This window comes from Pseudomonas argentinensis, assembly GCF_001839655.2.
GTDB lineage: Bacteria > Pseudomonadota > Gammaproteobacteria > Pseudomonadales > Pseudomonadaceae > Aquipseudomonas > Aquipseudomonas argentinensis_B.
Window position 1 is genome coordinate 4,744,723 of the sequence record NZ_CP056087.1, and the last position, 222,958, is coordinate 4,967,680.

Below are 222,958 nucleotides of genomic sequence, written 5' to 3' on the forward strand. Positions count from 1 at the left end.
GGCTATGGCCTGCCGGCGGCGATTGGCGCCAGGCTGGCGGAGCCGACGCGCCCGGTGATCAGCCTGATGGGCGACGGCGGCATCCAGTTCACCCTGCCGGAGCTGGCCAGCGCCGTGGAAGCGCGGGTCGGCATCATCGTGCTGCTGTGGAATAACCAGGGCTATGGCGAGATCAAGCGCTACATGCAGCGCCGCGACATCACCCCGCTGGGTGTGGACATCCATACCCCGGATTTTTTGACCATCGCCCGCGGCTTCGGCTGCCTGGCCGAACGCGCCCGCGACCACGCGCACCTGCAAAGCCTGCTGCGTGAGGCGCCAGACGACCGTCCGCTGCTGATCGAGCTGGCCGAGGCGCCACCGTTCGCGCCGTAAAAGCACGGCGCGGGCCGCTACTTGCGAGGCTTGGCTCGCGCCGTGGGCTCGGCGATCAGTGGGTCGTCGGGCCAGTAGTGTTTCGGATAGCGGCCCTTCAAATCCTTCTTCACCTCGGCATAGGTGGTGCGCCAGAAGTTGGCCAGGTCCTGGGTCACCTGCACCGGTCGCCGCGCTGGTGACAACAGATGCAGCAGCACCTGTTGCCGGCCATTGGCGATGCGCGGCGTTTCGGCCAGGCCGAACAGCTCCTGCAGGCGCACCGCCAACACCGGCGGGTGCTCGCTGTAATCCAGACCGATGCGCGAGCCGGACGGTACCGGCAGGCTGCGCGGCGCCCATTCGTCCAGGCGCTGGGGCAGCGGCCAGGGCAGCAGGGTCTGCAGCATCGCGTGCAGGTCGAGATTGCCGAAGTGGCTGAGCCGGGTGACCTTGCCCAGGTAGGGCGCCAGCCAGGTTTCCAGGCTGGCCAGCAACGCCGCATCGGAGACATCGGGCCAATCGCTGGCTGCCTGGTTTTGCAGATCGAGCCCGCGCAGCAGCATCACCCGCGCCTGCCACTGGCGCAGCTCCGGCGTCCACGGCAGCAGCGCCAGCCCTTTGCGCCGCACCAGGCCAAGCAGTGCCGTGGTGCGCGCCTCGGCATCCAGTCCCGGCAGCGCCTCGCAGCTCAGAACCAGATCACCCACCTTGCGCTGCCGCTCGGCGCGCAGCACACCTTCGCGTTCGTCCCATTCGAGCAGGTCAAGGCTGCTCACCTGCTCGGTCAGCACCGAATCGAACAGCGCCGGCTCCAGCTCGGCAGCCAGATAGATGCGCTCCTCGCGCTGGCCCTGGCGACTGCCCAGGTCGGCGACCACCAGCCAGGCGTGCTTCATCAAGGCATCTGCCTCGGCGAACTGCGCGGCGCGGCCATTGGCCAGGCGATAGTCGGCGCCGCCCTCGCGACGCTGACGGGCGATGCGATCCGGGTAGGCGAAAGCCAGCAGCGCGCCCAACCAGCGACCGTGCTCAGGATCGCTGACCGGCTCGCTGACCGGAACCCGGCGCAAGTAACCCTGAAACTGTTTGGCCAGTTGCCGGGCTCGCTGCACGCCACCCTGAGCGCCGCGCGCGGCCCGGCTCTCGCCCGACAGCAGCGCCAGGCGACTGTGCAGATCGGCACCGCCGCCTCGTTGTATGTCGCGCTCACCCAGCAGCGCCGCCAGGTCACAGGCCAGCTTACCGAGGCCAAGGGCCTGGCCGCGCAGCAACAGATGAGCGATGCGCGGATGGGCCGGCAGCTCGGCCATGGCCTGGCCGTGGGCGGTCAGCACACCGCGCTCGTCGAGTGCCCCGAGGCGCTGCAGCAGATCACGCGCCTGGGTGTAGGCGGCCGCGGGCGGCGGGTCGAGCCAGACCAGTTCACCCACCTCGACGCCCCAGCGCGCCAACTGCAGTGCCAGGCCCGCCAGGTCGGCCTGAAGAATTTCCGCCGCGCTGTATGCAGGCAATTGCTCGTGCTGGGCCTGGGACCACAGCCGGTAACAGGCACCCGGTTGCAGGCGGCCGGCGCGCCCAGCGCGCTGGGTGGCCGAGGCGCGGGAGATACGCCCGGTATCCAGGCGCGTCATGCCACTGCCCGGGTCGAAACGCGGTACCCGCGCCAGGCCGGCGTCGACCACCACGCGCACGCCGTCGATGGTCAGGCTGGTCTCGGCGATGTTGGTGGCCAGCACCACCTTGCGCAGCCCCGCCGGCGTCGGCTCGATGGCTGCGCGCTGGGCCGACAGTTCCAGCTCGCCATGCAGCGGGCAGACGCGCACGTCGCCTCGCCCGGCCAGCGCTTCGTCCAGTTGCTCGGCCACCCGGCGAATCTCCGCCTGACCGGGCAGGAATACCAGCAGGCTGCCCGGCTCGTCGTCCAGGGCCTGCAGTACCGTCTGCAGCACCCGCGGCTCCAGCCACTCGCCCGCCTGCCAGGGGGCACCCCAGCGAATATCCACCGGATACATGCGCCCTTCGCTGCGCAGCACTGGCGCGTCGCCCAGCAACCCGGCCAGGCGCTCGCCCTCCAGAGTCGCCGACATCAGCAGCACCTTGAGTGGCGCCTCGCCACTGTCGGCGCCGCGAAACATCGCCCGGCCATTGAGGGTCAGCGCCAGGGCCAGGTCGGCATCCAGGCTGCGTTCGTGGAATTCGTCGAAGATCACCAGGCCGACGCCTTCCAGCGCCGGGTCGTCCTGCAGGCGCCGGGCGAGGATGCCCTCGGTGACCACCTCGATGCGCGTGTTCGGCCCCACCTTGCTGTCCAGGCGGATGCGATAACCCACGGTCTCGCCGACCTGTTCCCCCAGCTCGCCGGCCAGGCGCTCGGCGGCGGCGCGGGCCGCCAGGCGCCGCGGCTCGAGCATGATGATGCGCTGCCCGGCCAGCCACGGCTGATCGAGCACGGCCAATGGCACGCGGGTGGTCTTGCCGGCGCCGGGCGGCGCTTCGAGCACCACTTCGTCGCGTTCGGCCAGGGCGCGGCACAGGTCGGGCAGCAGGGAATCGATCGGCAGGCTGTTCATCGGCGCTCCAGTTCAGGCCGGCGATTATACGGCGAACCGCACCCACCTTCGCCCGGTCGTATAACGTCGAAAGCTGCCGGTTGCTGCGCCGTAGCAGCTTTGCCATGCTCGCCTTGCTATAGTGGCGTCCACTTTTTCTGGAGGTGCTCGATGCGCACGAAATCCCGCGTTATCGGCGGCGTTCTCGCCGTTACTTTGGTCACTCAATTGTCCGCCTGCGGCACCATCTTCTTTCCCGATCGCCGCGGCCAGATCGAAGGCCGCATCGACCCCCTGGTCGCTGGTCTGAACGCCATCGGCATTCTCTTCTACGTGATCCCCGGCCTGATCGCCTTTGGCGTCGACTTCGCCACCGGCGCCATCTACCTGCCAGGCGGAGCCACCGCCCAGGTCGATACCCAGTCGCTGAAGAACGTGGTGGATGCCGACGGCAAGGTCGACACCGCCAAGCTCAAGGCGCTGATCGAAACCCAGACCGGGCACAACCTGCCACTCGACGACCCGCGCCTGATCCAGCACAGCGGCAGCGTCGAACAGCTGGCAGCCTATGGCCTGCGTCCTGCGGCCTGATTCACCGCGCAGCCCGTCAGCAATGACGGGCTCACCCCTGCCGCCCCCCCATGGATCACCCATGACCCTCGACCGCCAGCACGCCCGCCTGATGCGCCAGGCCACCGCCGCCGCACTCTGCGTGGCGCTGACCCTGGTGCTGTGCAAGGCCGTCGCCTGGTGGGCCAACGGTTCGGTCAGCTTGCTGGCCGGCCTTACCGATTCGCTGCTCGACAGCGCCGCCTCGCTGCTCAACCTGATCGCCGTGAACATCGCCCTGCGCCCCGCCGACGACGATCACCGTTACGGCCACGGCAAGGCCGAGGCGCTGGCCGGGCTGGGCCAGGCGCTGTTCATCGGTGCCAGCGCCATCCTGGTCGCCGTGCAGGGCTTCGAGCGCCTGCGCCAGCCGGAACCGCTGACCGCCCAGGCGCTGGGTATCGCGGTGATGGCGCTGTCCATGGCGCTGACCGTCGCCCTGCTGCTGTTCCAGCATCACGTGGTGCGCAAGACCGGCTCCACGGCGATCCATGCCGACTCCCTGCACTACCGCTCCGACCTGCTGCTCAACGGCGGCATCCTCCTTGCCCTGCTGCTCGCCTACCTGGGCTGGCAACAGGGCGACGCACTGTTCGCCATCGGCATCGCCGCCTACATCCTGTGGAGCGCGGTGAGCATCGCCCGCCGGTCGACCAGCGTGCTGATGGATCAGGAACTGGCCCCTGACGTCAGTACGCGCATGAGCGAACTGGCCTGCGCGGTGCCCGGGGTCATCGGTATCCACGACTTGCGCACGCGCCTCTCCGGTACCCGCTGGTTCGTGCAGCTGCACGTCGACCTGCCGGGCAGCCTCAGCCTCAACGAGGCCCACGCCCTGTGCGAGCAGGTGGAAGACGCCATCCGCGGCGAATTCGCCCAGGCCGAAGTGCTGGTGCATGCCGACCCGGTCGACGCTGCACCCTTTTGAGGCAGGCGATACGCCACCAGAAAAACACTGAACCGTCATTGCGAAAGGCCAGTCAGCTTCACTAAGCCCAAATGATTTGGGTTGGTCGCTCCCGGCTCTCCTCACCCTGAACCAGGGCGGCACCGGGGCTCAATTCGTGATGAGAGGATTACCACATGAAGCGCGTATCCATGTTCGTCATCGCCGCCGTTCTGGCTGCACCCGCATTCGCAGCCGATGACCTGTGCACCGTCAACCTGCAGAAGCTCGACAATGCCGTGGCCGCCAAGGCCACCCTGCCCGAGCCACTCAAGCAGCAGGTCCAAGAAGCCAAGAAGCAAGCCACCGACGCCCAGGCTGCTGGCGACCTGGAAGCCTGCGGTACCCACGCCGAGCGCGCTCTGCAGCTGCTCGACGCACCGGGTGATGATGGCAGCGGCGCGACCAGCTGATTGCCCGTCAGGCCGGCACCAATGCCGGCCTGATTGCAGCGTGCAGCGTACATCCGGGTCGACGCCACCAACCCTTTTGACGTACACTGCACGCCTTGCAGTTTCGGGGCCGATTAGGATTCGACGCCGGTAGCGAAGCTCGAGGTGCATGCCGACTTGGTAACAGAAGTCGTAAATCCACTGTTGCAACTTTCTATAGTTGCCAATGACGAAAACTACGAGGGCTACGCTCTCGCTGCGTAAGCGGCGCGACTAGTCCTTCTGGTAGCTTCGGCTCCAGCGATCACTAGGGGATGCCTGTAAACCCGAAGTGATTGTCATGCAGAACAGGATCGCCGCGTAGTACGTTGTGGACGAAGTGGCTAAAACTTACACAACTCGCCCAATGCACCCTGCCCGTCGGGCGGCTGAGGGTTAACTCAATAGACACGGCTAAGCATGTAGTACCGACAGTGGAGAACTGGCGGACGGGGGTTCAAATCCCCCCGGCTCCACCAAACAAACCCCTGATTTTCCTAGCGAAAGTCAGGGGTTTTTCTTTGGGTGTCGGAAAGTCGACAGGCTGAACATTGGATGCCACATCTGGTAATTTGCAGAGCCCCACCGCTGGCCGTTAACACTCGAAAAAGGGATTTCCATGAGAGCGTTTCTGATAGCAGGCCTGGCTTTGGCCGTCAGTGCCTGCGGCAACATTGCCAATATCCGTGCTTACTCCACGGCTTATGTGGAACCGGGATCAGGTGATACTGCACGGTTGCGCGTCATCACCAACGGCATGGCGCGTGGCGTACCGAGCAGCGATTGCATCGACTGGCGTGTCCCTGGGGCTGGGGTGATGGCCGTGTCCCAGTCTGGCTTTACCGAACAGAACAACGGCCGCGACCTGGGCATGCCCGCGAGTCGCCGCGAGGTCGGCGGGCAAGGGCTTGCGCGCAGCGAACTGAAAGTACCGGCAGGCAAGCCGTTCGCCATGAACTTCCAGAGCACGGGCTACGTGTCTGGTGGCTATTCCTATAGCTGCCAGCAGAGCTTTTCGCTTCACGCCAAAGGCGGGTCAGGACTACGAGCTGATCCTATTGGATAGTGGAGGGTGCGTGGTCGCGTTGGAGCGATTAAGCCCCGCTGGAAAGCTGAGAACGAGCCTGTTGAGAAGGCAGGTCTCTGTAGTGCACTGGATGCTTTCTAGCTCATAGCGAATGGCAAGGGCTCAGCCTAGTGCCGTGAAGCCGATGACCGAACAGCGGCGCAGGCCGCAGATCGCCACCACCATGATGCGCCGGCGGGGTGCCTTGGGAGATTGGGCGAATGCGCGGCCCTTCCATTCCTCGATCGACAGGCGCACTCACACTGCGCGCGCGTAGTGGCTGGGTGGCTGTCCGACATGCCTGGTGAATGCCACGCTGAACGCGCTGGTCGAGCCGTAGCCGATGCGTTCGGCGATCTCCGAAACGGACGATTCGCCACGACGCAGGAGTTCTTTCGCGATTTCCATCCGCCACGAGAGCAGGTACTCCATCGGCGCGACCCCGACCGTCCGCGTGAATCGATCAAAGAAGCTGGATCGCGATAGCGCAGCGATCTTGGCAAGTTGGGCAACCGACCAGCGCTGGTCAATATGTGCATGCATCTGCTTCAACGCGGTTGCTAATCGCTCATCGCCCAATCCACGGAGCAGGCCCGGCGGGGCGCTTCCCGATGTGGTGGAACGCATGGCTTCGACGAGCAGCATTTCGGCCAGCCGGGTACGCATGAAATCGCCGCCTGGTTTCCCATCTGCGGTCTCCTCGCCCACCATCTGCACGAGCTGCGCCAGCCGCATCGAACCCTGCACATGCACCACTTCTGGCAGCAGCGACACCAGCAAGCCCGGATCGGCGCAGTCGAATACGAACGAACCACCCAATGAGCGCATGTCGGGTAAGCCTGTCTGCTCGCCATAGCGCAATTCCTGCCCCTCCGGCACGTTGTCGGGATCCATGTGAACCGGGGACGCGGCGGCGAAGCTGGATATCGTGAAGCCGGGCGTCGTGGGCAGCAGCACGAAATCGCCGGCACTGAGCGTTATCGGCTCATGACCATCCACGGCCAGGCGGCAACTGCCTTCCAGCATGATGCAGAAACTGGGCTTACCAAATTCGGAGTAGCGCACTGCCCAGATACCCTTGCCGCTGATCAGGTTGGCGAATACAGCCTGCGGGTGCAGCAGCCGCACAACTTCGGAAAGAGGGTCACTCATCATGGACTAACACTAAATAAATAAGGATTATTTGATATCGATAATCCGGATAGCCTTTCTTATCGTTCCCTTCGAGTCAATACCCACCTCGGAGCACGAATGAAGACTGTACTTATCACTGGCTGTTCGTCCGGCTATGGCCTGGAAACCGCCTGTCACTTCCTGGCAAACGGCTGGAAGGTCATCGCTACCATGCGGGCCCCTCGGACGAACCTGATTCCAGCCTCGGACAACCTGCGCATCCTGCCGCTGGATGTCACCCAGCCCGAGAGCATCAGCCGGGCTTTGGAGGCCGCTGGCCCCATTGATGTATTGGTGAACAATGCCGGCATTGGCCTGCTCGGTGCATTCGAAGCCACCCCAATGTCCACGGTACGGGAGATCTTCGAGACCAATACATTTGGTGTAATGGCCATGTGCCAGGCAGTGATCCCGCAGTTTCGCGAGCGCGGAGCCGGCACGATCGTCAACGTCACATCCAGCGCTACGCTGTCCCCGTTCCCCCTCGTGGCCGCCTACACGGCCAGCAAGACCGCTATCGAAGGCTTCACGGCTTCCCTGGAGCATGAACTCAAGGCGGTGGGCGTGCGGGTCAAACTGGTCGAGCCCGGCTACGGACCTTCCACGAGCTTCACCGCCAACGGCCAGCAGCGCATGCAGGGCCTGATCACGAAGCCCTACGAACCCCTCGCCCATGAGGTGTTCGCGGGATTCGGCCAACTCGCCGCAGTGACAGCCACAACGGATGTCGCTGAAGGTATCTGGAGTGCCGCCAACGACACCTCCGGCCGGCTGCATTTCCCGGCCGGTGCCGACGCCATTGCACTGACGCGGACTGCCTGACGGCGCGTGCCGCCGTAACCCGCCCTCACGAGAAGATCGCCTTGGCGGCGCGGGATGCCTTGAGCGCCTGGGCACTGGCCGTTGAGGCGGGCGTTTGCTCCGAGCATTCTGTATATGACAGGCAGAAACGGGGGCGGATCTGCCACCGCATCAGCCGCCAGGGCCGCGCAAACAGCCGGTCGATGAAAGCATTCATCACCGCGCTGAGCGCAGCAGCTCCCTCGCTTCGCATGCCTGGGCAGGCCCGCAACGGCGCAATGCGAATCACTCTTCGCTAGACGATACAACATAACATTACTATATTACCCGCCCCCATTTTTCTCATTGGGCAGCGCGGCGACGCCCTGCCCTCGTCGAAACTCGCCAAGGACCTGCCCATGCACTCCAGGAACCGCCCTCGCCTCTCACTGCTCGCCGGTGCCTTCGCCGCCTGGCTGACGCTGACAGCCGGCCCTGTCGCCGCCGAAGAAAGCGTGTTCGACGTGGTCGCGCCGTTCGAGATCGGCGGGCTGGACCCGGCGATTTCCGGGTTTATCTTCCAGCGCATGCAGATCACCGAAACCCTGCTCGAGGCCGACGCCAAGGGCCAGCCGCTGCCTGCCCTGGCCGAGCGCTGGAGCCTGTCGGACGATGGCAAGCAGTGGACCCTGGCGATCCGCCAGGGCGTGAAATTCCACGACGGCAGCGACCTCACCGCCGCCGTTGCCGTCCATGCCCTGGAGGCGGCGCGCAAGAAGCCCGGCATGCTGCGTGACGCGCCGATCACCGCGATCAGCGCCAGTGGCAATGAGGTGGTGATCACCCTCAGCAAACCCTTCAAGCCACTGGCCGCGCTGCTGGCTCACTCGTCCACCAACATCCTGCCCGGCGCGGCCTATGACGCCGACGACAACGTCAAGCAGATCATCGCCACCGGGCCCTATCGACTGACCCTGCTGGAACCGCCCCAGCGTCTCGCCGCCGAGCGCTTCGAGGGTTACTGGGGCGCGAAGCCGAGCATCGAGAAGACCACCTACCTGGGGGCCGGACGCGGCGAAACCCGCTCGCTGATGGCCGAGAGTGGCGGTGCCGAACTGGTGTTCCAGCTCGACCCGCCGAGCATCGCGCGCCTGCAGCGCAACCCCAAGGTGCAGGTGCTGATGGGCCCGGTGCCGCGCGTGCTGGTGCTGGCGGCGAATGCCGGCAGCGGTGCCACCGCGCCGGTGGAGGTGCGTCAGGCGCTGAGCCTGGCGATCAACCGCGAAGGCATCACCGCTGCCGTGCTGCGCGCCCCGGGTACCGGCGCGACGCAGATGTTCGCCGACAGCGTGCCGGCCTGGCACGACGCCAGCCTGCCGCCACTGAAGTACGACCCGCAGGCGGCCCGTGACCTGCTCGCCGCCCAGGGCTGGGCGCCAGGCGCCGACGGCATTCTGGAAAAGGATGGCCAGCGCCTGCAGCTCAAGCTGCTCACCTACTCCGATCGCCCGGAACTGCCGCTGATCGCCACCGCCCTGCAGGCGCAGTTGCGTGAGGTCGGCGTGGACGTGGAAGTCGCCGTGACCAACGCCAGCGCCATCCCCGCCGCGCACAACGACGGCACGCTGCAACTGGCCCTGTACGGGCGCAACTACGCCCTGGTGCCCGATCCGCTGCTGACCCTGATGGCCGACTTCGGCAACGGCGGCGCCGAATGGGGCCCGCTGGGCTGGAACAACCCGCAGTTCGACCAGACCCTGAGCAAACTGCTGGCCAGCGATGACCCGGCCGAGCAACAGCAGCTGCGCAACAAGCTGATGACCCTGGTGCAGACCGATCTGCCGCTGATTCCCATCGCCTGGTATCGCCAGTCCATTGCCGTATCCAAGCAGGTCGAAGGCGCCGCCATCGATCCGTTCGAGCGCACCTTCGGCCTGAGCAGCATGCGGTGGCGCCCATGATGCGGTTGCTGGGCTTTCGCCTGCTGCAGGCGGTGATGGTCGCCGTGCTGATCGGCGCCCTGACCTTTCTGCTGATGAGCCTGTTGCCCGGCGATGCGGCCTATCGCATCGCCGCCGGGCGCTATGGCTACGACATGGTCAATAGCGCGGCGGCCGAAGCGGTGCGCGCCGAGCTGGGTTTGGATCAGCCGGTGCTGTGGCGCTTCACGGCGTGGATCGGCGACCTGCTGAGCCTCGACCTGGGTAACTCGCTGGTCACCGGCAGGCCGGTGCTGGACATGGTCGCTCACGAACTGGGCAGCTCCGTGCGCCTGGCGGTCGGCGCCGTGTTGCTGTCCTTCCTGATCGGCCCGCCCATCGGCATTTTCGCCGGGCTGCGGCCGGGCGGCATGCTGGACCGCGGCCTGCTGCTGCTCAGCACGGTCACCCGCGCCATCCCGCACTTCGTGCTCGGGGTGATTCTGGTGCTGATCTTCTCGGTATGGCTGATGGTGCTGCCGTCCGCCGGCCATGGCAGCTTCATCCACACCATCCTGCCTACCCTGACCCTGGCATTGGGCCTGGCGGCGGTCTCCTCACGGGTCGCGCGGGACGCCACCGTGGCGGTGGCGTCGTCCGCCTACTTTGCCTTCGGCCGCCTCAAGGGGCTGAGCGGTGCCCAGGTGTTCATGCGCCATGGCCTGCGCAATATCGGCGTGCCGGTGGTGACCTATCTCGGCGTGCAGCTGGTGTACCTGATCGAGGGCGTGGTGGTGGTCGAGACGCTGTTCGCCTGGCCGGGCATCGGCCACGGCCTGGTGCACGCCATCGTCCAGCGCGACGTGCCCATGGTGCAGGGCACCGCATTGGCCATGGGGCTGATGTTCGTGCTGCTCAATACCGCCGTGGACCTGCTCAACCACCTGATCGACCCGCGCCGGAGAACCGCATGAGCCTGGAAATCACCATCGCCGAGGCGGCGCCCGCACCGCGCGCGACCGTCCGTTTCATCGGCCTCGCCCTGCTCGCGGCGCTGGTCGCCTTTGCCATCGGCGTGCCGCTGCTGTGGGGCGTGGACATCGCCAAGCAGGACTACAGCGCGATTCTCGCCGGCGTGAGCAGCGCCCACCCGTTGGGCACCGATCACCTGGGCCGCGACATGCTCGCCCGCCTGGCCGCCGCCGTGCGCCTGTCCCTGGGCCTGGCGCTGGTCAGCGTGGCCACCGCGGCCATTCCCGGCGTGCTGCTGGGCATCCTGGCGGCCTGGAAAGGCGGCTGGGTCGACAAGGGCCTGGGCCTTTTGGCCGAGATGTTTCTGGCTCTGCCCGGCCTGCTGCTGGTACTGCTGATCGTGGCCATCTACCCCGGCTCGTTTCTCGCCCTGTATGGCGCGGTGGCGCTGGTGCTGTGGATCGAATACTTCCGCATGACCCGCGCCCTGGCGCGCACCGTGCTGGCCTCGCCAGCCGTGGCGGCTTCGCAGCTGCTGGGCTTCGGCCCGGCATACATCATCCGCCGCCACCTGTTGCCGGAACTGGCGCCACTGCTGATGACCATCGCCGCCTTTGGCGCCGCCGCGGCGATCATGGCCATCGCCGCCCTGGGCTTCGTCAGCGTCGGCGTCAAGCCGCCCACCGCCGAGCTGGGGCTGATGATCACCGAGCTGCTGCCGTACTTCGCCGAAGCGCCGTCGGTGATCGCCCTGCCGATCACCGTGATCTTTCTTATCGTTCTGTCACTGCTGCTGATTGCCGGGGGGCGCAAGCCATGAAACCACTGCTGAGCACCCGCGCCCTGGAAATTCGTACCGCCACCGCGCAACTGGTCGAGCCGCTGTCCATCGACCTGTGGCCCGGCAAGGTGCTGACCATCATCGGCGAAACCGGCTCGGGCAAGAGCCTGTTCGCCCAGGGCATCGTCGGCAACCTGCCGGCAGGGCTCTCGGCCCATGGCGAGATCGAACTGGCCGGTGGCCTGCGCGAATCCGGCCTGGCCAACCGCCGGCGTGCCGCCTGGGGCCGTGAACTCGCCGTACTGCCCCAGGAGCCCTGGCTGAGCCTGGACCCGACCATGCGCGCCCTCGACCAGGTGGCGGAAACCTACCGCTACGTGGTCGGCAAAAACGCTCAGGAATCCCGTCAGCAAAGCCGCCAGGACCTGACGCAGCTGGGCATCGAGCAGGCCGAGGCGAAGTTTCCCTTCCAGCTCTCCGGCGGCATGGCCCAGCGCCTGGCCTTCGCCGCCACCCACGCCGGCGGCGCCAAGGTGATGATCGCCGACGAACCCACCAAGGGCCTCGACAGCGCGCGTATCGGCGAAGTGATCAGCCTGTTGCAGGCCGGCATCGCCGAGGGCGGCGCGCTGCTGATCATCACCCACGATATCGAGGTGGCGCGCCGGCTCGGCGGCCAGGTGATGATCATGCTCAAGGGGCGGATCATCGAGAGTGGCAGCGCCGCGCAGGTGCTCGATGCGCCAACCCATGAATACACCCGACGCCTGTTGAACGCCGACCCGGCACGCTGGCCGCGCCATGAACCGTCGGTGTCGAGCGGCGAGCCAGTGGTACAGGTGCGCGACCTGGCCGTGGAGCGTGGTGACCGCGTGCTGTTCGAGGGGTTGTCGTTCGACGTGCGCCCTGGCGAGGTGGTCGGCGTCACCGGCCCGTCGGGCTGCGGCAAGTCGACCCTGGGTGACGTCATACTCGGGTTGATGCAGGCACGCAGCGGTACCCTGACCAAGCGCCGCGAGGCGCCACGCGTGGCCTTCCAGAAGCTCTACCAGGACCCGGTGGCGGCCTTTCCGCCGACCGTCACCCTGGGCCGCTGCCTGGCCGATCTGGTGAATTTGCATCGCCTCGATGCCAGCCGTATCGATGGCCTGCTCGCGCGCCTGCGTCTCGACGGCGGCCTGCTCAACCGCCTCCCCGGCAACGTCTCCGGCGGCGAGCTGCAACGCTTTTCCCTGCTGCGCGTGCTGCTGCTCGACCCGGTGTTCATCTTTGCCGACGAACCCAGCTCGCGCCTCGACCTGATCACCCAGCAGGAGATGATCGAATTGCTGGTGGAAACGGCCCGGGAACGCCGCACCGCGGTGCTGCTGGTCAGCCATGACGAGGCGCTGATCGAGGCGGTAGCGGATCAGCGCATTCGTCTGGGCCACTGAGCGGCGCGGTTGTGCGCGGGCTCAGGCCTGTGCACAACCGTCGGAGGCGAGCATCTCGCTGATCCAGCGCACCTGCTGCTCCAGTTCCTCATCCTGCACGATCCGCTGAGCGCGGGCCAGGCCAGCCAAGGTCTGCTGTTTGAGACGCAGCAGGCGCCGCCACTTGGCGACAAAAACCGGGCTGCGCTCTTGCACCAATAGCGGGCCGAAATACAGCGCTCTGTCGGTATGGCGCCTCGGTTCACCGGGCTCGGCAACGATGATCTCGTAGAAGAAGCGGTTTTCCTGCAGCACTTCCTCGTGGCGGATGCGGTAGCCGTTATCCATCAGCCACCTGCGCAGCGGCTGCTCGCCGCCATTGGGTTGCAGGATCAATAGCTCGTTGCCGCCGAGCCGCCCCTTGTCCCGCGCGAGGATGTCGCGAATGGTCTCGCCGCCCATGCCGCAGAAGCTGATGGCGGTGATGCCGTCACCGGGCTCGATGGCCGCCAAACCATCGGCCAGGCGCACGGCGATCTGCTCGCCCAGGCCGTTCTCGCGAACACTTCGCTCCACCGCGCGCAACGGTGTGAGCGCCACCTCGCCGGCGACCGCAGCGCTGATCACCCCACGCTTGACCAGCGCGACGAGCAGGTAGCCGTGGTCGGTGCCGATATCGGCAAGCCGCGCTCCGGCCGGCACCTGGGCGGCGACGCGCTCCAGGCGCGCGGATAATTGGCGTGGGTTCAAGAGCGGCCTCGTGAATAGCACACTGGCCAGGGCTGGCCGAGCGGCCGGCGATTCTGTCGGGCAATGGCCGGCGAGGCAACCGCAAATGGCGCCGCCCGTGGCCTGCTCAGCAGGCGCGCTGGCCGCCGATCAAGGCGCCGAGGCTGAGGGTGCCCACCTGCACACCTTCACAGGCACGCGCCTCCTGGAGGCATTGCAGGCACAGCCGGGCATTGGCGCCGTGGGCGCACGACAGGTCTGCGGCGCCCTGGTCGAGCAGGATGGCGCCGGCCTTGCGCGAGCGCATGTCGGGCAGCAGCTCGCTGACCAGCGCCGCCAGGTTCAGGCAACCCAGCTCGGCCGCATCATCACCGTGGGCTGGCCCATTGCTGCAGTCCAGGCCGTAGTACATGGCGTCGATCGGCCCGACGCTGCTGCGGATGGAGCGGATCATCGCCCTGGCCTGCTCCGGCCGCGCCAGCTCGCCGGTAAAGGTGCGGGTGGCGATGCCTTCGCTTTCCAGCACGCTGGTCAATGCCTTTATGCAATGCGCATGGTCGGTCACCAGCACCACGTCATACCCCTGGTTGCCATACTGACGGGCGGCCAGCGCGCCCACGCTGTTCTGCGCCCCGAAGACCACGAAAGTTCGATTCATGCCTCAACCCGCCCGAAAGTTGCGTGCACAGGCCCGGCGTTTCCGCTGCGCCTCGTGGGCGGCGGCCGCCTTGCCTCAGCGGCCCTGTCGGCCGTTGCAGCCGATGGTCACCCGGCAACATTGCCTGAACATTGCGCCGTGATTTTCCCGGCTCCGCTACTATGTGCCGCTCCGATAACCGCGCGGTAATGCACCTTGCGAATCCTCCTCGTCGAAGATGACCTGCCCATGGCCCAGGCCCTGCAAGAGGCGCTTGGCCGGCACGGTTTGCTGGTCGATACCGTGCACTCGCTGGCCGCGGCGGGGGCGACCCTGCGCCTGAGCGTGCACGACCTGTTGATTCTCGACCGCGGCCTGCCCGATGGCGATGGCGTGGGCTTCATCGCCACCGCCCGGCGGCTGTGCCCGGCGCTGCCCATCGTGCTGCTCACCGCCCGTGGCGAGATCGCCGAGCGGGTCGACGGCCTCGATGGCGGCGCCGACGATTACCTGGTCAAGCCGGTGGCCGTCGACGAACTGCTGGCCCGGGTGCGGGCGATTGCCCGGCGCCCGGCCACGCTGGTGCTGCCCACCGCCACGCTTGGCGCCCTGTCGTTCGACTTCAGCGCCCGCGAGGCGGTCGTCGACGGCCAGGCGCTGCCACTGCCGCGGCGCCAGTTGCTGATCCTCGAAGCGCTGATCTACCGCCAGGGCCGTACGGTGCTGCGCGAGAACCTCCACGAGGCGGTGTATGGCCTGGCCGACGAGATCCAGTCCAATGCCCTGGACGCCCATGTGTCGAGGCTGCGCCGGTCGCTCAAGGATGCCGAAGCAGGGGTGGAGATCGCGGTGATCCGCGGCGTCGGCTACCTGCTCAAGGAAAGCCGATGAAAACGGTCCATAACCCGTCGTTGATCAGCCGCCTGCTGTGGTCGCTGTGCATCATGCAGGTGGTGGTGCTGATGGCGGCGATTGCCGGCACCCTGTATCACATCATCGACGACCAGTTCACCTTCATGGACGATGCGGTGATCGAAGCCCTGGAGGATTCCATTGCCGTGCAACCCCAGGGGCTGGTCTTCGCGTCCAGCGAGCCGTTACGCCAGTTGCAGGCGGCCAACCCCGGCCTGTGGGTGGTGATCGCCGACGGCAACGGGCGGCGTAACGAACTCGGCCGCGTGCCGGGCGAATACCGCGAGCTGGCCAACTACCTGCCGGTGCTCGGCATCTCGCAGATACGCACCCTGCCGGAACACCGCCAGCTGACCATGCGCATCGAGGTCAAGGAGATACAGGGGCAACGCGTGCATATCATGGTCGGCGGCGTGGCGGATCTGAGCTTCACCAGCCTGATCGTCCAGGCCACCGGGCTGCTGAGCCCCTACTTCCTGACACCGCTGCTGCTCTTCACCCTGCTCGCCACGCCCATCGTGGTGCTGCGCGCCATGCGCGGGGTGCGCCGGCTGGCCAGCCGCGCCGCGGCGCTGGACATCTCGCAGCCCGATGCGCACCTGCCCGAGGACTCGGTGCCGCGGGAAATTCGCCCGCTGGTCAGCGCCTTCAACGCGGCCATGGAGCGCTCCAGCAAGGCCTACCACGCCCGCGACCGCTTCCTGCGTGACGCCGCCCATGAACTGCGCATGCCGATCGCCGTACTGATGGCGCGCCTCGACGGCATGCCCGCGCACCCGATCAAACCCATGCTGCAGATCGACCTGGCACGCCTGGCCACCGTGGCCGAGCAGTTGCTCGACTTGCAACGGCTGCAGGCCCCGCAGATGGAGTTCGCGCCGGTGGATCTGGTGGCCCTGGGCCGCGAGGTGATTTTCGACATCGCCCCCCTGGCCCTGGCCCGTTGCGACGACCTGGTGCTGGAAGCGCCCGAGCAGCCGATATGGGTGCTGGGCCAGGCCAGCGCCCTGAGCCGGGTGGTCACCAACCTGCTGCAGAACGCCCTGGTGCACGGTGCCGGGGTCGGCACCATCAGCCTGCGCATCGGCGCCGATGCCAGCGTGGCAGTGGCCGACCAGGGCCCTGGTGTGGCGCGGGAAGATCGCGAGCAGATCTTCCAGCCCTTCTACCGCGGCAAGACCGAACAGCCCGGGCATGGCCTCGGCCTGCACCTGGTACGGGAGATCGTGCGTGCCCATGGCGGGCGTATCAGCGTCGAGGATGCTGCCGGCGGCGGCGCCGTGTTCCGGGTGCAACTACCCCTGGCCTCCGCTTAGACGAGCGCGACAATCAGGTGCAAGGGCTGGCGGCCACACGGCCGCTGGCCAGCGGGCGACTTACGCTGAGCAGGCCCACCAGGGCGATGGCGGCGCCGACCCACAGCGGCGCACGCAGGCCGTAGCCCGCTTCGATGGCCGCGCCACCGGCCCAGCTGCCGAACGCCAGCCCGGCGGTGATCACCGAGGTGTGCAGGGTGTTGACCAGGGCGCCGGGCTCGGCGGCCTTCATCACCCGCGCGACCATCGCCGGGTTGAGCGCCACGCCGGTCAGGCCGATGGCGATAAAGCAGCCCAGGTTGAGCCACAGGTTATCGCCCGCCAGGGCGAAGCCGGCCATGGCCAGCACCAGCATGATCAGGCCCAGGCCCAGCGCGGTGAAGGTGTGGCTGTCGGCGAAACGGCCCACCAGCATGTTGCCGATCAGGTTGGCCACGCCATAAAGCGCCAGCATCGGTGCCACCTGGCCAGGCGCCAGGCCGACCTCCTCGATAAGGATCGGCGTGCAGTAGCTGAAGGCCGCGAAGGTGGCGCCGATGATCAGCCCGCTGGTCAGGTAGGCGCCCCACAGGCGGCGGGTGCGCAGGGTCCTGATCTGTTCGCCGAGGCGGGCTTCGCCGCCAGCCTCGGCCTTTGGCAGGCGTATGGCGGCGAGCAAGGTGCAAATCAGCGCCAGGCCGACCACCGCCCAGGAGCTGGCGCGCCAACCATGGTGCTGCTCGATCCAGGCGGTCAGCGGTACGCCGGCCACCGGCGAGAGCATCAGCCCGGCAAGCACCACCGACACCGCGCGACCGCGCTCCTGATTGGCGACCATCGCCGCGCACAGGGTCATGCACAGGCCGATGCACGCGGCACTGGACACGCCCATGATGATCCGCGCCAGGGCCAGCACCGGGTAGCTGGTGGCCGCCGCGGCCAGGGCGCCGGCCAGCACGTAGACCGCCAGCAGCCCGACCAGCGCCGGCTTGCTGCCGATGCCGCGCGACAGCAACAGCATGGTCACCGGCGGGCCGCCGAGGGCCATGCCCAGAGCGTAGAAGGCGATCAGGTTGCCGACCTCGCCCAGGCTTACCGAAAACGCCTCGGCCAGGGCCGGCATCATGCCGGCGACCATGAATTCGGCGGTGACCAGGGAGAAGATCGTCGCACCCAGCAGGTAGATGGTGAACGGCAGTTTGGCACGAGCGGACATGGGCGACCTTGAGTCTGGAAAAACGGGTCGCCACCCTATGCACTCAGGCCAGGCGGGTCAAATGATCGCGGTGCATAGCGGTCATGCCTGCGGACAATGGTGCGACCCGGGCACCTGGCTGCGGCTTCGATCAGTTCACAGAGGGTCTTGGCGGCTATCCCATTTCGGCACAAGTTAATTTTATTAATGATTAACCTGACTTACGGAATGGAAATTGCCTCATGCTGGGTACACAGCCTCGACACCCCAGTGAAGGTTTCGAAAATGCACAGTCTCGCGGTTACCCAAACCGATACGCCCCCGGCAGTCCCGCCCTCGGCGATCAGCTATCGGCGTTCGCACGATGTCGATGAGCATGCGCAACTGTCCGGCTGGCAGCTGCGTTACGACCAGCTCGGCGCCGGGCGTTTCAGCGGTGAAATACTCGAGCTGCAGCTCGATGGCATGCAGCTGATTCGCGACCGCGCCAACCAGGCGATGCTCAAGCAGGCGGCCACCTGGCCTGGGGCGATTGCCTTCGCCATGCCGCTGAGCTGCCGCGACCCGCACCTGCACTGTGGTGGCCACTCGATTCACGCGCCGAGCCTGCTGGTCGGCCGCGGCGACAGGTTGCCGGAGCTGCGCGTGAGCGGCGAGCTGGACGCGGTATGCATCGCCATCGACGAGCAGTCGCTGCAGCGCACCCTGCACCAGCAGCAGCGCGAACTCGACCTGACGCGCCTGTCTCGCTGTTACCACTTGCTCGGCCAGGCCAACCAGCAGCAGCTGATCAACCTGTTCGGCAGCGTGCTCGACAGGCAGGCCCCCGTCGCCACACTGCTCGATCACGGCACGATCCGTGGTGCCATCCGTGATGCCATCGTCATGCACCTGCTGGAGCTGATCGACGCCGAAGGCGACCACTCGCTGCCGCCCAGCGCACGCCGGCGCATGGTCGACCGTGCCCGCGACTACGCCCTCGCCCATCCGGAGCGGCCCATCAACATTCTCGAGCTGTGCAACCAGATCGGCGCCAGCCGCCGCAAGCTGCAGTACTGCTTCCAGGAAGCCCTGGGCATCAACCCGCTGGCCTACCTGCGCACCATCCGCCTGAACGCGGTGCACCGTCAGTTGCGCCACGCCAGCGAGGTCGATTCGGTACAGACCATCGCCGCCAACTGGGGCTTCTGGCACCTGAGCCGCTTCGCCAGCGACTATCGCCAGCTGTTCGGCTGCAAGCCGTCGGAGACCTTGCGTCAGGCTCGCCAACACTGTGCCGAAAACGGATAACGGCGAACCCTGAAGCGTCCCTAGGCTGACTTCCCACACAATAATAAAAGGGGTCAGCCATGCCGGTTCGCCGTGCGTCATTCACTCATCTGTCCGTTCTGTTCGGCGCCACCCTGCTCCTCGGCAGCCAGGCCCAGGCCACGGAAAACGGGGCGCCCACCACGCCCGCCGGGGTTTACGACTTCGGTGCCGGCATGTCACCGCCGTCTACCCCCTACGGCACCCTGGGCCTGCGCGCGGCCTACTACTCCACCAACGTGCAGAAGGACCGCAACGGCGACAAGGTAGGCAACGCTTTCTCGCTGGACGTGTTGTCGCTTGGCGTGGCCTATATCCGCATGACCGAGCAGCAGTTGTTCGGCGCCCGCTACGGCTTCGCCATCGCCCAACCGTTCTTCCAGATGGATGCGCGCCTCAAGGTGGCTACCCCGTTCGGCCCGTTACGCCTGGAAAAGGAAGTGTTCCGCCAGGCCGACACGCAGATCACTCCGCTGATCCTGCAGTGGGACATTTCCCGCAATCTGTTCATCAATACGCGCCTGCAGATCCAGGCGCCGACCGGCGACTACGACAGGAACCGGCTGATCTCCCCCGGCCTCAACCACTGGACCCTCTCCCCCGCCCTCAATGCCACCTGGCTCAGCGACGGCGGCTTCGAGGTGTCGTCCAGCCAGCAGCTGGACATCAACAGCCGCAACCACGCTACCGACTACCGCAGCGGCACCGAGTACCGCCACGAGTTTTCCGTGGGCCAGCACGTCGGGCCGTGGACGCTGGGCCTGGGCGGCTACTACTACCAGCAGGTCAGCGACGACGACGCGCCCAACCTCGATCACGGCAACCGCGCCCGGGTCATCGCCGTCGGCCCGGCCGTGAGCTTTCTCAAACCCGGCCTGCCGCCGGTGTGGCTGCATGCCTACAAGGAGTTCGACGCCGAGAACCGCACCGAGGGTTACAACGTCGCCCTGCGCGTTGCGTACAGTTTCTGAGGTGGCTGCCATGACGATCGAATCGACCGTTTCACCTCAGGGCGGCGCTCGCCAGGCCGTGCCCCGTCGCGAGGGCCTGGTGCTGGTACTGGGCAGCAGCCTGACCATCATGGGCTCGGTGATGGTCGCGCCCATCCTGCCCAAACTCGGCGCCGAATTCGGCCCCTTCGAGCCCCGCGCCGACCTGCTGGTGCCCCTGGCGATAACCGGCCCGGCCCTGGCCATCGCGCTGTTCGCGCCGCTGGCCGGCTGGCTTGCCGACCGTATCGGCCGCAAGGCACTGCTGATCATCGCCACCCTGCTGTACGCCCTGCTCGGCGTGCTGCCGGCACTGCTCGATGACCTGCGCCAGATCGTCGCCGCGCGGCTGCTGTTCGGTTGCGCCGAAGCGGCGATCATGACCTGCTGCGCGGCGCTGATCGCCGACTACTGGCAAGGCGAGGACCGCATGCGCCTGGTCAACCTGCAGGTGGTCGGCATCGGCCTGGTCGGCGCCCTGTGCTTCGTGGCCGGCGGCGCACTGGGCGAGCAGTCCTGGCGGCTGCCGTTCTACCTGTACCTGCTGCCGCTGCTGCTGGTTCCGGCGATGCTGCGTGTGCTCTGGGAGCCGCCACGGCGTGTGGCGAGCAGCGTGCAGGCGGACGACGAGCAGGTGTCCATCCCGCGCCTGGTGGTCGGGTATCTGCTGATTCTCGCCGGCATGGTGCTGGCCGTGGTGGTACCGGTGCAATCGCCGCTGCTGCTGGCCGGCATGGGCATCACCTCCAGCACGCTGATCGGCGCCTGCGCCGGACTGGGTCTGCTGGCCAGCCTCGGCGGCTCGCTGACCTGGCCACTGCTGCGCCGCGGCCTGGGCATCCCCGGTTGCAACGCCCTGCTGCTGGGGCTGATGGCCACCGGCCTGTGGCTGCTGATCCACGCCCAGAGCTACCAGGCCATGCTGGTGGCGGTGGTCGTCCACGGCCTCGGTGTCGGCCTGCTGGTGCCCAACGCCATGGCCCCGGTGATGAACGCCCTGAGCGCCAGCACCCGTGGCCGCGGCCTGGGCGGCTTCACCGCCTGCCTGTACATCGGCCAGTTCGCCAGCCCATTGGCGGTCGCCACCCTCATGGCGCTCGGTTACGACCTGCGCGGCGCCATCGGCTGGCTGGCCACCGCCAGCCTGGCCGGCGCGGCCATCTGGCTGGTGGCCGCCCTGCTCCGACCGCGCGACACGGCGCTCGCCTCACACCCGTGAATTTCCCTTTGCCCGCTGCAGGCCAGCGGGTGTTACCCCATAGCCGAGGTTTTGCCATGCACGACATTCACACCCTGATGGATCAACACGACGCCACCGGCCTCGCCGGGCTGGTCGACAAAGGCGAAGTCAACCCCGGCGAGCTGCTCGAAGCCAGCATCGCGCGGCTGGAGCAGGTCGAGCCGCAGCTCAATGCGGTAGCCGAGAAACTCTACGACAGCGCGCGCCAGGCGACACTTGGCAACGGCCCGTTGCGCGGTGTGCCGACGCTGATCAAGGACCTGTTCGCGCCGCTCGACGGTGCGCGCATGAGCAACGGCTCGCTGGCCCTTGGCGAAGCGCGCATGGAGCTGGATGACGCCGTGGTCAGCCGCCTGCGCGAGGCCGGCTGCCAGTTCATCGGCACCACCACGGCGCCAGAGTTCGGCACCTCCTACACCACCGAGTCGACCCGTTTCGGCGCCACCCGCAACCCCTGGGACACCGCGCGCAGCGTCGGTGGCTCCAGCGGTGGCGCCGCGGCGCTGGTCGCCGCCCGCGTGGTGCCCTTCGCCCACGGTAACGACGGCGGTGGCTCACTGCGCGTGCCGGCCTCCTGCTGCGGGGTGTTCGGCCTCAAGCCAAGCCGTGGGCGCATGCCCAGCGGCCCGCTGACCGGCGAAGGCTGGGCCGGCATGAGCACCGCCCACGCGATCACGGTGTCCGTGCGCGACAGCGCCGCACTGCTGGACATCACCGCCGGCGCCGACCTCGGTGCCCCCTACGCCGCGCCCTGGCAGCACGAGCCCTTCGCCGACAGCCTGCGTCGCCCACCACGGCCGCTGCGCATCGCCCTGGTCGAGCACCTGGCGCCCTGGGCCAGCGGCCCGGAAGCGCTGGCCGCGGTGCGCCACAGCGCCAGACTGTGCGAGGCCCTCGGCCACCGCGTCGAGCACGCTACCCTGCCGGTCGACGCCCTGGCCTTTCTCGATCAGGTGTTCGATATCATCGGTGCCAGCACCAGCAGCTACGTCGGGCTGCTCGGCGAGATGCGCGGCACCCCGGTAAGCCCCGAGGAGCTTGAGCCGCGCACGCGGATCATCCTGCGCGAGAAAGGCGGCACCAGCGGCGCGCGCTATGCCGACGCGGTGGCCAGCATCCATATGCTGGGCCGGCGCCTGGCCGCCTTCCTCAGCGACTTCGACCTGATCCTCACCCCGACCCTGACTCGCGAGCCGCCGCTGATCGGCAGCCTCGACCCCTTCGACGACAGCCTCGACCTGGCCGCAATGATCGAGCGCTTCCACAGCTACTCGCCATTCACCGCGCTGTTCAATGCCAGCGGCCAGCCGGCCATGTCGGTGCCGTTGTACTGGACCAGCGGTGGCCTGCCCCTGGGCTCGCACTTCGCCGCGCGCTTTGGTGAGGAAGGCACCCTGCTGGCTCTGGCCGCCCAACTGGAACAGGCTCAGCCCTGGGCCGGACGGGTGCCGCCGGTAAACGCCCGAAAAGGCTGACGGCAAGCGCGGGCGTCGAACTCGTCGGTGCCCGCCCCCATACATCGCCTTGCTCAAAAGGCGCTGCACGCCCTGGCACGAAAACGCCCAATTACGGCGCACGTCGCCTGCTCTCTGCTTCATTCGGTGACACTTCCCCTGCAGCCAGGCTGGCAAGCGCCGCCGGCCGCTGCTCATAACCCTCTGTTACACCTGCCGAATTTCCCAGCGCCTGATGACTGGCCCGCCTCTTGCTGCATTGACTAAACGGATAATTGGATACATTTATTCAGGAAGCTCAGCATGCTTACCGCTCCGCTCTACGCCCAGCGTCAACCCGTGACCGCCGAAGAAGAGGCCTATAACTTCCTGCTCGCGGCGATCTGCGCCGGCCGTTACCGCAAGGGTGACCGGCTGGTAGCCGAGGACATCGCCGCGGAAATCGGCACCAGCCGCATGCCGGTGCGCGAAGCCTTCCGTCGCCTGGATGCCCAGGGCCTGGTCACCCTGCGCCCCAACCGCGGCGCGGTGGTCAGTGGCCTGGACATCGAGCAGATGAACGAAGTCTTCGAGATGCGCAGCGCCCTCGAGGGCCTGGCGATCCGCGTGGCGGTGGGCAAGGTCACCGAGCGCCACCTGATCCTGCTGGAGCGACTGCTCGACGACATGGACGAGTGCCGCAACGACACCGCCCAGTGGGTGGTGCGCCACCGCATCTTCCACGAATACCTGTGCAGCATCAGCGAGCGCCCGCGGCTGATGAAGCAGATCGTCGCGCTCTACTCGCTGATCGAGGCGCCGATGCGCCTGTGGCTCGAACACGGCGAGAAGCCGCTCAGCGGCCGCGAGGAACACGCGCAGATTTTGGCCGCCCTGCGCACCCGTGACGCCGACCTGGCCGAGCGGGTGCTCCGCGAACATATCGAGGGCACCCTGCCGGCCCTGACGCTATTTCTGCAAAGCGAACAATAACCAGCGGACGACCGCCGACGGTCGCCTCCCTTGCCACTTCACTGCTGCCCTTTCGATCACAGCAAACGGAGTACCACCATGCGCCTTTCATGCTCTCTCGTCGCCGCCGTATCCCTGGGGCTGGCCGCTTCCCTGGCCACGGCCGCACCCGCCGTGCCGGATCGCCTCAAGGACGTCGGCAAGCTGACCTATTGCTCGGGCATGGACTCGCCACCACTGGTGTCCTTCGACGCTGCGCAGAAGCCCACCGGCCTGGCCATCGACCTGGGCATGGAGATCGCCAAGCGCCTGGGCGACAAGCAAGTGTCGTGGCGCGTCACGCCGTTCTCCGGGCTGGTGCCGGCGCTGCTGGCCAGCCAGTGCGACCTGATCGTCGACCAGCTGTTCGACAAGCCGGAGCGCCGCGAGGTGATCGACATCGTCAACTACATGTATTCCAGCCAGTCGGTGGTGGTGCCCAAGGGCAACCCCAAGAACATCCAGGCGCTCGATGACCTCTCCGGCCACAAGATCGCCGTGCTCAACGGCTCGACCATCAAGACCCTGCTCGACGCCGAGAACCACAAGCTGACAGAGGCCGGCAAGGCGCCGATGAAGCTGGTGGCCTACAACACCGACACCGACGCCTTCCAGGCGCTGCGCATCGGTCAGGTCGACGCCTATGGCACCACCGTGGAAACCGCCGGCTACTACGCGGCCATGGCCCCCGATCTGTTCCAGGAAGGCGTGCCGGCGTTCGGGCGCATCCTCACCGGCATCGGCGTGCGCAAGGACGACCAGCAGCTGTCCGCCGCGGTGCAGCAGATCATCGACGACATGGGCGCCGACGGCAGCTACGCCGCATTGCTCGCCAAGTGGCACGTCGCCAGTGACAAGCTGGACTGAGGGCCACGTGGATGAATTTCAATTGGGACATCTTCTGGCAATACCTGCTGCAGCCCAGTGACCTGTACCTGGGCGCGCTGTGGATGACCTGCGTGATCGCCGTGCTGTCCATGGCCCTGGGCTGCGTGATCGGGCTGCTGGCGGCGCTGATGCGTCTGTCCAGCAACCCGTTCATCCAGGCACCGGCACGCTTCTACGTGTGGCTGATGCGCGGCACGCCGCTGCTGGTGCAGATCGTCTTTCTGTACACGGCGCTGGCGGCGGGCGGCATCTTCCGCTTCGAGGACCTGGACCTGGGCTGGGTGGTGATACCGGGCAACCTGCAGGCCGCGATCATCGCCCTGGGCCTCAACGAAGGCGCCTACATGGCGGAGATCATGCGTGCCGGCATCGCCGCGGTGGACAAGGGCCAATACGAGGCCGGCCGCTCCCTGGGCATGACCTTCGCCAAGCTGATGCGCCGTATCGTGCTGCCCCAGGCCTTTCGCATCATCGTGCCGCCGCTGGGCAACGAGTTCAACGTGATGCTCAAGAACACCACCCTGGTCAGCGTGATCGGTGTGCAGGAGCTGCTGCTCAGCACCCAGATGATCACCTCGGCGACCTTCCGGGTATTCGAGCTGTACCTGGTGGTGGCCATCTACTTCCTGCTGCTGACCACCCTCTGGGGCTTCTTCCAGAGCTGGCTGGAGCGCCGCTTCGGACAGTCCGACCGGCGCCCCGCCACGGCGTCCAGACGGCTGTTCGGCAGCTACACGGCAAAACTGTTGAGGGGGCGTTGAGATGCAGAACGGCAATCAGGATCTGGTCATCGAAGCGCTGAATATCGAGAAGTCCTTCGGCGACCTGCAGATCCTCAAGGGCGTATCGCTGCAGGTCAAACGTGGCGAGGTGGTGGTGCTGATCGGCGCCTCGGGCTCGGGCAAGACCACCTTTATCCGTTGCATCAACCTGCTCGAGGAGATCCAGGGTGGGCGCATTCGCGTCAACGGCCGGCCCATGGGTTACTGTGAGCGCCCGGATGGCTCGCTGGTACGCGACAGCGAGCGCAATATCGCGCGCCAGCGCCGCGACATCGGCATGGTGTTCCAGCGCTTCAACCTGTTCCCGCACATGACCGCCCTGCAGAACATCATCGAGGCGCCGATCCAGGTGCTCGGCGTCGGCAAGGCGCAGGCTCTGGAACACGCCCGCCAGCTGCTCAAGCAGGTGGGCCTGGCCGACAAGGCCGACCAATACCCGTCGATGCTCTCCGGTGGCCAGCAGCAGCGCGTGGCCATCGCCCGTGCCCTGGCGATGAAGCCCCAGGCGATGCTGTTCGACGAGCCGACCAGCGCCCTGGACCCGGAAACCGTCGGCGAAGTGCTGCAGGTGATGAAACAATTGGCCGAACAGGGCATGACCATGGTGGTGGTCACCCACGAAATGGGCTTCGCCCGGGAAGTGGCCGACCGCGTGGTGGTGCTCGATCAGGGCGAGCTGATCGAACAAGGCCCGCCCGAACAGATTTTCAGCGCGCCCAGCCACCCGCGTACGCGGGCGTTCCTGAGCCGCGTCCTGCCGGAGGTATCCGCATGCTGAGCTTTTCCGCACATCGTTATCCCTATGCCTCGCAGCGCCAGAGCGTGTTCGCCCGGCGCGGCATGGTGGCCGCCTCGCAACCCCTGGCCGCCGAAGCCGGGATCGACGTCATGCGTCGCGGCGGCAATGCCATCGACGCGGCCATCGCCACCGCCGCCGCCCTTACAGTGGTTGAGCCGACCGGCTGCGGCATCGGCGGTGATGCCTTCGCCCTGGTCTGGGTCAAGGGCCAGCTGCACGGCCTGGACGCCAGCGGCCACGCTCCCGCCGCCCTGAACATCGATGCGGTGAAGGCCGCCGGCCACATGCAGATGCCCACCTACGGCTGGACACCGGTCACCGTGCCGGGCTGCCCCTCGGCCTGGGCGGAACTGTCGCGACGCTTCGGTCGCCTGCCGTTCGGCGACCTTCTGAAACCGGCGATCAGCCTGGCCGCCGATGGCTTTCCGCTGTCGCCGGTGGTCGCCCACCAGTGGCAGGTGGCCCTGGATGAGTTCTCCGCACACCGCGAGCCGGCCCTGCAGGCCTGGTTCGACACCTTCCTGATCGATGGCCGCGCGCCCAAAGCCGGCGAGCTGTTCCGCAATCTGGCCCAGGCCCGCACCCTGCAGGCGCTGGCCGACAGCGCGTGCGAGAGTTTCTACCGCGGCGAGATCGCCGAGCGTATCGACCAGGCCTCGCGCGCCGCTGGCGGCTACCTGCGCAAGACAGACCTGCACGCCTACAAACCGCGCTGGGTCGAGCCGATCAGCATCAACTACCGCGGTTATGACGTATGGGAAATCCCGCCCAGCGGCCAGGGCCTGGTCGCCCTGATGACCCTGCAGATTCTCCAGGGCTTCGAGTTCGATCATCGTGACAGCCTGCAGACCTGGCACCGCCAGATAGAAGCGCTCAAGCTGGCCTACGCCGACGGCCTGCATCACATCACCGACCCCGAGCACATGCGTGTCGCCGTGGCCGACCTGCTCAGCCCCGGCTACACCGAGCGGCGCCGCAAGCTGATTGGCGAACATGCCCGGCAACCCGAGGCCGGCGACCCGCACGCCAGCGGCACCGTGTACCTGGCCGCCGCCGATGGCGAAGGCAACATGGTGTCGTTCATCCAGAGCAACTACCACGGCTTCGGCTCCGGCGTGGTGGTACCCGACAGCGGCATCGCCCTGCAGAACCGTGGCCAGGAATTCAGCCTGGAAGCCAACCACGCCAACACCCTGGTCGCCGGCAAGAAGACCTTCCACACCATCATCCCCGGCTTCCTGACCAAGGACGGCGAGGCGGTCGCGCCGTTCGGCGTGATGGGCGGCTACATGCAGCCCCAGGGCCACGTGCAGATGGTGATGAACCTGGTCGACTTCGGCCTCAACCCCCAGGCCGCCCTCGACGCCCCGCGCTGGCAGTGGCTGGGCGACAGGAAGGTCGGCATCGAACAGGGCGCCTCGCGGGACCTGGCCGCGGCCCTGGCGCGCCTGGGTCACGAGGTCAGCGTGGCCTGCGACTCCACCGACTACGGCCGCGGGCAGATCATCGTGCGTGACCCGCACAGCGGTGTGCTGTGTGGCGGCACCGAGCCACGCGCCGACTCCCATATCGCCGTGTGGTGACGCCAAAGCCGGGCCGCCGCAATGGCGGCCCGTTTTTTGAATCTGTTCACGAGCTGTCGGCTCGAACTTAGCGCTTTGACTGCAAAGTGGCGCAAGCGGCCGCAAGCTGCAAGCCCCAAGCTACAAGTTAAAAGCAGTCCGCAGACGTAGGGTGGACAACGCTCTTTTTGTCCACCATTGCAATCGCAGAGCGGTGGACGGATAAAGCGTCGTCCACCCTACGAAGGGCAGCTTTTGCCTTGCAGCCGCCTCTTTCATGTCGCCCAAGAGGATCGTGAACGGCCTCTCAAGGTCTGAATGAAACGACTCGGAGCGCAGGTACTTTTCGTACCGAGCCTAGTGGGCACTCTGCCCGCGATAACCCTTGAACAACCTGAATACCACCAGCGCCAGCACGCCGATCACCACCGCCGAGGTGCTGAGCAGCACCGAGTGGGTGCTGGAAAATGCCGCCTTGGCTGCCTCGATCAGGGCACTGGCCTGTTCGGCCGGCAACTCCGTAGCCACCAGGTAACTGTCGCCAATCGAACGTATCGCACGCTCCGCCAGCGGCGCCGCCAACTCGCCCGGCAAGGCGATGGTGTGGCCGTACACGCTGGACATGAACACCCCGAAGAAGGTGATCCCCAGCCCGGTGCCCAGCTCGTAGGCAGTGGCCTCCAGGGCGCCTGCCGCGCCACCCTTGCTGGCTTCCACCGCGCCCATGATGGCGATCGACGAGGCCGTCAGGCCGATGCTCAGCGCCAGCCCCAGCACCGCGAGCACGGCCGGCACACTCAGCCCCGGGTCATGCAGGTCGGCGAAGGCCACGAAACCCAGGGCGCCGGCGGAAACCAGCAGCGACAGGCTGGCCACCCAGCGCAGGCCGAAGCGGTTGGACAGGTAGCCGGCCAGGGGCCCGCCGACCGCTGCGGCCGCCATGATCGGAATCATGAAGATGCCGGCCTGCAACGGCGACTTGTCGAGTACATACTGCAGCTCCATCGCCAGGGTCAGCTCCACCCCGGCCAGGGCGCCGATGGCGACCACCGCCATGATCAAGCCGGCCAGCAATACCGGGCGGCCGAACAGCGACAGATCGAGCATCGGCTCGGTCGAGCGCAACTGCTGGCGGGCGAACAGGGTCAGCAACGCCAGGCCCACGAGCAGCACCAACAGGGCGACCGGCAGCGACTGGGTGGCGCCGACGCCGGCCTTGATGGCGTAGACCACGCTGATGATGCCGGCGATCAGAATCAGCGCCTGGCCGATGGCCCACTTGCCCGGCGTGGTCTCCTCGACGCGCGGCAGCAGCAGGAACGCGACCGGAATCACCACCGCCATCACCGGCACGTTGATCAGGAACACCGAGCCCCACCAGAAATGCTCGAGCAGTGCGCCACCGATCAGCGGACCGACTGCCGCTCCGGCCGCGCCGACGGTGCCCCACAGGCCGAGGGCCATGGCCCGCTCGCGCTCGTCCTCGAAGGTGCGGCGGATGATGCCCAGCACGCACGGCATGATCATCGCGCCGCCTAGGGCCAACAGTACCCGGGCGCCGATCAGCAATTCTGGCGTAGGTGCAAACGCCGCCAGCGTCGAAGCCACGCCGAACACACTGAGGCCGGTGAGCAGAATGCGCCGGTTGCCCACCCGGTCGGCCAGGGTGCCCATGGGCACCAGCAAGCCGGCCATCAGCAGCGGATAAATATCGATGATCCAGAGGATTTCGGTGCTCGTGGCGCCGAGTGCCTGGGTCAGCGACGGCACTGCGATATGCAGGATGGTCATGTCGATGACGATGGGCGTGAAGGCCAGCATCACCGCAACGAGGATCAACCAGCGTTTGGGTACGGCACGCAACATGACTAGGGCTCTCGATGCTCGGGGTTGGGCGCGCTGCTGCTCGCGGCGGTGATGATAGTGCGTTCACGCAGGCCGCCACCAAGCGCCTTGTAAAGTGCCACGCTGTTGACGACCGCTTCGCGGCGCAGTTCCAGCAAGGTTTGCTGCGCGGCGTACAGCCCGCGCTGAGCATCCAGCAGCTCCAGGCGACCATCGACCCCGGCCCCATAGCGCAGCCCGGACAGCGCCACGCGGCGCTGGGCACTGGCCACCACGCGGGTTTGCGCCTCGATCTGCTGGTCCAGGGTGGCCGTACCGGCCAGGGCATCGGCCACTTCGCGGAAGGCGACCTGGATGGCGCGCTCGTATTGAACCACCGCTTCGGACTTGCGCACCTTGGCCAGGCGCAGTTCGGCACGCAGTCGCCCGGCCTGGAACAACGGCTGCGAGATCTGCGGTGCGAAGCGCCACACCTGGCGGCTCGGGTCGAACAGGCTGCCCAGGGAGGTGCTGGCATAGCCGAACGAGGCGGTCAGCGACACTTGCGGGAAGAACGCCGCCCGCGCCGCGCCGATATCGGCATTGGCGACATTGAGCACCTGTTCGGCCTGGCGAATGTCCGGGCGCACCAGCAGCATCTCCGACTGCAGGTCGGCCGGAAGACGTGCCACCAATGGTTGCAGCGCGAGCACCCGCGGCGCCGGCAGGTCAGCCGGTAGCTCTTCACCGACCAGCAACTGCAGCGCGTTGCCTGCCTGGGCGAAGGCCCGTTGGCGGGCCTGCAGGTCGGCCTCGGCGCTGGCCACCTGGCCCTCGGCCTGGGCGACATCCAGGCCGCCGTTCTGCTTGGCGCCCTGCAGCAGGCGCGCTAGCTTCAGGGACTGCTGCCAGTCCTCCAGGGTGCGCCAGGCCAGCTGGCGTTGTTCGTCGGCCAGCTGGCGGGCGAAGTAGGCGTCGGCCACCGCACCGATCAGGCTGATCTGCGCCGCATCGCGGCCCTGCTCGCTGGCCAGGTAACGGGCCAACGCCGCATCGGACAGCGAACGCACACGCCCGAACAGGTCCAGCTCGAATGCGCTGGTGCCGACGTTCACCGCGACCTGGTTATTCACCTCGCGGCGCGACTCACCGCTATTACCCTGGGCCAGCGCCCGCTCGCGGCTGTGGCTGGCATCCAGCGACACCGACGGCAGGCGTGTGGACTGCTGGATATTGAACATCGCGCGCGCGGCCTCGACGTTCAACGCCGCCAGGCGCAGGTCGCGGTTGTGCGCCAGGGCCAGCTCGATCAGGCGCTGCAACTGCGGGTCGGCGAACATCGTGCGCCAGCCCATTTCGCTGGCAGGCACTGCATCGCCATGGCCCAGGGCGGCATTGCCTGACGCTGGAAAGCTGGCCGGCACCGGCGGCGCCGGGCGCTCCAGTATGGGTGCCATGGAACAGGCCGACAGGAGGCCGACCAGAGCGATTACCAGGAAACAACGCATGATCATTTCTCCTCACCGAGCGGCAGCAAGCCAGGGCTGCGCCGTGCGCGCCAAACCTGGAAGCGTTCCTGCAGCCCCATCACGAACACGAAGAACGACGGCACGAAGAACACCGCCAACAGGGTGCCGCTGAGCATGCCGCCGAACACCCCGGTGCCGATGGCGTGCTGGGTTTCGGCGCTGGCGCCGGAGGCGAGCATCAACGGCACCACGCCCAGGGTGAAGGCCAGCGAGGTCATCAGGATCGGCCGCAGGCGCAGGCGCGCGGCGGTCACCGCGGCGTCCACCAGCGAGCGCCCCTCGGCATGCAGCTGGCGGGCGAACTCGACGATCAGGATGGCGTTCTTCGCCGACAGGCCGATGATGGTGATCATCCCCACCTTGAAGAACACATCGTTGGGCAAGCCGCGCAGCATCACCGCGGCCACGGCACCGAGCAGGCCGAGAGGCACCACCAGCATCACCGACAGCGGGATCGACCAACTCTCGTACAGCGCCGCCAGCACCAGGAACACCACCAGCGCCGAGAGCGCCATGAGCATCGGCGCCTGGGCAGCCGACTGGCGCTCCTGCAGTGATTGCCCGGTCCAGGCGACCGCGTAGCCCTGGGGCAACTCGGTGACCAGGCGCTCCATCTCGGCCATCGCCACACCGCTGGAAACGCCAGGCGCCGCGCCACCAGAAATCCGCACCGCCGGGAAGCCCTGGAAGCGCATCATCTGCTGCGGCGACTCGCTCCACACCGGGGTCACCACTTCGCCCAGCGGCACCATGCCGCCGCTGGCATTGCGCACCCGCAGATTGAGCACGTCGTCGAGCTGCATCCGCGCCGGCGCGTCGGCCTGCAGAATCACCTGCTGCATGCGCCCGGCGTTGGGGAAGTCGTTGACGTACAGCGAGCCCATGGCCGCCGACAGCGTGCTGCTCACCGCCGTGAACGACAGGCCCATGGCCTCGGCCTTGGGCCGGTTGATGTTGAGGCGAATGCTCTCGCCCGGCGGCAGGCCGTCGGGGTACACGTCGCTGACGATCTTGCTCTGCCCGGCCAGCTCCAGCAGCTGTGCCTGGGCCTCCAGCAGTTCGGCTTCGCCACGGTTGCCGCGGTCCTGCAGGAACAGGGTAAAGCCCGACGAGGTACCCAGCTCGTCGATGGCCGGCGGCATCAGGCTCATCACCGTGCCCTCGACGTTGTCGGCCATGGCCGCCTGGGCCAGCGCCGCTTCCTCGGCGGCGGTAGCGCCATTACGCTGATCCCAGTCCTTGAGCATGGTGAAGGCCATCGCCGCGTTGGGGCCGGAACCCGAGAAGCTGAAGCCCTGCACCACCAGGTTGGCGTCCAGCGCCGGGCGCGAGGCCACGTGTTCCTCGAAGCGCTTGACCACATCCAGGGTGCGCTCGCTGGTGGCACCGGTCGGCAACTGGATGGAGGTCATGAAATAGCCCTGATCTTCCTCCGGCAGGAACGATGACGGCAGCTGCTGCCCGGCGATGGCCAGCACGCCGCAGAGCAGCACGAACACCACCATCATCCGCCCGCTGCGCCCGACCAGCCGGGTGATCCGGCCGGTGTAGCGCTCGGTCAAGCGCTCGAAGCCGCGGTTGAAGGCGCCGAAGAAACCGCGTTTTTCGTGGTGATCGCCGCTTACCGGGCGCAGCAATGTGGCGCACAGCGCTGGCGTCAAGGTCAGGGCCAGGAAGGCCGAGAACAGGATCGACACCGCCATCGACAGGGTGAACTGCTGGTAGATCACCCCCACCGAACCGCTGGCGAAGGCCATGGGAATGAACACCGCGGTAAGCACCAGGGTGATGCCGATCACCGCGCCGGTGATCTCCTTCATCGCCTGCAGGGTCGCCTCGCGCGGCGACAGGCCACGGGTGGCCATCAGCCGCTCGACGTTCTCGACCACCACGATGGCGTCGTCGACGATGATGCCGATGGCCAGCACCATGCCGAACATGGTCAGCGAGTTGATCGAGAAGCCGGCCAGCAGCATCACCGCAAAGGTGCCGAGCAGCGCGATGGGCGCGACGATGGCCGGGATCAGCGTGTAGCGCATGTTCTGCAGGAACAGGAACATCACCAGGAACACCAGCACCATGGCCTCGAGCAGGGTGTAGATCACCTTCTCGATGGACACCTTCACGAACGGCGCGGTATCGAACGGCACCGAATAATTCATGCCCGCGGGCATGCTCGCCGCCAGCTCGGCGAGCCGGTCGCGCACCGCCTGGGCCGTGCGCACGGCGTTGGCGCCTGGCGACAGCTGGATCGCCGCGCTGGTCGCCGACACGCCGTTCTCGCGGTTGGAAAACCCATAGGACTGTGCGCCCAGCTCGACCCGCGCCACATCGCCTATGGTCACCCGCGCGCCATCGGCGCTGGCACGCAGCACCACGGCGGCGAACTGTTCAGGGGTTTCCAGCTGGCCTTCGACGGTCAGGGGCACGGTCAGCCGTTGCCCCGGCAATGCCGGCTCGTCACCGACCCGACCGGGGGCAATCTGCGCGTTCTGTCCCTCGATGGCCTGGGCCAGGTCGCCCATGGTCAGGCCAAAAGCGGTCAGCTTGTTGGGGTCGACCCAGATGCGCAGCGCCTGCTCTGCGCCGAACAGTTGCACGCGGCCGACGCCCTCGATGCGGCGCAGCTCCGGGACGATATTGCGCGCCAGGTAGTCGCCCAGCAGCACCTCGTCGAACTGGCCGTCCGGGGAGGTCATGCCGATCATCAGCAGAAAGCCCGAGGCGGCGGATTCCACCTGCAGGCCGCTCTGGCGCACCACTTGCGGCAGGCGCGGCTCGACCGCCTTGATGCGGTTCTGCACATCCACCTGGGCCAGCTCGGGATCGGTGCCCGGCTTGAAGGTGGCGGTAATCTGCGCGGTGCCCGAGGTGTCCACCGAGGACTCGAAGTACAACAGGTTCTTGACCCCGGACAGCTCGCGCTCGACCAGGCTGACCACGGAGTCGTTGAGGGTCTTCGGCGTAGCACCCGGGTAGCTGGCGTACAGCGTCACCGAGGGCGGCGCCACCGACGGGTAGCGGGCGATCGGCAATTGCGGAATGGCGATGAAGCCGAACAGCACGATGAACAGGGCAATGACCCAGGCGAACACCGGGCGGTTGATGAAGAACTGCGGCATTGGGCTTGCTCCTGATCAGCGCACGGACGAGCTGGCCAGCTCGCCAGCGGTGGCGGATTTCCATGGGCGTGCGTTGACCGCAACGCCCTCTTCCAGGCGCTCTAGGCCTTCGATCACCACCTGTTGGCCAGCGCTGAGGCCGCCAACGATGCGGTAGTGACGATCCACCAGCTCACCGAGCTTGACCGGCACGCGATGCACCTGCTCGCCTTCGCCGAGCACCCACACGCTGGCCTGGCCGCCACGGCGCAGCACCGCCTGTTGCGGCAGGCTCAAGGCATCGGCGTAGTGAGCCCGTGGCACCCGCGCCAACACGTACATGCCCGGCAGCAGCTGGTGGTTGGGGTTGTCGACCTGCACGCGCAGCAGCAGGTTGCCGGTGCCGGCGTCGACGCTGATCCCGGAGAACAGGATCTTGCCGCTCAGCCCATAGGCCTTGCCGCTGCTGTCGAGCACCTGTACCAGCACGCCATCGGCGCCAGGGGCCAGCCTGCTGCCCAGGGTATGGCGCCAGCGCTCCAGGCGGGTGGCCGACTCACGCACGTCGACATACACCTGATCGATCTGCTGGATGGTGGCCATGGGCGTCGTGTCGGTGGTCGCCACCAGGGCGCCTTCGGAGACCTGGGCCTGGTCGACACGACCGGAAATCGGGGCGCTGACGGTGGCGAACTTCAGATCCAGGCGCTTGCGCGCCAGCACCGCCTCGGCCTGGGCCACGTCGGCGGCCGCCTGCTCGCGCTGCGAGGCGGCGTCGTCATACACCTGCTGGCTGATCGCTTCGGCAATCACCAGCGGCTGCAGGCGCTCGGCCTGGATGCGCGCACGGGCCAGCACGGCCTGGGCGCGCTTGAGGGCGGCCGCCGCGGTTTGCACCTCGGCCTTGAACGGTGCGGCGTCGATCTCGAACAGTGCGGCGCCAGCCTGGATGTCGGCGCCCTGCTCGAACAGCCGGCGCTGCACGATACCGTTGACCTGGGGGCGAATCTCGGCGCTTCTGAAGGCGGCGACGCGCCCGGGCAGATTCTCGCTGACCTCCAGGGTCTGCGCCGTCAGCGTCATTACGGACACCTGCACGGTCGCTGGTTGCGCCTCTTGCTCTGCCGAATCGCAACCACCCAATATCAGGGCGCACAGGCCAAGCCCGATGACGTACCGCCCTTTTCGACTTCCCATAACCTCACCAACCTCGCAGATGATTCGTTGCCCTGCGCACGTGGCGCAGCATCAGGAAGCGAGTGTCGGTGCAAACAATCGGGATTGATTCGAGCTTTTGTGGAGATAATGTGGAGGCCAGCCGAAAAGGTGAAATTGATGACGTTGCCGCCCACCGCCACACCCCGCCAGGACGCCCTGATCCTGATCGCCGAGGACGAGCGCGAGATCGCCGAGATCCTCGTCGCCTACCTGCAACGTGGTGGCCTGCGCACGGTGCACGCCCGCGACGGCCAGGAGGCCCTGGCCCAGCACCAGACGCTCAAGCCCGACCTGGTGCTGCTCGACGTGCAGATGCCACGCCTGGACGGCTGGCAGGTGCTCGCCGAAATCCGTCACCGTGGCGACACTCCGGTGATCATGCTCACTGCCCTGGATCAGGACATCGACAAGCTGATGGGCCTGCGCATCGGCGCCGACGACTACGTGGTCAAACCCTTCAACCCGGCCGAGGTGGTGGCCCGGGTCAGCGCCGTGTTGCGCCGCGCCAGGACCGGCGGTGCGGCCGGCAGCCGCCTGCTGCGCGTCGGCCCGTTCCAGGTCGACCTGGACAACCACGAGGCCACGGTCAGCTGCGACGACAGGCAACACGCCCTCGATCTGACCCTGACCGAATTCAAGATCCTGGTCACCCTGATGCGTACGCCCAAACGCGTATTCAGCCGCGCCGAGCTGCTGGTCGGCTGCCTGCCCGAAGGCGACACCCAGGAGCGCACCGTGGACAGCCATATCAGCAAGCTGCGCCGCAAACTCGAGCAACTCGGCATCCAGGGCACACCGGCGAGCGTACGTGGCGTCGGCTATCGCTTCGGGAGCGGCACATGAGTGGCGCGGTGAGCCTGCGCCGGCAGATTCTGCTGTCGCTGAGCATCATGGCGGCGGGCGTGATCCTGCTGTCGATCGTCGGCAGCTACGCGTTCTACGCCGTGGCCTCGACCCTCGCGCCCGGCAGCATTTCGGAAACCTGGGTGCCGTCCGGCATCGAGCTGCTGTGGATGGTCGGCACCCTCCTGGCGGCGCTGGGCATCGCCGGCTACGTGGGCGTGCGCCTGTCACGACGCATTCTCACCCCACTCAACTCGGTGGCCCACAGCCTGCGGGAGATCGCCCAGGGCAACCTGCAGGCCCGCGCCGCGCCGGATGACCGGGCGCTGGGGGAAACCGGCCAGCTGGTGCGCGACTTCAACACCATGGCCGAGCGCCTGCAGAGCGTGACCCGCGAACAGCAATTCTGGAACGCCGCGGTGGCCCACGAGCTGCGCACCCCGGTGACCATTCTGCGCGGTCGCCTGCAAGGCCTGGCCGAAGGCGTGTTCCCACCCAGCACCGAGACCTTCGAGGGGTTGCTGCGCCAGGTCGAGGGGCTTGGCCGGCTGATCGAAGACCTGCGCGTGCTGAGCCTCGACGACAGCGACCACCTGCAGCTGGATCTGGCCCGCACCTGCCCCGCCGAGGATATCGCCGCCACCGTGCAGGCCTTCGCCGGTCCCCTGCAGGCCCGCGGCTTCGCGGTGCAGCTGCGGCTGGATGAGCAGACCCGAGTGGTCTGCGACGCCTTTCGCCTGCGCCAGGCGCTGAGCGCCCTGCTGGAAAATGCCCTGGCCCATGCCGACCCCGGCGTTCTGCGCGTCGAGGCCGGCGTGGTGGCTGACGGCTACCAACTGAGCGTCACGGACAACGGCCCGGGCCTCGACGCCGAACTGGCCGCCCAGGTGTTCGAGGCGTTTCGCCGCGGCGAGCCCTCGCGTTCGCGCCACAGTGGCGGCAGCGGCCTGGGCCTGGCGGTGGTCAGGGCCATCGCCCTGGCCCATGGCGGGCAGGCGCGCTGCGAACGGGCGGGAAACGGTACGCGGTTTATCGTGCAACTGCCATTAACCAACTAAGCCTGTACGAAAAGTCTCCGAGCGAAGGTCAGGCGAGGCAAAAATCGGTGAGAACGCGGAGTTTACGAGCTGTAAATGAGCAGTCCGAACCGGTTTTTAACGAAGCATCACCGAGCGCAGGTGCTTTTCGTAGAGGCTTAGCGCCAGAAGTCGTCGAGATTGCTAAAGCCCCACTCGGCCGGGTCCTCGCGGCTCACGATGCGGTCATTGATGCCCGGCCGGGAAAGGTCCAACTCCTGCTGCACGATGGCCGCCCTGCTCTTCGCCGAGAAGAACACACGCACCACCGGGGTGGTCAGCTTGCCCGGCAGCAGGTCGACCACCACGCCAAGCCGCCCGGACTCCAGGCGCACCAGCGAGCCCAGCGGGTAGATGCCCACCGTGCGCACCAGGGCATGGAACACCCGGGTGTCGAAATGGCCCGTCCACTGCGCCATGCGCGCCAGGGACTCGGCCGGGTTCCAGGCGTGCTTGTAAGGGCGGTTGGAGGTGATGGCGTCATACACGTCGCACACCGCGCCCATCCGCGCCAGCAGGCTGATGTTCTCGCCGGCGAGCCCGTACGGGTAGCCGCTGCCGTCGTACTTCTCGTGGTGATGCAGGCAGACGTCCAGCGTCGACTCGGGCAGCGAGCCAGCGGCCAGCAGCATGGCGTGGCCGCGTTCCGGGTGGCTGCGCATGATGGCGAACTCGCCATCGGTGAGGCTGCCGGGCTTGTTCAGCACCTCCAGGGGCATGGCCATCTTGCCGACGTCGTGGAGCAGCCCGGCCAGCCCCGCTTCTTGCGCACGCTCTTCATCCAGGCCCAGTTGCCGGGCCAGCGACAGCATCAGCGCGCACACCGCCACCGAATGCAGGTAGGTGTATTCATCCTTGTGCTTGAGCCGCGCCAGGCCGAGCAGCGCCGAGCTGTTGCGCGCCAGGGACTCGCTGATATCGGCGACCAGCGGCAGGCAGCCCTCGACATTGATGGCGTTGCCCAGCCGCGCCTCCTGGAACAGCTCGGTGACCGCCTTCTTCGAGCGCTTGATCAGCCTGGCGGCGCGTTGCAGTTCATCGCGCACGCTGCAGCTCGGCACTGCGGCCACCACCGGCGGCGTCTCGGCGGCGACGGCGGGTGCAGGCGGCGCCGCCGCGCTGGGCGGGCCGGGGAGATCCAGCCCCTTGCTGGTATCGATCCACACCCCACTGACACCGCTCTGGCGCACCCGTGCCAGGTCCTCGGCGTCATCGATGACGAAGCGGCTCTTCCAGAACGGGTGCGACAGCCAGTTGCCATCGAAGCCCTGGATGAACATGCCGATGCGAACGGCGTGGGTAGGGATTTTCTTCAGCATTGACGCCTCGACACGACGCAGCGAACAGATTGATGTCTGCTCACTAATCTAGTTCATCCGTACGCGCCTCATGGTGGCGTGGCGACAAATTCCGGGTTAGTTTGGCCGCCCCGTTATCCATGACGATGTGCTGCCATGCTGCCACGCAAGCTTCACCGCCTGACCATTCTCGGCCTGGTGTTCTTCATTCTCGGTCTGATCGGCGTGCTGTACGCCCTGTACCAGATCTACACCGGCCCGCGCCCGACCGACCCGGACCTGACCCGCAGTCTGGTGATCGCCGCGGGCATGCAGTTGACCGGCTACGTGCTGCTCAACCGCAACCGCTGGAAGATGATGACGGGTAAGAACCGCAAATAAGTGCCGCGCCGGATTGCCCGGCGCGGCAGAACTCTAAGAACCTGTCCACGATCTTTTTAGGCGACATTGAAGAGACTGCTACGAGGCAGAAGCGGACATTGAGCTTCAAGCCGCAAGCCTCAAGCTGCAAGCTGCAAGCTGCAAGCTGCAAGCTGCAAGAAGAAGCTAGAGCACTGCGGACTGCTTCTAACTTGTAGCTTGGGGCTTGCAGCTTGCGGCTGCTTGCGCCACTTGGCTGCCAAAATCGACGAGCCTGGGCTGAAAGATTGAACAGGGCCTTGGCGCAATGTCGTCAGCGGAACGGCGGTTCGTCGAAACTGCGCAGTTTGCGCGAGTGCAGCGAATTGAGCTGGCCACGCAGCAGATCCAGGGCAGCGATGCCGATATGCAGGTGCTGGGTCACCGCCCGCTCGTAGAACGCCCCCGCCGCCCCCGGCAGCTTGATCTCGCTGTGCAGCGGCTTGTCCGACACGCACAGCAAGGTGCCGTAGGGCACGCGCAGGCGATAGCCCTGCGCGGCGATGGTGCCGCTTTCCATGTCCACCGCCACGGCCCGCGACAGGTTGATCAGCGGCCGCTCCTGGGCCCAGCGCAGCTCCCAGTTGCGATCGTCGTAGGTCAGTACGGTGCCGGTGCGCAGGCGACGCTTGAGGTCGTCACCACGCTCGCCGGTCACTTGCGCGGCGGCATCCTGCAGCGCCTGCTGCACCTCGGCCAGGGCCGGCAGCGGAATGTGCGGCGGCAGCACGCGGTCGAGAATGCCGTCGCGGCGCATGTAGGCGTGGGCCAGCACGTAGTCGCCGATGGTCTGCGACTGACGCAGGCCGCCGCAGTGGCCGATCATCAGCCAGCAATGCGGGCGCAGCACGGCCAGGTGGTCGGTGATGTTCTTGGCGTTGGACGGGCCGACCCCGATGTTGACCAGGGTGATGCCGTCGCCATCGGCGGCCTGCAGGTGGTAGGCCGGCATCTGGTAGCGGTGCCAGACCACGGTCTCGATGATCGCCTGCATCTCGCCTTCGGGCATGCCGCGGGAGATCACCACATTGCCCGGCAACACCATGCGCTCGAAACGCGACTCGGCGTTGAGCATGTCCAGGCCGTGGCGAATGAACTGGTCGACGTAACGGTGGTAGTTGGTCAGCAGGATCCACGGCTGCACATGGCGCCAGTCGCTGCCGGTGTAATGCACCAGGCGGCGCAGGGAAAAGTCCACCCGGGCGGCGTCGAACAGCGCCAGGGGCAGCGGGTCGGTGTTCTCCCAGTCATACAGGCCGTCGGCGGTGCCATCGGTGGCGGCCGACAGGTCGGTGCTCGGGAACACCCGCGCCAGCTCGGCAGCGGTCACCCCGGAGCCGGCCAGTTCGTCGCCCTGCTCCACCACGTAGGGATAGGGAATGTACTGCTGGCTGACGCCGACTTCGACGGTCAGGGTAAAGTCGGCCATCAGCGGCTGCAGCTGTTCGAGCAGGTATTTGCGAAACGCCGCCGGGTGGGTGATGGTCACGCGGTAGGTGCCGGGCACCTGAACCTTGGCATAGGCACGCACGGTGGTCGGCACTTCGCCCTGGCAGTCGTAGGTCAGGCGCAGTTCGGGGTAGCGGAACAGCTCCTGTTCCTCGGCACTGGGCCGCACGCGGTCCTTCAGGTAGCGCTTGAGCGCCTGGCTCAGGCCCTCGGTGGCGCGCTGGTGCAGCGCGGCCAGGCGGTCAACGGCTTCTTCGGCAGTGTTGACGACGATAAAAGCGCCGTCTGTAGAAAGGGACATGCACGGTTCCTTATCGTGAATTTCACGGATCATAGCTGACACTTATTACCGTCGGGGTGCAAGGGGCTCGCTCATGACGGCCAGGCCTCGGCGATGCGCTCCAACGCCTGCTTGAGTTCGGCACGGCTGCGTGCGGCGGCCAGGCTGATGCGAATCGCCCTGGCCTGGGCCGGGCCGACGGCGAATACCTCGGCCGGCACCACGTCCACACCCGCGGCCCGGCAGGCCATCACCAGGGCGGTGCTGTCCGGTGGCTGCAGCCACAGGTGCGGCGCCACCTCGCGCCCCGGCGGCATGCGCGGGCCCAGCACGCGGCTCGCCAGGCGCCAGCGCTGCTGCAATTCATCACGCTGCCAGGCCAGCTTGCGTGCCGCGGTGCCATCCTCGATCCACTCGCAGGCCAGTGCCAGGCACAGCGGCGATACCGCCCAGCTGGTGGCATGCCCCTGGGGATCGATGCGTTCGAGCAGCGCCTGGGGCCCCTGCATGAAGCCCAGACGCAGGCCCGGCGCCACGGTTTTCGACAGGCTGCTGACCAGCAGGCTGCGCGCCGGCACCGTGGCGGCCAATGGCGCCTGGCTGCCGAGGGCGCCGTAAACGTCATCCTCGATCAGCCACAGCCCGTGACGCTCCACCAGCTCGGCGATGCGCTGGCGGCGCTCGCCATCCATGCTGCTGCCGGTGGGGTTCTGCAGGCAGGGGGTGAGCACCAGCACCCGGGCGCCGGTGGCGCGTACCTGGCGGTCAAGATCCTGGGGGAGGATGCCGCGCTCATCCATGGCCACGCCGTGCAGGGGCAGGCGCAACTGCCGTGCGGCGGCCTTGATGCCCGGCGCGGTGAAGGCTTCGGCAAGCACCGCATCGCCGGCTTCGCAGAGTGCCAGCAGCGCCGCCGAAACGCCCTGCTGGGCACCGGCACAGAGCGCCACCTGGGACGGCGGCGTATGCACACCGCGCTGCTGCAACCACTGGCTGACCGCCGCCCGGCCGCGCTGCTCGAGCTCCGCCGGCGCATAGGCCTGCAGGGCATCGACGCGCCCCTCGGCGATCAGGCGCTGCAGGGTGCGCGACAGGTCATCGCTGCCGCCATCGTGCACCGGCACGTTGGTGGACAGGTCGATGCCATCGGCCGGCAGCCGCGGCTGCTTGAGGTGGAACAGGCTGGCTTCGTGGCTATCGGCCAACACGTAGGTGCCGCGGCCCACCTCGCCGGACACCAGGTGCCGCCGCGCCGCCTCGCGGTACGCCTGCATCACCGTGCTCGGGTTGATGCCCAGGGTCCAGGCCAGTCGCCGTTGCGGCGGCAGCCGTTCACCGGGCTTGAGTTCGCCCCGGCCGATGGCGACGGCAATCGCTTCGACCAGCGCCAGGTAGGTGGGCAGCGTACCGCCCCGATGGTCAGGTAACCACATTGCTTGCCATGCAATATAAAGATTTACCCATACAATGCCCGAGCCGTAGCATCGGGTCAAAGCCCACCCGGAGCACCAGCCGATGTTCGACCTCGCCGCCCTGCGCCAAGCCGTTACCCTGATTCGCCCGAACGTTCCGGCGACACCACAGTTCGCCTGGCCGCTACTGGCCGAACGCCTCGGCTGCGAGGTGTGGGTCAAGCACGAGAACCACACGCCGACCGGCGCCTTCAAGGTGCGCGGTGGGCTGGTCTACGTGGACGAGCTGCTGCGCCGCGAACCGGCCGTCAGCGGGCTGATCTCGGCCACCCGCGGCAACCACGGGCAGAGCATGGCACTGGCCGCTCGCCAGGCCGGGCTGCCCATGGTTATCGTGGTGCCCCAGGGCAACGCCCGGGAAAAGAACGCGGCCATGGCGGCGCTGGGCGCCGAGGTGATCGAGCATGGCCGCGACTTCGACGCCGCCCGCGCCCGGGCTGCCGAGTTGGCCGCCCAGCGCGGCCTGCACTTCGTGCCGTCGCTGCACCCGGACCTGATCCGCGGCGTGGCCACCTATGCCCTGGAGCTGTTCGAAGGCGCACCGCCGCTCAAGCGCGTCTACGTGCCCATCGGCCTGGGTTCGGGCATCTGCGGGGTGATTCGCACCCGCGATCTGCTGGGCCTGGATACCGAGGTGATCGGCGTGGTCAGCGCCGCCGCCGATGGCTATGCGCGGAGCTTCGCCGCCGGGCGGGTCATCTGCACCGACAGCGCCGACACCATTGCCGATGGCATGGCCTGCCGCATGCCGCAGCCCGAGGCGCTGGAGATCATCCGCGCAGGCGCCACGAGGATCGTGCGGGTCGACGACGAGGAAATCCGCCAGGCCATGCGCATCTACCACGAAGATACCCACAACCTGGCCGAGGGCGCCGGTGCGGCAGCTCTGGCGGCATTGATTCAGGAGCGCGAGATCAATCGCGGCGAGCGCGCCGCGGTGGTGCTCAGCGGTGCCAACGTCGACCGTGCGGCGCTGGCGGCGATCCTCGCCTGACCATGCCCTATACGCTGATCGACAGCGTCGCGCCGGCTGAAATGGACAGCGCCAGGCCGCCACCGGCCATCTCGGCAGCGGCCTTGTCGACCTCGACCAGCTGCTTGCTGATGCCCTCGACGAGCTTCTCGCTCTCCTCGTCGGGGTTGCCGCCGATCTGCGAGCGGATCATGGCGAGCAGCTGTTTGAGCTGGGCGGCCACCTTCTTCAACTCCTCGGCATCGGCACGGCGCTGGCGCTCGTTGCGGGCCTGACCGGCAGTTTGCGTCCGTTCATCAGCGCCTTGCCCGCTGGCCGCAGGCTCGTCACCCTGTTCGGCCTCATCACCGGCAGCCAGCTCGCCGGACCCGGCATCCACCTCGGCTGTGTCAGCCTCGATCTCGACAGCTGGTGCAACCTCGCTGACCGCATCGACCGTGGCCGTCTCCTGGGCGGCCGCTCCTGCGCTGTTGCTACCGCCGACCTGAGCCGTTCCAAGCGACGTGCTGCCGCCACCGGATGGCTCCTTGAGCACCGCGGCCACCTGTCCCAGTTCCTGGCCCAGTTGCTTGAGCTGGCGCAGCGCCCCTTTCGCCCCTGCCGGGCCAAGCGCCAGGACCAGCTGCTTGAGCATCTCGATGCGTCTCTTGATGTCCTCCAGACGCTGGCGAGCGGCATCCTTGCGCGACTCTTCTTGCCTGGCCTGCATCTCGCGCAGCTTGCCAAAGGCATCACCCATGCTTTTCGCGCGCTTGCGGGCGTATTCGCTGAGGGTGACGGTTACCGACGGCTGCTGTTCGGGTTCGGCGCTCGTCTTCGCCGAAGCGGCACCAGCGTCGTCTGCCCTGCGTGGGGCGGCCGCTTTGGGCGATGCTGCAGCGCTGATGCCGGAGGAGGTGATGGTCGACATGCGACGTCCTGTGCCAGGCCAGTGTGCTCAGGGTATCGGCGTGGGCGCTGCGAACTTGATACAGCACCGGCTCCAGGCTGATGGGAGCCGGGTCTCGGAAAGCACGAAGCCCCGGCACGGGCCGGGGCTTCGAGTGATACGTCTGGCGTTCACGCCAGCGGCGAGTCAGTACTTGCTGCGAAAATCGCGCAGTTCATCCTCGGCCTGTTCCTTGGTCCAGCCATAACGCTCCTGCAGCTTACCCGCCAGGTATTCGCTATGGCCTTCGGCGACATCCACGTCGTCGTTGGTCAGCTTTCCCCAGCGCGCCTTGATGTCGCCGCCGAGCTGCCTCCACTCACCTTTGATGATGTCGGAATTCATGTGGCTTTCTCCAAGGAAGTAGGCAGGCTGCAAGAGCCTGCCCTGGCACATGATCAGTCGGCAGCTTTCAGGCCGTCAGCGGAAACCGCCTGAACGCCTTTGATTTCTTTGGCTTTGGCAACAGCCAGGTCACGCTCGGCTTCGGTTTTCACGACGCCGGACAGGGCAACCACACCTTTGTTGGTCTCGACCTTGATGTCCAGGGCACTGAGGCCGTCGTCAGCCAGGAAGGCGGATTTGACCTTGCTGGTGATCCAGGTGTCGGAAACGGCTTCTTCAGCCTTGTCCATGGTGTTGGCGGCCAGCATGGTCGGCTGGGTGCTGTTGAAGGTATCGGCGAAAGCGGTACCCGCCACGGACAAGCTCAGGGCGGTCGCAGTGATAGCGGCAAAAGCGAACTTATTGATTGGCTGTTTCATGGGCAACACTCCTGTTTCATTCAAGTTCGCCACATCCAACTTCAGGACTGTGGCTTCCCCTTGAATATCGCAAGCGCTGTGCCAGCTTTTTTTAATATAAAAAAACATTGAAAATCAAATAGTTAAGTAAACACTGAAGGTCATCATTCCGTGCAAACTGCAAGTTCAAGCGTAACGGCTCAGGCAGATTGCACGAAGTGACTTAATGCCATCATGCGAGCGGCTCTACGTGCCGTTCGAAACGAAAAAATGCCGGTCACGAGACCGGCATTTCAGGTACCACGGGCGATGCGATCGCCTACTTGACGACCTTCAGGCTGGGCCGCCCGCTTGGCCGCGGCGGCTCGTCGTCGGGCGGTGGCTGCTCGTCTTCGACTTCCTCCACCTCGTTCTGCACGGGTGGCGGCTCCTGATCGAAGACCATGCCCTGCCCATTTTCCCGGGCGTAGATCGCCAGCACGGCGGGCGACGGCACGAACAGGCTGTGGGCAACACCGCCGAAGCGCCCCTCGAAGCGGACCGCATCGTTGTCGAGGGCCAGTTCGCGCACCGCCGTGGGCGACACGTTGAGCACGATCTGCCCGTCGCTGACGAACTTGCTCGGCACCTGAACGCCTGGATAGTCGGCGTTGACCAGCAGATGCGGGGTGCAATCGTTGTCGACGATCCACTGGTACAGCGCGCGGATCAGATAAGGACGACTGGAGTTCATCAAACCTCCTGAAACAGGGCGCGCCAGTGGCGGGGCGCCAAAAGAAATGAGTCAGCGCATGGCTCGTTCGAGGGACGACAGGCTCTGGCGAAAACTTTCGCGCGCGAACTGCCGGTCCATGTAATCGAGCAGCGGTTTGGCCGGCCTTGGCAATTCGATCCCCAGTACCGGCAGGCGCCAGAGGATCGGCAACAGGCAGCAGTCTACCAAGCTCAGCTCGTCGCTGAGGAAAAATGGTTTTTCAGCAAACAACGGCGAAACCCCGGTCAGGCTTTCGCGCAATTCCTTGCGCGCCTGCGCGCGGGCCGCCTCCTTGCTGCGCGGATCGAGGATCAGGTCGACCAGCGAGCACCAGTCGCGCTGGATGCGGTGCATCAGCAGCCGCGTATTGCCACGCGCCACCGGGTACACCGGCATCAGCGGGGGATGGGGGTAGCGCTCCTCCAGGTACTCCATGATCACGGTCGGCTCGTACAGCGCCAGGTCACGGTCGACCAGGGTCGGCAGGGTCGCGTAGGGGTTGGCTTCCAGCAGCTTGTTGGGAAAGCGGCCCTGCTCCACGTCGATGATTTCCACCACGACGCTCTTTTCGGCGAGCACGATGCGGACGCGGTGAGAGTAGTGGTCGGCAGCGTCGGAATAACAGGCCAACCGGTTGGTCGCAGCCAAGGCGATCCTCCAGATTCGTGAAACGTGAACGCGCCGGGAACGCTGTCGCTGGCGACGGCTTCCGGCAGCCCCTGAGTTGAGTTTTCAGGGCATAAAAAAGCCCGCGGGGTACGCGGGCTGAGCATGATACCGGAAGCAGCCCTCGCTGGCCGTTGAAAACGTAGGCGAGGCAGCCGGCAGGTAGTTTTTAATGAACGTCCTTCCAGTATTCGCGCTTGAGCAGGTACGCGAAGACGAAGAAGAACGCCAGGTAGATCAGCACGTAGGTGCCGATACGCCGCATGTGCAGCTTGTTGGGATCCGCCGAGTAGGCCAGAAAGGTCACCAGGTTGCGTACCTTGTCATCGAAAGCCTGGGGGCTGAGCTGGCCGCTGCTGGGCTCGAGCACCAATTGGTCGCAGGCTTCATGGGTCAGCGGCGTACCGGTCAGCGGGTCGTACTGCTTCTTGCCATTGTCGACCACCTGCACCTGCTTGCAGCCCATGTACTGGCGGCCCTGCAGGCGACCCAGCACGTTGGGCATGCCGACGTTGGGAAACACCAGGTTGTTGGCACCCAGCGGCCGCGCCGGATCGTCGTAGAAGGTGCGCAGGTAGGTGTACAGCCAGTCGTTGCCGCGCACCCGGGCGACCAGGGTCAGGTCGGGCGGCGCGGCGCCGAACCAGCGCTTGGCATCCTCGGGCTTCATGCCGATGGTCATGTGATCGCCGATCTTGGCACCGGTGAACACCAGGTTGTCCATCATCTGCTGTTCGGACACGCCGATATCGGCGGCGACGCGCTCGTAGCGCTGGAACTTGGCGCTGTGGCAGCCCATGCAGTAATTGGCGAAGGTGCGCGCGCCATCCTGCAGCGCCGCCTTGTCGGTCAGGTCGATATCGACCTTGTCCAGGGCCACGCCGTGACCGCTGGCGGCCAGGGCGAAGGCAGGCAACAAGGCGACCACACATGCAGCAAATAGCTTTCTCATCAGCCTGTCACCCTTTCAGGAACGGGTTTGGTCTTTTCCATCCTGGTGTAGAAGGGCATCAGGATGAAGTACGCGAAATACAGCGCCGTGCACAGTTGCGACAGCAGCGTACGACCCGGCGTGGGCGGCAGGACGCCGAGCACGCCGAGGATCACGAAAGACACGCAGAACACCAGCAGCCACAGCTTGCTCAGCCAACCCTTGTAGCGCATCGAGCGCACCGGGCTGCGGTCCAGCCAGGGCAGCACGAACAGCACGGCGATGGCCGCGCCCATGGCGATCACCCCCATCAGCTTGTCGGGAATTGCCCGCAAGATCGCGTAGAACGGCGTGAAGTACCATACCGGGGCGATGTGCTCGGGGGTCTTGAACGGATTGGCCTGCTCGAAGTTGGGCTTCTCCAGGAAGTAGCCGCCCATCTCCGGGAAGAAGAACACCACGAAGCAGAACACGAACAGGAACACCACCACGCCGACGATATCCTTGACCGTGTAGTAGGGGTGGAAGGGAATGCCGTCGAGCGGGATGCCGTTCTCGTCCTTGTACTTCTTGATGTCGATGCCGTCCGGGTTGTTCGAGCCCACCTCGTGCAACGCCAGGATATGCAACACCACCAGGCCGAGGATGACGATCGGCAGGGCCACCACGTGCAGGGCGAAGAAGCGGTTGAGGGTGATGCCGGAGATCAGGTAGTCGCCGCGGATCCACTCGGTCAGCGCATCGCCGATGTAGGGGATGGCGCCGAACAGCGAGATGATCACCTGGGCGCCCCAGTAGGACATCTGCCCCCACGGCAGCAGGTAGCCCATGAAGGCCTCGGCCATCAGCATCAGGTAGATCAGCATGCCGAAGATCCACACCAGCTCGCGGGGCTTCTGGTAGGAGCCGTAGAGCAGGCCGCGGAACATGTGCAGGTAGACGACGATGAAGAACGCCGAGGCGCCGGTGGAATGCATGTAGCGCAGGATCGCGCCGTGGGGCGTATTACCGGTGCGCACGTCGCGCATGATGCCCTCCACGGAGGCGAAGGCCGCCTCGGCGGTGGGCGTGTAGCTCATGGTCAGCCAGACCCCGGTAAGCAGCTGGTTGACCAGCACCAGTAGGGCCAGGGAGCCGAAGAAGTACAGGAAGTTGAAGTTCTTCGGCGCGTAGTACTTGGCGAGGTGGTCGTTCCACATCTTGGTGGCGGGGAAGCGCGCATCCACCCACTGCATGAATTTGCTCATCCTGCTTGCTCCTGATCCACGCCGATGATGATCACCTCAGCCGACTCGTAGCGGTGCGGCGGTACCGGCAGGTTCAACGGCGCCGGCTGCGACTTGTAGACGCGACCGGCGAGGTCGTAGCGCGAGCCGTGGCAGGGGCAGAAGTAGCCGCCGACCCAGTTCTCGCCGAGATCCGCCGGTGCCACTTCGGGGCGGAACGACGGCGCGCAGCCCAGGTGCGTGCACAGCCCCACCAGCAGGAGGATCTCCGGCTTGATCGAGCGCGTCTTCGGGTCGACGTAGCCCGGCTGCACCGAATGCCGGGAGTCGGCATCGGCCAGCTGCCCTTCGATCCTGGTGAGGTTCTCGAGAATCGCCTCGGTGCGCCGCATGATGAACACCGGCTGGCCCCGCCACTCGGCCACCATCTGCTGGCCCGGCTCGATCTTGGCGACGTTCACCTTGACCGGGGCGCCAGCGGCCCTGGCCTTGGCGCTCGGGTACCACGACCCCACAAACGGAATTGCAGCCCCCGCCGCCCCGGCGGCCCCAACCACCGAAGTGGCTGCCACCAGAAAGCGACGCCGGCCCGCATTCACGCCGTCATTGCTCATTCAGTCGTCTCCCATCGGCTTTCCGGCCTGTTGTCCAGGCCTCTAATAGTAAGTGTCGGTCGCCCGTAGCAGCGGCCGGAGGGGCATGGCGGCGCCAGGCGCGGCGCTCGCCCCGCTGTTTTTCAGGGCAGCGTCGCCCGTGGCGCTTGCGTTCGACGTTCCTCGGCGACTTTAATCCATCGCCTCGGCCGTGCGGCCCGCACCGATCAATCGGCGGCCAGGCAGCGAAGATGAAACGTCGTGGCAGTCCTGCGTACGAATCGGCGCTACGGCAATCCGGCGCGAGATTCGCACAGGCCGGCTGGGCGGCTCATGACGCGCATCAACGAAGCGGTGGGTAGGCTGAACACGCCATTGCTCGAGGAGAGCAGACGGGAATGGGCGGGGCAATGTAAAAGGCCGGCAGCCACTTTCAACTTCGCCCATGCGACGGCCCGTCGGGTGGCCGACAAAAATGGCAGCCCATAAAAAACGCCCAGCTCCGTGAGGAAACTGGGCGTTTTCGAGTACCGTCGCGAATTAACGCTTGGAGTACTGAGGACGCTTACGCGCTTTACGCAGACCGACCTTCTTACGCTCGACTTCACGAGCATCGCGGGTCACATAGCCTGCTTTACGCAGAGCCGGACGCAGGGTCTCGTCGTAGTCCATCAGCGCGCGGGTGATACCGTGACGGATCGCGCCAGCCTGACCGCTCACACCACCGCCGATGACGGTAACGTAGATGTCGAACTTCTCGACGGTCTCGGTCAGCTCCAGCGGCTGGCGAACTACCATGCGGGCAGTTTCACGGCCGAAGAAGGTGTCCAGCGTGCGGTTGTTGATGGAGATCTTGCCAGTGCCCGGACGCAGGAAAACGCGTGCGGTTGCAGTCTTGCGACGGCCAGTGCCGTAATTTTGAGTCGCCGACATAATGAACTATTCCGTTAAATCTTCAGTTCTTGAGGCTGCTGAGCAGTGTGAGGGTGAGCAGCGCCCGCATACACTTTCAGCTTACGGTACATGTCGCGGCCCAGCGGGTTCTTCGGCAGCATGCCTTTAACCGCGGTCTCGATCACGCGCTCAGGGGCCTTGGCGATCAGCTTCTCGAAGTTGATCGACTTGATGCCGCCCGGGAAACCGGAGTGGGAGTAGTACATTTTGTCGCTGGTTTTAGCGCCAGTTACACGTACCTGCTCGGCGTTGATGACGACGATGTAGTCGCCGGTGTCAACGTGAGGGGTGTACTCAGGCTTGTGCTTGCCACGCAGACGGCTCGCGATTTCTGTAGCCAGACGACCCAGGGTCTGACCAGCAGCGTCAACGACGAACCAGTCGCGTTTTACTGTTTCCGGTTTAGCGGTAAAAGTTTTCATTCTTTATAGCCTCAGGGGCCGCCCAGCAAAAAATAGACGGCGGATCTTACTGAATAGTGCGTACTTTGACAAGTCAAAGGCAGCCGGATGCGGGCGCTATCGGGGGCTCGGGTCAGCGCGTCCGCGTACGGCAAGATTCTTCGGCAGGCGGCGCATCACTTCCACCGCAGAGAGAGGACGCGGATTATCCTGATTGCGAAAAAAATTTCAACCTGCTTGTATGGGCCTTTTGTCAGAGGACGCTCCCATGCAATACCGTCAGCTCGGCCGCACCGATCTCAATGTCAGCGCCCTGTGCCTGGGCACCATGACCTGGGGCGAGCAGAACGATGCCGCCGAAGCGTTCGCCCAGATCGAGCGCGCCAAGGCCTATGGCATCAACTTCATCGACACCGCCGAAATGTACCCGGTGCCGCCGCGTGCCGAGACCTACAGCAAGACCGAACAGATCATCGGCGACTACTTCAAGCAGCGCGGCGACCGCGCCGACTGGATCCTGGCCAGCAAGGTGGCCGGCCCCGGCAACGGCATTACCCACATCCGCGACGGCCAGCTCAAGCACAACCGCCAGCACATCGTCGCCGCCCTGGACGCCAGCCTCAAGCGCCTGCAGACCGACTGGATCGACCTCTACCAGTTGCACTGGCCGGAGCGCCCGACCAACTTCTTCGGCCAGCTCGGCTACCAGCATCAGGACAGCGACTCCACGCCCATCGAGGAGATCCTCGAGGCGCTGGACGAGCAGGTCAAGGCCGGCAAGATCCGCCACATCGGCCTGTCCAACGAAACGCCGTGGGGCACCATGAAATTCCTGCAGCTGGCCGAAGCCCGCGGCATGTCCCGCGTGGTATCGGTGCAGAACCCCTACAACCTGCTCAACCGCAGCTACGAAGTGGGCATGGCCGAAGTATCGATTCGTGAGCAGTGCGGCCTGCTGGCCTACTCGCCCCTGGCCTTTGGCATGCTCTCCGGCAAATACGAGAACGGCGCCCGCCCGGCCAATGCGCGGCTGAGCCTGTTCAGCCGCTTCGCCCGCTACAACGCCCCGGAAACCGTGGCCGCCTGCTCGCGCTACGTGGCCCTGGCCCGCGAACACGGCCTGGACCCGGCGCAGATGGCCCTGGCCTTCGTCACCAGCCGCCCGTTCGTGACCAGCAATATCATCGGCGCCACCTCGCTGGAGCAACTGGACGCCAACCTGGCGAGCAGCGAACTGAAACTCAGCGATGAAGTGCTGGAAGGCATCGAAGCGATCCACAAGACCCAGCCAAACCCGGCGCCCTGACGGCGATTTTTCCGGGCGAGCAGCGGCAGTTGCTAGCGGTGGGCTGAAGCCCACCCTACGACTGCCCCGTGACCTCGCAAGCGCAAATTGGGTATCCACTGAGTAGGGTGGGTTTCAGCCCACCAAACCTGCCACCCCATACCCCCGATTACAGCAGCTTCGGCCCTTTGCTATCGCGCCGCGACGCCAGGCGGTCCGCCAGGCGCGTCGGTTCCGGCAGCCGATAGCCCTTGTCCCAGCTCAGCACCAGCTCTGCAGCCTTGTGCATGCTGACCCGGTTGCCGGGCGAGACGATCAACGGCCGCACCTTGCGCTTGCTGCGTAGCACCCAGCCGATCTGCCGGTTCTGGCGGTCGAGCAGCTCCACCTTGTCGCCTCGCTCGTCGCCCAGCTCGCAGTGATGCCCGGTGAGGATCTTCTTCGCCACACCGATGGTCGGCCGGCCGGTGACCACGCCCAGGTGCGCGGCGATCCCCAGGCCGCGCGGATGGGCGATGCCGTGGCCGTCGACGACGATCAGGTCCGGCTCCTGGGGTAGCCCTGCCAGGGCCGACAACAGGGCCGGCAGCTCGCGAAACGACAACAACCCCGGCACGTAGGGCATGCTGGTGGGAATGCGCGCCACGCATTCGGCGACCGGTTGCAGGGTCTCGGCATCCAGCAGGATGGCGGCGGCGCGGGTGATCTCGCCGCCCTCCTCGAAGCCGACATCCACCCCGGCCAGCAGGCGCAATGGCGGAAAGTCGTCCTCCAGGCGCACCTGTTCGGCCAATTCCTTCTGCAGGATCCTCGCGGCGGCGGGCGTGCCGTCCCATTCGGCGAAGGGCGACGCGGCCAACTCGGCAAAACTCAGCATGACAACTCTCTCCAGCACAGCGTTGCGAGACCGGGCTGGACTCAGCCCGGATAAAAGAAGACGATTCAGCCGGAACCTGACGGCTTTACCGCTAGGGTCTGTTCCCGTTTCACGCACGGCCGCGCCGAAACGAAAACAGACCCTAGGCCGATCCCATCACTCGAACAAGAACAACAGCCATGTCCAGCCCGTCCCCGCTCACCCGCGTGAGCATCCTTGCCACGCCCGGCGTATTCGCTTCGACCCTCATGCAGGCCAGAGATTTCTTTCATATGGCCGGCTTGCGCCACGGCAAGCAGCAAGGCCTTGGCCTGGTGCCGACCTTCGAGGTGCGCCTGGTCAGCCCGGATGGCCTGCCGGTCACCAGTTTCAGCGGCGTGCAGCTACCGGTCGACGGCCCGCTCGACAGCGAGGCCCAACTGATCGTCCTGCCGGCCTTCTGGGACGACTACGACGCCCTGAGCAGCCGCTACCCGCAGGTGTTCGACTGGTTGTGCGCCCGCCACGCCGCTGGCGCCAGCCTGTGCGGGGAAGCCAACGGGGCGTTCTGGATGGCCGCCAGCGGCCTGCTCGACGGCAAGGAGGCGACCACCTGCTGGCGCTTCTTCGGCGAGTTCGCCACGCGTTTTCCGGCGGTGGCGCTAAACCAGGACAAGCACCTGACCGACGCCGACAACCTCTACTGCGTGGCCGGCCCGACCTCGGCCTGTGACCTGTACATCTACCTGATCGAGCGTTTCTGCGGCACCAGCGTGGCGCAGAGCGTGGCCCGCGACATCCTCTACGAAGTGCGCCGCAGCTACACCCCGGGGCGCATCGGCTTCGGCGGCCAGAAGCAGCACCAGGACACCAAGATCCTGCAGATCCAACAGTGGCTCGAGGAGCATTTCGCCGAGCGTTTCCGCTTCGAGGACGTGGCCCGCGACCACGGCATGAGCATCCGCAACTTCATGCGCCGCTTCCACGCCGCCACCGGCGACAAGCCGCTGTACTACCTGCAGCGCCTGCGCATCGAAACCGCCAAGGGGCTGCTGTCGTCCTCGCCGAAGAGCATCAAGGCGGTCAGCTACGAGATCGGCTACGATGACGCCAGCTTCTTCGCCCGCCTGTTCCGCCAGCACACCGGGCTGTCGCCCAACCAATACAGACAGCGGCAAGCTGCAAGCCACAAGCTGCAAGCGAAGGCACAGCCCGACTAACGCCGGACATCAAGGTGCGGCTTGATGCCTGCAGCTTGAGGCTGCTCTAGGGCTTGTGCGGGCGAGACAGGAACTCGTGGGACTGCATTTCCAGCAGGCGGCTCAGGGTACGCTGGAACTCGAAGCTCAGGCGCCCGCCGGTGTACAGATCCTTGAGCTCCACTTCGGCGGAGATGATCAGCTTGACGTTGCGGTCGTAGAACTCGTCGACCAGGTTGATGAAGCGCCGCGCCATGTCTTCCTTGGCCACGCTCATCTGCTCGACGTTGGAGAGAATCACCGAGTGGAAGATCTTGCCCAGCTCGATGTAGTCGTTCTGGCTGCGCGGGCCGTCGCACAGCTCGCGGAAATCGAACCAGCCCACGTCGCCGCCGACCTTGCGGGCGACGATGGCGCGGTTCTCGATCATCAGCGATTCGTTTTCCTGCACGCCGGTGTTCTCGTGCAGCAGGCTCTTGAAGCTCTTTTCCAGGCTCTGCTCGGCTGCTTCGCCCAGGGGGAAGTGGAACAGCTCGGCCTGCTCCAGGGCACGCAGGCGATAGTCGATGCCGCTGTCGACGTTGACGATCTCGGTGTGCACCTTCAAAAGCTCGATGGCCGGCAGGAAGCGCGCGCGCTGCAGACCGTCCTTGTAGAGGCCGTCCGGCACGATGTTGGAGGTGGCCACCAGGGTCACGCCGTTCTTGAACAGCTCCTCGAGCAGGGTCGCCAGGATCATCGCGTCGGTGATGTCGGAGACGAAGAATTCGTCGAAGCAGATCACCCGGAACTGCTCGGAAAATCGCTTGCCGATCACCGTGAGCGGGTTCTTGACGTCCTTGAGCGAACGCATTTCCTCGTGCACGCGCTTCATGAAGCGGTGGAAGTGGGTGCGCTCCTTTTCCTTGAACGGCAGGGCATCGAAGAAGGTGTCGACCAGGTAGGTCTTGCCACGGCCGACGCCGCCCCAGAAATACAGGCCCTTGACCGGGGTCACGGATTTCTTGCCGAACAGCTTGCCGAACACCCCGGGCTTGCTGCGCTCGTCGGCGACCAGCTCGTCGTACAGGCGCTGCAGGTGGCGCACGGCCTGTTCCTGGGCGGCATCGTGAAAGAAGTCCGGACGTTTGAGGTCGGCCTGGTAGCGTTCGAGCGGAGTCATAGTGCGAAAACCGGGCAAATGAAGCGGGGGCGACACTTTAACGACGCCCCCGGGGATTGGCAAATTGGCCCTATGGCCAGCGGGGCTATGGCTTCAGACCGTAGCGCCGCCCATAGGTGTCAGGCTTCTTCCGGCGTCAGGGCGTCACGCAGGCGGGCGATGGCCGCCTCAAGAGCCGTGGCATCGGCGAAGGCCGGGCTTTCGCCGACCAGCTGATCATCCAGCCATACGCCGAAGGCATCGCCCTGCACGCGGATGTCCAGCGCCTCGCCGCTTTGCAGGCCCTTGCTCGCCTGACCCGCCGCCTTGCCGTCGGCGAAGGATGGCGACAGCAACAGTTGCTCGCCGTCGGCATCCAGCAGGCGGAAGCGGAAGCTGCCGTCCTCGTCGCGGAAGCTGACGAAGCGCGCACGCTTGGCGGCCTTCTTCTTGCTGCCTGCGGCAACCTGCACCTGCTCGCGGAACGAGCGCAGGCCCACCGCTTCGCGCAGCTCGCCGAGAAACGGGGTGGCGATCTTGCGCGCCTTGGCGGCGCCGGCCAGCAGGATGTCTTCCAGATCGGCCGGGCGGGCGATCAGGGCGTGGTAACGCTCGCGCGCCTCGCCCAGCTCGGCTTCCAGCAGCTCATAGAGCGCCTGCTTGGCTTCGCCCCAGGCCAGCCCGCCGAGCAGCGCGGCGCGGAAATCCGCCTGCTGGGTCGGTGCGGCGAAGGCCTGGTAGATGGTGAACAGGTGCGAGTTGTCCGGGTCCTTCGCCTCGCCGGGCTGGCGGGAGTCGGTGACGATACGCGCCACGGCGTCCTTGAGCTGCTTGGCGCTGCCGAACAGCGGGATGGTGTTGTCGTAGCTCTTCGACATCTTGCGACCATCGAGGCCCGGCAGGGTGGCGACGTCTTCCTCGATCACCACCTCGGGCAGCTTGAACAGGTCCTTGCCCTGGCCGAACAGGTGATTGAAGCGCTGGCCGATGTCGCGGGCCATTTCCACGTGCTGGATCTGGTCACGACCGACCGGCACCTTCTGGGCGTTGAACATCAGGATGTCCGCGGCCATCAGCACCGGGTAGCTGAACAGGCCCATGGTCACGCCGGCATCCGGGTCTTCACCGGCTTCCACGTTCTTGTCCACCGAGGCCTTGTAGGCGTGGGCGCGGTTGAGCAGGCCCTTGCCGGCCACGCAGGTCAGCAGCCAGCACAGCTCGGGGATTTCCGGGATATCGGACTGGCGATAGAAGGTCGCCTTGTCGGTGTCCAGGCCCAGTGCCAGCCAGGTCGCGGCGATCTCCAGGCGCGAGCGCTGGATGCGCGCCGGGTCATCGCACTTGATCAGCGCGTGGTAGTCGGCCAGGAAGTAGAAGGAATCCATGTCGGCGCGGCGGCTGGCGACGATGGCCGGGCGAATCGCGCCGGCATAGTTGCCCAGGTGCGGCGTGCCGGTGGTGGTGATGCCGGTAAGGATACGCGTGGTCATGTTCGGGTTCGCTTTACGTGGACCATCTTGGGGATCCGGCGTGCCAGGCAGGCACGCGGCAGATCACAGGCGAGGCAGCAGCAGATCCTTGAGATCGGTCAGCTTGCCGTGAAAAAAGTGGCCGCATTCTGCCACTTTCAGCAGTTCGTGGGCACGGCCGAGGTTGGTGGACCAGCCGTAGACCCGTTGCGGCTCGACCACTTCGTCGGCGTCCGGCTGGATCACCACCAGTGGGCAACGTGCTGCCGGCGGGTTGTCGCTGCCCAGGCGCATCACCGCCGGCGCGATCATGAACAGCTTCCCTGGCTCGAGGCCCTGTTGCTCCAGGCGGCCACCCAGGGCGGCAGCCACGAAGCCACCAAAGGAAAAGCCCATCAGGGTCAGCGGCAAACCCGGGTAGCGCTCGCTTAGCCAGTGGGCGACCGCCTCGGCGTCATCCACTTCACCGCTGCCCATGTCGTGGCTGCCGGCGCTGGCGCCCACGCCGCGGTAGTTGAAACGCAGGGTGTGGTAGCCGGCATCGCGGGCGGTGCGCTGCAAGGTCGACACCACCTTGTTGAGCATGGTGCCGCCCTGCACCGGGTTCGGGTGACAGATCAGCGCGACGCCGCGCGCCTCGGCGACTTCCAGGCAAAGGGCTTCCAACTGGCCGCTCGGGCCGTCGATCATCGTGGGGGTTTCGCGGATCAGCAACAGTGAACTCCGTGACCTTCAATCGGGTCGACTCGTCGAACGATGTACCCGCACCGCCTCTGCGTTGCCGGGTAAACACCTCAAAACACCTTCGCCTACACGCACTTAGCGGTGTACAGCGCAGGTTCCAGCCGTTAACGTAAAGCAAAGCCGTTTAGAGAGGAAGGACTCGTGGAACAGACGCTCACCGCCTGGTTGCTACCGGCACTTACCCTGGTCGCTGGCATCGCCATCGGTTTCCTGATCGCCCGCCTCGCGCCCAATGCTGCCCCCAGCCGCACCCAGCGCCAGCTGGACGAGATGCAGGAACGTTTCGAGGCCTACCAGAACGAAGTGGTCACCCACTTCAACACCACCGCCAATCTGGTCAAGAAACTCACCCAGAGCTACCACGACGTTCAGGAGCACCTGTCCCACGGTGCCGATCGCCTGGCACTCGACGAAGTGACCCGCCAGCGCCTGCTCGCCACCCTGCACGCCGAACCGAGCGCCGACAAGCGCGAGCGCCTGACGCCGCCGCGCGATATGGAAATCCCCAAGGACTATGCGCCCAAGAGCGACGACGTCCCGGGCATGCTCGACGAGGGCTACGGCCTGAAGAACCGTTACTGAGAGCGGCAACTGCAGTATCTCCGAACCCCGCCCCATGGCGGGGTTTTGTTTTACGATGCTTGTACCGAGCCAGACAAGGACGTGATTCCATGCCAGCACGCCAGTCCCACCATCCCACCCGCCAGGCGCTGATGGATGCAGCCCGTGAGTTGCTGGACAGCGGTCGGGCCTTCAGCAGCCTGAGCCTGCGCGAAGTGGCGCGCGCCGCCGGCATCGTGCCCACCGGTTTCTACCGCCACTTCAAGGACATGGACGCCCTGGGCCTGGCCCTGGTGGCCGAGGTCGGCGAGACCTTCCGCACCACCCTGCGCCAGGTGCGCCGCAACGAATTCGAGCTGGGCGGCATCATCGATGCCTCGGTGCAGATCTTCCTGCATGCCGTGGAACAGCACCGCGGCCAATTCCTGTTTCTCGCCCGTGAGCAATACGGCGGCTCGCTGCCGGTGCGCCAGGCCCTGGCGACCTTTCGTGACGACATCGCCGCCGACCTGACCAGCGACCTGAGCCTGATGCCCAAGCTGCAGCACCTCGACGAGGCGGCGCGCAGCGTACTGGCCGACCTGGTGGTGAAAACCGTGTTTGCCACCCTACCCGAGCTGATCGACCCGCAGGCAAGCGCCCTGCCCGCCCACCGGCGGCCGGAGGCCAAGATGATCGAGCAGTTGCGCTTCATTCTGATCGGCGCCAAGCGCTGGCGCGGCCTGAGCGCCAACGACAAGGACTGAACCCGGTGCCACACACCTGAGCAGAAAACGACCAGTTCCCGCCAACGCCCATTATTCGTGGGTTGGAAGACAATGCGCGCACCTTATCCACAACGTGCTCCACAGCGCCCGTGGACAACCTTTCCGCACGCGCCCTTCAAAGCACTGAAATCGTTGAAGTAATTGTTGACGCGGCGATGTTTTTTGGCATCCAACCAAGCTGATCAAATAATGAACAACAGCCTGTATACGCCGCTATTCGTGGCCTGCAGCCCGGCATGCTCACCTTATCCACAGCACTGCGCACAGTAACCGGGGAAAAGTTGATAGCCGCCTGCCCTGCTCGCCTAACGCCTTGTTTGCAAAGCACCATTGGTATTGATCAAAAATACCGCGACCCCCTGGAGGCCACGCCGCCAGAGCGCTGCACGACCTTTTGCACATGAACGATACAGGCTTATCAACAAGGTCTGTGGGTAAGCTGCTCAACCTACTGATTTTCATGCACAAAAAAAAGTCGTTCACACAGGTTGCGGGAGGTGCCGTATGACACCGCTCTGGCAAGTTTGTGTGCGTATCGCTATCGGCTTAGCACGATCCATTACCGCATCTACTGAACCTTTGTGTTGCGCCCCTTACGGGCGCCACACCTTGATTCGCCCGTAAGGGGCGAAAACCATTGGGCCAGGCGGCGGGCCAATGGAGAGTGCCAAGGCATCGGCAGCGAACACTTATTTGCCAGTCCGGTATCAGCCCGCACTTCCCCGCGAAAATGCGAACGACCAACAAAAAGGCCGCTGACATGCAGCGGCCTGAATGACAGCAGGCGTCAGTCGACCAGGGTCAGCGCACCCTTCATCAGTGCGGCGTGGCCGGGGAAGGAGCAGAAGAACTGGTAGGCCTCGGCGGCATCCAGCTTGCTCACGTCGAAGGTCACCGAATCGGATTCACCGCCGCCGATCAGCTTGGTATGGGCGATTACCCGAGCGTCATCGGGCTTCAGGTAGTCCTTGTCGACACCGGCTGCGATACCGTCGGCGCTGACCCCCTGCACGTCGGCGCTCTTGGCCACCACCAGGTTATGGCCCATCACGTTCTTGGGCAGGTTGCCGACGTGCTTGAGGTCGATGGTGAAGCTCTTGCAGCTCTTGCTGACCTTGATCTCCTTGGTATCGAAGGTCATCTGGTCGGTGGAATGCACCTCCACCGAACATTCGGCGGCCAATAGCGGCGCACTGACCAGGGCCAGTACGGAGGCGACGACAAACTTGCGAATCATGGGAGTCTCCTTGGCAGTGAAAACGTTCACAGTCTGCAGGGTGCCCTATCGGGCGCGCATTTCCCATGACCTGAGGCAACAGACCGCAGCTGATCCATAGGGGATCGTTCATCGGCCATCCATATTGGCCATCCATATCGGCCATCCATAAAAGCTATCGAAACGATCCATACAAACAGGCAGCCGAATAATCAGACGGGCCTTAGGCTATGCCCATAAACGGGAGGAGCACGACCATGACCATCATCGACAACCTGCAGCACTGGTTCGCCGCTTATGCACAGGGCGCCAGCGGCTGCTCCAGCTAGAGCGCAGCAGAAAATAAACGGCCGCGACCGGCGCTTCTGCCAGGTCGCGGCCGCGTCGCTTCGGCTAGTGCCCGCCCAGGTAGGCGTTGCGCACCTCCTGGTTGCCCAGCAGCTCCTGCCCGGTGCCGGTCATGCGGATTTCCCCGGTGACCATCACGTAGGCGCGGTCGCTGAGCCGCAACGCGTGGTTGGCGTTCTGCTCGACCAGGAAGATGGTCATGCCGGTCTGCGCCAGCTCGCGCAGGGTGGCGAAGATCTGCTTGACCACGATGGGCGCCAGGCCCAGCGACGGCTCGTCGAGCAGCAGCAGCTTGGGTCGGCTCATCAACGCCCGGGCGATGGCTAGCATCTGCTGCTCACCGCCGGACATGGTCATGGCCCGCTGGTTGCGCCGCTCCTTGAGGCGCGGAAACAGCTCGAACATGCGCTGCATGTCCTCGTCGACATGCCCGGTGCCGATCGGGATGGTGCCCATCAGCAGGTTCTCTTCCACGCTCATGTCCGGGAACACCCGGCGCCCCTCGGGCGACTGGGCGATGCCGTTGGACGCCACGAAGTGGGTGTTCTTGCGAGTGATGTCTTCGCCGCGGTAGAGAATCTGCCCACCGCTGGCCCGCGGCTGGCCAAAGATCGACATCAGCAGCGTGGACTTGCCCGCGCCGTTGGCGCCGATCAGGCTCACCGTTTCACCGGGGTTGATGTGCAGGTTGACCTTCTTCAGCGCCTGGATCTGCCCGTAATGCACGTCGACGTCCTTGAACGCCAGCAGCGGTGCCCCATTCACGTCGCTCATGCCACTTCCTCCTCGTCCGCGCCGAGGTAGGCGGCGATCACTTTCGGGTCGTTCTTGATGGCGTCCGGGCCGCCCTGGGCGATCACCAGCCCGTGGTCGAGGACGATGATGTGATCGCTGATGCTCATCACCATGCCCATGTCGTGCTCGATCAGCAGCACGGTCAGGCCGTGCTCGTCGCGCAGCAGGCGGATGATCTTGCTCAGCGCGTGGGTTTCCGAGGGGTTGAGGCCGGCGGCGGGTTCGTCCAGGCAGATAAGCTCGGGGCCGGTGCACATGGCGCGGGCGATCTCCAGGCGACGCTGCTGGCCGTAGGAGAGTTCACCGGCCAGGTGGTTGGCCTGTGCGACCAGGTCGACCACTTCCAGCCAGTAGAAGGCGGTGTCCAGCAGCTTGTTCTCGGCGCGCCGGTAGCCAGGGGTGTTGAGAATACCCTTGATCAGGCTGCGCTCGGCGAGCATGTGCTGGGCCACCAGCAAGTTTTCCAGCACGGTCATTTCCTTGAACAGGCGAATGTTCTGGAAAGTGCGCGCCAGGCCTGCCCGGTTCACCAGATGAGTGCCGCCGAACATCTTGTACCAGAGCCGCGAGCCGAACTGCCGGGGCTTGATGAAGTCGGCTGCCTGGAAGGGTTCGCCGAGAATCTGGATGACGTCGGTCTGCCGGCCCTGGGCGTTGAGCATGATCTTGCCGCCGGTGGCCGAGTAGAAGCCGGTCAGGCAGTTGAACACCGTGGTCTTGCCGGCGCCGTTGGGGCCGATCAGGGCCGAGATGGAATTGCGCTTGATCGAGAAGTTGACATCGCTGAGCGCCTTGATGCCGCCGAAGTGCATCATCAGGCCGTCGACCGAGAGGATCTTGTCACTCATGGCGCGACTCCTTTACGCGGTGCGATGCCAATGCGGTTGATGCGAATCAGCCCCCGTGGTCGCCAGATCATCATCACCACCATCAGCACGCCGAACAGCAGCACGCGGTAGTCGGCGAAGCTGCGCAACAGCTCGGGAGCGATGGTCAGCACGAACGCGGCGATCACCACGCCAACGGTCGAGCCCATGCCGCCGAGCACCACGATGGCGAGAATCAGCGCCGACTCGAAGAAGGTGAACGAGGTCGGGTTGACGAAACCCTGATAGGTGGCGAAGAACACCCCGGCGATGCCCGCCGTCGAGGCGCCGAGCATGAATGCCGAGAGCTTGACCAGCACGTGGTTCAGGCCCATGGAGCGGCAGGCGATCTCGTCCTCGCGCAGCGCTTCCCAGGCGCGACCGACCGGCATGCGGGTCAGCCGGTGCTTGACGTAGAGCACCAGCAAGACCACCAGCACCAGCACCGCGTAGATGAACAGGAACTTCATGTTGGGGTTGTAGGCCACGCCAAAGAACTCGTGGTACGGCACGCCGCCGTCCTTGGCGCGGCGGGCGAACTCCAGGCCGAAGAAGGTCGGCGACGGCGCGCTCATGCCATTCGGGCCGCCGGTGACGTCCAGCCAGTTGGTCAGCACCAGGCGGATGATCTCGCCAAAGCCCAGGGTGACGATGGCCAGGTAGTCACCATGCATCCTCAGCACCGGAAAGCCCAGGATCATCCCCGCGAAGGCCGCCATCAGCGCCGCCAGCGGCAGCAGGCTCCAGAAGCCCAGGCCCAGGTATTGGTAGCCCATGGTCAGGCCGTAGGCACCGATGGCGTAGAAGCCCACGAAGCCCAGGTCGAGTAAACCAGCCAGGCCGACCACTATGTTCAGGCCGAGGCCGAGCAGCACGTAGATCAGGCCGAGAATGATCACCGTCAGCAGGTACTTGTTGGCGAAGAACGGGAAGATCAACGCCAGCAGGATCAGCCCCGGAATGATCCAGCGCATGCGCGACACATAGCCTGGCGGTTGCACGCCGACGCCACCACCGGAGCGCTCGAAGCCCTCCAGCACCACGCGGCCTTTCGGGGTTTGCAGGAAAAGGCTGAGCAGCAGGCGGCCTACCATCACCGCGCCGACCATCCAGGCCACGCGATCGAACTGCGGGGTGAAGTCGTAGCCCTTGAGCACCACGCCCACCACCGGGCCGAACACGATCAGGGCGATCAGCCCGGCCATCAGCGCATCGACCAGGCTCTTTTTCACATCGATAGAAGTCGTACTCACGGCATCACACCTTGGTTACCTGAGGACGGCCCAGCAGGCCCTGGGGACGAAAAATCAGAATCAGCACCAGCAGCGAGAAACTGAACACGTCCTTGTAGTCGGAATTCACCATCCCGGAGAACTGCGCCTCGGCCACGCCGAGGATCAGGCCGCCGAGCATCGCCCCGGGCAGCGAGCCGATGCCACCGAGCACCGCCGCGGTAAAGGCCTTGATGCCGATGATGAAGCCGGCATAGAAGTCGAAGGTGCCGTAGTTGAGGGTGATCAGCACCCCGGCCAGCGCGCCCATGGAAGCGCCGATGACGAACACGTAGGAGATCACCCGGTCGGTGTTGATGCCGAGGATCTGCGCCATCTTGCGGTCCTGCTGGGTGGCGCGGCACATGCGCCCCAGGCGGGTTTTCTGAATGATGAAGGTCAGCGCCAGCATGCCGATGATGGCCGCGGCGATGATGAACAGCTTGGTGTAGGTGATCATCACGTAACCGTCGCCGACATGCAGGCGCAGCGCGCCTTCGAGCATGGTCGGGATGCCCTGCTGCCGCGCGCCCTGGCTGAGTTGCACGTAGTTCTGCAGGATCAGCGACATGCCGATGGCACTGATCAGCGGCGCCAGGCGCGTGGAGTTGCGCAGCGGTTTATAGGCGATACGCTCGATGGCGAAGCCGTACACCCCGGTGACCACGATGGTGAACACCAGCGTGCCGAGGATGACCAGCGGGAAAGAATGCACACCGAAGAAGGCCAGTACGGCGATGGCGATGGCGGCGAGGTAAGCGGAGACCATGTAAACCTCGCCGTGGGCGAAGTTGATCATGCCGATGATGCCGTAAACCATGGTGTAGCCGATGGCGATCAGGCCATAGACCGAGCCGAGAGTCAGGCCGTTGACCAGTTGCTGCAGGAAGATGCCGTCCATTGAAAAATCTCTGAGTCCGTGACGGAAGGATGCGCGCAGTCGCCAGGCGACCGCAGCAGCCCCGGCAGGTCATGGCCCGCCGGGTTTGGAGGTGTGTTCACGATAGGCAGGGCTGCTAGACGTAGGGTGGATGACGCTTTTTTCATCCACCATTGCGATCGCAAGAAGGTGGACGGTGAAGCGTCAGCTACACGCCCCGGCCCACCCTACGAATGGCCACTTTCGCTTTGCCTGGTTCTGCTCTGTCGGCCGTGAACAGGCTCTCTCTTAAAGCTGCTTGTACTTGCCGTCAGCGCCCCACTGGTACATCACGTAGTCGGAGATTTTCAGGTCGCCCTTCTCATCGAACTCCTTCTTGCCCATTACCGTCTGCACCGGGTTGTCCTTCAGCCAGGCAGCGGCCTCGGCGCCATCGGTGCCCTTGATACCGGCGAACGCGGCAGCGACCACCTGCATCGAAGCGTAGGAGTACAGGGTGTAGCCTTCCGGCTCGTAGCCGTTGGCACGGAATTTCTCGATCACTGCCTTGCCGTCGGCAATCTGCCGCGGGTCTGCGCCAAAGGTCATCAGTACGCCATCGACGTACTGCGGGCCGCCAGCGGTGCCGACCATCTCGTCGGTGACGATGCCGTCGCCGGAGATGAACTTGGCGGTCACGCCCTGCTCACGCATCTGCCGAACCAGCGGGCCGGCCTCGGCATGCAGGCCACCGAAGTACACCACCTCGGCGCCGCTGGCGCGGATCTTGGTGACCAGGGCGTTGAAGTCCTTCTCGCCGCGAGTCAGGCCTTCGTACATCACCTCCTTCACGCCGCGCTTGTTGAGCTGCGCACGGGTGGCGTCGGCCAGGCCCTGACCGTAGGTGTCCTTGTCGTGCACCACGGCGATCTTCTTGGCCTCGAGCACGTCGACGATATAGTCGCCGGCGACGATGCCCTGCTGGTCGTCACGGCCGCACATGCGGAACATCGCGGTCAGGCCGCGCTCGGTCACCTGCGGGTTGGTGGACGCCGGCGTCACCGCCAGAATGCCCGCCTCGTCATACACCTCGGACGCCGGCATGGTCGACGACGAGCAGAAGTGCCCGATCACCGCCACAACCTTGTCCGCATCGACCATGCGGTTGGCCACCGACACCGCCTGCTTGGGCTCGCAGGCATCGTCGCCCTTCACCAGCTTGATCTGCTCGCCATTGATGCCGCCTGCCGCATTGATATCCGCAGCAGCCTGCTCGGCACCGCGCCACAACTGATCACCAAACGCCGCGTTGCCGCCGGTCATGGGGGCGCCGATACCGATGGTGATATCAGCATGGGTCAACGAGGAAAAACCCAGTGCGCCAGTGATCGCGAGCGCCAAGAAACCTTTCTTGAAAGACGTGTGAGGCATGGACGTGCTCCTGAGGAGTATTTGGATTGGCCCGCCTGCTGGAGCAAGCGCTATGCCATTCGCACGACCGTTTGAAACTTCTAGACAAAAGTCGTACGGGCGGTCATGTAACCGCAGGTGTCCCGGCCCAATGCGTCACTTTCGATTGAAAAGGCGCCATGACCCCCACAAACTCGCGCCACGGACGCACCGCGACCGAGCAGAACACCGTCCATGCTGGTGCAACCGAGGGAAACACTGCACAACCTTGGACGGGGCGCTTGCAAGCTTGTGAATGGTTGCCGCTTTGCCGGCCAAGGCTTATTCCAGAGCGGTCTATTCACCCTTTAGATCGAACTAACGGCTCGATACGTCCGTTGTAACCGGTAACAGCAGCGCGCAGCTTGCCTTGGCCACACTGCAACCCTATCCTGCACCGGCCACGGTCAATCCCGTGGCCGGGTTTGACAGCTCGAAACTCGGCGCGATGTGCCAACCGGTGCATGCGAGAACGGCGTTTGTTCTTGCAGGCCGGCCTTTGCATGCAGTTTGCGCTGCACCGCTCTATGGCAGATCGCGTGGGGAGATCCTCATGGTCTGCCGGCTTCCGAGTCCGGTCTGTCAACCCTGCGCGGTCTGCCTCCATATCGGTTGACAGCGATCGAGGCAGCTCCTGAACTCAACTCGGAGCCTTCACGATGCATGACGCATTCATCCCCACTGCGTTCATACGCTATAACAAGCCGCTACGCGCGATTCTAATTGACCGCCAACCCTGGTTCGTCGCCAGCGATGTCGGCCGTTTGCTAGGCCAGCGCCATGCCGAACGCCTGTGCCGGCGCATGGATCCGGAGCAAATTCGCTCCATCCAGCTGCGCCATGCCAGCGGCAGCGAAGAGCCCATACAGGTCATCAATCAGGCCGGGCTGTACAAGGCGCTGTACCGTTTCATGCACCCCGAGCACCGCAGCCTCAGCCACTGGTTTGGCGAGGAAGTCATCCCTCACCTGCACGACCTCGCAAACCAGCAACACGCGGCGCCAAGGCGCGTGCAAATGAACTGGCAAGGCGCGCACATCGGCATGCTCGACTGGCAAGGTGAACTCTGGGTTCGTCTCCAGCAGTTGCCCACCCTTGCGAATTGGCAAGAAGCGCCAGTACGGCGGCGCTGGTTCAGTTCGTAGCCTGGGTTGAGCAGCGCGATACCCGGGCTACGGGATTTTTAGTGATTGAGAAAAAGTGGGGCCGTAAGGGCGAAACTGGGTTGTCGGGCGGTAGAGAAGTGGCGCCGGAGTGCAATACGCAACTTCAAACCATGTGTTGCTGCCAATAGCGATTCGCGGGCATGGCCCGCTCCCACAGGTGGTACTGCCACAATTGCGCCTCCACCTCCTCCCGTCGCCACAGCCACAGTTCGTAGCCTGGTTTGAGCAGCGCGATACCCAGGAAAGCTCTCCCGGGTATCGCTCTGCTCAACCCAGGCTACATTTGAAGGGTGTTTCTTCTGCAAGGGACTGCAGGCAATGGTGCTGTATCGCCGCGACAAAACGCCGGGCGCCACCTGGTTCTTCACACTCAACCTGGCAGATCGCCGCCGCGACTTGCTGACTGCACATATCGACTTGCTGCGTGCCAGCTTCCGCCATGTAATGCGGCTTCACCCGTGGCACATCGACGCCATCGTCATCCTTCCCGATCACTTCCACGCCCTGTGTACCCTGCCACCTGGCGATGCGGATTTCGCCTTGCGCTGGCGGCTTATCAAGAGTGGCTTTTCCAGAGCCCTGCCAATCGACGAACGTATATCCGCCAGCCGACAGCGCAAGGGCGAGCGAGGCATATGGCAGCAACGCTTCTGGGAGCATCGGATTCGTGACGAGGAGGACTTCGCTCGGCATGTCGATTACATCCACCACAACCCGCGCAAGCATGGGCATGTAGCGCGAGTGATTGATTGGCCGTGGTCGTCGTTTCATCGTTATGTGGCAGCGGGGTTGCTGCCAGCGGATTGGGCGGGTGGCGGGGACGATCAGATGTTTGCGGGGGAGAGATTGTAGCGAGCCATGAAAATCATCCCCGGGTGTCGCTTCGCTCGACGCCGGGCTACGGGGTCGCGTAGCCTGCGGTTGAGCGTAGCGATACCCAGGAATTGTCGCCAAGACTGAAAAGGCCGATCTCTCGACCGGCCTTTCATTTACCTCACCCCACCTCAGCTATTGCTGGGAAACGCAAACTGCGCGGCCTCGTGGGTCTTGCGCTGCGGCCAGCGCTGGGTGACCGACTTGCGGCGGGTGTAGAAGCGCACACCGTCCGGGCCGTAGGCGTGCAAGTCGCCGAACAGCGAGCGCTTCCAGCCGCCAAAGCTGTGGTAGGCCACCGGCACCGGCAGCGGTACGTTGACGCCGACCATGCCCACTTCGATCTCGTCGCAGAACAGCCGTGCGGCTTCCCCGTCACGGGTGAAAATGCAGGTGCCGTTGCCGTATTCGTGGTCGTTGATCAGCTGCATGGCGGTTTCCAGGCTGTCGACACGGACGATGCACAGTACCGGGCCGAAGATCTCGTCGGTGTAGATGCTCATGTCCGCCGTCACCCGGTCGAACAGGCTGCCGCCGAGGAAGAAGCCGCTTTCATTGCCGGACACGCTCAGGCCACGGCCATCGACCACCAGCTGGGCGCCAGCGGCGACACCGGCGTCGATATAGCCGGTGACCTTGTCCTTCGCCGCGGCGGTGACCAGCGGGCCCATATCGAGGCCGCACTGGGTACCGGCGCCGATCTTCAGGGCCTTGATCTGCGGCACGATACGCTCGACCAGGGCATCGGCGATCTGGTCGCCCACGCACACGGCCACCGAGATGGCCATGCAGCGCTCGCCGCAGGAGCCGTAGGCGGCCCCCATCAGTGCGCTGACGGCGTTGTCCAGGTCGGCGTCGGGCATCAGCACCGCGTGGTTCTTGGCGCCGCCCAGGGCCTGCACGCGTTTGCCGTGCTTGCTGCCTTCGGCGTAGATGTATTCGGCGATCGGCGTGGAGCCGACGAAGCTCAGGGCCTTGACCGCCGGCGCCTGGATCAGCGCGTCCACGGCGGTCTTGTCGCCGTGCACCACGTTGAGCACGCCGGCGGGCAGGCCGGCTTCGTGGAGCAGTTGGGCGATGTACAGGGTGGAGCTGGGATCGCGCTCGGACGGCTTGAGGATGAAGCAGTTGCCGCAGACGATGGCCAGCGGGTACATCCACAGCGGCACCATGGCCGGGAAGTTGAACGGGGTGATACCGGCAACCACGCCCACCGGCTGGAAGTCGCTCCAGGCGTCGATGTTGGGGCCGACGTTGCGGGTGTATTCACCCTTGAGGATTTCCGGCGCCGAGCAGGCGTATTCGACGTTTTCGATACCGCGCTTGAGCTCACCGGCGGCGTCTTCCAGGGTCTTGCCGTGCTCTTCGGCGATCAGCTTGGCGATGGCGTCTTCGTGCTGCTCGAGCAGTTGCTTGAAGCGGAACATCACCTGGGCGCGCTTGGCCGGCGGCGTGTTGCGCCAGGCCGGGAAGGCCTCCCTGGCCGAGTCGATGGCCTGCTGCACGGTGGCCACATCGGCCAGGGCAACGCGACGGATCGCTTCACCGGTGGCCGGGTTGAACACGTCGGCGCTGCGGCCGCCCTGGCCGCCTGTGAGCTGGCCGTGGATCAGGTGCTGGATGGTGGTCATTGGGTCCTCCGAATATTGCTCGCGTGGCCGACAGCGACGCAGGCCGCTGCCGCCGGGGATGGGGTTGTCACTTGAGTTCGGTTTCGACGAAGACCACTTCGTGGTCGCTGGCGTTGACCACGTTGTGCTCGACGCCGGCCTTGCGGAAGTAGCTCTGCCCGGCGATCAGCGCCGCGCGCTTGTCGCCTTCCGGGGTTTCCAGCAGCAGGGTGCCGTCGGTGATCGGCACCACCACGTAATCGTAACCATGGCGGTGGCGGCCGGTTTCGGCGCCGGGGGCGAAACGCCACTCGGTGACGATCACCTCGTCGTTGTCTACCTGCACGGTGGCCACCGCCTGTTGTCGATCGGCCATCAATTGATGCCTTGCAGGGCATCGCCGACCGCGCTGAACACCCGGTCGAGGTCTTCGATCCTGGCGTTGAACATTGGCCCGAACTGCAGGCCGTCGCCGCCGAAGCGCACGTAGAAACCGGCTTTCCACAGGGCGATGCCGGCCTCGTAGGGGCGGATGGTCGGGTCGCCATCACGGGGCGCCAGCTGGATCGCGCCGGCCAGGCCGCAGTTGCGGATGTCGACCACGTGCTTGGCGCCCTTGAGGCCGTGGATGGCGTTCTCGAACCTGGGCGCCAGCTCTGCGGCCTGCTGGATCAGGTTCTCGCGCTTGAGCAGTTCCAGCGAGGCCAGGCCGGCGGCGCAGGCCACCGGGTGGGCCGAATAGGTGTAGCCGTGGGTGAACTCGATCATGTGCTCGGGCGTCGGCTGGCCCATGAAGGTCTGGTAGATCTCGCGGCTGGCGATCACCGCACCCAGGGGGATGGCACCGTTGGTGATCTGCTTGGCGACGTTGAGGATATCCGGCGTGACGCCGAAGTACTCGGCACCGGTCCACTTGCCCATGCGCCCGAAGGCGGTGATCACTTCGTCAAAGATCAGCAGGATATTGTGCTGGGTACAGATCTCGCGCAGGCGTTCCAGGTAACCCGCCGGCGGCACGATGACGCCGGCCGAGCCGGACATGGGCTCGACGATCACCGCAGCGATGTTCGAGGCATCGTGCAGCTCGATCAGCTTGAGCAGTTCGTTGGCCAGCTCGACGCCGCCAGTCTCGGCAGCGCCCCTGGTAAAGGCCATGCCCGGTTGCAGGGTGTGTGGCAGGTGGTCGACGTCCATCAACTGCCCATACATCTTGCGGTTGCCGGCGATGCCGCCGAGGCTGGTGCCGGCGATGTTGACGCCGTGGTAGCCGCGGGCACGGCCGATGAACTTGGTCTTGCTGGCCTGGCCCTTGAGGCGCCAGTAGGCCTTGGCCATCTTCACCGCGGTGTCGGCGCACTCGGAACCCGACCCAGTGAAGAACACATGGTTGAGTTCGCCCGGCATCAGGTCGGCCATCTGCTCGGCCAGCTTGAACGACAGCGGGTGGGCGTACTGGAAGCCCGGCGAGTAGTCGAGGGTGCCGAGCTGCTTGGCCACCGCGTCCTGAATCTCCTGGCGGCAATGGCCGGCGCCGCAGGTCCACAGGCCCGACAGGCTGTCGTAGACCTTGCGACCGGCGTCGTCGGTCAGCCAGGCGCCTTCGCCGGCGACGATGATCCGCGGGTCGCGCTGGAAGCTGCGGTTGGCGGAAAACGGCATCCAGTGGGCGTCCAGCTTGAGCTGGCTGGCCAGGGGCGGCGTGGCGGTCTGCGGCATGTTCATGGCGATGGCCTCGGCAGTGGCGGCGTGATCGGGAGGAACGTGGGAGGGGCTTTAGCCGCGAAAATCGACAGCTATTGCGGCTGAAGCCGCTCCCACAAGTAGGGGCGTCAGTTGCCAGCAAAGGTGCCACGGGCATAGAGTCAGTAAAACAGCACTCTTCTTATCTTCAGTTCAAGGTTCACTAAACAATGAGCGCCCGCCGCCCCGAACCTCTCGCCCAGGTCAGTGACTTCGATATCCGCCTGCTCAAGCTGTTTCGCAGCGTGGTCGAGTGTGGCGGTTTTTCAGCAGCGGAGAGCGTACTGGGCATCGGTCGTTCGGCGATCAGCCAGCAGATGAGCGACCTGGAGCAGCGCCTCGGTTTGCGCCTGTGCCAGCGTGGCCGCGCCGGCTTCGCCCTGACCGAGGAAGGCCGCGAGGTGTACCAGTCGACCCAGCAACTGCTGGCAGCGCTGGAGAGCTTTCGCACCGAGGTCAACGGCCTGCACCAGCACCTGCGCGGCGAGCTGAATATCGGCCTGACCGACAACCTGGTGACGGTGCCACACATGCGCATCACCGGCGCCCTCGCCCGCCTCAAGGAGCGCGGGCCGGACGTGCGGGTGAACATCCGCATGACCCCGCCCAGCGAGGTCGAGCAGGGCGTGCTCGACGGGCGCCTGCATGTCGGCGTGGTGCCGGTGGTCGGCGGTTTGTCCGGCCTGGATTACCAGCCGCTGTACGACGAACGCTCGCGGCTCTACTGCGCGGTCGGCCACCCGCTGTTCTACGTCGATGATCGTGAGCTGGCGGACGAGCGCCTCAACGCCCAGGACGCCATTGCACCGACCTTCCGCCTGCCGCCGGAGATCCAGAACCACTACGGGGTGCTCAACTGCACTGCCAGCGCGTCGGACCGCGAAGGCATGGCGTTTCTGATTCTCACTGGCCGTTATATCGGTTACCTGCCGGACCACTATGCCGAAGCCTGGATCAAGGAAGGCCGCCTGCGCGCGCTGAAGGCCGGCACGCGCTTCTACGACATCAGCCTGGCCTCGGTGACCCGCAAGGGCCGCCGGCCGCATCTGGTGCTTGAGAGTTTCCTGCAGGAATTGGCGGCCAGCGCCTGAGCCGCCGCATAGGGAGAGTTATGGCCCCGGGGGCGCGGCCCTCGACCCAGGCTACGGCGCGTTCAGGGTCAGGCCTTGAGCGGGTCGTGGCCCCAGTTCATCAGCGACTGGCGCCAGCGGCTGTCTTCCACGTCACCGGCCGGGCGCTGTTTGAGATGGCGGTGCACGTAGCCGATCACCTTGCGCATCGCCTGGTAGTCGTCCGCCTCCAATTGGGCCACGCGTTTACCTTTGATCTCTAGAATGCGCTCGCCCATCTGGTGGCCGACCGACTGGCCGTCGCCCGCGGACTCCACCTTGCGGCCGCCCTTGGTCATGCCCACGCGCTTGCTGTCGGCAGCATGCAACCAGCGGCGCAGGCGTGATGGCGGCATATTCACCGCGTCCTTGAAATCGCTGCGAATGGCTTTTTTCTGGGCTTCGCTCAACTCGCTCATTTGCCACCCTTCTGTTCCAGCGCGGTAACCAGCTCGTCCTTCTTCATCCGCGAGCGACCCCGGATGTGTTTGCTCGCCGCGCGCTTCATCAGCTCGGCCTTGTTCAGCCCGCCCAGCGCTGGTGTGCGGTGCTCGGCGGCCTTCTCGGCGACATCTTTCGGCTGTTTGGAGTGCTGGCGCCCGGCGCGGCTGTCCACGCGTTTCTTGCGGGTGCTGCGCGCGTAGTCCTTGTCGCTCAGTTCATCGCGGGCGTTCTTGGGCAGGTAGCGTTCGCCGGTTTCGCCGGAGGGCTTGCCGGATTTGGTGTCCCAGTCCTGCTCGGTCCACTGCTGCAAGTGGTTGTCGGCCTCCTTGCCGCCTTGGTAACCGCCGCCCTCCTGCTGGTAGAGCTGCACGGCGAGCTGCGCCTTGCGCGCCGACCACTGGCCGGGCTTGCCACCCTTGTCGCCTTTGGTGACGCGCTGCTTAACCCTGTCCCACAACGCTGGATCGGTCTTCTTCGCGGTGCTGCTCATCGGGGCGTCCTCGCCGGTGGCTGTCCTGATAGATGACCCTGCCAACCCGACTGCCGTCACCCATGGCGGACAGACGGAACGCCAGCGACTATGCGGCGCTCTCAAGACACACCAGGTAACAAGTAACGCCAGGCGGGTGGCCGGTCCACCGGGCTCGGCGACTAGTCTCTTCTGCTTAGCCCTTCGCAACGGAGCACGCCATGCCCAGCCGTCGCCATTTCCTGCAGGGCAGCGCTGCCCTGATGACCCTTGCGGCCAGCAGCCAGCTGCTGCCCGGCTTCGCCTTCGCCGCCAACCCGGCCGCCGTGCTGCAGCGCAAGATTCCGTCCAGCGACGAGAGCCTGCCGGTGATCGGCCTCGGCACCTCCCAGACCTTCAACGTGGGCCTCGACGAATCCAGCCTGGAGGATCTCGACGAAGTGATGCGCGCCTTCATCAATGGCGGCGGCACGCTGATCGATACCGCGCCCAGCTACGGCCGGGCCGAAGCGGTGACCGGCGAGTTGCTCAAGCGCACCAGGACCCAGGGCAAGGCGTTTCTCGCCTCCAAGCTGTCGAGCACCGGCCGTGAGCGCGGCCTGGCGCAGTTCCAGGCCAGCCTCAAGGCCCTGCAGGCCGACAGGATGGACCTCCTGCAGGTACACAACCTGCAGGACACCACCACTCAGCTGGCCCTGGCCCGCGAGCTGCGCGAACAGGGCAAGGTGCGCTACATCGGCATCACCCACTACATCGAGTCGGCCCATGACGACCTGCTGGCGGTGCTGGCCAAGGAGAAAGTCGACTTCGTGCAGTTCAACTATTCGGTGGGCGAGCGCAACGCCGAAAAGCGCCTGCTGCCCTACTGCCGGGACAATGGCATCGCCACGCTGATCAACCGCCCCTTCCAGCGCGCGCAACTGCTCGGCCGGGTCAAGGGCAAGCCGCTGCCGGAGTGGGCCACCGAGATCGACGCCACCTCCTGGGCGCAGCTGCTGCTCAAGTTCATCCTCGCCAACGAGGCCGTGACCGCAGTGATTCCGGCCACCTCCAACCCGCGCTATGTGGTCGACAACCTCAAGGCCGGCCAGGGTCGCCTGCCGGATACCGCGCAGCGCCAGCGCATCGTCCAGGCCTTCGGCTGACCGCGCCACGAGCCCAGCGGGCAGATAATTGCAGCGCCAGCGCTTGTCACGCCCGCTACGGTGGAGTATCTGTTCACCCGCTGTGCCCCCAGATCACCACGGAAGTCCCCTGATGCCCCTCGACGCCACCGCTCCCCGCGCCACCACCGGCAAACCGACTGGCCGCATCCGGCAGAAGAACGAAGAAGCGATCATCGCGGCCGCCGAGGAAGAGTTCGCCCGCCACGGCTTCAAGGGCACCAGCATGAACACCATCGCCCAGGCGGTGGGCCTGCCCAAGGCCAACCTGCATTACTACTTCAGCAGCAAGCAGGGCCTGTACCTGGCCGTGCTGAGCAATATCCTGGCCCTGTGGGACAGCGCCTTCGACAGCCTGAGCGTCGACGACGACCCGGCCGAGGCGCTGGAGCGCTACATCCGCGCCAAGATGGAATATTCGCGCCGCTACCCCAAGGCTTCGCGCATCTTCGCCATGGAAGTGATCAGCGGCGGCGCCTTCCTGTCCCAGCACTTCGGCAAGGATCACCAGAGCTGGTTTCGCGAGCGCGCGGCGATCTTCGAGCAGTGGATCGCCGCCGGCAAGATGGAGCCGGTCGACCCCATGAACCTGATCTTCCTGATCTGGAGCAGCACCCAGTACCACGCCGACTTCGCTTCGGAGATCTGCCGGGTCAGTGGCCGCTCGCGCCTGACCAAGCCCGATTACCAGGCCGCGGCGGACAACATGGTGCGCATCATCCTCAGGGGTTGCGGGCTGAAGCCGAGCCTCTGATGCCTTACCTGCTACTCGCCCCTTGCGACTACCGCGAGGAAATCCGCAAGAGCCGTTTTCTCGCCCAGGCCCGCGCCGTCAGCAGCGCGGCGGAGGCCCAGGCCCTTATCGAGCAGCTCAGCGAACCGGGCGCCTCGCACAACTGCTGGGCCTGGAAGATTGGCCAGCAGTATCGCTTCAGCGACGACGGGGAGCCTGGCGGCACCGCTGGGCGACCCATTCTCGCCGCCATCGAGGCCCAGGGTTTCGACGGCGTGGCCGTGGTGGTGACACGCTGGTACGGCGGCATCCAGCTCGGCACCGGCGGCCTGGCCCGTGCTTACGGCGGCAGCGCCAACAAATGCCTGCAGAACGCCGAGCGCCAGGAGCAGGTGCCGTGCACCGCCTGTGCCTGCCATTGCGGTTTCGCCGAGCTGGCCCTGCTCAAGTCGCGCCTGGCCGAATTCGGCGCCCTGCTGGAACAGGAAAGCTTCGATGCCGATGGCGCCGAGCTGCAGTTGGCCGTGCCGCAGCCCCAGGTCCAGGCCCTGCAGCGCCTGCTGGCCGATATCAGCCGCGGGCGCAGCATCCTGCGCATCATCGAGTAACACAACCACCCACCTGCCCTGGAGCCCCCATGAAGCCGCACCTGCTGATTCTCAACCCGCTCAGCGAAAGCAGCCTGGCGCGCATCGCCGAGCACTACCGGGTGACCCATGCACCCACCGCCGCCACCCGGGAAGCGGCCATCGCCGAGCATGGCGACGGCATCCAGGCGGTGCTGACCATCGGTACCATCGGCCTGACCGGTGAGGAGATCGCCCGCCTGCCAGAACTGGGCTTCGTTGGCACCCTGGGTGTGGGCTATGAAAAGGTCGATATCGAGGCGGCTCGCGCTCGCGCCATCGCCCTCAGTAACGGCGCCGGTAGCAACGCCAGCTGCGTCGCCGACCATGCCATGGCCCTGCTGCTGGCGGCGATTCGCGACCTGCGCCGCCTGGACAACGCCTGCCGCGCCGGCGTCTGGCGCGACACCCTGCCGATGACCGACGGGGTCAGCGGCAAGCGCCTGGGCATCCTCGGCCTCGGCGCCATCGGCGAGCAGCTGGCCCGCCGCGCCGCGGCCTTCGATATGCCGGTGGGTTATCACAACCGCTCGCCGAAAGCGGGCAGCCCCCACCACTACTTCGCCAGCGTGCTGGAACTGGCGCGGTGGTGCGACTGCCTGGTGGTTGCCATCCCCGGCGGCGCCGCAACCCATCACCTGATCGGAGCCGAGGTGCTCGATGCACTGGGGCCGCAGGGCTACCTGGTCAACGTGGCGCGCGGCAGCGTGGTGGACACCGCAGCGCTGGGCACCGCGCTGCGCGAGAAGCGCATCCGCGCCGCGGCGCTGGACGTCTACGAAAGCGAACCGCTGCCGCCCACCGAGCTGCTCGACCTCGACAACCTGACCATCACCCCCCACGTCGGCGGCAACTCGCCCCAGGCATTGGAGCAGTCGCTGAGCCAGTTTCTCGGCAATATCGGCCGGCATTTTCGCGGCGAGCCGCTGCTGACGCCGATTTGAAGCTTTGGCTGCAGACTGGTGGGCTATAGCGGGCCATGCCCGCGAAAATTGTGGGAGTGAACTCGGAGTCAGCATATTGGTGGACTATCACGGATCGCCGCCCGGCTCACCCTAAGGCTTGGCTAGAGCGCTGGATTACCTGTGGGAACGGGCCATGCCCCGAGACTTTTCGCGGGCATGGCCCGTTCCCACAGGGTAATAGTAGGCTCCAGACCGCGGGATGGGTCGAGGCGCGTAGGCGCTAGCCCCAAACATCACCCGCGCCCGATCACGATGCCCTACCCGCCCCCACTCACCTGCAAACCAATGCCCAGCGCCTTGGCCAGCGACAGCGGCAACAGCAGGGTATCGAGCAAGGCGCTGGCCGGCAGGTCGACGCCGGCGTAGCGCGGCGCCTCGGCGCCAAAGCGCTCCACCGGGCAGCAACCGCCCTGTAGCGCGTACCAGTCAAGCCGCGTGCCGGCGTAGACCACCGGGGCGCCGGGCTTGTTGGCATCCAGCGTGCGCGCGGTGGCGCAGCCGCCCAATTGCAGGCAGGCGAGCAGAAGAAGCGCGCCGGCGTGCTTATTCATCGCCACTGTTGAGATGGTGTTCGCCCCAGCGCGGCAACATGTCCTGGGGGATGTTCAGGCAGTTGAGAATGCGCGCGACCACGAAGTCGACCAGGTCGTCCACCGTCTGTGGCTGGTGATAGAAGCCCGGCGAGGCCGGCAGGATGGCCACGCCCAGGTTGGACAACTTGAGCATATGCTCCAGGTGAATGCTCGAATAGGGCGCCTCGCGCGGTACCAGGATCAATTGGCGGCGCTCCTTCAGGGCAACGTCCGCGGCGCGCTCGATCAGGTTGTTGCAGGCACCGGTGGCGATGGATGACAGGGTGCCGGTACTGCACGGCACCACCACCATGGCCGAGGGCGCGCCGGAGCCGGAAGCCACCGGCGCCATCCAGTCTTCCTTGCCGTACACGCGAATCTGCCCGTCGGTGGCGCCGGTGTATTCGGTGAGAAAGGCCTGCATGGCCTGGGGTTTGGCCGGCAGGCTGACGTCGGTCTCGGTGGCCATCACCAGCTGCGCGGCCTTGGAGATCAGGAAGTGCACTTCCCGATCCTCACGCACCAGGCAGTCGAGCAGGCGCAGGCCGTACTGGGCGCCCGAGGCGCCGGTCATGGCGAGGGTAATGCGCTCCGGTCCACTCATAAATTCACTCTCAAAGCTGCTGTGCTTGCTTATGCTGCGTTAAAAGCCTGCTGGGTCGCCAGCCCGGTCGAATGCTCATTTACTACAGTAAACTCGAATGCGAGCCCAGTCCGTTCCTCGCAGGCTTTTGCCTTGCCTAATGTGCGCTCGCGACGCTTTGAGCGCGAATTTCGGCTCTTTATGAAAGCGCCTTGGCCAGCTTGCCATGCAGGCCGCCGAAACCGCCGTTACTCATGATCACCACCTGGGTACCAGGCCGTACCCGCGCCTTCACACCATCAATGATCGCGTCCAGGGAATCGCACACCTGGGTCGGATTGGTCGCTCCGGCAACGGTGGCCGCCAGATCCCAACCCAGGTTCGGCGGCGCGTACCAGAACACCGCATCGGCCTGCACGGCGGACTCGGCGAGGCCGTCGCGGTGGGCGCCGAGCTTCATGGAATTGGAACGCGGCTCGATGACCGCGATGATCTGCTCGTCGCCGACCCGCTTGCGCAGGCCGTCGAGGGTGGTGGCGATGGCCGTCGGGTGGTGGGCGAAGTCGTCATAGACGGTCACGCCGTTCACCTCGGCGACCTTTTCCATGCGCCGCTTGGCATTGATGAACCGGCCCAGCGCCTCGATGCCCAGCGCCGGCACCACGCCGACGTGGCGCGCCGCGGCCAGCACGGCCAGGGCGTTGGCCACGTTGTGCTGGCCCGTAAGCCCCCAGTCCACCACGCCTTCGACCTTGCCGTCGAAGCTCACCTCGAAGCGCGAGCCGTCGGCGCTGAGCAGGCGCGCCTGCCACTGCCCGCCTTCACCGGTGGTCTGCACGGGCGTCCAGCAGCCCATCCGGATCACCCGCGCCAGCGCAGCCTCGCTGGCCGGGTGAATAACCAGGCCTTCGCCCGGAATGATCCGTACCAGGTGGTGGAACTGCCGCTCGATGGCGGCCAGGTCCGGAAAGATATCGGCGTGGTCGAATTCCAGGTTATTGAGGATCGCGGTGCGCGGGCGGTAGTGCACGAACTTGCTGCGCTTGTCGAAGAAGGCGCTGTCGTACTCGTCGGCCTCGACCACGAAGAACGGCGTGCCGCCCAGGCGGGCGGAAATCCCGAAGTTCTGCGGCACGCCGCCAATCAGAAAGCCTGGCGCCATGCCGGCGTGCTCCAGCACCCAGGCAAGCATGCTCGAGCTGCTGGTCTTGCCGTGGGTGCCGGCCACCGCCATCACCCAGCGGCCCTGCAGCACATGGTCGGCCAGCCACTGCGGCCCGGACACATAGGGCAGGCCCTGGTTGAGCACGTATTCCACCGCCGGGTTGCCACGGCTCATGGCGTTGCCGACCACCACCAGATCCGGTGCCGGCTGCAGATGCGCGGGATCGTACCCCTGCAGCAGCTCGATGCCCTGGGCTTCGAGCTGGGTGCTCATCGGCGGGTAGACGTTGGCATCGGAGCCGGTGACGCGGTGGCCCAGTTCCTTGGCCAGCACCGCGAGCGAACCCATGAAGGTGCCACAGATGCCGAGAATGTGGATATGCATGAAAACCTCGAGAACAGGCACGCCAGGAGGCCGGCGAGCCGGGTGAAAACATGGCCGCAGATTAGCACAGCGGCGCCTGGCACCCAGCGACGATAACGGGGTGACGGAGCTGCGCTGGGAGTCGGCCGGTTTTATCGAAAACGAGCCGTTCAGGAACCAGGGCGGCCCATCAACAGCGAGTAACGCCCCGGCGCTTGCGGTCGGCGGGCGGCCTGTTATGGTGACGGCCACTCTCCCACCGAGCCGTTTTCCATGTGGTCGTTTAGCGCCTGGCGCCGTCGTCGCATTCTCTCTCGCCATCCTGTCAGTGCCAGCAGCTGGGCCACGGTGCGCCAGCGCCTGGCGATTCTCGACGGCCTCAGCGCCGAGGAAGAGCAACTGCTGCGCGAACGCGCCGTGCTGTTTCTGTACGCCAAGCACCTGACCGCCCTGCCCGGCCTCGCACTGGACGTTGAGGATCGCCTGGCCCTGGCGGCGCTCGCCGAACTGCCGCTGCTCGGCCTGGCCGACCTGAACTGGTATCGGGGTTTCCACGAGGTGATCCTCTACCCGGACGATTTCGTCAGCCCCCAGCGCCATCGCGACTCCGGCGGCATCGAACACCAATGGGACGGTGAGCACAGCGGTGAAGCCTGGCAACAGGGCCCGGTGATTCTCGCCTGGCCCGGTGTGCAGGCCAGTGGTGGCTGGGAGGGCTACAACCTGGTGATCCACGAACTGGCCCACAAGCTGGACATGCTCGGCGGCGACGCCAACGGCCTGCCGCCGCTGCACAGCAACATGGACGTGAAGCAGTGGGCCAGCGCCATGCAGGAGGCCTTCGACAGCCTGAACGCCGAACTGGATGCCGACGAAGAGGCGCAGACCGCCATCGACCCCTACGCCGCGGAAAACCCCGCCGAATTCTTCGCGGTGACCAGCGAATACTTCTTCAGCGCGCCAGACCTGCTCGATGAGGCTTATCCCAAGGTCTACGCGCAGTTGCGCCTGTTCTATCGGCAAGACCCATTGGCACGTTTGCGCCGCCTGCAGGTCGAACACCCGGACTATCAGCAAGCCGCGCCCGCAACTGCCGATACGCCAGATGGCTGTAATGGCAACGATGCGGGAATCCACCTATAATCGCGCCACTTTTTGGCGCACATCAGGGAGTCACCCATGAGCTACAGCAAGGTTCCGGCCGGTAAAGACCTGCCGAACGACATCTACGTCGCTATCGAAATCCCGGCCAACCACGCGCCGATCAAATACGAAATCGATCACGACACCGACTGCCTGTTCGTCGACCGTTTCATGGCCACCCCGATGTTCTACCCGGCCAACTACGGCTTCATCCCGCACACCCTGGCCGACGACGGTGACCCCCTCGACGTGCTGGTCGTGACACCGTACCCGGTCGCCCCAGGCTCGGTGATCCGCGCCCGCCCGGTTGGCGTACTGCACATGACCGACGAAGCCGGTGGCGACGCCAAGCTGATCGCCGTTCCCCACGACAAGCTGACCACCATCTACAAAGACGTTCAGGAATACACCGACCTGCCCCCGCTGCTGATCGAGCAGATCAAGCACTTCTTCGAGAACTACAAGGATCTCGAGAAGGGCAAGTGGGTCAAGGTCGAAGGCTGGGGCAACGCTGACGCGGCCCGCGCCGAGATCACCAAGGCGGCTGCTGCTTACCAAAAATAAGCACAACCTGCCTTACGAAAGCCGGCCACAAGCCGGCTTTTTACTGCCCGAAAAAAGCCATTGCCCCCCGGCGTTATGGGCCGACAACGGAGCAAATTACCGCCCGTTCAGGGTCTGGGATCGGATCGACTCTAGGGTCATGGCTCCGTCTTCAGGGCTTCCAGAGCCTGGGCCAGGCTGGCGCCGGACAGTTCACCGAGGTGGCTGCCCAACAGGCGGCCCTCGGCGTCGTAGAACAGGGTGGTGGGCAAGGCCCGCGAGCCGACCAGTTGCCCCAGGCCCCCGTCGCTGTCGAGCAGCACGTTGTCCAGTCGCAGCGCCTGGCTGGCGAGATAGGCACTGACTTCGTCGGCGCCCTCGCCCTGGTTGGCGAACACGAAGGTCACCCCTGGATGCGCACGCTGCGCCTCGGCCAGCACCGGCATCTCGCGCCGGCAGGGCGGGCACCAGGTGGCCCAGAGGTTGATCACCATGGGCTGGCCGAGCTTCTCGCGCAGTTCCACCGGTTGCCCCTGGACATCGCGCAGGGCCAGTTCCGGCAGGCGCGTGCCCTGCTCCAGGCTATGCAGCAGCAGGCTGCCCATGCCCCACACCAACAGGCCCACGACCGTGCCAGCGCCCAGGGCGCGGCGCATCGCCGCCTGGCGCCACAGGTACCAGGCGCCCAGCAGCGCTGCCGCCAGTACACCGCCCCAGGCGATGAAGCCGCCGTCGCGAATGTCGATCACCCGCCAGGGCGCTTCCTGGTAATGCTCGAAGTAGCGGACGACAAAGGCCAGCCGCGCGCCCAACAGCGCCGCCAGCAGCAGGCGGAAGATCAGCTTCTCCGGATTGACCTGGTGCTTGCGCCCCAGCCACCAGCCGACCAGGGTGGCCAGCACCAGGCTCACCAGCAGCAACACATGGCCCACGCCAAGCGCCAGCGGCCCTACATCTATCGTCAACATCAGCCACGCTCCATGGTGGTATCCCAGACGCGCAGCAGCTGCAGCGCGGTCTTTAACAATTGTTGATGCTGGCGCGCAACGAAGGCGCCGGTCAGCCGATCAGGGCTGATCCAGCCCCCGCTCCCTGAGACGGCGATACAGGGTCCGCTCACTGAGCCCCAGATACTTCGCCAACTCGCTACGCGTGCCCTTGAAGGTGGCCACTATCTGCAGCAACGAGCGTTGATCGTCTGCCGCTACCGGCAGCCCGGACGCGCGCGCGGTGATGGCCGGCGGTAGATGGTGGAGGCGAATGATCCCGTCGTCGGCAAACAGGCTTGCCCTGTCCAGGGCATTGCGCAATTCGCGTATATTGCCCGGCCATGCATAGCGCTGGAGGCTGACCAGAGCCTCGTCATCGAGGACCAGCCGCCTGGCCGGGTCACGCCGCTGCAGGAACGAATTCGCCAGCAAGCCGATATCCTCTACGCGGTCACGCAAGGGCGGCAGCTGAATGGGAAAGGTACTGAGGCGGTAGTACAGGTCCGCCCTGAACGCCCCGCTGCCCATCATCTCTTCCAGCGGTTTGTGGGTCGCGGCAACCAGCCTGAAGTTGGCATGGAGGGTTTCCACGCTGCCAACACGCCGATAGGTTCCCGACTCGATCAGGCGCAGCAGTTTTACCTGCATGGCAAGGGGCACATCACCGATTTCGTCGAGGAACAGGGTGCCGCCCTGGGCGATGTCCACCAAGCCCGGCTTGCGGGCCACGGCGCCGGTAAAGGCGCCCTTTTCGTGGCCGAACAACTCGCTTTCGAACAGCGTTTCGGTCAACCCCGAGCAGTCGACCACCACGAACGGCCCGTCGGCCCGCTCGCTGTTCTCGTGAACGGCGCGGGCGAACAATTCCTTGCCCGTACCCGACTCGCCCAGCAACAGCACCGGCAGCATCGTGGCGGCCACACGCTTGAGCTCCGCCAAGGCGAGGTTGAACGCCGCAGAACAGCCCACCAAGCCTTCGTCATTGGGTCGCGCCGAGGCGCTGCGCACCAGGGTCAGGCGCTCCACGTAAGCCCCTATGGCTCCTCCCTCGGCGAAGATCGGCCGCAGCTCGACGTCGACGTGCTCGGGTCCACGGGGGGTGTGATGGATATGCAGCACCCGATCCGGGCCATTGAGCTCCTGCGCCTTGCGCATGGGGCAGTGCTCACCGGCCTGATCGCAGGGAACAGCATAATGGTGCGAGACCTCATAGCATTTGCGCCCCACTACCGGCGAGTCAGGGCTGGCAAACTGGCGCTGATAGGCCGCGTTCGCGGCGAGGATCCGGTAATCGGTATCGAGCACGATCATCGGCTGCGGCTCGTGTTCGAGAAACGAAACCAGTGACCGAAGCTGATCCGACTTGACGTTTGAACCGCCTGCTTTGGCTGCCATGGACTCTATCGCGGACGCTGAGGGTGTCAGCATCCTGCGGCGCACTGCCAACACTGTCAATTGGCAGTGCCGCTTCTGCCAAATGGCATAGCCCACCGCGGTTTATCGCGGCGACTTTATTCAGAAACGTTAAAGCGCAGATAAAAAACATTGAAAATCATATAGATAGCCAACACCCGCGAGATCAGGCAGGTTGGCACAGCTGTTGCTCCTCTGCTGGTCACCATGAGCGGCCCTGATTAGAGGCCTCGCCAGGAGACGGAACATGCGCAACAAACTCCACGTCGAAGCGTTCCACGACAGTGCGACCGGCACCATCAGCTATATCGCCCTCGATCTCGAGACCAACCGCTGCGCCCTGATCGACAGCGTGCTCGATTACGAGGCCAAGGCCGGCCGTACCACCACGGTTTCCGCAGACAGGTTGCTTGCCCGGGTGGTCGAACTCGAGGCGAGCGTGGAGTGGATCCTGGAAACCCATGTCCACGCCGATCACCTGACCGCCGCGCCCTACCTGCAGGCGCAGGTGGGCGGCAAGATCGGTATCGGCAGTCATATTGCCAAGGTCCAGGACGTGTTCGGCAGCCTGTACAACGCCGGTGCCGACATGCCCTGCGACGGCAGTCAGTTCGATCACCTGTTCGCCGACAACGAGCCGTTCAGCATCGGCTCCCTGGCCTGCCATGCGCTTCACACACCCGGGCACACCCCCGCCTGCATGGCTTATGTCCTAGGTGATGGGCAGAACACCGCCGCGTTCGTGGGCGACACCTTGTTCATGCCCGACTACGGCACTGCACGCTGCGATTTTCCGGGTGGCGACGCACGCACCCTGTTCAGGTCAATCGGCAGGGTGCTGAGCCTGCCGGCCGACACCCTGCTCTACGTCTGCCACGACTACCCGCCGGACGGACGAGAGGTGCGGTACCTCAGCACGGTGGCCGAACAGCGCAAACTCAATATTCACGTACGCGATGGCATCAGCGAAGAACAATTCGTGGCCATGCGCACCGCCCGCGACGCCACGCTGGACATGCCCACCCTGATCCTGCCTTCGGTGCAGGTCAACATGCGCGCCGGGCATCTGCCAAAGCCGGAAACCAACGGTGTGCGCTATCTGAAGATACCGCTCAACCTGATCTGACGCGCCCATAACAATTATCCGCGCACGCCTTCATACAGAGGTCCCTATGGACATCCGCAGCCTTGCGCCTGGCCTTGGCGTATCCGAACAGCTTCGCCCCGATGACGTGACAGCCCTCAAGGAGGCCGGCTACCGCGCCATTATCTGTAACCGGCCCGATGGCGAAAGCAGCGACCAGGCGTTTTTCGCCGACATCCAGCGGGCCGCCCAGCAACACGGCATGGAGGCCCATTACCTGCCTGCCGAAACGGGCAAGGTTACCGACGAGCAGGCCGAGCTTTTCGGCAGGCTGCTCGAAACCCTGCCCAAGCCGATCCTGGCCTATTGCCGTTCCGGCATGCGCTCGACCACCCTGTGGGCGCTTTGGCAGGCACGCACGCAACCGCTGCATCAGATCGTGGATGCTGCCAGCAAAGCCGGTTTCGACATGAAATCGGTAATCCGCAGGATCGCCAATGGGGGGCGAATGCCCCTCGAGGTGGCGGAAGCCAGTCATACCGTGGTCATCGTCGGCGGCGGTGCGGCGGGCATCGCCACGGCGTCGAGCCTGCTGGCCCGCCAGCCTGGGCTGGATATCGCCATCATCGATCCCGCCGATGTGCACTACTACCAACCCGGCTGGACCCTGGTCGGCGGCGGCATCTTCGAGGCACCCCAGACTGCCCACAGCATGGGCGCGACCATGCCCCGTGGCGTGCACTGGATAAAATCAGCGGTGGCCGCCTTCGAGCCGGAGCGAAATGCCGTCATCCTCGATGGCTGCCGGCTGGTCAGCTACCGACAGCTGATCCTCTGCCCCGGCCTCAAACTCGATTGGCAGGCCATCGAGGGCCTGGCCGATACCCTGGGCCGCAACGGCGTGACCTCCAACTACCTGTATCACCTTGCACCTTATACCTGGGAGCTGGTGCAGCAGCTGCGGAGAGGACGGGCGATATTCACCCAGCCCGCGATGCCGATCAAATGTGCTGGAGCGCCTCAGAAGGCCATGTACCTGTCGGCCGATCACTGGCGACGCGCCGGTGTTCTGCAGCAGATGGACATCGAGTTCGGCAGCGCCGGCGCGGTGTTGTTCGGCGTTGCCGACTATGTGCCGGCGCTTATGGAGTATGTCGAGGCTTACCGGATCGACCTGAGCTTCGGCCACACGCTTACCCAGGTCGATGGCGCGGCGCGCACCGCCACATTCAAGCGCGTGGCGGCCGACGGCAGCAGCTGCAGCGTGACCCGCGAGTTTGAACTGCTCCACGTGGTGCCACCGCAAGTCGCTCCCGACGTTGTGCGCGTCAGCCCGCTGTGCGATGCGGCCGGCTGGATCGATGTCGACCCCGCGACGTTGCGTCACAAGGCCTGGGAAAACATTCACGCACTGGGCGACGCCACCAATACCAGCAACGCCAAAACCGCGGCAGCCGCACGCAAACAGGCGCCGGTGGTTGCCCACAACGTGCTGGCAGCACTGGGCAAGGCCAAGGGCACGGCGCTGTATCACGGCTATGGTTCCTGCCCGTTGACGGTCGAGCGCGGCAAGATCGTGCTGGCCGAATTCAGCTACGGCGGCAAGGTGACCCCCAGCTTCCCATCCTGGCTTATCGACGGCACCCGACCTTCCCGCCTGGCCTGGCTGCTCAAGGAACGGATTCTGCCGCCGCTGTACTGGAAAGGCATGCTCAAGGGCCGCGAGTGGCTGGCCAAGCCGGAGCTGGCGGATCTATGAGTCGCCCCCGGCCCGCGAGGGCGCGGCGATGACCACCATTATCCTGCTTGGCCTGCTGGTCGGTGTGATCCTGGCCCTGACCGGTGCGGGCGGCGGCATACTGGCGGTGCCCTTGCTGGTTTTCGTGATGGGCCTTGAGGTTGCCGAGGCCGGCCCGGTCGGCTTGCTTGCGGTTGGCCTGGCGGCCAGCCTCGGGGCGCTGATGGGCCTCAGGAGCGGCATCGTTCGCTACAAGGCCGCACTGCTGGTGGCCGCGGCCGGGATCCTCTGCTCGCCCATAGGCCTATGGGCCGCACAGCGCCTGCCCAACCGCCCGCTGATGGGAATATTTGCCCTGGTGCTCATGTATGTCGCCTGGCTGACCTGGCGCCGTACCCTGGCCTCATCAACAGGCCGGACAGCCTTTATGGCCAAGCCTGCGCCCTGCCAACTGGACGTCAACCGCGGCAAGCTGAACTGGACCGGGCTTTGCGCCTGGGCACTCACGCTCTCGGGCCTGGTAGCCGGCGGATTATCCGGCTTGCTGGGCGTAGGTGGCGGCTTCGTGCTGGTACCCGCCCTGCAACGCTACACCAACGTGACGGCGCAATCGGTACTGGCCACTTCCCTCGCCGTCATCGCGCTGATTTCCGCTGCCGGCGTGGTAACCAGCTCGGCTACTGGCCACCTGAACTGGCAGATCGCCACGCCATTTTGCGCGGGCGCTCTGACAGGGATGCTGATCGGTCGGGCGGCCGCTGGCAGGTTGTCCGGGCCAAACCTGCAACGGGGTTTTGCGCTGGTATCTGCGGCGGTTGCCATCGCCATGTTGATAAGGGCCATGCTGTAAGCAAAGCCTGCGGCCGGTGCCTCAGCCGCGCGCCAGGGTTCGCGCGAAAAAGCTGAGCAACTGGCGCCAGCCATGCTCGGCCGCCTGCTCGTCGTACACCGGGAAGTCCGGCTTCATCCAGCCGTGCTTGGCCGGGTAGGTTTCCGAGCGGTAAGTCACGCCGGCGTCGCTCAACGCCTTCTCGAAACGCTCGGCCATTTCCGGCGGGTAGCTGCCGTCGTTTTCCGCTGCGGCGATATAGAGCTCGGCCTGCAGCGCGGATGCAGCGCGATGCGGACTGTCATCTGCATCGATGGCCAGGTTGCCGCCATGGAAACTGGCCACCGCCGCGAAGCGTTCGGGCCGCTTTCCTGCTGCCGAGATCGCCATGCCGCCGCCCATGCAGAAGCCCACCGCGCCGATGCGCTGGCCGTGCACGTCGCTGCGCCCGTCCAGGTAGGCGATATAGGCATCGATATCCGCGGCTGCCTTGGCGTTGCCGGTGGTGGCCATCAGCGGGCCGAGGATGGCGCGGAAATCCCCCTTGAACACTTCCTTGGGATCGAAGGGCCCGTAGGCACCGTAGCGGTAGTACAGGTCCGGCAGCAGCACCACGTAGCCGGCATTGGCCAGCCGCTCGGCCATGGCCAGCTCTGCGGGGCGAATGCCGCCGGCATCCATGTAGAAGATGACCGCTGGGCCGCCCTGCCCGTCAGCCGGCGTGAACAGGTGGGCCGGGCACTGGCCGTCCGGCGTGGTGATGACGATTTGCTCGTGAGCCATGGTGATCCTCCGGTTGGATGCTGCCCGCCAGCGCCAGGCGATGACAGGTATAAATGGGCAAACTCAGGTATTGAGTCAACAGAACGGCAATCGAGTGCCCAAGCATTTCAGGCTGTGCGGGCCGGCAGACCGTTGCTGCGCCCATGAAAAAGCCAGGGTGGATGCCCTGGCTTCTGGTGTAACGGTTGCCTCATACCGCCTTGAGCCGTAGCTCCTTGGGCATGGAGAAGGTCACGTTCTCCGGGCGGCCATCGAGTTCCTGAACGTTGCCCGCGCCCCACTCGCCGAGCTTGTCGATCACCCCGCGCACCAGTACTTCCGGGGCCGAAGCGCCGGCGGTGATACCGATGCCCTTGGCACCCTCGAACCACTCGCGCTGCAGATCCTCGGCGCCGTCGATCAGGTAGGCCGGGGTGCCCATGCGCTCGGCCAGCTCGCGCAGGCGGTTGGAGTTGGAGCTGTTGGGGCTGCCGACCACCAGCAGCACGTCGCACTCGTCGGCCAGCTGCTTGACCGCATCCTGGCGGTTCTGGGTGGCGTAACAGATATCGTCCTTGCGCGGCCCGCCGATATTGGGAAAGCGTGCGCGCAGGGCATCGATGACCTTGCTGGTGTCGTCCATCGACAGGGTAGTCTGGGTGACGAAGGCCAGGTTGTCGGGATCGCGCACCTGCAGCTTGGCAACATCCTCTTCGTCTTCGACCAGGTAGATGGCGCCGCCATTGCTGGCGTCGTACTGGCCCATGGTGCCTTCGACTTCCGGGTGGCCTTCATGGCCGATAAGGATGCACTCGCGGCCATCGCGGCTGTAGCGCACCACTTCCAGATGCACCTTGGTGACCAGCGGGCAAGTGGCGTCGAACACCTTCAGGCCACGATTGGTGGCCTCGTTGCGCACCGCCTGGGACACGCCGTGGGCGCTGAAGATGACGATGACGTCATCGGGCACCTGGTCGAGTTCTTCGACGAAGATCGCCCCGCGCGAACGCAGATCCTCGACCACGAACTTGTTGTGCACCACTTCGTGACGCACGTAGATCGGAGGACCGAACACCTCGAGGGCGCGGTTGACGATCTCGATGGCGCGGTCGACACCGGCGCAGAAACCGCGGGGATTGGCGAGTTTGATTTGCATGGCACGCTCGGCACGGAAAGCTTGAGTGGAGAGTCTATCCCACGAGCCGCAATGGGCTCATGGGGTAGACAGCGCGTTCACGAGTAATGTCCGCCTGCGACTGACGCCCAGTCAGATTGCCTGAACGTCGATGATCTCGACGTCGAAGGTCAGCGTCTTGCCGGCCAGCGGGTGGTTGAAGTCGATGGTGACCTGCTGCTCATCGAATTCTTTCACCACGCCCGGCAGTTCGGTATTGGCGGCGTCGTTGAAGATCACCAGCAACCCCTCCGACAGCTCCATGTCCTGGAACTGCGAGCGCGGCATCACCTGCACGTTCTGCGGGTTGTGCTGGCCGAAGCCCTGCTCGGGCTCGACGGTCAGGCTGCGCTTGTCGCCAGCCTTGAAGCCGTACAGCGCCGCCTCGAAACCCGGCAGCAGGTTGCCGTCGCCGACCTTGAAGGTGGCCGGAGCTTTGCCTTCGGTGCTGTCGACCACATCGCCGTTATCCAGCTTCAGCGCGAAATGCAGGGTCACCTGCCGATCCGGGCCGATACGTACATCAGTCACGTGCCACCTCTTCTTCGGGCTTCTTGCTCTTGAACATGTCCAGCGCCAGCAGGACGGCGCCCACGGTAATGGCGCTGTCGGCGATATTGAAGGCCGGGAAATACCAGTTGCTCTGCCAGTGCACCAGGATGAAATCGACCACGTGGCCGAAGATCACCCGGTCCACCAGGTTGCCCAGGGCGCCGCCGAGCACCAGGGCCAGGCCGACGGCCAGCCAGGTTTCGTCGGCCTTGAGGCGTTTCATCCACACCACCAGAATCACGCTGACCACCACGGCGATCAGGGTGAACAGCCAGCGCTGCCAGCCGGACGCGCCGGCCAGAAAGCTGAAGGCGGCGCCGGTGTTGTAGGCCAGGGTCCAGTCCAGCACCTGGGGAATGACGGTGATGCGTTCGTACATCTGCAGGTTGTTGTCGAACCAGAACTTGGTGACCTGATCGATCACGAACACCACGACGCTGAGCCACACCCAGCCGAGTTTGCCGAAACGTGCGCTCATGGCTGCATCTCCGGGCCGTGGACGAAAGCCCTACGCATGGTGGCGTACCTCGCCCGAACCTTCGATGTTGCTGATGCAACGGCCGCACAGCTCCGGATGATCGGCGTGAGTACCGACATCGGCGCGCAGGTGCCAGCAACGGCCACACTTGGCGTGGGCGGATTTGACGATCTTCAGCTTCAGGCCTTCGACCTCGGTGACCACGGCATCGGCTGGCGCATCGCTCAGCGGCGCGGTGGCGGCGGCGGAGGTGATCAGCGCGAAGCGCAGTTCGTTACCGAGCTTGGCCAGGTCATCACGCAGGGCGTCGTCACCGAACAGGGTGACTTCCGCCTGCAGGCTGGCGCCGATGGCCTTGCTCGCACGCAGGTTCTCCAGCTCCTTGTTGACCGCGCCCTTGACCGCCATCACGCGCTGCCAATAGGCGTTGTCCAGCTCGGCGCCTTCCGGCAGGCGGGCCAGGTTCTCGTACCAGGTGGCCAGCATCACCGACTCGGCGCGCTCGCCCGGCAGGAACTGCCAGATTTCCTCGGCGGTGAACGACAGGATCGGCGCGATCCAGCGCACCAGCGCCTCGCAGATGTGGAACAGCGCGCTCTGGCAGGAACGACGGGCAATGCTGTCCGGCGCGGTGGTGTACTGGCGGTCCTTGATGATGTCCAGGTAGAAGCCGCCCAGCTCCTGCACGCAGAAGTTGTGCACCTTGGAATACACGTTCCAGAAGCGGTACTCGCCGTAGGCTTCGGTCAGCTCGTCCTGCAGGCGCGCGGTGGCGTCGACCGCCCAGCGGTCCAGATCGAGCATCTGTTCGACCGGCAGTAGGTCGGTGGCCGGGTTGAAGCCATTGAGGTTGGCCAGCATGAAACGCGCGGTGTTGCGGATGCGCCGGTAGGCATCGGCACTGCGCTGCAGGATCTGGTCGGATACCGCCATCTCGCCGGAGTAGTCGGTGGAAGCCACCCAAAGGCGCAGGATGTCGGCGCCCATGCTGTCGATGACCTTCTGTGGCGCGACCACGTTGCCGAGGGACTTGGACTGCTTGCGGCCCTGCTCGTCGACGGTGAAACCGTGGGTCAGCAGTTCCTTGTACGGCGCGTGGCCGTCGATGGCGCAGCCGGTCAGCAGGGACGAGTGGAACCAGCCGCGGTGCTGATCGGAGCCTTCCAGATAGAGGTCGGCAACCGGGCCGCTGCTGTGCGCCAGCTCGGCATGGGAGCCGCGCAGCACGTGCCAGTGGGTGGTGCCGGAGTCGAACCACACGTCCAGGGTGTCGCGGCTCTTGTCGTACTGATCGGCCTCGGCGCCGAGCAGCTCGGCGGCGTCCAGCTTGAACCAGGCTTCGATGCCTTGCTGCTCGACGCGCTTGGCGACCTCTTCCATCAGCTCGACGGTACGCGGATGCAGCTCGCCGCTTTCCTTATGGGTGAAGAACGGGATCGGCACGCCCCAGTTACGCTGACGCGAGATGCACCAGTCCGGGCGACCAGCGATCATGCTGTGCAGGCGCGCCTGGCCCCAGGCCGGGACGAACCTGGTGTCTTCGATGGCCGCCAGGGAGCGCTCGCGCAGAGTACCGCCTTCCTTCGGCTTGGTATCCATGCCAACGAACCACTGCGCGGTAGCACGGTAGATCAGCGGAGTCTTGTGGCGCCAGCAGTGCATGTAGCTGTGGCTGATGGTGGCGTGCTTGAGCAGCGCACCCACTTCTTCGAGTTTGGCGATGATCGCCGGTGTGGCCTTCCAGATGAACTGGCCGCCGAAGAACGGCAGCGAATCGACGTACACACCGTTGCTCTGCACCGGGTTGAGGATCTCGTCGTTGCTCATGCCGTAGCGCTTGCAGCTCTGGAAGTCGTCCTCGCCGTAGGCCGGCGCGGAGTGGACGATACCGGTACCGGCGCCCAGCTCGACGTAGTCGGCCAGGTACAGCGGCGACAAGCGGTCATAGAACGGGTGACGGAAGTTGATCAGTTCCAGCGCCGAACCTTCCGCGGTGGCCACCACCTGGCCTTCCAGGCCGAAGCGCTGCAGGCAGCTCTCGACCATTTCCTCGGCCAGCAGCAGCAGGCGGTCGCCTACATCTACCAGCGCGTAGGTGAATTCCGGGTGCACGTTCAGCGCCTGGTTGGCCGGGATGGTCCAGGGCGTGGTGGTCCAGATGACGATGGCGGTCGGCTTGCTCAGGCTGGCCAGACCAAAGGCGGCGGCCAGCTTGTCGGCATCTTCGACCGGAAAGGCCACGTCGATGGCTTCGGACTTCTTGTCCTGGTACTCGACCTCGGCCTCGGCCAGGGCCGAACCGCAATCGAAGCAGAAGTTGACGGGTTTGAGGCCCTTGAACACGAAGCCGTTCTTGACCATTTCCGCCAGGGCACGGATCTCGCCGGCCTCGTTGGCGAAGTTCATGGTCAGGTACGGGTTGTTCCAGTCGCCCAGCACACCCAAACGGATGAAGCCCGCCTTCTGCTCCTCGACCTGCTCGGCCGCATAGGTGCGGCAGCGCTCGCGGGTCAGGTCCGCCGGCTGGTTCTTGCCAAAGGTGGTTTCGACCTTGTGCTCGATCGGCAGGCCGTGGCAATCCCAACCCGGCACGTAGGGCGCGTCATAGCCGGCCATAGTCTTGGAACGGGTGATGATGTCCTTGAGGATCTTGTTCAGCGCATGACCAATGTGGATGCTGCCGTTGGCATAGGGCGGGCCGTCGTGCAGCACGAATTTGGGGCGGCCTTCACCAGCCTTGCGCAGCTTTTCGTACAGACCAATATCAATCCAGCGCTGCAGGGTCTGCGGCTCGCGTTGCGGCAGGCCAGCCTTCATCGGGAAGGGAGTGTCGGGCAGGTTCAGCGTGGCTTTGTAATTGGTCATGTCGGGCTCTTCATCAGCGGTTGGCGCTGCCAGTGGTCGCGGGCAGCGGCAATGTCGGCCGCAATGGCCGTCTTCAATGCCTCGAGCGAGGCGAAACGCTGCTCATCGCGCAGCTTGTGGTGGAAAGCCACCGTCAAACGCCGGCCATACAGGTCACCGGCAAAATCCAGCAGGTGCACCTCGAGGTGGGCGCTGCCGTCACCCGCCACGCTGGGGCGCACGCCGATATTGGCGACCCCCGGCCATGGCTGGCCGTCTATCTCGACGCTGACCAGGTACACCCCGGTCAGCGGTACACGTTTGCGCTTGAGCTGCACGTTGGCGGTCGGCGCATTGAGCTGGCGGCCCAGCTTCTGGCCATGCAGCACCCGCCCGACGATGCGAAACGGCCGGCCCAGCATGCGCTCGGCAACGGCGAAGTCGCCGCTGGCCAGGGCCTCGCGCACCCGCGTGCTGCTGACCCGCTGCCCGTCGATCTCCACGGTCTTGGCGGCTTCGACGCTGAAGCCTTCACGCTGCGCGGCCTCGGCCAGAAAGGCGAAATCGCCGGCACGGTCGCAACCGAAGCGGAAATCGTCGCCCACTTCCAGATGCAGCACGCCAAGCCCGTCGACCAGCGCGCGCTGCACGAACTCGGCAGCGCTGAGTTCCCGCAGGCGCGGGTTGAAGGTCAGACAAAGCACCCGGTCGACGCCTTCGGCAGCCAGCAGGGCAAGCTTGTCACGCAGGCGGCTCAGGCGTGCCGGCGCGCCCGCAGGGTCGAAGTACTCACGGGGCTGCGGCTCGAACAGCACCACGCAGCTCGGCACGCCCAGCTCCGCCGCGCGCTCACGCAAACGCGCCAGAATCGCCTGGTGGCCACGGTGAACGCCGTCGAAATTACCGATGGTGGCGACACAGCCCCGATGCTGGGGCCGCAGATTATGAAGGCCTCGAACCAGCTGCATAACGCGCTTCTTGCTCACAAAGTGGCCAATTATACGCACAGCGGCTGGTGCCGGGTAGCGGATACGGCGCGCTCATTTGGTACTGCCGGTCAGTGCCGTACCGGCCATCAGACAATCGAGCGTCGGGAGAAGTCGCGCAGCCGGAAACCCAGGATGCCCAGCACCGCGAAATAGCTCAGCGCGCCAGCGGCCACCAGCGCGCCCAGGCGCAGCAGCCGGGCCAGCATGTTGCCTTCGCTCCAGTCCGGCATCAGCCAGAGCATGCCGACCAGCACCACGACCATCACCAGCAGCGCGGCCAGCAGCTTGCCGGCGAACATCCCCCAACCCGGTTGCGGCTGGTAGAAGCCACGGGCACGCAGCTTCCAGAACAGCAGGCCTGCGTTCAGGCAGGCCGCCAGGCCGATGGCCAGCGCCAGGCCGGCATGGGCCAGGGGAATGACGAAGATGAACAGCAGGTTCATCACCTGGGTCATCAGCAGGGTGAACATGGCGATGCGCACCGGTGTGCGAATGTCCTGACGCGCATAGAAGGCCGGCGCCAGCACCTTGACCAGCAACATGCCCAGCAGCCCCAGCGAGTAGGCCAGCAAGGCGCGCTGGGTCATCTCGGCGTCGGTGGCGGTGAAGTTGCCGTACTGGAACAGCGACACCACCAGCGGCTCGGCCAGCAACGCCAGGGCCAGGGCACAGGGCAGCGCCAGCAGGATGCACAGGCGCAGCCCCCAGTCGAGCAGCTTCGAATAGGCGGCCGGATCCTCGGCGGCATGGGTCTTGGCCAGCGATGGCAGCAGGATGGTGCCCAGGGCGACGCCCAGCACGCCCGACGGCAACTCCATCAGGCGGTCGGCGTAATACATCCACGACACCGAGCCGGCGACCAGAAAGGAGGCGAAGATGGTGTTGATGATCAGCGAGATCTGCGCCACCGACACGCCGAGGATCGCCGGCCCCATCTGCCGCAGCACGCGCCATACGCCGCTGTCGCGCAGGTTGAGACGCGGCAGCACCAGGAGGCCGATCTTGCGCAGGTGCGGCAGCTGATAGAGCAGTTGCAACAGGCCGCCGACCAGCACCGCCCAGCCCATGGCCATGATCGGCGGGTCGAAGTACGGGGTCAGGAACAGCGCGAAGACGATCATGCTGACGTTCAGCAGGGTCGGCACGAAGGCCGGCACCGCAAAGCGGTTCCAGGTATTGAGCAGCGCGCTGGCGAAGGACGACAGGGAAATCAGCAGAATGTAAGGAAAGGTCACCCGCAGCAGATCGCTGGTCAGCTCGAAGCGCTCGGGGTTGTCGCTGAAGCCCGGCGCCGAGACCCAGACGATCCAGGGCGCGGCCAGCACGCCGAGCAGGGTCACCAGGGCAAGGATCAGGGTAAGTTGGCCAGCCACGCAGGCGACGAAGGTGCGGGTCGCCTCCTCGCCCTTCTGGGTCTTGTACTCGGCCAGGATCGGTACGAAGGCCTGGGAAAACGCTCCTTCGGCAAAGATCCGGCGCAGCAGGTTGGGCAGCTTGAAGGCCACCACGAAGGCATCCGACGCGATACCCGCACCGAAGATCCGGGCCATGATGGTGTCACGCACGAAACCCAGGACCCGCGACAACATGGTGATGGAACTGACCGCGGCCAGCGACTTGAGAAGATTCATTCGGCAGGGATGCTCAATCGGCGTTTACTGGATCGATCTCAGCGCGCGTCACGCGCCAGCAACAGACCGCGCCGGCCCACGAAGGTGCAACGGCGCCGGTGCGGGCGGGAGTGTAGAATCGCCGGCGCGATAAAGCACCCCTGGTCTTGTTCGCCCTGCGACGACTGACGCAGTATCGACCTTGACAAGTGCTTCGGTCGCCTGCATGATTCGCGGCCTTATTTGTCTGTAACCCCTTAGTTTTCGAGGAGCTTGACGGTGGCCAATACACCTTCTGCCAAAAAACGCGCAAAACAGGCTGAGAAGCGTCGTAGCCATAACGCCAGCCTGCGCTCCATGGTTCGTACCTACATCAAGAACGTAGTCAAGGCTATCGACGCCAAAGACCACGAGAAAGCACAAGCTGCTTACGTTCTGGCTGTGCCTGTTATCGACCGCATGGCCGACAAGGGCATCATCCACAAGAACAAGGCCGCTCGTCACAAGAGCCGCCTGAACGGTCACGTCAAAGCACTCAGCCAAGCTGCTGCCTAAGCGTACCGCTTCATGAAAACCGGCCCCAGGGCCGGTTTTTTATTGCCCTGAGAAAAGTACCACCCTTCGCCCCAGGCCCTCCGCGCAAGCGCCGACGACTCAGTTGCCCTTCGGCCAGGGCAGGATCGGGATGGCCGTCACCGCATTCTGCGGGCTACCCTCGATGATGCGATCGCTGTAGACCAGATAAACCAGGGTGTTACGCTTCTGGTCGAAGAAGCGCACGACCTGCATGGTCTTGAACACCAGCGAGGTACGCTCGCGAAATACCTCCTCGCCATCCTTGAGTTCGCCGGCAAAGCTGATCGGCCCCACCTGACGGCAGGCGATCGAGGCTTCGGCGCGATCCTCGGCCAGGCCGAGGCCGCCCTTTACACCGCCGGTCTTGGCCCGCGACAGGTAGCAGGTCACGCCCGCCACCTTCGGATCGTCGAAAGCTTCGACCACGATCTTGTCGTTCGGCCCCAGCCACTTGAATACGGTAGACACCTGCCCGATTTCCTCGGCAGACACCCACAGCGGCAACAGACACAACAACCCCAGCCACCCCGCCTTCATACGCCCCTCCTTCGATGGATACCAACCGCTCTTCGCCTGCAGCCTGCAGCCTGCAGCCTGCAGCCTGCAGCCTGCAGCCTGCAGCAGCCCCTAAACCAGAATCAGATTGTCGCGATGCACCAGCTCCGGCTCGTCGACATAACCGAGCAGGCGCTCGATCTCGTCCGACGGGCGACCGATGATCTTCTGCGCCTCCAGGGCACTGTAGTTGACCAGGCCGCGAGCGATTTCCCGGCCATCCGGCGCCACGCAGATCACCATCTCGCCACGGCGGAAGCTGCCCTGCACGGCCTTGACGCCGACCGGCAGCAGACTCTTGCGGTCGGAGACCAGCGCCTTGACCGCGCCGTCGTCGAGCACCAGGGTGCCGCGGGTCTGCAGGTGCCCGGCCAGCCACTGCTTGCGCGCCGCCAGCATGCCGCGCTCGGGCACCAGCAGGGTGCCGAGCAGCTCGCCAGCCTTGAGCCGCGCCAATACCTGCTCGATGGCACCGCCGACGATCACCGTGTGCGCCCCGGAACGGGCCGCCAGGCGCGCCGCGCGCAGCTTGGTCTGCATGCCGCCGCGCCCCAGGGCGCCGCCCACGCCACCGGCCACGGCATCCAGGGCCGGGTCGTCGGCGCGCGCCTCATGGATCAGCTGGGCATCGGGATTGCTGCGCGGATCGGCATCGAACATGCCGTCGCGGTCGGTGAGAATCACCAGCAGGTCCGCCTCCACCAGGTTGGCGACCAGCGCGGCCAGGGTGTCGTTGTCGCCGAAACGGATGCCGTCGGTGACCACGGTGTCGTTCTCGTTGATCACCGGCACCACGTCGAGCTCGACCAGGGTACGCAGGGTGCTGCGCGCGTTGAGGTAGCGCTTGCGGTCGGACAGGTCGTCATGGGTCAGGAGGATCTGCGCGGTGCGCCGACCATGCTCGCCGAAGCTCGACTCCCAGGCCTGCACCAGGCCCATCTGGCCGATCGCGGCGGCGGCCTGCAGCTCGTGGATGGCGCTCGGGCGCGCCGTCCAGCCGAGGCGACTCATCCCCGCCGCCACCGCACCGGAGGACACCAGCACCAGCTCGACGCCCTGCGCCCGCAACGCCACCATCTGCTCGACCCACACCGCCATGGCGCCGCGATCCAGGCCCTTGCCATCGGCCGTCAGCAAGGCACTGCCGATCTTCACCACCCAGCGCTGCGCACCACTTACCTTGTCACGCATGTTTTCCAACCCCAGCCAGACGCACATTTTCGCAAACCGCTACCTGCGGCAACGGCCAAACCTACAAAAACGCCGCTAAAAAGCGGCGTCTGTCGTCCCATCAATCCCGGACGTAAATGATCTCCGGGCCATCCTCGTCGTCTTCCTCGTCCCAGAAGCTGTCGTCTTCCTCGACGTCGCCCACGGCCCGCACCCCGGAACGGCGCAGCGCGCGCTTGTCGTCCAGCGCCTGCAGCTGGGCACGCGCTTCATCTTCGATGCGCTGATCGAGCTCGGCAAGCTCGGCGGCATATTCAGGGTTCTCCTGAATGCGCTCGGCACGCGCCTCGAGGAAGTCCATGATGTCGTAGCACAGCTGCTCGGTGCCTTCGCGCGCCAGGGCGGAGACCACATAGACAGGGCCTTCCCAGTCGAGCCGCGCAACGATCTCGGCGACCCGCTGCTCCTTCTCCTCATCGAGGATCTGGTCGGCCTTGTTGAGCACCAGCCAGCGCTCGCGCTCGGCCAGCGCCGGGCTGAACTTGGTCAGCTCGGCGACGATGGTGGCAGCGGCTTCGGCCGGGTCGGTCAAGTCCAGTGGCGCCATGTCGACGAGGTGCAGCAGCAGACGGGTACGCGCCAGGTGCTTGAGGAAGCGAATGCCCAGCCCGGCACCCTCGGAGGCACCCTCGATCAAACCGGGAATGTCGGCGACCACGAAACTCTTGTAGCGGTCGACGCTGACCACACCCAGGTTCGGCACCAGGGTAGTGAACGGGTAATCGGCGACTTTCGGCTTGGCCGCCGACACCGAGCGAATGAACGTGCTCTTGCCCGCGTTCGGCAGACCGAGCAGGCCGACGTCCGCCAGCACCTTCAACTCCAGCTTGAGGTCGCGCGCCTCACCCGGCTTGCCGGGCGTGGTCTGGCGCGGGGCACGGTTGGTGCTGGACTTGAAGCGGGTGTTGCCCAGCCCATGCCAGCCACCCTGAGCCACCATCAGGCGCTGCCCGGCCTTGGTCAGGTCGCCAATCACTTCCTGGGTACCGGCATCGATCACCGTGGTGCCGATCGGCACCGGCAGGATCAGGTCTTCGCCCTTGGCGCCGGTGCAGTCGGTGCTGCCGCCCTTTTCACCATTGGGCGCCTGGAAGCGCCGGGTGTAGCGGTAGTCCACCAGGGTATTGAGGTTGGCCATGGCCTCGATGTAGATCGAACCACCGTCGCCACCATCGCCCCCATTGGGACCACCGTTCTCGATGAACTTCTCGCGACGGAAGCTCATCATGCCGTTGCCACCATCGCCGGCCTTTACAGAAATCGATACTTCATCGACGAATTTCATGGGTACACCTCCCGCCATAATCGCGGGTCACTGAAACAGGAAACACCGGGTGCTTGCGAAATTGCCCTGAAACCACCCGCGTCAACCCAGGACAGTTTGGCAAGAACCCACAGGATGCGCGCCTGCGGCGGCCCGAAGAGGGCGAAGCAGCAAACCGAGCGCAACAGGATACAGAAACAAAAAAGCCCCGTCGCAGGACGGGGCTTTTCCAGCAACTTCGCGATTAGGCCGCGACGACGCTTACGTAGCGGCGACCGAAGGCACCTTTGACTTCGAACTTGATCACGCCTTCGATTTTCGCGAACAGGGTGTGATCCTTGCCCATGCCAACGCCGTAGCCAGCGTGGAACTGGGTGCCGCGCTGACGCACGATGATGTTGCCAGGAACGATTTTCTGGCCGCCATACATCTTCACGCCAAGGCGTTTGGCTTCTGAGTCGCGACCGTTGCGGGTACTACCGCCAGCTTTTTTGTGTGCCATGAGTTCAATACTCCTATAAAGGGCTCAGACGAAACGAATCAGGCCTGAATACCGGTGATTTTGATCTCAGTGAACCACTGACGGTGGCCCTGACGCTTCATGTGGTGCTTACGACGACGGAACTTGATGATGGTGACCTTATCGTGACGACCTTGCGAAACGACTTCAGCCGATACCTTGGCGCCTTCGACGACAGGAGCGCCGATGGTGACGTCATCACCGTTGCCAACCAGCAACACGCGGTCGAAAGTCAGCGCTTCGCCAGCGGCCAGCTCCAGTTTCTCGACCTTGAGGAATTCGCCTTCGGTGACTTTGTATTGCTTGCCACCAGTAACAATTACTGCGTACATGGTAAATCTCCGTTGATCCTGCTCACCCAGCGCTTTATAGGAATAACTGTTGGCTGGCATGGCTGCTCGGGGCCGGATGGACACCCGTGCAATTGCGTAAGGCAGGGAAATACCCAGGGGGAAGTTCAGGGTGCGCGATTGTACGCAAGCCACTGGAACTGCGCAAGCGCCGCCTGCCATCGCCTTGACAGCCCCCACCCTGCCCCCTAGCATGCCGCGCAAACTAGGGCCTATTACGGTCGATAGTGCCTGCCCAAGGAGCTTATGTCGCCGATGCAACCCCAGGCTTTTTACAGTGTGGTAGCGGATGATTTCACCGCTGTTGACGGCATTATCCGTCAGCAACTGGTGTCCCGCGTCCCGCTGGTCGAGAAGATCGGCGACTACATCATCTCCGCCGGCGGCAAGCGCCTGCGCCCGCTGCTGGTGCTGCTCAGCGGCAAGGCCCTGGGCCTGGACGACGAGCGTCTGCGCCTGCTGGCCGCCACCATCGAATTCCTGCACACCGCCACCCTGCTGCACGACGACGTGGTCGACATGTCCGACATGCGCCGCGGCCGCAGCACCGCCAATGCCCAGTGGGGCAACGCACCCAGCGTGCTGGTCGGTGACTTCCTGTATTCGCGCTCGTTCGAAATGCTGGTCGAGCTCGGTTCGATGCCGGTGATGAAGATCCTCTCCAAGGCCACCCGGGTGATCGCCGAGGGCGAGGTGCTGCAGCTGTCGAAGATCCGCGATGCCAGCACCAGCGAAGAAACCTACATGGAGGTCATCCGCGGCAAGACCGCCATGCTGTTCGAGGCCTCGACCCAGAGCGCCGCCGCGCTGGCCGAGGCGACCGCCGAGCAGAACGAGGCGCTGCGCCTGTTCGGTGACCACCTGGGCGTCGCCTTCCAACTGGTCGATGACCTGCTCGACTACAAGGGCGATGCCGCGACCCTGGGCAAGAACGTCGGCGACGACCTGGCCGAGGGCAAGCCGACCCTGCCGCTGATCTACACCATGCGCGAAGGCAACGCCGAACAGGCCGCCCTGGTGCGCCAGGCGATCCAGAAAGGTGGCCTGGAAGATCTGGAAAGCATCCGCGAGGCCGTGCAGGCCGCCGGCGCCCTGGACTACACCGCCAACCTGGCACGCGACTACGCCGAACGCGCCATCGCCTGCCTGGAAGTGCTGCCCGCCAGCGCCTACCGCGATGCCCTGGTCGAGCTGAGCCACTTCGCCGTGGCCCGTACGCACTGATCGCCAGCTAGAACGTCATCGGAAGCCCGTCCCAGTGACGGGCTTTTTATGCCCGGACTATCAGTTGCGTAGGGCGGATCGGGACGCCGGCCGCTCGTCGCCTAAGCGAACAAGTCCCCCGCCAGCAGGCGACTCACCTGCACAAGCCTGCCACGGCGTACTGCCTTCGGCGAGTACGCCCTACAGCCTGAAACGCTGAAACCTATTTCAGCTTTAGACAGGCCCTGCCGCTCAACAGCCAAGGCAGCGGCAGATAGACGAAAGGCGTGATTAAGGCTTGCTATTAACGTAATAAGAATTATTCTCATATCTACCATTCATTCAGGGAGATGCGAGCATGACTTATCTAATAGACGCCTGGCTGGACCGCCCCCATCCCTACCTGCGCATCCTGCACCGCGAAACAGGCGAAGTCTGCGCCGTGCTCGAAGAGGAGGCGCTGGATGAACTGCGCAAACAGGGTGATCTGGATCTGCACGAACTGAGCTCGAGCGAGCCGCTGATCCTCAAGGAACTGGTGCGTAGCCTGTTCCTGTACTGCTATGCACGGGCCTTGCGCCCCTGACATTTACCCAAAAGGCTCGCGAGCTAGGGTCTGTTTGCCGTTTCAACGCGAGCCGCGTTACCGCGGAATCTCGCCAGGCAAGGCGGAGGACGCAGGGAATGGTGTTCCCTTTTTAAAACCCTCCAACGACGCATGGCGAGACTTCCCGCGCAACCTAGGCGGCCCCGCAAAAATAGGCGAAGAAGCGGCCGGGGTCGCGACCGACTGTACTGTCGTACATGAGCTCCTCGCCTACTTTATCGCCGCAGGGCCGATGCGCAGCAGCCTTTGCAGGTGCTTACAGGATGTCGAGCAGCTCGACATCAAACACCAGCACGCTATGCGGCGGGATGCTGCCAACGCCCTGGGCACCGTAGGCCAGCTCGCTCGGCACGTACAGCCGCCATTTGCTGCCGGTGCCCATCAGTTGCAGGGCTTCGGTCCAGCCGGCGATCACGCCACCGACCGGGAATTCGGCCGGCTGGCCGCGCTCGTAGGAGCTGTCGAACACGCTGCCGTCGATCAGGGTGCCGTGGTAGTGGGTACGCACGCTGTCGTCGCGCGATGGCTTGGCGCCCTCGCCCGCGGTCAGCACTTCGTACTGCAGACCAGAGGCCAGTACGGTGACGCCGTCACGCTTGGCGTTCTCGGCCAGGAAGGCCAGGCCGGCACCGGCGGCCGCTTCGGCCTTGGCCTTGGCTTCGGCCTGCATGACATCGCGGATGACCTTGAAGCTGGCCGACAGCTCGGCTTCACCAACGCGGCTCTGCTGACCGGCAAAGGCATCGGCCAGGCCGGCCAGGACGGCATCGAGGCTCACGCCCGGCGGCGGGTTGTCACGCAGCTGGCCGCCCAGTTGACAGCCAATGCCGTAGCTGACGCGCGCTTCGTCAGTGGAAAGATCGAGTTCGGACATGTCGCCGCTCCGCTAGCAGGAAAAAAGGCCGGCTAGCCTATCACGGTTCCAGTCAGGCTCTGCGCTTACCAGCGGCTGCGCAGGCCGACCGGCACGCGCAGGGCGTCGCGGGTACCGCCCGGCAAGCCGCACATCTCGTCGTAGGCCGAGGCATGCACCAGAAACAGCGGCACGTCCGGCAGCTCTTCGAGCAGGTCGCGGGCGTGTTCCACCGAGCGCAGGTGCAGGTTGCGGCCCGCCTCGTCGCGCAGGTAGGCGCGCTGCTCGGTGCCGAGAATCTGCAGCAGGTAGATGCCGCCTTCCAGGGAAATCAGTTCGAGTTCGCTCACCGCGCCAGCGCGAGCCGCTTGCAGCAATTCAGGCAGGGTCATGGCATGTCCTCGCAGGCAAGAAGCGCCACTATACGATTGTCGGACTGTGGATAACAAAACGCCCGGCGCGTGATGGGCGGGCCGGGCGTCTGCTTTGGACAGCGACGATCAGTGCTTGGTCAGTTTGTCCAGGTAGCCCATGGCGAAGGCCGAGACCACGAAGGTCATGTGGATGATCACGTACCACATCAGGTGGTCGGGGTCATGGTTGCGGGCATCCATGAACACCCGCAGCAGGTGGATCGAGGAAATCGCCACGATGGAGGCCGCCACCTTCATCTTCAGCGAGCTGGAATCCATCTTGCCGAGCCAGGCGAGCTTTTCCTTGTTGTCGTCGATATCCAGCTGGGAGACGAAGTTCTCGTAGCCGGACATCATCACCATCACTAGCAGGCCACCGACCAGCGCCATGTCGACCAGCGACAGCAGGACCAGGATCAGCTCCGCCTCGGCCATGGCGAAGACGTTGGGCAGGACATGGAAGATTTCCTGGAAGAACTTCAGGGCCAGCGCCAGCAGGCCCAGCGAAAGACCGAAATAGATGGGGGCCAGCAACCAGCGCGATGCGTACATCGCGTTTTCGATAAAGCGTTCCATGGACTCTCACAGGTAATGGACAGGCGAGCGAGTATACCCAGCGTCCGACCACAGGCAAGCCAAGCCGGTTCGCCGGGCACTGCAGGGAAGCCGGCCAGCGGCGGCGCCTGGGCGCTTGTGGATAAGATCTGCGGCCTGGCGTCGCAGCCTGACCATCGGGTCGCGCCACGAACGCGGCGACGCCGATCGCTCAGCTATCGGGCAATGACAGGGATATGCTCCGCGAAGCGCGGCGTGCTCCGTTCAAACGGCGCAATTGGGCCTGGGCATGCAGGCGCCAGATCGGCGCTTCGTGGCAGCTGCAGTAGCCCTGGCCAGCCAGGCTTTCGGCAATGTCCTCGAGCAGTTGCTCGACGACCAGAGGCCCGGGGAATGGGCCTTGTGCCTTGACGGCGGAGGGTTGCCGGGCGGACAGACCAGCAACGCAGATCAGCGTCCACAAGCCTTGCTCCCCCGCCAGGGGCAGCACCGTGCATTCGATGCGGGTGGTCACGCCAAGACAATCACGGGTCAGGCAGAGGCTACGCGACATGGCGGCGATCCTCGCAGAGACAGACCTGCAGCCTACACCCGTAGGGCCTGCCGGCAAAGGCAGGTTTATACACAAAAGCTGTGGATAACCTTGTGCATGACAGGTGCGCAAGCACCTGCATGCTGCCGGCCCAACGGCGGCGGGCGAGCCGACCAGTGAATGACCAACCCGCCCTGGCGCCCTACTCCGGCGTCGGCTTCTTGGCCCGTGGCTTCTTGGGCTTTTCCGGCAGCGCCGCGGTAAGCGCTTCCTTGGCCTGTTCGGGCTTGTCTTCCTCGCCCATGCCGATTTCGGCGATCTCGCGCAGGCGCTCGACCACCCGTGCGTTCACGCTGCCGGTGGGAAAATGGCCCTTTTCGTTCGGCGTGCCGGCGTCCTCACCGACCAGCAGGCTCAGCGCCTCGTCCACGTGGCGCACGGCGTAGATATGGAACTGCCCGGCGCGCACGGCCTGCAGCACACGCTCGTCGAGCATCAGGGTGGAGACGTTGGAATGCGGGATGATCGCCCCCTGTTCACCGGTCAGCCCGCGGGCCTCGCAGAGGCGGAAGAAGCCCTCGATCTTCTCGTTGACCCCGCCGACCGCCTGCACCTCGCCGAACTGGTTGATCGACCCGGTGATGGCGAAACACTGCTTGAGCGGTGTGCGTGACAGCGCCGAGATCAGCGTGCACACCTCGCCGAGGGAGGCGCTGTCGCCATCCACGTAGCCGTAGGACTGCTCCAGGGCGATGCTCGCCGAGATCTCCAGGGGGAATTCCTGGGCGTAGCGGCTGCCGAGAAAACCGGTAAGGATCATCACGCCCTTGGAGTGGATCGGCTGGCCGAGGTTGACCTCGCGCTCGATGTCGACGATGCCCGAGCCACCCGGGTAGACGGTGGCGGAAATCCGCGCCGGCACGCCAAAGGCCGAGTCGCCCACTTCCAGCACGGTCAGGCCGTTGCATTTACCGATGGCCGCCCCGGCGGTGTCGATGAGGATGATGCCGGCCAGCATGTCGTCGATGATCCGCGCCGAGACCCGCCCGGTGCGGGTGGCCTTGGCCTTGAGCGCGCGCTCGATATGGTCGGCGTCGGTGACCGCTTCACCGGCCAGGTTGCGGATGAAGTCCGCCTCGCTGACCAGTTGGAACAGATCGCCGATGCGTGCCGACAGGCGCCCCTGGTGTTCGGCCAGGCGCGCGCTGTAGGTGGCCAGGCGCGCCACCGCGGCGGCAGTCAGCGGCGCCATGCCTTCCTCGGTGGTGCGGGTCTTCATCAGTTGGGCGAACTGCTCCAGGCTGTCGTCGGCCAGGGGGATGTCCTCGTCGAAATCGACCAACACGCGGAACATCTCCTGGAAGTCCGGATCGGCGTCCTGCAGCGCGTAGTACAGCTGACGCGAGCCGATGATCACCACCTTGAGCTGCAGCGGCACGGTTTCCGGATTGAGGGTCACGGTGGCGATGCGACCCAGGTCGGCCAGCGGCGACTCCATCTTCAGCTTGCGCGACTGCAGGGCGCGCTTGAGCGCCTCCCACACGAACGGCTCGCTGAGAAACTTCTCCGCCTCGAGGATCAGGAAGCCACCGTTGGCGCGGTGCAGCGCACCGGGACGCAACTGGCGATAGCTGGTGTAGAGCGCGCCCTGGTCGGTGTTGTACTCGATGCGGCCGAACAGATTGTCGTAGGTCGGGTGGGGCTCGAACACCACCGGCGCGCCGCCATCGACGTGGTGGCCGACGATCAGGCTCGGGCAATACAGCTCCTCGAGCAGCTTGCGGGTCTGGGCATCGGGCTTTTCCACCTCGATCAGCAGATCGATCACGCTTTTCAACAGATCCACCTGCATGGCCTGCAGGTAGGCGCACACCCCGGCGTTCTCGGCGTACTTTTCCGAGAGCGGCGCCAGCAGCGGCTGCAGGGCGACGGTGATGGTTTCCTCGTTGAGCTGACGCAACTGGTTGCTCGACTCGCGCTTCCACTGCGGCAGGCTGGCCAGTTCCTCGTTGAGGCGCTCCTCCAGGGCGGCGATATCGGCGTGGAAGCGCTCGCGGTCGGCTTCCGGCAGCTGGGCGAACTCGGCCTCGTCCAGCGCCTTGCCGTCGAGCATGGGCGTGAAGGCGATATTGGTGCTGTCACGATACAGGGCGATGCCGCGCTCCAGGGACAGACGTTCGATAACGTCCAGGGCCTGGTCGTAGCGCTTGTTGAAGGCGCGGTCGATGGCGCTCTTCTTCTGCTGGAAGGACGGGTGCTCGAAGACCGCCGGGAAGGTCGCCAGCAGGTTGTCGATCAGCGCGTTGATGTCGGCGATGAATTCGCTGGCCGTGCCGGGCGCCAGCTCCACCGCGCGGGGCTCGCGGGCTCGTCGAAGTGGTTGACGTAGACCCGGTCTGGCGGCGTCTCCAGGCGCTTGCCCTCGGCCTGCAGGTAGCGTTTGACGAACGAGAAGCGACCGGTGCCCGGCTCCCCCATGACGAACACGTTATAGCCGGGGCGCGGCATGGCCACGCCGAACTGCAGCGCCTGCACGGCGCGCTCTTGGCCGAGCACACCACGAAAGGGTTCCAGGTCATCGGTGGTGCTGAAGGCGAACTGCGTGGGCGAGAAGGGACGGGTGAGTGCATCGGGCGCCAGGCGCAGGCCGGCTGCAACGGGATCGGGCATCGGGGATCCTTAAATACCGCGGAGAGTTGCCTGCATTCTCGCGCTGCCCACTTCCCCCTGGCAAGGCACCCGTGCCGACTGGCGCAGAAAGCAAAACGCCCGCAACGGGTGCGGGCGCCTGGCGGTGCCGCAGGGCTTACAGGTAGAAGGCTTTCAGCGGCGGGAAGCCGTTGAATTCCACGGCGCTGTAGCTGGTGGTGTAGGCACCGGTGGAGAACCAGTACAGGCGGTCGCCGCTGGCCAGGTTCAGGGGCAGGCCGTACTTGTAGTGTTCGTACATGATGTCGGCGCTGTCGCAGGTGGGACCTGCGATCACCACCTCTTCCATCTCGCCCTTCTTCTCGGTCCAGATCGGGAACTTGATGGACTCGTCCATGGTTTCGATCAGGCCGCTGAACTTGCCCACGTCGGTGTACACCCAGCGCTCGACGGCAGTGCGCGACTTGCGCGCCACCAGCACCACTTCACTGACCAGCACGCCGGCGTTGGCGATCAGCGATCGGCCCGGCTCGAGGATGATTTCCGGCAGTTCGTCGCCGAAGTCTTCCTTGAGGAAGCGGATGATTTCCTCGGCGTAGGTTTCCAGGCTGTTGGTGCGGGTGATGTAGTTGGCCGGGAAGCCGCCGCCCATGTTGATCATCTGCAGCTCGATGCCGTCTTCTTCTTTCAGGCGCTCGAAGATCACCTTGACCTTGGCGATGGCTGCGTCCCAGACGTCGATGTCGCGCTGCTGCGAGCCGACGTGGAAGGAAATGCCGTAAGGCACCAGGCCCAGCTGCTTGGCGAGGATCAACAGATCCAGGGCCATGTCCGGCTGGCAGCCGAACTTGCGGGAGAGCGGCCAGTCGGCCGAGGTCGACCCCTCGGTGAGGATGCGCACGTAGATCTTCGAGCCCGGCGCCGCCTTGGCGATGTTGCGCAGGTCGGCTTCGGAGTCGGTGGCGAACAGGCGCACGCCCTTCTCATAGAAGTAGCGAACGTCGCGGGCCTTCTTGATGGTGTTGCCGTAGCTGATGCGCTCCGGGCGGACACCGGCGGACAGCACCTTGTCGAGCTCGTAGATCGAGGCGATGTCGAAGTTCGAGCCCTTGTCACGCAGCAGCTCGATGATCTCGATCGCCGGGTTGGCCTTGACGGCGTAGTACACCTTGGCGAATTCGAAACCGGCGCGCAGGTCGTCGTACGCCTGGCTGATGATCGCGGTGTCGATCACCACGAACGGGGTTTCCTGCTGGTCGGCGAAGGCCTTCATTTTGTTGAAGGTTTCGCGTGGGTAGTAGTCTTCGACCTTGATCGACATGCGGGTCTCCAAATGGCTAAACCATGAACACTAGGATTCGGGCAGTTGAACCGGACACAGGTTCAACCGGGTGTCGGGGGCGGCCTGTCACCAGGCCAGGAACGTCTGATCAGTTTCCCCACTTTGGTTCGCCTACTTCCCAAGGCATGTCGCCGAGAATTGCTGGCCTGAAACGGGCCGAACAACCTCTCGTCGTCAGTACTTGAGCCGAATGGATCGTTGCCAGCATGGACGTTCGGGCGCGGACTTTAAGACCATGACTCGCTCAGATCAATCAAAAATTGCCCCTGACGGAAACTGATTTCCAGGGCGTTTCGGATTCCACACGAAGCGCGGCGAAATGCTGCACAGCCGCGGCTTGCAAGGCGGCCGCCGCACCAGGCGAACAGCCTGGCACGGCGCCTTTTCACGATGATGACTTCAAGCCTGGACGAGCCCCTGATCGGGGTTTGGAAGGCGACTGGCGCCGATAGGCGGCGCCAGTCGTAGAGGACGCGCTTAGCGGAAGCGCTCGACTTCGCGGTGCAGGTCGGTGGCCAGGGTTTCCAACTCCTTGGAAGTGTGCGCCAGGTTGGCGATCACTTCGCGCTGCTCGCCGTTGGCCAGGGCGATGCTCTGCAGGTTGCTGCTCAGCACCGTAGCGGTGCTGCTCTGCTCGCTGGTGGCGGTGGTGATGGCGGCGAACTGCTCGCCGGCGGCACTGGTCTGCTCGGCGATATGGGTCAGCGCCGCGGCGACCTTGGCGTTGAGCGTCAGGCCGTTCTGCATCAGCTGACGGCCCTGCTCCATGGTGCTGATGGCGCTGCTGGTTTCGCCCTGGATGCTGCCGATCATGCTGGAGATCTCGGTGGTCGCCTCGCGGGTGCGACCGGCCAGGCTGCGCACCTCGTCGGCGACCACGGCAAAGCCGCGGCCCTGTTCACCAGCGCGCGCCGCTTCGATGGCGGCATTGAGCGCCAGCAGGTTGGTCTGGTCGGCGATCGAGGTGATGACGCTGAGAATGCCGCCGATCTCCTGGGAACGCTGGCCCAGGCTGTCGATGACCTTCGCCGCGCTGTTCACCGACTGGGATATCTGCTCCAGCGCGTTGGACGCCTCTTCCATCGAGGTGCGGCCGATACGCGTCTGGCTGGCGTTCTCGCTGGCCATGCGCTCGGTGCTGCGCATGTTGTCGGCGATGTTCAGCGAGGTGGCGCTGAACTCTTCCACCGCGCCGGCCATGCTGCTGATCTCCCCAGACTGCTGCTCGATGCCTTCATAGGCGCCGCGCGACAGGCCGGACAGCGCCTCGGCGCGCTGGCTGACATTGCCCGCCGCGCTGCGGATGCGCGCGACCATGGTCGACAGCGCTTCGCTCATCTGGTTGAAGCTGCGCGACAGCTCGCCGATTTCGTCGTGGCTCGTGATCTGCAGGCGCACACTCAGGTCGCCGGCGCCCAGGGCCTGGGCCTGGCGCACCAAGTCGCCAAGGGGGCGCAGCTTGCGCCGCAGCAGCCAGATCACCGCCAGCACAGCCAGCACCAGGGTAACCAGGCTGCCGATGGCCAGTTGGCTGCCGACCCGCCAGGTCACGGCCTGGATCTCCGCTTCCGGCATGCTCGCCACCACCGTCCACGGGCCACCGGCAAAGGGCACGGCGACGCTGTAGAAATCCTCGCTGCCATCGTTCCAGAAACCGCCCTTGCCCGGGTTACCCAGTACATTGCTCATGTTGCCCGTCAACTGCTCGGGACGTTGCGCCCCATAGGGCGCCACCAGCCACTTGTTCTGGTCGTCGAGCAGCGCCAGGGAGCCGGTGCTGCCGATGCGGAAGCGCTCCAGGTTGGCGAACTGGGCGTTCTGCGCATCGGTGTAGTCGAAGCCGACGAACAGCACGGCGATGACCCGCCCGGCGCTGTCACGTACCGGGGTGTACTGGGTCATGTAGAAGCGCTCGAACAGCAGCGCGCGGCCTACGTAGCTGTCGCCGGCCAGCAGCCGCGCATAGGCGGGGTGGTTACGGTCGAGCACGGTACCGATGGCGCGGCCGCCGTCCTGCTTGGTCAGCGAGGTGGTCACGCGCACGAAGTCTTCGCCATCACGGACGAATATGGTCGCCACGCCGGCGGTCAGGCGATGGAATTCATCGACTTCGCTGAAATCGTTGTTCAGCCGTGTATCGCCCAGGTACAGCGCCGGCGCCTGCAGGGAACCCACGGCGACGCGCTCGTCCGGGCTGACCCGCAGGCCGCTGTTGAAGCGGCGCTCGAACAGGCCGGCGAGGCGCTGGGTGCTTTCGCGCAGGCTTTCGTGGAAGGTGCTCAGCTGGTCTGCCAGCAGGCGTGCTTCGCTGCCCAGGTGCTCTTCACGGGTGACCAGGTTGGCGCTGCTCAGCGAGCGCAGGGCGAATACGGTGCTGACACTGATCAGCAGCACCAGCATGGCGGCGAGAGCCGTCGCCAGCTGCCAGGCGATACGGGAACGAGGGGGGGTCATGAGGTATCTCCATATCTCCACACGTCCTTATATGGAATGATTGATAAGCCGCCTTTTTCGGCGAGCGCGGAGAATACTTGAGAGTTTTAGTGCGTCAATGGCCACCGCGACGCGATCACCACATTTTTTACGCGGAGTAATGAAAAAACCTCGCCGTTGAGATTTTTCAGCGCTTTTCTAGCGCCGCAGCTGCACGTCGGGCAACTGCATGCCGGCCACTTCGGCGAGCAGGAACTCGGCCAGCCGCTCGAAGCGTTCCTGGCCAAGGCGAGCCTTTGGCCACACCAGATAATAGCTATCGCCACTGGACACGGCGCTCGGCCAGGGCAGCGCCAGGCGGCCCAGGTGTACATCTTCGGCGACCATCGCCAGGTCGCCGATCGACACGCCGTAACCGCGGGCGGCGGCGACGATGCCCAGCTCCAGGGTGTCGAACACCTGACCGCCCCTGAGCGACACCTGGTCGGCCAGGCCCATGGCCTGCAGCCAGCGGCGCCAGTCGCGGCGGTCGGGCGTGGGGTGCACCAGTTCGGCCTGCTGCAGACGGCTGACGTCCCACGGCTGCCCGCCCAGGGCGCCGGGCGCGCACACCGGGATCAGCCACTCCTCGAACAGCCGCACGCTATGCCATTCGTCACTGAAGGTGCCGGCCCCCAGGAGCACGGCACAATCGAACGGCTCGTGGAGAAAATCCACACGATCGAGATCCATCCAGGCGCTGGTGAGCTGCACCTCCAGATCGGCATGGCGGGCGCGAAACAGCGACAGGCGGGCCAGCAGCCAGCGCATGGTCAGGGTCGAAGGCGCCTTGAGGCGCAGGGTGCCGTCCTCCACGCGCAGGGTCGCACAGGCCCGCTCCAGGGACTCGAACCCGTCGTGCACCCCGGGCAGCAGCAGGCGTGCCGGCTCGGTAAGGTGCAACGCGCGGCCGCGGCGCTCGAACAGCCGGCAGGCGAAGTGATCCTCCAGGGTGCGAATGTGCCGACTGACGGCGCTCTGGGTGATCGCCAGTTCGTCGGCGGCGCGGGTAAAGGACAGGTGGCGCGCCGCGGCCTCGAAGGCCCGCAGCGCATAGAGCGGCGGCAGCCTGCGGGTCACCGCACTGAACCATGAGTTTCAATCATGCCTGACATGGCTATTTTCCTTTTGTGGCCTCTCATTACATACCGGAGAATAGCCGCCATTGCCCTTTCCCCGACAGCCCGGGGATGCTTACCTTGCCGAAGTTTTACTCATCATGAAGAATCCACTTGGCCATGAACTGGGCGCCCTGCTGCGCCTGGCCGGCCCGCTTATCTCCGCGCAACTGGCCCACGCGCTGATGATTTTCACCGACACCCTGATGATGGCCATGCTCGGCCCGGGGCAACTGGCCGGCGGCGCCCTGGGCGCGACCTGCTACTTCATCTTCTCGATCTTCTGCACGGGGGTGATCGCGGCCGTCGGCAGCCTGGTCGCCATCCGCCATGGCGCGGGGGACTCGGACGGCGTCACTCGCCTGCTGCGCAACGGCCTCTGGCTGGCCGTGCTGCTGGGCGTGGTCAGCGCGCTGTGCCTCAATGGTCTGGGCCCGCTGTTGCCCCATCTGGGTCAGGACCCGGCTGCGGCCAGCGAGGCCATGGCGTTTCTGCGCCCGCTGTCCCTGGGCCTGCCCGCCTACCTGTGCTTCATGGCCCTGCGCGGCTTTACCAGCGCCATCGGCCATCCCGGCCCGGTGATGACGATCAGCATCGTCGGTACCATTGCCAACTTCATCATCAACTATGCGCTGATCAAGGGCTGGCTGGGCCCGGACCTGGGCCTCAGCGGTATCGGCCTGGCCACGGCGCTGGTCAGCAGTGCCATGGCGCTGGCCCTGGCGCTGTACATCCTGATCTCGCCGACCTACCGGCGCTACAAACTACGGGGCGGCCTGGGTCGCCCACAGCGGGCCGAGATCCGCGCCCTGTTGCGCCTCGGCCTGCCGATTGGCGGCACCTATGCTGCCGAGCAAGGGTTGTTCACCTTCGCCACCCTGTGCATGGGCGCGCTGGGCAGCGTGCAGCTGGCGGCGCACCAGATCGCCATGCAGTCGGTGGCTCTGGCCTTTATCGTGCCCCAGGGCCTGTCCTATGCGGTGACCTTCCGCGTCGGCATGCATTACGGTGCGGGCCGCCTGCACCTGTCCCGCCTGGCCGGCCATCTCGGCATGGGCCTGGGCGCCGCGCTGATGCTGTTGTTCGCCCTGGCGTTCTGGCTGCTGCCGGAGTGGATCATCGGCCTGTTCCTCGAGCGCCACGATCCGGCGTTCGCCGATATCGTCACCCTGGCGGTGAGTCTGCTGGCGATCGCCGCCTGGTTCGAGCTGTTCGATGGCCTGCAGAGCATCGCCATGGGCGCGATTCGTGGCCTCAACGACGGACGCATCACGCTGGTGATCGGCCTGACCGGCTATTGGTGCGTGGGTGCGCCGCTGGCCTGGCTGTTGGCCTTCCCCCTCGGCTGGGGCGCCCATGGTGTCTGGTGGGGCTTGGCCGCCGGGCTGGCCGTGACAGCGACCGGCCTGGTGCTGGGCTTTCGCTGGAAGACCGCGCGCCTGCAGCGTCCTGAGGATGCCAGAGGACAGATCTGCGTGTCGCAGCCTGACGCGGCGTCAGGCGTCCCGCTGCAGTGAACCGGGCGGCGACACCTGCGCCCGGGCCAGCACAACCTCCAGCTCGGCACGTGGCACGGCGCGGCTGATCAGGTAACCCTGCACCTGGTCGCAGCCGAATTCGCGCAGCAGGCGCAGCTGCTCGAGGTTTTCCACGCCTTCGGCGACCACCTGCAGGTCGAGGTTATGGGCCAGGCTGATCATCGCCTGCACCAGTTGCTGGCTCTGCGGGCGCAGCTCCATGCCGGTGACGAAGCTGCGATCGATCTTCAGCAGGGCGATGGGCAGGTTGCTCAGGTGCTCGAACGACGAGAAACCGGTGCCGAAGTCGTCCAGGGAGAAGCGCACGCCCAGGTGGCCAAGCCGGCCCATGGTCTGCAGCACGTACTCGCTGCGGCGCATCACCGCGGTTTCGGTCAGTTCGAACTCCAGCCAGCGGCTGTCGATGCCGCAACTGTCGATCAGCCGCTCCAGGGTCGGCAGCAACTGGCTGTCCTGGAACTGCCGGAACGACAGGTTGACCGCCATGTGCAGCCGCGGATGACCGCGCTCGCGCAGCCACTGCATGTCGCGCATCGCCCGGTCGATCACCCAGTAGCCGAGCGGCACGATCAGCCCGCACTCCTCGGCCAGTGGCACGAATTCGCCGGGCATCAGCAGCCCGTGCCTTTCGTGCTGCCAGCGCACCAGCGCTTCGAGGCCGACGATGGCGCCGCTGTGCAGGCACAGCCGCGGCTGGTAGTGCAGCTGCAGTTCGCCCTTGCGCAGCGCCCGACGCAGTTCGCGCTGCAGGTCGACCTGGCTGCCCATGCCGTGATCCAGGCGTTCGTCGTACAGGTGGTAGGTGCAGCCGTGGCGGCTCTTGGCCTGCTGCATGGCGATGTGGGCATGCCACATCAGCCCATCGGCGGTGCTCGCCGGCTTGGCCAGCGCCACACCGAGGCTGCAACCGAGCAGCAGGCTTTCGCCCTCCACCCAGTAGGGCTCGCCCAGTGCTTCCAGCAGGTGCTGCACACGGCCGTGCAGGCGCTCGAGATCATCGTGGCTGTCGAGCAGCAGAGCGAATTCATCGCCACCCAGCCGCGCCATCTGGTCCCCGCGCTCCAGGTACTGCTTGAGCCGCGCCACCACCTGCTTGATCAACTGGTCGCCGGCGCAGTCGCCAAGGGCGTCGTTGGCCTGGCGAAAGTTGTCCAGGTCCAGCTGGATCAGCGCCAGGCCGCGACAGCCCTGTTCGGCCAGGCGTGCTGCCAGCAGGGTGTGGAACCCCTGGCGATTGGCGATGCCGGTGAGCGCATCCTGTTCGGCCAGGCGCTGCAGGGTCAGGCGCAGGCGGCCCTGCTCGCGCACGTAGCGCAGGCTGCGGCGCAGCACCTCGGGGCTCAGCTGGTCGCGCACCAGCCAGTCGCAGACCTGGGGCGGCGTGTCGGCCGGTTCCTGCTCCAGCAGCAGGATGATCGGCGCAGCGCAGCGCCGGGAGTCCGCCAGGTGCGCCGGGGTGGTCAGCAGCACCGCGTTGTCGGCGTCGTCGAGCAGCAGCCGGGCATCCGGCCAGCTGGCGGCGCAGCTCAGGGGCGTCGACCCGCCCACGGCGTCCAGGCGCTCGCGCAGCAGCTCGCTCCACTGCGGCGTTTCCGCCAGCAGTACCAGGCGCAACGGCTCGACGAATGCGCTCAAGAAAGATCCCCCGATGCACGAAAAAGATGAGCGCGCGCGGCGCTTCTGAGTGCGCCACATCCGGCGTCAAATCAATCACTTCCGTGTAAATCGATGGATATCCTGCGGCATAACCCTGGTAATCGACAAGCCCGCCGACGCAATGAAGCGCCGTGAAGCTGCTCGCGAGCACGGTTATCGGCTGCCGCAGCGAAGCCAGCAAATGAACGCTGACTTTCAGCTAAAATGCGCGGCCATTTCCCTCTGCGATAGACCCGATGTCCCGACTCAACCCCCGGCAACAGGAAGCCGTGAACTACGTCGGCGGCCCTCTTTTGGTGCTCGCCGGCGCAGGCTCCGGCAAGACCAGCGTCATTACCCGCAAGATCGCCCACCTGGTGCAGAACTGCGGCATCCGCGCCCAGCACATCGTCGCCATGACCTTCACCAACAAGGCCGCCCGCGAGATGAAGGAGCGCGTCGGCAGCCTGCTCAAGGGCGCCGAAGCCCGCGGCCTGACGGTGTCGACCTTCCACAACCTGGGCATGAACATCATCCGCAAGGAGTACGCGCGCCTGGGTTACAAGCCCGGCTTCTCGATCTTCGATGACGGCGACATCAAGGCGCTGCTCACCGACATCATGCAGAAGGAGTACGCCGGGGACGACGGTGCCGACGAGGTCAAGAACTACATCGACAGCTGGAAGAACGACCTGATCCTGCCCGACGAGGCCCTGGCCAATGCGCGCAACCCCAAGGAGCAGACCGCCGCCATCGTCTACCTGCACTACCAGCGCACGCTCAAGGCGTACAACGCGGTGGATTTCAACGACCTGATCCTGCTGCCGGTCAAGCTGTTCCAGGAACATCAGGACATCCTGGAAAAGTGGCAGAACCGCATCCGCTACCTGCTCGTCGACGAATACCAGGACACCAACTCCAGCCAGTACCTGCTGGTGAAGCTCTTGGTAGGCATGCGCAACCAGATCACCGTGGTCGGCGACGACGACCAGTCAATCTACGCCTGGCGCGGCGCACGGCCGGAGAACCTCAACCTGCTCAAGGAGGACTACCCGTCGCTCAAGGTGGTGATGCTCGAGCAGAACTACCGCTCCACCAGCCGCATCCTCAAGTGCGCCAACGTGCTGATCGCCAACAACCCCCACGCCTTCGAGAAGCAGCTATGGAGCGAGATGGGCATGGGCGACGAGATCCGCGTGATCCGCACCCGCAACGAAGATGCCGAGTGCGAACGCGTAGCCCTGGAGATTCTCACCGAGCACCTGCGCACCCAGCGGCCCTACAGCGATTTCGCCATCCTCTACCGGGGTAACTACCAGGCCAAGCTGATGGAGCTGAAGCTGCAGCACCACCAGATTCCCTATCGCCTGTCCGGCGGCACCAGCTTCTTCGCCCGCCAGGAGGTGAAGGACCTGATGAGTTACTTCCGCCTGCTGGTCAACCCGGATGACGACAACGCCTTCCTGCGGGTGATCAACGTGCCGCGCCGCGAGATCGGCTCCACCACCCTGGAAAAGCTCGGCAACTACGCCAGCGAGCGCAAGATCAGCATGTACGCCGCCAGTGACGAGATCGGCCTCGGCGAGCACCTGGACAGCCGCTATACCGAACGCCTGGCGCGCTTCAAGCGCTGGATGGACGGCGTGCGCGAGCAGTGCGTGGTCAACGAGCCGATCGCTGCCATCCGCAGCATGGTCATGGACATCGACTACGAGAACTGGCTGCGCCAGAACGCCTCCAGCGACAAGGTCGCCGAGGCGCGCATGGGCAACGTGTGGTTCCTGGTCGATGCGCTGAAGAACACCCTCGACAAGGACGAAGAGGGTGACATGACCATCGAGGATGCCATCGGCAAGCTGGTGTTGCGCGACATGCTCGAACGCCAGCAGGAAGAGGAAGAAGGCGCCGATGGCGTGCAGATGATGACCATGCACGCCTCCAAGGGTCTGGAGTTTCCTTCGGTGTACATCATCGGTTTCGAGGAAGAAATCCTGCCCCACCGCTCCAGCATCGAGTCCGACACCATCGAGGAGGAGCGGCGCCTGGCCTACGTGGGCATCACCCGCGCCAAGCGCAACCTGGCGCTGACTTTCGCCGCCAAGCGCAAACAGTACGGCGAGATCGTCGAATGCACGCCGAGCCGCTTCCTCGACGAGTTGCCGCCGGAGGATCTGGTCTGGGAGGGCCAGGAAGAGGCGCCGGTGGAGGTCAAGGCTGCCCGTGGCAACGACGCCCTGGCCAGCATGCGCGCGATGCTCAAGCGATGACACGTCGCAATCCGTAGCCCGGGGTCGAGCGCAGCGACATCCGGGAAATTGACCTGGGTATCGCACAGCCCTACCCAGGCTACCTTTTCACCGAGCCCGTTATCCCGACGGGCACCAGTGCCACATTTCGTAGTCAGAGTGAGAGGCCGGCTCCAGCAGCCGGCCCGTCATCGTCAGCTCCCCCTTGCAGAGGCCCGGCACCATGCGCACGCTCACTCTCGACCTCGACACCCTGACCCAGTTGATCAACGGCCGCGAAACCCTCGAACACTGGCTCGACATGGAAGCCGGCACGCTGCTGAGCCTGTCGCCCGAGGACCAGGGCAGCGAGGAACGCCAGCAGGTGCAGCTCAACCCCGAGCGCTACGCCCATGTGCCCAACCTGGACGTGGCCCAGCGCGTGGCGATGCGCGAATCCTTCCTGTTCACCCTCAACGACCTCAACGCCCACCCGCTGCTCAGCGCCGCGCTGACCGGCCGCAAACCGCTGCGCGCCTTCGACTACGAGATCGACTACTTCCCGGCCCTGCGCCAGCAATGGCGGGAGTACGAGCACAAGCAACTGCGCGAATACGCCCTCAACTGGCTGTTCGAGCTGGGCCTGGAACCGGCGCCGGACAAGCTGCCGCTGGATCCGCGCGGCATTCCACGGGACATTCTGCGCCGGCTGACCCGCAGCGCCTGAGCGCCCGGCTGGGCCCGGCAATGGACGAGCGGATGGCGCGCGCTGTGTTTTCGCTACAAATGATCGGCAATTTGAGCGAAAATCCGCCGCTTTGCTCTAGAGCCCAGAGGATCGATCGTGGAGTCGTTGAAACAGAAGATATGCAGTGAAGGGACCGTCCTCTCCGAGCAGGTGCTCAAGGTCGATGCCTTTCTGAACCACCAGATCGATCCCAAGCTGATGCAGGAGATCGGCCACGAGTTCGCCGAGCGCTTCAAGGGTCAGGGCATCACCAAGATCGTCACCATCGAGGCCTCGGGCATCGCACCGGCGGTGATGGCCGGCCTGGAACTGGGCGTACCGGTGATCTTCGCCCGCAAGTATCAGTCGCTGACCCTCAAGGACAATCTGTACATCTCCAAGGTGTTCTCCTTCACCAAGCAGACCGAGAGCACGCTGGCGATTTCCTCCAAGCACCTGAACGCCGACGACCATGTGCTGCTGGTCGACGACTTTCTCGCCAACGGCCACGCCGCCAAGGCGCTGATCGACCTGGTCGGCCAGGCCGGCGCCAGCATCGCCGGCATCGGCGTGGTGATCGAGAAGTCCTTCCAGAGCGGTCGCAGCACCCTGGACGCCCAGGGTTACCGGATCGAATCCCTGGCGCGCATCAAGTCCCTGGAAAACGGCAAGGTCACCTTCCTCGAGTAGCCTGCAGCCCGGCCAGTACCAGCCGCTGGTACAACTCCTCGCGCAACCCCTCGGGCCGCTCCAGGCCCATGCGTTGCAGGGCCGCCGGGAACGCCTCGGCAGGCGGTGCATCCAGCGCCGCCTTGCCCAGCTCCAGTACCTCGCTCAGGCGCAACTTGCCCTTCAGCCAGGTCAGCGCCCGCAACAATGCCTGCTCTTCTTCAGTGAAATCGCTGCCCAGCGGGTATTCGGCGAACACCGCCCGATGCCGTCTGGCAAGCTGTTCCAGGCGCTCGGGGGTGTTATCGGTATGACGCGTATCGAGGCGGAAACCCCTGGGCAGCTTGCCGGCGTCGATAGCCTGCTGCGCCAGCGCTTCCTGAAAGCGCGAATCGGCGACCGCGAGCAGCGCCTCGATCACCTGGGAATCGGTCTTGCCGCGCAGGTCGGCGATGCCGTATTCGGTGATCACCACATCACGCAGATGGCGGGGAATGGTCACGTGGCCATATTCCCAGACGATATTGGAGCTGACCTCGCCAGCCGATTCGCGCCAGCTGCGCAGCAGCAGGATCGAGCGGGCGCCCGGCAGCGCATGGCCCTGGGCGACGAAGTTGTACTGGCCGCCCACGCCGCTGAGCACCCGGCCGTCCTCCAGCTGGTCGGCCACGGCGGCACCGAGCAGGGTGACGGTGAACGCGCTGTTGATGAAGCGTGCCTCCACGCGCTGCAGGCGCTTGAGCTCCTCCTGCCCATACAGTTCGTTGATGAAACCGATGCCGGTCATACCGAAGCGACCGCGCTGCTCCGGCGTCATGGCGTTGAGGCGCCCGTAGAACGACTGCGGCCCGAGAAAGAAGCCGCCGTGTACCACCACGCCATGGGCGGCGGGTGTCAGGTAATCGCGCAAGGCCGCCTGGCTGAGCGGATCGGACAGATCGGTCGAGCATTGCTGGTCGGTGGGCAACAGCAGGTTCTCGCCCTGCATCTTGAGGTTGGCGTCGAGCAGCCCACCCTCCTGCATCCAGGCCAGCGCCGCGTCATCAAGGCGCACGGGCAGGCCGGCGTCGAGCAGCGCCTGTACGCTGCGCGGCTGGCCGCTGGCGTCCAGCGCACCGGCGCTGGCCAGGCGCTGCACTCGCACATCGGGGTAGACGACGCGGCGAATCACCCCGGCCTCGGCCAGATCCAGCAGGCCGTTGACGAACATTTCGCTGCAGCCGTACAGCCCGGTCCGAAAAGGCTCCAGGTCGCCCAACTGGGCGCTCAGCGGGTGCCCCGGGCCGCCCTGCAGCTCATCAAGCACGGCGCGATAGGCCGGGTTGTGGCGATGGCGCTGCAGCAGCGCGGCACTGACCCCGTCGCCCATGGCGCCGATACCGATCTGCAAGCTGCCGCCGTCGCGCACCAGGGTACTGGCGTACAGGCCGATGCAATGGTCCTGCACCGTGACCGGCATGTTCGGCGTGGAAAACAGCGTGGTGATTTCGGGTTCCTGCAGCTGGATATCGAAGACATCCCGGGACAGCTCGGCGTCGCCGGCCATGTACGGCAGCCCCTCGTGCACCTGGGCCACGCAGACAATGGTCTCGCCATGCGCACGCCGTTCCTGCAGCATCGGCAGCAGGTCGAGGGTGATGTCCGGGTTGCAACTGAGGCTGAAATGCTGGGGCCGCGCCGGGTCGACCGCGACCAGCTGGGCCACCACGTTGACGCCCTTGGCGTTCAGGTCGCGGGCGGCATGGCTGTAGTTGCTGCTGGTGTAGTCCTGCTGGGTCGGCGCGCTGTCGAGCAGGCTGCCGGGCTGCAGGAAGAACTGCTCGATGCGCACGTTGGGCGGCAGCCGATCGGCCTGCAGGTCGGCGAGAAAATCCAGTTCCAGGTAATCGCCGCAAACGCGTTCGACGAAGGGATCGAGAAATCGACGCTGCAATTCCTGATTGGCCCGCGGTCGCCCCAGGCACAACGCCGTGTAGATGGTCAGCTGCCGCTCGGGCATCTCGTGCAGCCGCGTATAGAGCGCGTTGACCCAGCGATTGGGCTTGCCCAGACCAAGGGGTAGACCGAGATGAATCGGCCCGTCGATGGCGTCCAGCACGTGGTCGACAGCTTGCTCGAGGGTACGGGATTGGGGCATGCGGTTCTCCAGGCCAACGGTCGGGATCGTCCCCGTTGGACTTCCCCGCTGCGCCTTTTGCTGCATGTCGTCATCATTCTGAAACGACAAAGCCGCCCCTGGGCGGCTCTGCGAGGGCGAACCCGCGGCTTACAGGCCGGACATCTTCTGGATGGCAGCGCGCAACTCGTCATCCGAGCAATCGCCACAGGTGCCCCTGGGCGGCATGGCATTGATGCCGTTGATGGCCGCCGCGAGGATGCCGTCCAGGCCGCCCTGGTGGTCGGCACGTTCCTTCCAGGCAGGCGTATCGTCGATCTTCGGCGCGCCCAGGAGCCCGCTGGTATGACAGGCCGTGCAGTGCCTGGCAATGATGTCATCGGCGCTACGCGCAGCCCCCGCGGCGGCCGTTGCCACGCTTTCGACACCCTGGCATTGCTGACCGGCGATACATACCTGCCCGACGGGTTTGATCCGCTCGGCTATCGCTTCGTCGGTATTCGCCTGGGCGGTCACGGCCCATAGCGCCAGGGCGATGGCCGGCGCTGCCAGCATGCTTCTAATTGGGTTCACTCATATGCCCTCATGGATGACTATCACGCTCGCGGCCACGGTTTCGCAAGCCGGCAAAGTATACCGACTGGTCCGGGTGGCGGGATGCGTGCCCCCATGACGCAGATCAACGACGGCGCAGATTGCCTGGCGCGTGCATTGGATCCGTACGAAAGTCTCGGAGCGAAGGTCAGGCGAGGCAAAAATCGGTGAGGCCGCGGAGTTTACGAGCTGTAAATGAGCAGGCCGAACCGATTTTTAACGAAGCATCACCGAGCGCAGGTACTTTTCGTACGGATCCTAGAAGTTGGCGGGCGTGGTGGCACTGATCAACCGCGCCGGCTGATCGAAGGGATTGCGAAAGCGGTGCGGCTTGCTGCTTTCGAAGTAGTAGCTGTCGCCGCTCTCGAGGATGAACACCTCGTCGCCGACGGTCAGCTCCAGGCGGCCTTCCACCAGCATGCCGGTCTCCTCGCCCTCGTGGGCGTACATCTCCAGGCCGGTATCGCTGTGCGGCGGGTAGGTTTCGTCGAGAAAGGAAATGGCCCGGCTGGGGTGCGCCTTGCCGATCAGCTTCATGGTGATCGCACCGCTGTGGATGTCGGTGAGCTCGCTGGCGCGGTAGACCACCTGCACCTGGTTGTCCTGCTCGGCTTCCAGGGAGAAGAATTCCACCAGCGACATGGGGATGCCGGCCAGCACCTTCTTCAGCGAACTGATCGACGGGCTTACGCTGTTCTTCTCGATCATCGAGATGGTGCTGTTGGTAACCCCCGCCCGCTTGGCGAGTTCGCGCTGGGAGAGCCCCTTTTGCTTGCGGATCGATTGCAGGCGAAGACCGACGTCCAATGCTGGATACCCCGAGTGAAGCCATGAAAAGAGGCCTTATCATGGCGACAGTGTTCAGTATTTACAACAGTCCGAACACTCAGGGTCGTATCCCGCTCAGAACCTGTTCATGATCTTTGTGAGCACGCACGGGCGGCTACAAGGCAGAAGCGGACATTGAGCTTCAAGCCGCAAGCCTCAAGCTGCAAGAAGAAGCTAGAGCACTGCGGACTGCTTCTAACTTGTAGCTTGTAGCTTGTAGCTTGTAGCTTGTAGCTTGTAGCTTGCAGCTTGCGGCCGCTTGCGCCACTTAGCTGCCAAACCGACGAAGCTTGGCTGAGCGATCATGAACTGCTTCTTAGGTTTCGCTGTAGATCAGTGGCACCCGCCGCACATTACAGAACAGCTGATAGGGAATGGTGCCGGCGGCCAGGGCGACGTCACTGGCCAGTACGCCGCGGCCCCAGAGCTCGACGCGGCTGCCCAGACCGGCCCCCGGCAGGTCGCCGAGGTCGACGGTGAGCATGTCCATGGACACCCGGCCGATGATCTGCGACGGCCGGCCGTCGATCAGCACCGGGGTGCCGGTCGGCGCATGGCGCGGGTAACCGTCGGCATAGCCCATGGCGACCACGCCCACCCGCGTCGCACGTTGGCTGACGAAGCGGGCGCCGTAGCCGACCGGCTCGCCGGCCGGCAGGTCACGCACGCTGATCACCCGTGACTCCAGGGTCATGACCGGCTGCAGGCGGGCGGCGACTTGCTGGGCCTGCTCGAACGGCGTGGCGCCGTAGAGCATGATGCCGGGTCGCGACCAGTCACTGGGGATGCCCGGCCAGCCCAGCAGGGCCGGCGAGTTGCGCAGGCTGATCTCGGCAGCCAGGCCTTCGCGGGCCTGCTGGAATACCGCCAGTTGTTCGGCACTGCGGCTGCAATCGAGCTCGTCAGCGCGGGAGAAGTGGCTCATCAGCACGATCTTCGCCACCTTGCCGCTGGCCAGCAGGCGCCGATAGGCCGCCTGGTAATCAGCCGGGTGGAAGCCGACGCGGTGCATGCCGCTGTCCAGCTTGAGCCAGACATTCAGCGGACGCTGCAGTGCTGCCTGTTCGATAGCTTCGAGCTGCCACTGAGCGTGTACCACTGTCCACAGGTCATGCTGCTCGATCAGTGCCAGTTCGCTGGCTTCGAAGAATCCTTCGAGCAGCAGGATCGGCCCGGTGATGCCCGCCGCGCGCAGTTGCAGCGCTTCCTCGATACAGGCCACCGCGAAACCGTCGGCATCAGCCTGCAGCGCCTGGGCGCAACGCACCGCGCCATGCCCATAGGCGTCGGCCTTGACCACCGCCAGCGCGCGGGCGCCAGCCAGTTCACGGGCCAGTTGGTAGTTGTGACGCAGGGCTTGCAGGTCGATCAGGGCACGGGCGGGACGCATGGTTATCTCGAAGAGCGGAAGATCACAGAGCAGGGTAGAAGCAGCCAGTGGCAAGTTTTTGTGGGAGCGGGCAGGGACGCCGAGTCCATGCGCGAAAGGTCGCGGGCATGGCCCGCTCCCACAGAAGAACGATGAAGTTCTGGACTCAAGGCAACGCAGCAATCACCGTCATTTCCACCAGCACATCCGGCGAATACAGCTTGGCTTCGACACAGGCGCGTGCCGGTGAGTGGCCGGCCGGCACCCAGGCGTCCCAGACCTGGTTCAGGCCGTCACGGTCATCGATGTCCTTGAGGAAGATGGTGATCGACAAGATGCGCGTCTTGTCGGTGCCCGCCTCGGCCAGGAAGGCATCGATGCTGTCCAGGGTCGCCTTGGTCTGCGCTTCGATACCGTCGCTGTGATTTTCATCCAGCTGGCCAGCCAGGTAGACGGTACCGTTGTGGATGACGATTTCACTCAGACGCGGCTCAGTTCGCAGGCGCTGTATGGACATGGTTGTTCAACTCCTTGGGGCTACCGTAACGGGAAATATCCAGGCCTTCGCTGCTGATCTGCGGGCGCTTCCTGGCGATCAGGTCGGCCAGCAGGCGACCGGAGCCGCAGGCCATGGTCCAGCCTAGGGTACCGTGTCCGGTGTTCAGAAACAGGTTTCGATAGGGTGTGGCGCCTACGATCGGCGTGCCATCCGGCGTGGCCGGGCGCAGGCCGGTCCAGAAATCCGCCTGGCTCAGGTCGCCGCCCTGGGGGTACAGATCGCCGACGATCATCTCCAGGGTTTCGCGACGGCGCGGGTTGAGGCTCAGGTCGAAACCGGCGATCTCGGCCATGCCGCCGACGCGGATACGCTGGTCGAAACGGGTGATGGCGACCTTGTAGGTCTCGTCGAGAATGGTCGAGGTCGGCGCCATGTCGGGGTTGGTGATCGGCACCGTCAGCGAGTAGCCCTTGAGCGGATACACCGGCGCACGAATGCCCAGCGGCTTGAGCAGTTGCGGGCTGTAGCTGCCAAGGGCGAGCACGTAGCGGTCGGCGGTTTCCAGCTTGCCGTCGATCCACACGCCGTTGATGCGATCACCGGCCACATCCAGGCGCTGGATGTTCTGCCCGAAGCGGAACTCCACGCCCAGCGCGGTGGCCATTTCGGCCAACTTGCGGGTGAACAGCTGGCAGTCGCCGGTCTGGTCGTTGGGCAGACGCAGGGCACCCGCGAGCTTGTCGGTGACGCCCGCCAGGGCGGGTTCGACCTTGGCGATGCCGGCGCGGTCGAGCAGCTCGTAGGGCACGCCGGACTGCTCGAGCACGGCAATGTCCTTGGCGGCGTTGTCCAGTTGCGCCTGGGTGCGGAACAGCTGGGTGGTGCCGAGCTGGCGGGCTTCGTAGCCGATGCCGGTTTCCGCGCGCAGCTCGTCGAGGCAGTCGCGGCTGTATTCGGACAGCCGCACCATGCGCTCCTTGTTCACCGCGTAACGGCTGGCGGTGCAGTTGCGCAGCATCTGCGCCATCCACAGATACTGGTCGATATCGCCGGTCAGCTTGATGGCCAGCGGCGCGTGCTTCTGCAGCAGCCACTTGATGGCCTTCAACGGGATGCCCGGTGCCGCCCAGGGCGAGGCGTAACCCGGCGACACCTGGCCGGCGTTGGCGAAGCTGGTTTCCATGGCCGGGCCGTTCTGACGATCCACCACGACCACTTCGAAACCCTGGCGGGCCAGGTAATACGCACTGGCCGTACCGATCACTCCGCTACCAAGCACCAGAACCCGCATGTTGATCTCCTCGCCGCGACGATGCACTGGCGTATTACGATTTGAGAAGTCGATGCGTACAGTATAGAAAGTCGATGGCAGTGCTTTTCACTGTATACAACCGTATATTCGAAGGGAATTCTGGCTTTCAAAGCCTTTACCGGAGGGTGCCGAGATGCGTACGCAACACCAGAGCCGTCGCGAGCTGGACAAGATCGATCGCAACATCCTGCGCATCCTCCAGGAGGATGGACGCATTTCCTTCACCGAGCTGGGCGAACGGGTTGGCCTGTCGACCACGCCCTGCACCGAGCGGGTTCGCCGCCTGGAGCGCGAAGGCATCATCATGGGCTACCACGCCCGCCTCAACCCGCAGAACCTCAAGGCCAGCCTGCTGGTGTTCGTGGAGATCAGCCTGGACTACAAGTCCGGCGACACCTTCGAGGACTTCCGCCGCGCCGTGCTCAAGCTGCCCCACGTGCTGGAGTGCCACCTGGTATCCGGCGACTTCGACTACCTGGTGAAGGCGCGCATCAACGAGATGGCCAGCTACCGCAAGCTGCTCGGCGACATCCTGCTCAAGCTGCCCCATGTGCGTGAGTCGAAGAGCTATATCGTGATGGAAGAGGTGAAGGAGAGCCTGGCGCTGCCGGTGCCGGAGTGAAGCGGCTGCAAGCTGCAAGCTGATCATGATGATCGTTCCCATGCTCAGCGTGGGAACGCCGAGGCTGGCGCTCTGCGTCAGCGCAACGCGGAGCGTCCGGGATCAGGTGCTTAAACCAGCAGCTGCCGGGTGGTGGCGATCAACTGGTGTACCTGACGCTCCACATGCGCCTCGATCGGCTGCTCGGGCCCGCGGCCATGGGGGCACGGCAAATTCGACGTGGTACCGAACAGTCGGCAGATCAACGGGCGCTGGTCATACACCTGACACCCCTGGGGCCCGAGATGCACGCAGTTGTACGCGGCCAGGGCGGCGTCCTGCTCGGCGCGGGTCTTGCGTGGCAGGCGCGACATTTCCTCCGAGGACGCGGTGACCGGGCCGCAGCAATCGTGACAGCCGGGCACGCAGTCGAAGCGCGGAATCTGGCGGCGCAGCAGGTCGATCTTGCGGCTGGTGCAACTCATGGTCAGGGCTCTGGAACGGCAGGCGAGCATGGTACAGGCGGGCCCGGGCAGCGCAAAGCGCGGCCTGCCAAGATGATCGCCGGTTGGCTCGCAGCGGAATCCGCGCTTATGCTTCGTCACTTTTTAGCCACACCGAAATCAGGATTTCGCCCATGACCGCCCGTGCCCAACCGCCGGTTCACAGCACCGAGCATGCGCCCTCCTACTACGCCGCCAGCGTCAACCGGGCCCTCGACTTCCCAGCCTTGCAAGGTGAGCAGCGCGCCGATGTGTGCATCGTCGGCGGTGGCTTCTCGGGCCTGAACACAGCCATCGAACTGGCCCAGAAAGGCCTTTCGGTGGTGCTGCTCGAAGCCCATCGCATCGGCTGGGGCGCCAGCGGGCGCAATGGCGGGCAGCTGATTCGCGGCGTCGGCCATGGCGTCGAGCAGTTCGAATCGGTGATCGGCAAGGACGGTGTACGCGAGTTGAAGCTGATGGGTCTGGAGGCGGTGGAGCTCGTGCGGCGACGGGTCGCCCAGTTCGACATCGCCTGCGACCTGACCTGGGGCTACTGCGACCTGGCCAACAAGCCGCGGGACCTGGCCGGCTTCGCCGAGGACGCCGCCGAGCTGCAGAGCCTCGGCTATCGCCACGAGCTGCGCCTGCTGCAACCGGAACAGATGCACGAGGTGGTCGGCTCGAACCGCTATGTCGGCGGCATGATCGACATGGGCTCGGGCCACTTGCACCCACTCAATCTCGCGCTGGGCGAGGCCACTGCTGCGCAGAGCCTGGGCGTGCGCCTGTTCGAGCACTCGCCGGTCACGGGAATCGACTACGGCAGCGAGATCCGCGTGCACACCGCCCAGGGCGTGGTGCGCGCCGGGCAGCTGGTGCTGGCCTGCAATGCCTATATCCGCGACCTGCACCCGACCCTGGGCGGCAAGGTACTGCCGGCGGGCAGCTACATCATTGCCACCGAGCCACTGGGCGAGGAACAGGCCAACACCCTGATCCCGCAGAACATGGCGCTATGCGACCAGCGGGTGGCGGTCGACTACTATCGCCTGTCCGCCGACCGCCGCCTGTTGTTCGGCGGCGCCTGCCGCTACTCCGGCACCGATCCATCCGATATCGCCGCCTACATGCGCCCGAAGATGCTCGCGGTATTCCCGCAGCTGCAGCACGTGCGCATCGACTATCAATGGGGCGGGATGATCGGCATCGGCGCCAACCGCCTGCCGCAGCTCGGCCAGCTCAAGGACCAGCCCAACGTCTTCTACGCCCAGGCCTATGCCGGCCACGGCGTGAATGCCACGCACCTGGCCGGCAAACTGCTCGCCGAGGCCATCGCCGGGCAGGCCGGCGGCGGCTTCGAGCTGTTCGCCAGGGTGCCGCATATGACCTTCCCCGGCGGCCGCCATCTGCGCTCGCCGCTTCTGGCGCTGGGCATGCTCTGGCATCGTCTCAAGGAACTGCTCTGATCGCCCCAGTAGCCCCGCGTCAGAGCTTCCAGAACGGCAGCGTGGCTTCGCGCCGTGCCTGTTCGCGGCTCAAGCCGATGTCCTGCAGCTGAGCGTGACTGAGCTTGAGCAACGCGCGCCGGGTGGTCAGGCGACGGATAAAGCACAGCCAGCGGTGCGTCATCGCCGAACGCGCCGGTGCTGCGGCCAGTCGCCGCCCGTTACCGCCTTCCAACTCACTGCCTGTCAAGGTCAATCGCACATCGCTCAGCCCGTTCATGTCGCTCTCCTGCGCATTGGGGTCATGGGAGATCATGATGGCGGGCGGCGGAAAAGCATGACAGATGCAAAGAAAAGGAATTAAATCCATACAGATCAACCCCAAGCTGAACTGAATGGTCCCATCTAGGCCAATCTGTATGGTTCAACTGACTCCCTTTCCTACAGGCATGCGCACATGACCCTCTACACCAACCTGGCCGACCTGCTCGGCGAACGCATCGAGCAGGGCCTGTACCGGCCGGGCGACCGGCTACCCTCGGTACGCGCCCTGAGCCAGGAACATGGGGTCAGCCTGAGCACCGTGCAGCAGGCCTACCGCCACCTGGAGGACCGTGGCCTGGCGCTGCCGAAACCGAAATCCGGCTACTTCGTGCCGCAAGGCCGCGACAAGCCGGCGCTGCCCAAGATCAGCCGGGCGCCACAGCGCCCCGTGGACGTGTCGCAGTGGGACCAGGTGCTGGAACAGATCGCCCCCTCGCCACGCAACGATTTCGTGCAACTGGGCCGTGGCCGCCCGGATATCGACAGCCCGACGCTCAGGCCGCTGCTGCGCGCACTGTCACGGCTGAGCCGCAAGCAGGACCTGCACACCCTCACCTACGGCAGCATCTACGGCGACCTGCGCCTGCGCGAGCAGGTCGCCCGCCTGACCCTGGACTCCGGTTGCCAGCTGAGCTACGAGGACATCGTCATCACCACCGGCTGCCACGAGGCGCTGTCGGCCGCGATCCGGGCGATCTGCGTGCCGGGCGATATCGTCGCCGTCGACTCGCCGAGCTTTCACGGCGTGATGCAGGCGCTCAAGGGCTTCGGCATGAAAGCCCTGGAGCTGCCCACCGATCCGCTCACCGGCATCAGCCTCGAGGCGCTGGAGCTGGCTCTGGAACAGTGGCCGATCAAGGCCATCCAGCTCACCCCCAACTGCAACAACCCGCTGGGCTACATCATGCCCGAGGCCAACAAGCGCGCCCTGCTGGCCCTGGCCCAGCGTCACGACGTGGCGATCATCGAGGACGACGTGTACGGCGAGCTGGCCTTTCACTACCCACGCCCGCGCACCATCAAGTCCTACGATGACGACGGCCGGGTGCTGCTCTGCAGCTCGTTTTCCAAGACCCTGGCGCCGGGCTTTCGCGTCGGCTGGATCGCCCCGGGCCGCTACCTCGACCAGGTGCTGCACATGAAGTACATGGGCACTGGCGCCACCGCGCAGCTGCCGCAGCTGGCGCTGGCCGAGTACATCGAAGGCGGTCACTACGAACCGCACCTGCGCCGCATGCGCGGTCAGTACGCCCGCAACCTGGAGCAGATGAGCGACTGGGTCAGCCGCTACTTTCCGCCCTCGGTGCGGGTCAGCCGCCCCCAGGGCAGCTTCATGCTGTGGGTGGAAATGCCCGAGGGCTTCGACAGCCAGCGCCTGAACCGCGAATTGGCCGCGCACAAGATCCAGGTCGCGCCGGGCAGCATCTTTTCCGCCGCCGGCAAGTACCGCAATTGCCTGCGCATGAACTACGCCTCGCGTCCCAACCCGAGCATCGAAGCGGCGGTACGCAAGGTGGGGGAAACCGTAGCGGCCATGCTGGCCGAGTCGCCACCGCCGAGAGACTGAATCTTTCCCAGCGCAGCGGCGTCCTATCAGCACATCCGCACAGCCGATTGGAGGCTGCAACCTTGCCCTTGCGCGTGCTCTTTATCGCCCTGCTGATTCTCGGCGGCTGTACCAACCAGATACCCATCGTGCCCAGCCAGGCGTTGCCCGCCGTTGATTCCTCGTTCGGCGCAGGCCTCCAAGCGCGCGCCGCCGAACATGGGGGCCACTCCGGCTTTCGCCTGCTGCCGGCCAGCAACGAAGCCTTCGCCGCCCGCGCCGAGCTGATTCGTGCGGCGCAGCACAGCCTCGATCTGCAGTACTACATCGTGCACGACGGCTTGAGCACCCGCGCGCTGGTCAAGGAGCTGCTGCAGGCCGCCGACCGCGGCGTGCGCATCCGCATCCTGCTCGACGACACCACCAGCGACGGCGAGGACTACAGGATTGCCCTGCTGGCCGCCCACCCGAACATCCAGATCCGTGTCTTCAACCCACTGCATCTGGGCCGCCTGACCGGCGTCACCCGGGTGATCGGCCGCGGCCTGAACCTCTCCCAGCAGCACCGGCGCATGCACAACAAGCTGTGGCTGGCCGACAGCGCGGCGGCCATCGTCGGCGGGCGCAACCTGGGCGACGAGTATTTCGACGCCGAACCGAACATGAACTTCACCGACATCGACATGCTGTCCGTCGGCCCGGTGGCCAAGGATCTGGCAGAAAGCTTCGATCAGTACTGGAACAGCCGGCTGAGCAAACCCATCGAGGCATTCGTTTGGCGCCAGCCCTCGCAAAAGGATCTGGACAAGGCGCGCAGGGGCCTGCGCGACTACCTGGACACCGCCCGCGTCGAGCAGCCGGAGCTCTACGAACGCCTGCTCGCCTACCAGCAGGAGCCGAAGCTGCAGGTCTGGCTCGACGAGCTGATCTGGGCGCCGGGCACCGCATTGTGGGATGCACCGAGCAAGGTGCTGGCCAGGGGCGAACCGGATCCGCAGCTGCTGCTCACCACCCAGCTGGCGCCGCATCTGCAGGGCGCCAAAAGCGACCTGGTGATGGTATCCGCCTACTTCGTGCCCGCCCCTGCTGGCCTGCAGTACCTGATCGGCCTGGCCGACAACGGCGTGGACATCCGCCTGCTCACCAATGCCCTGGAAGCCACTGACGTGCCCGCCGTGCATGGCGGCTACGCACCCTATCGCCAGGAAATGCTCGAGCATGGCATGCGCCTGTACGAGCTGCGCAGTCAGCCGGGGGCGGATTCGCCGCCGGCCTACAGCTTCAGCGGCAGCTCCAACTCCAGCCTGCACAGCAAGGCCATCGTCATCGACAGGCAGAAATCCTTCGTCGGCTCCTTCAACGTCGACCCGCGCTCGGTGCTGTGGAACACCGAGGTCGGCGTGCTGGTCGACAGCCCCAGGCTCGCCGCCTACCTGCGCGAGCTGGCACTGCAGGGCATGAAGCCCTCAGTGAGTTACCAAGTGCGCCTGCAGCACGACACCAACGGTACGACGCGGATGGTCTGGATCGGCGAGGACGACGGCCAGGAATTCGTCCTCAGCGAAGAGCCCGGCAGCCGCTGGCGGCGCTTCAACGCCTGGTTCGCCCGGGCCATTGGCCTGGAGAAAATGCTATAGCCTGATGTCCTCGTCGAAGGCATGGGGCCGCCAGGCCAGCCAGATGAAGGCCGCCGCACCGGCCGCCATCAACATCGGCAGCGCATGCCCGCTGACCCACTGGCTGACCGCGCCGGTGGCCAGCGGCCCGATCAGGCAGCCGATGCCCCACAGCTGCGCCACGTGGGCATTGGCGCGCACCAGCTGATCATCACGAAAACGCTCGCCAATCAGGATCAGCGACAGGGTGAACAGGCCGCCCGCGCTGGCACCGAACAGTACCAACACCGGCCAGATCAGCGGCGTGTGCAACAGCAGCGGAATGCCCAGGCTGGAGAACAGCAGCACTACGCCACAGCCACGAAACAGCGTGACCCGCGAGATGCGATCGGCCAGCAGGCCGATGGGCAATTGCAGTGCGGCATCGCCGACCACCACCACGCTGGCCATGAACAGCGCCACTTCCTGGGTGAAGCCCTGGCGCAGGCCATAGATCGGCAGCAGGGTGAGCATCATTGCCTCGAAGGCGGCGAACAGCATCACCGCCCAGGCGATTGCCGGCATGCGCTGACAGAACACCAGCAGGCCGCGCCCGGAGGTACTATGAGCATCGACCACCGGCGCGCCGGTGCGGCCGATCAACAGCAGCGAGCCGCCAACCAACAACGACACGCCAGACCAGAACCCCAGGTCGGTATCGGTGCCCAGCACGCTGAGCAGCAGCGGCCCGCACAGCTGGCTCAGGGCGTAGCCGGTGCCGTACAGCGCCACCAGGCGGCCGCGCCACTTCTCCACGGCCAACTGGTTGATCCAGCTTTCACCAAGGATGAACACCACGGTCAGGGTCACGCCAAGGAGCAGGCGCAACACGATCCAGATGGCGTAGCTCTGCAGCAGCGCCAGGCCGGTGACCGACAACGCGCCGGCCAGCAGGCACAGCTGCATCAGCCGCGGCGTGGGGCAGCGCGAGGCCAGCCGGCCGGCCAGCGAGGCGCCCAGCAGCACGCCAATGGCCGGCGTGGCCGCCATGATACCGATAGCGAACGAGCCGTAGCCCCAGCTCTCCAGGCGCAACGACACCAGCGGCATGGTCACGCCCATGGCCAGGCCGATGCTGATCACCGCCAGGCAGACAGCGAAGTAGGTTCCCCAACGCATCAAGGATCTCGAAAAGAGGCTGCAAGCTGCAAGCCTGTATGGTGCTCGCCTCATCGCTGCGGTCAAGCGTCAGCTCTGGCGCTTTTACTTGAGGCTTACGGCTTGCAGCTTACCGCTGCTGTTCAGAGCTTGATCCAGGTGGCTTTCAGTTCGGTGTACTTGTCGAAGGCGTGCAGCGACTTGTCACGGCCGTTGCCCGACTGCTTGAAGCCCCCGAACGGCGCGGTCATGTCGCCGCCGTCGTACTGGTTGACCCACACGCTGCCGGCGCGCAGCGCGCGAGCGGTGAGGTGCGCCTTGGAGATGTCTGCCGTCCACACCGCCGCGGCCAGGCCATATACAGTGTCGTTGGCGATCTGCACGGCCTGCTCGGCGCTGTCGAAGCCGATTACCGAGAGCACCGGCCCGAAGATTTCCTCGCGGGCGATGGTCATGGCATTGGTCACGCCGTCGAAGATGGTCGGCTCGACGTAGGTGCCGCCGCTCTCCTCCAGGGTGCGCTTGCCGCCGACCAGCAGCTTGGCGCCGTCCTTGTGGCCGGCCTCGATATAGCGCAGCACGGTGTCCATCTGCTGGCTGTCGACCAGGGCGCCGACGTTGGTGTTCGGGTCCAGCGGGTTGCCGGCCTTCCAGCCTTTGAGGGCCTCGACCACCATGGGCAGGAAGCGCTCCTTGATGGAATTTTCCACCAGCAGGCGCGAGCCGGCGGTGCACACTTCGCCCTGGTTGAAGGCGATGGCGCTGGCGGCGGACTCGGCAGCGGCCTTGAGGTCCGGCGCATCGGCGAAGACGATGTTGGGGCTCTTGCCGCCCGCCTCCAGCCACACGCGCTTCATGTTCGATTCGCCAGCGTAGATCATCAGTTGCTTGGCGATCCGGGTCGAACCGGTGAACACGATGGTGTCGACATCCATGTGCAGGGCCAGGGCCTTGCCGACGGTGTGGCCGTAACCGGGCAGCACGTTGAACACGCCAGCCGGAATACCGGCTTCGACGGCCAGGGCGGCCACCCGAATGGCGGTCAGCGGCGATTTCTCGGAGGGTTTGAGGATCACCGAGTTGCCGGTGGCCAGGGCCGGCCCGAGCTTCCAGCTGGACATCAGCAGCGGGAAGTTCCAGGGCACGATGGCTGCTACCACGCCGACCGGCTCGCGGGTCACCAGGCCGAGCTGGTCATGGGGCGTCGGGGCGACTTCGTCGTAGACCTTGTCGATGGCCTCGGCGCTCCAGCGAATGGCGTTGGCCGCGGCCGGAATGTCGATGCCCAGGGAATCGCTGATCGGCTTGCCCATGTCGAGGGTTTCCAGCAGCGCCAGCTCCTCGGCGTTGGCCATCAGCAGCTCGGCGAAGCGGATCATCTTGGCCTTGCGCTTGGCCGGGGCGATACGCGACCACACCCCGGAATCGAAGGCGGCACGGGCCGACTTCACCGCCAGCTCGGCGTCCGCCAGGTCGCAGCTGGCGACCTGGCCGAGTACTCGACCGTCGACCGGGCTGATGCATTCGAAGGTCTCACCGCTCTGGGCAGCCTGGTATTCGCCCTGCACGAAGGCGCGGGTCTCGATTTTCAGATCCTTGGCACGCTGCTCCCAATCGGTACGGGTCAAACCGGTCATCTGATCATCCTCTCTGGTCGGTAAAGGGCATGGGCGCCCGCGGTGGGCCGCTATAGGACACCTCTGAAAACTACCTGCGTTGCCATCGCGGCGTTAAAAACAGGCTAAATGCTCATTACAGCACGTAAAGTCGAGCGCGACCCTGGTCGCTTTTTGCCTGTTATTGCCTTGCGCTAGCTGCCTCGCCTAGGTTTTTCGAGGGGCCCTACCGGCCGAAAGCTGCGAACCACACTAAACCAGCGCTCGCAGAATTTTCAATATTCTTGACAGTTTCTGGCTAAACGCCCTTGCTCTGTTCATTTTCTTAAACATAGACTCGAACAAATCGTTACGCCGCGCCGTCCCTGGCCTGCAGTGGCCATGGGAAGATCGACCTATGTTCACCTTGACCAGGGAAGCGAATATGAATATCCAGCAGATCGTCGATTTCGCGCAAAGCACCGGCAGCACCGAAAGCTACCGCCCCGCTGCCGAAAAGATCCTCAAGGGCGACCCGCAGCAGCAGGTGCGCAACCATTACGCCAGCCCCTGCGGGCAATTCAACGCCGGCATTTGGGAGGGCGAGGTCGGCCAATGGACGGTCAGCTACACCGAGCACGAGTACTGCGAAATCCTCCAGGGCGTTTCGGTACTGCGTGATAACGACGGCAATGCCAAGACCGTGCGCGCCGGTGACCGCTTCGTGATCCCGGCCGGTTTCACCGGCACCTGGGAAGTGCTGGAGCCGTGCCGCAAGGTCTACGTGATCTTCGAGCAGGCCTGAACGAGCGCGGTATGCCCGAAGCCGGCCCTGCATGACCGGCTTCCGGCAATTCGTCAGCTGGCGACCTGCTCGGCCGGCGAGACGATGTGGCTCTTGCCCCGTGAGCGACCGGAGCTCAGGTAGTCGGCGATGGATTCCTGGGTGACCTCGCCAAGGAAGTCGTTATCCGCGCTGAGCACCGGCAACCACGAGCGGTTGAACTCGTACATGCGCGACAGCAGGATGCGCAGGTGTTCGTCGTGGGCGGCGGTGGCGTTGAACGGCTGCACGAAGGGCTGCACCGAGCCGCCCTGGCCACGCATGTCGCGGCGGCGGACATAGCCCAGGGCCTTCTTGCCGGCATCGGTGACCACCAGGTGGCGGCGGTCATGCTCTTCCATCAACTCCACGGCATCGGCGATGCTGGTCTCGGCCAGTACCGAGGGTGCATCGTCGGCGGCGTCTTCGGCGCGGATCAGCAGCAGGCGCTTGAGGGTGCTGTCCTGGCCGACGAAGCCGCTGACGAAGTCGTCGGCCGGGTGCGCCAGCAGGGTGTCCGGGTGGTCGAACTGGAGCAGCGTGCCGTCCTTGAAGATGGCGATCTTGTCGCCCAGCTTGATGGCCTCGTCGATGTCGTGGCTGACCATGATCACGGTCTTGTTCAGCGCGCGCTGCATCTGGAAGAACTCGTTCTGGATCGCATCACGGTTGACCGGGTCGACCGCACCGAAGGGCTCGTCCATCAGCAGCACCGGAGCGTCGGCCGCCAGGGCGCGGATCACGCCGATGCGCTGCTGCTGGCCGCCGGACAGTTCGCGCGGGTAACGCGACAGGTACTGCTTGGGCTCCAGCTGCACCATGCTCATCAGCTCCACGGCGCGCTCGTGGCAGCGCTTCTTGTCCCAGCCGAGCAGCTTGGGTACCACGGTGATGTTTTCCTCGATGGTCATGTTGGGGAACAGACCGATCTGCTGGATCACGTAGCCGATGTTGCGGCGCAGGGTCACTTCGTCGATGCCGGTGGTGTCTTCGCCGTTGATCAGCACGCGCCCGGAGGTCGGCGCGATCAGCCGGTTGATCATCTTCAGCGTGGTGCTCTTGCCGCAGCCGGACGGGCCGAGGAACACGCAGATCTGCCCCTCGTCGACGGTCAGGCTGACTTCGTTGACGGCCACCACGTCCTTGCCTTTCTGCTGGAATTTCTTGGTCAGTTTGTCGAGTTGAATCATGTTCGAGTCCTCAGTGGGCGGCTTTCAGGCCACGGGGCGTGAGCGTTTTCTGCAGCCACTGCAAAAAAAGGTCGGCGACGATGGCGAGCAGGCTCACCAGCACCGCACCAACGAAAAGGGTCGCCATGTCGCTGCGGCTGATGGCGGTGAGAATCAGCACGCCGAGGCCGCCAGCGCCAATGGTGGCGGCGATGGTCATCACGCCGATGTTCATCACCACGGCGGTGCGCACCCCGGCCAGGATCACCGGCACGGCGATCGGCAGGTCGACCATGCGCAGGCGCTGCCAGAAACTCATGCCGATGCCCTTGCCCGCCTCGCGGATGCCCGGCTCGACGCTGGTCAGCGCCAGGTAGGTGTTGCGCAGGATCGGCAGCAGTGAATAAAGGAACACCGCGGTTACCGCCGGCAACGGGCCCAGGCCCTGGCCGAACTGCGAGTAGAACGGCAGCAACAGGCCGAACAGGGCGATGGCCGGCAGGGTCAGCACCACGGTGGCCAGGCCCTGCAGCGGCCCGGCGAGCCAGGGGAAGCGGGTCATCAGGATGCCCAGCGGCACGCCGATGAGAATCGCCAGGCCCACGGCGATGCCGACCAGGGCGATATGCTCGACGGTCAGGCTGAGCACCTGGCTCCAGTCGATATGCTGGAAAGCGGTCATGAAATCCATGTCAGTAGCCCTCCCCGATCAGTTTTTCCTGACGCAGGAAGTCGGCCGCCACCGCCGCGGGTGTTTCGCGGTCCACATCGACACGGGCGTTGAGGCGACGCATGGTGGCATCGTCCAGGCGCTCGGCGAGCGGCTTGAGCAGCGCTTCGAGGTCCGGATGCTGCTTGAGGTAGTCGGCGTTGACCACCGGCGCGGCGGTGTAGTCCGGGAAGTACTTGCGGTCGTCCTCGAGCAGGCGCAGGCCGAAGGAATCCAGGCGGCCATCGGTGGTGTACACCAGGCCGACGAACACCTGGCCGTTGCGCAGTGCGGTGTAGACCAGGCCCGGGTCCATCTGGCGGATCTCGTTGCGGGTGAAGCTCAGGCCGTATTCCTTGACCAACCCTTCCAGGCCATCGGAGCGGTTGGCGAACTCGATGTCCAGGGCCAGCAGGCGGTTGCCCTTGCCCGGCGTTTTCAGGGCCTGGGCAAGGTCGCTGATGGTGTGGATATCCGGATTCTCTTCGGCGACCTGTTCCGGCAGCGCCAGGGCATAGGTGTTGTTGAAACGCGAGGGCGTCAGCCAGATTGCGCCACTCCTGGCGTCCAGCTCCTTGACCCGTTGGTAGGCGGCCTCCTTGTCGAGGCGCTCGGTGACCTTGTTGTAGGCCACCAGCGAGGTGCCGGTGTACTCCCACGTAATATCCAGCTGGCCGCTCTTCATCGCATTCCAGGCGATGGTGCTGCCCAGGTTGCCGACGATGCGCGCCTGGTAGCCGTGGGGGCGCAGGTACTGGGCCGTGAGTTCGGAGAGGATCACCTGCTCGGTGAACACCTTGGCACCGATACGAATTTGCGCGGCCTGGCTGGTGGCAGCCAGTAACAGACCGAGGCAAGCAACGAAAAACTTCATCATGGTTTCCTTCAACGGTCCACCCCACGCTCGAAGCAGAAACGGCTGGTGGCAGCCACCAGGCCGTCGAGCAGCAGCGCCAGCAGGGCCGTGGCGGCGGCGCCAAGTATCAGCAGGGGCTGGTTTTCCAGGGCGATGGCTGGGAAGATCAGGCTGCCGAGGCTGTTGGCGCCGATCAGGAACACCAGGGGCGCGGTACCGACGTTCAGCGCCAGTGCCACGCGAATGCCACCGACGATGATCGGCACCGCGTTGGGCAGCTCGACCTTCCACAACGCCTGGCGCGGCGTCATGCCGATGCCGGTGGCGGCCTCCTTCAACGAACCCGGCACGTTGCGCAGGCCTTCGTAGGTATTGCGCACGATGGGCAGCAGCGAGGCCAGGAACAGGGCGAGGATTGCCGGGCCGTTGCCGATGCCGACCACCGACAGGGCGATGGCCAGCACCGCCAATGGCGGCACGGTGTTGCCGACGTTGAACACCTGCATGAAGCGTTCGGCGCTATGCTCGCGGCCGGGCCGGCTGAGCAGGATGCCCGCCGGGATGCCGACCGCCAGGGCCGCCAGCATCGACACGAACACCAGATACAGGTGCGCCTGCAGGTAGTAGATGAGGTCTTCGCGGTGCTGCGCGAGCACCGCCGGGGTGATCCAGTGGACCAGCAAGGCCAGCACCGCGATCAGCGCAACAGCGCCCAGCAGCACCTTGCCGAAGCTTTTCAGCATATGTCGACTCCAGTTGACGACCGCCGTTGGCGGGTCGAGCTGGCCGGATACATTGCGCATCGGCCGTCCAATGCCGGAGGGCTGGAGCATCCTGCAACGATGCCCCTCATGCCAGGACGCATGCGCCCTGCAGCCTTCCGACCCATGGTTACTCGACCCTGCGGCGCCGCTTCGGTTCCGCCTTTCTGCCATCGTTCTGCCATGGGCCGCCGCGCCCATGCCGCCACACATCCGGTTACAAGCCAGGTATCATCGGGGCTCCAGGGTGTTCGCCGGGATGGCGGACATCAGCCGTCAAAGGAGACCCCGTGCTCGACCTCGTTGCCGCCTTCATCGCTCTCACCACCCTGCTCACCTACGTCAACTACCGCTTCATCCGCCTGCCACCGACCATCGGCGTGATGGCCACCGCGCTGATCTTCTCGCTGATCGCCCAGGGCCTGAGCCAGCTGGGTTATCCACTGATCGAGATCGAGGCGCAGGAAATCATCCGCCGCATCGACTTCTCCGACATCCTGATGACCTGGTTCCTGCCGGCCCTGCTGTTCGCCGGCGCGCTGCACGTGGACCTGAGTGATCTGCGCAGCTACAAGTGGCCCATCGGCCTGCTGGCCACCGTCGGCGTGCTGATCGCCACCAGCGTGATCGGCACCCTGGCGTTCTACATCTTCGCCCTGTTCGGCTGGCACGTGGACTTCATCTACTGCCTGCTGTTCGGCGCGCTGATCTCGCCCACCGACCCGATCGCGGTGATGGGCATCCTCAAGTCGTCCGGCGCGCCCAAGCCCCTGGCCACCACCATCGTTGGCGAGTCGCTGTTCAACGACGGCACTGCAGTGGTGGTGTTCACCATTCTGCTTGGCATCCTGCAGCTGGGCAGCACGCCGGATGCCGGCACCATCGGCCTGTTGTTCCTTCACGAGGCGGTAGGCGGCGTGCTGGTCGGCGCGGCCCTGGGCTATGGCGTGCTGCTGATGCTGCGCAGCATCGACCAGTATCAGGTGGAGGTGATGCTGACCCTGGCGCTGGTGTTCGGCGGTGCGGCACTGGCAGCGCGCCTGCACGTCTCGGGACCTATCGCCATGGTGGTGGCCGGCCTGATCATCGGTAACCTGGGCCGCAAGCACGCCATGTCCGACGAGTCGCGCCGCTACGTGGACGGATTCTGGGAACTGATCGACGAGATTCTCAACGCCCTGCTGTTCGCCCTGATCGGCCTGGAGCTGCTGCTCCTGCCCTTCTCATGGCTGCATATCATCGCCGCCTTCGTGCTCGGCGGCGCGGTGCTGGTGGCGCGCCTGCTGACGGTGGCCCCGGCGGTACTGGTGATGCGCCGCCGCGCCGGCGGGCGCCGTCAGGTGTCCCACGGGGCGACCCGCATCCTCACCTGGGGCGGGCTGCGTGGCGGCGTGTCGGTGGCGCTGGCACTGTCACTGCCGCTGGGCGAGGAGCGCGATCTGCTGCTGAGCCTGATCTACATCGTCGTGCTCACCTCGATCCTGCTGCAGGGGCTGTCCATCGGCCCGCTGGTCAGCCGGCTGTACCGCGGCCGGCCACAGGCTGCCGTCGAGGCTGACCACTGAAGCCACGGCGCCCCGACCTACAGGCGGGATTCGAGCACCAGCAGGTTGTTCTCGACCCGCCAGCCGATGCGATTGAGAAAGCTCATGCCCAGCAGCGCCTCGGTGGGCGAGGCGCCTTCGAGCACCACCGCCTCGACGCCCAGCACCTGCAGCGAGCCGACGCTGACCTTGTCGAGGTTCACCCGCCAGCCCCGCGCCGTACCACTGGCGGTGCTGACCTGAATCGGCTGGCCGCCGGTGCGGTAGTCGATACCCAGGCGGCGGGCATGATTTTCATTGAGGGCCACCGAAGTGGCGCCGGTATCGACCAGGAATTGCTGGGCGCGGCCATTGATCGCGCCTTCGGCCCAGTAGTGCCCACCATTGCTGCGGGCGATGCTGAGGGTCTGTTTCTGCGGGGCGGCGAAACCTTCAGTATTGTACTCACGGCTCAGCCCGTAGCTGCGCTCCACGCCGTCGACGCGCAGCACCGCGCTGCGGCTATCGACGCTGACCACCTGCACGCCACCGGGGCCGGTCTGGCCGACGCGCACCAGCTTGCGCTGGCCGTCGACCGACAGCACCGCCGCGCCGGGAAACAGCCCGACCACCTGAACCGGCGGCGCGGCCAGCAGCAGCGGTGCCGCCAACCAGCCTGCCATGACCATCATCACTCGACGCATCCGTGCCTCTCCCAGCTATTCGAAGGGGTAATGCTGGCCCCAGCGCTCGAAGACTTCTCGCAGCTTGTCCTGCTCGACGAGCTCGGCCATGCGCTGGTCATATAGCTTGGCCAGCGCGCGACCGCGCGGGGTGTCGGAAAAACCGATGTACAGGGGCAGGCGCAGCAGGTCGGTCACCCGGTACTTGCCGGGGTCGGTGGCACCGGCGAGCGTCTGCTCGACCTCGGGGCGGGCATCGATGTAGTAATCGGCATGGCCCTGGTCGAGCATCGACAGGATGCCGCTGCGCCGCTGCAGCTCGTTGAAGTGGGTGACCCCGGGGATATAGCGCTGGTACTCGTAGCCGCGCATCCACACCAGGCGCGAGCGGCGCAGCTCGGCCTGATCCGGCTCGGGCTTGGCCGCCAGGCTCAGGGCGCTGATCAGATCCGAATCGTAATGCCAGCTCGGGTACACCACGCCGCCGCTGACCTCGTTCTGGTAGGAGGCCACCCAGGCGTCGGCCTCACCCCGTTTCACCAGGCCGATGGAGCGGGTGTAGGGGACGATCTGCATTTCCAGCTTGACGCCGGCGGGCTCGAAGACCAACCGCAGGATATCCCAGGACATGCCGGTGCCATCCGGATTGATACGTTCGACCCAGACGTCGCTGGCCATGCGGATGGCGGACGGCACCTCACTGCCCGCCTGGGCGCAGACGCCGATCGACAACAACAGAGCCAGCCACAGCGCACGCACCATCATGGCTCCTGATCAGACGAAACCGAGGCTGGCCGCCAGGCCATTGGCCCAGCCCCAGACAAGCAGCTGCATGGCCAGCCAGGCGAACACCCCGGCCAGCACGTCGTCGAGCATGATGCCGAAGCCTCCGTGCACATGGCGATCGATCCAGCGAATCGGCCACGGCTTGAGAATGTCGAAGAAGCGGAACATCAGAAAGCCCACCAGCACCCAGCCCCAGCCTTCGGGCACCAGCCACAGGGTGATCCACATGCCGACCATCTCGTCCCAGACGATGCCTTCGTGGTCGTGCACGCGCAGGTCGTCGGCCACCTTGCCGCACAGCCACACGCCGAACACCATGGTCACACCCAGCAGCAGCCAGTAGCCCCAGTCCGGCAGCATCTGCCACAGCGGGATGAACGGCACGGCGGCTAGCGAACCCCAAGTGCCCGGCGCCTTGGCGATGGTGCCGGTGCCAAAGCCGAAGGCCAGAAAATGCCACGGGTTGCGCCACACGGAAGGTGGCACGAACTCGGCGGGGACTTGCTTGGGATGATCAGTCACGGTGCGTTCCGAAATGTTGGTAGCCACTGTACCGTGGCTCGATGGCGTGGCCGCTGGCGTCCAGCAGGTGCACGCCCTGTCCGGCCTCGACCCGACCGATCACCTGTACAGGCTGGCCCATGGCACGCAGCACGTCCAGTTTTTCGGCAGGCAGGGTAAAGGCAAGCACGTAGTCATCGCCACCCCCAAGGGCCAATTGACGTGCGGCATCGTCGTTATCCGTGCAGGCCAGCAAGGCGGCCGACAGGGGCAGGCGCTGCTGCTCGATCAGCAACGCCACCTGTGAGGCCAGGGCGATATGCCCGCAGTCGGCGAGCAGGCCGTCGGAGATGTCCAGCGCCGCCGTGGCGACGCCACGCAGGGCCTGGCCAAGCTGCAACTGCGGCAGCGGCGACCAGTAATGGGCCAGCAACGCGGCGCTTTCCGGCTGCTCGGCCCGCTCGCCGAGCACGAACGGCAGCGCGCCGGCGCCATTGCCCAACTCGCCGCCGACGCACAGCAGGTCGCCCGGCCGCGCGCCGGCGCGGGTCAGCGCCTGGCCAGCCGGTACGCGGCCGAATACGGTAAGGGTCAGGCTCAGCGGCCCGCGGGTGGTGTCGCCGCCCACCAGCCGCACGCCGCACTGGCGCGCCATGTGCTCCAGCCCGGCGGTGAGATCGGCCAGCCAGTCGGGGGCAACCTCGGGCAGAGTCAGCGCCAGGGTGAACGCCAGGGGCGTGGCGCCCATGGCCGCCAGGTCACTGACCGAAACGCCCAGGGCGCGCTGGCCGAGCAAGCGGCCTGGCGCATCGGCCGGGAAATGCACGCCGGCGACCAGCGTGTCGGTGGACACCGCCAGTTGCTCACCGGGGGGTACCTGCAGCAGGGCGCAGTCGTCGCCGATTCCCAGCACCACACCATCGGCCGCCTGCGCGCAGGCGGCAGCGGCGAAGTAGTGACGAATAAGCTCGAACTCGCCCAAGGCACTCAGCGCTTGTTGAAGTCGCGGACTTCGTCGGCGCGCAGGGTCGGCGCCAGCTTGTCGAGCACGCCGTTGACGAACTTGTGACCGTCGGTGGCGCCGAACACCTTGGCGAGCTCGATGCCTTCGTTGATCACCACGCGGTACGGCACGTCGATGCGGTTACGCAGCTCGTAGGTGGACAGGCGCAGGATGGACAGCTCGACCGGGTCGATCTCGTCCAGCGGGCGGTCGAGCAGCGGTTCGAACAGGGCGTCGATCTCGCTCTTCTGACGCGGCACGCCATGCAGGATCTCGTGGAAGTAGGCGCCGTCGACCGCGCTGAAATCGTTGTCGACACGAAACTGCGCTTCGATCTCGTTGAGCGCCTGCCCGGCGATATGCCAGGAGTACAGGGCCTGCATGGCCAGGGTACGCGCCTGACGGCGAGCCAGCAGCTTGGGGCTCGGGCCTTTCTTGGCTGGCTTGTTGTCGTTCTGGCTCACTTGGCCTCCAACTGCGCCAGCAGGCTGACCATTTCCAGAGCGGACAGCGCGGCTTCGGCGCCCTTGTTGCCGGCCTTGGTGCCGGAACGCTCGATGGCCTGCTCGATGGAATCGACGGTCAGCACGCCAAAGGCGACCGGTACGCCGAACTCCATGGACACCTGGGACAAGCCCTTGGTGCACTCGCCGGCCACGTATTCGAAGTGCGGGGTGCCGCCACGGATCACCGCGCCCAGGGCGATGATGGCGTTGTACTCGCCACGCTGGGCGACTTTCTGGGCGACCAGCGGAATTTCGAAGGCACCCGGCGCGCGGATGATGGTGATGTCGTCTTCGCTGATACCGTGGCGAACCAGGGCATCGACCGCGCCGCTGACCAGGCTTTCGACCACGAAGCTGTTGAAGCGGCCGACCACCAGGGCGAAGCGACCCTTGGGAGCGATGAAAGTACCTTCGATGGTCTTGAGTGTCATAGCGAGTTCTCGAGCTGTCTTTAAAGAGCCAGGGCCCGCCGCGGCAGGCCCCGAAAAATAGAGACGATGGGCCGTAATCGGCCCATCGCGGTCGCCCCTTTATTTCGGGGGCAGGTATTCTACAACTTCCAGGTCGAAACCGGATATCGCGTTGAACTTCATCGGCGCGCTCATCAGACGCATCTTGCGCACGCCCAGGTCGCGCAGGATCTGCGAGCCGGCGCCGACGGTGCTGTAGGTGCTCGGTGTCTTGGCGGTGGTGCTGCCGTCCGCTTCGCGGATATGCGCCAGCACTTCGTCGCCACCCAGCGAGTGGCCGAGCAAGAGCACCACGCCGCTGCCGGCCTCGGCCACTTCGGTCATCGCCGCGCGCAGGCTCCAGCGGCCCGGCTGGCGCACCATCAACAGGTCACGCATCGGGTCCATGTTGTGCACACGTACCAGGGTCGGTTCCTCGGCGCAGATGGTGCCCAGGGTGACCGCCATGTGCACGTCGCCTTCCACCGAATCGCGGTAGGTGACCAGGTTGAACTGGCCTACTTCGCTGTCCAGGGGCTGCTCGGCGATGCGCTGCACGGTGCGCTCGTGAAGCATGCGGTAGTGGATGAGGTCGGCGATGGTGCCGATCTTGACGCCGTGCCTGGCGGCGAACTCTTCCAGCTCCGGGCGACGGGCCATGGTGCCGTCGTCGTTCATGATCTCGCAGATCACCCCGCTCGGCTCATAGCCGCCCATGCGCGCCAGGTCGCAGGCCGCTTCGGTGTGGCCAGCGCGGGCCAGCACGCCACCGGGCTGGGCCATCAGCGGGAAGATGTGGCCGGGGCTGACGATGTCTTCGGCCACCGCGTGCTTGGCAGCGGCGGCCTGCACGGTGCGGGCGCGGTCGGCGGCGGAGATGCCGGTGGTCACGCCCTCGGCGGCCTCGATGGACACGGTGAACTTGGTGCCGAAGCCGGAACCGTTGCGCGGCGCCATCAGCGGCAGCTTGAGGGTTTCGCAACGCTCGCGGGTCATCGGCATGCAGATCAGGCCGCGGGCGAAGCGCGCCATGAAATTGATGTGCTCGGCAGTCACGCATTCGGAGGCGATGATCAGGTCGCCTTCGTTTTCGCGGTCTTCGTCATCCATGAGGATGACCATCTTGCCGGCACGGATGTCTTCGACCAGCTCTTCGATACTGTTGAGTGCCATGGTGGCGGTGTCCTTAATGCTTCAGGTAGCCGTGTTCGGCGAGAAATCCTTCGGTCAGCCCGGAGCTGCTCGGCTCGGCGGCCTTGTCACCAAGCAGCAGGCGTTCCAGGTAACGGGCTAGCAGATCGACCTCGAGGTTGACCCGACGGCCGACGCGGTAGTCGGCCATGATGGTTTCGGCCAGGGTGTGCGGCACGATGGTCAGCTCGAACTCGGCGCCGTCCACGGCATTCACCGTCAGGCTGGTGCCGTCGACGGTGATCGAGCCCTTGTGGGCGATGTACTTGGCCAACTCGCGCGGCGCGCGCACCTTGAACTGGATGGCGCGGGCGTTCTCCTCGCGCAAGACAATCTCGCCGACACCGTCGACATGCCCGCTGACCAGGTGGCCACCCAGACGCGTGGTCGGCGTCAGGGCCTTTTCCAGGTTGACCCGGCTGCCGCTCTTCAGATCGATGAAGGCGGTACGCGCCAGGGTCTCGCGGCTGACATCGGCCCAGAAGCCGTCACCCGGCAGTTCGACGGCGGTCAGGCACACGCCGTTGACCGCGATGCTGTCGCCCAGCACCACATCACTGAGGTCGAGCTTGGCGGTCTTCACGTAGACGCGCACGTCGCCGCCCTTGGGCGTGATGGCGGCGATGCTGCCGATGGATGCGATGATTCCGGTGAACATAGGTGCTCCTCCTCAGACCGGCAGCTCGTTGAGCTTGCGCAGCGTGTCGGCACAAGTGCGCGCTGCTTCGGCGCCCTTGACCAGAAAATGCTCGCGGAAGAACGTCTGGTGCTCTTCGCCGGCATGGAAATGATGGGGCGTAAGCACCGCCGAGAACACCGGCACGTCGGTGTCCAGCTGCACCTGCATCAGGCCTTCGATCACCGCCTGGGCGACGAACTCGTGGCGGTAGATACCGCCATCGACCACCAGCCCGGCAGCAACGATGCCGGCGTAGCGGCCACTGTTGGCCAGGCGCTTGGCGTGCAGGGGGATTTCGAAGGCGCCGCCGACTTCGAAGCAATCGATTTCGCTGGCGGCATAACCCTGGCGCTGCATTTCTTCGATAAAGGCGTGACGCGACTGGTCGACGATTTCGCGGTGCCAGCAGGCCTGCACGAAGGCAACCCGGCGCACGCTGTTTGAGATGGACATGTTCGACTCCTGTTTATGGTTAAAACAGGGCAGCTTGGATCGATAGGGATGGTACGGACATGCAGCAGCCGAAGGGCCGCCTTGTCAGGCAATCCCGCTCTCTCTTCATCCGGACTATACCGTCGGCTCCGGAATCACACCGGATCTGCTCGACCCCGGGCGGCTGGTGCCGTACCGGGCGCTCGCGGGCTAGCTGCGTTGCGCAGTATTACCGCCGGTGGGGAATTACACCCCGCCCTGAGAACGTGTGGCTGCTTGTCGCAGCCGACAGCGTTTTACCACAGTTGCTGCACGGGTGCACGGCGGCCATGCCTCAGCGGCTGTTCACGATCTTCATGCTGGGCTTTATCTAGCTGACTGCAATGTGGCGGGAGCGGCCGCAAGCTGCAAGCCCCAAGCTACAAGCTACAAGCTACAAGCTACAAGCTACAAGCTACAAGCTACAAGTTAGAAGCAGTCCGCAGTGCTCTAGCTTCTTCTTGCAGCTTGAGGCTTGCGGCTTGAAGCTCAATGTCCGCTTCTGCCTTGTAGCTGCCCCTACACATGCCCAGAAAGAGCGTGAACAGCTTCAGCTCGAACGATCAGGCACGGCGATGATCCGCCAGTCGTCGCCCACGGCGCGCATGTCGACGATCTTCAGCGCCGGCGCTTCGGCCATCTTCGCCAGGGGCAGATCCAGCAGGGGTCGGGCACTGGAGCCAAGGAACTTGGGCGCGACGAACAGCTGGTACTCGTCGACCAATCCCAAACGAGCGAAGGCGCCAGCCAACTTCGGCCCCGCTTCGACCAGCACCTCGTTGGCGCCACGCCCGGCCAGCTCGAGCAGCAGCTTGCGCAGGTCGACATGACCATTGCTGCCAGGCATGGCCAGCAGCTCGTGGCCGTCACCCTGGTAACGGCAGCGCGAAGTGGCCGCCGCGCAGGTGGCCACCAGCGCCGGGCCGGCCTGGAAGAACGGCGCGCTGAGCGGCACCCGCAGGCGCCCATCGACCAGCACGCGCAGCGGTGGCCGGGCCTGGGCCAAGGCGGTCAGCTCGGCGCCCAGGCCAAGTTCCTCCGGGCGCACGGTCAGGCGCGCAGCGTCGGCCAGCAGGGTATCGGCGCCACTGAGCACCACGCTGGAACGGGCGCGCAGACGCTGCACCGCGGCACGCGCCGCCGGCCCGGTGATCCACTGGCTTTCGCCACTGGCCATGGCTGTGCGTCCATCCAGGCTCATCGCCAGTTTCACGCGCACCAGTGGCAGACCGCTTTCCATGCGTTTGATAAAGCCGGCGTTGAGCGCCCGCGCCTCGGCCTCCAGCACACCGCCCTGCACGGCGATGCCGGCATTCATCAAGCGCAGCAGACCGCGGCCCGCCACCTGGGGATTGGGGTCCTGCATGGCCGCCACCACCCGCGTGACACCAGCGGCCACCAGCGCATCGGCGCACGGCGGTGTACGGCCATGATGGCTGCACGGCTCCAGCGTCACGTAGGCGGTGGCGCCGCGCGCCTTGTCGCCGGCCTGGCGCAGCGCATGCACCTCGGCATGTGGCTCACCGGCCCTGGCGTGCCAGCCTTCACCGACGATCTTGCCGTCGCCTACGATCACGCAGCCGACTCGCGGGTTGGGATGGGTGGAATACAGCCCCTTGCGCGCCAGCTCAAGGGCGCGCGCCATGAATGCGTGATCGCTGCTGCTCATCTCAATCCTGGTTCGGCTCGCGGGAAAGACGGTCGATTTCCTCGCGGAATTCGTTGAGGTCCTGGAAGCGGCGGTACACCGAGGCGAAGCGGATATAGGCCACTTCGTCGAGCTTCTGCAGCTCGGTCATCACCAATTCGCCGAGTACCAGCGACTTGACCTCGCGCTCACCGGTGGCGCGCAGCCGATGCTTGATATGGGCGATGGCCGCCTCCAGCCGCTCGATGCTCACCGGGCGCTTCTCCAGCGCCCGCTGCATGCCGGCACGCAGCTTGTCTTCATCGAAAGGCTGACGGCTGCCGTCCTGCTTGATCAGCCGTGGCATCACCAACTCGGCAGTTTCGAAGGTGGTGAAGCGCTCACCGCAGGCCAGGCATTCGCGGCGACGGCGCACCTGATCACCCTCGGCGACCAGACGCGAATCGATGACTTTGGTGTCGTTGGCGGAGCAGAAGGGGCAATGCATGGCTGAAAACTGTCGCGGGTAGGAAAGCCCGCATGGTAGCGCATCCTCACCGCCCGGCGCCAAGCACCCGGGCTTGGGCGCTTTCCTTTGCATTCACCGCCCGCTATGGCGAGAATCCAGGCATTACCCGTTTGCCAGGATCATCCGATGCCATTGCGCCCGCTCGCCCTGCTCTGCTTTGCCTCCCTGCTCGCTGCCTGTGCCGGGGAAACACCACCGCCGGCGGTTACTGCGCCGGCACCTGTGGTCAAAGCCGAGCAGCCGGTGCCAACCCCGGCTCACCTGCGCGAACTCACCGGTACCCTGCTCGATGTACCGGCGGGTGCCGAGGTGGAACTGGCGCTGCTGACCATCAACGAGCGCGGCCTGCCGCACAAGCTGCTCGGTAATATCCAGTTGCGCGGCACCGGCGCGCCGCTGCCGTTTCGCCTGCAGTTCAACCCGGAGAACTTCGACCAGGGCATTCGCGTGGAACTGCGCGGGCGCGTGCATCAATCCGGCAAGCTGGTGCTGCACATGCCCAACCAGCTGATTCGTGAGCCGCAAAGCCAGGCGCTTGGCGAGGTCCGTGTGACCCCGGCGCTGTGAACCCACCGCAGCACCTGCAGACCGCCTTGCGCGAACTGCTCGGCGATGCACGGCTGAGCCCTACCACGCTGCCGGACACCGACCTGCGCCTGTGGCTGATCGACCCGGCGAACATGGACCGCTGCTTCAGCCCGGAGGAAACCCGGCGCATTCTCGAGGAACCGCCCTACTGGTGTTTCTGCTGGGCCAGTGGCCTGGTGCTGGTGGACTGGCTGGCGCGCCACCCCGAGTGGGTGCGCGGTAAACGGGTGCTGGACCTGGGCTCCGGCTCGGGCGTGGCCGCCATCGCCGCCGCCCGTGCCGGCGCCGCCCAGGTGGTGGCCTGCGACCTGGATTCCCTGGCCCTGGCCGCCTGCCGGGCCAACGCCGCGCTCAATGGCGTACAGCTCGATTATTCGAGCGACCTCTACGCCGAGCGCCGCGACTACGACCTGGCCATCGTCGCCGACGTGCTCTACGACCGCAGCAACCTGCCCCTGCTCGACCGCGTGCTCGACCATGCCAGCGAGGTGCTGGTGGCCGACTCCCGGGTGCGCGACTTCGACCACCCGCGCTACCGGCGCATCGCCGGCTTGCAGGGCTGCACCTGGCCCGACCTGGCCGAGCCGGAAACCTTCCGACACGTCAGCCTGTATCACGCCGCCACGGTGCACTTGTAGCCGCGCACCTGTGCCCACACTTATAGTCACACCCACCTTTCGCCCGGACAGAGACCGACCATGAGCGACACCCCCTACATCTTCGATATCAATGGCGCCGCCCAGTTTGAGCAACTGGTGATCGAGAACTCGTTCAACAAACCGGTGCTCGTCGACTTCTGGGCCGAGTGGTGCGCGCCCTGCAAGGCGCTGATGCCGGTGCTGGCGCAGATCACCGAGGGTTACCAGGGCGAGCTGCTGCTGGCCAAGATCAATTGCGACATCGAGCAGGAAATCGTCGCCCGCTTCGGCATTCGCAGTCTGCCGACCGTGGTGCTGTTCAAGAACGGCCAGCCGGTCGATGGCTTCCAGGGCGCCCAGCCGGAGTCGGCGATCCGTGCCCTGCTGCAACCTCACGTCGCCGAGCCGCAAGCACCCCAGGCCGACCTGCTGGAAGTCGCCCAGGCGGCATTCGCCGAGGGCCGCATCGGTGAAGCCGAGGCCGCGCTCAAGGAGCTGCTGACGGAGAACAACGAGAACGCCGCGGCGCTGATTCTCTACGCCCGCTGTGTGGCCGAACGGGGCGAACTGAGCGAAGCCGAGCAGGTGCTCGGCGCGGTGAAGGGCGATGAACACAAGCAGGCCCTCGCTGGCGCCCGTGCGCAGATCACCTTTCTGCGTCAGGCCGCCGATCTGCCGGACGCCGCCACCCTGAAGAGCCGCCTGGCCCAGAATGGCGAGGATGACGAAGCCGCCTATCAGCTGGCCATCCAGCAGCTCGCCCGCCAGCAGTACGAGCCGGCCCTGGATGGCTTGCTGAAGCTGTTCGTGCGCAACCGCAATTACGCCGACGGCCTGCCGCACAAGACCTTGCTGCAGGTATTCGACCTGCTCGGCAACGACAACCCGCTGGTTACTACCTACCGCCGCCGGGTGTACCAGGCGCTGTACTAAGAAAACCTGTTCACGATCTTCAACCGGGCTTTATCTATTTTGACTGCAACACGGCGGTAGCGGCCGTTCAGCCGCTTTGCCTTTTTGGTGCGCCTCATGCCACAAAATTAGTAGACGACACCAATCGCCCCTTCAGAAGGCCGAGTGGAATCGTTGTGGAGAGGGTTGAGCGACATGGATGTCGCGAGAGCCGCGATGGGCCAGGGATGGCCCTTCGCGGCGGGCCCTCGGAGCAATGATGGAGCGAGGGGACCCCAGCGAAGCTGGGGCCGTATGTCGGGGCTAGACCTTTTGGTTTCTTTTGGGGCGATGCCAAAAGAAACCCGCTCGACAGAGCGGAACCGAACGTATGGACAACCCGATAACGCTGACAAGCCCAGCTCTCGCAGGGAACGTAAAGAGCTCGCGGCTAAAGCCGCTCCTACGCAATCGCTGAATGTCTGCTTCTGCCTTGTAGTTGCCCATAGGCATGCCCAGATCGCCCTGGCAGCCTGAACTACACCTCTTCCACCCAGCAATAAACCGGCGCATCGGCGCCGGCTTCCATACGCACCTGCTCGCAGTGGCGCAGGCGCACCAGCAGGCGCTTGCCCGCCACCTCACCGCCGGCCAGCGCCGCCAGTTGCGCCATCAGCTGCGGCCCCTCGATGCGCCCGGCGCGGCGCAACAGCTCCAGCACCGTCTGCCATTGACCGTCCTGATCGGCCTGGGCCGGCGCCGACGCGACCACCCCCGGGCTCTGCGCCGCAGCGGCCGGCAGGGCCGCCGCCAGCTGCGCCCAATCCTGCGGGTCCAGTTCCACCGTCAGGTCCACCGGCCAATCGCCGATCCGCCCGCGAATACGCACCATGCCTACCTCCACTCGATCGATACGCCATGCTCCCACGGGCGGGCGGGCAAACCAAGCCGGCTCTACCATGGGCCATAAATTTGTTATAACGTATCAATCCATTCCCTTACCCCTCCGGAGCCTCCCATGCGCCACCTGCTGCTCGCCCTGCCCTTCGCCCTGCTGCCCCTGGCCGCCGCCCAGGCCCACGATGACCATGAACACGGCAGCCTTGGCAAACACGAACACGGCGTTGCCACCCTGAATGTGGCACTGGAAGGCAGCACCCTGGAAATCGAGCTGCAAAGCCCGGCGATGAACATCGTCGGCTTCGAGCATGCCGCCACCAGCGATGCCGACAAGAAGACCGTCACCGCCGCCCGCGCCCTGCTGGAAAAGCCCTTGGCGCTGTTCAGCCTGCCCGCCGCTGCCGGCTGCAGCCTGAGCGAAAACGAAGTACGTAGCCCGCTGTTCGGCCATGCAGAAGCCGACCATGATCATGACCACGACCACGACCACGATGAGCATGCCGATGGCGACGACCATCACCACGAGCACAGCGATATCGATGCCGACTACAGCTTTACCTGCAAACAGCCGGGCGAGCTGAAGACCCTCGACCTGTCGGCCTTCTACAAGCAGTTCCCGGCCACCCAGAAGATCAACGTACAACTGATCGGCCCGAGCGGCCAGCAGGGTGTCGAATCGACCCCGGCCAACCCGCGCCTGACCTTCTGATCGACAGGGCGGAGGCCTCCACCAGGGGGCATCCGCCGCTGCACACGTTCGGCAACACCCTCTGGCTCAGCATTTGGTGGCCATGACTGGCACACTTGCTTCTTTTCCCTCCAGCGCCAGCAGTTTCCATGACCACAGCACTGATCGAACTCACCGACCTCGGCTTCGCCTGGCCCGGCCAGGACGAGCTTCTGGACATCCCCCATTTTCATCTGCAACGCGGCGAAAGCCTGTTTCTCAAGGGCCCCAGCGGCAGCGGCAAGACCACCCTGCTCGGCCTGCTCGGCGGCGTGCAGAAACCCGGGCGCGGCACCATTCGCCTGCTCGGCGAAGACCTCGCCACGCTCTCGGCGGCGCGCCGCGATCGCTTTCGCGTCGACCACACCGGCTACATCTTCCAGCAGTTCAACCTGCTGCCGTTTCTCAGCGTGCGCGACAACGTCGAGCTGCCCTGCCGCTTCTCGCGCCTGCGTGCCGAGCGCGCGGCGCAGCGCTATGGCAGCGTCGATGGGGCCGCCGGCAAGCTGCTGGAGCACCTGGGCCTGCGCCCGGAGCTGCTCGAACGCCGCGCCGATTCGCTGTCCATCGGCCAGCAGCAACGGGTTGCCGCGGCCCGCGCACTGATCGGCCAGCCGGAATTGGTGATCGCCGACGAACCGACTTCGGCACTGGACGCCGATGCCCGCCAGGCGTTTCTCGAGTTGCTGTTCGGCGAATGCCGCGATGTCGGCGCCAGCCTGCTGTTCGTCAGCCACGACCAGAGCCTGGCCGCGTTGTTCGACCGCAGCCTGTCGCTGGCTGAACTCAACCGCGCCAGCAAGCCCCAGGAGGTCTGAGGTGTTCCTGTTACGACTCGCCCTGGCCAGCCTGGCCAACCGCCGCTTCACCGCCCTGCTCACGGTATTCGCCATCGCCCTGTCGGTGTGCCTGCTGCTCGCCGTGGAGCGGGTGCGTACCGAAGCCCGCGCCAGCTTCGCCAATACCATCAGCGGTACCGACCTGATCGTCGGCGCCCGCTCCGGCAGCGTCAACCTGCTGCTCTACTCGGTGTTCCGCATCGGCAACGCCACCAACAACATCCGCTGGGACAGCTTCGAGAAGCTCGCCGCCCACCGCCAGGTCGACTGGGCAATTCCCATTTCCCTGGGCGACTCGCACCGAGGCTACCGGGTGATGGGCACCAACCAGGACTACTTCGACCACTACCATTACGGCCGTGGCCAGGCCCTGCAACTGGCCCAGGGCGAGCGCTTCCACGATCTGTTCGACGTGGTGCTCGGCGCCGAAGTGGCCCAGGCACTGAACTACAAGCTCGGCGACCAGCTGGTGCTGTCCCACGGTGTCGCGGCCATCAGCCTGCAGCAGCACGACGACAAGCCCTTCGTGGTCAGCGGTATCCTGGCGCGCACCGGCACCCCGGTAGACCGCACCCTGCACATCTCCCTGGAAGGCATGGAGGCGCTGCACGTCGACTGGCAAAACGGCGTACCGGCCCGCGGCGCCGGCAAGGTCAGCGCCGAGCAGGCGCGCCATATGGATCTGCAGCCCAAGGCAATCACCGCGGCGATGCTGGGCCTCAAAAGCAAGATCGCCACCTTCGCCGTGCAGCGCGAGGTCAACGAATACCGCGGCGAGCCGTTGCTGGCGATTCTCCCCGGTGTCGCCCTGCAGGAGCTGTGGAGCCTGATGGGCACCGCGGAAAAGGCGCTGTTCGTGGTCTCGCTGTTCGTGGTGCTGACCGGGCTGATCGGCATGCTCACGGCGATTCTCACCAGCCTCAACGAGCGGCGCCGGGAGATGGCCATCCTCCGCTCGGTCGGTGCGCGGCCCCGGCATGTCGCCAGCCTGCTGATCCTCGAAGCCTTTTCGCTGGCGGTCGCCGGCGTGGTGGCGGGCACCGCACTGCTGTATGCCGGTATCGCCGGTGCCCAGGGCTACGTGCAGGCCAACTACGGCCTGTATCTACCCCTCAGCGCACCGACGCCCTATGAGTGGACGCTGCTCGGCGCTATTCTGGCAGCCGCCCTGCTGATGGGCTGCGTGCCGGCCTGGCGCGCGTATCGCCAGTCGCTGGCCGATGGGCTGTCCATTCGGGTGTGACGGCACGAAGCCGGGCCTGATCAGCCCGGCTTCGTTTTCCAATCCAAAGGTAGTGTCATGCGTCGCGCTCTGCTTACCGCTCTGCTCCTCACCCTCGCCTCGCCGCTCTGGGCCACCGAACTGCGTACCCTGAACTGGCAGGAGCTGATTCCCAAGGATGCGCCGCCACAGGTGCCGCAGATGACCCCGATGCACGACATGTCGCAGCTGGGCGACGCGCTGTCCGAGGGCGGCGCGGCCTCGCTGCAGCAGTTCCCGTCGGCACCGGTGGTCAAGGAGATGGACGGCCAGCAGGTGAAGATCCCCGGCTATATCGTGCCGCTGGACGTCACCGAAGAAGGCCGCGTGACCGAATTCCTGCTGGTGCCCTACTTCGGCGCCTGTATCCATGTGCCACCACCGCCGTCCAATCAGATCATCCACGTCACCACCGAACTGGGCGTGCTGCTCGATGCGCTGTACCAGCCGTTCTGGATCGAAGGCCCGCTCAAGGTCGAGCACAGCAGCAGCGAACTGGCGGAAGTCGGCTACCAGCTGGCGGCCGACAAGATCTATCCCTACGAACTGCCAGCCAATTAGGGGCTGTCGTCCCTGCATCGTGACAAACTGTCGCACCCTTGCCTGGCCAGCTATTGAGCTGAGTCAAGGGACGCTCCGCTCAGCGCCCTACCCTGACGCCATCCGAGATGATTCGAATGACCCGTTAGGAGCTCACCATGTACAAGTCGCTGTTCCCTGCCTCACTGATCGCCCTGGCGCTGGCAGCCCCCATTGCCCAGGCACACCAGGCCGGAGACATCCTCGTGCGCGCCGGCGCCATTACCGTCAACCCGGAAGCGGACAGCTCCTCGGTCAAGGTTGACCGCGGCGGCCTGGCGGGCGCCGACCTGGGCGGCAAGGCGACCATGAGCAGCGACACCCAGCTGGGCCTGAACTTCGCCTATATGCTGACCGACCACCTGGGTATCGAACTGCTCGCCGCCACGCCGTTCGAGCATGACGTGAAGATCAAGGGCACCGTGCTGGACGCCGCCAACGGCAAGCTCGGCACCCTCAAGCACCTGCCACCGACCCTGAGCCTGGTGTACTACCCGCTGGATGCCAAGTCGGCCTTCCAGCCCTATGTCGGCGGCGGTATCAACTACACCTGGATCTACGACGAACACGTGGGCAGCGGCGCCTCGTCAGCCGGCTTCGACAATTTCCGCGCCAAGAACTCCTGGGGCCTGGCCTGGCAGATCGGGGCCGACTACATGCTCACCGACAAGCTGATGATCAACGCCCAGGCCCGCTATATCGACATCGACACCACCGCCTACGTGGACAATACCGCCCTGGGCGTACGCGCCAAGGTCGACGTGGATGTGGACCCGTTCGTGTATATGGTGGGCCTGGGTTACAAGTTCTGAATAGCCGATTAGAAACAGCAGAAAGGAGAAAGCGGATAGCGGCCCGCTTTTGTGGGAGCGCGCCATGCGCGCGAATTCGCGGGCATGATGGCCCGCTCCCACAGATAAGCCACCAACACCGCTAACGCCACCAACGCAAAAAGCCGGCATTGCCGGCTTTTTGCTGCCTTGCGCTCGGCACCTCAGCCATTGAGCAACGCCGCCAGCCCATCACGCAGCGACGTCTGCGCCGGCAGCCGGTACTCGCTGGCCAGACGGCCATTGTCGGCACGGGAATGGCGGATATCCCCTGCCCGCGCCTCGAGGTGAGTCACGGCCGGCAGCCCGCCGAGCAGCTCGCCGATCTGCGTCAGCAACTGCTTGAGGCTCACCGCCTGGTTCCAGCCCACGTTCACCGCACCGGTAGCCGGCCGCCTGGCGTCCAGCGCCTGCAGCAGCAACTCCACCAGATCGGCGACGTAGAAGAAATCCCGGGTCTGCTCGCCGTCACCGAACACGCTGATCGGCAGGCCCTGCTGGGCGCGCTGGGTGAAGATGCTGATCACCCCCGAGTAGGGTGACGACGGATCCTGGCGCGGGCCGAACACGTTGAAGAAGCGGAAGATCGCCGGCTCCAGCCCGTGTTGCCGCCCGTAGAACCCCAGGTAGTGCTCGCTGGCCAGCTTGTCCGACGCGTAGGGTGTCAACGGCGCCTTGGCGGTGTCTTCGTCGATGGCCACGCCTTCGCCGTTGTTGCCATACACCGCGGCGCTGGAGGCGAACACCACGCGGCGCACACCGTGCTCGCGCATCGCTTCGCAGATGTTCAGGGTGCCGATGAAGTTGCTCTGGTGGGTGCTGACCGGGTCGTCCACCGAGGCCTGCACCGAGGCCACGGCCGCCAGGTGCACCACGGCGCTGCAACCGGCCACCGCGCGGCTGACCAGGGCGGCATCGGCCACGTCGCCTTCGATAAAGCTCAGGCGGTGATGATCCAGCGGCAGATTGCTCAGCTTGCCCATGGACAGGTTATCCAGCACGCGCACACTGTGCCCGCGCGCAAGCAGGGCGTCGACCAGATTGGAGCCGATAAAGCCGGCACCACCGGTGACGAGAACAGGTTGATCAGACATGGCGGTAATAGTGCTCCAGCAGGCTCGGCAGGCCGGCACGCCAGGCGCGCGGCTTGACGCCGAAGGTGTGAAGGATCTTCTTGCACGCCAGGACGCCGTGCTGCGGCTCTTCCGAGGCGTCGCCCCTGGCGGCATGGGCCTGGCCGCAGATTTCTTCCAGCAGGTTCTGGCGCAGGTGCCGGGCCTCGCTGAGCATCGCCTGGCCCAGGGCCAGCGCCGTGGTCGCCTCGTGGCCACCGTAGTGGTAGGTGCCCCATAGCGGCGCGGCGCAGTCGAGCTGCTTGAGCACGGCAAGGATTACCCGCGCGGCATCCTCCACCGGCGTCGGGTTGCCGCGCCGGTCGTCGGCCAGGAACAGCGCCTTGTCACGCTCGGCGCGTACCAGAAAGCGCGCCAGCAGGCCGTCCGGGCTGTCATCGAGGATCCAGCCGAAACGCAGCAGCACGTGACGCGGGCACAGGGCGCGCACGCTCTGCTCCATGCGCACCAGCACCTGGCCACGCATGCTCAGGGGCTGGGTTTCGTCCTTCTCGCTGTAGGCGGTGGCGCGGGAGCCATCGAACACCCGGTAGCTGGATGGCTGCAGCAGGCGAATGTCGTGATGCTGGCAGAGCTCGGCCAGGCGCTCGACCGCACGCTCCTGGGCAGTGAAACGCTCTTCGCTGACCTTGGAGGCCTGAAACCAGTCGAAATAGTAAGCGAGGTTGATCACCGCATCAGGGCGGGTATCGTCGACCAACTGAGTCAGGCTGGCGGCATCCCAACCCTGGGCCGGCGGGCGCGGGGCAAGGAAACCGATGTCTTCTTCGGCCCCCAGACGAATCAACGCCCGACCCAGCGTACTGCCACCACCCAGCAACAACAGGCGCATGCGCATAACGAAACTACAAGCTCCCCAATCAGATTTGAGTCAGGCCCGGCATGGCTGCCTGGACGGCCGACTCTTGGCAGAGCCCGAACGGTTCAGCCCCATGGCCTGCATTTTGCTGCTTTTACCCCGCGCCGTCACCACCGGGCTTCATCTTGACATGCATGGCCCGACCAAGGCACGCAGCGGGCAACCCTGGGGCGCGACGCCGGTCTGAATGCCGAGCCGATCAGAAACGAAGGAAGAAAACGTGAGAAAACTGCTGTTCCTGGCCTGCTGCGCGGTACTCGCCTACGGGCTTTTCCGCCCCGAGCCACCACCCGACCTGTTCGACGAGTCGGACAAATTCCTGCATCTGGTCGCCTTTGGCGGCCTGTCGCTGACCACCCGTCTCGCCTTTCCCAGGGCGCCAGGCTGGCTGCTGTGGCCGCTGCTGTACATTCAGGCGCCCCTGCTGGAATGGCTGCAGCACGTGCTCCAGCCGGTGCGCGAGTTCAGCCCGCTGGACGTGCTGGCCAACCTCTGCGGTATCAGCATCGCCCTGCTGCTATGGATCTGCCAGGGGCTGTTGCGCAAGCGCTGGTTCAGCCCGGCCTGAACTCCGCCGGCAGAAACGAAAAGGCCCCGCAATGCGGGGCCTTTGCTGTCAGCTGACGATCAGAACGGGATGTCGTCGTCGAAGCTGTCGTAGTCCTGGGCCGGCTGCGGCTTCTGCTGCTGCGGCGCGGACTGGCGGGGCGCCTGCTGCTGCGGCTCGCGCTGCGGTGCCGGGCGCGACTGACGCGGCTCACCACCACCAGCGCCGTCAGGACGGCCGCCGAGCAGTTGCATGGTGCCCTGCATGTCGACGATGATCTCGGTGGTGTAGCGCTTCACGCCGTCCTTTTCCCACTCGCGGGTCTGCAGCTTGCCCTCGATGTAGACCTGGGAGCCCTTGCGCAGGTACTCACCGGCGATCTCGGCGACCTTGCCGAACAGCGACACACGGTGCCACTCGGTTTTCTCGACGCGCTGACCGGTCTGCTTGTCCGTCCACTGCTCGCTGGTAGCCAGGCTCAGGTTGGTCACGGCATTGCCGCTGGGCAGATAGCGCGTTTCCGGATCCTGTCCGCAGGTACCGACCAGAATGACTTTGTTAACCCCACGGGCCATAACGCTCTCCTACTTTCAGCACGTCACCGGCGCCGCTTCGATCAAGCGCTGCAGCGACGTGCGATCCAATTGTTGGGTATCCACTTTCACATAGAGGGCGGCCTCTTCGACCACCACAACGGCATCCGCCACTCCCGGCGCTGCCTGAATTCGCTCGGCCAGACCTGCTTCCTGCAACGCCGCACTGGAGAGCGGCAACCGCAGGCTGGTCACATACGGCGGTTCACGCATAGTAACAGCAAAGGCCAGCCAGAGAACCGTCAACAGTGCACAGCCGGCAAACACGCCGGCCAGCCCGTAGTGCTGATACAGCCAGCCACCGAGGATGCCGCCCAGGGCCGAGCCGAGAAACTGGCTGGTCGAGTACACGCCCATGGCCGTGCCCTTGCCACCGGCCGGCGCCACCTTGCTGATCAGCGAGGGCAGCGAGGCTTCGAGCAGGTTGAAGGCAGTGAAGAACACCACGATGCCCAGCACCAGGTTGCGCAGGCCATGGCCGAACGCCCAGAAGAACAGTTCGCAGCCGAGCAGCACGACGATCGAGCCGATCAGCACGCGGCGCATCTGGCGCTTCTTCTCGCCGTAGATGATGAACGGCACCATCAGGAAGAAGCCGCCGAGCAGCGCGGTGAGGTACACCCACCAATGCTGTTCCCTGGGCAGGCCGCCCTGCTCCACCAGGGCCAGCGGCAGGGCAATGAAGCTGGCCATGAGAATCGCATGCAGGGCGAAGATGGCGAAGTCCAGGCGCAGCAGGTCCGGGTGTTTCAGGGTTGGCCACAGCGCCTGCCTGGCGACGCCAGACTCGCGGTGCTGCAGCGGCCCGGCACTCGATGGCACCAGGCCGGCGACGATGACGATGCCCAGCAGCGCCAAGGCGCCAGTGGCCAGGAACAGCCCGGACAGGCCAAAGGCGCGGGTCAGCAGCGGACCGACTACCATGGCCACGGCGAACGACAGGCCGATGCTCATGCCGATCATGGCCATCGCTTTGGTGCGGTGCTGCTCACGGGTCAGGTCCGACAGCAGTGCCATCACCGCCGCGGAAATCGCCCCGGCACCCTGCAGCACGCGCCCGGCGATCACCCCCCAGATGGAATCGGCATTGGCGGCCAGCAGACTGCCTGCGGCGAAGATCACCAGGCCGATGTAGATCACCGGTCGCCGACCGATGCGGTCGGAGATTACCCCGAAGGGAATCTGCAGGAAGGCCTGGGTCAGGCCGTAGGCGCCGATCGCCAGTCCGATCAGGGCCGGGGTTGAACCGGCGAGCTCCTGCCCATAGGTAGCCAATACCGGCAACACCATGAACATGCCCAGCATGCGGAATGCGAACACCAACGCCAGCCCACCGGCTGCACGGGTTTCCGCGCCACTCATGCGTTCGCTGTGCGAATCGCCCATCGTCGATAACCTGTTGAAACAAGCCGGCGATTCTACCAGTCGAAACCCTACTGGCACAGCAGCGGCGCTTTGCCGCACGACTGTTGCCGCCCGTATACTCGGCGGTTTATCCGCCCGCCACGCGAGGCTGTGACAAGGGCCTCCTGTTACGACAGCGACGAAAAACCAGTCAGCTTAGAGGTTCCTTTTGGACAAGATCCTGATTCGTGGGGCCCGTACCCACAACCTGAAGAATATCGACCTGACCCTGCCACGCGACAAGCTGATCGTGATCACCGGTCTGTCCGGCTCCGGCAAGTCGTCCCTGGCCTTCGACACCCTGTATGCCGAAGGTCAGCGTCGCTACGTGGAGTCGCTGTCCGCCTATGCCCGGCAGTTCCTGTCGATGATGGAAAAGCCCGATGTCGACACCATCGAAGGCCTGTCGCCAGCGATTTCCATCGAGCAGAAGTCCACCTCGCACAACCCGCGCTCGACGGTCGGCACCATCACCGAAATCTACGACTACCTGCGCCTGCTCTACGCCCGCGCCGGTACGCCGCGCTGCCCCGACCACGACCTGCCGCTGGAAGCCCAGACGGTCAGCCAGATGGTCGACCAGGTGCTGGCCATGCCCGAAGGTAGCAAACTGATGCTGCTGGCCCCGGTGATCCGCGAGCGCAAGGGCGAGCACCTGGCGGTGTTCGACGAGCTGCGCGCCCAGGGGTTCGTGCGCGTGCGGGTCGACGGCAAGCTGTATGAGCTGGACGAGCTGCCCAAGCTCGACAAGCAGAAGAAGCACAGCATCGATGCGGTGGTCGACCGCTTCAAGGCCCGCGGCGACCTGCAGCAGCGCCTGGCCGAATCCTTCGAGACCGCGCTGAAGCTGGCCGACGGCCTGGCCCTGATTGCGCCCCTCCCAGCCGAAGGCGACAAAGAGCAGGGCGAGGAAGGCGAGGAGATCATCTTCTCCGCGCGCTTCGCCTGCCCGGTGTGCGGCCATTCGATCAGCGAACTGGAGCCCAAGCTGTTCTCCTTCAACAACCCGGCCGGCGCCTGCCCGACCTGCGACGGCTTGGGCGTGAAGCAGTTCTTCGACGCCAAGCGCCTGGTCAATGCCGAGCTGACCCTGGCCGAAGGCGCGATACGCGGCTGGGACAGACGCAACGTGTATTACTTCCAGATGCTCGGCTCGCTGGCCTCGCACTACCGCTTCAGCCTGGACAAACCCTTTGGCGAGCTCGATAGCGAGCATCAGAAAGTCATTCTCGGCGGCAGCGGTACGCAGAAGGTCGACTTCAAATACCTCAACGACCGGGGCGACATCGTCAAGCGCTCGCACCCGTTCGAGGGCATCGTGCCCAACCTCGAGCGCCGCTACCGCGAGACCGAATCGACCAGCGTACGCGAGGAGCTGGCCAAGTTTCTCAGCACCCAACCCTGCCCCGACTGCCGCGGCACGCGCCTGCGTCGCGAAGCGCGCCATGTGTGGGTGGGCGAGAAGACCCTGCCGGCGGTCACCGGCATGCCGATCGGCGCGGCCAGCGACTATTTCGGCGACCTGACCCTGGATGGCCGCCGCGGCGAGATCGCCAGCAAGATCCTCAAGGAAATCTGCGAGCGCCTGCAGTTCCTGGTCAACGTCGGCCTCGACTACCTGACCCTGGACCGCAGCGCCGACACCCTGTCCGGCGGTGAAGCCCAGCGCATCCGCCTGGCCAGCCAGATCGGCGCCGGCCTGGTGGGGGTCATGTACATTCTCGACGAACCTTCCATCGGCCTGCACCAGCGCGACAACGAGCGCCTGCTCGGCACCCTGCGCCACCTGCGCGACATCGGCAATACGGTGATCGTGGTCGAGCACGACGAGGACGCCATCCGCATGGCCGACTACGTGGTCGACATCGGCCCGGGCGCCGGCGTGCACGGCGGGCGGATCGTCGCCGAAGGTACCGCCGAAGAAGTCATGGCTCACCCCGACTCGGTCACCGGCAAGTACCTGTCCGGCCGCACCAAGATCGTCGTGCCGGCCAAGCGCACGCCCCGAGACAAGAAGCTGTCGCTGAAGATCAAGGGCGCCCGCGGCAACAACCTGCAGAACGTCAACCTGGAGATTCCCATCGGCCTGCTGACCTGCGTGACCGGGGTCTCCGGCTCGGGCAAGTCGACGCTGATCAACAACACCCTGTTCCCGCTCAGCGCCACCGCCCTGAACGGTGCCACCACCCTGGAGGCCGCCGCCCACGACAGCATCGACGGCCTGCAGCACCTGGACAAGGTGGTGGACATCGACCAGAGCCCCATCGGTCGTACGCCGCGCTCCAACCCGGCGACCTACACCGGGCTGTTCACGCCGATCCGCGAGCTGTTCGCCGGGGTACCCGAGTCACGCTCGCGCGGCTACGGCCCGGGGCGCTTCTCGTTCAACGTCAAGGGTGGCCGCTGCGAGGCGTGCCAGGGCGACGGCCTGATCAAGGTGGAGATGCACTTTCTGCCGGACATCTACGTGCCCTGCGACGTGTGCAAGAGCAAGCGCTACAACCGCGAGACCCTGGAGATCAAGTACAAGGGCAAGAGCATCCACGAGGTGCTGGAGATGACCATCGAGGACGCCCGCGCCTTCTTCGATGCCGTGCCGGCCCTGGCGCGCAAGCTGCAGACGCTGATGGATGTGGGCCTTTCCTACATCAAGCTCGGCCAGTCGGCGACCACCCTGTCCGGCGGTGAGGCGCAGCGCGTCAAGCTGTCGCGCGAGCTGAGCAAGCGCGACACCGGCAAGACCCTGTACATCCTCGACGAGCCGACCACCGGCCTGCACTTCGCGGACATCCAGCAATTGCTCGACGTGCTGCACCGCCTGCGCGACCACGGCAACACCGTGGTGGTGATCGAACACAACCTGGACGTGATCAAGACCGCCGACTGGCTGGTCGATCTCGGCCCGGAAGGCGGCTCCAAGGGTGGCCAGATCATCGCCGTCGGCACCCCGGAAGAAGTGGCCGAGATGGCGCAGTCCCACACGGGGCACTTCCTCAAGCCGTTGCTGGAGCGTGATCGCGCCTGACGGCAGCCATAAGCTGCAAGCCACAAGCGGCAAGTAAGAGCCGATACGAAAAAGCCAGAACGGAGGTAATCCGCTCTGGCTTTTTCTTGCAGCTTGAAGCTTGCGGCTTGCCGCTCACATCTGGCTCTGCAGGTACTTCTCCAGGCCCAGCTTGCCGATCAGCTGCAGCTGGATTTCCAGCCAATAGGCATGATCTTCCTCGGTGTCCTTGAGCTGCAGCAGCAGGATGTCGCGGGTCTGGTAATCCTGGTGACGCTCGCACAGTTCGATGCCCTTGCTCAGGGCAGCGCGCACCTGGTACTCGAGGGCCAGGTCGAGTTTCAGCGCGTCCGGTACGGTCTGCCCGAAGGTGAAGGCATCCGGCACCATGTCCGGCACGCCTTCCAGGAAGAGGATGCGCTTGAGCAGGGCATCGGCGTGCTGGGTCTCCTCCTCCATCTCGTGATTGATGCGCTCGTAGAGCTTGCTGAAGCCCCAGTCCTCGTACTGACGCGAGTGGATGAAGTACTGATCGCGCGCGGCCAGCTCCCCCTTGAGGAGGGTTTTCAGGTAGTCGATGACTTCGATATGGCCCTTCATGCGCGAATCCTTGGTGCAGCGAATGGAATAGGTGAATGCTCGACCCATCACCCGCCGGGGTCAAGCAAAAAGCACAACGCCCCCTAATCAGGAGGCGTTGTGCTGCAGCGGTTCGCCGACCGGACGCGAGCGCCCGGCCATGGATCAGGCGAGATCGAAGCGGTCGAGGTTCATGACCTTGGTCCAGGCGGCCACGAAGTCCTCGATGAAGCGGGCGTCGGCGCTGGCATAGACCTCGGCCTGGGCACGCAGGATGGCGTTGGAACCGAACACCAGGTCGACCCGGGTGCCGGTCCACTTCAGCTCGCCGCTCTTGCGATCACGCCCTTCGAACAGGTTGCTGTCACCGGCCGCCGCCTTCCACGCTGTGCCCATGTCGAGCAGGTTGACGAAGAAGTCGTTGGTCAGCGCGCCGGGCTTGTCGGTCAGCACACCATGGCTGGTACCGCCCAGGTTGATGTTGATCGCCCGCAGGCCGCCGATCAGCACGGTCAGCTCCGGCGCGGTCAGGGTCAGCAACTGCGCCTTGTCGATCAGCAACGCCTCGGCCGGCACGCTGTAGCGGCCCTTGAGGTAGTTGCGAAAGCCATCGGCGATCGGTTCGAGCACGGCGAAGGACTCGACATCGGTCTGTGCCTGGGACGCATCGCTGCGCCCGGGCGAGAACGGCACCTGTACGTTGCGACCGGCCTTGCTGGCGGCCTGCTCGATACCGGCATTACCGGCCAGCACGATCAGATCGGCCAGGCTCACCTGCTTGCCGCCGGTGGCGGAGCGGTTGAACTCGCCACGAATGCCCTCCAGCGTTGCCAGCACCTTGGCCAGTTGCTCGGGCTGGTTGGCCGCCCAGTCCTTTTGCGGCGCCAAGCGAATGCGCGCACCATTGGCCCCGCCGCGCTTGTCGGATCCGCGGAAGGTCGAAGCCGAGGCCCAGGCCGTGCCGACCAGCTCGGAGATCGACAGACCGGAGGCCAGTACCTGGGCCTTGAGGGCCGCCACCTCGGCGTCGTCGATCAGCGGGTGATGCACGGCCGGCAGCGGGTCCTGCCACAACAGCTCCTCTTTCGGTACTTCCGGTCCCAGATAACGCGACTTCGGCCCCAGGTCACGGTGGGTCAGCTTGAACCAGGCACGGGCGAAGGCTTCGGCGAAGGCTTGCGGGTTATCCAGAAAGCGCCGGGAGATCTTCTCGTAGGCGGGATCGAAGCGCAGCGACAGGTCGGTGGTCAGCATGGTCGGCAGACGCTTCTTCGACGGATCATGGGCATCGGGAATGATCGCCTCGGCGTTCTTGGCCACCCACTGATGGGCGCCGGCCGGGCTCTTGGTCAGCTCCCACTCGAACTTGAACAGGTTCTCGAAGAAGTTGTTGCTCCACTGCGCAGGCGTGGTCGTCCAGGTCACCTCCAGGCCACTGGTGATCGCATCGCCGGCCTTGCCGCTGCCGAACGAGCTGCTCCAGCCCAGGCCTTGCTCTTCCAGACCAGCGGCTTCCGGCTCGGCGCCAACGTGATCGGCCGGGCCGGCACCGTGGGTCTTGCCGAAGGTGTGACCGCCAGCGATCAGCGCAACGGTTTCCTCGTCGTTCATCGCCATGCGCGCGAAGGTCTCGCGGATGTCATGGGCGGCAGCGAGCGGATCCGGGTTGCCTTCAGGGCCTTCCGGGTTGACGTAGATCAGGCCCATCTGCACGGCCGCGAGGGGGTTCTCCAGATTGCGCCCCTGGCTATCGGTGCGATCCTGCTCCTGGCCATGCAGCTCGGCATCGGCGACCAGCACGCCCTGGTCGTCTTCACGGCCGGCTGCGCCCTTGCCATAGCGCTCATCGCCACCCAGCCAGGTCTTTTCGGTGCCCCAGTAAACGTCCTGATCCGGTTCCCAGGTGTCCTCACGGCCACCGGCGAAACCAAAGGTGCGGAAGCCCATGGTCTCCAGCGCGACGTTGCCGGTGAGTACCAGCAGATCGGCCCAGGAGATCTTCTGGCCGTACTTCTGCTTGATCGGCCACAGCAGGCGGCGCGATTTGTCGATGTTGACGTTGTCCGGCCAGCTGTTGAGCGGTGCGAAGCGTTGCTGGCCACGGCCAGCGCCGCCACGACCATCGCCGGTGCGGTAGGTGCCAGCGGCATGCCAGGCCATGCGGATGAACTGTGGGCCGTAATGGCCGAAGTCGGCGGGCCACCAGTCCTGCGAGTCGGTCATCAGGGCGCGCAGGTCTTTCTTCAGGGCTTCATAGTCCAGGGAGTTGAAGGCTTCGGCATAGTTGAAGGCCTCACCCAGGGGGTTGGACTTGGCGGAATGCTGGTGCAGCAGGTCGACGCGCAGCTGATTGGGCCACCAGTCACGGTTGCCGGTGCCGCCGCCAGCCGCATGCTTCGGCGTTTCCCCAGAGGCTTTCCCCGAAAAGGGGCACTTGCCCTCGCTCTTGTCACTCATCGTCTATCTCCTGGCTGGCCTGATCGTTCCCGGCTAAGCGGGATTGGCCTTGAGTATTGATGAGCACAAGCGAAGCGACAAATGAATAACAACTTACAGTGCGATAGTTTTTGACTAAAAACACCCATAAAAAAACCGGGCCTAGGCCCGGTCTTTTCTTGCAACGATGCCTTATTCGGCAGCTTCTACTGCACCACCGACCGGACGGTCGACCAGCTCAACATAAGCCATCGGGGCATTGTCGCCAGCGCGGAAACCGCACTTGAGGATACGCAGGTAACCGCCCTGACGGGTGGCGTAGCGCTTGCCCAGATCGTTGAACAGCTTGCCAACGATGGCTTTCGAACGAGTACGGTCGAAAGCCAGACGACGGTTAGCGACGCTGTCTTCTTTAGCCAGGGTGATCAGCGGCTCGGCAACGCGGCGCAGCTCCTTGGCTTTCGGCAGAGTAGTTTTGATCAGCTCATGCTCGAACAGCGATACCGCCATGTTCTGAAACATGGCCTTGCGGTGAGCGCTGGTGCGGCTGAGGTGACGGCCACTTTTACGATGACGCATGGTTCAATTCCTTACCAAACTACACGTTCGGTGATGATGACGATCAGGCAGTAGCCTTGTCGTCTTTCTTCAGACTTGCCGGCGGCCAGTTGTCGAGGCGCATACCGAGGGACAGACCACGGGAAGCCAGAACGTCCTTGATTTCGGTCAGGGACTTCTTGCCCAGGTTCGGCGTTTTGAGCAGCTCTACTTCGGTGCGCTGGATCAGGTCACCGATGTAGTAGATGTTCTCTGCCTTGAGGCAGTTGGCCGAACGGACGGTCAGTTCAAGGTCATCAACCGGACGCAGCAGGATCGGGTCGATCTCGTCTTCCTGCTCGATCACAACCGGCTCGCTGTCGCCCTTCAGGTCGACGAATGCAGCCAGCTGCTGTTGCAGGATGGTAGCGGCACGACGGATGGCCTCTTCAGGATCCAGGGTACCGTTGGTTTCGAGATCGATAACCAGCTTGTCCAGGTTGGTGCGCTGCTCGACGCGAGCGTTTTCCACCACGTAAGACACGCGACGCACCGGGCTGAAGGAAGAATCGAGCTGCAAGCGACCAATGCTGCGGCTCTCGTCTTCATCGCTCTGGCGCGAATCGGCCGGCTCATAACCGCGACCACGAGCTACGACGAGCTTCATGTTCAGCGCGCCATTAGCGGCCAGATTGGCGATTACATGGTCGCCGTTGACGATTTCAACATCATGATCCAGCTGAATGTCGGCAGCGGTTACGACGCCAGAGCCCTTCTTCGCCAGAGTCAGTGTAACTTCGTCTCGACCGTGCAGTTTGATGGCCAGACCTTTGAGGTTGAGCAGGATTTCAATGACGTCTTCCTGAACACCTTCAATGGCGCTGTACTCATGGAGTACACCGTCAATCTCGGCCTCGACTACTGCACAGCCAGGCATGGAGGACAACAGGATGCGACGCAGCGCGTTGCCCAGGGTATGGCCGAAACCACGCTCGAGAGGCTCGAGGGTGATCTTGGCGCGGGTCTGACTGACCACCTGCACATCGATATGGCGGGGGGTCAGGAACTCATTTACCGAAATCTGCATGGATGCACCTATTTTCTAGCCCTTACTTGGAGTAGAGCTCGACAATCAGGCTCTCGTTGATGTCAGCGGAGAGATCACCACGAACCGGAACGCTTTTGAACACGCCGGATTTCTTCTCGGTGTCTACATCTACCCACTCAACACGGCCACGCTGAGCACACAGCTCAAGAGCCTGAACGATGCGCAGCTGATTCTTCGACTTCTCGCGAACTGCAACCACGTCACCAGCTTTGACCTGGTAGGACGGTACGTTGACAGTCTTGCCGTTCACGCTGATCGCTTTGTGCGAAACCAGCTGACGGGACTCGGCACGCGTAGCGCCGAAGCCCATGCGGTAAACGACGTTGTCCAGACGGCACTCGAGCAGTTGCAGCAGGTTTTCGCCGGTAGCGCCTTTCTGGCTGGCTGCCTGCTTGTAGTAACCGCTGAACTGACGCTCCAGCACACCGTAGATACGACGAACTTTTTGCTTCTCACGCAGCTGGGTGCCGTAGTCGGACTGACGGCCACGGCGCTGACCGTGGATACCTGGGGCTGCTTCGATGTTGCACTTCGATTCCAGAGCGCGGACGCCGCTCTTCAGGAACAGATCAGTGCCTTCACGACGAGACAGTTTGCATTTGGGACCAATGTAACGAGCCATTTCTCACTGTCTCCTGATTACACGCGACGCTTCTTCGAAGGACGGCACCCGTTATGCGGGATAGGCGTCACATCGGTGATGCTGGCGATCTTGTAACCGCAGCCGTTAAGAGCACGGACAGCGGACTCACGACCCGGACCTGGGCCCTTGACGTTGACGTCGAGGTTCTTCAGGCCGTATTCCAGCGCAGCTTGACCAGCACGCTCTGCAGCCACCTGGGCAGCGAACGGGGTGGACTTGCGGGAACCGCGGAAACCCGAACCACCGGAAGTAGCCCAGGACAGGGCGTTACCTTGACGGTCGGTGATGGTCACGATGGTGTTGTTGAAAGAAGCGTGGATGTGGGCGATGCCATCAACCACCGTCTTTTTGACTTTCTTACGAGTACGAGCAGCAGGTTTTGCCATGACTAAATTCCTGTCGATTCGCGAACGCGATTACTTGCGGATCGGCTTACGCGGGCCCTTACGGGTGCGTGCGTTGGTCTTGGTGCGCTGACCGCGAACCGGCAGACCTTTACGATGACGCAGGCCGCGGTAGCAACCCAGATCCATCAAGCGTTTGATTTTCATGTTCACTTCACGGCGCAGATCACCCTCGGTATTCACCTTGGCGACTTCACCACGCAGCTGCTCGATCTGCTCGTCAGAGAGATCCTTGATCTTTGCTGCCGGATTGATCCCGGTAGCGGCACAGATCTTCTGTGCAGTAGTGCGACCAACACCAAAGATGTAGGTCAGCGAGATAACAGCGTGCTTGTTATCCGGAATGTTAACGCCTGCAATACGGGCCATTCAGTGGAACTCCAATTGACAGCTACCTACGCCCCGGAAGCCAAGAAATGGGGCGCGAGATATTATCGCTGTAAAAACAAATAATCAACCCGGCAGCGCACTAGCTGCCGGGCTTATAGCGTCGATCACATTCAGCCTTGGCGCTGTTTGTGACGCGGTTCCGCGCTGCAAATCACTCGCACTACACCTTCACGGCGAATAATTTTGCAGTTGCGGCACAGCTTTTTCACCGATGCACGAACTTTCATCACCAACTCCTCGAACCTTATGGACACTTCAGCGGAGCATGCCGCTGCCGTAGCCCTTCAGGTTGGCTTTCTTCATCAGGGATTCGTACTGGTGTGAAACGAGGTGCGATTGTACTTGCGACATGAAGTCCATCACAACCACCACCACGATCAGCAACGAGGTCCCGCCAAGGTAGAACGGTACGTTGGCCGCCACCACCAGAAACTGGGGCAACAAGCATACGGCCGTCATGTACAGAGCACCGAACATGGTCAAGCGGGTCAGAACGCCATCGATATAGCGTGCGGACTGCTCACCGGGACGGATACCCGGAATAAAGGCACCGGACTTCTTCAGGTTTTCCGCTACGTCTTTCGGGTTGAACATCAGCGCTGTATAGAAGAAGCAGAAGAAAATGATCCCTGCACTAAACAGCAAAATGTTCAACGGCTGACCAGGAGCGATAGCCTGTGAAATATCCTGCAGCCAGCCCATACCTTCGGACTGACCAAACCAGGCACCCAGCGAGGCCGGGAACAACAGAAGGCTGCTGGCGAAGATGGCCGGGATTACGCCCGCCATATTCACCTTCAACGGCAGGTGGCTGGTCTGCGCAGCGAAGACCTTGCGGCCCTGCTGACGCTTGGCGTAGTGCACCGCGATGCGACGCTGGCCACGCTCAATGAACACCACGAAACCGATGATCGCTACTGCCAGCAAACCGATGGCGATGAGGGCGAAGATATTGATATCGCCCTGCCGTGCAGACTCGAAAGACTGCCCGATCGCCGACGGCAGACCGGCTACGATGCCCGCAAAAATCAGCATCGAAATACCGTTGCCAACACCGCGCTCGGTGATCTGCTCGCCCAGCCACATCATGAACATTGCACCCGCCACGAAGGTGGTGACTGCAACGAAGTGGAAGCCGAAATCAGCCGAGAACGCTACGCCCTGGCTCGCCAGGCCAACGGACATGCCGATAGCCTGGACGAACGCCAGAACCAAGGTGCCGTAGCGGGTGTACTGGCTGATCTTGCGACGACCAGCCTCACCTTCCTTCTTCAACTGCTCCAGCTGCGGGCTCACGGCGGTCATCAACTGCATGATGATCGATGCCGAAATGTACGGCATGATCCCCAGTGCAAAGATGCTCATCCGCTCCAGCGCGCCGCCGGAAAACATGTTGAACAAGCTAAGAATGGTCCCCTCATTCTGTCGAAACAGATCGGCCAGACGGTCAGGGTTTATACCGGGAACTGGGATATGCGCGCCGATTCGATAGACGATGATCGCCATGAACAGAAAGCGCAGACGAGCCCAGAGTTCGGACAACCCGCCACCAGCCAGAGCAGAGAGAGCACCTTGCTTAGCCATTTATTCCTCGAACTTACCGCCAGCTGCTTCGATAGCCGCACGCGCACCTTTGGTGGCAGCGATACCTTTGAGGGTGACCGCGCGAGTAATCTCACCGGACAGCATGACTTTCACACGCTGTACGTTTTGATTAATCAGGTTGGCATCCTTCAGCGCCTGCAGAGTAACTACGTCGCCTTCGATCTTGTTCAGCTCGGAGGTACGCACTTGCGCACGATCCATAGCTTTCAGAGACACGAAACCGAACTTGGGAAGACGACGGTGCAGAGGCTGCTGGCCGCCTTCGAAACCCGGAGCAATGGTGCCACCGGAGCGGGAGGTCTGACCCTTGTGACCACGGCCACCGGTCTTGCCCAAACCACTACCGATACCACGGCCCGGACGGTGCTTCTCGCGACGGGAACCCGGCGCTGGACTCAAATCGTTCAGGTACATGGATCAACCCTCCACACGGAGAAGGTAATAAGCCTTGTTGATCATGCCGCGGTTTTCCGGAGTATCCAGAACCTCGACGGTATGATTGATGCGACGCAGGCCGAGACCCTTGACGCAGGCTTTGTGATTGGCCAGACGGCCATTGGTGCTCTTGATCAGAGTCACTTTGACGGTGTTAGCCATGGTTAGAGAATCTCCTCGACACTCTTGCCACGCTTGGCTGCAACCGAATCCGGAGACTGCATAGCCTTCAGACCTTTGAAAGTGGCATGAACCACGTTCACAGGGTTGGTAGAGCCGTAGCACTTGGCCAGAACGTTCTGAACACCAGCGACTTCCAGGACGGCACGCATGGCGCCACCAGCGATGATGCCGGTACCTTCGGAAGCGGGCTGCATGTAAACCTTCGAAGCGCCGTGGGCGGACTTCATGGCGTACTGCAGGGTGGTGCCGTTCAGATCAACTTGGATCATGTTGCGACGAGCAGCTTCCATCGCCTTCTGGATGGCAGCCGGCACTTCACGGGATTTGCCACGGCCGAAACCTACACGGCCCTTGCCATCACCTACCACGGTCAGCGCGGTGAAGGTGAAGATACGGCCGCCTTTAACGGTCTTGGCAACGCGGTTCACCTGAACCAGCTTCTCGATATAGCCTTCGTCGCGCTTTTGGTCGTTATTTGCCATAACTTAGAACTCCAGCCCGCCTTCACGAGCAGCATCAGCCAGCGCCTTGACGCGGCCGTGGTACTTGAAGCCAGAACGGTCGAATGCAACCTGGGTCACGCCAGCGGCTTTCGCACGCTCGGCAACCAGCTCACCAACTTTCTTGGCCGCGTCGACGTTGCCGGTGGCGCCGTCACGCAGTGCTTTGTCCAAGGTAGAGGCGCTGGCCAGAACCTTGCTGCCGTCGGCCGAGATGACCTGGGCGTAGATGTGCTGCGAAGAGCGATACACGCACAGACGCACGGCTTCGAGCTCGTGCATTTTCAGGCGTGCTTTGCGAGCGCGACGCAGACGAGTAACTTTTTTGTCGGTCATTTCCTAGCCCCTTACTTCTTCTTGGCTTCTTTACGGCGGACGACTTCGTCAGCGTAACGAACACCTTTGCCCTTGTAAGGTTCAGGACGGCGGAAGTCACGAATCTCCGCGGCAACCTGACCAACCAGCTGCTTGTCGACACCCTTGATGAGGATCTCGGTCTGGTTCGGGGTTTCGGCCACAACGCCTTCCGGCAGTTGGTAGTCGATAGGGTGAGAGAAGCCCAACGCCAGGTTCAGCACCTGACCCTTGGCCTGCGCCTTGTAACCAACACCGATCAGCTGGAGCTTGCGCTCGAAGCCTTGGCTTACGCCGATGACCATGTTGTTAACCAGAGCGCGGGTAGTACCGGCCATCGCACGAGTCTGCTGGTCGCCGTTGCGAGCAGCGAAACGCAGCTCACCGGATTCCTGCAGCACCTCAACGGACGAGTGAACGTTCAGTTCCAGAGTGCCCTTGGCACCCTTCACCGAAAGCTGCTGACCGGCGAGTTTGATCTCTACACCAGCAGGCAGCTTGACGGGGTTCTTAGCAACGCGAGACATGCTTATCCCCCCTTAGAACACAGTGCAAAGCACTTCGCCGCCGACACCGGCAGCGCGCGCAGCGCGGTCCGTCATCACACCCTTGTTGGTGGAGACGATGGAAACACCGAGACCGCCGCGAACTTTCGGCAGATCATCGACGGATTTGTACTGGCGAAGGCCGGGACGGCTGACGCGCTTGACCTCTTCGATGACCGGACGGCCTTCGAAGTACTTCAGCTCGATGGACAGCTGCGGCTTTGCTTCGCCGCTGATCTGATAACCCGCAATATAACCTTCGTCTTTGAGAACTTTGGCTACAGCCACCTTCAGGGTAGAAGAAGGCATGCTTACGACGGACTTTTCAGCCATCTGGGCATTACGGATACGAGTTAGCATGTCCGCTAACGGGTCCTGCATACTCATGGGCTAGACGCTCCTGATACAAAAAGAATTAGCCTCTCGGCTAAAGAATCACCAGAGCTCACGGAAATCCGGGCTCAGGAGAGCCGGGCATTCTAGAGACTGATCAAAAATGAATCAAGCCCCAAAAGGGGCTTGATTGATATTGCTTGAACGCCGGAGCAGGCTCCGGCGTTTGCCGCGTCGGCTTACCAGCTGGCCTTGACCAGACCTGGTACGTCGCCACGCATGGCTGCTTCACGCAGCTTGATACGCGACAGACCGAACTTGCGGAATACACCGTGCGGACGACCGGTGATGCGGCAGCGGTTGCGCAGGCGCGAAGCGCTGGCATCACGTGGTTGCTTCTGCAGGGCGACGCTGGCTTCCCAACGGGCTTCTGGAGTTGCGTTCTGATCCACGATGATGGCTTTCAGCTCGGCACGCTTTTTGGCGTACTTGGCAACCGTGCGCTGACGCTTCAGCTCGCGGTTTTTCATGCTCGTCTTGGCCATGTTCCTACTCCAATCAGTTGCGGAACGGGAATTTGAAAGCACGCAGCAGAGCGCGACCTTCGTCATCCGTACGGGCAGTGGTGGTCAGGGTGATGTCCAGACCACGCAGCGCATCGATCTTGTCGTAATCGATTTCCGGGAAGATGATCTGCTCTTTCACGCCCATGCTGTAGTTGCCGCGGCCGTCGAAGGACTTGGCATTCAGGCCGCGGAAGTCACGCACGCGCGGCAGGGAGATGGACAGCAGACGATCCAGGAACTCGTACATACGCTCGCGACGCAGAGTGACCTTGACGCCAATCGGCCAACCTTCACGAACCTTGAAACCTGCGATCGACTTGCGGGCATGAGTCACGACGACTTTCTGACCGGTGATCTTCTCGAGGTCGGCAACGGCGTTCTCGATGACTTTCTTGTCACCGATCGCTTCGCCCAGGCCCATGTTCAGGGTGATCTTGGTGATGCGCGGAACTTCCATCACGTTGGCCAGCTTCAGTTCTTCCTTCAGCTTGGGCGCGATTTCCTTCCGGTAAATCTCTTTCAGTCGTGCCATGGTGTTTTACCTATGATTCTCAAGCGCCAACCGGCTTCTGGGTGGACTTGAAGACACGAATTTTCTTGCCGTCTTCGACTTTGAAACCAACGCGGTCAGCCTTGTTGGTCTCGCTGTTGAAAATGGCAACGTTGGAAGCGTGCAGTGGCGCTTCTTTCTCGACGATACCGCCTTGAACGCCCGACATCGGGTTCGGCTTGGTATGACGCTTGACCAGGTTGATGCCACCGACGACCAGACGGTCGTCAGCGAGAACCTTGAGCACCTTACCGCGCTTACCTTTGTCTTTGCCGGCGATCACGATGATCTCGTCGTCACGACGAATCTTTTGCATGTCGGATCTCCTTAAAGCACTTCAGGGGCGAGCGAGACGATCTTCATGAACTTCTCGGTACGCAGTTCACGGGTCACTGGCCCGAAGATGCGGGTACCGATCGGCTCCTGCTTGTTGTTCAGCAGAACAGCAGCGTTGCCGTCGAAGCGAATGATCGAACCGTCGGCACGGCGAACGCCGTGACGGGTACGAACGACCACTGCGGTCATGACCTGACCTTTCTTCACTTTGCCGCGCGGAATTGCTTCCTTGACGGTGACCTTGATGATGTCGCCGATGCCGGCGTAGCGACGATGGGAGCCGCCCAACACCTTGATGCACATGACACGACGTGCACCGCTGTTGTCAGCCACATCGAGCATGGATTGAGTCTGAATCATAAAATTTCTCCGACCCTTAGCTCTTAGACTTCGACGGCGCGTTCGACGACTTCAACCAGAGCCCAGGACTTGGTCTTGGACTGCGGACGGGTTTCACGGATGGAAACCTTGTCGCCGATCTTGCACTGGTTGGATTCGTCGTGAGCGTGCAGCTTGGTCGAACGCTTGACGTATTTACCGTAGATCGGGTGCTTTACGCGACGCTCGATCAGAACGGTGATGGTCTTGTCCATCTTGTCGCTGACGACACGGCCGGTCAGCGTACGGACTGTTTTTTCAACTTCGGCCATGATCACTTACCTGCCTGCTGGTTGAGCACAGTTTTCACACGAGCAATGTCGCGCTTAACTTGCGAGAGCAGGTGAGACTGCCCCAACTGACCAGTTGCTTTCTGCATGCGCAGATTGAACTGGTCGCGCAGCAGGCCGAGCAGTTGCTCGTTCAGCTGCTCTGCGTTTTTTTCACGAAGTTCTTTCGCTTTCATCACATCACCGTCCGTTTAACAAAGGTGGTGGCGAGCGGCAGCTTTGCAGCAGCCAGGGCGAAAGCCTCACGCGCCAGCTCTTCGGAAACGCCTTCGATCTCGTACAGGACCTTGCCTGGCTGGATCTGGGCTACCCAATATTCAACGCCACCCTTACCTTTACCCATACGCACCTCGAGAGGCTTCTTGGTAACCGGCTTGTCCGGGAAAACGCGAATCCAGATCTTCCCGCCACGCTTAACGTGACGAGTCAGAGCACGACGAGCGGACTCGATCTGACGGGCGGTGAGACGACCGCGGGCAACGGACTTCAGGGCGAACTCGCCGAAGCTGACCTTGCTACCGCGTTGAGCCAGACCACGATTGTGGCCGGTCATCTGCTTACGGAACTTCGTACGCTTTGGTTGCAACATGATGCGTACTCCTTATTTCTTAGCAGCTTTACGAGGCGCAGGTGCTTGCGGCTTCAGCTCTTCATGGCGGCCACCGATGACCTCGCCCTTGAAGATCCAAACCTTCACACCGATCACACCGTAGGTGGTGTGCGCTTCGTAGGTGGCATAGTCAATGTCAGCGCGCAGGGTGTGCAACGGCACACGACCTTCGCGGTACCACTCGGTACGTGCGATTTCCGCACCGCCGAGACGACCACTCACCTGGATCTTGATGCCCTTGGCACCAATACGCATGGCGTTCTGTACAGCGCGCTTCATGGCGCGACGGAACATAACGCGACGCTCCAGCTGCTGAGCTACGCTCTGCGCAACCAGCATACCGTCGAGCTCCGGCTTGCGGATCTCTTCGATATTGATGTGCACCGGCACACCCATTTGCTTGGTCAGGTCCTGACGCAGCTTCTCAACATCTTCACCTTTCTTGCCGATCACGATGCCGGGACGAGCGGTGTGGATGGTGATGCGTGCGGTTTGAGCCGGACGAGCGATGTCGACACGGCTTACGGACGCGCTTTTTAGTTTGTCGAGGAGATACTCACGCACCTTCAGATCAGCGAACAGGTAGTCCGCATAAGTCCGGCCGTCTGCGTACCAGACGGAGGTGTGATCCTTGACGATTCCCAGGCGAATGCCAGTGGGATGTACTTTCTGACCCATCTGATCGACTCCGTTACTTGTCCGCAACCTTGACAGTGATATGGCAAGACCGCTTGACGATGCGATCAGCGCGGCCTTTGGCACGCGGCATGATGCGCTTCAGCGAACGCCCTTCGTTGACGAAAACGGTGCTGACCTTCAGGTCATCAACGTCGGCGCCTTCGTTGTGCTCGGCGTTGGCCACGGCCGACTCCAGCACTTTCTTCATGATTTCCGCGGCTTTCTTACTGCTGAAAGCCAGCAGGTTGAGCGCTTCGCCCACCTTCTTCCCGCGGATCTGGTCGGCGACCAAGCGGGCTTTCTGGGCGGAGATGCGAGCGCCCGACAACTTAGCGGCTACTTCCATTTCCTTACCCCTTAACGCTTGGCTTTCTTGTCAGCCACGTGCCCACGATAAGTGCGGGTACCGGCGAACTCGCCCAGTTTGTGGCCGACCATGTCTTCGTTCACGAGAACGGGGACGTGTTGACGGCCGTTATGCACGGCGATGGTCAGACCGACCATCTGCGGCAGAATCATCGAACGACGCGACCAGGTTTTAACCGGCTTGCGATCGTTCTTTTCTGCTGCCACTTCGACCTTCTTCAGTAGGTGAAGATCGATAAAAGGACCTTTTTTCAGAGAACGTGGCACTGTCGTATCCCTCTAGTTACTTGCGACGACGGACGATCATGTTGTCGGTGCGTTTGTTACCACGAGTCTTCGCGCCCTTAGTCGGGAAGCCCCATGGAGACACCGGATGACGACCACCAGAGGTACGACCTTCACCACCACCGTGTGGGTGGTCGACCGGGTTCATGGCAACACCACGAACGGTCGGGCGAACGCCACGCCAGCGCTTGGCACCAGCTTTACCCAGCGAACGCAGGCTGTGCTCGGAGTTCGAGACTTCGCCCAGGGTCGCGCGGCATTCGGCCAGCACTTTACGCATTTCACCGCTGCGCAGACGCAGGGTGACGTAGACGCCTTCACGAGCGATCAGCTGCGCCGAAGCACCAGCGGAACGAGCGATCTGAGCACCTTTGCCCGGCTTCAGCTCGATACCGTGAACGGTCGAACCCACCGGAATGTTACGCAGCGGCAGGCTGTTGCCGGCCTTGATCGGCGCCATCGAACCTGCAACCAGCTGATCGCCGGCGCTCACACCTTTCGGTGCGATGATGTAACGACGCTCACCGTCGGCATATTTCAGCAGAGCGATGTGCGCGGTACGGTTCGGGTCATATTCAACGCGCTCGACAGTGGCAGGAATGCCATCTTTGTCGTTGCGACGAAAATCGACCAGACGGTAATGCTGCTTGTGACCACCACCGATATGACGGGTGGTGATACGGCCGTTGTTGTTACGACCGCCAGACTTCGACTTCTTCTCGAGCAGTGGAGCATGAGGAGCGCCTTTGTGCAGCTCCTGATTGACCACCTTGACCACAAAACGGCGGCCCGCGGAAGTCGGTTTGCATTTAACGATTGCCATGATGCACCCCTTCCTTACTCAGCACTGCTGGTGGCGAAATCGAGATCCTGGCCTGGCTGAAGGGAGATGATCGCCTTCTTCCAGTCGTTACGCTTGCCCAGACCGCGAGCGGTGCGCTTGCTCTTGCCCAGAACGTTCTGGGTAGTGACATGCTGAACCTTCACGCTGAACAGGCTTTCGACGGCCTTCTTGATTTCCAGCTTGGTTGCGTCAGTCGCAACTTTGAAAACGAACTGGCTTTTCTTGTCTGCCAGAGTCGTGGCCTTCTCGGAGATGTGCGGGCCAAGCAGCACTTTGAATACGCGTTCCTGGTTCATCCCAGCAGCTCCTCGAATTTCTTCACGGCAGAAACGGTAACCAGTACCTTTTCATACGCGATCAGACTGACCGGATCGGAACCCTGCACGTCACGAACGTCGACGTGTGGCAGGTTGCGAGCAGCCAGGTACAGATTTTGATCTACGGCGTCGGAGACGATCAGAACGTCGCTCAGACCCAGACCATTCAGCTTGCCCAGCAGCTCTTTGGTTTTCGGAGCTTCGACAGCGAAGTCTTCCACCACTACCAGACGGTCGCTACGGACCAGCTCAGCAAGAATCGAACGGATCGCAGCGCGATACATCTTCTTGTTCAGCTTCTGATCATGGTTCTGCGGACGTGCTGCGAAGGTCACACCACCGCCACGCCAGATCGGACCACGGGAAGTACCGGCACGCGCACGGCCAGTACCCTTCTGACGCCACGGGCGCTTACCGCCACCGGAAACGTCGGAACGTGTCTTCTGCTGCTTGCTGCCCTGACGGCCGCCAGCCATGTAGGCGACGACAGCTTGGTGAACCAGGGTCTCGTTGTAGTCGCCACCGAAAGTCGCATCGGAGACTTCGATCGCTTGAGCGCCATTTACATTTAATTGCATGTCAGCTTCCCCTTAACCGCGAGCCTTGGCAGCCGGACGCACAACCAGGTTGCCGCCAGTAGCGCCGGGAACGGCACCCTTGACCAGCAGCAGGTTGCGTTCAGCATCCACGCGCACTACTTCCAGGGACTGCACAGTCACGCGCTCAGCACCCATGTGACCGGACATTTTCTTGCCCTTGAATACACGGCCCGGCGTCTGGCACTGGCCAATCGAACCCGGAACGCGGTGGGACACGGAGTTACCGTGGGTATTGTCTTGGCCGCGGAAGTTCCAACGCTTGATGGTACCGGCGAAGCCTTTACCTTTGGACTGACCGGTCACGTCGACCAGTTGACCAGCTTGGAAGATTTCAGCGTTGATCAGATCGCCAGCCTGGTAGTCGCCTTCTTCAAGACGGAATTCCAGAACGGTACGACCTGCCGCGACGTTCGCCTTGGCGAAGTGACCGGCTTGAGCCTTGCTGACACGAGAAACGCGACGCTCGCCGACAGTGACTTGCACTGCACGATAGCCATCGGACTCCTCAGTTTTGAACTGGGTGACGCGATTCGGCTCGATCTCAATGACCGTGACCGGAATGGAGACACCTTCTTCGGTGAAAATGCGGGTCATGCCGCACTTACGACCGACTACACCAATAGTCATGTTGTAACCTCATGAGTGTACGGGGCTTTCACCCGCTATGGCCGCCCATTTCAGAGCGTTACACGACTAAAACCGCCAGGTTTTAGCCGAGGCTGATCTGCACTTCCACGCCAGCCGCAAGATCGAGCTTCATAAGAGCATCAACGGTTTTATCCGTTGGCTGGACGATGTCCAGTACGCGCTTATGAGTGCGGATTTCGTACTGATCGCGAGCGTCTTTGTTGACGTGTGGCGAAGTCAGAACGGTGAACCGCTCTTTGCGAGTTGGCAGAGGAATCGGACCACGCACCTGAGCACCAGTACGTTTCGCGGTTTCCACGATTTCCTGGGTTGATTGATCGATCAGGCGATGGTCAAAAGCCTTCAACCGTATACGGATTTGTTGGTTTTGCATTTTGACCTCAGATTCCAAGCTGCGATTCCCAGTCAACGGACGCAATACGCCCGTTAAAAGGAGGCGTGATTCTATAGACGCCCCCTGGGGGTGTCAACCCGGTTAGAAAATAACCAGCAGATATCTTGCGCCCATAAAAAAGCCCCCGCTAGGCGGGGGCTCTTGTGGATCAGACCAGTCGATTACTCGACGATCTTGGCAACCACGCCAGCACCAACGGTACGACCACCTTCGCGAATCGCGAAGCGCAGGCCGTCTTCCATGGCGATCGGCTTGATCAGGGTGACAACCATCTTGATGTTGTCGCCCGGCATTACCATCTCAACGCCTTCCGGCAGTTCGCACGAACCGGTCACGTCAGTGGTACGGAAGTAGAACTGCGGACGGTAGCCCTTGAAGAACGGGGTGTGACGACCACCCTCTTCCTTGGACAGAACGTACACTTCAGCTTCGAACTTGGTGTGCGGCTTGATGGTGCCCGGCTTGGCCAGAACCTGACCACGCTCTACGTCGTCACGCTTGGTGCCGCGCAGCAGAACGCCACAGTTCTCACCAGCACGACCTTCGTCGAGCAGCTTGCGGAACATCTCGACACCGGTGCAGGTGGTCTTGGTGGTAGCACGCAGACCAACGATCTCGATTTCTTCCTGGATCTTGACGATACCGCGCTCTACACGACCGGTAACTACAGTACCGCGGCCGGAGATCGAGAACACGTCCTCGATCGGCATCAGGAACGGACGATCGATAGCACGAACCGGCTCTGGAATGTAGCTGTCCAGAGTCTCCACCAGGGTCTTCACCGCAGTGGTACCCATGCCGTTGTCGTCCTGGCCGTTCAGAGCCATCAGCGCCGAACCGATGATGATCGGGGTGTCGTCGCCCGGGAAGTCGTAGGTGCTCAGCAGATCGCGAACTTCCATCTCGACCAGTTCCAGCAGCTCAGCGTCGTCAACCATGTCAGCCTTGTTCAGGAAGACAACGATGTACGGAACGCCTACCTGACGGGACAGCAGGATGTGCTCACGGGTCTGCGGCATCGGACCATCGGCGGCCGAGCAAACCAGGATCGCGCCGTCCATCTGGGCAGCACCGGTAATCATGTTCTTGACGTAGTCAGCGTGACCCGGGCAGTCAACGTGCGCGTAGTGACGTACGGACGAATCGTACTCTACGTGTGCAGTGTTGATGGTGATACCACGAGCCTTCTCTTCCGGAGCGCTATCGATCTTGTCGAAGTCGACCTTGGCCGAACCGAAAACTTCGGAGCAGACGCGAGTCAGAGCAGCGGTCAGAGTGGTTTTGCCATGGTCAACGTGACCGATGGTGCCAACGTTGACGTGCGGTTTGTTACGTTCGAATTTTTCTTTAGCCACGACAGTGAACCTCTTGCCTAAAGGGCTGAATCAGCCTTGTTTTTTAACCAGAGCTTCGACGATGTTCGCCGGAGCCTCGGAGTACTTGGAGAATTCCATGGAGTAGCTTGCGCGACCCTGGGACATGGAGCGAACGTCGGTTGCGTAACCGAACATCTCACCCAGCGGAACCTCGGCACGGATAACCTTACCGGAAACCGAGTCTTCCATACCCTGGATCAGACCACGACGACGGTTCAGGTCACCCATCACGTCACCCATGTAGTCCTCAGGGGTTACCACTTCTACTTTCATGATCGGCTCAAGCACAACACCGCCGCCCTTCTGGGCCAGCTGCTTGGTCGCCATGGAAGCTGCCACCTTGAACGCCATCTCGTTGGAGTCGACGTCATGGTAGGAACCGTCAAACACGGTCGCCTTCAGGCCGATCAGCGGATAGCCGGCAACGACGCCGTTCTTCATCTGCTCTTCGATACCCTTCTGGATGGCCGGGATGTATTCCTTCGGAACCACACCGCCCACGACTTCGTTGACGAATACCAGACCTTCCTGACCTTCGTCTGCCGGCGCGAAGCGAATCCAGCAGTGGCCGAACTGACCACGACCACCGGACTGACGAACGAACTTGCCTTCGATTTCGCAGTTCTTGGTGATCTTCTCGCGGTAGGAAACCTGCGGCTTGCCGATGTTGGCTTCGACGTTGAATTCGCGCTTCATGCGGTCAACGAGGATGTCCAGGTGCAACTCGCCCATACCGGAGATGATGGTCTGGCCAGTCTCTTCGTCGGTCTTGACGCGGAACGACGGGTCTTCCTGAGCGAGCTTGCCCAGCGCGATACCCATCTTCTCCTGGTCAGCCTTGGTCTTCGGCTCGACGGCTACCGAGATAACCGGCTCCGGGAAGTCCATACGCTCGAGGATGATTGGCTTGTCGGCGTTGCACAGGGTGTCACCGGTGGTGACGTCCTTCATGCCGATCAGTGCAGCGATGTCGCCAGCGCGCACTTCCTTGATCTCTTCACGCTGGTTGGCGTGCATCTGCACCATACGACCAACGCGCTCTTTCTTGCCCTTGACCGAGTTAATGACGGAGTCACCGGAGGTCAGGAAGCCCGAGTAAACGCGCACGAAGGTCAGGGTACCCACGAACGGGTCGGTCGCGATCTTGAACGCCAGAGCCGAGAACGGCTCGTCGTCGGAAGCGTGACGCTCGTCGTAGTCGGTGTCGACCAGCTCTTCCTTCGGCTTCTCGATCAGATCAGGGTGGATACCCTTGATCGCCGGGATTTCGGTAGGAGCAGGCAGGAAGTCGATGACCGCATCGAGAACCAGGGGAACGCCCTTGTTCTTGAACGAGGAACCACAGACGGCCGGAACGATTTCGCTGGCCAGGGTGCGCAGGCGCAGACCGGCTTTGATCTCCTCGGCGGAGAGCTCGCCCTCTTCGAGGTACTTGTTCATCAGTTCTTCGTTGGCTTCGGCAGCGGCTTCGACCATGTTGCTGCGCCACTCGTTGGCCAGCTCGAGCATTTCCGCCGGAATCTCTTCCTCGCGGTAGGTGGTGCCCTTGTCGTCATCGTTCCAGTAGATGGCCTTCATCTTGATCAGGTCGACCTGACCTTCGAAGTTCTCTTCTGCACCAATGGCCAGCTGGATCGGCACCGGAGTGTGGCCCAGACGGTTCTTGATCTGACCGACGACGCGCAGGAAGTTGGCACCCGCACGGTCCATCTTGTTGACGTAGACAACGCGCGGTACGCCGTACTTGTTGGCCTGACGCCATACGGTTTCCGACTGCGGCTCAACGCCCGAAGTACCACAGAACACCACGACGGCGCCGTCGAGTACGCGCAGCGAACGCTCTACTTCAATGGTGAAGTCAACGTGGCCGGGGGTATCGATGACGTTTACGCGGTAGTTGTCGTACTGACCACGGGAACCCTTCCAGAAGGTGGTAACGGCAGCGGAGGTAATGGTGATACCGCGCTCCTGCTCCTGCACCATCCAGTCGGTAGTGGCTGCACCGTCATGCACCTCACCCATTTTGTGGCTGAGACCTGTGTAGAACAGGATCCGCTCGGTAGTCGTGGTCTTGCCCGCATCGACGTGCGCGCAAATACCAATGTTACGGTAGCGGTTAATTGCTGTATTACGAGCCATAAAGCCCTCGCAAATTGAGTGATGCCGGATTTAGAAACGGTAGTGCGAGAACGCTTTGTTGGCCTCGGCCATACGGTGCACGTCTTCACGCTTCTTGACTGCGGCGCCTTTGCCTTCGGCGGCGTCCAGCAGTTCACCAGCCAAACGCAGTGCCATGGACTTCTCGCCACGCTTACGGGCGAAATCCACCAGCCAGCGCATGGCCAGAGCGTTACGACGGGACGGACGAACTTCGACCGGAACCTGGTAAGTAGCACCGCCTACACGGCGCGACTTCACTTCGACCAGCGGAGCGATGGCGTCGAGAGCTTTCTCGAAGATTTCCAGGGGATCGCTGTTCTTACGCTCTTTAACCTTGTCCAGGGCACCATAAACGATACGCTCGGCAACGGCTTTCTTGCCGCTTTCCATCACGTGGTTCATGAACTTGGCCAGGATTTGGCTTCCGTATTTTGGATCGTCAAGCACTTCGCGCTTGGCTGCTACACGACGTCTTGGCATTTGATAAGCCCTCAAACGGTCTTCAGGTTAGCCCGGAACTGCAACCATCTGGTTACGCCCGACCTTACTCTTATCGACTCAATAAAATTAGAAACTGCATTCAGTACCGACGGCCGATCACTTCGGACGCTTGGTACCGTACTTCGAACGACCCTGGTTACGGCCTTTGACACCGGAGGTGTCCAGCGAGCCGCGAACGGTGTGGTAACGCACACCTGGCAAGTCTTTTACACGACCGCCACGGATCAGCACGACGCTGTGCTCTTGCAGGTTGTGGCCTTCACCGCCGATGTACGAGGAAACCTCGAAACCGTTGGTCAGGCGTACACGGCAAACTTTACGCAGTGCCGAGTTAGGTTTTTTCGGCGTGGTGGTATACACGCGAGTGCACACGCCACGACGCTGGGGGCAGTTCTGCAGCGCAGGTACGTCGGATTTCTCGACGATACGCTTGCGCGGCTGACGCACCAGCTGGTTGATAGTTGCCATCTACTAGCTCCACTGTCCGTCTTTCGACGCTATTTATTTACACCATAAATAAATGGCAGGGCTGAAGCCCTGCCATATTTAGGGGTGCATGAGTCTAAAGAGACTCGTCACCCCAGTCAAGATACGTGACCCGGCCGCCAGGCAGCCGGGTCGCGCTCTCAATTTTCGCTGGAGTTCAGCGCTTCGGTCAGCGCTGCTTCCACTTCGCTGGCGCTGACACGCATCGGCTTCTCGGCATCACGCTTGCGCTTGCGCTCGCTGTGATAAGCCAGACCGGTACCCGCTGGGATCAGACGACCCACGACCACGTTCTCCTTCAGGCCACGCAGGAAGTCGCGCTTGCCAGTGACCGCCGCTTCGGTAAGGACGCGGGTGGTTTCCTGGAAGGATGCCGCCGAGATGAACGACTCGGTGGACAGCGACGCCTTGGTGATACCCAGCAGTACGCGGGTGTACTTGGCCACGAACTTGTCCTCTTCGACCAGGCGCTCGTTCTCGCCCAGTACCTGAGTCAGCTCCATCTGGTCGCCCTTGATGAAGCTGGAGTCGCCGGCTTCGCTGATCTCGACCTTGCGCAGCATCTGACGCAGGATGGTCTCGATGTGCTTGTCGTTGATCTTCACGCCCTGCAGACGGTAGACGTCCTGGATCTCGTTGACGATGTACTTGGCCAGCGCGCTGACGCCCAGCAGACGCAGGATGTCGTGGGGATCGCTCGGGCCGTCGGAGATGACTTCACCCTTGTTGACCTGCTCGCCTTCGAACACGTTGAGGTGACGCCATTTCGGGATCAGCTCTTCGTACGGATCGCTGCCATCGGTCGGGGTGATGACCAGACGGCGCTTGCCCTTGGTCTCCTTGCCGAACGAGATGGTGCCGCTGATTTCCGCCAGGATCGAAGCTTCCTTCGGACGACGGGCTTCGAACAGGTCGGCAACGCGCGGCAGACCACCGGTGATGTCACGGGTCTTCGAGGTTTCCTGCGGGATACGGGCGATAACGTCACCGACCGCGATCTGCGCACCGTCCGCCACGCCGACCAGGGCGTTGGCAGGCAGGAAGTACTGGGCGGGAACGTCGGTACCCGGCAGCAGCAGTTCCTTGCCGTTGGCGTCGACCATCTTGATGGCCGGACGAATGTCCTTGCCAGCAGCCGGACGATCCTTCGGATCGAGAACCTCGATGTTGGTCAGACCGGTCAGTTCGTCGGTCTGACGCTTGATGGTGATGCCCTCCTCCATGCCGACGAAGGTCACGGTACCCTTCATTTCGGTCACGATCGGGTGGGTGTGCGGGTCCCACTTGGCGACGATGGCGCCGGCTTCGACCTTGTCACCTTCCTTCACGGAAATGACCGCACCGTACGGCAGCTTGTAGCGCTCGCGCTCGCGACCGAACTCGTCGGCAACGGCCAGCTCACCGGAGCGCGATACCGCGATCAGGTTGCCGTCCAGACGCTCGACGTGCTTGAGGTTGTGCAGACGAATCGCACCACCGTTCTTCACCTGGACGCTGTCGGCAGCCGAAGTACGGCTGGCGGCACCACCGATGTGGAAGGTACGCATGGTCAGCTGGGTACCCGGCTCACCGATCGACTGGGCCGCGATAACGCCGACGGCTTCACCGATGTTGATCTGGTGACCACGGGCCAGGTCGCGACCGTAGCACTTGGCGCAGATGCCGTAGCGGGTTTCACAGCTGATCGGCGAACGCACGACCACTTCGTCGATGCTGTTCAGCTCGATGAACTCGACCCACTGCTCGTCGACCAGGGTACCGGCCGGAACGATGACGTCCTCGGTGCCCGGCTTGAACACGTCACGGGCAATGACACGGCCCAGTACGCGCTCACCCAGCGGCTCGACCACGTCGCCGCCTTCGATGTGCGGAGTCATGTGCAGACCCTGGTCGGTGCCGCAGTCGATCTCGGTCACCACCAGATCCTGGGCCACGTCGACCAGACGACGGGTCAGGTAACCGGAGTTCGCGGTCTTCAGCGCGGTATCCGCCAGACCTTTACGCGCACCGTGGGTGGAGATGAAGTACTGCAGTACCGACAGGCCTTCACGGAAGTTCGCGGTGATCGGCGTCTCGATGATCGAGCCGTCCGGCTTGGCCATCAGACCACGCATACCGGCCAGCTGACGGATCTGCGCAGCGGAACCACGCGCACCGGAGTCGGCCATCATGTACATGGAGTTGAAGGACTCCTGGTCGACTTCGTTACCGTCGCGGTCGATGACCTTCTCTTTCGAGAGGTTGGCCATCATCGCCTTGGAGACTTCGTCGTTGGCCTTCGACCAGAGGTCGATCACCTTGTTGTACTTCTCGCCCTGGGTAACCAGGCCGGAGGCGTACTGCGATTCGATTTCCTTCACTTCCTCGGTGGCGGCGTCGATGATGCGCGCCTTCTCATCCGGGATGACGAAGTCGTTCACGCCGATCGACACACCGGAGATGGTCGAGTAGGCGAAACCGGTGTACATCAGCTGGTCGGCGAAGATGACGGTGTCCTTCAGACCCACGGTGCGGTAGCACTGGTTGATCAGACGGGAGATCGCCTTCTTCTTCATCGACTGGTTGACCACGTCGAACGACAGGCCGGCCGGAACCACCTGGAACAGCAGCGCACGGCCGACGGTGGTGTCGACGATACGGGTGTTCTTGACCAGGCTGCCGTCCTTCTGCTTGACGGTCTCGTTGATGCGCACCTTGACCTTGGCGTGCAGCGAGGCCTCGCCGGCGCGGAATACCCGGTCGACTTCCTGCAGGTCGGCGAACACGCGACCTTCGCCCTTGGCGTTGATGGCTTCCCGGGTCATGTAGTACAGACCCAGTACCACGTCCTGGGACGGCACGATGATCGGCTCACCGTTGGCGGGCGACAGGATGTTGTTGGTCGACATCATCAGCGCGCGCGCTTCGAGCTGGGCTTCCAGCGTCAGCGGCACGTGAACGGCCATCTGGTCACCGTCGAAGTCGGCGTTGTAAGCGGCGCAGACCAGCGGGTGCAGCTGGATCGCCTTACCTTCGATCAGAACCGGCTCGAACGCCTGGATGCCCAGACGGTGCAGCGTCGGTGCACGGTTGAGCAGTACGGGGTGTTCGCGAATCACTTCGGCGAGAACGTCCCACACTTCCGGCAGCTCGCGCTCGACCATCTTCTTGGCGGCCTTGATGGTGGTCGCCAGACCACGCATTTCCAGCTTGCCGAAAATGAACGGCTTGAACAGCTCGAGAGCCATCTTCTTCGGCAGACCGCACTGGTGCAGGCGCAGGGCCGGGCCTACGGTAATTACCGAACGGCCCGAGTAGTCGACGCGCTTGCCGAGCAGGTTCTGACGGAAACGACCCTGCTTACCCTTGATCATGTCGGCCAGGGATTTCAGAGGACGCTTGTTCGAACCGGTGATGGCGCGACCGCGACGACCGTTGTCGAGCAGGGCGTCGACCGCCTCCTGCAGCATGCGCTTCTCGTTGCGCACGATGATGTCCGGAGCGGACAGATCGAGCAGGCGCTTGAGACGGTTGTTACGGTTGATGACGCGGCGGTACAGGTCGTTCAGGTCGGAGGTGGCGAAACGGCCGCCGTCCAGCGGAACCAGCGGACGCAGGTCTGGTGGCAGAACCGGCAGCACGGTCAGCACCATCCACTCTGGCAGGTTGCCGGAGCCCTGGAAGGCTTCCATCAACTTCAGACGCTTGGACAGCTTCTTGATCTTGGTTTCCGAGTTGGTCTGCGGAATCTCTTCGCGCAGGCGGCCGATCTCGTGCTCCAGGTCGATAGCGTGCAGCAGCTCGCGAACGGCCTCGGCACCCATGCGGGCGTCGAAGTCGTCACCGAACTCTTCCAGCGCTTCGAAGTACTGCTCGTCGTTGAGCAGCTGACCCTTCTCGAGGGTGGTCATGCCCGGATCGATCACCACGTAGCTCTCGAAATAGAGCACGCGCTCGATGTCACGCAGGGTCATGTCCATCAGCAGGCCGATACGGCTCGGCAGGGACTTCAGGAACCAGATGTGGGCAACCGGAGAGGCCAGTTCGATGTGCGCCATGCGCTCACGACGAACCTTGGCCAGGGCGACTTCAACGCCGCACTTCTCACAGATCACACCGCGGTGCTTGAGGCGCTTGTACTTGCCGCACAGGCACTCGTAATCCTTGACCGGGCCAAAGATCTTGGCGCAGAACAGGCCGTCACGCTCGGGCTTGAACGTACGGTAGTTGATGGTTTCCGGTTTTTTTACTTCACCGAACGACCACGAACGGATCATCTCAGGCGAAGCGAGGCCGATGCGAATGGCATCGAACTCTTCGACTTGACCCTGGTTTTTCAGCAAATTCAGTAGGTCTTTCAAGGCCTTTCCTCCTGGCGGAGCAGGCAGCGGGATTGACGCCCCGCTGCCGATTCACGTCGTGTTATTCGGTTTCCAGATCGATGTCGATACCGAGCGAACGGATCTCTTTGATCAACACGTTGAAGGACTCGGGCATGCCCGGCTCCATGCGGTGATCGCCATCCACGATGTTCTTGTACATCTTGGTACGGCCGTTCACGTCGTCCGACTTGACGGTCAACATCTCCTGCAGGGTGTAGGCGGCGCCGTAGGCTTCCAGCGCCCAGACCTCCATCTCCCCGAAGCGCTGACCACCGAACTGCGCCTTACCACCCAGCGGCTGCTGGGTAACCAGACTGTAGGAACCCGTGGAACGCGCGTGCATCTTGTCGTCCACCAGGTGGTTCAGTTTCAGCATGTACATGTAACCGACCGTGGTCGGGCGCTCGAACTGGTTGCCGGTACGGCCGTCGATCAGGCGCATCTGGCCGCTCTCCGGCAGATCGGCCAGCTTCAGCATGGCCTTGATTTCGCTTTCCTTGGCACCGTCGAACACCGGCGTGGCCATCGGAACGCCCTTGCGCAGGTTGTTGGCCAGAGCCAGCACTTCCTGGTCGCTCAGCTCGTCGAGGTTTTCCTGACGACCACCGATCTCGTTGTAGATCTCGTTCAGGAAGCCGCGCAGTTCAGCGATCTTGCGCTGCTCTTCGAGCATCAGGTTGATCTTCTCGCCCAGGCCCTTGGCCGCCAGGCCCAGGTGGGTTTCGAGGATCTGACCGACGTTCATACGCGACGGTACGCCCAGCGGGTTGAGGACGATGTCCACCGGCGTGCCATTGGCATCGTGGGGCATGTCTTCGACCGGCATGATCACCGAGACCACACCCTTGTTACCGTGACGACCGGCCATCTTGTCACCCGGCTGGATGCGACGGCGGATGGCCAGGTAGACCTTGACGATCTTCAGGACGCCCGGTGCCAGGTCATCGCCCTGCTGCAGCTTGCGCTTCTTGTCTTCGAACTTGTCGTCGAGCAGCTGACGGCGGTCGGAAATGTAGGCCTGGGCCTTTTCCAACTGCTCGTTCAGGGCATCGTCCGCCATGCGCAGCTTGAACCACTGGCCACGCTCCAGGCCGTCGAGCACTTCGTCAGTGATCTCGGCACCTTTCTTCAGGCCAGCGCCGCCTTCGGCGACCTTGCCGACCAGGGCAGCGCGCAGACGCTCGAAGGTCGCGCCTTCGACGATGCGGAACTCTTCGTTCAGGTCCTTGCGGATCTCGTCCAGCTGGCTCTTCTCGATCGACAGGGCGCGCGCATCGCGCTCCACGCCGTCACGGGTGAAGACCTGGACGTCGATGACGGTACCCTTGGTGCCGGTCGGCACGCGCAGGGAAGTGTCCTTAACGTCGCTGGCCTTCTCACCGAAGATCGCGCGCAGCAGCTTCTCTTCCGGGGTCAGCTGGGTCTCGCCTTTCGGGGTGACCTTGCCGACCAGAATGTCGCCCGGGCCGACTTCGGCGCCGACGTAGACGATACCGGCTTCGTCGAGCTTGTTCAGTGCAGCCTCACCGACGTTCGGGATGTCCGCAGAGATTTCCTCTGGGCCGAGCTTGGTGTCACGGGCCACACAGGTCAGTTCCTGGATGTGGATCGTGGTGAAGCGGTCTTCCTGAACCACGCGCTCGGAGAGCAGGATGGAGTCTTCGAAGTTGTAACCGTTCCACGGCATGAACGCGACGCGCATGTTCTGACCCAGCGCCAGTTCACCCATGTCGGTGGACGGGCCGTCGGCCATGATGTCGCCACGCGCAACCACATCACCTTTCTGCACCAGCGGACGCTGGTTGATGCAGGTGTTCTGGTTGGAGCGGGTGTATTTGGTCAGGTTGTAGATGTCCACACCGGCTTCACCGGTTTCGACTTCGTCATCGGCAACACGCACCACGATACGGCTGGCATCGACGGAGTCGATCACACCACCGCGGCGAGCGACCACGCAGACACCGGAGTCACGGGCGACGTTGCGCTCCATGCCGGTACCCACCAGCGGCTTGTCCGAACGCAGGGTCGGCACGGCCTGACGCTGCATGTTCGAGCCCATCAGTGCACGGTTGGCATCGTCGTGCTCGAGGAACGGGATCAGCGAGGCAGCGACGGAAACCACCTGCTTGGGCGAGACGTCCATCAGGGTGACGTCTTCCGGCGCCTTGACGGTGAACTCGTTCAGGTGACGCACGGCAACCAGCTCGTCGATCAGCTGACCCTTGTCGTTCAGGGTCGCTGACGCCTGGGCGATCACGTGGTCGGCTTCTTCGATGGCGGACAGGAACACGATCTCGTCGGTGACCTGACCTTCCTTGACCACGCGGTACGGGCTTTCCAGGAAGCCGTACTGGTTGGTGCGGGCGTAGGCCGCCAGGGAGTTGATCAGACCGATGTTCGGGCCTTCCGGCGTTTCGATCGGGCACACGCGGCCGTAGTGGGTCGGGTGCACGTCACGGACTTCGAAGCCGGCGCGCTCACGGGTCAGACCGCCCGGGCCGAGTGCGGAGACGCGGCGCTTGTGGGTGATCTCGGAGAGCGGGTTGTTCTGGTCCATGAACTGCGAGAGCTGGCTGGAACCGAAGAACTCCTTCACCGCCGCCGCAACCGGCTTGGCGTTGATCAGGTCCTGCGGCATCAGGCCTTCGCTTTCGGCCATCGACAGACGTTCCTTGACCGCACGCTCGACGCGCACCAGGCCAACGCGGAACTGGTTCTCGGCCATCTCGCCGACGCAACGTACACGGCGGTTACCCAGGTGGTCGATGTCATCGACGATGCCTTTGCCGTTACGGATGTCGACCAGGGTCTTGAGCACTTCGACGATATCTTCGCGGCTCAACACGCCCGAACCTTCGATCTCGGTACGACCGATACGACGGTTGAACTTCATGCGGCCAACGGCGGACAGGTCGTAACGCTCGGCGCTGAAGAACAGGTTGTTGAACAGGGTCTCGGCGGCATCCTTGGTTGGTGGCTCGCCAGGACGCATCATGCGGTAGATCTCGACCAGCGCTTCGAGCTGGTTGGTGGTGCTGTCGATCTTCAGCGTGTCGCTGATGAACGGACCACAGTCGATATCGTTGGTGTACAGGGTCTCGATGCGAACGACCTGAGCCTTGGCGATCTTGGCCAGCAGCTCGACCGACAGCTCGGTGTTGCACTCGGCGAGGATTTCGCCGGTGGCCGGGTGCACGATGGCCTTGGCGGTGGTGCGACCGATCAGGTAGTCGAACGGTACGTCCAGCTCCTTGATGCCTGCCTTGTCCAGCTGGTTGATGTGGCGAGCGGTAATACGACGACCCTGCTCGACGATCACCTTGCCGCTGCCATCCTTGATGTCCTGGCTGGCAATCTCACCGCGCAGGCGCTGTGGCACCAGCTCCAGGCTCAGGCCTTCACCTTTGACGTGGAAAACGTTGGTGGTATAGAAGGCGTCGAGCACTTCCTCGGTGCTGTAGCCCAGCGCGCGCAGCAGTACCGAGGCCGGCAGCTTGCGGCGACGGTCGATACGCACGAATACCGCATCCTTCGGGTCGAACTCGAAGTCCAGCCAGGAACCACGGTAAGGAATGATGCGCGCGGAGTACAGCAGCTTGCCCGAGCTGTGCGTCTTGCCACGGTCGTGGTCGAAGAACACACCTGGGGAACGGTGCAGCTGGGAAACGATTACACGCTCGGTACCGTTGATGACGAAGGTACCGTTCTCGGTCATGAGCGGAATTTCGCCCATGTACACTTCCTGCTCTTTGATGTCCTTGATCGCTTTGTTCGACGATTCTTTGTCGAAAATGATCAGGCGCACTTTCACGCGCAGCGGCACTGCGAAGGTCACACCGCGCAGCACGCACTCTTTGACATCGAACGCCGGCTCACCCAGGCGGTAACCGACGTATTCCAGAGCAGCGTTGCCGGAGTAGCTGATGATCGGGAATACAGATTTGAAGGCCGCATGCAGGCCGATGTCGCGGAACTGTTCCTTGCTCGCGCCTTGCTGCAGGAATTCGCGGTACGAATCCAGCTGGATGGCCAGGAGGTAAGGCACATCCATGACATCCGGCAACTTGCTAAAGTCCTTGCGGATACGTTTTTTCTCAGTGTATGAGTAAGCCATCAGCGTTCCCCAGCTTGGTCACCTGCTTATTTGGCTTCTCCGACGGGAGCAGCCAGAAACTCGTGCAAACCCTAGGTTTGCGCCACCTCGTTGGTGGGTCTTTCACGTCCTGGGCCGGGGCTGTGGAACAGCCGAGCTAGAACGGAAAAAGGCCGGTGGCAAGAGCCACCAGCCGTCAGCCTTGTGCGAGTCGCGCGGGCTGTAGACGCAAGGTCGTCGCTTACTTGAGCTCGACTTTGGCGCCTGCTTCTTCCAGAGCTTTCTTGGCAGCTTCGGCTTCGTCTTTCGACACGCCTTCTTTGACCACGCCAGGAGCGCCGTCAACCACTGCTTTGGCTTCTTTCAGGCCCAGACCGGTCAGTTCGCGAACGGCCTTGATCACGTTCACTTTCTTGTCGCCGGCTTCAGCCAGGACAACGGTGAACTCGGTTTGCTCTTCAGCAGCGGCGGCAGCACCAGCAGCCGGGCCAGCAGCAACAGCGGCAGCAGCGGTAACACCGAAGGTTTCTTCCATCGCCTTGATCAGCTCGACGATTTCCATAACGGATTTCTGGCCGATCGCTTCGATGATTTGCTCGTTAGTCAGAGACATGACTATGAATTCCTGTATTGGGGTGACGGCCTACGCGACCATCAAATTAAACATGTGATTTCGAAAGTGCTTATGCGGCCTTAGGCAGCAGCGGCTTCTTTCTGGTCGCGAATGGCTGCCAGCGTGCGAGCGAGCTTGCTGGTGGCGCCTTGGATAACGCTCATCAGCTGTGCGATACCCTCGTCGCGGGTCGGCAGGCTTGCCAGTACGTCGATCTGATTGGCTGCAAGGTACTTGCCCTCGAACGCAGCGGCTTTGATCTCGAACTTGTCCTGACCCTTGGCGAAGTCCTTGAACAGACGGGCAGCAGCGCCCGGGTGCTCGTTGGAGAACGCAATCAGGGTCGGGCCTTTGAACACGTCGTTGAGCACGTCGTACTGAGTGCCTTCAACGGCGCGCTTGAGCAGGGTATTACGTACGACACGTACGTATACGCCAGCTTCGCGGGCCTCTTTACGGAGTCCGGTCATAGCGCTTACGGTCACGCCACGGGCATCAGCCACGACAGCGGACAGGGCAGCTTTGGCAGCCTCGTTGACTTCAGCGACGATGGCCTTCTTGTCTTCGAGTTTAATTGCCACGGGTTTACTCCTGGATGTTACCGTTTCGCCCGGCCGGAGCCGGACGGCGTTTTGGTGTCTGATTCGGTAAGAATCGGGAGCACCATCTGCGTAGGGCTGAAGATCGCTCTTCGGGTTTGAGGCTTGCGCCCCCTACGGTCTTGGATAGCCCCCGCCAGGCAGGGACCCCAATTTTTTCGCGGCGCACCCACCAGGTGCGTGCGCCGTCATGCATTAAGCGTCGAGCGAACCTTGGTCGATCAGCAGACCTGGGCCCATGGTGGTGCTCAGGGTCACGCGCTTGACGTAGACGCCTTTCGAGGTCGACGGCTTCAGACGCTTCAGATCGGCCAGCAGGGCTTCCACGTTCTGCTTCAGCTTGTCGGCTTCGAAGCCAACCTTGCCGACGGAACCGTGGATGATGCCGTTCTTGTCGGTACGGAAACGTACCTGACCAGCCTTGGCATTCTTCACTGCAGTGGCTACGTCCGGGGTCACGGTGCCGACTTTCGGGTTAGGCATCAGACCGCGCGGACCGAGTACCTGGCCCAGCTGGCCAACAACGCGCATGGCGTCCGGGGAAGCGATGACCACGTCATAGTTCAGGTCGCCGCCTTTCATTTCGGCAGCCAGGTCGTCCATGCCTACGCGGTCAGCACCGGCAGCCAGAGCAGCTTCAGCGCCCGGACCCTGGGTGAACACGGCAACGCGAACGGTTTTGCCGCTGCCGTTGGGCAGAACGGTGGCGCCACGAACGACCTGGTCGGATTTACGCGGGTCAACGCCGAGGTTGATCGAGATATCGACCGACTCGGAGAACTTGACGGCGGAAATTTCGGCCAGCAGCGCAGCAGCATCGTTGAAGCTGTAGGCCTTGCCCGGCTCGATCTTGGCTGCGATAGCCTTTTGGCGCTTGGTCAGCTTAGCCATTACACACCCTCCACGTTGAGGCCCATGCTACGAGCAGAACCGGCGATGGTACGCACGGCTGCATCCATATCAGCTGCAGTCAGATCGGCCTGCTTGGTCTTGGCGATCTCTTCGAGCTGGGCACGGGTAACGGTGCCAACCTTGACAGTGTTCGGACGAGCCGAACCGCTGGTCAGACCGGCTGCTTTCTTCAGCAGCACGGAGGCCGGGGTGCTCTTGGTTTCGAAGGTGAAGCTACGGTCACTGTAAACAGTGATGATCACTGGAGTCGGCAGACCAGGCTCCATGCCCTGGGTCTTGGCGTTGAACGCCTTGCAGAATTCCATGATGTTGACGCCGTGCTGGCCCAGAGCGGGACCAACGGGTGGCGACGGGTTGGCCTGACCGGCCTTTACTTGCAGCTTGATATAAGCCGTGATTTTCTTAGCCATTAGCTACTCCAGTTACGGGTTCTAGCGCCTTTCGGCTCCCCGACTATTGCCTGTTTATCCCAGTGACAACAAAACCCCGCAGCCTGTGACTGCGGGGTATGGGATGCGTGTGCCAGTTACGACTTCTCGACCTGACTGAACTCCAGCTCGACCGGAGTGGCACGACCGAAAATGGTCACTGCCACCTGGATGCGGCTCTTCTCGTAATTCACTTCTTCGACCACGCCGCTGAAATCAGCGAACGGACCATCGATAACACGAACCATCTCACCCGGCTCGAACAACGTCTTCGGCTTGGGCTTGTCACCGCTATCGGCGACACGACGCAGAATGGCGTCAGCTTCCTTTTCGGTGATCGGCGCCGGCTTGTCGGCAGTACCACCGATAAAACCCATCACCCGCGGCGTATCCTTGATCAAGTGCCAAGTCGCCTCGTTCATTTCCATCTGCACCAGCACGTAGCCTGGAAAGAACTTGCGCTCACTCTTGCGCTTCTGGCCGTTACGCATCTCCACCACTTCTTCGGTGGGCACCAGAATCTCGCCGAACTCATCTTCCATTCCGGCGAACTTTACGCGCTCGATCAGCGAACGCATTACATGCTTCTCGTAACCCGAGTAAGCATGCACAACGTACCAACGCTTAGCCACGGGACACCCTATCTCAACTTACAATAAACGACACAAGCCAACCGAGGAGCGAATCGAGCCCCCAGAGCACCAGAGCCATGACGAGCACGACCAGGACGACGATCAGCGTGGTTTGCGTGGTTTCCTGACGGGTCGGCCAGACAACCTTGCGAATTTCAACGCGAGCTTCCTTTGCCAGCCCAAAAAAGGACTGACCCTTGGCGGTGTTCAGCGCAATCAGCGCGGCAACGACTGCCAGCACCAGCACACCCACCACACGGTACAGAATCGGCTCACCGGAAAAGTACTGATTACCGACCACTCCAGCGACCACAAGCAGGGCCACCGCGATCCACTTGAGCAGATCAAAACGAGAGTCTTTGGCTTCAGCCTTAACATTCATGAACAAGGATCCTGTGAGAAGACACGCCAAATTCGTTAGAAAATGGCAGGTCAGGAGGGAATCGAACCCCCAACCTGCGGTTTTGGAGACCGCCGCTCTGCCAATTGAGCTACTGACCTAGAACTAAAATCAGGCCGACCATTATGCCGGCCCGATGGGGACAGATCAATCGATTATTCGACGATCTTTGCTACAACACCGGCGCCAACGGTACGACCACCTTCGCGAATGGCGAAGCGCAGGCCGTCTTCCATGGCGATCGGCTTGATCAGGGTGACAACCATCTTGATGTTGTCGCCCGGCATTACCATCTCAACGCCTTCCGGCAGTTCGCACGAACCGGTCACGTCAGTGGTACGGAAGTAGAACTGCGGACGGTAGCCCTTGAAGAACGGGGTGTGACGACCACCTTCTTCCTTGGACAGAACGTACACTTCAGCTTCGAACTTGGTGTGCGGCTTGATGGTGCCCGGCTTGGCCAGAACCTGACCACGCTCTACGTCGTCACGCTTGGTGCCGCGCAGCAGAACGCCACAGTTCTCACCAGCACGACCTTCGTCGAGCAGCTTGCGGAACATCTCGACACCGGTGCAGGTGGTCTTGGTGGTAGCACGCAGACCAACGATCTCGATTTCTTCCTGGATCTTGACGATACCGCGCTCTACACGACCGGTAACTACAGTACCGCGGCCGGAGATCGAGAACACGTCTTCGATCGGCATCAGGAACGGACGATCGATAGCACGAACCGGCTCTGGAATGTAGCTGTCCAGAGTTTCCACCAGGGTCTTCACCGCAGTGGTACCCATGCCGTTGTCGTCCTGGCCGTTCAGAGCCATCAGCGCCGAACCGATGATGATCGGGGTGTCGTCGCCCGGGAAGTCGTAGGTGCTCAGCAGATCGCGAACTTCCATCTCGACCAGTTCCAGCAGCTCAGCGTCGTCAACCATGTCAGCCTTGTTCAGGAAGACAACGATGTACGGAACGCCTACCTGACGGGACAGCAGGATGTGCTCACGGGTCTGCGGCATCGGACCATCGGCGGCCGAGCAAACCAGGATCGCGCCGTCCATCTGGGCAGCACCGGTAATCATGTTCTTGACGTAGTCAGCGTGACCCGGGCAGTCAACGTGCGCGTAGTGACGTACGGACGAATCGTACTCTACGTGTGCAGTGTTGATGGTGATACCACGAGCCTTCTCTTCCGGAGCGCTATCGATCTTGTCGAAGTCGACCTTGGCCGAACCGAAAACTTCGGAGCAGACGCGAGTCAGAGCAGCGGTCAGAGTGGTTTTGCCATGGTCAACGTGACCGATGGTGCCAACGTTGACGTGCGGTTTGTTACGTTCAAACTTTTCTTTAGCCATTTTGACCGTCCCCGAACGAAGAATTCAGCTAGCGATACCGCCATTAAAACAAAGGCAGATACTTTCATATCTGCCTTTATTAAATGGAGCTCATGAGCGGATTTGAACCGCTGACCTCACCCTTACCAAGGGTGTGCTCTACCAACTGAGCTACATGAGCGAAACACATTGCGCGACCAACAAAAGCTGGAGCGGGCAGCGGGAATCGAACCCGCATCATCAGCTTGGAAGGCTGAGGTTCTACCACTGAACTATGCCCGCGGAGCCTGCAGCTCGCGCTTAAATCTGGTGGAGGGAGAAGGATTCGAACCTTCGAAGTCTATGACGTCAGATTTACAGTCTGATCCCTTTGGCCGCTCGGGAATCCCTCCATAAGGAGGCGGCATTCTCTTTATCTGCCACCCTACTGTCAAGCACTTTCTCATTTAAAAACCTGAGCTTAGCGTCGCTAACAGCAACTTCGCATTTCATCCCTAGAGATGACCACCCTGCGAAGCGGGCGCCATTCTATGCATTCTATCGAACGCTTGCAACCCCCTCGCAGGGCATTAATTGATGTTGTAAGCCATTGAAGTCCAAAGACAAACGCTCGAGCAGCGAATCATCGACCAAACGCCGGCTTTCCGGGGCGATGCGCACCCAGTGACTGCGGTTGGCACGCGGCAATTCGCGTAGCAGCGGCTCGTAACCAGCGCGGCGCAGGCGCGAGATCACGCTGTCGGCCGAATCGTGACGAGGAAAGATGCCCAGCGAAATACCGTTGGCCAGATCGCCCTGGCTGATGATGTAGCTGTCGATCTTGCGCGCCTGCAGCTCTCGCAGTTGCCTTAGCGAGGCCTGACGTGAAGCCAGGGGCGGAAGATAGACCCAGTAATCGACGGCGCCCGCCGACTCGACCACCAGGGTCTGCGAACGAATATCCAGGCTCAGCAGCCGCTGCTCCACCTGCTCAGCCTGCGCCGGCTCATCGAAGCGGCCCAGGAACAGACACACGGCCTGTTCAGGCGCCTCTTCTCTGACAGCAGGAGTACGTCGCTCCTGGGGCTGGGATTCGCTCAGCAACTGGATGTCGCGTCGGCTGTCCTGGTACAGGGACAGGGGTGCAACCTCCTTCGCCTGCATGGGCACCTGTTGCTGATGCCATACGTAGTAGAAGGCGTTGAGCACCACCAACAGCATGAAGATCCAGCGCATCACTTCTCTCCCACCACCGGACAGGCAATCGCCAAACCGATAAAGACCAGATCAGGCACCACGCGCGCCGCCGGCACCCACTCCGCCGCCATCGCCGCATCTCCCCCGGTCAGAAACACTGCTACATCATCTCCACATTGCTGACGAGCCAGCTCGAGCTGAGTACTCACGAAACCGCGCAACATCAGCCGACAGCCACGCTCCACGGCCTCTGCGGTGCAGCGCCCCGGCATCAGGCTGTCGCCGGCCTGCTTCACGGCAGCGCTGTCATAGCGAATCCGGCGCGTGTGGGTGAGCAATTGGCTGCGCATCAGCGGCATCCCTGGGCATATGAAACCGCCCAGATGCGCACCCCCAGCGGCGATGAAGTCCGAGGTGATCGCCGTACCGAGATCCAGGACCAGACAGGCGCCCTGTTCCAGGCTGTAAGCACCGACGACAGCGAGCCATCGATCGAGCCCCAACCGTTGATAATCCACGTAGCCGTTCTGCACGCCGGCGAGCGTCTGTGCAGGCGCCGCCACCTGGCACTCGATCGCGAAGCGCTCGCTCAGGGCGGCACAGAGCAGACGCGTTTCATCATCGGCGCGCACGCTCACCAGACGACAAGTCGATAGCTGCTGCGCAAAACGATCCGCCAGCGCGGCTATGAGCACCTCACCGTTATCCGCAACGCCACTGGCGAGCGCTGCGCCCACGCCTGCACGCGGCAGGACACGCCACTTGATGAAGCTGTTACCGCAGTCAAGCTCAAGAATCATCACGCAACCTCAGACTGAGCTCACCACCGCTGAACACCTGTTCCCGCCCTTCGACTTCCAGGCGTAGCGCCCCCGTGTCGTCAACCCCGAGCACACGTCCCTGAACGGATTGCAGCCCAGCGGCGAGCACTGCCATGCGGCCCTGCCACAGGTGATTGGCCTCCCACTGCTCACGCAGCGAGGCGAAACCATGGGTCTGGTGCAGCTGCAGATAGTGCTGCAGTTGACGGTCGAGGCTGGCAACGAACCCGTTGCGATCAACCTGACCGCCCACCACCTGACGCAGCGAGGTCCAGGGCTGATCGATGGTCTCGCCGCGCGGTGGGACCCGCATATTGATATTTACACCGATACCGATGACCACGTGACAGATGTCGGCCGGATCCCCAGAGAGCTCCAACAGGATTCCGGCAACCTTGCGGCCGCCGACCAGCAAATCGTTGGGCCACTTCAAGCCGGCATCCTCGACGCCCGCCTCACGAAGCACCTGCAGGAGCGCAAGCCCCACCACGAGGCTGAGACCCTCGAGCTGACGCATTCCACCGCTGACCCGCAGCACCAGGCTGTAATACAGGTTCTCACCGAATGGACTCGCCCAACTGCGACCACGCCGGCCACGACCCGCGGTTTGCTGCTCGGCAATCACCAGAAATGGCGGAACGGCGCCGGATGCCAGATGGCGGAGGGCCTCTGCATTGGTCGAATCGACTTGCTGCAGCAGGATGACCGGGAACGAGGACGAAGCGGTCAGCGCGTCGATGTCCAGCAGGGACAAGGGGGTCTCGAGCCGGTACCCACGCCCGCGAACCTTGTGGATCTGCAGATCGAACTCGGCTTCGAGCGCCTGCAGGCGCTTCCAGATAGCCGCCCGACTCACACCCACAGCTGCTCCGAGCTCCTCACCCGAATGAAACTGCCCATCCTGTAGAAGTCGCAATAAAGACTGCATGCCTGATCTGCCCTGCTTCAAGGAGCGCATGATAACGATGCACTCGGCCGCTGCCTACACGGCCAGGGCGCATTCATCCGAATAGAAAGGGATGGGAGCAGGGGCTCGGTGAATCTTGATGCCGAGCGCAATGAGCTGAATGAGCGGGACGAGGCTACCGAGCAGCACGCGGCAACATCAGAGCGCTGCCGCCGCTCCTTTCAGCAACTCTGCCACGGGGGAGCCTGAGTCTTTAGGGCTATATCGTCCGTAGCCTGCGGTTGAGCGAAGCGATACCCAGGTCAGCTTGCCCTGCATCTTCCGGTTTTTATGAGCCGAAAAGACGAAACCCCAGATCTCTGTCGAGACCTGGGGTTTCTTATAGAAGCTTGACGATGACCTACTCTCACATGGAGAAGCTCCACACTACCATCGGCGATGCGTCGTTTCACTACTGAGTTCGGGATGGGATCAGGTGGTTCCAACGCTCTATGGTCGTCAAGCAAACTGGTTGCTGCTTCGGGGTTTAGCCGCTGCAGCGAATTGGGTATGTGATATCGGTTGGTAGTGCGTGTTCTCGCAAATCTTCGGCATTACTGTCGACTTCAACCGTCCAACAGCCAAATTGTTTGGGTGTTATATGGTCAAGCCTCACGGGCAATTAGTACTGGTTAGCTCAACGCCTCACAACGCTTACACACCCAGCCTATCAACGTCGTAGTCTTCGACGGCCCTTTAGGGAACTCAAGGTTCCAGTGAGATCTCATCTTGAGGCAAGTTTCCCGCTTAGATGCTTTCAGCGGTTATCTTTCCCGAACATAGCTACCCGGCAATGCCACTGGCGTGACAACCGGAACACCAGAGGTTCGTCCACTCCGGTCCTCTCGTACTAGGAGCAGCCCCTCTCAAATCTCAAACGTCCACGGCAGATAGGGACCGAACTGTCTCACGACGTTCTAAACCCAGCTCGCGTACCACTTTAAATGGCGAACAGCCATACCCTTGGGACCGGCTTCAGCCCCAGGATGTGATGAGCCGACATCGAGGTGCCAAACACCGCCGTCGATATGAACTCTTGGGCGGTATCAGCCTGTTATCCCCGGAGTACCTTTTATCCGTTGAGCGATGGCCCTTCCATACAGAACCACCGGATCACTAAGACCTACTTTCGTACCTGCTCGACGTGTCTGTCTCGCAGTCAAGCGCGCTTTTGCCTTTATACTCTGCGACCGATTTCCGACCGGTCTGAGCGCACCTTCGTACTCCTCCGTTACTCTTTAGGAGGAGACCGCCCCAGTCAAACTACCCACCATACACTGTCCTCGATCCGGATAACGGACCAGAGTTAGAACCTCAAGGTTGCCAGGGTGGTATTTCAAGGATGGCTCCATGAGAACTGGCGTCCCCACTTCAAAGCCTCCCACCTATCCTACACAAGCAAGCTCAAAGTCCAGTGCAAAGCTATAGTAAAGGTTCACGGGGTCTTTCCGTCTAGCCGCGGATACACTGCATCTTCACAGCGATTTCAATTTCACTGAGTCTCGGGTGGAGACAGCGCCGCCATCGTTACGCCATTCGTGCAGGTCGGAACTTACCCGACAAGGAATTTCGCTACCTTAGGACCGTTATAGTTACGGCCGCCGTTTACCGGGGCTTCGATCAAGAGCTTCGCGTTAGCTAACCCCATCAATTAACCTTCCGGCACCGGGCAGGCGTCACACCCTATACGTCCACTTTCGTGTTTGCAGAGTGCTGTGTTTTTAATAAACAGTCGCAGCGGCCTGGTATCTTCGACCGGCATGTGCTTACGGGGTAAACCCTTCACACTCACCGGCGCACCTTCTCCCGAAGTTACGGTGCCATTTTGCCTAGTTCCTTCACCCGAGTTCTCTCAAGCGCCTTGGTATTCTCTACCTAACCACCTGTGTCGGTTTGGGGTACGGTTCCTAATTACCTGAAGCTTAGAAGCTTTTCCTGGAAGCATGGCATCAACCACTTCATCGTCCTAAAGGACAACTCGTCATCAGCTCTCGGCCTTGATTTCCCGGATTTACCTAAGAAACCAGCCTACCACCTTAAACACGGACAACCAACGCCGTGCTGGCCTAGCCTTCTCCGTCCCTCCATCGCAGTAATTAGAAGTACGGGAATATTAACCCGTTTCCCATCGACTACGCATTTCTGCCTCGCCTTAGGGGCCGACTCACCCTGCGTCGATTAACGTTGCGCAGGAAACCTTGGTCTTTCGGCGTGCGAGTTTTTCACTCGCATTGTCGTTACTCATGTCAGCATTCGCACTTCTGATACCTCCAGCAAGCTTCTCAACTCACCTTCACAGGCTTACAGAACGCTCCTCTACCGCTCAACTTACGTTGAACCCGTAGCTTCGGTGTATGGTTTGAGCCCCGTTACATCTTCCGCGCAGGCCGACTCGACTAGTGAGCTATTACGCTTTCTTTAAAGGGTGGCTGCTTCTAAGCCAACCTCCTAGCTGTCTAAGCCTTCCCACATCGTTTCCCACTTAACCATAACTTTGGGACCTTAGCTGACGGTCTGGGTTGTTTCCCTTTTCACGACGGACGTTAGCACCCGCCGTGTGTCTCCCGTGCTGACACTTGCTGGTATTCGGAGTTTGCATCGGTTTGGTAAGTCGGGATGACCCCCTAGCCGAAACAGTGCTCTACCCCCAGCAGTGATACACGAGGCGCTACCTAAATAGCTTTCGAGGAGAACCAGCTATCTCCGAGCTTGATTAGCCTTTCACTCCGATCCACAGGTCATCCGCTAACTTTTCAACGGTAGTCGGTTCGGTCCTCCAGTCAGTGTTACCTAACCTTCAACCTGCCCATGGATAGATCGCCCGGTTTCGGGTCTATACCCAGCGACTAAACGCCCTATTAAGACTCGCTTTCGCTACGCCTCCCCTATTCGGTTAAGCTCGCCACTGAATATAAGTCGCTGACCCATTATACAAAAGGTACGCAGTCACCCAACAAAGTAGGCTCCCACTGCTTGTACGCATACGGTTTCAGGTTCTATTTCACTCCCCTCTCCGGGGTTCTTTTCGCCTTTCCCTCACGGTACTGGTTCACTATCGGTCAGTCAGTAGTATTTAGCCTTGGAGGATGGTCCCCCCATATTCAGACAAAGTTTCTCGTGCTCCGTCCTACTCGATTTCATTGATAAGAGCATTTCGTGTACGGGGCTATCACCCACTACGGCGGCACTTTCCAGAGCCTTCCACTACACTCTAATCAACTTAAGGGCTAGTCCCCGTTCGCTCGCCACTACTAAGGGAATCTCGGTTGATTTCTTTTCCTCAGGGTACTTAGATGTTTCAGTTCCCCTGGTTCGCCTCATGCACCTATGTATTCAGTGCATGATACCCAGCTTATGCTAGGTGGGTTCCCCCATTCAGAGATCTCTGGATCACAGTCTGTTTGCCGACTCCCCAAAGCTTATCGCAGGCTACAACGTCTTTCATCGCCTCTGACTGCCAAGGCATCCACCGTATGCGCTTCTTCACTTGACCATATAACCCCAAGCAATCTGGTTACTGTCTATAACGTGAAGACGACATTCGCCGAAAATTTGCACTTGAGAACAACGCAAATTTACCTTGACCAGATCAACTGCCAGTGAAAGCAGCCAATCAGTCACTTCTATCACATACCCAAATTTTTAAAGAACGATGTATCGACTGGTCAAAGACCAGAAATCAACATTCTCTCTGCCACCGGCAGGAATGCTCATTTCTGAACTCTCAACGTAACGACTGCAACCCGAAAGTGGTGGAGCCAAGCGGGATCGAACCGCTGACCTCCTGCGTGCAAGGCAGGCGCTCTCCCAGCTGAGCTATGGCCCCGTATCATCTGCACCTGAATTGGTAGGTCTGGGCAGATTTGAACTGCCGACCTCACCCTTATCAGGGGTGCGCTCTAACCAACTGAGCTACAGACCTATAACAGGGCGGCACCAAGCCGACCTCACCCTACTCTCTACAACAGCGTGGGGTGCGCTCCAACCAACTGAGCACCGGCCTAGGCAAGGCGTTACAGCATCGTCTTCTACAATGAATCAAGCAATTCGTGTGGGAGCTTATGAATAAGCTGCGATCTTCGATTAAGGAGGTGATCCAGCCGCAGGTTCCCCTACGGCTACCTTGTTACGACTTCACCCCAGTCATGAATCACACCGTGGTAACCGTCCTCCCGAAGGTTAGACTAGCTACTTCTGGTGCAACCCACTCCCATGGTGTGACGGGCGGTGTGTACAAGGCCCGGGAACGTATTCACCGTGACATTCTGATTCACGATTACTAGCGATTCCGACTTCACGCAGTCGAGTTGCAGACTGCGATCCGGACTACGATCGGTTTTATGGGATTAGCTCCACCTCGCGGCTTGGCAACCCTTTGTACCGACCATTGTAGCACGTGTGTAGCCCTGGCCGTAAGGGCCATGATGACTTGACGTCATCCCCACCTTCCTCCGGTTTGTCACCGGCAGTCTCCTTAGAGTTCCCACCCGAGGTGCTGGTAACTAAGGACAAGGGTTGCGCTCGTTACGGGACTTAACCCAACATCTCACGACACGAGCTGACGACAGCCATGCAGCACCTGTGTCTGAGCTCCCGAAGGCACCAATCCATCTCTGGAAAGTTCTCAGCATGTCAAGGCCAGGTAAGGTTCTTCGCGTTGCTTCGAATTAAACCACATGCTCCACCGCTTGTGCGGGCCCCCGTCAATTCATTTGAGTTTTAACCTTGCGGCCGTACTCCCCAGGCGGTCAACTTAATGCGTTAGCTGCGCCACTAAAATCTCAAGGATTCCAACGGCTAGTTGACATCGTTTACGGCGTGGACTACCAGGGTATCTAATCCTGTTTGCTCCCCACGCTTTCGCACCTCAGTGTCAGTATCAGTCCAGGTGGTCGCCTTCGCCACTGGTGTTCCTTCCTATATCTACGCATTTCACCGCTACACAGGAAATTCCACCACCCTCTACCGTACTCTAGCTTGCCAGTTTTGGATGCAGTTCCCAGGTTGAGCCCGGGGCTTTCACATCCAACTTAACAAACCACCTACGCGCGCTTTACGCCCAGTAATTCCGATTAACGCTTGCACCCTCTGTATTACCGCGGCTGCTGGCACAGAGTTAGCCGGTGCTTATTCTGTCGGTAACGTCAAAATTGCAGAGTATTAATCTACAACCCTTCCTCCCAACTTAAAGTGCTTTACAATCCGAAGACCTTCTTCACACACGCGGCATGGCTGGATCAGGCTTTCGCCCATTGTCCAATATTCCCCACTGCTGCCTCCCGTAGGAGTCTGGACCGTGTCTCAGTTCCAGTGTGACTGATCATCCTCTCAGACCAGTTACGGATCGTCGCCTTGGTGAGCCTTTACCCCACCAACTAGCTAATCCGACCTAGGCTCATCTATTAGCGCAAGGCCCGAAGGTCCCCTGCTTTCTCCCGTAGGACGTATGCGGTATTAGCGTTCCTTTCGAAACGTTGTCCCCCACTAATAGGCAGATTCCTAGGCATTACTCACCCGTCCGCCGCTGAATCAGGGAGCAAGCTCCCTTCAACCGCTCGACTTGCATGTGTTAGGCCTGCCGCCAGCGTTCAATCTGAGCCATGATCAAACTCTTCAGTTCAATACTGCTTGGGTTTTGAGAAAACCCTAAACTTGGCTCAGCAATCGCAAATCTCTCTATCGCTAGAGAGGTAACTCTCGAATTAACGAGTGTTTACTTGTGATGCTGATAATCTTGCGATCAGTCAGTCTTAACCCACAAGCACCCACACGAATTGCTTGATTCAGTTGTTAAAGAACGGTTGGCTGAGGCTTTCGTCTCAACCGAGGCGCGCATCTTACAGCACCCTCATTTGCTGTCAAGTTGTTTTTGAAGAACTTTTTCTTTCTTCTCAACACCTTGCAGCGCCCGACCAGATCATCTTCTCTCCAGCGGGAGGCGCATTCTACAGCGTTACAAACCGCTGTCAACACCCTCTTTACCGCCTTCGATCAAACCTGATCGAGCCATCAACAGCGCCACTCAAACCGCCCTGTCGATGCCGGCGCATTCTACTCGAATTCGCCGTCCGTGCAACCTTTATTTTCATCTAACTCGTTGATCTACAAGGAGTTTTCAGATCAGGCCGCGCCGGAAGTGGTGCGCATTATAGACCCCCAGAAACTCAGGTCAACCCTTTATTTGCGCTTTATTCGGATTTCAGCGTAACGCGTGCAAAGGCCTTCTTGCCGGCCTGGCAAACGTGGGTCGCACCCAGCTTGAACACGAAGTTGCGATCGACCACCTGACCATCCACGCGCACACCATTGGAGCCGAGCAGATCACGCGCGACCGCTGCGTTTTTCACCAGGCCTGCCTTATTAAGGAGTGCGGCGATCGGCATGTCATCGGCCGCGGCCAGCTCGACTTCTGGCAGGTCCTCGGGCAGCTCACCCTCCTTCATGCGGTTACCGGCAGAACGGTGGGCATTGGCAGCCGCCTCTTCGCCATGGAAACGGCCGACGATTTCCTCGGCCAGCTTGATCTTGATGTCGCGCGGGTTCGCCCCGGCCTCGACATCCTTCTTGAATTGCTCGATCTCATCCATGCTGCGGAAGCTGAGCAGCTCGAAGTAACGCCACATCAGCGCATCGGGCATGGACACCAGCTTGTTGTACATGACCCCCGGCGCTTCCTGGATGCCGATATAGTTGCCCAGGGACTTGGACATCTTCTTCACGCCATCCAGCCCCTCGAGCAGCGGCATGGTGACGACGCACTGGGAGGACTGGCCGTACGCGCGCTGAAGCTCGCGTCCCATCAGCAGGTTGAATTTCTGATCGGTACCACCGAGCTCGACATCGGCGCGCAGCGCCACCGAGTCGTAGCCCTGCACGAGCGGGTACAGGAATTCGTGGATGGCGATCGGCTGGTTACCGGTATAGCGCTTGTCGAAGTCGTCGCGCTCGAGCATGCGCGCCACGGTGTACTGGGAGGCCAGGCGAATGAAGTCGGCCGGGGTCAACTCGTTGATCCAGGTGGAGTTGAAGGCGACTTCGGTCTTGGCCGGATCGAGGATCTTGAAGACCTGAGCCTTGTAGGTCTCTGCATTCTCCAGCACCTGCTCACGGGTCAGGGGTGGGCGCGTGGCACTCTTGCCACTGGGGTCGCCGATCATCCCGGTGAAGTCGCCGATCAGGAAGATCACCTGATGTCCCAGCTCCTGGAACTGGCGCAGCTTATTAATAAGCACGGTATGCCCCAGGTGCAGATCCGGTGCAGTCGGATCGAAGCCTGCCTTGATACGCAGCGGCTCACCGCGCTTGAGCTTCTCGATCAGCTCAGCTTCAACAAGGACTTCCTCCGCACCGCGCTTGATCAGCGCGAGCTGCTCTTCAACCGACTTCATAGGACTCACAGCCACCAGATTCAAAAGGGCTCCAACCATACAAGATCGCCCACAAATGACAAGTTTTGCCCTGCATCGCTCACTCCAGGCGCCGACCATCACCTGCGGGGTTGCCTCGAGGTAGATTTGGTTATATTTTATACAGTTACTGCATATTCATCAGTTTCTTCTTTTTCCTCTTCATCTTTTCACTTCACCAAAAAGCAGCCCTATGACCTCTACAACTAAAGCGCCGCCGCTCTATCCCAAGACACACATCATCGCAGCCAGCGGCGTTGCCGCCCTCCTCAGCCTCGCGCTCCTGGTGTTTCCCTCCCGCGAAGTAGAAGCCAAGAAGACCTTCCTCAATCTGGACATGGACAATGGTTCCGAGCAGATTCAGCAGAGCCTGCCCGGCAATCAGGCAGACGGCGCAACCGAGGAAGACGTCGACTCGCCGTTCGCGCAAATAGAAGGCAACAACCAATCGCAGAATGCCGAGCTTGAGGCAGAGCCGGAAGTTGCCGAGCAGCCGCCCGAAGATCCACGCAACAAGACGGTCACCGTGGCCAATGGCGACACGCTCTCCACGGTGTTCAGCAAGGTGGGCCTGAGTTCCAATACCCTGCATGAGGTGATCAACAGCAGCAAGGAAGCCAAGCAATTGGCCCGCCTCAAGGTCGGCCAGGAACTGCAGTTCCAGCTGAGCGACGCGGGGCAGCTGGAAAGCCTGCACAGCCAGCTCAGCGACCTGGAAAGCATCAGCCTGAGCAAGACCGACAGCGGTTACGATTTCAAGCGTGAGATGGTCAAGCCGGATGTGCACGAGTCCTACGCCCACGGGGTGATCAACAGCTCGCTGTTCGTGGCGGCCAAGCGTGCCGGCCTGTCCCACAACCTGACCATGGATCTGGCCAACATCTTCGGCTACGACATCGACTTCGCCATGGATATTCGTGAAGGCGACGAGTTCGAGGTGATCTACCAGAACAAGAAGGTCGGCGATAAATCGGTCGGCACCGGCAACATTCTTTCCGCGCGTTTCACCAACCGTGGCAAGACCTATACCGCCGTTCGCTATACCGACAAGCAAGGCAACGTCAGTTACTACGATGCCGACGGCAACAGCATGCGCAAGGCCTTCATTCGTACCCCGGTAGACTTCGCCCGTATCAGCTCGCGCTTCTCCAACGGCCGCAAGCACCCCATCCTCAACAAGATCCGCGCTCACAAGGGCGTCGATTATGCCGCCCCCCGTGGCACGCCGATCAAGGCTGCCGGCGATGGCAAGGTCATCCTCGCCGGCCGCAAGGGTGGTTACGGCAATACCGTGGTGCTGCAACACGGTAGCCGCTATCGCACCCTCTATGCGCACATGCAGGGTTTCGCCAAGGGCGTGCGCACCGGCGGCAGCGTCAAGCAGGGCCAGATCATCGGCTACATCGGTACCACCGGCCTGTCGACCGGCCCGCACCTGCACTACGAGTTCCAGGTCAACGGCACCCACGTCGACCCGCTGAGCCAGAAGCTGCCGATGTCCGATCCGATCGCTCGCCAGGAAAAGCAGCGTTTCCTGCAGATGAGCAAACCGCTGATGGCGCGCATGGATCAGGAAAAAGCCACCATGCTCGCACTCAACAAGCGCTGACCCCGTGCTCTATCTCGGCGTGATGTCCGGTACCAGTCTCGATGGGCTGGACATCGCCCTTGTCGAGCAGGGCGAGCGCACTCGATTGCTCGCCCATCACTACCAGGCCTTTCCCGATTCGCTTCGCCAGCAGCTGCTCGAACTGTGCAGCTCTGGCGCGGACGAACTGGCCCGCGCCGCCCTTGCCGAACAGCGGTGGGCGCAGCTGGTCGCCGAGGGCGTCAACAGCCTGTTGCGCGAGCAGAACCTGCTACCAGACGCCATTCGCGCCATCGGCAGCCATGGCCAGACCGTACGCCATGAACCCGCGCGGGGCTTCACCATCCAGATCGGCAACCCTGCCCTGCTGGCCGAACTGACCGGTATTACCGTAGTGGCCGACTTTCGCCGCCGCGATGTGGCAGCCGGCGGCCAGGGCGCGCCGCTGGTGCCGGCCTTTCATGAGGCGCTTTTCGCGAGCCCCGGCGCTGCCCGAGCGATTCTCAACGTGGGCGGTTTCAGCAACCTCAGCCTGCTGGAACAAGGCAAGCCCGCCAAGGGCTTCGACTGCGGGCCGGGCAACGTGCTGATGGATGCGTGGATTCACCATCATCTCGGCCATGCCTATGACAAGGATGGCGCCTGGGCTACCAGCGGTGTAGTGCAACCTGAATTGCTGACGGCGCTGCTGGCGGATCCGTTCTTCCAGGCCACGGGACCGAAGAGCACCGGGCGCGAGCTGTTCAACCTGCCCTGGCTGCTGCAGCACCTGAGCGCGCAGCCTGCCTTTGAGCCACAGGATGTGCAGGCCACCCTGCTGGAGCTGACGGCCACCAGCATCGCGGCTTCGCTGCAGCACGCGCAACCAGGCTGCGCTCAATTGCTGGTCTGCGGCGGCGGTGCCCATAACAGGGCGCTGCTGGCACGTTTGCAGGCGTTGCTGCCCGCAGCCCAGGTGAGCAGTACCGACAATCATGGCGTGCCTGCCGACTGGGTCGAGGCCATGGCGTTTGCCTGGCTGGCTCACTGTTGCCTCAATGGCATCCCCGCCAACCGGCCCGAGGTTACCGGTGCCCGGGGCTTGCGGGTGCTCGGCGCCATCTACCCAGCCTGAGCCGAGGCGCAAACGAAAACGCCGCGCAAATGCGCGGCGTTTTCATGCAAGGGCAGAACTCAGATCGAGAAGGACGAGCCGCAACCGCAAGTGGTGGTCGCGTTGGGGTTCTTGATCACGAAGCGAGAGCCCTCGAGTCCTTCCTGATAATCCACTTCCGCACCCACCAGGTACTGGAAGCTCATCGGGTCGACGACCAGGCTGACGCCCTCGCGCTCGACGATGGTGTCGTCATCGGCCACCTCCTCATCGAAGGTGAAGCCGTACTGGAAGCCCGAGCAACCGCCCCCGGTCACGAACACGCGCAGCTTCAGGCGCGGGTTGCCCTCTTCATCAACCAGGCTCTTAACCTTGCTGGCCGCTCCCTGCGTGAACTGCATCGCAGCGGCTGGGGTGAAGGTTTCGACGCTCATGTTCTCTCTCCCGGCGCCAGGCGCCCATACTGCGTGGTAGCGCTGTATTATCCGCTTACCCTAGAAAATTGGTCAACTATTGGCCGTCTTCCAGGCTCTCGGGCAGCTCCAACGGTCGGTCCTGCTCCTTGATCGGCCGCAAGCCACCCTCGACCTGGGCGCCCATGGCCATTTCCATCAGGCCATAGTAGAGATTGCCGCGAACCCGGGCCTTGGGCCCCAGTTCGACGTGCTGGCCGGCATAGACATCGCCGACGATCTCGCCGTCGATCACTACATGGGGGGCACGCACCTCGCCTTCAACCTGCCCCTCGACGCTGACCCGCACCAACCCCTGCTCGGTAAGGATATCGCCGAGCACCTTGCCATCGATCTGCACCGCGCCCTGGAACTCCAGGTCGCCGCGAAATACCGCGCCCGCCGCGATCAGGCTGGTCTTGCCCGCGAAACGCTGCATGTCAGCCTTGCCCTTGCCTTTATTCCACATGGCGAACCATCACCTATCCGTCAGTCCACTCGATTTGACGCTCGACGGCTTTTCCACCCTCGACATCAGCCTTGATACCTATGCGCTTGGGCACGAAACCCTCGGGAATTCGCAGCTCACCCAGCCGCCCCCCTTCGGGAATCGCCTGCAGGTGCTTGAATGCGAAGGGGATCGCCTTCTCGGTCGAGCCTGCCGGGAGATCGCCGCTCAACTGGCTGAGCGGCAGGCTCGTCGCCTTGCCGTTCATGCTGCCTTCCAACTGCACGTGCAAACGACCCTGCAGCGGCTTGTCATCCCCGCCGATGCGGCTGAGCATGAGTTTGAAACGATAGACGCCCGGTGTTTCCGTTGCGTGGACATCGAAGCTGCGGATCAGCAGGCCAGTGACTTTGCTGTCCGGCGCCAACACCCCTTTGTAGAAGGCCAGTTCCTGCTGCTGCTTGAAGTTCTGCTCCTCCAGCAGCTTGATGGTCAGGCGGCTCTGCTCGTTGGATTGTTGCGCCAGCTGTTCACCACTGCTGAGCACCGCCATGCGCTGACGCAACTCGTCCAGCTCGCGCGCCTGCGCCTCGACCTGCGCCTGGGTCTGTTCAAATGCCAATGCCCGCTGCTGCGTGGACCTGGCTTGCCACCAATTGCCCGCGTAAAAGGCGAGCGGCACCGCGACAAGCAGCAGCACCAGCGAGACCCGGAGACGCCGCTCCTGGGCACGGTTGCTGGGGCGAACCTCCCAACCCGACATCAGAATCGATGCCCAGGCACGCTGTGCCCGCAGGGCCGCGGTGTAATCGCAAAGGGAGCAGATGGGCGCATCGGGTGCCTCGAAACTGTTCGACGGAAAATTCGATGATAAGGCCCACCCCGCCTGCGGCCAACCGTCCTGATGACTATTGCCATCATGGGCACTAGTATCGCAAGCACAACCTACGAAAAGGAACGGCAATGCTTTATCCGTGGATCAAAGCCCTGCACATCGTCGCCATGGTCTGCTGGTTTGCCGGTCTGTTCTACCTGCCCCGGCTGTTCGTGTACCACGCCATGAGCGAGGACGCACCGAGCCGTGAACGGTTCAGCACCATGGAGCGCAAGCTGTACCGAGGCATCATGACACCGGCGATGATCGCCACGCTGGTACTGGGCGTGGGCCTGTTGATGCTCGCCCCCGGCTGGATGAGCCAGGGGTGGATGCATGCCAAGCTGACCCTGGTGATCCTGCTGGTGGGTTACCACCACCTGTGCGGCGCCATGTACAAGCGCCTGGCCCGCGGTGAGAACACACGCAGCCACGTGTTCTACCGCTGGTTCAACGAGGTGCCGGTGCTGCTATTGCTCGCCATCGTCATCCTGGTCGTGGTCAGGCCATTCTGACCCGCCGACAGCGCGCCTACTGGCAAGCTGAGAACCACCGCTCAGCTGCACTGAAAACCGACCCGCGCCCACTTGTCGAACCGATGGCGGCGGGATAGGGTCGGCGATCACTTCTTTCCGTGCAGACAAGGACGCGCATGAGCCAGCTCCGCTACAAGATCGTCTTCGATGGCAGCCTGATGCCTGGCACTTCGCTGGACGAGGTCAAGGCCAACCTGGCCAGCCTGTTCAAAAGCGATCGCGCACGTATCGACACCCTGTTTGGCCGCGGCCCGGTGGCCATCAAGCGCGACCTGGAAGAAGCCCAGGCCGAGCAATACCTGAACGTGCTGCAACGTGCCGGCGCCCGCGCCCGCAAGGAGCCGGACCTGGCCGCGGCGCTGAGCCTCGTGGAAACGGATGAAGAAAAAGCCGCCAATGTGGAGCCAGCGGCACAGCCGCAGACGTCCATGACCTGCCCCAAATGCGGCCACCAGCAGTTCACGGCTGCCGAGTGCTCGGCCTGTGGTGTGATCATCGAGAAGTATCTGGCTCGCCAGGCAGCAGCGCCAGAGGGCATGCAACCTCGTCCCAGCTCGACTGCCGCCGCTCAGCCGCAGACGCCCTACTCGCCACCCAAGGCGGATATCGACCCGCATGCCGGCCAGGTTGGCCAGTTGAAGATCAACTCGTTCAAGGGTCGTATCGGCAGGATGCGTTACCTGGCCTGGTCGTTGGCGTTGCTGTTCATCTTCGTCGCCATCATGGCCGGTATCTCGGCCATCACGGTGGTCGCCGAAACCCTCGGCAGCATCCTGATGGTCGGCGCGGTGATCGGCATGCTGGTGATCAGCGCGCAGATCGGCGTGCAGCGCCTGCATGACATGGGCTGGTCCGGCTGGTTGTGGCTGCTCAACGTGGTGCCAATCATCAGCAGCGTATTCTGGATCGTCATGCTGGTGGTGCCGGGCCCCGCTGGCAGCAACCGCTACGGCCCGCCACCGCCGCCCAACAGCCTCGGCGTGAACCTGGTGGCGGGGATCTTCCTGATCCTGCTGATCGGCGGCCTGCTGATGATGTTCCTCAGTGGCTTTGCCATGCTGGCGATCTTCGGCGGCCTGTTCGGCGAACTGTTGAGCGGCAGCTGATGCGCCACGCCCTAGGGTCTGTTGCCGTTTCAACGCGAGCCGCGTTGCCGCGAGAAATCTCGCCAGGCCGGGTGGCGATCCGCTAGGCGGAGGACGCAGGCAATGGACTAGCCGTTCGCGTTTTCCCTTGCCAAGTACTCCAACGACGCATGGCGAGATTTCCCGCGCAACCTAGGCGGCCCCACCCGAAGGGCCGGGCCCGTTTTGCCGCGATGCTACGTTTCTCGCCGGCTCATTTAGCTCACTAAAATTTCGCGGCTGTGTGACCCACATGGATGTGGGAAATGCCGCAAGCCCGCCGGGAGCGGGCGCGGCCCTTGCTTCGCGGCAAAACGGGCTCCGGCGCGGCCGTGCGTGAAACGGCAACAGACCCTAAGCATTTTATTTTCTTCGCCGGCGCTGCTAGTGCAGCGCTGACAGCTCGGTTGCGGATAGGCTATACACCCGCCCGCGAAGTGCTCTGGAGAACCTCATGTCACGTTATGCCCTGGTCACGGGTGCCTCGAGCGGCATCGGCCTTGCGTTGGCCGAAGCGCTGGCCCGTCGCGGGCGTAACCTGATCCTCGTGGCACGCAAACGCGACGCGCTGGAAAGCATCGCTTATGAGCTGACCCAGCGCTTTTCCGTGGACGTGCTGTTTCGGGTCTGCGACCTCAGCGAACCGCTGCAGCTTTCCGGTCTATTGCATGAGCTGGAGCAGAACGGCCAGGTCATCGAGCTGCTGGTGAACAATGCGGGGCTGGGCAGTGGTGGCGCATTCGTCGCCCAGGACTGGCGCCGTGAGCAGCAACTGCTGGAAGTCAACGTGCTGGCCCTGGCGCGCCTGTGCCACGCCATCGGCACGGTCATGGCTGCCCGCGGCCACGGGCAGATTCTTAATATCGCCTCGGTCGCCGCGTTCCAGCCCGGCCCCTGGATGAGCAGCTACTACGCCAGCAAGGCCTACGTGCTGCACTTCTCCGAAGGGCTGCGCGAGGAACTGCGCCCCCATGGGGTCAAGGTCTCGGTGCTCTGCCCCGGCCCGACCCACAGCGCCTTCTTCCGCAATGCGCAGCTAGATACCACGGCGCTCGAACGCGGCAAGCTGATGCTGAGCGCCGAAGAGGTGGCACTGATCGCCGTGCGCGGCCTGGAGCGTAACCGCGCGATCATCGTGCCCGGTTGGCGCAATCGCCTGCTGACGATGGCGCCCCGGCTGTTTCCGCGCTGGCTGGTGCGGCGAATCTCGGCGCGCATCAATCGCCGCTTCGGCCGCCCCTGAGCCTCAGTTCGCGCTGACCGTCCGCCCGCGCGCCCAGGCCCGCAGTTCGCCCAGCCGCTCGGCCATGATCACCGACAACGGCGAGGTGGCCTGGATACCCCGCAACAGCGTGCCGTTATCGACCGCCTGCTGTTGCGCCTGGGCCGCATACAGGGCGCTGACCACCACCTGCTCGATCTCGGCGCCCGAAAAACCGTCGGAGGCCGCCGCCAGTTGCGCCAGGTCGAACGCCGAGGGTTCCAGTTCGCGGCGCTGCAGGTGGATGCGAAAGATCTCCGCGCGGATCTCGGCCTCGGGCAGGTCGACGAAGAACAGCTCGTCGAAACGTCCCTTGCGCACCAGCTCAGGCGGCAGGCGATCGATCAGGTTGGCGGTCGCCACCATGAACACCGAGGATTTGCGCTCGGCCATCCAGGTCAGCAGGGTTCCCAGCACGCGCTGGCTGACGCCACCATCCTGGTCGCCGCTGGCCAGGCCCTTCTCGATCTCGTCGACCCACAGCACGCAGGGCGACATCTGTTCGGCCAGCGCCAGCGCCTCGCGCAGATTGCGCTCGGTCTCACCGAAGAACTTGTTGTACAGGCAACCGAAATCCAGGCGCAGCAGCGGCAAGCCCCACAGCCCGGCAACCGCCTTGGCTGCAAGGCTCTTGCCCGAACCCTGCACCCCGACCAGCAGCATGCCCTTGGGGATGTCCACACCTTCGCCGGCAAAGAACATGCGCTGGCGCTCGCCCAGCCAGCGTTTCAGATTGGCCAGCCCACCGACATCGGCGAACCGCGCCGTGTCGTGTTCATAGCTGAGCACGCCGTCGAGATCGAGCAGCTCGAACTTGGCCTTGTTCAACTCCGGCAGGTCTTCCTGAGTGATGGCGCCGTCATCGCAGATCAGGTTGCGCGCCAGCAGCCTCGCCTCGGCGTGGCTCATGCCACGCAGGTTCTTCACCACCTGCTGCAGGGTGCGGTTGTCGGTACGCACCCGACGATTACGGTTGCGCTCGCTCCAGCGCGCCGCCTCCTCGCGCACGATGGCCAGCAGCTCGTCTTCACCCGGCAGCGCCAGATTGAAACGGGCGGCATAACGCTGCACCTCCGGCGGCAACTTGCAAGCGTGGGACACCAGCACCAGGGTTGGCGCCTGGGCCGCATCGGCCATGGCGACCTCCTTGAGCAGGCGCACCAGCTTCGGGTTGTCGGCAAGAAAGGGATGCAGGTCGCACATCACGTAGAGGCTGGCCTGCGGGTCGGCCTTGATCAGCCGCAACGCCGCCTCGGGCTCGTGGCTATCGCTCTCGGCGAATGCCTCGCCGATGAAGTCGCCGCGCAGCAAACCACCGGTGATCGACCAGGTGAACAGGCTCAGGCCGCGGCGCACCGCCAGGCCGGTCAGGGTTTCCAGCACCCGCCGCTCGTCCCAGGACTCGATCAGTACCAGTTTGACCTTGGAATCGAGCACCAGTCCCAGGTCGTGAATATCGTTCTTCACAGCAACTCCTTATGCCCAAGCGGCAGCACATAGTCCTGCCAACCTGGCGGGCGAGCAAGTGACGGATGCGGCGCAATGGACGTGCCGCACATTTGCCCCTGCGCGCCGGGCGTCGCGACCTGGAAATACCATTTGCGGTAGACTGGCCGCTCATGTCCTCGCCGGAGAAACCTCATGGCCAACGACCGCCTTTATTCACCCGCCGACCGCCTGCTGCTGCAAGCCGATATGGCGCTGCGCACGCTACTGCCCTTCAGTGGGCAACCCTCGCGCCCGTCGCCCGCCATCGTCGAGCAGGAAACCGAGCTCGATGCCCAGCAGACCCGCCATATCGCCGGGCTGATGCGCATCAACCACACCGGTGAGGTGTGCGCCCAGGCGCTGTATCAGGGCCAGGCGCTGACCGCGCGACTGCCGCGGGTGCGCGAAGCCATGGAACGTGCGGCGGATGAGGAAATCGATCACCTGGCCTGGTGCGAGCAACGCATTCGCCAGCTGGGCAGCCATCCCAGCGTGCTCAATCCGCTGTTCTACGGACTGTCGTTCGGCGTGGGTGCGGTGGCCGGCCTGGTCAGCGACCGGGTCAGCCTGGGCTTCGTCGCCGCGACCGAGGATCAGGTGGTCAAGCACCTGGACGAGCACCTGGAGCAGATCCCCGAACAGGACGCCAAGTCCCGGGCGATTCTGGCGCAGATGCGCAGCGATGAGCTGGAGCACGCCAACACCGCGCTGGATGCCGGTGGCGTGCGTTTCCCCGCACCGGTCAAGCTGGGCATGACGCTCTTGTCCAAAGTCATGACCAAAACCACTTACCGCATCTGACCCGAACAATCACAGGGCGATGCGAGTCGCCCTGCCCTCTCAGGCACCCAGCTCGACGATTTCGTAATCGTGGGTGATCTCCACGCCAGCCCTTCCGAGCATGATCGAAGCCGAGCAGTACTTCTCCGCCGACAGCTCTACCGCCCGCTTGACCTGGGCTTCCTTGAGGCCGCGGCCCTTGACCACGAAATGCAGGTGAATCTTGGTGAACACCTTGGGATCCTCGGACGCCCGCTCGGCCTCCAGAAAGGCTTCGCAACTCTCGACCGGCTGGCGGGATTTCTTGAGGATGCTCACCACATCGAAGTTGCTGCAGCCGCCCAGGCCGATCAGCAGCATTTCCATGGGGCGCACGCCCAGATTGCGGCCGCCGTTCTCGGGAGGCCCGTCCATCACCACCGCATGGCCGCTGCCCGACTCGCCGAGAAACAGCGCTTCCCCGGCCCATTGAACGCGAGCTTTCATCGTTGCCGCCCTCCTCTTAAAAGGCCGGCAGCTTATCACAGCGCTGCATTTGCACCGCGAGCCGCAGATGCTGGTAGAGTTCCCGTAAGAACGTGCAACAACTCACAAAAACGGACCGCCGGTAGGTATCACCGTCCATGATGATGCCGTTTTAGTGGCACAATCGCGTTCATGCGGTATGACAGGTTCCCGCTCGATAACAATCAAGAACAAGGTATTCACCCGGGCCGCAGCAGGTCGTACCGGAACTGGACAGCGTCATCTAATCACGCCTGTCACAGGCCCATCTTCACCCATTTGGAATTCCAGGCATGGTCGCTATTACCCTCACGCCAAAGGTCAAGAACTTCGACAAGCTCCTGGCCCATTGCCACCGTCGTCGCTACACGGCCAAGAGCACCATCATCTACGCTGGTGACCGCAGCGAAACCCTGTACTTCATCGTCAAGGGCTCGGTCACCATCCTGATCGAAGATGACGATGGCCGCGAGATGATCATCGCCTACCTCAACCCGGGCGATTTTTTCGGCGAGATGGGGCTGTTCTGCAAGGAAGGCGCCGAAAAGGAGCGCAGCGCCTGGGTACGTGCGAAAACCGAATGTGAAGTGGCCGAGCTGAGCTACACCAAGTTCCGCGAACTGACCCAGCAGGACCCGGACATCATGTTCGCCCTGGGCTCGCAGATGGCCGAGCGCCTGCGCAACACCACCCGCAAGGTCGGCGACCTGGCGTTTCTCGACGTGACCGGGCGCGTGGCGCGCACCCTGCTCGACCTGTGCAAGCAGCCTGATGCGATGACCCACCCGGACGGCATGCAGATCAAGATCACCCGCCAGGAAATCGGCCGTATCGTCGGCTGCTCGCGGGAAATGGTCGGCCGCGTCCTCAAGTCCCTGGAGGAACAGGGCCTGGTGTACGTGAAGGGCAAGACCATGGTGGTCTTCGGCACTCGCTGAACCGCAATGGGGCATCGATCAATGCCCCATTGTTCTTTCAGGCCTTGGCAGCGACCGCCAGGGCTTCGACTTCCTGGCGCTTGATCAGCGCGTAGACCACGCCGGTCACCAGGCTGCCCGCCACGATAGCCAGCAGGTACAGCAGCGCATGGTTGATGGCGTTGGGGATCAGCAATACGAACAGGCCGCCATGCGGCGCCATCAGCTTGCAGCTGAAGTACATCGACAGCGCGCCGGTCAGTGCACCACCGGCGATGCTGGCCGGGATGACCCGCAGTGGATCCTTCGCGGCGAAGGGAATCGCCCCCTCCGAAATGAAGCACAACCCCAGCACCCCGGCAGCCTTGCCGGCCTCACGCTCGGTCTGGCTGAACTTGCGCCGTGCCAGCAGGGTGGCGATGGCCATGCCAATCGGCGGCACCATGCCCGCAGCCATGGTCGCGGCCATCGGCGCATAGCTCTGCGAGGCCAGCAGGCCAACCGAGAAGGCATAAGCGGCCTTGTTGATCGGCCCGCCCAGGTCCACGCACATCATGCCGCCGAGCAGCAGCCCGAGCAGGATCGCGTTGGTGGTGCCCATGTTCTGCAGGAAGGTCTCCAGGGACGCCATGATGCCGGCAACCGGGGTCCCCACCACGTAGATCATCGCCAGGCCGGTGACCAGGCTGGCCAGTAGCGGAATCAGCAGAATCGGCTTGAGCGCTTCGATGCTCTGCGGCAGGCGCAGCCAGCGGTTCAGCCCCAAGGCCAGGTAACCGGCCAGAAAGCCGGCGATGATGCCGCCCAGGAAACCGGTGCCCAGGGCGCTGGCCAGCATGCCACCGATCATCCCCGGCGCAAGCCCGGGGCGGTCGGCGATCGAATAGGCGATATAACCCGCCAGCACCGGGATCATCAGCGCGAACGCGGCATCGCCACCGATCTTCATCAACGCCGCTGGCAGCGTGCCTTCCTGCTTGAAGGCCTCGATGCCGAACACGAACGACAGGGCGATCAGCAACCCCCCCGCCACCACCATCGGCAGCATGAAGGACACCCCGGTCAACAGGTGCTTGTAGGGGCCGCTCCTGGTGGCGGACTTGCCGCTCTCGGCGCTCTGCGCCTGCCCCGCGCCCTGTTGCAGAACGCCTTCGGCCAGGGCCTTCTGCAGCGTCTGCTTCGGCTGCTTGAGGGCGATGCCCGTGCCGCAGCGATAGACCTTCTTGCCGGCGAAGCGGTCGGTTTCCACTTCGATATCGGTGGCCAGCAGCACTACATCGGCCGCCGCGATGCTCGCCTCGTCGAGCAGGTTGCGCGCGCCGACCGAGCCGCGGGTCTCGACCTTCAAGTCGTAGCCCAGTTGCTCGGCCGCCTGTTGCAGCGCCTCGGCCGCCATGAAGGTGTGCGCTACACCGGTGGGGCAGGCGGTGATCGCCACCAGCTTCGCTTTGCCCGAAGCCGCGGCAGCGACCGGCGCCGCCTGCTCGAGAACCTGCGCCTGCTCGGCGGCGCTGCGCAGAAACTGTTGCGGGTCGGCCAGCGCCTCGGAAGGCGTCGACTGCACCACGCGCTTGCCCACGAAACGCTGCAGATCCAGCTCGCCGGTCTTGACCACCAGCACCAACTCCGCGGCCTCGATGGCCGCTGCGCTCAACGGCGAGCCAATGGCCTTGGCATCGTGCACTTCGACCTGGGTGGACCACCCTAGCCGCTCGGCCGCCGCCTGCAGCAGGCGGGAACACAGCACGCTGGTAACCTGCCCGTTGGGGCAGGCAGTAACGATCAGCACATTCATTTGCAGCGACCTCTAATTATTGTTTCGACGTGACAGTCACGGCCGCTTCCAGGCGGGCGAGCTGTTGCCGATCATGAATTCCGAAACCGATTTGCGTGACCGCCTGAGCGGCGACCGCCGTTGCCAGGCGCAGCGTGCGCTCGGCGGGCCAATCACTGAGCAGGCCGTGCAGCGTGGCAGCGAGCAGCGAATCGCCAGCGCCCACGGTGCTGGCCACCTCCACTCGGGGTGGCCGGGCATTGAGCACGCCATGGGGGCCGAACCAGTCGGCGCCTTGCGAGCCCCGCGAGAGCAGCACGTGCTCGACACCGGCCGCGCGCAGCGTGTCGATGGCGGCGCCCAACTGCTCGGCGGACGCCGGCTCCAGCTCGCAGGCTTCGGCCAGTTCCTCTTCGTTGGGTTTGATCAGCCAGGGGCTCGTCGCCAGCCCGGCCCGCAGCGCCGCGCCACTGGTATCCAGCGCCACCGGCAGGCCAGAGGCCGCCAGCCGGCGCAGCAGGGCGGCGAACCATTCGACCGTCACCCCGCGCGGCAGGCTGCCGGCCACCACCACCGCATCATGACCCGCGGCGATCTCTTCCAGCCGAGCGAGCAGTTGCGCCTGATGGGCCTCGTCCACCTCGGGGCCCGGTCCGTTAAGGTCGGTGATGCGGCCGTCGCGCTCGGCGAGCTTGATGTTGCTGCGCGTCTCACCCAGCACGCGCACGAAGGCATCGGTGAAACCCCGGCGATGAATCAACTGCTCGAATGGCGCCGCATTGGCCTGGCCGAGAAAGCCGCTGACCGTGACCTTGTGGCCGAGATCAGCGAGCACCTGCGCCACATTGAGCCCCTTGCCCGCCGCATGGCTGGTCATGCCCAGGCTGCGGTTGACGTTGCCCGGCTGCAGGGTATCGAGGCTGACGGTCAGGTCCAGCGCCGGGTTGAGGGTCAGGGTAAGAATCCGCGCCATCAGTGCGCCTCCTCGACCAAGGCCCGCACCGCCGTCGCACTGGGCAGCAACAGCGCCTGGCGGGCCTGGGCCTGGCAATGACGGAGATCCAGCTCGCGGATCCGCGCCTTGACCAGCGGGATACTGCGCGCGGCCACGCTCAGCTCGTCGACCCCCAGGCCAACCAGCAGCGGCACGGCGAGCATGTCGGCGGCCAGCTCGCCGCACACACCGACCCACTTGCCTTCGGCATGGGCGGCCTCGACCGTCATGCCGATCAAGCGCAGCACCGAGGGGTGCACGCCGTCGGCCTGGGCGGAAAGCGTCGGGTGGCCACGGTCGATGGCCAGGGTGTACTGGGTCAGGTCATTGGTGCCGATGCTGAAGAAGTCCACTTCACGGGCCAGCACCGGTGCCAGCAACGCGGCGGATGGCACCTCGATCATGATGCCCAGCTGCAGGTCGCTCAGGGGAATCTCGCCGCGCAGCTTGTCGACCATCTCCCGCGCCGCACGCCACTCTTCGACCTGCCCGACCATCGGGAACATGATGCGCAGCGGTCGCCCCTCGGCGGCCTGCAACAGGGCGCGCAGCTGGGTTTCCATGATGTCCGGGCGCTGCAGGGTCAGACGGATGCCGCGCACCCCGAGAAAGGGGTTTTCTTCTGCCGGCATCGGCCAGTACGGCAGTGGCTTGTCGCCACCGACATCCAGGGTGCGCACCACCAGCGGCCGGCCCTGCAGGGCATCGAACACTCGGCGGTACTCGGCTTCCTGGGTGGCCACATCGGGCGCCTGGCCATGGTCCATGAACACCAGTTCGGTACGCAGCAGGCCCACCGCTTCGGCGCCCAGCTCGACCGCACCGGCCGCTTCGCCACTGGCACCGATATTCACGGCCACCTCGACAGCGTGACCATCGCGGGTGTGCGCTGGCTGCAGGCGTTCGCCATGGGCACGCTCGCGGCGCTGCTCGCTGGCCTGCCGCTCTCGCTCGGCCTGGGCCTGGGTCGCCTGGTCAGGCTGCACCCACAGCTGGCCACGGTCGCCGTCGAGCAGCAGGTGACAGCCCTGGTCCAGCAGCAGCAGGCTTTCACCGGCACCCACTACGCAGGGAATGCCCAACGCCCGGGCAATAATCGCACTGTGGGCGGTCGCCCCGCCCCGGGCGGTGACGATGCCGGCCACGCGCTGGCGATCCAGGCTGGCGACATCCGACGGGCCGACCTCGCCCATCACCAGAATGTAGGGCTCGACCGGCTCCTGCGGCGCCTCGACGCCACACAGCTGCGCCAGCACCCGCCGACCGACGTCACGCAGGTCGGCGGCACGCTCGGCCAGCAGGGCATCATGCAGGGACTCCTGCTGCGCCGCGGCCGCTTCGATCTCGCCGATCCAGGCGGCCTGAGCGCTGGCTCCGCTGGCCAGGCGCGCCTCGACATCCTCGCGCAGCGCCGGATCGCGGAGCAT

218 protein-coding genes, 6 tRNA genes, 3 rRNA genes, 1 other RNA gene, 3 pseudogenes and 1 riboswitch (2 of these 232 running past the window's edge) are annotated in these 222,958 nt (G+C 63.9%); of the genes and pseudogenes, 72 read left to right on the plus strand and 159 right to left on the minus strand.

The genetic code is table 11. The annotated features are described in order from the left end of the window. Positions 1-375, plus strand: a pseudogene (locus SA190iCDA_RS21485) (5-guanidino-2-oxopentanoate decarboxylase) (it extends 1,226 nt beyond the left edge of the window). Between the two features lie 17 nt (positions 376-392). Here SA190iCDA_RS21485 and hrpB read toward each other — a convergent pair. Further along, positions 393-2,927: an ATP-dependent helicase HrpB gene (gene hrpB, locus SA190iCDA_RS21490; RefSeq protein WP_070887274.1), complete on the minus strand. Its 2,535-nt coding sequence runs from the start codon at positions 2,925-2,927 to the stop codon at positions 393-395. 150 nt (positions 2,928-3,077) lie between these two features. On the opposite strand from hrpB, the gene SA190iCDA_RS21495 reads away from it, so the two are divergent. The 5 genes from SA190iCDA_RS21495 (at position 3,078) to SA190iCDA_RS21515 (ending at position 5,958) form a co-directional block, all read left to right on the plus strand. Next, positions 3,078-3,497: a polyribonucleotide nucleotidyltransferase gene (locus SA190iCDA_RS21495; protein ID WP_070887273.1), complete on the plus strand. Its 420-nt coding sequence runs from the start codon at positions 3,078-3,080 to the stop codon at positions 3,495-3,497. A 61-nt stretch (positions 3,498-3,558) separates the two neighbouring features. Further along, on the plus strand, positions 3,559-4,443 hold the full coding sequence (locus SA190iCDA_RS21500) for a cation diffusion facilitator family transporter (RefSeq protein WP_070887272.1): 885 nt from the start codon (positions 3,559-3,561) through the stop codon (positions 4,441-4,443). Positions 4,444-4,598: 155 nt separating this feature from the next. Further along, on the plus strand, positions 4,599-4,874 hold the full coding sequence (locus tag SA190iCDA_RS21505; protein WP_070887271.1) for a hypothetical protein: 276 nt from the start codon (positions 4,599-4,601) through the stop codon (positions 4,872-4,874). Between the two features lie 105 nt (positions 4,875-4,979). Continuing rightward, positions 4,980-5,371, plus strand: a transfer-messenger RNA (tmRNA) gene (gene ssrA, locus SA190iCDA_RS21510). A gap of 140 nt (positions 5,372-5,511) precedes the next feature. Next, the gene (locus SA190iCDA_RS21515) at positions 5,512-5,958 is read left to right on the plus strand and encodes a hypothetical protein (RefSeq protein ID WP_170833977.1); all 447 of its coding nucleotides are present in this window, start codon (positions 5,512-5,514) and stop codon (positions 5,956-5,958) included. Positions 5,959-6,081: 123 nt separating this feature from the next. Here SA190iCDA_RS21515 and SA190iCDA_RS23190 read toward each other — a convergent pair whose 3' ends face one another. Continuing rightward, entirely contained in the window at positions 6,082-6,216 is a 135-nt protein-coding gene (locus SA190iCDA_RS23190) for a hypothetical protein (protein WP_268963860.1), read from the minus strand. After that, entirely contained in the window at positions 6,217-7,113 is an 897-nt protein-coding gene (locus SA190iCDA_RS21520) for an AraC family transcriptional regulator (protein ID WP_236100947.1), read from the minus strand. Between the two features lie 96 nt (positions 7,114-7,209). Here SA190iCDA_RS21520 and SA190iCDA_RS21525 point away from each other — a divergent pair, with 96 nt between their 5' ends. The 5 genes from SA190iCDA_RS21525 to SA190iCDA_RS21545 all read left to right on the plus strand — a co-directional run bounded on the left by SA190iCDA_RS21525 (position 7,210) and on the right by SA190iCDA_RS21545 (position 13,016). After that, positions 7,210-7,953 (plus strand): SDR family oxidoreductase, encoded by a 744-nt coding sequence (locus tag SA190iCDA_RS21525; RefSeq protein ID WP_070887270.1) that lies wholly within the window; start codon positions 7,210-7,212, stop codon positions 7,951-7,953. A 377-nt stretch (positions 7,954-8,330) separates the two neighbouring features. After that, a complete protein-coding gene (locus SA190iCDA_RS21530) occupies positions 8,331-9,872 on the plus strand; it encodes an ABC transporter substrate-binding protein (protein ID WP_070887268.1) in 1,542 nt (513 codons plus the stop codon). Then, positions 9,869-10,804: an ABC transporter permease gene (locus tag SA190iCDA_RS21535; RefSeq protein WP_070887267.1), complete on the plus strand. Its 936-nt coding sequence runs from the start codon at positions 9,869-9,871 to the stop codon at positions 10,802-10,804. Before SA190iCDA_RS21530 ends, SA190iCDA_RS21535 begins: the two co-directional genes overlap by 4 nt. Then, complete coding sequence (locus SA190iCDA_RS21540) at positions 10,801-11,622, plus strand: ABC transporter permease (RefSeq protein ID WP_070887266.1); 822 nt, start codon at positions 10,801-10,803, stop codon at positions 11,620-11,622. The genes SA190iCDA_RS21535 and SA190iCDA_RS21540 overlap by 4 nt, the downstream gene beginning before the upstream one ends. After that, positions 11,619-13,016 (plus strand): ABC transporter ATP-binding protein, encoded by a 1,398-nt coding sequence (locus tag SA190iCDA_RS21545; protein ID WP_070887265.1) that lies wholly within the window; start codon positions 11,619-11,621, stop codon positions 13,014-13,016. Before SA190iCDA_RS21540 ends, SA190iCDA_RS21545 begins: the two co-directional genes overlap by 4 nt. Before the next feature lie 21 nt (positions 13,017-13,037). Here SA190iCDA_RS21545 and SA190iCDA_RS21550 read toward each other — a convergent pair whose 3' ends face one another. Next, positions 13,038-13,745: a tRNA (adenine(22)-N(1))-methyltransferase gene (locus SA190iCDA_RS21550; RefSeq protein WP_070887264.1), complete on the minus strand. Its 708-nt coding sequence runs from the start codon at positions 13,743-13,745 to the stop codon at positions 13,038-13,040. 106 nt (positions 13,746-13,851) lie between these two features. Beyond that, entirely contained in the window at positions 13,852-14,382 is a 531-nt protein-coding gene (locus SA190iCDA_RS21555) for an SDR family NAD(P)-dependent oxidoreductase (RefSeq protein WP_083329875.1), read from the minus strand. Between the two features lie 195 nt (positions 14,383-14,577). Here SA190iCDA_RS21555 and SA190iCDA_RS21560 point away from each other — a divergent pair, with 195 nt between their 5' ends. Continuing rightward, complete coding sequence (locus SA190iCDA_RS21560) at positions 14,578-15,252, plus strand: response regulator transcription factor (protein WP_070887262.1); 675 nt, start codon at positions 14,578-14,580, stop codon at positions 15,250-15,252. Next, the gene (locus SA190iCDA_RS21565; protein ID WP_070887261.1) at positions 15,249-16,589 is read left to right on the plus strand and encodes a sensor histidine kinase; all 1,341 of its coding nucleotides are present in this window, start codon (positions 15,249-15,251) and stop codon (positions 16,587-16,589) included. Before SA190iCDA_RS21560 ends, SA190iCDA_RS21565 begins: the two co-directional genes overlap by 4 nt. A 13-nt stretch (positions 16,590-16,602) precedes the next feature. Here the strand turns inward: SA190iCDA_RS21565 and SA190iCDA_RS21570 are convergent, their stop codons facing one another. Then, a complete protein-coding gene (locus tag SA190iCDA_RS21570) occupies positions 16,603-17,784 on the minus strand; it encodes an MFS transporter (protein WP_070887260.1) in 1,182 nt (393 codons plus the stop codon). A 264-nt stretch (positions 17,785-18,048) separates the two neighbouring features. On the opposite strand from SA190iCDA_RS21570, the gene SA190iCDA_RS21575 reads away from it, so the two are divergent. The 9 genes from SA190iCDA_RS21575 (at position 18,049) to SA190iCDA_RS21615 (ending at position 27,796) form a co-directional block, all read left to right on the plus strand. Then, positions 18,049-19,053, plus strand: coding sequence for a helix-turn-helix domain-containing protein (locus SA190iCDA_RS21575; RefSeq protein WP_070887259.1), 1,005 nt, complete (start codon positions 18,049-18,051; stop codon positions 19,051-19,053). A 59-nt stretch (positions 19,054-19,112) separates the two neighbouring features. Beyond that, complete coding sequence (locus tag SA190iCDA_RS21580) at positions 19,113-20,042, plus strand: SphA family protein (RefSeq protein ID WP_070887258.1); 930 nt, start codon at positions 19,113-19,115, stop codon at positions 20,040-20,042. A gap of 10 nt (positions 20,043-20,052) precedes the next feature. Further along, positions 20,053-21,279, plus strand: coding sequence for an MFS transporter (locus SA190iCDA_RS21585; RefSeq protein ID WP_070887257.1), 1,227 nt, complete (start codon positions 20,053-20,055; stop codon positions 21,277-21,279). 56 nt (positions 21,280-21,335) lie between these two features. Then, on the plus strand, positions 21,336-22,775 hold the full coding sequence (locus SA190iCDA_RS21590) for an amidase (RefSeq protein WP_070887256.1): 1,440 nt from the start codon (positions 21,336-21,338) through the stop codon (positions 22,773-22,775). A 282-nt stretch (positions 22,776-23,057) separates the two neighbouring features. Continuing rightward, complete coding sequence (locus SA190iCDA_RS21595) at positions 23,058-23,726, plus strand: GntR family transcriptional regulator (RefSeq protein WP_070887255.1); 669 nt, start codon at positions 23,058-23,060, stop codon at positions 23,724-23,726. 78 nt (positions 23,727-23,804) lie between these two features. Beyond that, positions 23,805-24,611: an ABC transporter substrate-binding protein gene (locus tag SA190iCDA_RS21600; protein WP_070887254.1), complete on the plus strand. Its 807-nt coding sequence runs from the start codon at positions 23,805-23,807 to the stop codon at positions 24,609-24,611. Positions 24,612-24,622: 11 nt separating this feature from the next. After that, complete coding sequence (locus SA190iCDA_RS21605) at positions 24,623-25,393, plus strand: amino acid ABC transporter permease (protein ID WP_070887253.1); 771 nt, start codon at positions 24,623-24,625, stop codon at positions 25,391-25,393. A gap of 1 nt (position 25,394) precedes the next feature. Next, positions 25,395-26,192 (plus strand): amino acid ABC transporter ATP-binding protein, encoded by a 798-nt coding sequence (locus tag SA190iCDA_RS21610; RefSeq protein WP_070887252.1) that lies wholly within the window; start codon positions 25,395-25,397, stop codon positions 26,190-26,192. Beyond that, positions 26,186-27,796, plus strand: a complete 1,611-nt coding sequence (locus tag SA190iCDA_RS21615) for a gamma-glutamyltransferase family protein (protein WP_070887251.1) — start codon at positions 26,186-26,188, stop codon at positions 27,794-27,796. Before SA190iCDA_RS21610 ends, SA190iCDA_RS21615 begins: the two co-directional genes overlap by 7 nt. 336 nt (positions 27,797-28,132) lie before the next feature. Here the strand turns inward: SA190iCDA_RS21615 and SA190iCDA_RS21620 are convergent, their stop codons facing one another. Genes SA190iCDA_RS21620 through SA190iCDA_RS21635 form a run of 4 tightly spaced genes read right to left on the minus strand, consistent with a single transcriptional unit; the run spans position 28,133 to position 35,312 of the window. Then, positions 28,133-29,641, minus strand: coding sequence for an MFS transporter (locus SA190iCDA_RS21620; RefSeq protein ID WP_070887250.1), 1,509 nt, complete (start codon positions 29,639-29,641; stop codon positions 28,133-28,135). A gap of 2 nt (positions 29,642-29,643) precedes the next feature. Beyond that, a complete protein-coding gene (locus SA190iCDA_RS21625) occupies positions 29,644-31,107 on the minus strand; it encodes an efflux transporter outer membrane subunit (protein ID WP_070887249.1) in 1,464 nt (487 codons plus the stop codon). Positions 31,108-31,109: 2 nt separating this feature from the next. Next, entirely contained in the window at positions 31,110-34,250 is a 3,141-nt protein-coding gene (locus SA190iCDA_RS21630) for an efflux RND transporter permease subunit (RefSeq protein WP_070887248.1), read from the minus strand. 15 nt (positions 34,251-34,265) lie between these two features. After that, on the minus strand, positions 34,266-35,312 hold the full coding sequence (locus SA190iCDA_RS21635) for an efflux RND transporter periplasmic adaptor subunit (RefSeq protein WP_236100950.1): 1,047 nt from the start codon (positions 35,310-35,312) through the stop codon (positions 34,266-34,268). A gap of 252 nt (positions 35,313-35,564) precedes the next feature. Between SA190iCDA_RS21635 and SA190iCDA_RS21640 the strand changes: the two genes are divergently transcribed. Together SA190iCDA_RS21640 and SA190iCDA_RS21645 are read left to right on the plus strand one after the other, a co-directional pair. Next, positions 35,565-36,290, plus strand: coding sequence for a response regulator (locus SA190iCDA_RS21640; protein ID WP_070887246.1), 726 nt, complete (start codon positions 35,565-35,567; stop codon positions 36,288-36,290). Then, a complete protein-coding gene (locus SA190iCDA_RS21645; protein ID WP_070887245.1) occupies positions 36,287-37,348 on the plus strand; it encodes an ATP-binding protein in 1,062 nt (353 codons plus the stop codon). The genes SA190iCDA_RS21640 and SA190iCDA_RS21645 overlap by 4 nt, the downstream gene beginning before the upstream one ends. A 137-nt stretch (positions 37,349-37,485) precedes the next feature. Here SA190iCDA_RS21645 and SA190iCDA_RS21650 read toward each other — a convergent pair whose 3' ends face one another. Then, positions 37,486-38,685: an HD-GYP domain-containing protein gene (locus SA190iCDA_RS21650; protein ID WP_083329874.1), complete on the minus strand. Its 1,200-nt coding sequence runs from the start codon at positions 38,683-38,685 to the stop codon at positions 37,486-37,488. 135 nt (positions 38,686-38,820) lie between these two features. Here SA190iCDA_RS21650 and SA190iCDA_RS21655 point away from each other — a divergent pair, with 135 nt between their 5' ends. Then, the gene (locus SA190iCDA_RS21655) at positions 38,821-39,045 is read left to right on the plus strand and encodes a hypothetical protein (protein ID WP_070887244.1); all 225 of its coding nucleotides are present in this window, start codon (positions 38,821-38,823) and stop codon (positions 39,043-39,045) included. Positions 39,046-39,337: 292 nt separating this feature from the next. Here the strand turns inward: SA190iCDA_RS21655 and amn are convergent, their stop codons facing one another. Further along, a complete protein-coding gene (gene amn, locus SA190iCDA_RS21660) occupies positions 39,338-40,846 on the minus strand; it encodes an AMP nucleosidase (RefSeq protein WP_170833976.1) in 1,509 nt (502 codons plus the stop codon). A gap of 38 nt (positions 40,847-40,884) precedes the next feature. Continuing rightward, a complete protein-coding gene (locus SA190iCDA_RS21665) occupies positions 40,885-42,225 on the minus strand; it encodes a PLP-dependent aminotransferase family protein (protein ID WP_070887242.1) in 1,341 nt (446 codons plus the stop codon). A gap of 82 nt (positions 42,226-42,307) precedes the next feature. Here SA190iCDA_RS21665 and SA190iCDA_RS21670 point away from each other — a divergent pair, with 82 nt between their 5' ends. After that, positions 42,308-43,258, plus strand: a complete 951-nt coding sequence (locus SA190iCDA_RS21670) for a threonine dehydratase (protein WP_070887241.1) — start codon at positions 42,308-42,310, stop codon at positions 43,256-43,258. 7 nt (positions 43,259-43,265) lie between these two features. On the opposite strand, the gene SA190iCDA_RS21675 is transcribed toward SA190iCDA_RS21670, so the two are convergent. The 10 genes from SA190iCDA_RS21675 to rplM form a co-directional block, all read right to left on the minus strand. After that, a complete protein-coding gene (locus SA190iCDA_RS21675; RefSeq protein ID WP_070887240.1) occupies positions 43,266-44,147 on the minus strand; it encodes a hypothetical protein in 882 nt (293 codons plus the stop codon). A gap of 165 nt (positions 44,148-44,312) precedes the next feature. Further along, on the minus strand, positions 44,313-44,510 hold the full coding sequence (locus tag SA190iCDA_RS21680) for a CsbD family protein (RefSeq protein ID WP_070887239.1): 198 nt from the start codon (positions 44,508-44,510) through the stop codon (positions 44,313-44,315). Between the two features lie 53 nt (positions 44,511-44,563). Then, a complete protein-coding gene (locus SA190iCDA_RS21685) occupies positions 44,564-44,929 on the minus strand; it encodes a BON domain-containing protein (protein ID WP_070887238.1) in 366 nt (121 codons plus the stop codon). A gap of 298 nt (positions 44,930-45,227) precedes the next feature. After that, a complete protein-coding gene (locus SA190iCDA_RS21690) occupies positions 45,228-45,641 on the minus strand; it encodes a ClpXP protease specificity-enhancing factor (protein ID WP_070887237.1) in 414 nt (137 codons plus the stop codon). Between the two features lie 51 nt (positions 45,642-45,692). After that, the gene (locus tag SA190iCDA_RS21695; protein WP_070887236.1) at positions 45,693-46,310 is read right to left on the minus strand and encodes a glutathione S-transferase N-terminal domain-containing protein; all 618 of its coding nucleotides are present in this window, start codon (positions 46,308-46,310) and stop codon (positions 45,693-45,695) included. Between the two features lie 187 nt (positions 46,311-46,497). Next, positions 46,498-47,280, minus strand: a complete 783-nt coding sequence (locus SA190iCDA_RS21700) for a cytochrome c1 (RefSeq protein ID WP_070887235.1) — start codon at positions 47,278-47,280, stop codon at positions 46,498-46,500. After that, complete coding sequence (locus tag SA190iCDA_RS21705; protein ID WP_070887234.1) at positions 47,280-48,506, minus strand: cytochrome b; 1,227 nt, start codon at positions 48,504-48,506, stop codon at positions 47,280-47,282. The genes SA190iCDA_RS21700 and SA190iCDA_RS21705 overlap by 1 nt, the downstream gene beginning before the upstream one ends. Continuing rightward, the gene (petA, locus tag SA190iCDA_RS21710) at positions 48,503-49,099 is read right to left on the minus strand and encodes a ubiquinol-cytochrome c reductase iron-sulfur subunit (RefSeq protein WP_070887233.1); all 597 of its coding nucleotides are present in this window, start codon (positions 49,097-49,099) and stop codon (positions 48,503-48,505) included. Before petA ends, SA190iCDA_RS21705 begins: the two co-directional genes overlap by 4 nt. Positions 49,100-49,618: 519 nt before the next feature. Continuing rightward, the gene (rpsI, locus tag SA190iCDA_RS21715) at positions 49,619-50,011 is read right to left on the minus strand and encodes a 30S ribosomal protein S9 (protein ID WP_013789890.1); all 393 of its coding nucleotides are present in this window, start codon (positions 50,009-50,011) and stop codon (positions 49,619-49,621) included. A gap of 14 nt (positions 50,012-50,025) precedes the next feature. Beyond that, on the minus strand, positions 50,026-50,454 hold the full coding sequence (gene rplM, locus SA190iCDA_RS21720; protein ID WP_013789889.1) for a 50S ribosomal protein L13: 429 nt from the start codon (positions 50,452-50,454) through the stop codon (positions 50,026-50,028). 247 nt (positions 50,455-50,701) lie between these two features. Between rplM and SA190iCDA_RS21725 the strand changes: the two genes are divergently transcribed. Further along, positions 50,702-51,739 carry an NADP(H)-dependent aldo-keto reductase gene (locus SA190iCDA_RS21725; RefSeq protein ID WP_070887232.1) on the plus strand — a complete coding sequence of 346 codons (1,038 nt, stop codon included), beginning with the start codon at positions 50,702-50,704 and terminating at the stop codon, positions 51,737-51,739. A gap of 148 nt (positions 51,740-51,887) precedes the next feature. Here SA190iCDA_RS21725 and nfi read toward each other — a convergent pair whose 3' ends face one another. Continuing rightward, entirely contained in the window at positions 51,888-52,595 is a 708-nt protein-coding gene (gene nfi, locus SA190iCDA_RS21730; RefSeq protein ID WP_070887231.1) for a deoxyribonuclease V, read from the minus strand. Between the two features lie 272 nt (positions 52,596-52,867). Here nfi and SA190iCDA_RS21735 point away from each other — a divergent pair, with 272 nt between their 5' ends. Next, positions 52,868-53,794: a GlxA family transcriptional regulator gene (locus SA190iCDA_RS21735; protein ID WP_419203962.1), complete on the plus strand. Its 927-nt coding sequence runs from the start codon at positions 52,868-52,870 to the stop codon at positions 53,792-53,794. Between the two features lie 46 nt (positions 53,795-53,840). Here the strand turns inward: SA190iCDA_RS21735 and zapE are convergent, their stop codons facing one another. From zapE to SA190iCDA_RS21750, 3 genes are all read right to left on the minus strand, one after another. Continuing rightward, complete coding sequence (gene zapE, locus SA190iCDA_RS21740; protein WP_070887229.1) at positions 53,841-54,935, minus strand: cell division protein ZapE; 1,095 nt, start codon at positions 54,933-54,935, stop codon at positions 53,841-53,843. Between the two features lie 119 nt (positions 54,936-55,054). Then, complete coding sequence (locus SA190iCDA_RS21745) at positions 55,055-56,404, minus strand: tryptophan--tRNA ligase (protein ID WP_070887228.1); 1,350 nt, start codon at positions 56,402-56,404, stop codon at positions 55,055-55,057. Positions 56,405-56,467: 63 nt separating this feature from the next. Then, positions 56,468-57,097: an alpha/beta hydrolase gene (locus SA190iCDA_RS21750; protein ID WP_070887227.1), complete on the minus strand. Its 630-nt coding sequence runs from the start codon at positions 57,095-57,097 to the stop codon at positions 56,468-56,470. Between the two features lie 171 nt (positions 57,098-57,268). On the opposite strand from SA190iCDA_RS21750, the gene SA190iCDA_RS21755 reads away from it, so the two are divergent. Both SA190iCDA_RS21755 and SA190iCDA_RS21760 read left to right on the plus strand, forming a co-directional pair. Continuing rightward, positions 57,269-57,709, plus strand: a complete 441-nt coding sequence (locus SA190iCDA_RS21755) for a YhcB family protein (RefSeq protein ID WP_070887226.1) — start codon at positions 57,269-57,271, stop codon at positions 57,707-57,709. Between the two features lie 89 nt (positions 57,710-57,798). Beyond that, positions 57,799-58,434 carry a TetR family transcriptional regulator gene (locus tag SA190iCDA_RS21760; protein WP_070887225.1) on the plus strand — a complete coding sequence of 212 codons (636 nt, stop codon included), beginning with the start codon at positions 57,799-57,801 and terminating at the stop codon, positions 58,432-58,434. Positions 58,435-59,242: 808 nt separating this feature from the next. On the opposite strand, the gene azu is transcribed toward SA190iCDA_RS21760, so the two are convergent. From azu to SA190iCDA_RS21790, 6 genes are all read right to left on the minus strand, one after another. Continuing rightward, entirely contained in the window at positions 59,243-59,692 is a 450-nt protein-coding gene (gene azu, locus SA190iCDA_RS21765) for an azurin (RefSeq protein ID WP_070887224.1), read from the minus strand. 372 nt (positions 59,693-60,064) lie between these two features. After that, positions 60,065-60,793 carry an ABC transporter ATP-binding protein gene (locus SA190iCDA_RS21770; protein WP_070887223.1) on the minus strand — a complete coding sequence of 243 codons (729 nt, stop codon included), beginning with the start codon at positions 60,791-60,793 and terminating at the stop codon, positions 60,065-60,067. Continuing rightward, a complete protein-coding gene (locus tag SA190iCDA_RS21775) occupies positions 60,790-61,662 on the minus strand; it encodes an ABC transporter ATP-binding protein (RefSeq protein ID WP_070887222.1) in 873 nt (290 codons plus the stop codon). Before SA190iCDA_RS21775 ends, SA190iCDA_RS21770 begins: the two co-directional genes overlap by 4 nt. Then, positions 61,659-62,885, minus strand: coding sequence for a high-affinity branched-chain amino acid ABC transporter permease LivM (gene livM / locus SA190iCDA_RS21780; protein WP_070887313.1), 1,227 nt, complete (start codon positions 62,883-62,885; stop codon positions 61,659-61,661). Before livM ends, SA190iCDA_RS21775 begins: the two co-directional genes overlap by 4 nt. A gap of 52 nt (positions 62,886-62,937) precedes the next feature. Beyond that, positions 62,938-63,852, minus strand: coding sequence for an ABC transporter permease subunit (locus SA190iCDA_RS21785; protein ID WP_070887221.1), 915 nt, complete (start codon positions 63,850-63,852; stop codon positions 62,938-62,940). A gap of 267 nt (positions 63,853-64,119) precedes the next feature. Next, entirely contained in the window at positions 64,120-65,241 is a 1,122-nt protein-coding gene (locus SA190iCDA_RS21790) for a branched-chain amino acid ABC transporter substrate-binding protein (protein WP_070887220.1), read from the minus strand. 677 nt (positions 65,242-65,918) lie between these two features. Here SA190iCDA_RS21790 and SA190iCDA_RS21795 point away from each other — a divergent pair. Beyond that, positions 65,919-66,404 carry a Bro-N domain-containing protein gene (locus SA190iCDA_RS21795; RefSeq protein ID WP_070887219.1) on the plus strand — a complete coding sequence of 162 codons (486 nt, stop codon included), beginning with the start codon at positions 65,919-65,921 and terminating at the stop codon, positions 66,402-66,404. A gap of 339 nt (positions 66,405-66,743) precedes the next feature. Continuing rightward, complete coding sequence (locus tag SA190iCDA_RS21800; protein ID WP_083329872.1) at positions 66,744-67,277, plus strand: REP-associated tyrosine transposase; 534 nt, start codon at positions 66,744-66,746, stop codon at positions 67,275-67,277. Positions 67,278-67,429: 152 nt separating this feature from the next. Here SA190iCDA_RS21800 and SA190iCDA_RS21805 read toward each other — a convergent pair whose 3' ends face one another. From SA190iCDA_RS21805 to SA190iCDA_RS21815, 3 genes are all read right to left on the minus strand, one after another. Further along, on the minus strand, positions 67,430-68,929 hold the full coding sequence (locus tag SA190iCDA_RS21805) for a CoA-acylating methylmalonate-semialdehyde dehydrogenase (RefSeq protein WP_070887217.1): 1,500 nt from the start codon (positions 68,927-68,929) through the stop codon (positions 67,430-67,432). A 67-nt stretch (positions 68,930-68,996) separates the two neighbouring features. Further along, a complete protein-coding gene (locus tag SA190iCDA_RS21810) occupies positions 68,997-69,284 on the minus strand; it encodes a cupin domain-containing protein (protein ID WP_070887216.1) in 288 nt (95 codons plus the stop codon). Then, entirely contained in the window at positions 69,284-70,630 is a 1,347-nt protein-coding gene (locus tag SA190iCDA_RS21815) for an aspartate aminotransferase family protein (RefSeq protein WP_070887215.1), read from the minus strand. Before SA190iCDA_RS21815 ends, SA190iCDA_RS21810 begins: the two co-directional genes overlap by 1 nt. 188 nt (positions 70,631-70,818) lie before the next feature. On the opposite strand from SA190iCDA_RS21815, the gene SA190iCDA_RS21820 reads away from it, so the two are divergent. Continuing rightward, positions 70,819-71,739 carry a LysR family transcriptional regulator gene (locus SA190iCDA_RS21820; RefSeq protein ID WP_070887214.1) on the plus strand — a complete coding sequence of 307 codons (921 nt, stop codon included), beginning with the start codon at positions 70,819-70,821 and terminating at the stop codon, positions 71,737-71,739. Between the two features lie 68 nt (positions 71,740-71,807). On the opposite strand, the gene SA190iCDA_RS21825 is transcribed toward SA190iCDA_RS21820, so the two are convergent. Continuing rightward, complete coding sequence (locus tag SA190iCDA_RS21825; protein WP_070887213.1) at positions 71,808-72,176, minus strand: DUF3140 domain-containing protein; 369 nt, start codon at positions 72,174-72,176, stop codon at positions 71,808-71,810. Then, complete coding sequence (locus SA190iCDA_RS21830) at positions 72,173-72,691, minus strand: hypothetical protein (protein WP_070887212.1); 519 nt, start codon at positions 72,689-72,691, stop codon at positions 72,173-72,175. The genes SA190iCDA_RS21825 and SA190iCDA_RS21830 overlap by 4 nt, the downstream gene beginning before the upstream one ends. 200 nt (positions 72,692-72,891) lie before the next feature. Between SA190iCDA_RS21830 and SA190iCDA_RS21835 the strand changes: the two genes are divergently transcribed. The 4 genes from SA190iCDA_RS21835 (at position 72,892) to SA190iCDA_RS21850 (ending at position 76,136) form a co-directional block, all read left to right on the plus strand. Next, complete coding sequence (locus tag SA190iCDA_RS21835; protein ID WP_070887211.1) at positions 72,892-73,815, plus strand: aldo/keto reductase; 924 nt, start codon at positions 72,892-72,894, stop codon at positions 73,813-73,815. 112 nt (positions 73,816-73,927) lie between these two features. Continuing rightward, positions 73,928-74,587 carry a TetR/AcrR family transcriptional regulator gene (locus SA190iCDA_RS21840; RefSeq protein WP_070887210.1) on the plus strand — a complete coding sequence of 220 codons (660 nt, stop codon included), beginning with the start codon at positions 73,928-73,930 and terminating at the stop codon, positions 74,585-74,587. After that, positions 74,587-75,174, plus strand: a complete 588-nt coding sequence (locus SA190iCDA_RS21845; protein WP_070887209.1) for an IMPACT family protein — start codon at positions 74,587-74,589, stop codon at positions 75,172-75,174. Before SA190iCDA_RS21840 ends, SA190iCDA_RS21845 begins: the two co-directional genes overlap by 1 nt. Before the next feature lie 29 nt (positions 75,175-75,203). Beyond that, positions 75,204-76,136, plus strand: coding sequence for a 2-hydroxyacid dehydrogenase (locus tag SA190iCDA_RS21850; RefSeq protein WP_070887208.1), 933 nt, complete (start codon positions 75,204-75,206; stop codon positions 76,134-76,136). Positions 76,137-76,414: 278 nt separating this feature from the next. Here SA190iCDA_RS21850 and SA190iCDA_RS21855 read toward each other — a convergent pair whose 3' ends face one another. From SA190iCDA_RS21855 to mpl, 3 genes are all read right to left on the minus strand, one after another. After that, positions 76,415-76,708 carry a YceK/YidQ family lipoprotein gene (locus SA190iCDA_RS21855; protein ID WP_070887207.1) on the minus strand — a complete coding sequence of 98 codons (294 nt, stop codon included), beginning with the start codon at positions 76,706-76,708 and terminating at the stop codon, positions 76,415-76,417. Beyond that, a complete protein-coding gene (ubiX, locus tag SA190iCDA_RS21860; protein ID WP_070887206.1) occupies positions 76,701-77,333 on the minus strand; it encodes a flavin prenyltransferase UbiX in 633 nt (210 codons plus the stop codon). Before ubiX ends, SA190iCDA_RS21855 begins: the two co-directional genes overlap by 8 nt. A 178-nt stretch (positions 77,334-77,511) precedes the next feature. Further along, a complete protein-coding gene (gene mpl / locus SA190iCDA_RS21865; protein ID WP_070887205.1) occupies positions 77,512-78,861 on the minus strand; it encodes a UDP-N-acetylmuramate:L-alanyl-gamma-D-glutamyl-meso-diaminopimelate ligase in 1,350 nt (449 codons plus the stop codon). 252 nt (positions 78,862-79,113) lie between these two features. Between mpl and SA190iCDA_RS21870 the strand changes: the two genes are divergently transcribed. After that, positions 79,114-79,983, plus strand: coding sequence for a zinc-dependent peptidase (locus tag SA190iCDA_RS21870; RefSeq protein ID WP_070887204.1), 870 nt, complete (start codon positions 79,114-79,116; stop codon positions 79,981-79,983). 36 nt (positions 79,984-80,019) lie between these two features. Then, the gene (gene ppa, locus SA190iCDA_RS21875; RefSeq protein WP_070887203.1) at positions 80,020-80,547 is read left to right on the plus strand and encodes an inorganic diphosphatase; all 528 of its coding nucleotides are present in this window, start codon (positions 80,020-80,022) and stop codon (positions 80,545-80,547) included. A 137-nt stretch (positions 80,548-80,684) separates the two neighbouring features. On the opposite strand, the gene SA190iCDA_RS21880 is transcribed toward ppa, so the two are convergent. Together SA190iCDA_RS21880 and SA190iCDA_RS21885 are read right to left on the minus strand one after the other, a co-directional pair. Continuing rightward, positions 80,685-81,494 (minus strand): TlpA family protein disulfide reductase, encoded by an 810-nt coding sequence (locus SA190iCDA_RS21880; RefSeq protein ID WP_070887202.1) that lies wholly within the window; start codon positions 81,492-81,494, stop codon positions 80,685-80,687. A 99-nt stretch (positions 81,495-81,593) separates the two neighbouring features. Further along, on the minus strand, positions 81,594-82,910 hold the full coding sequence (locus tag SA190iCDA_RS21885) for a sigma-54 interaction domain-containing protein (RefSeq protein WP_070887201.1): 1,317 nt from the start codon (positions 82,908-82,910) through the stop codon (positions 81,594-81,596). Between the two features lie 265 nt (positions 82,911-83,175). Here SA190iCDA_RS21885 and SA190iCDA_RS21890 point away from each other — a divergent pair, with 265 nt between their 5' ends. From SA190iCDA_RS21890 to SA190iCDA_RS21900, 3 genes are read left to right on the plus strand one after another with little or no spacing between them, the layout of a single operon-like run. Continuing rightward, positions 83,176-84,054 carry an MBL fold metallo-hydrolase gene (locus SA190iCDA_RS21890; protein WP_070887200.1) on the plus strand — a complete coding sequence of 293 codons (879 nt, stop codon included), beginning with the start codon at positions 83,176-83,178 and terminating at the stop codon, positions 84,052-84,054. A 46-nt stretch (positions 84,055-84,100) separates the two neighbouring features. After that, positions 84,101-85,771 (plus strand): bifunctional protein tyrosine phosphatase family protein/NAD(P)/FAD-dependent oxidoreductase, encoded by a 1,671-nt coding sequence (locus tag SA190iCDA_RS21895; protein ID WP_070887199.1) that lies wholly within the window; start codon positions 84,101-84,103, stop codon positions 85,769-85,771. A gap of 28 nt (positions 85,772-85,799) precedes the next feature. After that, positions 85,800-86,600 carry a sulfite exporter TauE/SafE family protein gene (locus SA190iCDA_RS21900; protein WP_070887198.1) on the plus strand — a complete coding sequence of 267 codons (801 nt, stop codon included), beginning with the start codon at positions 85,800-85,802 and terminating at the stop codon, positions 86,598-86,600. A gap of 21 nt (positions 86,601-86,621) precedes the next feature. On the opposite strand, the gene SA190iCDA_RS21905 is transcribed toward SA190iCDA_RS21900, so the two are convergent. The 7 genes from SA190iCDA_RS21905 to murJ all read right to left on the minus strand — a co-directional run bounded on the left by SA190iCDA_RS21905 (position 86,622) and on the right by murJ (position 95,009). Continuing rightward, positions 86,622-87,362 (minus strand): dienelactone hydrolase family protein, encoded by a 741-nt coding sequence (locus SA190iCDA_RS21905; protein WP_070887197.1) that lies wholly within the window; start codon positions 87,360-87,362, stop codon positions 86,622-86,624. A gap of 190 nt (positions 87,363-87,552) precedes the next feature. Continuing rightward, positions 87,553-88,497: a 4-hydroxy-3-methylbut-2-enyl diphosphate reductase gene (ispH, locus tag SA190iCDA_RS21910; protein WP_070887196.1), complete on the minus strand. Its 945-nt coding sequence runs from the start codon at positions 88,495-88,497 to the stop codon at positions 87,553-87,555. A 111-nt stretch (positions 88,498-88,608) separates the two neighbouring features. Then, a complete protein-coding gene (fkpB, locus tag SA190iCDA_RS21915) occupies positions 88,609-89,046 on the minus strand; it encodes an FKBP-type peptidyl-prolyl cis-trans isomerase (protein ID WP_070887195.1) in 438 nt (145 codons plus the stop codon). Beyond that, complete coding sequence (gene lspA / locus SA190iCDA_RS21920) at positions 89,039-89,545, minus strand: signal peptidase II (protein ID WP_070887194.1); 507 nt, start codon at positions 89,543-89,545, stop codon at positions 89,039-89,041. Before lspA ends, fkpB begins: the two co-directional genes overlap by 8 nt. Before the next feature lie 30 nt (positions 89,546-89,575). Next, the gene (gene ileS, locus SA190iCDA_RS21925; RefSeq protein WP_070887193.1) at positions 89,576-92,410 is read right to left on the minus strand and encodes an isoleucine--tRNA ligase; all 2,835 of its coding nucleotides are present in this window, start codon (positions 92,408-92,410) and stop codon (positions 89,576-89,578) included. Then, the gene (gene ribF / locus SA190iCDA_RS21930) at positions 92,407-93,357 is read right to left on the minus strand and encodes a bifunctional riboflavin kinase/FAD synthetase (protein WP_070887192.1); all 951 of its coding nucleotides are present in this window, start codon (positions 93,355-93,357) and stop codon (positions 92,407-92,409) included. Before ribF ends, ileS begins: the two co-directional genes overlap by 4 nt. Positions 93,358-93,464: 107 nt before the next feature. Continuing rightward, positions 93,465-95,009 (minus strand): murein biosynthesis integral membrane protein MurJ, encoded by a 1,545-nt coding sequence (murJ, locus tag SA190iCDA_RS21935; RefSeq protein ID WP_070887191.1) that lies wholly within the window; start codon positions 95,007-95,009, stop codon positions 93,465-93,467. A 258-nt stretch (positions 95,010-95,267) separates the two neighbouring features. Here murJ and rpsT point away from each other — a divergent pair, with 258 nt between their 5' ends. Next, the gene (gene rpsT, locus SA190iCDA_RS21940; protein ID WP_042556309.1) at positions 95,268-95,543 is read left to right on the plus strand and encodes a 30S ribosomal protein S20; all 276 of its coding nucleotides are present in this window, start codon (positions 95,268-95,270) and stop codon (positions 95,541-95,543) included. Between the two features lie 99 nt (positions 95,544-95,642). On the opposite strand, the gene SA190iCDA_RS21945 is transcribed toward rpsT, so the two are convergent. From SA190iCDA_RS21945 to rplU, 5 genes are all read right to left on the minus strand, one after another. Continuing rightward, positions 95,643-96,101 (minus strand): CreA family protein, encoded by a 459-nt coding sequence (locus tag SA190iCDA_RS21945; protein WP_070887190.1) that lies wholly within the window; start codon positions 96,099-96,101, stop codon positions 95,643-95,645. A 90-nt stretch (positions 96,102-96,191) separates the two neighbouring features. Continuing rightward, positions 96,192-97,310: a glutamate 5-kinase gene (gene proB / locus SA190iCDA_RS21950; RefSeq protein WP_070887312.1), complete on the minus strand. Its 1,119-nt coding sequence runs from the start codon at positions 97,308-97,310 to the stop codon at positions 96,192-96,194. Positions 97,311-97,410: 100 nt separating this feature from the next. Further along, positions 97,411-98,634 carry an Obg family GTPase CgtA gene (cgtA, locus tag SA190iCDA_RS21955; RefSeq protein WP_070887189.1) on the minus strand — a complete coding sequence of 408 codons (1,224 nt, stop codon included), beginning with the start codon at positions 98,632-98,634 and terminating at the stop codon, positions 97,411-97,413. A gap of 223 nt (positions 98,635-98,857) precedes the next feature. Next, positions 98,858-99,115 (minus strand): 50S ribosomal protein L27, encoded by a 258-nt coding sequence (gene rpmA, locus SA190iCDA_RS21960; RefSeq protein WP_013789841.1) that lies wholly within the window; start codon positions 99,113-99,115, stop codon positions 98,858-98,860. 38 nt (positions 99,116-99,153) lie between these two features. After that, entirely contained in the window at positions 99,154-99,465 is a 312-nt protein-coding gene (rplU, locus tag SA190iCDA_RS21965) for a 50S ribosomal protein L21 (RefSeq protein WP_013789840.1), read from the minus strand. 273 nt (positions 99,466-99,738) lie between these two features. On the opposite strand from rplU, the gene SA190iCDA_RS21970 reads away from it, so the two are divergent. Both SA190iCDA_RS21970 and SA190iCDA_RS21975 read left to right on the plus strand, forming a co-directional pair. Then, complete coding sequence (locus tag SA190iCDA_RS21970; protein WP_070887311.1) at positions 99,739-100,707, plus strand: polyprenyl synthetase family protein; 969 nt, start codon at positions 99,739-99,741, stop codon at positions 100,705-100,707. A gap of 337 nt (positions 100,708-101,044) precedes the next feature. Further along, entirely contained in the window at positions 101,045-101,272 is a 228-nt protein-coding gene (locus SA190iCDA_RS21975; protein WP_070887188.1) for a hypothetical protein, read from the plus strand. 277 nt (positions 101,273-101,549) lie between these two features. Here the strand turns inward: SA190iCDA_RS21975 and SA190iCDA_RS21980 are convergent, their stop codons facing one another. From SA190iCDA_RS21980 to SA190iCDA_RS22015, 9 genes and pseudogenes are all read right to left on the minus strand, one after another. After that, entirely contained in the window at positions 101,550-102,167 is a 618-nt protein-coding gene (locus SA190iCDA_RS21980; protein WP_070887187.1) for an FKBP-type peptidyl-prolyl cis-trans isomerase, read from the minus strand. Positions 102,168-102,232: 65 nt separating this feature from the next. Continuing rightward, positions 102,233-102,538, minus strand: coding sequence for a DUF6482 family protein (locus SA190iCDA_RS21985; RefSeq protein ID WP_070887186.1), 306 nt, complete (start codon positions 102,536-102,538; stop codon positions 102,233-102,235). Positions 102,539-102,646: 108 nt separating this feature from the next. Further along, positions 102,647-103,135, minus strand: coding sequence for a TIGR00645 family protein (locus SA190iCDA_RS21990; protein WP_070887185.1), 489 nt, complete (start codon positions 103,133-103,135; stop codon positions 102,647-102,649). A gap of 190 nt (positions 103,136-103,325) precedes the next feature. Next, positions 103,326-103,667, minus strand: coding sequence for a hypothetical protein (locus tag SA190iCDA_RS21995; RefSeq protein ID WP_070887184.1), 342 nt, complete (start codon positions 103,665-103,667; stop codon positions 103,326-103,328). 181 nt (positions 103,668-103,848) lie between these two features. Then, a pseudogene (locus SA190iCDA_RS22000) lies at positions 103,849-106,316 on the minus strand (Lon protease family protein). A gap of 136 nt (positions 106,317-106,452) precedes the next feature. After that, entirely contained in the window at positions 106,453-107,616 is a 1,164-nt protein-coding gene (locus SA190iCDA_RS22005) for a type III PLP-dependent enzyme (protein WP_070887182.1), read from the minus strand. 498 nt (positions 107,617-108,114) lie between these two features. Continuing rightward, positions 108,115-108,975 carry a methyl-accepting chemotaxis protein gene (locus SA190iCDA_RS23590; protein ID WP_419203964.1) on the minus strand — a complete coding sequence of 287 codons (861 nt, stop codon included), beginning with the start codon at positions 108,973-108,975 and terminating at the stop codon, positions 108,115-108,117. Between the two features lie 42 nt (positions 108,976-109,017). Further along, positions 109,018-110,091: pseudogene (locus SA190iCDA_RS23595) on the minus strand (Cache 3/Cache 2 fusion domain-containing protein); the annotation flags it as partial. Between the two features lie 177 nt (positions 110,092-110,268). Then, the gene (locus SA190iCDA_RS22015; protein WP_070887180.1) at positions 110,269-111,189 is read right to left on the minus strand and encodes a LysR substrate-binding domain-containing protein; all 921 of its coding nucleotides are present in this window, start codon (positions 111,187-111,189) and stop codon (positions 110,269-110,271) included. A 139-nt stretch (positions 111,190-111,328) separates the two neighbouring features. Between SA190iCDA_RS22015 and SA190iCDA_RS22020 the strand changes: the two genes are divergently transcribed. Then, entirely contained in the window at positions 111,329-112,744 is a 1,416-nt protein-coding gene (locus SA190iCDA_RS22020) for a NorM family multidrug efflux MATE transporter (protein ID WP_070887179.1), read from the plus strand. On the opposite strand, the gene SA190iCDA_RS22025 is transcribed toward SA190iCDA_RS22020, so the two are convergent. After that, the gene (locus tag SA190iCDA_RS22025; protein ID WP_070887178.1) at positions 112,724-114,400 is read right to left on the minus strand and encodes a putative bifunctional diguanylate cyclase/phosphodiesterase; all 1,677 of its coding nucleotides are present in this window, start codon (positions 114,398-114,400) and stop codon (positions 112,724-112,726) included. The genes SA190iCDA_RS22020 and SA190iCDA_RS22025 overlap by 21 nt on opposite strands. Before the next feature lie 257 nt (positions 114,401-114,657). Between SA190iCDA_RS22025 and rep the strand changes: the two genes are divergently transcribed. The 3 genes from rep to SA190iCDA_RS22040 all read left to right on the plus strand — a co-directional run bounded on the left by rep (position 114,658) and on the right by SA190iCDA_RS22040 (position 118,042). Next, positions 114,658-116,667 carry a DNA helicase Rep gene (rep, locus tag SA190iCDA_RS22030; protein WP_070887177.1) on the plus strand — a complete coding sequence of 670 codons (2,010 nt, stop codon included), beginning with the start codon at positions 114,658-114,660 and terminating at the stop codon, positions 116,665-116,667. A gap of 202 nt (positions 116,668-116,869) precedes the next feature. Continuing rightward, positions 116,870-117,352 (plus strand): UPF0158 family protein, encoded by a 483-nt coding sequence (locus tag SA190iCDA_RS22035; protein ID WP_070887176.1) that lies wholly within the window; start codon positions 116,870-116,872, stop codon positions 117,350-117,352. 117 nt (positions 117,353-117,469) lie between these two features. Beyond that, a complete protein-coding gene (locus SA190iCDA_RS22040; protein ID WP_070887175.1) occupies positions 117,470-118,042 on the plus strand; it encodes a xanthine phosphoribosyltransferase in 573 nt (190 codons plus the stop codon). Here SA190iCDA_RS22040 and SA190iCDA_RS22045 read toward each other — a convergent pair. The 6 genes from SA190iCDA_RS22045 to dadA form a co-directional block, all read right to left on the minus strand. After that, a complete protein-coding gene (locus SA190iCDA_RS22045; protein ID WP_070887174.1) occupies positions 118,026-120,158 on the minus strand; it encodes an acetyl-CoA hydrolase/transferase C-terminal domain-containing protein in 2,133 nt (710 codons plus the stop codon). The genes SA190iCDA_RS22040 and SA190iCDA_RS22045 overlap by 17 nt on opposite strands. 129 nt (positions 120,159-120,287) lie before the next feature. Then, positions 120,288-120,710 carry a c-type cytochrome gene (locus SA190iCDA_RS22050; RefSeq protein WP_083329870.1) on the minus strand — a complete coding sequence of 141 codons (423 nt, stop codon included), beginning with the start codon at positions 120,708-120,710 and terminating at the stop codon, positions 120,288-120,290. Between the two features lie 279 nt (positions 120,711-120,989). Further along, a complete protein-coding gene (locus SA190iCDA_RS22055) occupies positions 120,990-121,538 on the minus strand; it encodes a cupin domain-containing protein (protein WP_070887172.1) in 549 nt (182 codons plus the stop codon). A gap of 337 nt (positions 121,539-121,875) precedes the next feature. After that, positions 121,876-122,949 (minus strand): alanine racemase, encoded by a 1,074-nt coding sequence (gene alr / locus SA190iCDA_RS22060; protein WP_070887171.1) that lies wholly within the window; start codon positions 122,947-122,949, stop codon positions 121,876-121,878. Between the two features lie 145 nt (positions 122,950-123,094). Beyond that, positions 123,095-123,445 (minus strand): RidA family protein, encoded by a 351-nt coding sequence (locus SA190iCDA_RS22065; RefSeq protein ID WP_070887170.1) that lies wholly within the window; start codon positions 123,443-123,445, stop codon positions 123,095-123,097. Then, positions 123,420-124,718 carry a D-amino acid dehydrogenase gene (dadA, locus tag SA190iCDA_RS22070; protein ID WP_070887169.1) on the minus strand — a complete coding sequence of 433 codons (1,299 nt, stop codon included), beginning with the start codon at positions 124,716-124,718 and terminating at the stop codon, positions 123,420-123,422. Before dadA ends, SA190iCDA_RS22065 begins: the two co-directional genes overlap by 26 nt. Before the next feature lie 154 nt (positions 124,719-124,872). Here dadA and dadR point away from each other — a divergent pair, with 154 nt between their 5' ends. Then, on the plus strand, positions 124,873-125,361 hold the full coding sequence (dadR, locus tag SA190iCDA_RS22075; protein WP_013789818.1) for a transcriptional regulator DadR: 489 nt from the start codon (positions 124,873-124,875) through the stop codon (positions 125,359-125,361). Positions 125,362-125,471: 110 nt separating this feature from the next. Here dadR and SA190iCDA_RS22080 read toward each other — a convergent pair whose 3' ends face one another. Further along, the gene (locus SA190iCDA_RS22080; RefSeq protein ID WP_070887168.1) at positions 125,472-125,825 is read right to left on the minus strand and encodes a YkgJ family cysteine cluster protein; all 354 of its coding nucleotides are present in this window, start codon (positions 125,823-125,825) and stop codon (positions 125,472-125,474) included. A gap of 152 nt (positions 125,826-125,977) precedes the next feature. On the opposite strand from SA190iCDA_RS22080, the gene SA190iCDA_RS22085 reads away from it, so the two are divergent. Beyond that, complete coding sequence (locus SA190iCDA_RS22085; protein WP_070887167.1) at positions 125,978-127,291, plus strand: NAD(P)/FAD-dependent oxidoreductase; 1,314 nt, start codon at positions 125,978-125,980, stop codon at positions 127,289-127,291. A gap of 19 nt (positions 127,292-127,310) precedes the next feature. On the opposite strand, the gene SA190iCDA_RS22090 is transcribed toward SA190iCDA_RS22085, so the two are convergent. Continuing rightward, the gene (locus SA190iCDA_RS22090) at positions 127,311-127,550 is read right to left on the minus strand and encodes a DUF1127 domain-containing protein (protein WP_070887166.1); all 240 of its coding nucleotides are present in this window, start codon (positions 127,548-127,550) and stop codon (positions 127,311-127,313) included. Positions 127,551-127,727: 177 nt separating this feature from the next. On the opposite strand from SA190iCDA_RS22090, the gene SA190iCDA_RS22095 reads away from it, so the two are divergent. Further along, positions 127,728-129,161, plus strand: coding sequence for a PLP-dependent aminotransferase family protein (locus tag SA190iCDA_RS22095; RefSeq protein WP_070887165.1), 1,434 nt, complete (start codon positions 127,728-127,730; stop codon positions 129,159-129,161). Positions 129,162-129,223: 62 nt separating this feature from the next. After that, a complete protein-coding gene (locus tag SA190iCDA_RS22100; RefSeq protein WP_070887164.1) occupies positions 129,224-130,777 on the plus strand; it encodes a phospholipase D family protein in 1,554 nt (517 codons plus the stop codon). Here SA190iCDA_RS22100 and SA190iCDA_RS22105 read toward each other — a convergent pair. Beyond that, entirely contained in the window at positions 130,772-131,914 is a 1,143-nt protein-coding gene (locus SA190iCDA_RS22105) for an MFS transporter (RefSeq protein WP_070887163.1), read from the minus strand. The genes SA190iCDA_RS22100 and SA190iCDA_RS22105 overlap by 6 nt on opposite strands. 122 nt (positions 131,915-132,036) lie before the next feature. Beyond that, the gene (locus tag SA190iCDA_RS22110) at positions 132,037-133,530 is read right to left on the minus strand and encodes an aldehyde dehydrogenase (protein WP_070887162.1); all 1,494 of its coding nucleotides are present in this window, start codon (positions 133,528-133,530) and stop codon (positions 132,037-132,039) included. Between the two features lie 403 nt (positions 133,531-133,933). Here SA190iCDA_RS22110 and SA190iCDA_RS22115 point away from each other — a divergent pair, with 403 nt between their 5' ends. Further along, a complete protein-coding gene (locus tag SA190iCDA_RS22115; RefSeq protein ID WP_070887161.1) occupies positions 133,934-134,293 on the plus strand; it encodes a cupin domain-containing protein in 360 nt (119 codons plus the stop codon). A 53-nt stretch (positions 134,294-134,346) separates the two neighbouring features. Here the strand turns inward: SA190iCDA_RS22115 and SA190iCDA_RS22120 are convergent, their stop codons facing one another. Genes SA190iCDA_RS22120 through SA190iCDA_RS22135 form a run of 4 tightly spaced genes read right to left on the minus strand, consistent with a single transcriptional unit; the run spans position 134,347 to position 137,788 of the window. Beyond that, the gene (locus SA190iCDA_RS22120) at positions 134,347-135,501 is read right to left on the minus strand and encodes an ABC transporter ATP-binding protein (RefSeq protein ID WP_070887160.1); all 1,155 of its coding nucleotides are present in this window, start codon (positions 135,499-135,501) and stop codon (positions 134,347-134,349) included. 10 nt (positions 135,502-135,511) lie between these two features. Next, positions 135,512-136,171 carry an ABC transporter permease gene (locus SA190iCDA_RS22125; RefSeq protein ID WP_070887159.1) on the minus strand — a complete coding sequence of 220 codons (660 nt, stop codon included), beginning with the start codon at positions 136,169-136,171 and terminating at the stop codon, positions 135,512-135,514. A 1-nt stretch (position 136,172) separates the two neighbouring features. Then, a complete protein-coding gene (locus SA190iCDA_RS22130; protein WP_070887158.1) occupies positions 136,173-137,063 on the minus strand; it encodes a glycine betaine ABC transporter substrate-binding protein in 891 nt (296 codons plus the stop codon). An 11-nt stretch (positions 137,064-137,074) separates the two neighbouring features. Next, entirely contained in the window at positions 137,075-137,788 is a 714-nt protein-coding gene (locus tag SA190iCDA_RS22135) for an ABC transporter permease (RefSeq protein ID WP_070887157.1), read from the minus strand. Positions 137,789-138,096: 308 nt separating this feature from the next. Here SA190iCDA_RS22135 and SA190iCDA_RS22140 point away from each other — a divergent pair, with 308 nt between their 5' ends. Further along, positions 138,097-139,371: a cation:proton antiporter gene (locus SA190iCDA_RS22140; protein ID WP_070887156.1), complete on the plus strand. Its 1,275-nt coding sequence runs from the start codon at positions 138,097-138,099 to the stop codon at positions 139,369-139,371. 17 nt (positions 139,372-139,388) lie between these two features. Here SA190iCDA_RS22140 and SA190iCDA_RS22145 read toward each other — a convergent pair whose 3' ends face one another. From SA190iCDA_RS22145 to nrdR, 11 genes are all read right to left on the minus strand, one after another. Continuing rightward, positions 139,389-140,033, minus strand: coding sequence for a retropepsin-like aspartic protease family protein (locus tag SA190iCDA_RS22145; RefSeq protein WP_070887155.1), 645 nt, complete (start codon positions 140,031-140,033; stop codon positions 139,389-139,391). A 15-nt stretch (positions 140,034-140,048) separates the two neighbouring features. Next, positions 140,049-140,777 carry a substrate-binding periplasmic protein gene (locus SA190iCDA_RS22150; RefSeq protein ID WP_070887154.1) on the minus strand — a complete coding sequence of 243 codons (729 nt, stop codon included), beginning with the start codon at positions 140,775-140,777 and terminating at the stop codon, positions 140,049-140,051. A 9-nt stretch (positions 140,778-140,786) separates the two neighbouring features. Further along, entirely contained in the window at positions 140,787-141,320 is a 534-nt protein-coding gene (locus SA190iCDA_RS22155) for a phosphatidylglycerophosphatase A (RefSeq protein WP_070887153.1), read from the minus strand. Then, positions 141,313-142,281 carry a thiamine-phosphate kinase gene (gene thiL, locus SA190iCDA_RS22160; RefSeq protein WP_070887152.1) on the minus strand — a complete coding sequence of 323 codons (969 nt, stop codon included), beginning with the start codon at positions 142,279-142,281 and terminating at the stop codon, positions 141,313-141,315. Before thiL ends, SA190iCDA_RS22155 begins: the two co-directional genes overlap by 8 nt. 5 nt (positions 142,282-142,286) lie before the next feature. Further along, on the minus strand, positions 142,287-142,766 hold the full coding sequence (gene nusB, locus SA190iCDA_RS22165) for a transcription antitermination factor NusB (protein ID WP_013789800.1): 480 nt from the start codon (positions 142,764-142,766) through the stop codon (positions 142,287-142,289). After that, complete coding sequence (gene ribE, locus SA190iCDA_RS22170) at positions 142,763-143,239, minus strand: 6,7-dimethyl-8-ribityllumazine synthase (RefSeq protein ID WP_070887151.1); 477 nt, start codon at positions 143,237-143,239, stop codon at positions 142,763-142,765. The genes nusB and ribE overlap by 4 nt, the downstream gene beginning before the upstream one ends. Before the next feature lie 99 nt (positions 143,240-143,338). Then, positions 143,339-144,430, minus strand: a complete 1,092-nt coding sequence (ribBA, locus tag SA190iCDA_RS22175) for a bifunctional 3,4-dihydroxy-2-butanone-4-phosphate synthase/GTP cyclohydrolase II (RefSeq protein WP_070887150.1) — start codon at positions 144,428-144,430, stop codon at positions 143,339-143,341. 13 nt (positions 144,431-144,443) lie between these two features. After that, complete coding sequence (locus tag SA190iCDA_RS22180) at positions 144,444-145,106, minus strand: riboflavin synthase (protein ID WP_070887149.1); 663 nt, start codon at positions 145,104-145,106, stop codon at positions 144,444-144,446. 12 nt (positions 145,107-145,118) lie between these two features. After that, positions 145,119-145,580: a 6,7-dimethyl-8-ribityllumazine synthase gene (locus SA190iCDA_RS22185; RefSeq protein ID WP_070887148.1), complete on the minus strand. Its 462-nt coding sequence runs from the start codon at positions 145,578-145,580 to the stop codon at positions 145,119-145,121. Positions 145,581-145,672: 92 nt separating this feature from the next. After that, a riboswitch (FMN riboswitch) is annotated at positions 145,673-145,829 on the minus strand. A 319-nt stretch (positions 145,830-146,148) separates the two neighbouring features. Further along, positions 146,149-147,267, minus strand: coding sequence for a bifunctional diaminohydroxyphosphoribosylaminopyrimidine deaminase/5-amino-6-(5-phosphoribosylamino)uracil reductase RibD (ribD, locus tag SA190iCDA_RS22190; RefSeq protein ID WP_070887147.1), 1,119 nt, complete (start codon positions 147,265-147,267; stop codon positions 146,149-146,151). Between the two features lies 1 nt (position 147,268). Further along, entirely contained in the window at positions 147,269-147,733 is a 465-nt protein-coding gene (nrdR, locus tag SA190iCDA_RS22195; protein WP_070887146.1) for a transcriptional regulator NrdR, read from the minus strand. Positions 147,734-147,880: 147 nt separating this feature from the next. Between nrdR and SA190iCDA_RS22200 the strand changes: the two genes are divergently transcribed. Genes SA190iCDA_RS22200 through trxA form a run of 3 tightly spaced genes read left to right on the plus strand, consistent with a single transcriptional unit; the run spans position 147,881 to position 149,913 of the window. Continuing rightward, a complete protein-coding gene (locus SA190iCDA_RS22200; RefSeq protein ID WP_070887145.1) occupies positions 147,881-148,321 on the plus strand; it encodes a YbaY family lipoprotein in 441 nt (146 codons plus the stop codon). Continuing rightward, entirely contained in the window at positions 148,318-148,980 is a 663-nt protein-coding gene (locus SA190iCDA_RS22205; protein ID WP_070887144.1) for a 50S ribosomal protein L11 methyltransferase, read from the plus strand. Before SA190iCDA_RS22200 ends, SA190iCDA_RS22205 begins: the two co-directional genes overlap by 4 nt. Positions 148,981-149,040: 60 nt before the next feature. Next, positions 149,041-149,913 carry a thioredoxin gene (gene trxA, locus SA190iCDA_RS22210; RefSeq protein ID WP_070887143.1) on the plus strand — a complete coding sequence of 291 codons (873 nt, stop codon included), beginning with the start codon at positions 149,041-149,043 and terminating at the stop codon, positions 149,911-149,913. Between the two features lie 496 nt (positions 149,914-150,409). On the opposite strand, the gene SA190iCDA_RS22215 is transcribed toward trxA, so the two are convergent. Continuing rightward, entirely contained in the window at positions 150,410-150,763 is a 354-nt protein-coding gene (locus SA190iCDA_RS22215) for a hypothetical protein (protein ID WP_070887142.1), read from the minus strand. Positions 150,764-150,889: 126 nt separating this feature from the next. On the opposite strand from SA190iCDA_RS22215, the gene SA190iCDA_RS22220 reads away from it, so the two are divergent. The 5 genes from SA190iCDA_RS22220 (at position 150,890) to SA190iCDA_RS22240 (ending at position 154,989) form a co-directional block, all read left to right on the plus strand. Beyond that, positions 150,890-151,480, plus strand: coding sequence for a DUF2796 domain-containing protein (locus SA190iCDA_RS22220; protein ID WP_070887141.1), 591 nt, complete (start codon positions 150,890-150,892; stop codon positions 151,478-151,480). A 128-nt stretch (positions 151,481-151,608) separates the two neighbouring features. Beyond that, positions 151,609-152,316 (plus strand): ABC transporter ATP-binding protein, encoded by a 708-nt coding sequence (locus SA190iCDA_RS22225; RefSeq protein WP_070887140.1) that lies wholly within the window; start codon positions 151,609-151,611, stop codon positions 152,314-152,316. 1 nt (position 152,317) lies between these two features. Further along, positions 152,318-153,580: an ABC transporter permease gene (locus SA190iCDA_RS22230; protein WP_070887139.1), complete on the plus strand. Its 1,263-nt coding sequence runs from the start codon at positions 152,318-152,320 to the stop codon at positions 153,578-153,580. Positions 153,581-153,637: 57 nt separating this feature from the next. After that, positions 153,638-154,159 carry a DUF3299 domain-containing protein gene (locus SA190iCDA_RS22235; RefSeq protein ID WP_070887138.1) on the plus strand — a complete coding sequence of 174 codons (522 nt, stop codon included), beginning with the start codon at positions 153,638-153,640 and terminating at the stop codon, positions 154,157-154,159. A gap of 137 nt (positions 154,160-154,296) precedes the next feature. After that, complete coding sequence (locus SA190iCDA_RS22240; RefSeq protein ID WP_070887137.1) at positions 154,297-154,989, plus strand: OmpW/AlkL family protein; 693 nt, start codon at positions 154,297-154,299, stop codon at positions 154,987-154,989. 182 nt (positions 154,990-155,171) lie between these two features. Here the strand turns inward: SA190iCDA_RS22240 and SA190iCDA_RS22245 are convergent, their stop codons facing one another. Both SA190iCDA_RS22245 and SA190iCDA_RS22250 read right to left on the minus strand, forming a co-directional pair. Then, positions 155,172-156,101: an NAD-dependent epimerase/dehydratase family protein gene (locus SA190iCDA_RS22245; RefSeq protein ID WP_070887136.1), complete on the minus strand. Its 930-nt coding sequence runs from the start codon at positions 156,099-156,101 to the stop codon at positions 155,172-155,174. After that, positions 156,094-156,978 carry a sugar nucleotide-binding protein gene (locus tag SA190iCDA_RS22250; RefSeq protein ID WP_070887135.1) on the minus strand — a complete coding sequence of 295 codons (885 nt, stop codon included), beginning with the start codon at positions 156,976-156,978 and terminating at the stop codon, positions 156,094-156,096. The genes SA190iCDA_RS22245 and SA190iCDA_RS22250 overlap by 8 nt, the downstream gene beginning before the upstream one ends. A gap of 241 nt (positions 156,979-157,219) precedes the next feature. On the opposite strand from SA190iCDA_RS22250, the gene SA190iCDA_RS22255 reads away from it, so the two are divergent. Continuing rightward, positions 157,220-157,567: a hypothetical protein gene (locus tag SA190iCDA_RS22255; RefSeq protein WP_083329869.1), complete on the plus strand. Its 348-nt coding sequence runs from the start codon at positions 157,220-157,222 to the stop codon at positions 157,565-157,567. A 59-nt stretch (positions 157,568-157,626) separates the two neighbouring features. Here the strand turns inward: SA190iCDA_RS22255 and SA190iCDA_RS22260 are convergent, their stop codons facing one another. Beyond that, positions 157,627-158,121 (minus strand): single-stranded DNA-binding protein, encoded by a 495-nt coding sequence (locus SA190iCDA_RS22260; RefSeq protein ID WP_070887133.1) that lies wholly within the window; start codon positions 158,119-158,121, stop codon positions 157,627-157,629. A 15-nt stretch (positions 158,122-158,136) separates the two neighbouring features. Next, complete coding sequence (locus SA190iCDA_RS22265; protein WP_070887132.1) at positions 158,137-159,525, minus strand: MFS transporter; 1,389 nt, start codon at positions 159,523-159,525, stop codon at positions 158,137-158,139. A gap of 187 nt (positions 159,526-159,712) precedes the next feature. Between SA190iCDA_RS22265 and uvrA the strand changes: the two genes are divergently transcribed. Beyond that, positions 159,713-162,568, plus strand: coding sequence for an excinuclease ABC subunit UvrA (uvrA, locus tag SA190iCDA_RS22270; protein ID WP_070887131.1), 2,856 nt, complete (start codon positions 159,713-159,715; stop codon positions 162,566-162,568). Positions 162,569-162,682: 114 nt separating this feature from the next. Here uvrA and bfr read toward each other — a convergent pair whose 3' ends face one another. From bfr to tyrS, 56 genes are all read right to left on the minus strand, one after another. Beyond that, positions 162,683-163,147: a bacterioferritin gene (gene bfr / locus SA190iCDA_RS22275; protein WP_070887130.1), complete on the minus strand. Its 465-nt coding sequence runs from the start codon at positions 163,145-163,147 to the stop codon at positions 162,683-162,685. A gap of 144 nt (positions 163,148-163,291) precedes the next feature. Beyond that, positions 163,292-165,583, minus strand: coding sequence for a catalase/peroxidase HPI (katG, locus tag SA190iCDA_RS22280; protein ID WP_070887129.1), 2,292 nt, complete (start codon positions 165,581-165,583; stop codon positions 163,292-163,294). 171 nt (positions 165,584-165,754) lie between these two features. After that, positions 165,755-166,141, minus strand: a complete 387-nt coding sequence (rplQ, locus tag SA190iCDA_RS22285; RefSeq protein WP_042552930.1) for a 50S ribosomal protein L17 — start codon at positions 166,139-166,141, stop codon at positions 165,755-165,757. 43 nt (positions 166,142-166,184) lie between these two features. After that, positions 166,185-167,186, minus strand: a complete 1,002-nt coding sequence (locus SA190iCDA_RS22290) for a DNA-directed RNA polymerase subunit alpha (RefSeq protein WP_013789775.1) — start codon at positions 167,184-167,186, stop codon at positions 166,185-166,187. Positions 167,187-167,208: 22 nt separating this feature from the next. Further along, positions 167,209-167,829: a 30S ribosomal protein S4 gene (rpsD, locus tag SA190iCDA_RS22295; protein ID WP_013789774.1), complete on the minus strand. Its 621-nt coding sequence runs from the start codon at positions 167,827-167,829 to the stop codon at positions 167,209-167,211. A 17-nt stretch (positions 167,830-167,846) separates the two neighbouring features. Next, positions 167,847-168,236: a 30S ribosomal protein S11 gene (rpsK, locus tag SA190iCDA_RS22300; RefSeq protein ID WP_013789773.1), complete on the minus strand. Its 390-nt coding sequence runs from the start codon at positions 168,234-168,236 to the stop codon at positions 167,847-167,849. Positions 168,237-168,266: 30 nt separating this feature from the next. Beyond that, positions 168,267-168,623, minus strand: a complete 357-nt coding sequence (gene rpsM / locus SA190iCDA_RS22305) for a 30S ribosomal protein S13 (RefSeq protein WP_070887128.1) — start codon at positions 168,621-168,623, stop codon at positions 168,267-168,269. A gap of 131 nt (positions 168,624-168,754) precedes the next feature. Further along, on the minus strand, positions 168,755-168,871 hold the full coding sequence (rpmJ, locus tag SA190iCDA_RS22310) for a 50S ribosomal protein L36 (RefSeq protein WP_002555468.1): 117 nt from the start codon (positions 168,869-168,871) through the stop codon (positions 168,755-168,757). Between the two features lie 28 nt (positions 168,872-168,899). Next, on the minus strand, positions 168,900-170,228 hold the full coding sequence (gene secY, locus SA190iCDA_RS22315; RefSeq protein WP_070887127.1) for a preprotein translocase subunit SecY: 1,329 nt from the start codon (positions 170,226-170,228) through the stop codon (positions 168,900-168,902). Next, positions 170,229-170,663 (minus strand): 50S ribosomal protein L15, encoded by a 435-nt coding sequence (rplO, locus tag SA190iCDA_RS22320; protein ID WP_070887126.1) that lies wholly within the window; start codon positions 170,661-170,663, stop codon positions 170,229-170,231. 3 nt (positions 170,664-170,666) lie between these two features. After that, positions 170,667-170,846 (minus strand): 50S ribosomal protein L30, encoded by a 180-nt coding sequence (rpmD, locus tag SA190iCDA_RS22325; protein ID WP_013789769.1) that lies wholly within the window; start codon positions 170,844-170,846, stop codon positions 170,667-170,669. 2 nt (positions 170,847-170,848) lie between these two features. Continuing rightward, positions 170,849-171,349: a 30S ribosomal protein S5 gene (gene rpsE, locus SA190iCDA_RS22330; protein ID WP_013789768.1), complete on the minus strand. Its 501-nt coding sequence runs from the start codon at positions 171,347-171,349 to the stop codon at positions 170,849-170,851. Between the two features lie 3 nt (positions 171,350-171,352). Further along, entirely contained in the window at positions 171,353-171,703 is a 351-nt protein-coding gene (gene rplR / locus SA190iCDA_RS22335; RefSeq protein WP_003293038.1) for a 50S ribosomal protein L18, read from the minus strand. Positions 171,704-171,714: 11 nt separating this feature from the next. After that, positions 171,715-172,248, minus strand: coding sequence for a 50S ribosomal protein L6 (gene rplF / locus SA190iCDA_RS22340; RefSeq protein ID WP_013789767.1), 534 nt, complete (start codon positions 172,246-172,248; stop codon positions 171,715-171,717). A 12-nt stretch (positions 172,249-172,260) separates the two neighbouring features. After that, positions 172,261-172,653 (minus strand): 30S ribosomal protein S8, encoded by a 393-nt coding sequence (rpsH, locus tag SA190iCDA_RS22345; protein ID WP_013789766.1) that lies wholly within the window; start codon positions 172,651-172,653, stop codon positions 172,261-172,263. 185 nt (positions 172,654-172,838) lie between these two features. After that, positions 172,839-173,144 carry a 30S ribosomal protein S14 gene (gene rpsN, locus SA190iCDA_RS22350; RefSeq protein WP_013789765.1) on the minus strand — a complete coding sequence of 102 codons (306 nt, stop codon included), beginning with the start codon at positions 173,142-173,144 and terminating at the stop codon, positions 172,839-172,841. A 13-nt stretch (positions 173,145-173,157) separates the two neighbouring features. Continuing rightward, positions 173,158-173,697 carry a 50S ribosomal protein L5 gene (gene rplE / locus SA190iCDA_RS22355; protein ID WP_013789764.1) on the minus strand — a complete coding sequence of 180 codons (540 nt, stop codon included), beginning with the start codon at positions 173,695-173,697 and terminating at the stop codon, positions 173,158-173,160. Positions 173,698-173,716: 19 nt separating this feature from the next. Beyond that, positions 173,717-174,031, minus strand: a complete 315-nt coding sequence (gene rplX / locus SA190iCDA_RS22360; RefSeq protein ID WP_003463290.1) for a 50S ribosomal protein L24 — start codon at positions 174,029-174,031, stop codon at positions 173,717-173,719. An 11-nt stretch (positions 174,032-174,042) separates the two neighbouring features. Next, positions 174,043-174,411: a 50S ribosomal protein L14 gene (gene rplN / locus SA190iCDA_RS22365; protein WP_002555479.1), complete on the minus strand. Its 369-nt coding sequence runs from the start codon at positions 174,409-174,411 to the stop codon at positions 174,043-174,045. A gap of 23 nt (positions 174,412-174,434) precedes the next feature. Beyond that, positions 174,435-174,701 carry a 30S ribosomal protein S17 gene (gene rpsQ / locus SA190iCDA_RS22370; protein WP_003243904.1) on the minus strand — a complete coding sequence of 89 codons (267 nt, stop codon included), beginning with the start codon at positions 174,699-174,701 and terminating at the stop codon, positions 174,435-174,437. 2 nt (positions 174,702-174,703) lie between these two features. After that, on the minus strand, positions 174,704-174,895 hold the full coding sequence (gene rpmC, locus SA190iCDA_RS22375; RefSeq protein ID WP_013789763.1) for a 50S ribosomal protein L29: 192 nt from the start codon (positions 174,893-174,895) through the stop codon (positions 174,704-174,706). Further along, a complete protein-coding gene (gene rplP, locus SA190iCDA_RS22380) occupies positions 174,895-175,308 on the minus strand; it encodes a 50S ribosomal protein L16 (protein ID WP_003243901.1) in 414 nt (137 codons plus the stop codon). The genes rpmC and rplP overlap by 1 nt, the downstream gene beginning before the upstream one ends. 12 nt (positions 175,309-175,320) lie before the next feature. Then, positions 175,321-176,007, minus strand: a complete 687-nt coding sequence (gene rpsC, locus SA190iCDA_RS22385) for a 30S ribosomal protein S3 (RefSeq protein ID WP_013789762.1) — start codon at positions 176,005-176,007, stop codon at positions 175,321-175,323. A gap of 13 nt (positions 176,008-176,020) precedes the next feature. Continuing rightward, positions 176,021-176,353, minus strand: a complete 333-nt coding sequence (gene rplV / locus SA190iCDA_RS22390; RefSeq protein ID WP_003103908.1) for a 50S ribosomal protein L22 — start codon at positions 176,351-176,353, stop codon at positions 176,021-176,023. An 11-nt stretch (positions 176,354-176,364) separates the two neighbouring features. After that, complete coding sequence (gene rpsS / locus SA190iCDA_RS22395; RefSeq protein ID WP_013789761.1) at positions 176,365-176,640, minus strand: 30S ribosomal protein S19; 276 nt, start codon at positions 176,638-176,640, stop codon at positions 176,365-176,367. A gap of 16 nt (positions 176,641-176,656) precedes the next feature. Further along, on the minus strand, positions 176,657-177,481 hold the full coding sequence (gene rplB / locus SA190iCDA_RS22400; RefSeq protein WP_013789760.1) for a 50S ribosomal protein L2: 825 nt from the start codon (positions 177,479-177,481) through the stop codon (positions 176,657-176,659). 14 nt (positions 177,482-177,495) lie between these two features. After that, positions 177,496-177,798, minus strand: coding sequence for a 50S ribosomal protein L23 (rplW, locus tag SA190iCDA_RS22405; RefSeq protein WP_013789759.1), 303 nt, complete (start codon positions 177,796-177,798; stop codon positions 177,496-177,498). Further along, positions 177,795-178,397, minus strand: a complete 603-nt coding sequence (rplD, locus tag SA190iCDA_RS22410) for a 50S ribosomal protein L4 (RefSeq protein WP_013789758.1) — start codon at positions 178,395-178,397, stop codon at positions 177,795-177,797. The genes rplW and rplD overlap by 4 nt, the downstream gene beginning before the upstream one ends. Before the next feature lie 12 nt (positions 178,398-178,409). Continuing rightward, positions 178,410-179,045 carry a 50S ribosomal protein L3 gene (gene rplC / locus SA190iCDA_RS22415; protein ID WP_013789757.1) on the minus strand — a complete coding sequence of 212 codons (636 nt, stop codon included), beginning with the start codon at positions 179,043-179,045 and terminating at the stop codon, positions 178,410-178,412. A gap of 82 nt (positions 179,046-179,127) precedes the next feature. After that, positions 179,128-179,439, minus strand: coding sequence for a 30S ribosomal protein S10 (gene rpsJ / locus SA190iCDA_RS22420; protein WP_013789756.1), 312 nt, complete (start codon positions 179,437-179,439; stop codon positions 179,128-179,130). A gap of 182 nt (positions 179,440-179,621) precedes the next feature. Next, positions 179,622-180,815: an elongation factor Tu gene (tuf, locus tag SA190iCDA_RS22425; protein ID WP_070887119.1), complete on the minus strand. Its 1,194-nt coding sequence runs from the start codon at positions 180,813-180,815 to the stop codon at positions 179,622-179,624. Between the two features lie 30 nt (positions 180,816-180,845). Then, on the minus strand, positions 180,846-182,975 hold the full coding sequence (gene fusA / locus SA190iCDA_RS22430; protein WP_070887125.1) for an elongation factor G: 2,130 nt from the start codon (positions 182,973-182,975) through the stop codon (positions 180,846-180,848). A gap of 30 nt (positions 182,976-183,005) precedes the next feature. Continuing rightward, positions 183,006-183,476, minus strand: a complete 471-nt coding sequence (rpsG, locus tag SA190iCDA_RS22435) for a 30S ribosomal protein S7 (protein ID WP_010490886.1) — start codon at positions 183,474-183,476, stop codon at positions 183,006-183,008. Positions 183,477-183,593: 117 nt separating this feature from the next. Continuing rightward, positions 183,594-183,965: a 30S ribosomal protein S12 gene (gene rpsL, locus SA190iCDA_RS22440; RefSeq protein WP_003186084.1), complete on the minus strand. Its 372-nt coding sequence runs from the start codon at positions 183,963-183,965 to the stop codon at positions 183,594-183,596. Between the two features lie 158 nt (positions 183,966-184,123). Beyond that, positions 184,124-188,323: a DNA-directed RNA polymerase subunit beta' gene (rpoC, locus tag SA190iCDA_RS22445; protein WP_070887124.1), complete on the minus strand. Its 4,200-nt coding sequence runs from the start codon at positions 188,321-188,323 to the stop codon at positions 184,124-184,126. A 61-nt stretch (positions 188,324-188,384) separates the two neighbouring features. Beyond that, a complete protein-coding gene (gene rpoB / locus SA190iCDA_RS22450) occupies positions 188,385-192,458 on the minus strand; it encodes a DNA-directed RNA polymerase subunit beta (protein ID WP_070887123.1) in 4,074 nt (1,357 codons plus the stop codon). A 220-nt stretch (positions 192,459-192,678) separates the two neighbouring features. Continuing rightward, complete coding sequence (gene rplL, locus SA190iCDA_RS22455; RefSeq protein WP_027904610.1) at positions 192,679-193,050, minus strand: 50S ribosomal protein L7/L12; 372 nt, start codon at positions 193,048-193,050, stop codon at positions 192,679-192,681. Between the two features lie 80 nt (positions 193,051-193,130). Then, positions 193,131-193,631 carry a 50S ribosomal protein L10 gene (rplJ, locus tag SA190iCDA_RS22460; protein ID WP_070887122.1) on the minus strand — a complete coding sequence of 167 codons (501 nt, stop codon included), beginning with the start codon at positions 193,629-193,631 and terminating at the stop codon, positions 193,131-193,133. Positions 193,632-193,844: 213 nt separating this feature from the next. Then, positions 193,845-194,540 (minus strand): 50S ribosomal protein L1, encoded by a 696-nt coding sequence (rplA, locus tag SA190iCDA_RS22465; protein ID WP_070887121.1) that lies wholly within the window; start codon positions 194,538-194,540, stop codon positions 193,845-193,847. Continuing rightward, positions 194,540-194,971 (minus strand): 50S ribosomal protein L11, encoded by a 432-nt coding sequence (gene rplK / locus SA190iCDA_RS22470; RefSeq protein ID WP_013789749.1) that lies wholly within the window; start codon positions 194,969-194,971, stop codon positions 194,540-194,542. The genes rplA and rplK overlap by 1 nt, the downstream gene beginning before the upstream one ends. Before the next feature lie 116 nt (positions 194,972-195,087). Beyond that, positions 195,088-195,621 (minus strand): transcription termination/antitermination protein NusG, encoded by a 534-nt coding sequence (nusG, locus tag SA190iCDA_RS22475; RefSeq protein ID WP_013789748.1) that lies wholly within the window; start codon positions 195,619-195,621, stop codon positions 195,088-195,090. 13 nt (positions 195,622-195,634) lie between these two features. After that, positions 195,635-196,003 (minus strand): preprotein translocase subunit SecE, encoded by a 369-nt coding sequence (gene secE / locus SA190iCDA_RS22480; RefSeq protein WP_070887120.1) that lies wholly within the window; start codon positions 196,001-196,003, stop codon positions 195,635-195,637. A gap of 43 nt (positions 196,004-196,046) precedes the next feature. After that, positions 196,047-196,122: transfer RNA gene (locus SA190iCDA_RS22485), tRNA-Trp, on the minus strand. 54 nt (positions 196,123-196,176) lie between these two features. Then, the gene (tuf, locus tag SA190iCDA_RS22490; RefSeq protein WP_070887119.1) at positions 196,177-197,370 is read right to left on the minus strand and encodes an elongation factor Tu; all 1,194 of its coding nucleotides are present in this window, start codon (positions 197,368-197,370) and stop codon (positions 196,177-196,179) included. 84 nt (positions 197,371-197,454) lie between these two features. Beyond that, positions 197,455-197,530: transfer RNA gene (locus tag SA190iCDA_RS22495), tRNA-Thr, on the minus strand. Between the two features lie 27 nt (positions 197,531-197,557). Further along, a tRNA-Gly gene (locus SA190iCDA_RS22500) sits at positions 197,558-197,631 on the minus strand. Positions 197,632-197,656: 25 nt separating this feature from the next. Then, a tRNA-Tyr gene (locus SA190iCDA_RS22505) sits at positions 197,657-197,741 on the minus strand. Between the two features lie 145 nt (positions 197,742-197,886). Beyond that, positions 197,887-198,564 carry an SPOR domain-containing protein gene (locus tag SA190iCDA_RS22510; protein WP_070887118.1) on the minus strand — a complete coding sequence of 226 codons (678 nt, stop codon included), beginning with the start codon at positions 198,562-198,564 and terminating at the stop codon, positions 197,887-197,889. Further along, on the minus strand, positions 198,564-199,325 hold the full coding sequence (locus tag SA190iCDA_RS22515; RefSeq protein ID WP_070887117.1) for a pantothenate kinase: 762 nt from the start codon (positions 199,323-199,325) through the stop codon (positions 198,564-198,566). The genes SA190iCDA_RS22510 and SA190iCDA_RS22515 overlap by 1 nt, the downstream gene beginning before the upstream one ends. Then, positions 199,315-200,274 carry a bifunctional biotin--[acetyl-CoA-carboxylase] ligase/biotin operon repressor BirA gene (birA, locus tag SA190iCDA_RS22520; RefSeq protein WP_070887116.1) on the minus strand — a complete coding sequence of 320 codons (960 nt, stop codon included), beginning with the start codon at positions 200,272-200,274 and terminating at the stop codon, positions 199,315-199,317. The genes SA190iCDA_RS22515 and birA overlap by 11 nt, the downstream gene beginning before the upstream one ends. Positions 200,275-200,640: 366 nt before the next feature. Beyond that, positions 200,641-200,756: ribosomal RNA gene (rrf, locus tag SA190iCDA_RS22525) — 5S ribosomal RNA — on the minus strand. A 137-nt stretch (positions 200,757-200,893) separates the two neighbouring features. Then, a 23S ribosomal RNA gene (locus tag SA190iCDA_RS22530) occupies positions 200,894-203,785 on the minus strand. A gap of 257 nt (positions 203,786-204,042) precedes the next feature. Beyond that, positions 204,043-204,118, minus strand: a tRNA-Ala gene (locus tag SA190iCDA_RS22535). 19 nt (positions 204,119-204,137) lie between these two features. Continuing rightward, positions 204,138-204,214 (minus strand) — tRNA-Ile (locus tag SA190iCDA_RS22540). Between the two features lie 162 nt (positions 204,215-204,376). After that, positions 204,377-205,912, minus strand: a 16S ribosomal RNA gene (locus tag SA190iCDA_RS22545). The 16S, 23S and 5S rRNA genes sit together here with 2 tRNA genes alongside, the layout of an rRNA operon. A gap of 568 nt (positions 205,913-206,480) precedes the next feature. After that, entirely contained in the window at positions 206,481-207,680 is a 1,200-nt protein-coding gene (gene tyrS / locus SA190iCDA_RS22550; RefSeq protein ID WP_070886180.1) for a tyrosine--tRNA ligase, read from the minus strand. Positions 207,681-207,891: 211 nt separating this feature from the next. Between tyrS and SA190iCDA_RS22555 the strand changes: the two genes are divergently transcribed. Both SA190iCDA_RS22555 and SA190iCDA_RS22560 read left to right on the plus strand, forming a co-directional pair. Beyond that, positions 207,892-209,307: a peptidoglycan DD-metalloendopeptidase family protein gene (locus tag SA190iCDA_RS22555; RefSeq protein ID WP_070886179.1), complete on the plus strand. Its 1,416-nt coding sequence runs from the start codon at positions 207,892-207,894 to the stop codon at positions 209,305-209,307. A 22-nt stretch (positions 209,308-209,329) separates the two neighbouring features. After that, entirely contained in the window at positions 209,330-210,400 is a 1,071-nt protein-coding gene (locus SA190iCDA_RS22560; protein ID WP_070886208.1) for an anhydro-N-acetylmuramic acid kinase, read from the plus strand. 59 nt (positions 210,401-210,459) lie between these two features. Here the strand turns inward: SA190iCDA_RS22560 and erpA are convergent, their stop codons facing one another. From erpA to SA190iCDA_RS22575, 3 genes are all read right to left on the minus strand, one after another. Further along, entirely contained in the window at positions 210,460-210,813 is a 354-nt protein-coding gene (erpA, locus tag SA190iCDA_RS22565; protein WP_013789740.1) for an iron-sulfur cluster insertion protein ErpA, read from the minus strand. Positions 210,814-210,889: 76 nt separating this feature from the next. Beyond that, positions 210,890-211,300, minus strand: coding sequence for a bactofilin family protein (locus SA190iCDA_RS22570; protein ID WP_070886178.1), 411 nt, complete (start codon positions 211,298-211,300; stop codon positions 210,890-210,892). A gap of 13 nt (positions 211,301-211,313) precedes the next feature. Next, positions 211,314-212,042 carry a DUF6776 family protein gene (locus SA190iCDA_RS22575; protein ID WP_070886177.1) on the minus strand — a complete coding sequence of 243 codons (729 nt, stop codon included), beginning with the start codon at positions 212,040-212,042 and terminating at the stop codon, positions 211,314-211,316. Positions 212,043-212,242: 200 nt separating this feature from the next. Here SA190iCDA_RS22575 and hemJ point away from each other — a divergent pair, with 200 nt between their 5' ends. From hemJ to SA190iCDA_RS22590, 3 genes are all read left to right on the plus strand, one after another. After that, positions 212,243-212,668: a protoporphyrinogen oxidase HemJ gene (hemJ, locus tag SA190iCDA_RS22580; protein WP_070886176.1), complete on the plus strand. Its 426-nt coding sequence runs from the start codon at positions 212,243-212,245 to the stop codon at positions 212,666-212,668. 137 nt (positions 212,669-212,805) lie between these two features. Next, complete coding sequence (locus SA190iCDA_RS22585) at positions 212,806-213,795, plus strand: DUF805 domain-containing protein (RefSeq protein ID WP_070886175.1); 990 nt, start codon at positions 212,806-212,808, stop codon at positions 213,793-213,795. Between the two features lie 472 nt (positions 213,796-214,267). Continuing rightward, on the plus strand, positions 214,268-215,056 hold the full coding sequence (locus tag SA190iCDA_RS22590; RefSeq protein WP_070886174.1) for an SDR family NAD(P)-dependent oxidoreductase: 789 nt from the start codon (positions 214,268-214,270) through the stop codon (positions 215,054-215,056). A gap of 3 nt (positions 215,057-215,059) precedes the next feature. On the opposite strand, the gene SA190iCDA_RS22595 is transcribed toward SA190iCDA_RS22590, so the two are convergent. Beyond that, complete coding sequence (locus SA190iCDA_RS22595) at positions 215,060-216,541, minus strand: AAA family ATPase (protein ID WP_070886173.1); 1,482 nt, start codon at positions 216,539-216,541, stop codon at positions 215,060-215,062. Between the two features lie 174 nt (positions 216,542-216,715). Between SA190iCDA_RS22595 and coq7 the strand changes: the two genes are divergently transcribed. Next, the gene (gene coq7, locus SA190iCDA_RS22600) at positions 216,716-217,363 is read left to right on the plus strand and encodes a 2-polyprenyl-3-methyl-6-methoxy-1,4-benzoquinone monooxygenase (protein WP_070886172.1); all 648 of its coding nucleotides are present in this window, start codon (positions 216,716-216,718) and stop codon (positions 217,361-217,363) included. Positions 217,364-217,402: 39 nt separating this feature from the next. On the opposite strand, the gene SA190iCDA_RS22605 is transcribed toward coq7, so the two are convergent. Further along, positions 217,403-217,828: an OsmC family protein gene (locus SA190iCDA_RS22605; protein ID WP_042554321.1), complete on the minus strand. Its 426-nt coding sequence runs from the start codon at positions 217,826-217,828 to the stop codon at positions 217,403-217,405. A gap of 311 nt (positions 217,829-218,139) precedes the next feature. Between SA190iCDA_RS22605 and crp the strand changes: the two genes are divergently transcribed. After that, positions 218,140-218,784 (plus strand): cAMP-activated global transcriptional regulator CRP, encoded by a 645-nt coding sequence (crp, locus tag SA190iCDA_RS22610; RefSeq protein WP_070886171.1) that lies wholly within the window; start codon positions 218,140-218,142, stop codon positions 218,782-218,784. A 37-nt stretch (positions 218,785-218,821) separates the two neighbouring features. Here the strand turns inward: crp and SA190iCDA_RS22615 are convergent, their stop codons facing one another. The 3 genes in view from SA190iCDA_RS22615 to ptsP are tightly spaced (at most 16 nt apart) and all read right to left on the minus strand, a layout consistent with a single transcriptional unit that may run on beyond the window. Then, on the minus strand, positions 218,822-220,558 hold the full coding sequence (locus SA190iCDA_RS22615; RefSeq protein ID WP_070886170.1) for a PTS fructose-like transporter subunit IIB: 1,737 nt from the start codon (positions 220,556-220,558) through the stop codon (positions 218,822-218,824). Positions 220,559-220,574: 16 nt separating this feature from the next. After that, positions 220,575-221,510, minus strand: a complete 936-nt coding sequence (pfkB, locus tag SA190iCDA_RS22620) for a 1-phosphofructokinase (RefSeq protein ID WP_070886169.1) — start codon at positions 221,508-221,510, stop codon at positions 220,575-220,577. Continuing rightward, positions 221,510-222,958 carry the 3' portion of a phosphoenolpyruvate--protein phosphotransferase gene (gene ptsP / locus SA190iCDA_RS22625; protein ID WP_070886168.1) on the minus strand. It continues 1,425 nt past the right edge of the window, so the window shows 1,449 of its 2,874 coding nt (coding positions 1,426-2,874); its start codon lies beyond the right edge, outside the window; the stop codon is at positions 221,510-221,512. The genes pfkB and ptsP overlap by 1 nt, the downstream gene beginning before the upstream one ends.

Bases quoted from the DNA above. Each gene is read 5' to 3' on its own strand.
- rpsH (WP_013789766.1), bottom strand. From the start codon at position 172,653: ATGAGTATGCAGGACCCGTTAGCGGACATGCTAACTCGTATCCGTAAT.
- SA190iCDA_RS22575 (WP_070886177.1), bottom strand. From the start codon at position 212,042: ATGTCGGGTTGGGAGGTTCGCCCCAGCAACCGTGCCCAGGAGCGGCGT.
- tuf (WP_070887119.1), bottom strand. From the start codon at position 197,370: ATGGCTAAAGAAAAGTTTGAACGTAACAAACCGCACGTCAACGTTGGC.
- hemJ (WP_070886176.1), top strand. From the start codon at position 212,243: ATGCTTTATCCGTGGATCAAAGCCCTGCACATCGTCGCCATGGTCTGC.
- SA190iCDA_RS21640 (WP_070887246.1), top strand. From the start codon at position 35,565: ATGACGTTGCCGCCCACCGCCACACCCCGCCAGGACGCCCTGATCCTG.
- SA190iCDA_RS21675 (WP_070887240.1), bottom strand. From the start codon at position 44,147: ATGTCGACCATCACCTCCTCCGGCATCAGCGCTGCAGCATCGCCCAAA.
- bfr (WP_070887130.1), bottom strand. From the start codon at position 163,147: ATGAAGGGCCATATCGAAGTCATCGACTACCTGAAAACCCTCCTCAAG.
- SA190iCDA_RS22115 (WP_070887161.1), top strand. From the start codon at position 133,934: ATGAATATCCAGCAGATCGTCGATTTCGCGCAAAGCACCGGCAGCACC.
- rplQ (WP_042552930.1), bottom strand. From the start codon at position 166,141: ATGCGTCATCGTAAAAGTGGCCGTCACCTCAGCCGCACCAGCGCTCAC.
- SA190iCDA_RS22145 (WP_070887155.1), bottom strand. From the start codon at position 140,033: ATGCGTCGAGTGATGATGGTCATGGCAGGCTGGTTGGCGGCACCGCTG.
- SA190iCDA_RS22105 (WP_070887163.1), bottom strand. From the start codon at position 131,914: ATGCGTTGGGGAACCTACTTCGCTGTCTGCCTGGCGGTGATCAGCATC.
- SA190iCDA_RS21870 (WP_070887204.1), top strand. From the start codon at position 79,114: ATGTGGTCGTTTAGCGCCTGGCGCCGTCGTCGCATTCTCTCTCGCCAT.
- SA190iCDA_RS21690 (WP_070887237.1), bottom strand. From the start codon at position 45,641: ATGAACTCCAGTCGTCCTTATCTGATCCGCGCGCTGTACCAGTGGATC.
- SA190iCDA_RS22085 (WP_070887167.1), top strand. From the start codon at position 125,978: ATGACCGCCCGTGCCCAACCGCCGGTTCACAGCACCGAGCATGCGCCC.
- SA190iCDA_RS23590 (WP_419203964.1), bottom strand. From the start codon at position 108,975: ATGAGCGAAGCGCTGTCGACCATGGTCGCGCGCATCCGCAGCGCGGCG.
- birA (WP_070887116.1), bottom strand. From the start codon at position 200,274: ATGCAGTCTTTATTGCGACTTCTACAGGATGGGCAGTTTCATTCGGGT.
- SA190iCDA_RS21650 (WP_083329874.1), bottom strand. From the start codon at position 38,685: ATGCTGAAGAAAATCCCTACCCACGCCGTTCGCATCGGCATGTTCATC.
- SA190iCDA_RS21635 (WP_236100950.1), bottom strand. From the start codon at position 35,312: ATGACGCTGACGGCGCAGACCCTGGAGGTCAGCGAGAATCTGCCCGGG.
- SA190iCDA_RS22250 (WP_070887135.1), bottom strand. From the start codon at position 156,978: ATGCGCATGCGCCTGTTGTTGCTGGGTGGTGGCAGTACGCTGGGTCGG.
- SA190iCDA_RS21645 (WP_070887245.1), top strand. From the start codon at position 36,287: ATGAGTGGCGCGGTGAGCCTGCGCCGGCAGATTCTGCTGTCGCTGAGC.
- SA190iCDA_RS21800 (WP_083329872.1), top strand. From the start codon at position 66,744: ATGGTGCTGTATCGCCGCGACAAAACGCCGGGCGCCACCTGGTTCTTC.
- rplD (WP_013789758.1), bottom strand. From the start codon at position 178,397: ATGCAATTAAATGTAAATGGCGCTCAAGCGATCGAAGTCTCCGATGCG.
- SA190iCDA_RS21820 (WP_070887214.1), top strand. From the start codon at position 70,819: ATGAGCGCCCGCCGCCCCGAACCTCTCGCCCAGGTCAGTGACTTCGAT.
- rplL (WP_027904610.1), bottom strand. From the start codon at position 193,050: ATGTCTCTGACTAACGAGCAAATCATCGAAGCGATCGGCCAGAAATCC.
- SA190iCDA_RS21605 (WP_070887253.1), top strand. From the start codon at position 24,623: ATGAATTTCAATTGGGACATCTTCTGGCAATACCTGCTGCAGCCCAGT.
- SA190iCDA_RS21575 (WP_070887259.1), top strand. From the start codon at position 18,049: ATGCACAGTCTCGCGGTTACCCAAACCGATACGCCCCCGGCAGTCCCG.
- SA190iCDA_RS21845 (WP_070887209.1), top strand. From the start codon at position 74,587: ATGCCTTACCTGCTACTCGCCCCTTGCGACTACCGCGAGGAAATCCGC.
- rpsN (WP_013789765.1), bottom strand. From the start codon at position 173,144: ATGGCCAAGACGAGCATGAAAAACCGCGAGCTGAAGCGTCAGCGCACG.
- SA190iCDA_RS21830 (WP_070887212.1), bottom strand. From the start codon at position 72,691: ATGAGCAGCACCGCGAAGAAGACCGATCCAGCGTTGTGGGACAGGGTT.
- dadA (WP_070887169.1), bottom strand. From the start codon at position 124,718: ATGCGGGTTCTGGTGCTTGGTAGCGGAGTGATCGGTACGGCCAGTGCG.
- rplC (WP_013789757.1), bottom strand. From the start codon at position 179,045: ATGACTATTGGTGTAGTCGGTCGTAAGTGCGGCATGACCCGCATTTTC.
- SA190iCDA_RS21670 (WP_070887241.1), top strand. From the start codon at position 42,308: ATGTTCGACCTCGCCGCCCTGCGCCAAGCCGTTACCCTGATTCGCCCG.
- ubiX (WP_070887206.1), bottom strand. From the start codon at position 77,333: ATGAGTGGACCGGAGCGCATTACCCTCGCCATGACCGGCGCCTCGGGC.
- SA190iCDA_RS21945 (WP_070887190.1), bottom strand. From the start codon at position 96,101: ATGAAGGCGGGGTGGCTGGGGTTGTTGTGTCTGTTGCCGCTGTGGGTG.
- SA190iCDA_RS22615 (WP_070886170.1), bottom strand. From the start codon at position 220,558: ATGAATGTGCTGATCGTTACTGCCTGCCCCAACGGGCAGGTTACCAGC.
- rplN (WP_002555479.1), bottom strand. From the start codon at position 174,411: ATGATTCAGACTCAATCCATGCTCGATGTGGCTGACAACAGCGGTGCA.
- SA190iCDA_RS22220 (WP_070887141.1), top strand. From the start codon at position 150,890: ATGCGCCACCTGCTGCTCGCCCTGCCCTTCGCCCTGCTGCCCCTGGCC.
- SA190iCDA_RS21535 (WP_070887267.1), top strand. From the start codon at position 9,869: ATGATGCGGTTGCTGGGCTTTCGCCTGCTGCAGGCGGTGATGGTCGCC.
- SA190iCDA_RS21895 (WP_070887199.1), top strand. From the start codon at position 84,101: ATGGACATCCGCAGCCTTGCGCCTGGCCTTGGCGTATCCGAACAGCTT.
- SA190iCDA_RS22245 (WP_070887136.1), bottom strand. From the start codon at position 156,101: ATGTCTGATCAACCTGTTCTCGTCACCGGTGGTGCCGGCTTTATCGGC.
- rplW (WP_013789759.1), bottom strand. From the start codon at position 177,798: ATGAACCAGGAACGCGTATTCAAAGTGCTGCTTGGCCCGCACATCTCC.
- SA190iCDA_RS21900 (WP_070887198.1), top strand. From the start codon at position 85,800: ATGACCACCATTATCCTGCTTGGCCTGCTGGTCGGTGTGATCCTGGCC.
- secE (WP_070887120.1), bottom strand. From the start codon at position 196,003: ATGAATGTTAAGGCTGAAGCCAAAGACTCTCGTTTTGATCTGCTCAAG.
- SA190iCDA_RS22035 (WP_070887176.1), top strand. From the start codon at position 116,870: ATGCGCACGCTCACTCTCGACCTCGACACCCTGACCCAGTTGATCAAC.
- rpsE (WP_013789768.1), bottom strand. From the start codon at position 171,349: ATGGCAAATAACGACCAAAAGCGCGACGAAGGCTATATCGAGAAGCTG.
- SA190iCDA_RS21685 (WP_070887238.1), bottom strand. From the start codon at position 44,929: ATGAAACAGCCAATCAATAAGTTCGCTTTTGCCGCTATCACTGCGACC.
- rplE (WP_013789764.1), bottom strand. From the start codon at position 173,697: ATGGCACGACTGAAAGAGATTTACCGGAAGGAAATCGCGCCCAAGCTG.
- ribF (WP_070887192.1), bottom strand. From the start codon at position 93,357: ATGCAGCTGGTTCGAGGCCTTCATAATCTGCGGCCCCAGCATCGGGGC.
- rpmD (WP_013789769.1), bottom strand. From the start codon at position 170,846: ATGGCTAACACCGTCAAAGTGACTCTGATCAAGAGCACCAATGGCCGT.
- SA190iCDA_RS22225 (WP_070887140.1), top strand. From the start codon at position 151,609: ATGACCACAGCACTGATCGAACTCACCGACCTCGGCTTCGCCTGGCCC.
- pfkB (WP_070886169.1), bottom strand. From the start codon at position 221,510: ATGGCGCGGATTCTTACCCTGACCCTCAACCCGGCGCTGGACCTGACC.
- SA190iCDA_RS22065 (WP_070887170.1), bottom strand. From the start codon at position 123,445: ATGTCCATACAGCGCCTGCGAACTGAGCCGCGTCTGAGTGAAATCGTC.
- SA190iCDA_RS22290 (WP_013789775.1), bottom strand. From the start codon at position 167,186: ATGCAGATTTCGGTAAATGAGTTCCTGACCCCCCGCCATATCGATGTG.
- tyrS (WP_070886180.1), bottom strand. From the start codon at position 207,680: ATGAAGTCGGTTGAAGAGCAGCTCGCGCTGATCAAGCGCGGTGCGGAG.
- SA190iCDA_RS21745 (WP_070887228.1), bottom strand. From the start codon at position 56,404: ATGACCACGCGTATCCTTACCGGCATCACCACCACCGGCACGCCGCAC.
- SA190iCDA_RS22515 (WP_070887117.1), bottom strand. From the start codon at position 199,325: ATGATTCTTGAGCTTGACTGCGGTAACAGCTTCATCAAGTGGCGTGTC.
- proB (WP_070887312.1), bottom strand. From the start codon at position 97,310: ATGCGTGACAAGGTAAGTGGTGCGCAGCGCTGGGTGGTGAAGATCGGC.
- rpsK (WP_013789773.1), bottom strand. From the start codon at position 168,236: ATGGCAAAACCTGCTGCTCGTACTCGTAAGAAAGTCAAAAAGACGGTG.
- zapE (WP_070887229.1), bottom strand. From the start codon at position 54,935: ATGACTCCGCTCGAACGCTACCAGGCCGACCTCAAACGTCCGGACTTC.
- SA190iCDA_RS21785 (WP_070887221.1), bottom strand. From the start codon at position 63,852: ATGGACGGCATCTTCCTGCAGCAACTGGTCAACGGCCTGACTCTCGGC.
- SA190iCDA_RS22605 (WP_042554321.1), bottom strand. From the start codon at position 217,828: ATGAAAGCTCGCGTTCAATGGGCCGGGGAAGCGCTGTTTCTCGGCGAG.
- rpsM (WP_070887128.1), bottom strand. From the start codon at position 168,623: ATGGCCCGTATTGCAGGCGTTAACATTCCGGATAACAAGCACGCTGTT.
- SA190iCDA_RS21590 (WP_070887256.1), top strand. From the start codon at position 21,336: ATGCACGACATTCACACCCTGATGGATCAACACGACGCCACCGGCCTC.
- SA190iCDA_RS22185 (WP_070887148.1), bottom strand. From the start codon at position 145,580: ATGTCCATCTCAAACAGCGTGCGCCGGGTTGCCTTCGTGCAGGCCTGC.
- coq7 (WP_070886172.1), top strand. From the start codon at position 216,716: ATGGCCAACGACCGCCTTTATTCACCCGCCGACCGCCTGCTGCTGCAA.
- SA190iCDA_RS21770 (WP_070887223.1), bottom strand. From the start codon at position 60,793: ATGAGCGACGTGAATGGGGCACCGCTGCTGGCGTTCAAGGACGTCGAC.
- SA190iCDA_RS21500 (WP_070887272.1), top strand. From the start codon at position 3,559: ATGACCCTCGACCGCCAGCACGCCCGCCTGATGCGCCAGGCCACCGCC.
- SA190iCDA_RS21735 (WP_419203962.1), top strand. From the start codon at position 52,868: ATGGCCGGCTTGCGCCACGGCAAGCAGCAAGGCCTTGGCCTGGTGCCG.
- SA190iCDA_RS21570 (WP_070887260.1), bottom strand. From the start codon at position 17,784: ATGTCCGCTCGTGCCAAACTGCCGTTCACCATCTACCTGCTGGGTGCG.
- SA190iCDA_RS21880 (WP_070887202.1), bottom strand. From the start codon at position 81,494: ATGTTGACGATAGATGTAGGGCCGCTGGCGCTTGGCGTGGGCCATGTG.
- livM (WP_070887313.1), bottom strand. From the start codon at position 62,885: ATGGCCGGGCTGATCGCCCTGATCGTGTTCGGCCCGGTGGTGGGCGTG.
- SA190iCDA_RS22510 (WP_070887118.1), bottom strand. From the start codon at position 198,564: ATGCGCTGGATCTTCATGCTGTTGGTGGTGCTCAACGCCTTCTACTAC.
- katG (WP_070887129.1), bottom strand. From the start codon at position 165,583: ATGAGTGACAAGAGCGAGGGCAAGTGCCCCTTTTCGGGGAAAGCCTCT.
- SA190iCDA_RS21855 (WP_070887207.1), bottom strand. From the start codon at position 76,708: ATGAATAAGCACGCCGGCGCGCTTCTTCTGCTCGCCTGCCTGCAATTG.
- SA190iCDA_RS21705 (WP_070887234.1), bottom strand. From the start codon at position 48,506: ATGAGCAAATTCATGCAGTGGGTGGATGCGCGCTTCCCCGCCACCAAG.
- SA190iCDA_RS21625 (WP_070887249.1), bottom strand. From the start codon at position 31,107: ATGCGTTGTTTCCTGGTAATCGCTCTGGTCGGCCTCCTGTCGGCCTGT.
- SA190iCDA_RS22080 (WP_070887168.1), bottom strand. From the start codon at position 125,825: ATGAGTTGCACCAGCCGCAAGATCGACCTGCTGCGCCGCCAGATTCCG.
- SA190iCDA_RS21655 (WP_070887244.1), top strand. From the start codon at position 38,821: ATGCTGCCACGCAAGCTTCACCGCCTGACCATTCTCGGCCTGGTGTTC.
- alr (WP_070887171.1), bottom strand. From the start codon at position 122,949: ATGCGTCCCGCCCGTGCCCTGATCGACCTGCAAGCCCTGCGTCACAAC.
- azu (WP_070887224.1), bottom strand. From the start codon at position 59,692: ATGATTCGCAAGTTTGTCGTCGCCTCCGTACTGGCCCTGGTCAGTGCG.
- SA190iCDA_RS22265 (WP_070887132.1), bottom strand. From the start codon at position 159,525: ATGGGCGATTCGCACAGCGAACGCATGAGTGGCGCGGAAACCCGTGCA.
- erpA (WP_013789740.1), bottom strand. From the start codon at position 210,813: ATGAGCGTCGAAACCTTCACCCCAGCCGCTGCGATGCAGTTCACGCAG.
- SA190iCDA_RS21825 (WP_070887213.1), bottom strand. From the start codon at position 72,176: ATGAGCGAGTTGAGCGAAGCCCAGAAAAAAGCCATTCGCAGCGATTTC.
- ileS (WP_070887193.1), bottom strand. From the start codon at position 92,410: ATGACCAATTACAAAGCCACGCTGAACCTGCCCGACACTCCCTTCCCG.
- SA190iCDA_RS22235 (WP_070887138.1), top strand. From the start codon at position 153,638: ATGCGTCGCGCTCTGCTTACCGCTCTGCTCCTCACCCTCGCCTCGCCG.
- trxA (WP_070887143.1), top strand. From the start codon at position 149,041: ATGAGCGACACCCCCTACATCTTCGATATCAATGGCGCCGCCCAGTTT.
- SA190iCDA_RS22215 (WP_070887142.1), bottom strand. From the start codon at position 150,763: ATGGTGCGTATTCGCGGGCGGATCGGCGATTGGCCGGTGGACCTGACG.
- murJ (WP_070887191.1), bottom strand. From the start codon at position 95,009: ATGAATCTTCTCAAGTCGCTGGCCGCGGTCAGTTCCATCACCATGTTG.
- SA190iCDA_RS21970 (WP_070887311.1), top strand. From the start codon at position 99,739: ATGCAACCCCAGGCTTTTTACAGTGTGGTAGCGGATGATTTCACCGCT.
- dadR (WP_013789818.1), top strand. From the start codon at position 124,873: ATGCGTACGCAACACCAGAGCCGTCGCGAGCTGGACAAGATCGATCGC.
- SA190iCDA_RS21995 (WP_070887184.1), bottom strand. From the start codon at position 103,667: ATGTCGCGTAGCCTCTGCCTGACCCGTGATTGTCTTGGCGTGACCACC.
- rplR (WP_003293038.1), bottom strand. From the start codon at position 171,703: ATGACCGACAAAAAAGTTACTCGTCTGCGTCGCGCTCGCAAAGCACGC.
- rep (WP_070887177.1), top strand. From the start codon at position 114,658: ATGTCCCGACTCAACCCCCGGCAACAGGAAGCCGTGAACTACGTCGGC.
- SA190iCDA_RS22180 (WP_070887149.1), bottom strand. From the start codon at position 145,106: ATGTTCACCGGAATCATCGCATCCATCGGCAGCATCGCCGCCATCACG.
- SA190iCDA_RS21525 (WP_070887270.1), top strand. From the start codon at position 7,210: ATGAAGACTGTACTTATCACTGGCTGTTCGTCCGGCTATGGCCTGGAA.
- SA190iCDA_RS21495 (WP_070887273.1), top strand. From the start codon at position 3,078: ATGCGCACGAAATCCCGCGTTATCGGCGGCGTTCTCGCCGTTACTTTG.
- rpsL (WP_003186084.1), bottom strand. From the start codon at position 183,965: ATGGCAACTATCAACCAGCTGGTGCGTCAGCCGCGCAAGCGTATCGTC.
- rplU (WP_013789840.1), bottom strand. From the start codon at position 99,465: ATGTACGCAGTAATTGTTACTGGTGGCAAGCAATACAAAGTCACCGAA.
- rplP (WP_003243901.1), bottom strand. From the start codon at position 175,308: ATGTTGCAACCAAAGCGTACGAAGTTCCGTAAGCAGATGACCGGCCAC.
- cgtA (WP_070887189.1), bottom strand. From the start codon at position 98,634: ATGAAATTCGTCGATGAAGTATCGATTTCTGTAAAGGCCGGCGATGGT.
- SA190iCDA_RS22110 (WP_070887162.1), bottom strand. From the start codon at position 133,530: ATGACCGGTTTGACCCGTACCGATTGGGAGCAGCGTGCCAAGGATCTG.
- rplK (WP_013789749.1), bottom strand. From the start codon at position 194,971: ATGGCTAAGAAAATCACGGCTTATATCAAGCTGCAAGTAAAGGCCGGT.
- rplO (WP_070887126.1), bottom strand. From the start codon at position 170,663: ATGTACCTGAACGATTTGAGTCCAGCGCCGGGTTCCCGTCGCGAGAAG.
- nfi (WP_070887231.1), bottom strand. From the start codon at position 52,595: ATGCTGAGTTTTGCCGAGTTGGCCGCGTCGCCCTTCGCCGAATGGGAC.
- SA190iCDA_RS22260 (WP_070887133.1), bottom strand. From the start codon at position 158,121: ATGGCCCGTGGGGTTAACAAAGTCATTCTGGTCGGTACCTGCGGACAG.
- SA190iCDA_RS21905 (WP_070887197.1), bottom strand. From the start codon at position 87,362: ATGGCTCACGAGCAAATCGTCATCACCACGCCGGACGGCCAGTGCCCG.
- SA190iCDA_RS22560 (WP_070886208.1), top strand. From the start codon at position 209,330: ATGTCCGGTACCAGTCTCGATGGGCTGGACATCGCCCTTGTCGAGCAG.
- ribBA (WP_070887150.1), bottom strand. From the start codon at position 144,430: ATGGCACTCAACAGTATCGAAGAGCTGGTCGAAGACATCCGTGCCGGC.
- SA190iCDA_RS21615 (WP_070887251.1), top strand. From the start codon at position 26,186: ATGCTGAGCTTTTCCGCACATCGTTATCCCTATGCCTCGCAGCGCCAG.
- SA190iCDA_RS21815 (WP_070887215.1), bottom strand. From the start codon at position 70,630: ATGAACATGCCGCAGACCGCCACGCCGCCCCTGGCCAGCCAGCTCAAG.
- SA190iCDA_RS22585 (WP_070886175.1), top strand. From the start codon at position 212,806: ATGAGCCAGCTCCGCTACAAGATCGTCTTCGATGGCAGCCTGATGCCT.
- rpoB (WP_070887123.1), bottom strand. From the start codon at position 192,458: ATGGCTTACTCATACACTGAGAAAAAACGTATCCGCAAGGACTTTAGC.
- SA190iCDA_RS21795 (WP_070887219.1), top strand. From the start codon at position 65,919: ATGCATGACGCATTCATCCCCACTGCGTTCATACGCTATAACAAGCCG.
- ribD (WP_070887147.1), bottom strand. From the start codon at position 147,267: ATGAGCAGCAGCGATCACGCATTCATGGCGCGCGCCCTTGAGCTGGCG.
- SA190iCDA_RS21990 (WP_070887185.1), bottom strand. From the start codon at position 103,135: ATGGAACGCTTTATCGAAAACGCGATGTACGCATCGCGCTGGTTGCTG.
- rplM (WP_013789889.1), bottom strand. From the start codon at position 50,454: ATGAAAACTTTTACCGCTAAACCGGAAACAGTAAAACGCGACTGGTTC.
- SA190iCDA_RS21835 (WP_070887211.1), top strand. From the start codon at position 72,892: ATGCCCAGCCGTCGCCATTTCCTGCAGGGCAGCGCTGCCCTGATGACC.
- SA190iCDA_RS22090 (WP_070887166.1), bottom strand. From the start codon at position 127,550: ATGAACGGGCTGAGCGATGTGCGATTGACCTTGACAGGCAGTGAGTTG.
- SA190iCDA_RS22005 (WP_070887182.1), bottom strand. From the start codon at position 107,616: ATGTCGATCAAGGTCGAAGACTACTACCCACGCGAAACCTTCAACAAA.
- SA190iCDA_RS21980 (WP_070887187.1), bottom strand. From the start codon at position 102,167: ATGTCCGAACTCGATCTTTCCACTGACGAAGCGCGCGTCAGCTACGGC.
- SA190iCDA_RS21580 (WP_070887258.1), top strand. From the start codon at position 19,113: ATGCCGGTTCGCCGTGCGTCATTCACTCATCTGTCCGTTCTGTTCGGC.
- rplX (WP_003463290.1), bottom strand. From the start codon at position 174,031: ATGCAAAAGATTCGTCGTGACGACGAGATCATCGTGATCGCCGGCAAA.
- rpmA (WP_013789841.1), bottom strand. From the start codon at position 99,115: ATGGCACACAAAAAAGCTGGCGGTAGTACCCGCAACGGTCGCGACTCA.
- SA190iCDA_RS22590 (WP_070886174.1), top strand. From the start codon at position 214,268: ATGTCACGTTATGCCCTGGTCACGGGTGCCTCGAGCGGCATCGGCCTT.
- rplB (WP_013789760.1), bottom strand. From the start codon at position 177,481: ATGGCAATCGTTAAATGCAAACCGACTTCCGCGGGCCGCCGTTTTGTG.
- SA190iCDA_RS21985 (WP_070887186.1), bottom strand. From the start codon at position 102,538: ATGACCCTGCCTGAATTGCTGCAAGCGGCTCGCGCTGGCGCGGTGAGC.
- SA190iCDA_RS22135 (WP_070887157.1), bottom strand. From the start codon at position 137,788: ATGCTGAAAAGCTTCGGCAAGGTGCTGCTGGGCGCTGTTGCGCTGATC.
- rpmC (WP_013789763.1), bottom strand. From the start codon at position 174,895: ATGAAAGCGAAAGAACTTCGTGAAAAAAACGCAGAGCAGCTGAACGAG.
- rpmJ (WP_002555468.1), bottom strand. From the start codon at position 168,871: ATGAAAGTTCGTGCATCGGTGAAAAAGCTGTGCCGCAACTGCAAAATT.
- SA190iCDA_RS21890 (WP_070887200.1), top strand. From the start codon at position 83,176: ATGCGCAACAAACTCCACGTCGAAGCGTTCCACGACAGTGCGACCGGC.
- SA190iCDA_RS22130 (WP_070887158.1), bottom strand. From the start codon at position 137,063: ATGAAGTTTTTCGTTGCTTGCCTCGGTCTGTTACTGGCTGCCACCAGC.
- SA190iCDA_RS21700 (WP_070887235.1), bottom strand. From the start codon at position 47,280: ATGAGAAAGCTATTTGCTGCATGTGTGGTCGCCTTGTTGCCTGCCTTC.
- ispH (WP_070887196.1), bottom strand. From the start codon at position 88,497: ATGCAAATCAAACTCGCCAATCCCCGCGGTTTCTGCGCCGGTGTCGAC.
- rplV (WP_003103908.1), bottom strand. From the start codon at position 176,353: ATGGAAGTAGCCGCTAAGTTGTCGGGCGCTCGCATCTCCGCCCAGAAA.
- SA190iCDA_RS21585 (WP_070887257.1), top strand. From the start codon at position 20,053: ATGACGATCGAATCGACCGTTTCACCTCAGGGCGGCGCTCGCCAGGCC.
- SA190iCDA_RS21540 (WP_070887266.1), top strand. From the start codon at position 10,801: ATGAGCCTGGAAATCACCATCGCCGAGGCGGCGCCCGCACCGCGCGCG.
- SA190iCDA_RS21665 (WP_070887242.1), bottom strand. From the start codon at position 42,225: ATGTGGTTACCTGACCATCGGGGCGGTACGCTGCCCACCTACCTGGCG.
- SA190iCDA_RS21515 (WP_170833977.1), top strand. From the start codon at position 5,512: ATGAGAGCGTTTCTGATAGCAGGCCTGGCTTTGGCCGTCAGTGCCTGC.
- SA190iCDA_RS22200 (WP_070887145.1), top strand. From the start codon at position 147,881: ATGCCATTGCGCCCGCTCGCCCTGCTCTGCTTTGCCTCCCTGCTCGCT.
- rplA (WP_070887121.1), bottom strand. From the start codon at position 194,540: ATGGCTAAGCTGACCAAGCGCCAAAAGGCTATCGCAGCCAAGATCGAG.
- SA190iCDA_RS22045 (WP_070887174.1), bottom strand. From the start codon at position 120,158: ATGCCCCAATCCCGTACCCTCGAGCAAGCTGTCGACCACGTGCTGGAC.
- SA190iCDA_RS21840 (WP_070887210.1), top strand. From the start codon at position 73,928: ATGCCCCTCGACGCCACCGCTCCCCGCGCCACCACCGGCAAACCGACT.
- SA190iCDA_RS22570 (WP_070886178.1), bottom strand. From the start codon at position 211,300: ATGTGGAATAAAGGCAAGGGCAAGGCTGACATGCAGCGTTTCGCGGGC.
- SA190iCDA_RS21555 (WP_083329875.1), bottom strand. From the start codon at position 14,382: ATGAATCGAACTTTCGTGGTCTTCGGGGCGCAGAACAGCGTGGGCGCG.
- SA190iCDA_RS21850 (WP_070887208.1), top strand. From the start codon at position 75,204: ATGAAGCCGCACCTGCTGATTCTCAACCCGCTCAGCGAAAGCAGCCTG.
- rpsI (WP_013789890.1), bottom strand. From the start codon at position 50,011: ATGTCGGCGACTCAAAATTACGGCACTGGCCGTCGCAAGACTGCAACC.
- SA190iCDA_RS21610 (WP_070887252.1), top strand. From the start codon at position 25,395: ATGCAGAACGGCAATCAGGATCTGGTCATCGAAGCGCTGAATATCGAG.
- SA190iCDA_RS21565 (WP_070887261.1), top strand. From the start codon at position 15,249: ATGAAAACGGTCCATAACCCGTCGTTGATCAGCCGCCTGCTGTGGTCG.
- rplF (WP_013789767.1), bottom strand. From the start codon at position 172,248: ATGTCTCGCGTTGCTAAGAACCCCGTCAAGCTGCCTGCTGGTGTAGAG.
- rpsJ (WP_013789756.1), bottom strand. From the start codon at position 179,439: ATGCAAAACCAACAAATCCGTATACGGTTGAAGGCTTTTGACCATCGC.
- SA190iCDA_RS21520 (WP_236100947.1), bottom strand. From the start codon at position 7,113: ATGATGAGTGACCCTCTTTCCGAAGTTGTGCGGCTGCTGCACCCGCAG.
- SA190iCDA_RS21545 (WP_070887265.1), top strand. From the start codon at position 11,619: ATGAAACCACTGCTGAGCACCCGCGCCCTGGAAATTCGTACCGCCACC.
- SA190iCDA_RS21630 (WP_070887248.1), bottom strand. From the start codon at position 34,250: ATGCCGCAGTTCTTCATCAACCGCCCGGTGTTCGCCTGGGTCATTGCC.
- SA190iCDA_RS22095 (WP_070887165.1), top strand. From the start codon at position 127,728: ATGACCCTCTACACCAACCTGGCCGACCTGCTCGGCGAACGCATCGAG.
- hrpB (WP_070887274.1), bottom strand. From the start codon at position 2,927: ATGAACAGCCTGCCGATCGATTCCCTGCTGCCCGACCTGTGCCGCGCC.
- SA190iCDA_RS21760 (WP_070887225.1), top strand. From the start codon at position 57,799: ATGCCAGCACGCCAGTCCCACCATCCCACCCGCCAGGCGCTGATGGAT.
- SA190iCDA_RS21805 (WP_070887217.1), bottom strand. From the start codon at position 68,929: ATGACCACCATCCAGCACCTGATCCACGGCCAGCTCACAGGCGGCCAG.
- rpsQ (WP_003243904.1), bottom strand. From the start codon at position 174,701: ATGGCCGAAGTTGAAAAAACAGTCCGTACGCTGACCGGCCGTGTCGTC.
- fusA (WP_070887125.1), bottom strand. From the start codon at position 182,975: ATGGCTCGTAATACAGCAATTAACCGCTACCGTAACATTGGTATTTGC.
- ribE (WP_070887151.1), bottom strand. From the start codon at position 143,239: ATGACACTCAAGACCATCGAAGGTACTTTCATCGCTCCCAAGGGTCGC.
- SA190iCDA_RS22020 (WP_070887179.1), top strand. From the start codon at position 111,329: ATGAAGAATCCACTTGGCCATGAACTGGGCGCCCTGCTGCGCCTGGCC.
- ppa (WP_070887203.1), top strand. From the start codon at position 80,020: ATGAGCTACAGCAAGGTTCCGGCCGGTAAAGACCTGCCGAACGACATC.
- rpsC (WP_013789762.1), bottom strand. From the start codon at position 176,007: ATGGGTCAGAAAGTACATCCCACTGGCATTCGCCTGGGAATCGTCAAG.
- SA190iCDA_RS21620 (WP_070887250.1), bottom strand. From the start codon at position 29,641: ATGTTGCGTGCCGTACCCAAACGCTGGTTGATCCTCGTTGCGGTGATG.
- SA190iCDA_RS21885 (WP_070887201.1), bottom strand. From the start codon at position 82,910: ATGGCAGCCAAAGCAGGCGGTTCAAACGTCAAGTCGGATCAGCTTCGG.
- SA190iCDA_RS22555 (WP_070886179.1), top strand. From the start codon at position 207,892: ATGACCTCTACAACTAAAGCGCCGCCGCTCTATCCCAAGACACACATC.
- secY (WP_070887127.1), bottom strand. From the start codon at position 170,228: ATGGCTAAGCAAGGTGCTCTCTCTGCTCTGGCTGGTGGCGGGTTGTCC.
- SA190iCDA_RS22150 (WP_070887154.1), bottom strand. From the start codon at position 140,777: ATGATGGTGCGTGCGCTGTGGCTGGCTCTGTTGTTGTCGATCGGCGTC.
- SA190iCDA_RS21975 (WP_070887188.1), top strand. From the start codon at position 101,045: ATGACTTATCTAATAGACGCCTGGCTGGACCGCCCCCATCCCTACCTG.
- rpsD (WP_013789774.1), bottom strand. From the start codon at position 167,829: ATGGCTCGTTACATTGGTCCCAAATGCAAACTGTCTCGTCGTGAAGGC.
- SA190iCDA_RS22240 (WP_070887137.1), top strand. From the start codon at position 154,297: ATGTACAAGTCGCTGTTCCCTGCCTCACTGATCGCCCTGGCGCTGGCA.
- amn (WP_170833976.1), bottom strand. From the start codon at position 40,846: ATGATCCGTGAAATTCACGATAAGGAACCGTGCATGTCCCTTTCTACA.
- lspA (WP_070887194.1), bottom strand. From the start codon at position 89,545: ATGAGCGCACGTTTCGGCAAACTCGGCTGGGTGTGGCTCAGCGTCGTG.
- petA (WP_070887233.1), bottom strand. From the start codon at position 49,099: ATGAGCAATGACGGCGTGAATGCGGGCCGGCGTCGCTTTCTGGTGGCA.
- SA190iCDA_RS21530 (WP_070887268.1), top strand. From the start codon at position 8,331: ATGCACTCCAGGAACCGCCCTCGCCTCTCACTGCTCGCCGGTGCCTTC.
- SA190iCDA_RS22125 (WP_070887159.1), bottom strand. From the start codon at position 136,171: ATGGATTTCATGACCGCTTTCCAGCATATCGACTGGAGCCAGGTGCTC.
- SA190iCDA_RS21600 (WP_070887254.1), top strand. From the start codon at position 23,805: ATGCGCCTTTCATGCTCTCTCGTCGCCGCCGTATCCCTGGGGCTGGCC.
- SA190iCDA_RS21790 (WP_070887220.1), bottom strand. From the start codon at position 65,241: ATGCCTCACACGTCTTTCAAGAAAGGTTTCTTGGCGCTCGCGATCACT.
- SA190iCDA_RS21810 (WP_070887216.1), bottom strand. From the start codon at position 69,284: ATGGCCGATCGACAACAGGCGGTGGCCACCGTGCAGGTAGACAACGAC.
- SA190iCDA_RS21595 (WP_070887255.1), top strand. From the start codon at position 23,058: ATGCTTACCGCTCCGCTCTACGCCCAGCGTCAACCCGTGACCGCCGAA.
- crp (WP_070886171.1), top strand. From the start codon at position 218,140: ATGGTCGCTATTACCCTCACGCCAAAGGTCAAGAACTTCGACAAGCTC.
- rpsG (WP_010490886.1), bottom strand. From the start codon at position 183,476: ATGCCAAGACGTCGTGTAGCAGCCAAGCGCGAAGTGCTTGACGATCCA.
- SA190iCDA_RS21505 (WP_070887271.1), top strand. From the start codon at position 4,599: ATGAAGCGCGTATCCATGTTCGTCATCGCCGCCGTTCTGGCTGCACCC.
- SA190iCDA_RS22120 (WP_070887160.1), bottom strand. From the start codon at position 135,501: ATGATTCAACTCGACAAACTGACCAAGAAATTCCAGCAGAAAGGCAAG.
- nrdR (WP_070887146.1), bottom strand. From the start codon at position 147,733: ATGCATTGCCCCTTCTGCTCCGCCAACGACACCAAAGTCATCGATTCG.
- SA190iCDA_RS21680 (WP_070887239.1), bottom strand. From the start codon at position 44,510: ATGAATTCCGACATCATCAAAGGTGAGTGGAGGCAGCTCGGCGGCGAC.
- SA190iCDA_RS21775 (WP_070887222.1), bottom strand. From the start codon at position 61,662: ATGAGTGACAAGATCCTCTCGGTCGACGGCCTGATGATGCACTTCGGC.
- SA190iCDA_RS21725 (WP_070887232.1), top strand. From the start codon at position 50,702: ATGCAATACCGTCAGCTCGGCCGCACCGATCTCAATGTCAGCGCCCTG.
- mpl (WP_070887205.1), bottom strand. From the start codon at position 78,861: ATGCATATCCACATTCTCGGCATCTGTGGCACCTTCATGGGTTCGCTC.